A 192764-nucleotide genomic window follows, 5' to 3' on the forward strand; every position below is an offset into this window, starting at 1 on the left:
GCTGTTGGCGGCTGAAGCCAAGGTTAAACTGGTTGGAGATACTTCTAACGTTGCTGAAGCGCTAGGCGTGAGATACGACGTGTTCTGCGGCGTGAGCGTAATGGGATTGCCCGATGGGTCCATAGCAGCCACTTCGGTCAGCGACAGATCAATGGTAATGCCGCTAGTAACCGATGGCTTTTCTTTCAATTTGATCCGTGCCACGATGCCCGTGCCGTTGGCGGCTGGCTGTCCGCTCTTCTTGCTGATGCCCACGCTCACCACGCCAACACTATTGTTGATGTCGGGGAAGAACACTGGGTCTGCCCCCAGAAAATCGCCCTTTTCCGCAGCCAATGCCTCTAATTTATCCGCAGGAAAATTGAATTTGAACGCCACGCCGAACAGGTTCTGGGCGTCTTTGACCTGGATGTCAACATAAAATTCCTGGTGCAGGCTGTGGTTGTTAACAACCGTTGTTATATAAAGTGGAGAATATTTTACACAAATATAAATCCCTCCAGCAGCAACATCTGCATAACCTTGATTTTCAATGGCGACATAATATTCTTCAGATTTATTGGTGGTGATGAAATCCGATATGTCAAAATTCTTTTGCGCTCGAGTATTAACAGCATCGTATTCTCCCACCAAAGTTCCTAAACTCGCCTGATTTCCTACCCACCAGGTGATTAGATTATGTTTATTGTCAGTCGGCGTTACCTGTTGCTGAGTTGAAAGATATACTCTACAATGGGCAGAACCGCTTGCCTGCGAATACCAATTCCATACAGATAAACTTGCGCGATGCTGATCTGAGATAAAAGCGGGCACAACCAGCTTCGTTTCAGCGTAGCGACCATCTCTGTTCCGTTCTTTGGACCACCACCAATCATAAGCAAATGCCCAGATATCACCTATTGTTGAAACGATACTCGAAGTCTGAATAGAATTGTTTAAAATTATAACATTGTCAAAATAGCAAACAGCGGTGCCTGTAGTTGAAAAATTATTTGTTGCTAACGCAAAAATTTGACAGTGATCTTTTGTCGAGCGAGGATGAGCTGAAAATACGTTGGCACCATCGATATAAACATCCATGCTATTATTTGTAAAATCTATTGAAGCTGTCACGACATACCATTGGCCAGAATTATATGACCGCAGCTCGATATCGGACTGTCCATTATCGTGGATGCATATTTTTCCATCATTCCTGAAAAAAACCGCATTGTATGACGGCGCCATGTTTCCTTGCGACTCAAAAAAACCGACAATTGCACCCTTTTGCGTATCCAAAATATAAACGCAAGCTTGATAAGTGATTTGATTGTCATAATTGATATTAAATCCATCGATCCGAGACCAATTAGAATAGCCTTCTAATCGAAATGATTTTGTTCCTAAATCGAATGCATAGTCGGTTGAAATTCTTGCAGAAGTACCATTGTAAAGCGTTCTCCACCAACCGCCGATTGGATATTGATTTGTCTCATAATATTCGAAACTATCAAAAAAGATGATTTCAGATTTCACATTCGAATAACAAAATTCGAGACAGATGCTTAATATCAATATTATGATGTTTTGTCGTGTAAACATACAATCCTCCTTCTATTATATTAAGCGAATTTATAAAAAATATATTTTTCACCGAATTTATGCTGCGACGGCAACGGCTGTTGACTCATCTTCTCTAAAATTGAATCCAAGTTACTTCGCCAAAACCAACTTCCGATTCAGAACCACCTCCCCAGCGCTGAAGCGGCAGATGTAAATCCCACTGGCGACTCTTTGCTGCGCTTCATCGGTGCCGTCCCAAACCACCGAATGAACCCCAGCGTCGCACATCTGATCAACCAGCCGCTTGACCTCCCGTCCGTTGATATCAAAAATCTGCACCTGAACGTGGGCTGCTTCGGGCAGGGCATAGCTGATGGTGGTAGTTGGATTGAAGGGATTGGGATAGTTGGGATACAAGAGATATTCCTCAGGAAATTGTTTCACTCTATCAGCCACCGATGTAGGATTGGGCGTGACATACGACGTGTTCTGCGGCGTGAGCGTAATGGGATTGCCCGATGGGTCCATAGCAGCCACTTCGGTCAGCGACAGATCAATGGTAATGCCGCTGGTAACCAATGGCTTTTCTTTCAATTTGATCCGTGCCACGATGCCCGTGCCGTTGGCGGCTGGCTGTCCGCTCTTCTTGCTGATGCCCACGCTCACCACGCCAGCGCTGTTGTTGATGTCAGGGAAGAACACTGGGTCTGCCCCCAGAAAATCGCCCTTTTCCGCAGCCAATGCCTCTAATTTATCCGCTGGAAAATTGAATTTGAACGCCACGCCGAACAGGTTCTGGGCGTCTTTGACCTGGATGTCAATGTAGAATTCCTGGTGCAAGGAGTGGTTCTGAACGACGGAAGTGATAGATGTTCCAGATTGCACACTGCCCGATTGCGTAACCGAAACCGTGCGAGTGATCCCGCCACCGCTGACCGTCACGGTGGCGCTGCGGGGATTGGCGGAAATATTGGCGCTATTGGCGGTAATCGTGACCGTGCCGTTGCCCGAACCACTGACGGGCGAAACATCCAGCCAACTGGCATTATCCGATGCATTCCAATTCACATTGGAGGTGATGCTGAAACTCCCCTGGCTGTTAGGTGATGAATCGAGAGTTATACTGGTTGGAGAAACAGTGAGATAAGAACTCGCAAGCGTAGTGAAGCTTTGATCCTCACCATAACTTGTCCCCACGCTATTGGTTGCCACCACCCGATAATGATACGTCGTATTGGGCAATAGCCCAGATAATTGGGCAGACACCGAAGCAGAACTGGTGCCGCTCACCGAGCTGGGAGAAGCTGTGATCTCACTGCCGTAGCTTGTAGTAGTACCATATTGAAACTTGACCGTGGTAGTGAGCCCATTGGGATTGACCGTGCCGTTGAGCTGGGCCGAGTTGGCCGTGACATTGCTCGCCGCATTGGTGGTTACGGTTGGCGCAGTAGGCGCTAAAAATTCCAAAATACAAAGACCAGCATCCGCATCCGCCACATAGGCGTAATGGCCGCTGACCGCCACGCCTCTGGCAGAAGCTGGCGTATCATAAAACCCCACTTCCCGGGGACTGGTCACCGTGCTCACGTCGATCACCCGCAAACCTCCTAACACATCCGCCACGTAGGCGTAATGGCCGCTGACCGCCACGCCTTCGGCATAACATGGCGTATCATAAAACCCCACTTCCCGGGGACTGGTCACCACGCTCACATCAATCACCCGCAAACCTGCATCCCCATCCGCCACATAAGCATAATGGCCGCTGACCGCCACGCCTCTGGCATCACCTGGCGTATCATAATACCCCACTTCCCGGGGACTCGACACCACGCTCACATCGATCACCCGCAAACCATCCGCATAATCCGCCACATAGGCGTAATGGCCGCTGACCGCCACGCCATTGGCCCAACCTGGCGTATCATAAAACCCCACTTCCCGGGGACTGGACACCACGCTCACATCGATCACCCGCAAACCAGAACCCCCATCCGCCACATAGGCGTAATGGCCGCTGACCGCCACGCCAAAGGCATAACCTGGCGTATCATAAGACCCCACTTCCCGGGGACTGGACACCACGCTCACATCGATCACCCGCAAACCTGCATCATAATCCGCCACATAGGCGTAAGGGCCGCTGACCGCCACGCCTCTGGCATCACCTGGCGTATCATAAAACCCCACTTCCCGGGGACTGGACACCACGCTCACATCGATCACCCGCAAACCTGCATCATAATCCGCCACATAGGCGTAATGGCCGCTGACCGCAATTTCCCGTACAACATCCGGCGTCATGACCTGGCCAATCATTTTGGGCGCAGCAGGATTCGTGACATCGAAAATCTCCAGATAGCCGCCACTGCCACGATAGACATATTTACCATCGGTCGCTACCGCATAACAAGGCCCGCCACCCCAGCGGCCCACCAGCCGCACGTTCAGGCTGTCACCAACGTTGGCAATACTTAATTGTTTGTGGAATTCATTGTGTGGAAATTTAAATTCGCTAAGCTGGCGATCTTGAAATTTTAATAATCTTTCTGGTTCAGGATATTGTGCATGTGAACGGTCTGCGGTAAAGATTAAAACCAGAAAAACAAAAAAGAGCACTTTTTTATCAATTTTCATAGTACGTCTCCTCCAAAGAATAAGCACAAATGGCCATTACTGGAACAGCAACGGCCATTTGTATTTGCGATCGACCTTTTTGCTTTCTATCTATTTCGCCAGAATCATCTTTTGGTGCAACACCTCGTTACCAGCCGTCATACGACAGATATACATACCGTTGGCCACTTCTTTTCCAGCGTCATCCCGGGCATCCCAGGTGACCGAATGCACGCCAGGTTGCTGCTGGCTATCAACCAGCGTTTTCACCAATCGCCCAGTCAAATCGAACACATGGATACGTACATGGGCTGCATCGGGCAAGGCGTAAGAAATGGTTGTCGTTGGGTTGAATGGATTGGGGTAGTTGGTAAACAACTGGTATTGAGTCACTGGAGCTGCGCCAATATGTAACCACTCTGGATTGGCGCAAGCTTGAGCCTGAATATTAATTGGCTTACCCTGGTCATCATTGGCTTTTACAGCCTCTATTTTCACGCTGGCATGTTCGAGAGATCGCTCGCTGGTCAATAAGCGGAATGTAATATGCGTTACCAGGCTCTTTTCTGCCTTCGTTATCTGTCCGATCTTCTGGCTGATAGCAATACCCAGTTTGCCCAGATCTGGCTGATCTTTCTGGAAGAAGATCTGATCCTGACTGAACAAATCTCCGGGTTCTGCCCCAGCGAACGCCAGCTCCTGTTGCGGATAGTTCACCTCAAAAGCGAGACCAAACAGGTTGGCTACGTTTTCAGCGTGGATATCGAGGTACACTTCTTTTCTGTCGACATTATAGGATAGTTTCGGAACAAGCGTGCCGGAAATTGCTCCCGAAGGTTCATCTTCGTTCTCATCAAATGCTTTGGCCATTGTATGCGTTCTGCCCCAATTTATTCCGATGACCAAAACGTCTGCCTGGTTGACAATTCCATCTCCATTAGCGTCTGCATAGGTTGCCGCTTCGGGAGTCCATGGGCTTGCGTTATGTGCGATCCATTGCGTTTCATTGGCATGGCAGGTGCGCCTTGGCCCTGTATAATTCCAATAGACGCCAAGGGGCAAAACATCCGCCTGGTTGACAATTCTATCATTGTTAGTATCACCAGGCCAAACGCTAATACCGCCACTGGTAATCGTTATAGTAATGCTCCCAGGAGCCAATCCAATTGCATTGCCATTTGGATCATTAGCTGTTGCGTTATGAATCGCAAAAGAAATTTGGGTGTTCACTGGTGTTGTTGGCAACGATTTGAACCTAATTTTTATGACCGAACCATAACCGCTTACTCCAGTACTTGTCCCTCTGCGGGTTAATCCGACGGCTACTTTTCCATTTGCATCATCAGGATTGACAAATTCCAAAAGGTCAGAACCTAAGAATGAACCACTCTTGTCATAAGAAACGTAATCTATATATGTGGTTGGATAGCCAAGCTCGAAACTCACGCCAAAGAGATTGGTTACTGGCTTATTAGCTGATCCGACAATGATATCTACATTAAACTCAGCGCCAGCCGATTGGCTAGTGGCAGTTGAAGGAGTAATCGGAATATCGCCGCCTGCTGAGCTAATCGTTACGGTTTTCCCCGATGACCAACTGGAGACGACTGAATTATCAGATGAACATCGAGCTTGCGCTTTCACTGTATAGGTTCCAGCCGTGCCATAAGAATAGCTTTGAGAAGAAGAACCCCAAGACGAATAAACACCATTACCCCAATCAAAACGATATTGCACGCTATGCCCCTGGTTACAAGTTGATCCACCTGTCGAAAAGGTTAAAGTTTGATTTACAGTACCAGATGACGGCCCGCTGGGCGTCGTAGGCGTACTAACTGTATGAGAGGAAGTGGTGACCGTTAGCAATCTTGTGGAACCATGATGCCAGTTGTTGTCATTTTCGTTCGTTTCTTGGACAACATTCTCAGGATCGATTATCATCCCAACATAATAATCACCTGGCGTCATAGAACTGGGCACCGTGCACGAAGTCACCACATCCCGATACGATCCACCGCTTATAGAGCTAACGCTGCTTTCACCAACTTTTGTATCTGAGGGAGAAATAACATCATTCGTCGACAGGTATACAAAGAGTTTGAAATTACCAGAACTCTGCGTGCCCGTATTCTGCACACGAAAATAATTGGTAAACGTCCCTCCCTGATTAACACTGGTAGGCGTGAAGTAATTATAGGTGCTGCCTGTATAGCAGGTGAGATTGATATCGCTGGTGTTGGAAACCCAATTCGCCCTCACCCGATAAGAACTGTTGGAGCTATAAGATCCTTGAAAACCATAAGCTTTGATATAGTATCTTCCGGCAGTAACTGATACTGTAACCTGTTCGTCAATGCCTGAATTGTTGTACGATCCTCCTATTGGAGCTCCTGAAGAATTGTATACTTCTAATTCGTAATCTAAATTGGATGGGACATCTAGATCTACTGTTAGAGGATACGTAGATGTTGGGCTAAGATCCATATTGCTAATGCTTTCGCCAGTTTCTCTTGCAATTAAGATAGTATTTTCTTTAATATCAGAAACTTGATTTAATTTGATTAATAACTCTGATGGCAACTCATTCATAGGCAATGCAGAAAGGTTGCTCGACATCGCCCCACTCACATCAACATAATACCAATCAATGTCAGTGGATGTCTCAATATACGCTGTATACCACTGGTTCTTCGTTAAAGGACCGTATGCCTGATTCATTAGATCATTAGGCTCATAAGGACCTGATGCCCCCCCTGAATTTGACATAATGTATAAAACATAAACTGCAATATCTGCGCTTGCCTCGTTATTGATGGCTATATAATAATAATTTGACGGATGGGATTGGACATAGGAACTGATATTAACCGTAGCATCCGTTTGCGTATTTGTGGCTGTAAATGATCCAACATACGTCCCCAAATTCGTTGCATTACCAACCCAAAAGGTCTTCCAATCATTACTTGAAGTTTGTGGTGTTACTTGTTGTGAAGTGGAGATATAAATTTTTCCTACAGCCGAACCTGCTAACTGAGACCACCAATGAGAATAGTGCAGCACGATATCGGAGGCATTGGATAATCCACCTGGAAATTCAAGTTTGACCTCAGCATATTTCCCGTTTCTGCCAGGTGTATAAGGATATTGGGAAAATGCACCAATTGATGATATTGTGCTATGGTAGTTTTTGGTTACCATCGCATTATCGATAATCCATACATTATCAAAATAAGCAACCGCAGTGCCAGAACCGCTAAAGTTATTTGTTGCTAAAGCAAAAGAATTGCAATTAGAACGACTGCTTCTTGGTCCTCCAGAATATTTTTTTATACCATCGATATAAACGTCCATTTTATTTTGATTGAAGTCTATTGAGACAATGACAAGGTACCAACGGTTTGCAGAGTATGCTTGTAAATCAATATCTGAAAGCCCATTATCATGAATAGCTATACGCCCGTTGTTGTTAAAGTGAATAGCATTATAGCTAGGCGCCATATTCCCCTCTTTCCTGAAAAATCCAACTATTGCGCCTCTTGTTGCATTTGGGATATAAACCCAAACCTGGTATTCAATACGGTTGCCATAACTTACGTCTTTGGCATCGACCCTTGACCAACTTGTTTGTCCTTCTAATCGAAAAGATTGTGAACCCCACACTCCATATTGCGAAGAAATTTTTGCTTCGACCCCGCTGAACATATTATACCAGTTAGACGAAGGATAAGAATTGACTGAATAAGATTCAAAGTTATCAGAGGCTATTATTTTAGACCAACCAGGTATTGCCCAGCCCGTAGCAATAGCTATAACAAAAATGATTTGATAGATCATTAAGCGTCTCATAACCATCCCTCCTGTTAATTTGATTAAATAGAAAATTTGTATTTTTTGAATTTCTTTGAAGCTTTTTTCCTCTCTACGCTTTTTGTCTATGAATAAAATAGTCTATTTTTACAAATCGTTTGTAAAAAAATAACTCTTATTATATTCAATTTATTTTTTTTTAAATTAGTAACCTTTGATAATTTATAAATCATATAATGCAATCTCTATACCAATTTAATATACAAAATTAATATTTATCTGCATTGATTATAGAGGACTTATAAACCCATACAATTATTTCTAAAAGTTCTCCATATGCCATTAGATGTAAATTTGACACGCTATAATTTCGAAAAATTGTTTAGCAACTGGAAAATTGCTCTTTGCGATAGTTGCAAAACTGACACAACTTGTGTGTTAAATTTGACACAAAAATAAATAAATGTAATTTTGAAATCAAAATTTGGAAGGTTCTATCTTTTGAGAGAAATTAGAAGAATCATCAATGCACAGTTATCCCCAAACCCCTCATCTTCCGATACAAATTTGCTCGGTCGATGTGCAGAACTTCGGCGGCTTTGGCGATCTTCCAATCGTGTTCTTCTAATACGCGGAGAATATACTCCCGCTCAAAATCTTCTCGGGCCTGTTGCAGGGGCTTGGTTTCGTCAATCGTGGGGGACTTCGCAGATTCGTTGGGTTCGATCAGCGAGATTACGTCGTTTAAATCAATGAGATCACCCTGGTGCATGATCATCAGCCGTTCCACGAAATTGCGGAGCTGACGGATGTTGCCAGGCCAATCGCAATTGGTGAGATATTTTATGGCCGCTGGGGATATTGAAGGTTTTGATACGCCAGTTGCTTCGGCATGGTTAGAGATGAAAAAATCGAGGAGCAAAGGGATATCGGAGCGGCGTTCGCGCAATGGCGGAACGGTAATGGTAAAAATTTCCAGACGAAAGTAAAGGTCCTCTCGAAAGGTCTTCTCGGCCACCATCTGCTTCAAATTTTTATTCGAGGCGGCGATGAGACGAACATCTACTTTGGCAATTTCTGATGAACCAACGCGCTGTATCTCTCCACTTTCCAAAAATCGCAGCAGCTTTGCCTGTGCTGCCAGGCTTAAATCGCCAATCTCATCGAGAAACAGGGTCCCCTTATCAGCGGTCTCAAATCTCCCCTTTTTGGCAATATTGGCGCCAGTAAACGCTCCTTTGGTATGGCCAAACAGCTCACTCTCTAATAAATTATCGGGTATTGCAGCGCAATTGATTTTCACCAGAGGTCTCGTGGCGCGATGACTCTGACAGTGAATCGCTTCAGCCACAAGCTCTTTTCCGACTCCATTTTCGCCAAGTATGAGGACATGGGTATTGCTCGGCGCAATTCTTTCGATCTGGGCAAACAAATATCTGATCTGCGGCGATTGGCCAATCATTTTAAAGCGGGCAAAGCAGTCCTGCTTATAATATTCCAGTTGCTTTTGCATTTGGCCGTATGCCAGCGCGTTGCGGATCGTGACCGTAATGCGATCGCGATCCAACGGTTTTTCCAGAAAATCATACACCCCCATTTTTGTTGCTTCTACCGCTTTGGAAATAGTGGCATAAGCGGATATCAATACAATGGGAACCAGGGGCTTTTGCGCGATCATGTCTTTGGCAACATCGATCCCTGTGATATCGGGCAGTTGGAAATCCAGCAGCACTAGGTCGATCTCGTTCTCTTTAAATAGAGAAAGCGCCTCGTTGCCCGAGTGCGCTTCCTTTATTTCGTAGTTTTCGCTTTCTAAAATTCGTCTTAAAATTTGACAGATGGAAACATCATCATCGACAATCAGAATTTGGCAACCAGGGCACGACATTGTTCGTAAGCTCCTTTTTAGCTATCGACAAAAATTTGAGACTGATACCATCGCTCTAAGCGATGGAATCAGTTTGCAATCCGTATGCCACAAATTCAGCGGCTGAATTTAGCTTGCCTGTTTAAACCGCAGCGACACCGTTGTCCCAACATTCACTTCACTCTCAATTTCTAATTCTCCACCATGGGAATCCATGATTTTTTGGACTATGCTCAGCCCCAAACCTGTGCCATCGGGTTTGTTGAATGAAAAATATGGCTGTCTAATGCGGTCGAGATATTCCGGCGGGATTCCGCAGCCGGTATCACGAATTTGAAGCTCGATAAAATTCGATAAGATGCCACCTTCTTGCGCATCTTTAAGCAACTGGACTTTCCGTGTCGAGATCAAAATTCGTCCTTCACCTCGAATGCTTTCTAGTGCATTATAAAACACATTTTTTACGGCATGTTCAAATTGCCGCTGATCGATCATCGCCAGGGGCAAATCCTCCTCCAGCTCCCAATCGATCTGAATTTTGCTTGTTTTGCCGGGTTGCCATTGGGGAATCAGCTCTCTAATTTCGCGATTCAAATCAACAGGCTTCAGGTCGGTCTGCTCGAACTCAACAAATCGCATAAAGCCATCGCTCATTTTTTTCAATTTGGCGACCTGCTTGATGATCGGCGTGATAAATTCTTCCACATCACCCGCTTGAATCTGAGCATTAGTTCGAACCTTGTGCAGCAATTGTTCGGCGTTGAGGTTAACGGTGGTCAACGGATTTTTGATCCCGTGCGCCAATCGTTGGGCAACTTGTGCCCAGTGCTTAAGCTGACGGATGTGCTCCTGTTCGCGGGGGTCGAAGATCATGAAGCAATGCGCTTTAATCCAGGAGACATATAATGCCTTGAATTGGAGTGGAACATGGTTTGTGTTATCGATTGGGCAAAGACACTGATGATTTGATAAGTTTTCATTCAACATTTTCTGCAGCGCTGCGCCGATCGGTTGAAATTGGGTATTTTTAAAAATATCCTGAAACTTTTTCCCTTCAATTTGATGAGGCAAGATTTGCAACAGAGCGGACCACTCTTTGCCCCAATGATTAATTTTTTGATGGCGATCCAGAATCAAGGCTTTGTCCAGCGATTGGGTCTGTTCCAGTATTTGAACCAACAATTGAGAGGCGCGTTTGCCATACAGGTGATTTCGTAAAACGACGAATGCTACCGTGACCGCAGCCAGGAACAAGATGATAATTGAATAATATTGTCCATGTTTTTTAATCGCCCCAGCCAAGCCCACGACGTGGAAATCGAACACCTGATAATCTGTGAAGCCATTGATTTGTTTCGATGAAAATAAAAGCTGATATTTATTGGGTAGACGGATTAGCTGAAACCGCTCGAAATTTTTCGGAAATGGTTCTAACAGCAATTGTTTGAGTTGATGATTTAAAATGACTATCATCTTGTCCGAGGTCAGGGCAATCACTTCGAATAGCCCATCGCCATCCAGATCTGCCACGCCATGAACCGTGATCGGCCGGCGATAAGGCTCTGAAGAATACATGATAGAAAAGTCACCTCGGTACATTCTGACAAATCCGTCTTTGCTGCCAATGACGAACTCCTCTATGCCATCTCCGTCAAAATCACGGCAGATTTCAATAGCAGCAGGTGCCATATTGGCCGTAAATTGGCTACCAAGCTTTTTGCGCCCAATTTCTTCACCCGTGCGAATATCCAGTTGGATCAATTCATCATAATTTTTAAAATTGGGATTGCTGCCAAACCGATAGACCACCAACTCATTTTTGCCATCGCCAGTTAGGTCTCCGACAATGGGAAAAACGCCGGTATAATAAGGCCCGATAGTCCTGCGCCAGCGTTCATTGCCCAGATCATCGAGCACGAAAACATAACAACTATCGTCGCTCGTACTATTGCGCTTGACTTTATTATCGGGCGCATAGCTGCCAAACACGATTTCTTGCAACCCGTCATTTTCGAGGTCAACACATTTAATAAAGCAGATCTGGGGCCCTGTTAAATAGCTCCAGTGCTCAAGAGCAGAATATGGATCGATGGCAAACAGGCCACGCATCCCTCGATCTCCACCACTATCGACCCGCAATAAAATGCGTCGCTGATGGTTTCGGTTCGTCAACATAGCAATAGGGAACGCAGTTTGATGAAATCTTCCATCCAGATCGCGATCTTCTCCCTGAAAAAAGAGAAAATTTTCTTTAACCAATAACAGGTTATCGCCATCATGAAGGTAGAAATCAAAAGCTGTTGTCGTTGGCGTCTGATGTCGAAAGAGTATTCGCAGTGAATCCGCTGATGCCCCAGGGATTGGCCAAATAGCATAGGGTTTATCTGCAGGAATAATGATGCTTTTTTGATGATCAAATGTCGTGTTTGTTAATACATCGATTTGATTCTGGTAAACTCCTACTAGTTCATCGCCTGGGGTTTCCGGAGTTATGTCGATCGGAATAAAAGCGATTGCCGTTTTTTGCCAAATAGAAAGCAATTCATATTTTTTTGTTGGGTCTGAAGCGTGAGTGAAACTGCTGGAAAGCAAATTAAGGAGGATAAAAAATGTTAATACCTTATTCCTCATCTCATGATCCGTTACTGAGATTCCTAGACCTGCTTTCAGGGAAATCGGGCCCTTCCAGAAGAAGCAGGGTAAAACAATGTGAAAAATCCAAATTGATTCTTTATGACTTTCTTTTAAAGAAATTGAGCCGCTGCCAGAACCTCGGTTGCAGATCTCGTTCGATTGGCATTGGGTTATCGGTTTGAATTGGTTCAGCTTTAATCGCTTTGATTGGATTAGAAGAAAATAGCCGATCAGCCAACGATTCGCCAAATTTTTCGGCAATGATTTCGTAGCTCTCTGCTAAGGTCACGGTTCGGCTATTTGGTTTATGTCCATCCGATGCCACAAAATGTGCCAGGTTATGTTCTATCATTTTAAACGCCAGCAGTTTCGCCATTTCTCCGTAACGTCCCCTCAGACTTCCTTCATTAATCTGCATTAACGCACCGCGCTGGACATATTCGAAGACCAATTGCGGCCGCTTCTGAAATCCCAGATTGCGTTCTGGATGCGCGATGATCGGAATCTTCTCATTCACAATAAAATTGAATAGTTGCTCTGGCACAAATCGCGGAATCATGTTCATTGGAAATTCGATGAGAAAATACTTTTTATTATTGTTGATCGTGCTGATCTGATGGTTCAATGTTATCTCGGGTTGGGAGTAAATTTCGCAGCCAAGAAAAATCTTCATCTTCAAACCCGCTTGTTTGGCGCGCTGACAGAGCTCTTGATAGGTGGTAAGGATTTTCGGCTCGATCTTGAAATCATTGGGATGCAAAATGTGGGGCGTAGCAACAATGGCTATAATGCCCTCAGCTTCTGCATTTCTTAACATGGTCAATGCATCGTCCCAATTTTCAGCGCCATCATCGATGTAGGGGAGAATATGGGAATGAATGTCTACAAACTTTCGGCTCATGCTGTCGGTCCCGGCTGAAGTAAATAGTCAAAAATTTTTAAAACGCTTGCTACTTGATTCACCCAATCTTGAACGAATGATATTGAAGATTTCGTCCATGGTGGATTCATAAAACGAACATTCGATCTCAAAAGCTGAATTGAAAATAAGCCATCGCTTCTCATTGTTGCGAAATTGGAAGGGACCATTTTAAATATGAAGCTGCGATTTCATAGTGAGTCCTAGTTGATTGATTGTGCAAATTTCTCTTGATGAATCGCACCTGCAAATTCTCGAATTAGTCCTTCTTTGGTTTTTTTTTCCAAAACATTACCTGTGACAATGAACGAAGCCCCAGCTTTTGCTTTTTGCTGCGCAACCTCTGGCGTTCTGATTCCCCCTCCAACAATAATCGGCAGCGAACAACCAGCAGCCACCGCCTGGATCATTTCGTCGGGCACGGGCTGAAGCGCGCCACTGCCGGCTTCGAGATAGATCAATTTCATGCCCAGATATTCGGCAGCCAATGCGTGAGCCACAGCGATCTGCGGTTTATCGCGCGGGATGGGCTTCGTATTGCTCATGAATTCCGCAGACGTCATTTTTCCCGATTCGATCAACATATAGCCAGTTGCGATCGCCTCCAGATTCAGCATCTTGACAATGGGGGCGCCCATCACATGTTGGCCGATGAGCAAATCGGGGTTTCGACCGCTAATAACAGACATAAATAGAATGGCATCGGCATGGCGGGAGATCTGTTGCACCCCGCCTGGAAAGATGATCACCGGAATTTTCACCGCGGCTTTGACCTGCCTGACCAGCTCATCGAAAATCGGGGTGCTCAATAAGCTTCCACCGATGAAAATTATGTCAGCATCCTCCTGCTCTGCTCGCATCGCCAACTTCACACTTTCTTGGAGTGAGAGCTTATCCGGATCAATCAGGACAATGTAACCAGCACCGCGTCTTGCTCGAATTTCCAAGAGTCGGTTATACGTTTGCATCCGTATCCTTATCGATTTAAGCTCAATAAGAATTCCCTGAACAACAACTATTCGGTTTTTAGGAATGGGATTGAACCGGCGAATTGGGGATTTTGAAAATTAATTATGGTTTGCAAGGATTTGACAACATGGCGCATAACAACCAACTGCAAGTGTCTAGCTGTTAATTTGAGGATAAATCGTACCCACCAATTTGCCTGTAATCCCGCCGTCTATTATTGATGAATTAGACTCTTTGGTTTGCTATTCGTTTTCTAACGATTTTCTCTGTCTCAGCCAATGCCAGTTCAAACCTATCCAGGTCTTTGGCACCGGCCAATGCCATGTGCGGCCGACCACCACCGCTGCCGCCAGCGATCGAGGCCACTTCCTTCACGATATCGCCAGCTTTTAAATTGTGCTGTCGGATCAAATCATCGGTCACCACGCAAAGGAAATTGATCTTGCTATCGAGAATCATCCCAAGCAGTCCGACTCCGCTCTTCAATCGCTCTCTCAAAACGTCGCCGACCTGTTTCAATTGATCGATAGAATCGAACTGGACGGATTTCACCACTAAAGCGATATGATCGAGGTAACGCGCTTGCTTAATCCAGTCATCAATCATTGAATAAGATGTCTGAATCCGCAGTTGTTGTAGCTGTTTTTCGAGCGATCTGTTTTGATCAAGCAGTTCTCGAACGCGATCGGTCAATTCTGCCGCTGGTGCATTTAATTGTTCAGCAAGCGCTTCAATGATGCTTCGATCCTCTAATGATCGACGATAAGCCTCCTCCCCGGTAATCGCCTCAATGCGTCGGATTCCGGCTGCCACGCTGGATTCGGAAACGATGCGAAACATCCCAATTTGACCAGTCGCTGTCACATGCGTTCCACCACACAACTCCATACTGAAGTCGTCGATTTTGATGACCCGCACCCGCTCACCATATTTTTCGCCGAACAGTGCCATCGCGCCCATATTCCGCGCCTCATCAAATGAGGTATAAAATATCTGCAATGGGATGTTTTCCCAGATTTTTTCATTGACGATTCGTTCAATTTTTTTCAACTGCTCTGGCGCAATGCGCTCAAAATGGGTCAGGTCAAATCGCAACCGAAATGGTGTGACCAATGATCCAGCCTGCTGGACGTGCTTGCCCAATACTTGGCGCAGGGCAGCCTGCAGCAGGTGAGTGGCCGTATGATTGCGCGCAGTGCTCATGCGCTGATCGCGTTTCACCCGCGCTTTTCCAGTCGCAACTGGCACAGGATCTGGCAAAAATCCACGGGCAATATGGACAATTCGATCGGCATAACGAATGGTGTCTGTGACGTTCAGGACAAAATCATCAAATGCGATCTCGCCCTGGTCGCCGACCTGTCCACCAGCCTCGCCGTAAAATGGGGTTTGATCCAGAATCAAATAACAAAAATCTTCTTTTCGTTTCAGCAATCGAATCGTCACATCAGCCTCGAGCTGCTCGTAACCCAAAAACTTGGAATCTGGGCCGCTGGAAATCTTTTCCCATTCATCGAAATTGATATCGATGTCATAATCGAATTTATCTGCCGCGCGGGAACGTTCTCGTTGCCGTTCCATTTCCTGCTGGAAACCAGCTTCATCCACGGTCAAATTTTTCTCCTCAGCCATCAATCGCGTCAAATCGAGCGGGAAACCGTAAGTATCGTACAACCGAAACGCTTCGCTGCCAGGGATTTGGGTGCGACCATCGGCAGCTAACTCGGCCGCCAATTTTTCGAACAATTCGATCCCTCGATCCAATGTCACATTGAATCGTTCCTCTTCAGATTTGATCACCGAGGCGATATATTGATGCTTCTCTTTGATCTCAGGAAATGCTTCGCCCATGACATCCACGACAGTCGGTACCAATTTATAGATCATCGGTTCGTGCAGGTCCAATTTTCTTGCGAACCGAGCGGCGCGACGCAAAATGCGGCGCAATACATAGCCTCTTCCCTCGTTCGATGGCAGAGCCCCATCAGCAATTGCGAAGGTCAATGCGCGCACATGATCCGCGATGACGCGATGCGCCACGCCGTCATTATTTTTCATATACCCCTGTCCCGAAAGCTCTGCGATGTGATTGATGAGGGGGCGAAATAGATCTGTATCATAGTTTGATCCCACCCCCTGGAGCACAGCGACGATCCGCTCAAAACCCATTCCAGTATCCACATGTTTGGCTGGCAGCTCTTTTAACGATCCATCCTCCTCGCGATTATATTGGATAAAAACCAGGTTCCACAATTCAATAAAGCGGGCACAGCCACCATTCACGCGGCACTGATGTCCTGGCACATGTTTTTTATCGCATCGCTCTGGACCCAAATCAATGTGGATTTCAGAACAAGGACCGCAAGGTCCGACCTCTCCCATCTCCCAGAAATTATCTTTCTCATCGAACCGCAGCACCTGATCCTTTCGAATATCAGTTACCTTTTTCCACAACTGCTCTGCTTCATCATCCTCACGAAATACCGTTGCCCAGAGCTTGTCTTTCGGCAGCTTCCAGACCTCGGTCAACAGTTCCCAGGCCCAGGCAATGGCTTCTTTTTTATAATAATCGCCGAACGACCAGTTGCCCAGCATCTCAAAAAATGTATGGTGATAGGTATCCTTGCCGACTTCTTCCAGATCATTGTGCTTACCGCTAACGCGGATGCATTTCTGGGTATTTGCAGCTCGCTTATAATCGCGTTGTTCTAAGCCCAAAAATATATTCTTAAATTGATTCATGCCCGCATTGGTAAACAGCAATGTGGGATCATCGTACGGCACGACCGGCGAACTACGGACGAACTTGTGATCGTAATGTTCGAAAAATTTGATAAAGGATTCTCGGATTTGGTTCGATGTCATCATCACACCCCTTGTTCAAAGCCCAATAAATAATATTTTTAAATCATGGTTTTGTATAAATCATCAAAAAAGTTTGCCATGCTTAATTTTTCAAATGAATATTAATTTGCAAATTTCTCATCGACCAGAGCTTCTTTTAAAAATATGCTCATGTCATCGATTACTTTTAGCGGACTCCTTTCAAAATCAACAATCAACAAGCAAACTCGCTCATATTTCCAGGGCACATCAGTGGGACCTGTCCGATTGGCAATGGCAGAAAAACTTAAAATATATTTTTCGAGATTATACTTTTCCGAAAATTCAACCTCTCTCTGGTCGGCCGCTTTTGAATCATAGCCAATTTTAGGAAGCAAATATAAATACCCTAACACCATGTAAGGAAATCTATTGTGCAAATTCAATGCTTCGGCAAAAATTCTCTCAAATAGGGTATCATAATTTTTGTCTATTGAGCTCAATTGACTTCTAACATTGACTGCCATTACAGGCCCAACTGACACATTATTTCCATTCTGCGGTGGATGAACCATAATATCTTGTTGCTTGGTTTTGGGAAATCCATAGACTTTTTTATCAGTCACAATCCAGCTTGCTTCCACTCGTTTTTTCAGCTCTTCAATCACAAATTCATGCAGTAGATTAATCAGACTTTTTGATCGGATCAGACTGGTGTATTTCCCTTCACGGATTGCCTGCTCATAAACCAACTTCATCTGATTCAGCTTATTCATTAAAAGCTTTTCATCAAATGGCATCTTATTCCTCCGCCGTGGACTTACTTAAAATCGATTCGACAATGCTATCGATTTCTTTAATTTCATCTTTTAGTAACCTCCTTACCTCTGCTCTAATTCGATTTGTTTGGTTCAATTTGATTGCTTTTACCTTCTCCTGACATTTCATGCCATTTGCAGCCAGCTTAAGATGAGATTCATCATCACTACTAAATTTGGGAATGTTAAGCAAAAATGGTCTTCTATGAATGGCACGAGCACCAAATAAACCATTGGGCTGTAATGGCTTGATTAGTTTGCTTATTATGGCAGAATTTAATATGGCAGATAAATAGTTCGCCTCCTCCAGATTTTGGGTTGTAAAGAACCATGTTTTTACATCTAAAATGAGTCCCATCGGAATTAATTTTAGTTGATCTACCTCAAAGGATGGCAGGTTGGATCTATCAATCACACAAGCAACTAAATTGGTGCCAGTCGCATTATAGACCACATTGTATCTTGCATGGTTATTTTGAATCGTTAACAGTCCATTATAATTCAATCGATCAGTCAAGCTGGGAAATCGTTGCTCTGAATTTTTAGTCCTTTTTTCATTCCAGATGAGCTGGGCGTTACGAAACCACCTTGCTGATTGGTCATCTCCATCTTTCTCCAATTTGTCAATATCAATCAATTCATATCCCATAGAATTTTCTTTAATCGGCAAAATAACAGGCCGCAATCGACCAAATCCAAATGGGAAAATTTCCCAGGCTAATAATGTCGCATACAAATATTTCCTATTAATTACTCCCTTTAAAATCACACTCCAAGGATCTTTGACCATCTGCAAAATTTCATCAGACGTTTGTACCAAAATTTTATCGGAATCCGATGCCATGGAAATGAGATCGACAAAATATAATGATCTCGGAAATATGCTGGCCCCGACTTTGAACTTGTCATAATAATAGCTTGCTTTCACTGAGAAATTTGGTGGCGAGTAGTTACTAACTTTGACTACCAATCTCCTTTTTGCATTATTAATTTCATTTTCTGATTGGTTTAATTTCCCACTGTATTGATCTACAAGAACTGGATATCGGGTTTTATCCCCTTTTAATCCAATTAAAACGCAGGCGGGAACATTGAAAAGCGGATTCACTCCGTCCAGATCAATGATCTTTAGCAATTTTATCAGAGGCGTCTCGAATTTTCTGAAATTGACATGATGTTTTGTTCCTGCCAAGACGCTTCTCGGCATCACATAAGCAACAATTCCGCCGTTATCCAAATACAAATCGGCACTCTTGCAGAACAATAGCGTTGCCAATTCCATTTGCGTAAACAAATGGACATCCTGCCGTTCCAGCAAGCCGTATTTTAAAATTTCTCGTTTTAAAAATTGCTGATATCCTTTGCTTTTCAAAGACCTCATCACCACCCAGGGAGGGTTCCCAATCAAAATATCATATTTGTTCAATTTTGCGGAATCCTCAAACAGGTCGGGTGATTTGAGGCTATCCTTGACATAAATCGGAATCTCAATTTCATCTTCGGCATCTATTAGATCATCGATCGCCGAAATATAATTTGCCCTGGCAATAAAGCCCGCAATTGGATTCACATCAAATCCTTGAATACTGCTAACAATTTCTGTCAAAGAACACTTTTCATTTTTAAAAATTTTGATCGCTTGTAAGATGAAACTGCCCGAGCCACAAGCTGGATCTAAAATTTTTGGTAACCTTCCGTCATTTTGCTTTTCCCAGATAGCAAAAGCCTCATTCAAAATTAATTCCACCAACCACTCTGGCGTATAATATTCACCAGCCTTGTGTCGTTGTTGTCGCTGGACGATTTCTTGATAGAGATTGCTGAACAGGTCCTCATTGATTTGTGAAAAATCATAATCCAGCAAATCACTCGATAATTCCTGAAAAAGATTAAAAACAGCTCTGTTAATTTTGGGAATTAGCAGCCAGCCCGAAAAATCTTCACTGAAATTCTTAATTCCTCTATTCTGAAAAAATCGACCATTGAGAATTTCTGTTATCTCAGCCTCTGAGGGCTCAACATAACGATGTTTCGTATACAAAAAACACTTTGCCAAAATAATCAAGTAAACATGATCAATGAATAATGAAACATCAGGTCGATAACCATAAACATTTTCAAAAATTCTTGTCCAATTATCAAAATTAGATTCAGCAATGGGATCGAATTGAACTTTTGTAAATAAATTACCCAATTGCAGCTTAGCCTGCCGATAAAAATCACTCCTGCATCCAAATCGCTCGTTGAAAGCCTGAGCAGAAATTGGAATTTTATTTCTAATGAAACAATTCACTTGCTTTAATGCTAAGCTGCCCTTGGACATATTATCAAACTTTCCGCTTCTAAAAATAATTTCACTCTGTTTTGTTGAGCCCCATCTCGCCTTTACCTTAATTGTCCATTTGCGTTATTACCCTTTCGAATAAAACTTATTCCAATTCCTCCCACCGCTCCATCACTTCCGAAACCGTCTCCCAATCAAACCCGCGTCGGAGCAAAAAATCACTCACTCGTTTTTTAGCCTTGATCGGTTCCAGGCTTTTATAGCGCTTTTTTCGCTGGGCTGCCAACTCCATTGCCACAATTGACTGGTCTTTGTCTTGGTATATTTGCTCAATTGTTTTTTCGATCAATGGTTCTTCCAACCCTTTGTTCTTTAATTCATGGCGCAAATAATGCTCCCCCACAGGACGGGTGAGCATCTGGGTCTGGGCATAACTCTGGGCAAAACGTTGATCATCGAGAAACTTCAGTCGCTTCAATTCAATGATCACCCAGTCGATGATGTCTGCATCATATCCAATCCGTTGCAGCTTGGTTCTGACCTCCTTTTCGCTTCGATCGCGATAGGATAAAAACCGCAAAGCTCGATCTTTGGCCCGCTTTTTTTCCTCGTTGAACAAAATATTTTGGATCTGCTCTTCGGTTAATTGATCCCCCTTTTTTAACCCGAATTGCAATACCACTTCCTGATCCAAACCAAAAGCATATTCATCATCCAAAAAGATCGAACAGCGGTTCTTCCGCTTCTGCTGAGCAGTTATCTGCGTTATCGTTTTAGACATCGATCTGCTATTTTCTTACCAATCCCTCTATGGAGTAGATTTAGGTGAAAAAGATAATTCTAACACTCAGGTCAGGGACGTAGCCCGTCAGCAAGGCACATTGCTGAAATTATTTTATGATTTTAAATATGGTAATTTTGGTAGCTTCTCGTAGAACCAATCTCAGGCATTATCCCATGCTCATATATTTGAACGCTCCGAATTCAATCGAGCGGCCATTATTTGCTACTCGCGGCTTTTTTTTCCTCTTCTGGCGCCTTTTCTTGAAGGATCCCCAGCGCTTTTCTCACCTTGGTTTCGATCTCTTTATAGAGATCAGGATTTTCAATGAGGAACCGCTTAACGTTTTCACGGCCTTGTCCCAGTCGCTCTTCGCCATAAGAGAACCACGTGCCGCTCTTTTCGATGATCCCGTGGTTCACCGCCACGTCGATAATATCACCTTCTTTTGAAATACCAGTGCCATACATGATATCGAATTCTGCTTCGCGAAACGGAGGGGCCATTTTATTCTTGACAATTTTCACTTTGGTTCGATTTCCAACGATCTCTTCCCCTTCCTTGATCGAGGCAGTTTTTCGGATATCAATTCTCACCGAGGCATAAAATTTAAGGGCTCGTCCACCCGTCGTTGTTTCTGGGCTGCCGAACATCACACCGATCTTCTCGCGGATTTGATTGATAAAAATTACGCAAGTATTGGATTTCGAGATTGCTCCAGATAGTTTCCGCATGGCCTGAGACATCAAACGCGCTTGAAGCCCCATCTGTGCATCGCCCATCTCGCCCTCGATCTCGGCACGCGGCACCAACGCGGCCACCGAATCGATCACGATGACATCAATGGCACCACTGCGCACCAACGTTTCGGTAATCTCCAATGCCTGCTCGCCAGTATCCGGCTGGGAAATGAGCAAATTATCAATATCAACTCCGAGATTCTTCGAGTAATTGGCATCCAGTGCATGTTCTGCATCGATGAATGCAGCCAATCCTCCGGCTTTTTGCGCTTCGGCTATAATATGCAACGCCAGCGTCGTCTTGCCTGAAGACTCTGGCCCAAATATCTCTATGATCCTCCCGCGCGGCACTCCGCCAATTCCCAAGGCCGCATCCAGCGAAATCGATCCTGTCGGAATAATCTTCACCCGCTCCTGCAACCGATTATCTCCAAGGCGCATGATCGAGCCTTTGCCGTATTGACGATCAATCTGAGATATCGCTAATTCCAGTGCTTTCAATTTTTCACTGGTCTCATTGGACATTTTTTCCTCCCAATTCATGAATGATAGAAATGCACATCTTCAAAATATCATGTTGTTAAAAGCATTCTTCGACCGATTGGTCGTACTCTTTCAAACGAAAATGATTGCAAAATTAACTGTTCTGAAAATCCGCTAATCGGAAAATCGATGGTTCACTTTGAAATTGCACTATTAGATCGGAAGTTATCAGCAAAAAGATGTTGAGCAGAACTTAACATCAGATCTTTTACTGAACCTTTCTCATGGGCATTTTTCATGAATCATCAAAACTTTTTACCTGGCATTTTAATCAAACAAAATTGCTTCAATGCTGGAAGACCTTGTCCTTTCATTTTGGCATTCGATCTTGAAACCCTATCTCCTTATGGGCAATTTGGATTCGAAGGGGATAATGCTGACCAGCCCTTTCGTCAAAAGAACCTCGCTATCGTTGGCCCAGCGTGATGACCTTCAACGGGGTATAAATAGAGCCGGATGGATGGAGCTCGCTTCGCATGAAGACAAACTTTTCAACCCCGAAATTGCCAGCATGAAAATTATTATGCGCATTCAATCGCTCCATGACTGGATCAATCCCCCGCGGATCTTTTACTCTTCCTAACGTTAGATGTCCAGAGAAAGGCCGATTTTCCTTTTGAAAGCCAAACCGAGCCGTTTCCGCATCGATCCGCGCGGCCAATAATTTCAATTGATCATCGGGTTGGCTCGAAGCGCCTACCCATATGACACGCGGATGCTTCGCGTTTGGAAAGGCGCCGACACCAGCGACATCCACACGAAACGGCGCAATCGTCTCAACTGACCGCTGCAGTTGCGACGCAATTTGGTCAATTAAAGTGGTTTCGGTGTCTCCCAAAAATTTCAATGTTAAATGGATATTTTCTGCCTTAACCCAACTTACCCGGCCGCCCAACGGCTTGAGTTCATTCTGCAATTCAGCAAGTTTAGATCGAATGCCATCTGGAATTTCGATGGCGATGAAGGTACGAATTTTATTCATTGATCTGCCATTTTCTCAGCTTTGAAGCAATCCAATTATTTTTGAGCCCTGGCGCTTTACTTGGAGCTTTTTTTGTCCAAAAAGCTCACAAAAATCCTCGCGCTGCTATTTATTTGGCAGCCTGAAGCAGCAAACGAGCAAGCTCGAAAATGCTACCACTTCAAAAGCACAACAGCTTTAGGATTTCATTGAAGTAAAATATACAATAATCAATACAATTAATCAAGATATTTTTTGGGAGGTCAGATATTGATAGAGCAGCCTCAAGCTTGCGGCTGAGATGCGTTGAACATTCATGGCGGGGTGGAAATTAAATACAAACCGATGCGAGATCAATTGGTTTTCGTCGCATAACGAGATAAAGGTCGTTACATCGAGATTGTCGTCGTGTAAAATCGCAATGGCCAAATCTGAACCGAAGCGCTGGCGAACTTGTTTGGTTAATAATCGGGACGTCTCCAGCGTAATTCTGCTCGATCTGTCGCTCAGATCAGTGACACCTGCAAATCGAACGAAACCCTCGGCAGAGGAAAAGGTTACTCCGGCAATCAAAAATCGCTCGGATTCTGGTAAAGCGGCCAGAATGTCTGTGAGATAACCGTGCGTTCCCCATTCTGCGATGGCGATTGTCTTATTGCCTTGGATCAAGAGCCGAGCGACCACTTGTTCCAGCGTATCGTCGTCATAGCCCCAGATGTAGTCGTGAAATTTCTGATCAAAGATCTGTCGAACCTGGTCAATCCGTTGCTGTATCGCGCTTTCATCGCTCCCCCGGGCAATCAAACGGATATTGACACCTCCGTAACTTGGCAAAAACGCGATACGTACCAATCTCTCTAACTCAGAAATATCTCCCAATTGTTCGAAAATAGTGGATTCGGCAATACCAGTGGTATGAATCACGAGCTTTTTAATTTTATATGCTCTTTTCCCCCTTAGAAAGGGGATGACGAATGATTCCATCATAGCCATCATCTCGGCGGGGACGCCAGGCATGACAAAGAAATATTTTTCGTTTTTTTGAAACATTAGACCAGGCGCTGTGCCAGCAGTGTTCTCAATGATCACCGCATTGTCGGGCACCATCGCCTGCTGTTCGTTGATCTTCGCCATTCGAACGCGCCGGCGGCGAAATCGCGCTCGGATAGCTTGTAATATCGATTCGTTAAGAATCAATTTTGAATGAAAGTAATCAGCAACCACTTTTTTCGTAATATCATCGTGGGTCGGACCCAATCCGCCAGTCGCAATGATGATGTCCACGCGACTTTCCGCCTGCCTAAGCGCCTCTCGGATATGAGCTTCATTATCTCCAACTACAGTGACCCATTCGATTTCATGGCCAATGTCTGTGAGTTTTTCAGCGATGTAAGCGGCATTGGTGTTAACAATTTGCCCGATCAGCAATTCATCCCCAATAGATATGATCTCAATTTTCATTATCACACCTGTTAAAAGATCCAGCGGCCAAATTGGATCATAAGGTTCGCATAAATTCCGGCGATGATATCATCCATCATAATTCCCCAGCCTCCAGGGAGGCGCTCGCTCTGCTGGGCTGGAAATGGTTTCACAATATCAAATATGCGAAATAAGACAAAGGCGAAAATCAAAAGCTTCGTCGTCTTCGGGATGGCGATCAAGGCGATCAGCATCCCAACAACCTCATCGATGACGATGATCCCGGGATCACGGCCAAGCGTTGGCCCTAATCGACTGACCACTTCTTGTTCAACAACTGAAGCAGAATAAACCCCAGCCACCATCAACACTGCAATAGTCAAGATAAAAAGTATGGGGCTTGGCGTAGGCAAAATCCCAAACAGAATCAATGCCAAGAGCGCGCCCATGGTTCCTTGAGCGATCGGAAAATAGCCAACTCCAGCTCCAGTGGCGACAAATCTTATCAATACTTTCATGAAATGTTCTTTCGCATCTTTAGTAATTGCCCGATAACGATTCTGATAAGCTGGCCTTCTGAGCAATTCCTATTGAATCCTCTGAAATGCCAAGCGTTCTACCGAAATATTCAAAGATATGAATAGACCGATTGATAATAGGTTCACTCACAAACTCCATGGGGATCAATGCCTAATTTTGTTGCTAAGCCATAATAAGGTTGCTCGCTAAGTTCGTTTCCTCGCCAATACTCTCCATCGACCAACAATTTGAGATAATCCATCTATCCGCACCGAAAACATGCTCCGCGGTGACAGGCTGTTAATTGAATTTATTCTTTATCTGCTTTTTTCAGGCTTTTGGAATTTACATTTAAGAATCCCATAGTAATGCCTGCGGATCTAGGCAGTTTCTGACTTGAGAATTGAATGATCAAAAAATTTGGTTTTCACGATTTGTAGATTTCTGCCATACAATTATTATGCATAAGCGCATATCAGATTGAAGAAAGCGAACTATTTAAATAGGGAACATTACGAATGAAGCCTATGGAGTTCCATCTAATTCTAAGAGTAATTCGAAGGGATGACGGCATGGTAGCAAGCTTTGATGATGGATATTAAATGAGCACGATTTTCTATTAAATATCGAAGCCCAGTATAAACGGTCAGAAAGACGACGACCCATAACAATAGGTCGATGATTTTTAATTTCTGGACAGCCGTCAAAATGCGAAATGTCTGGCCATTATAAATCGAGTAATGATCCAGCAGATACACTACATAAATGACGAACACCGAAACCATCTGGAGAAAAGTTTTGGCTCGCGCGAGGCCGCTGGTCACCACTGGTCGCGTGGTAAATAAAGCGTAAGAGCGAAGGCCAGTAATTAAAAAATCGCGCACCACTATTACCACCACGATCCACAATTTCACATATCCCTGGTAATAGAATGCAATGAAAGCAGAGGAAACGAGAATCTTATCGGCCAACGGGTCAAAAAACTTACCGAACTGACTGACCTTACCCAATTTTTTCGCGAAGTAGCCATCGTACCAATCGGTGAGGCTGGCGATGATGAATACCAGAAACGATAGCAACTTCAAGGTCAAACTATTATGAAAAAACAACAGCAAAAAGACTGGGGTCAAAATCACTCGCAGCAAAGTTAATTGCGTTGGCAAATTCATAGCGATTTACCCATCTCTCGGTTTGCAGTTCGAATGCTTGCTCTACAATTGTGCCATCGGCGATCGGGCCGATTCTCATCTCCCTCGGTATCTGTGAGATCTTAATGCATGAGATCCAACCTGAGGTTGGCTTGGTTCACATTATCTCTAAAAAGTACCAGAACGAAAACTCACCTTTTAGCCATTTCAACTGGAGGGAGAAATTTATAAGTTTAACAATTTAGTAAGCAGATCCCTTACCTCGTTCAAAATGACATCGTTAATTCAAATTTCATGGCGTTCGTTCGGGCACTAAATCGCATGAACAACGCTATTTGGACTTAACATCCTGAGAGAAAGGAGGCCACTTTTTATTGTTTTATTCGATGATGGACCTCACTCTCATCGCCCCCTCAATGAAAAGAAATACCTTCCAGAGGCTTAAGTGCATCTGGAAGGTATGACTCGATCAAATTAAGCAGATTCGCCGCACAGTGCTAATAATTCGTTCCAGCGTCGATCAACTTCCTGCTGAGCTTGTTCCAACAAATGTTTGTTCTCCTCTTGATGCAAATGTCGAAACCGACCTTGATGTTTAGTCCATTCCGAGATTGGCAATTTCTCTTTCGGCTTATAAGTTAATTTGCGTTTGCCGTTCTCAAATTCATAAAGCGGCCAAAAGCAAGTTTCCACCGCCAGACGCGCCATCTCCAGCCCCATATCACTGGGGAATCGCCAGCCAGGCGGGCACGGAGCGAGGACATTAATAAACGCTGGCCCTTCAATGCTCAATGCCTTTTCGACTTTTCGATTTAAATCCCGCCAATGGCTGGGAGAAGCCTGCGCGGCATATGCCACATCGTGGGCAATGATGATTTCGGTCAGCTTTTTGGGGTACTGCTTCTTGCCCTTATGGACCTTGCCAACAGGTGCGGTTTTGGTATCAGCAGCAAACGGCGTTGCACTGGAGCGCTGAATGCCGGTGTTCATATAGGCTTCGTTGTCATAACATACATAGAGCATATTATGTCCCCGCTCCATTGCCCCAGAAAGCGATTGGAGGCCGATATCGTACGTGCCTCCATCGCCGCCAAAGGCGATGAACTTGATATCTTTAGTCACCTTGCCTTTTCGCTTCAAAACCTGATAAGCGGCCTCGACCCCGCTTATTGTAGCGGCTGAATTTTCAAATGCGTTATGGATAAATGGGATATTCCAAGCTGTATAAGGAAAAATGGTAGTTACCACCTCCATACACCCAGTCGCACAGCCAGCAACCACATATCCAGGAGCCGACCGGAGCACCTGATGGAAGGCGAGGGCTGGAATGCAACCAGCGCAAGCGCGATGCCCAGGAGACAGCTTCGGCTCCCGAGCCGCTAACTCTTTCAGACTTGCCATATATTTAAACCTCCAGGAATCTTTTCTTGATAAGATGTCATTTGTTTTCTGAATTCGATCTTAATGACTGGATTGGTAAAACAAATTTTGTCTATGCCATCATATCGAACAATTATTGTTTCGCCGAATCCTTAACCAATTATTGAATCACCCAGTTGATCAAGCGGAAGTGGAATTCCAATTGCTTCTGATAGGCTTAATCCCTCAATCCGAGGAATCTTAGCTCTTCACCGATGCGTCCAGATTTGACGATATTTTTCAAGTCATCAAATGCGGATTTGATCTGGGCTTTGTCAATATCTCGGCCACCAAGGCCATAGATATAATTAATCACGGGGAGGTTCACGCCATTCCCATACAATGTCGCACGGACATCTGTATAGACAGGGCCTCCGAAGGTCCCGAACGACACTGCGCGATCCAGCACTGCCACAGCTTTCAGCTTTTTCAGCGCCGCACGAATCGCATCATACGGGAAAGGACGATAGACGCGGATTTTAATTAGACCGACCTTTTCGCCAGCATCTCGAAGGTCGTCCACGACATCTTTAGCAGTACCGACTGACGATCCCATTAAAATAATCGCGCGTTCCGCATCATCGAGACGATATTCCTCAATCAGCCCATAGCGCCGGCCCGAGAGCTTGGCGAATTCACCGGCCACTTGCTCGATCACTGGAAATACCTGCGTCATTGCATGGATCTGCTGTCGCTTATGTTCAAAATAATAGTCTTGCAAATCCAACGGACCAACGGTGATCGGATGATCAACATCCAACAGGGCATGTTCTGGGTGATAATCCCCCACGAATTTTTTCACCACGTCATCATCCAATAATTCAACCCGCTCAAGCGTATGACTGAGGATAAAACCATCCAGAGTGATCATGGTCGGCAATAAAATATTTTTATGCTCTGAGATTTTCACTGCCATCAATGCATTATCATACGCCTCCTGGCAATTCTCAGAAAAAATCTGAATCCACCCAGAATCGCGACAGCCCATGGTATCGCTATGGTCACAATGAATATTAATCGGACCACTCAAGGCGCGATTGATCACTGGCATAACAATCGGCAGCCGAAGCGAGGCAGCAATATAAACGATTTCCCACATCAGAGCAAGACCGTTGGCACTGGTAGCTGTCATGGCTCTGGCACCTGCCGCAGCCGCACCTACGGTCGCACTCATGGCGCTATGCTCAGATTCAGTCAACACCAATTCAGTATCCACCAGACCATCGGCATGGAACTCTGCAAATTGATGCATCAATTCAGTCTGGGGCGTAATGGGATAAGCCGCAACCACATCAGGATTGATCTGCCGCATGGCATGCGCCACCGCTTCATTTCCTGATAAGCCCATTATAGTTGGCATAATTTATATTCCTCCATAAAATCATATTCAAAACCAGCAACGTCTCTTCATCTTTCGTAGCAATTAAAACCAGTTATTACTGGTGGGGGCATCTAACTAACAATATCAGAACTCGGCCTGCATTTCAATGGCATGAGCCTTTTCAGGGCAGACCTTTGCGCATAGCCCACAACCTTTGCAATAATCATAATCGATGCCAGTTACTTTTCCATCCATCACCATAATGCAAGGCTCAGGACAAGCGTTCCAGCAAGCCAGACATTGAATGCAACGCTCCTCGAACCAGATCGGCTTGAACGAACGCCATGAGCCAGTCTTATAGCGCCTCGAAGCCCCAGGTTCTAATATCAATCCACCGATCGGTATTTCTTTCCAAGATTTTTCACTCATATCTCCTTAACCTCCTCATAAGCACGTTTTACCGCCCGAATATTTTTGTCGATCACCTGCTGACTGAACTTATGCATGAACTTTTTCGTCAACCCTTTCACCAAAGTATCCATTTGCATCAACCCAGTAGCCTTCATTAAAGCGCCCAGCATGACGGTGTTTGGAATGGGGCGGCCAAGCTCCTCTTGAGCAATCTGATTGGCATTCAATAGAAAAATCTTTCGATCTGAAGCTTTTAGCTTCTTCTTTATTTCCTCTTTTGTCATCGTAGTATTGAAAATCAGAATACTATTGGGCTTCGTCCCTTCAGTGACATCGATTGTATCTAATAGCGTCTGATCCAATACGATTACAACATCAGGATTCTGAATTGCACTATGAATTCGAATCGGTTCGTCAGAGATTCTTGTGAAACCACGAACTGGTGCGCCGGTGCGCTCTGGACCGTACTCGGGAAATGCCTGCCCATATTTCCCCTCGGCAATAGCTGCTTCAGCCAGCAGCAACGCCGCGGTCTTAGCGCCTTGACCACCACGTCCGTGCCATCTTACTTCGATTAAATTTGCCACTTCATGTTCCTCCAATATGTTTCATGCTATCATTTCACAACTGCTATCATCATTTCTGATTAATCCAATCGATCTCCAATTCGATTGGGTAAGCATACGAGCAAAATGCTTGTCAAGAAACTTACGCGCTGGAACCATTAAGTTTCCCAATGAAACAAAATTTAAGATAGCGCCCTTTCAGTTATTACCGTGTCCTTCCCTATACCACCTAAAACGTTCAGCTATTGACACTCAATAGCTGATTCTCCCCTCCAATGCGCGCATCAGCGTGATCTCATCCGCGTATTCCAGATCTGTTCCTACGGGAATCCCTCGGGCGATGCGAGTGATCTTTATCCCCAGCGGTTTAATTAACTTGGAAAGGTAAAGAGCGGTTGCCTCGCCCTCAACATTAGGATTATTGGCCAATATCACCTCTTTCACATCACCAGTCAATCGCGCTAGCAGCTCTTTGATTTTCAAATCATCTGGCCCAATTCCGTCCAGTGGTGAAAGCGCTCCTCCCAACACATGATATAGCCCACGATATTCCCCAGTCTTTTCCAATGCAATCACATCATTGGCTTCCTCTACCACGCAGATCGTGGTCCGATCGCGCCGCTCATCAGTGCAAATAGCGCAAGGGTTGGTTTCTGTAATAGTGAAGCATACGGAGCAATAAGAAGCTTTGTCTTTGACCTCCACCAAAGACTTTGCCAGCGCAATAACCTCTTCGCGGGGGATTTTTAATAAATAAAATACCAATCGCTGAGCCGATTTTTTCCCAATCCCTGGGAGCTTGGATAGCTCATCCACGGCTCGCTGCATGGAAGTTGAAAGATACCCAGTTGACATGAACTTGTTGGAAAAAACTTAATGAATTCGATTTTAATTTCAATGAAATCGGTTCCGAGCTCTTATAGCCCGAGGCCCGGAATTTTCAAACCCTCAGGGATATTGCTTAAAACGCCGCCAGTGATTTTGCTCATCTCCTCATTTGCCAATTCGGTAGACCGATCCAGCGCTTGATTCACTGCGGCCACGATTAAATTTTCGAGCATCTCCACATCTTTAGATTCAAACACCTCTTTTTCAATTTTGACGCTCAAAATTTGCTGCCGACCATTGGCCACCACTTCCACCATGCCTCCGCCAGCCGACCCAATCACTTTCATATTGGCCAATTCTTGCTTCATCTTTAAAATATCTTCCTGCAACTTTTGGGCTTGCTTAAACAAGGTACCAAGACCCAGATTCTTCATGGAATTTTCTCCCGTTTATATAGTGATTTTTCAAATCAAATTTCAATGCCAAATGTAGAAGATTCTAACTGATGCTTTAAACTAAAGTTCCCTAATTATCGGACCAGTTCCCCATCGAACTCCTCGATGATCGTCTTGATCAATGGTATCTTCTGTCCCAATTTATCGATGTAACTATTGCCATTCCCTGATCCTGGTGTTACGTTCGGGCCTTCGGCCTGGACACAGCGAATCCGCAATGGGACATGAAGCAATTCGGCCAATATCAACTCAATTTCCTTGCGGTTGCGATGAATGGAATGGATATGAAAACTGTTCTCCATACCGAACACGACAACCAATTCGTTGCCCTCAATTCGATCCGGCAAACCCTCGTTCAGAAATGATCCCAGCGCGATCTTTCTCTTTTTGATCTCCTCGATAATCATGCCCCATCGATCTTTGACCATTTCAATTCCGATTACAGGCGTGGCGGCTCGGTTCGATGACCCGTTGGTGTCAGCCGCAGGTGTCGATTTCGCTTGGTTGGTCGCTGGGGTCATTGTCACCAGGGAAGCGTCACGAACGACTTGAGCCTGGGGCTGAGGACTTTTTTTTTGATCGCTCAGCATCGTGTTGGGTGGCAGCGCAGCATCCTGACCTGTTGCAATCGTATTTATCGACGGTCCCTGTAGCACCTTTGCTTTGAGAACATCGATCCCTTCGATCAGCGAATCGATCTTTTGGACTTTATCCAATTGAATCATTTTGGTAACGATCATTTCCAAAAACAGCCGAGGATTGGCGCTCCGCTTGATCGCATTTTGTGCGTCTGATGCAATTTGGATCAATCGCAACAGATCTGGCTCATCAAATTGTTCAGCGAGAGCTTTGTAGCGCTGCCGAAAGTGGTCTGCCGCCTCGACAAACTCCACAGATCCGACCGCTTTGGTCACCAAGATATTTCGGAAATGCTCATTGGCTCCATTAAGAAACTCACTGAGATCATAGCCATTATAGAAAACATCCTCAACGATCTGAAAGCCAGCTTTCAAATCGCGACGAAAGATGGCGTCGGATAAATTGAAAAAGATGTTCCAATCGATGACGCCCAAAATCTCACGGATATCCTCCGCTCGAATCTTATTCCCGCAAAAAGATATGACTTGATCCAGCAAACTTTGACTATCCCGCATACTCCCTTCTGCTTTCCGGGCGATCAATAATAGCGATTCATCATCGATATCGATCTGTTCCTGCTGACAAATTAGCCGCAGTTGCTCTATAATCTCATGAGTGGAAATTCGCTTAAAATCAAATCGCTGACACCGGGAGATAATAGTTGCAGGGACTTTGTGGGGCTCGGTAGTGGCAAATATAAACAGTACCCGCGACGGGGGTTCTTCCAATGTCTTCAGTAGTGCATTGAACGCCTCTGTGGTGAGCATGTGCACTTCGTCGATAATATAGATTTTATATTTGCCAGGGTTAGGAGCATACTTCAAACTTTCGCGCAAATTGCGAACTTCGTCGATTCCGCGATTGGATGCACCATCAATTTCTAATACGTCGAGGCTCCGGCCTTCTGTGATGTCTAGGCAACTGTCGCATTCATTGCAAGGGTTCTCGCTTGGGCCCTTAGTACAATTGATCGCCTTAGCTAGAATTCGGGCAATGGTGGTCTTGCCAATCCCTCGAGGGCCAGCAAATAAATAGGCATTTGCTAACCGCCTGGTTCGCAGCGCATTCTGAAGCGTTAGCACCACATGCTTTTGATTGATGACATCATCGAATTTTTGGGGACGCCATTTTCGCGCTAACACCAGATAAGACATTGCTACTTGCCTCCACTCCTCGAGCCAAAGAGCCCAAACTTATTCCAAAGCTTTCAACGTTGCCACAATAGTTTGACTACCTCAGCGATTACTGGCCGCGCAATCGATTGTTCACTTGTTCGTGAAATGATTCCATGCCCCGGGTTCCCGATTGAAGCAATTGGTTATGTACCGCGCCGCATGATAAAGTTAAGGGACAATAGATATTGTCCCAATTTTCACTGTCAGCCAGGCGAATAAATAAACGGCTGTGCACCTTGCTCCGATCCCTCCTTTCAGATCAAGGCGCTTCGCAGCCAGCTCCAACCAAGCTACCCTACGGCACATAGAGCGTCCTGCTTACCGTTGCTACCTTCCGATCCTGGCGGGGTTCGGCAGTGCTCCATTGCGCAGGACTTAGTTATCAACACCACTTACGAAGAGCCAAGACCCGACGAGCAAACCTCGGCAAGGAATTCGACCCTGCTATAGCGGATTGCAGGTTACAGGGCACCGCTAGCTCCCCGTCTAGCACAGCCTGGTGGAGCAGAAGGGAGTTGAACCCTCGACCTCCAGAGTGCGATTCTGGCGCTCTCCCAACTGAGCTACTGCCCCAATGAAAGTCTAAACGTATTTCAGAATACCGTATCGCGGCCGATTTACCAATTGCTGCGAAAAGTATATTTAATGTCAGCCGAAAATACCGCCTCGAAGCTGGCGGAGAGAGAGGGATTCGAACCCTCGGAGAAGCTTTTGGCCCCTCACACGATTTCCAATCGTGCCCGTTCAACCAACTCCGGCATCTCTCCCTATCTCAATTTGAAGAAACTTTAGCGGAGAGGGGGGGATTCGAACCCCCGTTCACCGTAAGGCGAAAACGGTTTTCGAGACCGCCCCGATCAACCACTCCGGCACCTCTCCATGGCTGCTTTCAATCCCGATGTTTAACTTGTTCAGCGCTTTTAGCTGATAGCCTGGCTGCTTTGATGCTCGGATGCTTAATTCTCAGAATTAGAGAATCGATTGTCCCTCAATTTTGCAAAAAAATCCTTTAAAATTGATTCGCATCTCGCCTGCAAAATTCCTGGAATGACCGTCACCGAAGCATGAAGTCGGTCGTTCTGCAAAATATTTATCGTTGAACCACAGGCACCAAACCGCGGATCGCTAGCTCCAAAGACCACAGATCGAATTCTCGAGTTAAGAATCGCGCCCGCACACATTGCACACGGCTCGAGGGTAACGTAAAGGGAAGCATTTTCCAGACGCCAGGAAGCAAGATAATTTGCCGCCGCTGTGATTGCCAAAATTTCTGCATGGGCCGTTGGATCCTGGAGTGTTTCAATTAGATTATGCCCCCGACCAATAACTCGGTTCTCATATACCACCACCGCTCCGACTGGAACCTCCTTTTTCCGATAGGCTTTCTCCGCTTCTAAAAAAGCCTGTTCCATCCATTTGTCATGTTCCCGCACCAAATTGGTCACATCCGTCAAAGCAGTTTTCATACCGATCTGCTATGCAATAAAGACCAGTCTCTGGTCCAATCGAACCATTTTTGCCTCGTACGCCCGGAGGGAATCGAACCCCCAACCTTCTGGTCCGTAGCCAGACGCTCTATCCAATTGAGCTACGGGCGCTTAATTCAGTCGTTGAACAAATAAAAAATCCAACCATTCAGCCAACCGACTAATTGTAGCGCGTACGGGAGTCGAACCCGTGTTACCGACGTGAGAGGCCGGCGTCCTAGGCCACTAGACGAACGCGCCATCGCTTAATCACACTGAACAAGTGCTTCCGGTTGTCTGAAAAAGCAGTCGCTCATGGTACGCCCGGAGGGACTTGAACCCCCAACCCTCTGATCCGAAGTCAGATGCTCTATCCAATTGAGCTACGGGCGCACTCTTAGGGAATAAAGCGAAGGGAAAGATGATCAGACCATTTCCCAACCGCACGATTACCTCATTCCCAAATAAACCAACTTGGCTGGGGAGCAGGGATTCGAACCCCGATTCCATGGTCCAGAGCCACGTGTCCTGCCGTTGAACGACTCCCCAATCTCAAAATTTAAAAATGCGTTCTCAATTTTAAAACGATATATCAGTGAACCTATTTCATATTTAAAAATAAATTTTTCGGCGATCGATCATTTATCACTCTCTAACCAGTTAATTGCCCGTTCGATTCGCCTAATCACAGTTTCTTTGCCCAATAGCGCCATCAAGTCGAATAGGCTTGGGCTCACTCCAAATCCAGTTAGGGCCAATCGTGTCGGATGAATCAGCTTGGCAGCGCTGATTGACAATTCGTCCGCCAGTTTTCTGATCGCATGTTCTATGCTCATTGCATCAAATTGTTCCAGCGCTACCAACCGATCCTGCTCTTCTCTTAATCGATCAACAACTTCTTGCTCTTCCCAATACTTTTTCACCGCTTCCTGATCATATTGTTCTGGGTCACGGAACAAATAATAGCCTAATGTGGCAAAATCAGTCAATCTTTTAATTTTGGGCTTCAGCAGCGAAAGCGCTTTCTTGATATAGATCTCGTTAACCTGGTGATTGTGGAGTAGATCTTGCTGCTGCAAAATTGGTACTACGCGCTGAACTAATTCATCATCGTTCATTCGGCTAATGTACTCGCCATTCATCCAGACCAGCTTGGCCTCATCAAACACCGCACTTTTTTTGGAGATTGCCTTGAGGCTAAAGCTTTCAATCAATTCAGTCTGAGTCATGATTTCACGATCATCGCCAGGCGACCACCCAAGCAACGCCAGAAAATTGAGCATCGCCTCAGGCAAATAACCTGCTGCTTGATATTCGGATACCGAGGTCGCACCATGCCGCTTACTTAACCGCTTTTTATCTGGACCAAGAATCAACGGGACATGGGCAAACTTCGGAGCGTTCCAACCCAGCGCTTGATAGATCAGAATTTGCTTGGGCGTATTGGACAAATGATCATCCCCACGAATTACATGGCTAATAGCCATATCATGATCATCCACTACCACTGCAAAATTGTATGTTGGAATCCCATCTGATCGGAGGATGATAAAATCATCTATCGTTTTATTGTCAACTGTCAAAGAACCATGAACTTCATCAGAGAAATGAGTTTGACCCGGATTTACCTTTAAACGGACGACGCGGGATTTTCCCTCGTTCTCCAATTTTTGACGTTCTTGCAGCGAAAGGTATCGGCAGTGACCGTCGTAACGATATGCCCGTTCGTCATGCTCGTCCAACTCTTTTCGACTGGCCAGCCGCTGGTGATCACAATAGCAATAATAAGCGTGATTGTTATCAATGAGCTGCTGCGCGATCTGTTGATAGCGCGATAGCCGCTGAGACTGAAAAATCGGCGGCTCATCCCAATTCAATCCCAACCAGGTCAAACCATCATAGATCGCTTGAACCATCTTCGGATCCGAGCGAGCGAAATCGGTGTCCTCGATCCGTAATAAAAACTTCCCCCCCTCATGCCTGGCAAATAACCAATTGAAAATGGCCGTCCTTGCGCCCCCAATGTGGAGATAGCCAGTAGGGCTTGGAGCAAAACGAACGCGAACTCGATCTTTTGATTCCAACTGTTCCATTAAAAAACCGATTATTCTCCTTTAGCCCTGTCAATCTCCCACATAAAGCTATGATAATTTCATATGAAAAAAAGCCGTTATCTTTAAATAGCCGTTGTAACGGCTTGCGGAGAGGGAGGGATTCGAACCCTCGGTAGCTCTAACGAACTACAACGGCTTAGCAGGCCGCCCCGTTCGACCACTCCGGCACCTCTCCAAGCTCGCTGATAAGCAGCCCTATTGGCGGAGGACGAGGGACTCGAACCCCCATGTCCACAAGGGACGGCGGTTTTCAAGACCGCTGCCTTACCAATTAGGTCTAGTCCTCCAAAGGTTGAAATATACAAACTTTTCAATTCTTAGTCAATAAATTTTTTGATCAAATTGGATATTTTACCGAAACAGCTTTGTCAACCAGCTCATATCTTGATCAATGGCATTATGCGGGCAGGTTTCATCACAACAGAAGCAGCTAATGCATTTTTTATAATCTATGATGGGAAAGCCATCCCGAGAACTCATCGCCTGGGTAGGACAAATTTTGATACAAGCCCCACAACGTTTGCAACGATCGATGCTTGGTTTTGGGCGCACCCAAACCAATTTGCCTAATAATTTTACCACTCCCCCTGGCACATAGTGAAGCAGTCGGTTAGCAGGAAGCTCAATCGAGTTAGGCTCGATCAAGGGCAAGGGATCACCTACCAACTCAATCCTTCGCAGATCAGCCTCGCCCAAGCCGCGGTGATACGCATAGGATGTTGTTAAAACTTCTCCATGATCAAAACCAATTAGCCTGGCAGCAACGCTATCCAGGGCTACGGCATCGCAACTTGCCAATATGAGCCCCAGATGTCTCGGTGTGCCGGCAGAAGGCCCATTGCCCTCCATCATCTCAACCGCATCCATAATGCTCAATCTCGGTTGCACGGCCTGAAAAACATCCACAATGATCTCTGCAAATTGCTCGACTTTGGGGTGCTGTTTATGATATTCGCTTTTTTGAAAACCCGGAATGGAACCAAACATATTTTTAATCGCGCCAGTATATAAGGTCAAATTGTGCGTCTTTAGTTTGCAGATATTGATCACCAGATCAGCTTCAGCAATTGCCCGAGCAATAAAATAGGATCTCCCATTGACCCGGCGTTCGATCACCCCTTTCTTCTCCAATTGAACCAACTGAGCTCCAGTTTGTTTGGCCACTTGTTCCATCCCAGTGATGCGCCAATATTCTTCGATCGGCCGTGAGATGCCAGCCGGGCTATCCCCAATAGTGACAGTCGCCCCGAGTCGCATAATTCGCTCAACGATCGCTTGAACAATGGAAGGATGGGTCGTTGCAGCCCGCTCCGGCGGCTTTGCAGCCAATAAATTCGGCTTCACGTGCACCTGCATCCCTGGGGCAACAAATTGATCCAACCCGCCAACTAACCGAGCTACCTGATCAATGGCCAAATCGACTAAACCATGATCGTAATTCTGACAATGAACGACTGCAACGGTGCTTTTGCAATTGCCCTGTTGAGCTTTTAATTGCGATAATCTCATTAACTCATTTCCCCCTAAAAACTCACAGCCGAACAAACAATTTCCCGGGGAGTTGCTTCACCAGGTCTCTGAATTCTAGCGGTAACAGGGCCGATAATGTTTCCGCTGTCGATTTTCCAATGGCTGCAGAGAGCAGATCAATATGAATTGGCTCATGGCTCAGCCGACTCAATAACAGTTTCTCAAGGTCTGATAAATCGGCAGGCAATTCCTTGGCCCGCATCTCCTCTTCTTTCAAGAATTTTTTCAATTGTGGTTCCAATTCGATCAAAATATCCTTGGAATCGGTGATGAGTTTGGCGCCATCTTTGATAAGCTGATTCGTCCCAGCGCTTTTTGGACTATTAATATTCCCAGGGACCGCGAAGACTTCACGGCTTTGCTCCAAAGCATAGTTAGCTGTGAGCAGTGCCCCGCTTTTGGTCCCTGCCTCCACAACGACCGTCCCGAGCGAAAGCCCAGACACGATGCGATTCCGCCGAGGAAAATTCACGGCATCGGGTTTGGTGCCCAATGGAAATTCAGAGACAAGTGCCCCCTGCTCAATGATCTTGTCCGCTAGCTTTTTATTCTCCGGGGGATAAATATAATCCAGCCCGCACCCCATCACTGCTAACGTTCGCCCACCAACGCGCAGTGCAGCTTCATGACTGATGGTATCGATGCCTCGAGCCAACCCACTCACAATCACTAGGCCCTTTTGCGCCAATTCTACTGCTATTTTCTCAGCCACCAATTTTCCATAGCTGCTCGGCAGTCGCGTCCCTACCATGGCGATTGCATACCGATCGGTCTTTTGCAAACTCCCCTTCATGAAAATGAAAGCCGGCGGATCATAGATGCGCTTCAAGTTTTCGGGATAGCGATCATCCCAGAAATCAATCATCTCGATACCCATTTTGGCAGCTCGATCAAGTTGTTTTGCCCCGAATTCAAAATCCCGATATGCCTTAATGTGTTGCGCGATTTTCAGCTCAATACCATCAACTTCACAAAGCTGCTTAATCGATGCCGAGAAAATTAATTCAGTCGACTTAAAATGTGCGACCAGCGACCGAATTCGGGTCGCGCCAATTCCAGGAATCGCAGAGAGGTTGATCAATTGTTCTTTATTAATATACATCTGCTTGGCTTGCTAATTAAATTTTTCTAAATTTTATTCTGGTTGAAAAGTTTTTAACAGGGGCATTTATAACCAATGCAATTGAATATTTGACCGCATTCTGATAGGGTTGAATCGATTGCGTTAATTATACGATAAAATTTTTTGCAAAGCAAGAAAAAAAATGGTAGAAATTTGAAGCGTTCTTATCTTATTGTTGAACAATTAATCTAAATTAACTGAGTACAAATTTATTAAATAAAAAACCGCTCAATTTCTTGCTATTGAAAAGAGCGGCTTGTATTTTTGCCATCAATTAAAGATGTCGTTTTAAAGCTCAAAATATGTTTTATTAGCGAAGCAATGTCATTTTACCAACTCTTATTTCCTTTCCAGCTTGAACTTGGTAAAAATAAATTCCATTGGGTAATATGTTTCCAAAATTATCTTGGCCATTCCAGGTGATTGAATGATTGCAAGGCGGTTGTTCTCTTTCATCAAATATATAGACTATCTGACCTAGCAGGTTAAAAATCTTAATTGATACCGGTGCTGAAGTTGGTAGAGAATAATTGATCTTCGTCCCTGATAAACTCAGCTGCGGCGAAAATGGATTGGGATAATTTTGCTGCAATTCAAAATGTTTGGGCAATTCTTCTTGCTTGGTATCAGCTATCGCAAGCGCATTGCCGCTCCACTTGTATACCGCGCCATACGAGCCAACTGCCCAGCCGTGGTCACGATCGATAAAGTAGATGTCGTTACGCCAAAAGTCAAAATCCTGGGAATAGTAACGATGCCAATGTTTGCCTCCATCCTCAGTATATAGCATGACTCCTAAGCTTCCAGCCCAGCCATGGTTTTCATCAGTAAAATGGACAGCCTGCAAGGATTCCTCCCAATTAAGAGGGCACAATTGGCGCTGCCATAATTTTCCTCCATTAGTTGTGTGCCAAATGCCGGTCCCCCCTACAACCCAACCTGTACTATCATTGACGAAAAAAACATCGTTCAAGATATACTCCCCTTTAATCCCCTCATGCTGAAATTTCCATGATTTTCCACCATCATCGGTGTGATAAATTACACCAGAGTCACCTACAGCCCAGCCCATCAAAGAATTAGCAAAAAAGATACTTTGCATTGAAGGGGACGGCAAGCGAAACTGATGCAGCCAGGATTTGCCACCATCCTGGGTATGGAGAATATCAGCACCTGCACTATCCGAGCTAATCGCCCATCCATGAAGGGAATCAGCAAATGAAATGCGATAAAAGCCTTTGATACCGTACTGTAATTGCCAAGTATTGCCTCCATCTTCGGTATGGTAAATGCCTTTTGCAGCATGAACAAACCAACCCTTGTGCCGATCTACAAAGACGATATCGTTACCCTCTAAAGTGTCGCAGGAAACCCAGGTCGTGCCGCCATCTTTGGTATGAATGAGAGTGCTGGTTCCGATAGCCCACCCATGCTCTTTATCGACAAATGATACAGCAATCAGAGCGTTGGAGGTGGCTTTCACTGCCAGGTGCCAATCGACACCGCCGTTCTCGGTACTGAGTAACGTTCCATGGGCTCCAGTGATCCATCCATGAACCTCATCTTTGAAAAAGACACTGGTAAGGTGATTTAAAGTCGGTGCACGTTGAAATTGCCAATAATTACCACCGTCGGTAGTGTGCAAAATAATGCTACTGCCACCATTAGAACCATTTCCCCCAACTATCCAGCCTTGTTGATCATCAATAAAGAAAATATCCGCTAACATGTATTTTTGTTCTGTATCTATATTAACTTTTTCCCAGGTTAAACCTCCGTCAATAGTTCGTAACACGGTTGAACCAGTACCCACGGCCTAACCACGGTTTTTATCTAAGAAAATCAAATCTAAAATTATAGTCCCCTGATGAGTATCCTGCTGGTTCCAGTTTTTTCCACCATCTTTCGTGTACAATATCATGCCATTTCGCCCTCCACACCACCCAGTCAAACTATCGATAAAAAATACCGCATAGAGAAAAACATCAGCACCACTATTCTGCCTGATCCAATTTTTGCCGCCATCTTCAGTATGAGTGATCATTCCAAAGTCGCCGACCATTGTCCCATTATTCATGTTGCAGAAATAGCCGTTGTTCAAAGGAAGCGTATCCATATTAGTTTCAACCAGCGTCCAATTTTAGCCGGCATCGATGGTCTTTAAAAGAAATCCATGTCCTATTATCATTCCCTTACAGCTATCGAAAAAGCAAATATTTTTATTGAAGCCTTTTAGGTTTTCTTCAAGCGAATCTTGAAACTGAAAACGGCTCCAGCTTTGGCCACCGTCGCTGGTAACCAACAACTTGTTATGGGTACCTAAAATAAATCCGTTTTTCTCGCTGGGAAAGTGTACTTTTTGTAATCCAAATTCCCAATCAGCCCTGCGTACCTGGTCCCAGGAACCCTGGGCAAATAATAATGAGTTAGCACAAGCACATAAGACATAAAGAATCGCTCCAAGTAAAATATATTTCGGTTTCATAACTGAACCTCCTTAAATGTTATGAAAGAAGTGACCCAAGCGATAGCCGCTCGGTTCACAACAGTCGTCATAGAAGAACTACCGCAATAGAGTAATTTTGCCCACTTTATTCCTACCCCCTTCCTGCAGTTGATAAAAATAAATCCCAGCCGCCACTCATGCGCCTGAATTATCTCTACCATTCCAGTAAACTGAATATGAACCAGGTTCTTTTAGGCCTATATTTTAGCTGATTAGTTATTTCTAGATGTGCCAGCGGAAAAGGGAGGCGAAGGATTAAATAGATTAATAGGAAAAGAGCTACGCTCAAATTGAAAACATGATATCTGCCGGCTTCCAGAAATTGAAATGTATTTGTTTAATTTTTGAAAGCATTTTTCTGGGGGGGGGCAGAATGATATCTGCTGAAATGATTATTCAACCCCAACTCCACCAATGACGAATTATGAATAAAGCATAACATGTTACACCATCCATGAAATGCTTACAAAAGCATCACAATTTCTGAATTATTTTTGTTTTTAGGATGAAATAAAATCGTATTTTCTTAAAGGATCGTTTTAATAACCATTCATCGTCGAGAAATCAGAATCATTTAACAAAAGGAAGCTGACCAGACCGAAGCCGAAGGCGAAAAGAATTGTAGATGCAAGAACAATCTATTTATATCTCTTTATATATTAATTATACAAAAAAAATTTAAATGTCAAGAGTTTTTTGATCGATTTATTTCTCATCATAAATTTCTTTTATCTGATTTTTCAATTAGCCTCCACATTTCATTTTTTAAACTCTCTAATCCTTCTCCTGTCAAGGCGGATATTTTTTGGATTGGAATTCCCAGCCCCATAATTTGTTCTTTGCCTTGTGGTTCATGAGATGAAGCTAAATCAGCCTTGGTTAATACAATCAAGGATGGTCGTGATAATAAATCCGAATTATATGCATTTAATTCTTTTCTTAAAATTTCATAATCACGAAAAATATTCTCTGAGGTCACTTCGATCAAGAACGCCAGCACTTTGGTTCGCTCGATATGCCTTAAAAATTCCAATCCCAATCCTTTCCCTTGGGCTGCCCCTTCGATGAGACCGGGAATATCTGCTATCACGAAACTGCGATGATCTTTGAACTGCACGATGCCTAAATTGGGAGTTAATGTGGTAAATGGGTAGTCCGCTATTTTAGGTCGTGCAGCCGTCAATCGGGAAAGCAAGGTGGACTTTCCCACATTGGGCAAACCGACGAGGCCGACATCAGCGATTAATTTCAATTCCAATAAAATCGTTCGCGACTCACCAGGCTCACCTGGTTCGGCAGTGCGCGGCGTCTGATTGGTTGGGGTAGCAAAGCGGGCATTGCCGCGGCCGCCTTTACCTCCGCGCGCAACAATCGCTCTTTGACCTGGCGTCACAAGGTCAGCCAGCAGCTCTCCAGTTTCGTCATCTTTAATGATAGTACCTAATGGTACCCGAATGATCAGGTCCTCGCCACTGCGGCCAGTCTTATTTGCCCCTTGACCATGTCGGCCCGATTGCGCCTTAAATTTGGTGCGGTAGCGAAAATCCAGCAATGTTTGCAGATTTAGATCTGCTTCAATGATCACATCCCCTCCTTTGCCGCCATCGCCTCCGTCTGGGCCACCTTTGGGCACATATTTTTCTCTGCGAAAGCTTACTACCCCATCGCCGCCTCGACCTGCAATCGTGACAATTTTCGCCTGATCTATAAACATTGGATCGTTTCCTTGCTTCAGTCCTTCATTCTGCGCAAAATTTTCTCAGGAAAAAATCGATTTCTGAGCATCATCTTCAAAATTTTCTCTCTCAACTCGCACATGCAATCATGACTTTGCCCAGACCACCAGCATTAAATGAAAAAAACGCAGACAGCATTCCTGGCCGATCTGCGTTTTCATGAGTTTTGCTCAAAAAGATCAGCTATTTGACATAGCTTTCCCAGCGGGCCTTCAGGTTGGGATCTTTCATCGTCTCCATGAGATAATTTCCAAATTCCTCAGCGGTTGCCCCAGTATCGCGTCCAGTGATCACCAGCTTTTTCTCATACTGGCCACAGATATCCAATGCCATCTCCAACTTTTCAGCTTTATCCCCGAACCCAATGTGGCGCAGCATCATTGCCCCAGCGCGGATCAAGCTGCTCGGATCAGCATATTTACCGCGGCCCTCTTTGATCATGCGCGGAGCACTTCCATGAATTGCCTCGAACATGGCATAGCGCTTGCCAATGTTGGCCGAACCAGCCGTTCCGACACCACCTTGAAACTCCGCTGCCTCATCGGTCAATATATCGCCATAAAGATTTGGGAGGACTACCACTCGGAATTGGGTGCGTCGCTTTGGATCTACTAATTTTGCGGTCATAATATCAATATACCAGCCCTCCCATTTTACCTGGGGATATTCCTGGGCGATCCGCTTTGCTGTTTCTAAGAACAATCCGTCTGTTGTTTTCACCACGTTCGCTTTGGTCACCACGGTGACATGATTGATATTATTTTTAGCCGCATAATCGAACGCCATTCGAATAATCCGCTCAGCTCCTTGCTTCGTACAAACAGTAAAATCAAAAGCTAAATCTTCGGTGACTTGAATTCCTTTCGAGCCCAGCACATAAGCTCCCTCGGTATTTTCTCGGAAAAAGATCCAATCGATCCCTTCTTTGGGTACTTTTACAGGTCGGACATTCGCAAACAGGTCCAGATAACGGCGCATGGCTACATTGGCGCTTTCGATATTAGGCCACTGGTCGCCTTTCTCTGGAGTGGTCGTCGGCGCTTTCAAAATCACATGACACGCTTTGATCTCCTCCAGCACATCATCTGGAATCGCTTTCATGTGTTTGGCACGGTTCTCAATCGTTAGACCTTCAATGTCGCGAAAGACAATTTTTCCCTCCTTCAATTCTTTTTCCAATAGCGAAGATAACACGCGCACCGTTTCCTTCGAAATAATGGGGCCAATACCATCTCCCCAACAAACCCCCACGATAATCGGTTTTAATTTCGAATAATCGATCCAATCATCAGCCTGTTTCATTCGCTCCACGCGTTCGAGTTGTTCTTTGACAAGAGCTTCAAAGTGCTGTTTGGCTCGCTCCAACACCTCTTGATTCATGCTTTGCCCTCCGTGGTTTCTTCTATTGATCTAATAAATAACTGGTTTTTTAGCAAAATAATATAATTAAATTTAGCATGTAAAGCAAGCGATTTTTGGGCTCAGACTGGTCCAATGTTTTCGAGCTTGCTTTTTTAATGATTTTTTGCTATGTTTTGCTGCCATCAAAATCAGAAATCTAACTTCTGTCTTAGGTGAAGAAATCATAATGATGAATACATGGTAGAAAATTTCTTTTTAAAGAAATGAATGGACAAAATCATACAAGGAATCAAAACATGAATCAATACTCAGTCGCGAAGAAAAAATTTTATTTGGTTGTTTTTTCTTTTCTGCTGCTTGGGGTTTTGAGTTGCTTTTTGAATAGCGACATTACCTGTTGCCAGCCGTCCGATGCGAACGCGCCCTATGCTTCGATCGCCCGCGCGATCATCGATACCGCCTTGGTTAACCCGCACGCTTACTCACTTCTGCGAGAGCTCTGTTACAATATTGGTCCCCGTCTTTGCGGCTCTCCCCAGGCGGCCGCTGCTGTGGAGTGGAGCCGCCAGGTCATGACCAAATTAGGTTTTGACAATGTCCATTTGCAGCCAGTAACGGTCCCGCATTGGGAACGCGGCGATATCGAAGAAGCTGCAATCATCAATTCGTCGCTGATCGGCACGGTTCCGCTCTCAGTTTGTGCGCTTGGGGGAAGCGTGGCAACGCCAGAAACGGGAATTGTGGCGGAAGTGATCGAGGTGCGAAGCTTAAAAGAGGCCGCAGCATTGGGCCGAAAAGCTCAGGGGAAAATTGTGTTTTACAACCGTCCGATGGATCCGAAAACCATTAATACTTTTGCCGGGTATGGTGGCGCAGTAGACCAACGGACGCTGGGCGCAATTGAGGCAGCAAAAGTCGGAGCTGTTGCTGTCTTGGTCCGCTCCATCACCACGCGAAAGGATAACATCCCTCACACTGGATTAATGCATTACGATGCCTCGGTGCCTAAGATCCCTGCTGCCGCGGTCAGCACGGTTGCGGCTGATTTGCTCAGCCAGTTAATCGCTCAAGAGAAAAATGTGCGCGTGAGACTGCGGTTGAGCTGCCAAAATTATCCGATGGTCCAATCGGCCAATGTGATCGGAGAAATTAGAGGCACGGAGAGACCCGATGAGGTAATTCTGATTGGAGGGCATTTGGATAGCTGGGATGTTGGACATGGGGCGCATGACGACGGCGCTGGCTGCGTCCAGACGATCGAGGCGCTTCGATTGATCAAATGCTTAAGGCTCAAGCCTAAACGCACGATCCGGGCGGTGTTGTTTATGTGCGAGGAATTCGGTATTTTCGGAGGGCCCGCTTATGCCGATAGCATCCGCAAAATGGCTCTTAAACACATTGCCGCCATCGAAGCAGATCGCGGTGGGTTCACTCCCCGAGGTTTCGGCATCAATGCTGACGATCGAATCGTAGAAAAATTGAAACGCTGGCAATACCTATTTGAGCCAATCGATGCTGCTAACATTTTCCGCGGCGGCGGTGGCGCCGATATCTCACCGCTTGAACCACATGGCACCATTACCATCGGCCTTATGGTGGATTTCCATCGCTATTTCGATTATCATCATTCAGCCAATGATGTATTTGAAGCAGTGAACGAGCGTGAATTGGAATTAGGCGCAGCAGCTCTGGCAATCTTTGCTTATGTTCTGGCAATGGAGGGAATATAAACTAATCCCGATCGGAATCAATCATCAAACTCCAGCTCAGCTCATTATGCATAAAAGATGCACAGCGTCTATAGGAGCTAACAATAGAAATTCTTGGATCAAACTCGCGTTTCAGTGCTTACTCTGCTGATTCGCTCTCAGGGAATTCTAATTTTTTGAGTTCGGCACTTGCCACAGCCTCTGCCACTAATGATGGCCAATTTTCGATCGCGTTTTCTGCCGCCACAACTTCATCCAATCGGGCATGCGTTTCAGGACTCTTTGGGACCAAATAGCTGCAGCAATCATCGTACGGTTCAATCGAAATTGGGAAGGTCTCGAGCTGCTTGGCCCGTGCAATGATCCATTCTTTGTCCAATCCGATCAATGGGCGCAAAATCGGCAAGGTGCACGCCTGCGAAATCACACCAATATTATCCAGCGTTTGCGATGCCACCTGGCCAAGGCTCTCCCCAGTTACCAGCGCTTTACAGCGTTCCTTTTTGGCGATCGCTTCGGCGATCCGCAACATCATGCGTCGGTAAAGGATCAAGCGCAATTTAGCGGGTGCGTGCATAATGATTGCTTCCTGGACTTTAACAAGCGGCACCAAATAAAGACGACTATTATATTGATATCGTGTCAACTGCTTCGCTAATCGGATCGCATTATGATATGAGGCTTTGTTTGTAAACGGGAAACTATGAAAATGAACGAACACCACACGACAGCCCCTCGTCATCATCAAATATGAAGCTACCGGAGAATCGATCCCAGAGGATATTAAGCTTACCACACGGCCACTGCTGCCAACTGGCAAGCCACGAATTCCTTCATGGCGATCAAAATAAAAATAGATCCTTTTATTGAAGATTTCGATGAAGCAGGTCAAATCAGGATTGTGAAGATCAACTGTTTTGTTTAATCCAAGAAAAATTTTCTCGCCGACCAATTGATTGACCTCCACAGAAGTGTGCGGATAGTCTTTATCAACACGCCGAGTGGCGACTTTGAACGAGCGAAAATCCACCGTTTTCAATTTCTCATAAATCTGTTCCCTCAAGATCTGAACGTCTGGATCGCCTTGATACGCGACACAGAAATGCGCGATCCCAATCACCTGAGATAATCGTTCAATTACTTGTTCAATGGCTCCCTCATCTTCTATTTCAAGGATGAATCGTCCAAAATCCATTTTTATTCTTGGCTCGGTGCACCCCCGAAGCGCTTGCTGTATATTTTCCCGCAGTCGACTTTCAAAGAAGCCGCGGTTTCCTTTTTTCAAACCAATTTCGCTGTAATGAATGATAAAAGAGATTGGTGCGTTTTGGAAATTTTCTTCGTTGGATTTCATATTGGTTGAGTTGGCCGTTTCAAAATCCTTTGAAAATATCTTGAGGTTGCCGTGATTTTTGCACTCTAATGCTTACGATGCAGTCAATTGTTCATCAGAAAGCAAATGCAGGTAGCATCAGATTGATTTTCAGACTAATTATTCATAGCGCAAAGACGATGATGTGGATTGGATTTTGAGATAGTTTGAGTTGAAACAAAAAAGGAGTTTGAAAAACAAACTCCCTTAAATCATCCGCTGTTTCAATTCTTCAATTTTTGGAAGCAAATTTTTGAAAGAATTTAATCCGCTTCTTTTTGGAGTTCAATTCGAGCTGCTTGAGATATTTGAGCACTTGGAACCAGCTAAGCTTGATATTACCATATCGCGGCGTATTCAATTCTCGCATAATTTTGATGCTACCGTAATCTGGATTTTCTTTGACGAGCTGCTGAATCTTTTCTTCGATGGTTTTGTCCTTTGCTTCCACTTTCATCATGCGATCAAGATAGTCATCTCGTTTGCCAACGGGTTCTGCTGGTTGGGCAGCTCGTGGCTTGGAAATAGCTGGCCGCTCTTCCTCGATCATTGCCGGTTGTAATGGCTCGCCTTTTGGCCGAGTTTTATCAAAATCTGCAATGGCATCTTCAAGCGTATCAAACGCCTTCAAAATATAATGAAACTCTAAAAGCTCAAAAACTTCATATACATCAGGGATCATACTCACCAGCTTTAGATCGCCGCCTTTTTCGCGAATCCCTTTAATCTCGCTGATGAAAATCCCCCATCCAGCGCTACTGATATAATCCACATTGGCCAAATCAATGATGATATTATAACAATTAGCGGCTAATAATTGTTCAAGCGAGTGCTCCAATTCGGCAGAAGTCGTGGTATCAATATAGCCGCCCACTTTAATAACCGAAATATTATTATTTGCGCCTGCTTGTTTCACTGACAGTTGGATTCCTTCCATCATGCTCTCCAGCTATAAGACCCCTGAAAATTCAACGGCAAAAAATATAAGAGAAATTTATGAAAAAGTCAACAAAAAAATCAGAATTAAATCTTTTGTTTTTTTAATATTTCAAGTTCGCTCATTTTTGATTAATAGCGCTTCAGCCTTTTCGATATAGCGCATAATATCCTCCCGATTCGGATTGTATTTTAAGGCGGTTTTCCACTCTCGAATTGCATCACGATATCTTCCCATATTTGCATAAACCACACCAGTGTTCTCGTAGGCATCGACATCAAAAGGATCGATCTCTTTGACTCGTTGGTAGGATTTGATGGCCAAATCAACCTTGTTGACACGATAATATGCGTTCCCGAGAATGCTATGCGCTTCTTTAAAATCAGGGTCCAACTCTATTACCTTCAAAAATTGCTCCACTGCCTGCTCATATTTTTGTTCCTGATAGTATTTGATCCCCAATGCAAGATATTTCTCCCGCAATCGCTCAGGAGACACGGCCGTAGCCGATGCCTGGGGAGAATTTTTTTTCTCCGCCTCCCGATCGACAACAGCTAATTTTTCATCCTTCGAAGCTTTTTTGGCAACAGCTATTGCATCCGCGTCGTGATAAACAGGTTCCAGCTCAGGCTCCTCAGTCTTTGCTTCATCAAAAAACGAAAGCTCACTCTCAATTTCATCGATTAAATCATCAAAAGTAAATTCTGTGATCGCTTCGTTTGGCTCGTCCTCTAATAGTTCGTTTTCATCGATTGTTACGATCTTTAATGGCTGGATGTCCTCAGAAGATTCGTTGCTTTCATCTTCGGGTTTTGCAGCGGCATCGGACACTGCAGGGCTCGTTTCGGTAGCCTTTTTATCCATCGATGCATCTTCATTCAGCAAATTCCCATCATTATCATCCTCTGAACCAAAAATCAAGTCTTTAAAACTCACATGATCGGTAATCGAATCAAAGCCCAATTCCTTCTCATCTTCTTTTAGTTCAGTGGAGTCGCCCAGCAATTCATCGAGATCGACCTCATCTGGCGCGATGCTGGTTTGTTCCACCTCGCCCCGTTCATCTTTTGCGATATCCCGAGATTCGCCGCTATCAGTAGGTTCCTGGGTTGGTGCCAAGTTTGGCTCAGCTTCCAAAGAAACCTCAGATGGAGTGGCCTCCTCCGCTTGCTCATCCCAGATATCGCGAAAGCTCAACTCGCTCTCAAGTTCCACTGATTCATCTGGCGGCGTTTCTTTTTCGGAAAGCAGCTCATCTAAACCGAGTTCAGCCTCAATTTCGATGTCTTCGGGCCGACGATGTTCGATTGGTTGTTCGGGAATTTGCTGTTCCGTCTTTTCTGCAACTTTTTGTTCTGGCAATGGCTGCTCAGGAGATGGTTCGACTGATTGCGCTTCAACAGCAGCCGGTGGCTTTGTTTTTGAACGATCATCGGCTGGTTTCCGCTTTTCCAATAAATCCTCGATTGGCAACGTGACCATGCTCTCTAGCACAAATTTATCATCTGGCTCTTGGGGAGCAAGTGTTGCTTCTTGGCGTTCAGGTTTTGGGATGGCCCTCTCCGGCTTGGTCTTCGGTTGATATTCGTATTTCGGAGCTGGTTTGGATGTCGGGAGATCTAAATTGTCCAAATCCTTGCGAAGAATAACCCGACCATCCAGCGTTAACATTGGAGTGCCAGGCGGTTTTAAGCGTTTCCGTTTTCCAGCGCGAGCGATGTAAGCTTCGCGCAACTGTCGGGTGTTCAATCGGCTGCGAACCAATTCGTCGTAGATGCGGCTCTCATTGATCTTGGTAAAACCATATTCCTCGGTGTCTAATACTTCGCTGATCCGCTTGGCTCCGTATTCTGGATGTTTTCTGATAATGTCGTAGATCTTAGTCTTTTCTTCAATGCTGAGATGTTTGGCTTCAACCGAAACCGAGTCATCAATCGAATAGGCATCAAGCCCTTCTTCTTCAAAAATCTTTTTATACTTGTTGTAGTAAGCATACGTGGTAATTCCCGCCGTCTCGCACGCTTCTCGAATGCTTTTCCCTTGCAAAACGAGTTGGTGAGCGGTCCGAGCGCGATTCAATTCAATTTTCTCAGGAGTGCTCTTCTCTTTAATGGCTACAACGGTGATATCATCGCTTTGTTCGTAGCCCTCGGTGAATGAATGAATTTCGTCCCTCAATTTTTTGATAAATTCATCAACGCTCAGATGACCATAATTTCTGATACAATCCAGCAGCCGTTCCTCGCCGAACAGCTCGCGACGTCTGTTCATTGCTTCGGTAATACCATCAGTATAGAGTAGCAGGATGTCATCTTCGGTCAATTGGATTGTATCAGACTCAATCGATTTTTTGAACAAATCAGGATCGGGCAGAGCAATGCCAACTGGAAAGCCGTGGGGATTTAGATAATAAGTTTTATTCGTGCTCTTGCGATACAGGATCATCGGATTATGACCGGCACTGGCGTAGTTGATGCGCCGTTTTTTCGAATCGATGATGATATAAAACAGGGTGACAAACATTCCCTTTTTCATATCATCGACGACAATTTCGTTAACCCGCGTCAGCACTTCAGACGCGGATTTAATTGAGCGAGCTTCGGTGCGCAACGTTGCCTTAATGTAAGCCATGACCAGCGAGCCGGGGACGCCTTTTCCCGAAACATCTGCGACGACAATACCCAACGTATCCTTATCGACTTCGATGAAATCAAAATAATCTCCTCCCAGCTCTTTCGCAGCTTCATAATAGGGGGCAATTTCATATCCCTCGATTTGGGGGATTTCTCGCGGGATCAGGCGCTGTTGGATCTCCTGGCCCACCTGCATCTCGGTTTTGATGCGCTGTTGCTCGGCGAGATTTTTTTGGGATTCTCGGACCTTATCGGTCATTTCGCTGAAAGCAGCAGCCAATTGACCGACTTCGGAGCTCTGATCAAAATCGATTTCGTCTTTCACGTTGCCAGAGCCAAGATCCTTCACCCAGGCAGCCAGCTTGCGGAACGGATTCAGGATAAAATAAATGAGGACGATAATGCCAGCATAGCCGATTAGCAATATCAGCAATGCAACCTGCAAATCTTTTAGCCGCTGCGCCGTAATCTTTTTTCTAATTTGATCGCGGCTTATCTCCAAATATACCTTGCCAAGTTGATTATTGTCGTTATCTAGTATTGGTCGAACGAAACTGTACAATTTCTGGTTATTTTCAGCCTCATACAGAAACAGATAGTCTCCATAACGTTCCTTCGAATGGCTGATCTTAAATTCCGAGTTAAAATACATGCTAAACAAATTTTCATCGGTCGTATATAGCAATCGGTCGGTTTCATCGACCAGAATAATCCGAAAGATTTCCTTTCGCTCTTTGATATATTCATTGATAATTGGTGTGCTATTGTAGGGGTCTAATTTTTCAGAAGCTCGCATTAGTAATCGGGCGAGTTCTTCGGTGGCAAACTTCTGTGTTTTGACAAAATCATTAAATACTTTATTGCCATGGATGAAAAAGAACACCAGATAGCCAAGGGTAACAACCGCCGTTAAAACAGCGCCGGTAATCATCGAATAGCGAGTTTTTAAGCTAAACGAGAGCGTTGTCGCCGCTCTTTTATCGGCGGCTTTCTTCTTCAGTCCACCATCGCGATAGACGGTCATCCGTAATTCATTGCCTTCTTCAGTATGCTGATAATCGATTTCATCGATCATCTTTCGCATCATAAAGATGCCCAAACCTCCTTTTTTCCCGATTTGGACATAGCGTTTCAAATCAGGATCTTCCACCCGCTGCGGATCAAAATATTTCCCCTGATCGATCAGAACAACGGTCATGCTATTCTTTTTGACGATCACGCGCAGCGTAATCATGCCCACGCCATCGTAATCGCGATAGGCATGTTTGATGATATTAGTGGCCGCCTCATCAACGCAGAGCTTCAGGTGGTTTATGACTTTGCTGGGAAAATCATGCTTTCTTCCAGCCTTGGTCACAAAGTTGCGCAAGTCACCCAAATGATCAAAGAGAGCAGGGACCTTAATTTCTTCATGAATGGCTACCTTAAACACGTGTTTTCCCCTTCTTACTTACTAATTCCGTTCCGTTTTTGGTCCTTTGCGCTGCTGCTCAATGCGTTCCCGTGCCAAGTCGATTGCCTCTAAAATGGTTTTATTATATCGCTGAACTTTTTGGATTTCTTCAAGAATCTTCAATGCATCCTCATACTTGCCCGCACTCAGCAATTTGACTGCTTCATGGAGGCGCCTATTCAACTCTTGTGGCATTTTTTCGTCACGAGCATTGGCTCTGGCTTCCGCATCATCATAATATTTGCGAACTGTCGCATCGTTCGGTTGAAGCGCCAACGCTTTTTTGAACGAGTCCATCGCTTTCGGATAATCTTTCTGAATATAATAACGATACCCTTGCTGAAATAGATCCAAGAAAGTCATCTGCCGCTCATATTCTGTCAGCCGCTGCTCGATCAACTTGATCTGGCTTTCGTTGGGATTTAACCGTCGCGCCTTATTCAATTCTTGAATCGCCTCCAGAAATTTGCGCGAACGACCATAAGATTCGGCGCTGGACATTAACGAAAGCACCTTCTTTTCGTTCTCATTTCTGGCTGCTGCGATCCACTGCTGGGCTAAAGCGTTCTCAGGATCTAAAGCCAGCATTTTATCCCATTCTTCGATGGCTTTCGCATATTCTTCATTGTCATAATACGCCATGCCCTGTTTGAAATAATTGTTCAAGCGAATCTGATTCTCTTCACGCATCTTTTCTTTGATGTTCTTCGCCTCGATTTCGCGGATCCGTTTTTGAATCTCTTCTTCGTTCTTTTGGGCCGCATACTCTGCCAGTTTTTTAGCCTCTTTGATCACCGCAGAATTGGGCAATTCCTTCTCATAAGCGATCACGATGTTAAATTCGCTCAGCGCCCTAGCCCAATCCTCATTGGTCAAATACGCCTTGCCCCGTTCCATGCTTGCCGAGATCTTCTCATTTCGCTCAAATTCAACTTGCTCTTGAGCAATCCGCTGGGCTTCTAAATAACGACGCTGTTCTGCCAAGCGAATTAATTCATCCTTGGACTTTCCGATCTTTATCGACAATGAGATACGATGACTGGAACTGATTTCATTCTCAGCAAATTTGCCAAAAGAATAATCGATTTGGAAAATGTTAAACGCGGCACCCGCGCCGAAGGCAAGTTGATTATGATTGATCCCCACTCGTAGCATGGCAAGGTTCTGAAATGCATACTCGGTCCCGAAATGATATTTGAAGGGATATTTCTCCCCTTGCTCAAAATCTAAAAATACCGTCAATTGATTGCCAAATTCATTCTTCAGGATTGGCTTGGCTAGGCCAAAGCGAAGGTTCATGGGGTGAACATCTGTTGCTGTGTTCATTTTCATGCGCGAGCCCAACAGGTTCTGAATCATCACGCCCATAGAAAGGCCGCTGAGCACAATATTGCTTGATTCCGGCCGATACAAAATCCCGATATCGCTTCCTATCCCAGTAGCCTCTGTGCCGATGCCCTGCGCCAACTCAAAACCAGAAAAGCTTTCTCGATTAATTTTCAAATTCAGTCCAAACGAAATTTCTTTATAAAATGGCAATTGTTTGCCGTATGAAAACATGAACTGGTAGCTCCCATAGGTCGCTTTCCCACCAGGAACCGCATTTTCATCATTCTCCATAATGTCGCCAGTTGCAATGGCAATTATCCCCACTCCAAAAGTCCCAATACTGATGCTGGGATGAACATAACCGATATAATAATATTGGCTCCCGTAAAGTAAATTCGTGAAAAACAGGCTAACATTTTTATATTGCAACCTGTCCAAAGCGGCCGGATTCCAATAGATCGCAGTCGCATCGTATGATTCGGCCACCGAGGCATTCCCTAACGCCAAAGCTCTGGCCCCAACTCCATGAATGAAGTTTGAATGGGTGCCACCATACCCTTCTGTCTGAGCGGAAACAAAATGAGAGGCGAACAACAATACGCTGACAATAGATAGCGCGATAATAGGGTTTTTTGTCTTGCTCATTTTTTCACCCATAGTTTTATTTGATCACTGCTATTTTGGTTAAGGCGCTTTTACCATAACCAGTACTCAGTCTAGCGATATAAACGCCATTCAACACCCGATAACCTTGATCGTTCTTTCCATCCCAAATAATATCCGCCTCGTGGAACCCTTTTTTGCCCTGGGGCTCTGTAGCGGAATAAGAACGCGACCACACCAATTCACCAACCAGCGTATAAATCTTGATCGAAATATCGCTGTCCTGGTCCAGATAATAGATAAACTTGGTCTGCGGCCGATGACTATTTCCAAATGGATTCGGGTAATTTCGAAACGCTTCCTCAAAATCCGATGCAATTAACACTGCTGAATTGGACTGGATGTTTAATACCTCCAATTTATCGCCACTTTTGTTCTTTAGCTTCGGCACTTGACCAGAGCCTTCATCGACCAAATATAAGGCATCCGTCGAGTCGATCGCTACTTGAAAATCAGTGACAGAGGTATTTTCCAGCACATCGACACGAAACTCTATTTTATTGGCGATCTCTGGTCGAAGCGTATCGGTCCGAGTGAATAATAATTCGATCGGGTTTGTGGTCGGAATTGACCGCAGCTCCCCATAAACGACCGCTGCATCCTGATATTTTGCCGCAACAATGCGATTGATGACGCTGCTGGGATTAAGAATTAAATTGCCATCCCGATTTTTCAGCTTCAATTTTACGCCCGATAATAGCACATTGTTCGAATTGGCGTTCCCAGAACAAATGAGTTCTAGCCCCAACATCGCTACCCCAGTATCGCCTCGGGCGATGGTATGCTTGCCACGAGGCACAAAATTGGCAACAGTAACGGTTTTCTCCTCGGTGCGAATTCGCAACACCGCAAACCCGCCTTGGACAACTGCGCCAGGAACCACTGCCACGTTGGTATTTTCATCTCGAGGATTATTGATCAGTTCAACATAAATATCGCCAATATCGGTTTCGTAAATCGGCGCTTCCACGGTCCAATAGATCGTATCATTGTAAGCGGCTGTTTGTGACTGAACGCTTAAAAGGGAATAGCCATCGCCATCGGGGAGTTTCAGCATCGCGGTGTAGTTCCCTTTCAGCGCTGCTTGACCCAGGTTAGTCAGAAAAGCGGCCACCGTAAAGCGTTGACCAGTAGAAACGACATGATCTAAAGCACTGGGAGGGGATGCAATTTTTGCATTCAATTGCACCACTGCGCGATCGACAATTTGAAGTTGCAAGGTATCCGAATAGATCGAGAACTGTCGATAGCTATTAGAATCCTGAGCGGTCAATTCTAACCAGAGGCGCTGATCGGCCTTGGCCTCTTCAGGTGCCTGAATAGTCCAACTGACACGCCCTTGTTGATTGGTGCCAGCCGGGGTTTTTGGATTCGATTCCAGCGTGATAAATCCCCCAGGCAATTGAAGCCGAACCGCTGGCTTGCCAGCGCAATTGTACCATCGCACCCGGGCTTCTACGATAAAGGTTTGGCTGGTTGATAAGATGTGATCCATTGCCCCAGAGGGGGAGCTAACCCAGAACGAATCAATTGCTGCACTCCCAGAGTCCTGAGTTTTAATATAAAAATAAGCAAATTTGTTGGGCACCGCTGCCGGCTCGTCGCTATTTTCATCATTTGGAACCGTATCGATAGAGATGAGAATGGGTGCCTTGGCTGTTGGAACGCTCGGCGCTAAAAGCCGCCAGGTCAAAGGAATATTGGGAGTAAACGCTTTAATCGTGTCCCCTTGCATAGCGCTGACTCCCGTTGCCCCAAATGATAGCTTCAAATATCCTTGACCTTTTAAACCCGCCTCACCATAATTGATCACAGTAGCACTCAAATCAAATTCTTGGCCGACCGAAAGTGTGCTATCAGTTTTTGGCCAACTGATCTCAACCCGACCGAAAGAGAGCATCGCCTCTCGCACCGTAACGACAGCAATACTATCGAAGATCGATTGCGTCAAAGTGCTGGTCGACCCGGTCACCTTCACTTTGATCCATCTGGAGGCGCTATGAGGATCTTTCGGCGCCTTTAGCAACCACTCGGCGCTATTATTCACGATATTCTTGAGTGAATCAACCCCAATTCCCAGACCATAACCAGTGGGCCGAATCAACTGGGCCCGCAGGTTCGTCATATTTTCTGAGGCGCTTACTTCCACACGAACCCGAAAATCTTGATTGGTCGAGAGCGTTCGATCGGTTGCACCAGCAGGTGATGTGATTTTAAAACTCTTGATCGATAGCATGGCTGGGATCGTTTTCACCACCAATGTATCGAACGGATCAGTATTATAAATGGCAGCAAATTGCCGCGTGTTCAAATCTAATGGCGGCTTGCTAATCGCAACAATAATGGTGTCCCGCAGCGACTGATGCGAAGGAGGTTGCACTTCCCAGCTCACTGGCTCATTGATCTTAAATCTGGTCGTGTCGCCAGGCTTAAACTGCTGATCCACCACCACGAGATAGCCATTTGGCATTGTGATGCTGATCTCTCCACTGGAGTCGACGGAAGCAGTACCAAGATTCTGGACAACAGCTTGAAATTTTGCTGTTCTTCCGACCGTAAATATTGAATCGGATCGATTGATGGCGATTTTAAGAAGCGCAGGCTTATGCACTTTGACCGTTGCAACTGAATCGGAGGCGGGACCGATGGTCGCCGGCAAGCCACCCTCATGCGAAATAGCCGATTCTATTTTGGCAATAAAATGGACTGCTTCAGCAGGTGTCGATTGCGCCACGACGTTAAAATTTGCCCATGCAAATCCTGACTGCGCAATAGAAGAAATAGTACTTGGTGAAATCGAATAACCGGGTGCTGTTAAGCTGACTTTGATATTATCCACCCGCGCTGCACCAGTATTTCGAATTTTCGATCTCACCACAAAAGACTGGTTCGTATTGACCTGACCAATCCCATACTGGTTGATATTGGGACACACGGGTTCTGTGATGTCAATAAACACGTCAGCCGATGGCTGAATATAAATCCCAGTCGAATCGCTAATCAAGAATGAATTATCGCTATTTAAATATTTCCCTTTTAGACTGACCCGAATTCGGCCTTCACCAGGCATAATGCCAGTCCGCGTGACGCGATACGTAAGCGTATCTGCCGCCCACCAGGAGAGCGTCAAATTTGGGTTGTGCTTCAACCCGCTCGGAGGTAAAATTGTATAGTCCTGCTGAAGCTCGCCATTGATCAGGATCGCAATATCATTCGCGCTTGGTGGATCAAATTTGATGAAACCAGCACCGCTGTCGATGACGGCGATCTCGATCTGCCATTCCTCATAACTCAATGCCCGCACCGCAGAATGGGATGTTGCGATCGATCGAATCTTCAATCTTGCTGGCCGTTGTACGGTGATCGTATCTTTATTGTTCAAAGCCGGGCTGAAAAGTATTTTATTCGGCTCAGGTGTATTCTCGGCAAAGCCAGTATCAATTGTGGCCGTGAAAACTTCGCTCATACACCAGCCATCAAGCGCCTGAACGTCAAATTTTACCGTATCAGCCGTTCCCCCACGGACCAAAGTCAGCGATTTCGTCGGATTTAACACATTTGAAAGACTATCATTCACCACGGATACGGAAATGTTTCGCGCAGCATCCCCTCCAGTATTTTCTACAATCACGCCAAGTTGAAATAGCTGCTTTGAGTCGACATAAGGCGCATTGGGCGCAATTGCAAAAGTCTTGGCAATCCGGATATTCGCCGGCAGTTCAACTTTAATGCTGGAATTCTTTGTGGCAACAATCGAACGACCACTATTGAGCTCAGTCACGTAAATGGTCGCAGCAATTTGGCGATCGCCAGGCAGATCCCCAGTCTTATTCACAGTAAACAACAGGCTATCTGTGGCTCCCGCATTCAGTCGAACATCTCCTGCATTGAACAGCTTTTTGGGCGGGGTCACGACAAAGTTGCTATCACCGACAAAGCTAATGAACCGCTTCATTTGGGTCGTATCAATTACCACATCACTCCCACCGCTGTTGCTTAAAGCGACGATTGCCATCCAGGGATGCATTTGTCCGATGGTCACCTCGGGCTGAGAAGTTCTCAGATATTCAACTTTCAATTGGGCCGGAGATTGTACCATTATTCCCGAGCTCGAAGTCTTCATAATTTGACCGCTGATCATGTCATTGAGATAGACAGCAGCTTCGATGGTGATCGTGCCCAAAGTGGATCCGGTCTTATCGATAACAAATCGCAGCGTGTCGGTTGCTCCCGCTGCAAGCGTGTCTGTTTTTGCGCTAGAGAACGCAGTGGGATGGATAATGCTGAACTGATCAGTGATATTGAATGCCCCGATCGTAAAACGCACCCTCGCACTGTCAAGGTGAAATTTCGCAATGCCGCTATTTTTCACCACCATATTGATGAACCAATCGCGATCCTGTCCTCTGGTTACTGTCGTCTGGCTGGGCAGTAACTGGAGAATCGCTATATCAGAAGCAACTTTTACTCGCCAACCAGCAAGAAAATCGGCATTCATATCCGAATAACTCAGCCCAGTATTGACATCATGTCCCGTTGCCTTTGCGTTGATCTGAATAGTATCCAGGCTGGCTGACGAAGCAACCATCACTGAATAAGATAAATCTCGCGAACTATGTCCAGAAATAGTATCTGGATTAGTGGGAAAAGCTTGCTGGGCATATTCGGAGGTGACGTTTTTACCTTGACCAACGGCCCAAAAAGTCAAACTGTCGCTGTCGATTACGAGCGGAGCATCCCCATCGTTCCGGTATTTCACCGTCACCGTAGTGTTTTTTCCTTGCACCACGGTATCGCTTGCTGCTTGGACCCGTTCGATTCGCAATACTGGGGGCGTTTGAACCAACCAGCTCGCAGCTTTATCCGCCGAGGAATCACTCACCGCTGTGCCATTTATTAGGCCATTGACATTGCCATTAATTTCGATCAATCCAGTAGTCGCTGTTGGACTGACGCCTACCGAAAAACTCAGTAATCGCTGAGCTCCAAATCCGGGAACGACGGTAAAGGTATCGTTCCGGGCAACAACATATTCACTGCTCCGATTGATCTTGTTCGCATCGCTGAATCGCAAATTGGCTCCCACGAGTCTCACGCTCTCCATCCCGCTGTTTTGGACGATCATTCGCACTGGAATTGCAGTTTGGCCTTGACTGATCTTTTGGCGATCCGCGGTAATCGATACGATTTTCAAGCTAATGATACCAAGCACCGTATCCCCAGCAGCATTCCCTCTTTCAACGCTATGGGCATGAATAAAGGCTGTACCACCGACACTATCCGCATTGACCTGAAAACTAATTTGGCCAGACCAATTCGATTTCACCTGATGTCCTGGGATATTCGTCGCCTGATCTGCTGGTGAGCTTATCCGACCAAGCGTCGTGCTAACGGTAAATAATTCTCCTTGGGCAATGATATTCCCATCCCGATCTTTGATGATATCAGAAGTAAAAACAGCAAAGGAATCCGAGTGCGCTGGGATCAACCTTCGATTCGGATGGATAACAATAGCTCCAACAGGCGCACCTGGAACAATCGTAATGGTCCCAGTGGTATCATCGATAGCAGTGGCATGGTCTGCGATAATTTTTCCACTGGCAGGTGCTTTGGTCGGCGAAAAAACGATCGTGCTCGTGTTTGAAGTCGCAACAGCGGGCTGCAAATTGCCGGTACTTGTCCAATTCACTAGAGCAGGGCCGAGATAATGATTGGTCTGATCATAAGCTGCAGCATACAAAATCAGACTATCATCCGCAGTGATCGTCCTGGCTCCGACCACATTGCCATTTCCATCCGCAGCATCCCTGATCAAAATATGATGGATTTCTCCCACTTGGATCGTGCCTGTGGAATCTACCATCCCGCTGCTATCCGCATAAATCTTTCCAGTACTCTGGGCGGGAAGCGCCGTGAAAGTTGTACTGGTGCCATTGGATGGCTGTGGCATATTAATCGAGCCGCTACGACTCCAATTTGCTATTATATCGCGAACATAATTATCATACTGGTCATATCCAGCAGCATATAGAACAGCTTTCTCATTCAAATTCAATGATAGATCCCCCACTGGATTTCCAAAACCGCCAGGATTATCCCGAACCATAATATGATGAACCGGTCCGGGCTGGATCGAAAAATTATTGGAGTTTCCTTTTTTGCCAGAGAGAGGATCAGTCACGGTAATTTGATCATCAACATATTTTTGAGTTATGTTCACATTGACCGTTTTTGATCCAGATGAAAAATTACCCGTGTTCGATGGCGTTATTGTCCCCGTCTTATCAGTTAAATTGACCGAGCTGTTGAAACTGGTCACCTTATTTTCATATTGATCCCGCGCTTCCAAAGTCAACTGAAAGCCTTGACCAGCAACCTGAGGGCTACTAATTGTCGCTATAGAAAAATGATGCAGCGTATTTGGATTAACATTGAAAAAATTGGAGACGCCGCTTTTGCCGCTGCCTGTCACTACGATTTGGTCGCTCTGAAAGCTTGAGGTAATTGTCACCGTTTCATTCCGAACACCATTTGAAAATACGCCAGAGGCCTTAGGCGAGATACTACCACTCAGGTCTCCTATCGTGACTGGACCTACGAATGAGGTCACTGTGTTGCCCTCGATATCTTTGGCAGTAATGGTGATAGCAAAAGGCACTCCGGCAGTCTGAGTCGCAACATTCGAAATCACGAAGTGATCAAGGCTTCCGACTGTCACATTAAACAAATTAGAAGATCCGTTCTCAGATCCGCCGGACCGAGTGACAGTGATTTTATCGTTGTTGTAAGGAGCACTGATCTTCACTTGACCGCTCCATTGACCATTGCTGAAATTGCCGCTAATGGTCGGGCTAATGGAGCCTGACAGATCCGAAATAGCGACCGTCCCATTGAAACCAGTCGCAATATTACCATATTGATCTTGAGCTGTCGCTTTGATATTAAACCAAGTACCAGCCGCTTGGGGGGAAGCGATCGGATCGATTGCAAATTTGGCTACATTACCAGGGTTCACATTAAATTTGTTGGAACTATCGGGATTCGAAATCCCGGCATGATTGGCCATGATAAAATTGTCGACTTGACTTTTGGTGATGGTCACATTTTGCGTCAATACGCCGTTGACGAAATTATTCGAATTCAAATTCAATGAGCCAGAGAAATCCGTTAAAGCGACCTTGTCAGTAAAACTTGTCACGACGTTCTCAAATTGGTCTCGGGCCTTTATGGAAATGGCAAATGCTATTCCTGCCATTTGGGGACTCGAAATCGGCGGATCAAAACTGAAATGATGCAGTGATGCCGGCAATACGTTGAATAGCGCTGAATTTCCACTCTTTTTATCGTAAGTTACTGTGATCTGGTTGTTCTGGTAACTTCGAGTAAAGGTTAGATTCTCCGATCTTGTTCCATTGGAAAAAGCCCCTGTAATCAGCGGGGTCATCGCCCCAGATTTATCCATTAACGTCGCTTGACTTGTAAAGCTGGTGACAGTATTGTTGTAGGCATCTTGAGCTGTGATGGTAATCGGAAAATTCTGCCCGGCCGTCGCATTTCCGCTGCTAACCACTTGAAAATGATGCAGTGAATTGGCTTGAATTGAAAAATCAGGTGTAGTCCCGCTATCAATTAGGCTGCCGGAACTATTGCGCGTATTGATTTTCACCTCATAGTTGCTCGCCTTGATAGTATGATTAATAACCATCCCTATGGCAACGCTTACCTCTATGCCTCCAGCTACGTCATTACCCGTGTAGTCTCTCGTAAGCCGGACAGTATCCTCATTGGCAGTATTTTTATTCATAAGATTGATGCCTGAAAATCCGCCGGTCATATTGCTGTTTTTCGACTGGGCAATATCGACTTCGCTGATGTTAAAGCCAGCAGGTAAAATGAATTCGATTTTCCCATTCTTGGGAATTCCTCCGCCGCCAGCCGAGGTTGTAAAGGTAAAAGTATAAATTGCAGCCTCTCCAGCTTTATTGTCACTCAAGCTAATACTAACATTAGTTAACGTTCCTTGAGCGAATAATTCATTCCCCAACAAAATGAGAATTATCGCTGCCAATCTCAATGCTGTCGAATGCCTGATTCTCATTTGTCGCTCTTTCAAAAATTAGTTGCCTGATCTAAGTTGCAAAACCAATTATAAAAATTTCAAGAGCCCCCACTGCTAGTTTTGTCAAGCCGGCTATCCCATTTGATGAAATCGATGATCTGGTCCCATAACAAAACTGTAAAGCAGCTCATCACTCTTTTGACCTTACCTACCTCTAGATCGCTTTTCATCCGACCATTATGAATTCAAAACATCCCAACACCGATAAAGTTGAGCCGATTATTATCATCGGCCCAATAAAACTGAAGTCATGGAGTTTGTTTTTTAGCTGTGCAATAGATAATTTCTATTTGGGCTGCTACTGCTTCTCTGGAACAATCTTGTGTTTCGTTGTTGTTTTCAAGATGGGCTTTTCCGATTCATCCAAAAGCTCCACATGAATCTCATAATCATCTGCTGGCTGCGGTGGATTTTTGACGATAGCAAATTTCACATCAACAGGTTGATTTGGGGGGATTTCTTTGCCCAGACCAGATCTCTTGATCGTCACCGTCTGCCCCTCTACTTGCAGGACAAAACCACCATTGATCGTGGAGGAGCCAGCAATCATCAAGTCCGAAAGATCAAAGCCAATCGGAAAAACAATGCGAAATGCAGCCTGTGCCGGGATCGCTTTGTCGAGAACAAAATTCACTTGATAGATTGAACTGTTCCGAATTTCTGGATGTTTTGCAATAATTTTCACGCTATCCGCCAAAGCAGCCCAACTGCCAGAGGTAATGGTCAACAGAACTATCAATAGAATGATCAAATTAGAATACCAGCGAATCTTCATAAATTTGACTTTCTGTGTTTCATAACGATACATGCTTATACTCCCTCTCATTTTTTTCTCATTTATGAATATTAAGCTAATTATTTATATTCAACTAATCAACCATTCCTGTTAAATGATTTTCAAAAAACCAACAATTATCATTCCTAAATTGTTGAAAGCGCCATTTTAATTTTCATCATCTTTATTAATGCAAAAATTGTACCGTCAATCTCGAAATATTAATAAATTTTAAAGGCAATTTTGGGAAGAGTTGGGTGAGGATCTGGTTGACTGCAGCGGAGCAAAAATCAGGATGCTATTCAGTACCAACTTATTGGCAGCTTTATTGAACAGATGAGTTGATCGACCATTATTTCAAAATTGCTCTTAATAAAATAAGAAACCCTTTTCCATCATTTTCAGCCAATTTCAAATTTTTATCTGCCTTTTTGAAATCAGGATTGATTCTTTTCGCCTCACGAAATTCTTCCAGCGCATTTAAAAAGAGATTGCGGCACTTAATTAAATAGGCGATGCCCAAATTGTTATGTAAGTCAGCATAACTTGGATACTTCTCAATTGCAGCCTTTAATTGTCCGATGTATTCATTAATAAACTGCTCATCCTTTCCTTTGCCACCGAACATGAACTTCAAATAAAATTCGCTTTCCAGATAGCTATCCAATAGCTCCGGCAGCTCTTTGCTGGCAGCGTCAAGTGCATCAATAGCAGCGGAATAATTGGCTTGCCGAACATGTTCCAAAGCGGCGTCGATATTTTCTGGCTTAAAATAGAGGCCATTTGAATTAATATCGATCAGTTTATTTTCAACGAAAGTTATTCGCTCTGAAATCGAGCCCAAAGCAACGTCAGGAAGCTCTTCGACAAGACTTTTAAGATGAATCATGCAAATATATAGTAGTGCAGCAACATAGTTGCTATTGATCGCGATCGCATTATTCAATTCTCGCAAGGCATCAGCAAATTTTCCATTTTGAAAATATGCTACTCCCAGATTGAAATGAAGATCAGCATATTTTTCATTTTTCATAATGCCGGTATTAAATGCTTCAATTGCTTCCTGATAGGCACCTTGCCGTAGTAGCGCATATCCCAGATTATTGTAGCCCTCTACCAGTTCCGGATCAATTTCAAGGGCTCTTTTGAATGCGGATACGGCATCATCAAGCAAATTCCTCTTTAAAAAAACTAGGCCTAACTTATTGTTGGATGCTGCGTGATGAATGGTTTTAACCTTCTCCGCGATATAATAGATCATCTCCAGATCACTGATCACAAGTTGATGGAGTTGAGAAACAACATGTCGGATATCAGCAGCCGACGCGTTGCTCGCCATCGAAATCCCCTTGTTGAAAACGACGACACCATTTTCAAACACATTGGAGATGACTTTTTCGCCAGATTCTAAATAATGAGTCTGAACGTGAAAATTTTTGCCACCAATTGAAATTTCGTTATTCAATCCGATGCTTTCCATCCCCACCCCTCGACAATTTAGTGCTTTTTGAATTTTTCAGCCAATTTTCGATGTATTTCCATTGGGACAAATCGGCTTACATCGCCTCCAAAACTGGCAATTTCCTTAACTATGGTTGAATTCAAATACGTGTATTTTTCATTTGGCATGAGGAATACAGTTACCAATTGATCTGATAACTTTCGATTGACCAACGCCATCTGAAATTCATATTCAAAATCCGAAGTGGCGCGAAGACCACGGATGATGGCAATGGCTTTCTTGGATAAAGCATAGTTGACCAACAAATCGTCAAAGCTATCCACCTCAACGGTATGCATGGAGTGTGTCACACTCTTGATCATTTCAATACGTTCATTGATGTCAAATAGCGGAGATTTTGCAGGGTTTGTGGTCACTGCGACGATGACTTTATCGAACAACAACACGGCACGTTCAATAATATCCAAATGACCATTAGTTATGGGATCGAAAGTCCCTGGATATATTCCGATTCGCAAGATGATTGCCCTTTCTTTTGATAAATGCTAACTGCAGTATCCCCAAATTTTCGAGTTTGCACTAAGCTCAAAAATGTCGGATTGAATTCAATGGTTGATCGTGCGCTGTGCTCAAAAATAAAAAAGCCACCATTTCGTAGCAACTTATCACGATCAATAAAGGTGATGATCTCATGGTAGCTTTTTTCAGCGTAGGGCGGATCAGCAAATATCAAATCAAATTCATCCCCCTTTCGAATCGATTTTCTCAAGTAGCGCAAAGAATCCTGTCGAATCACCCGACACTTATCGACCAGATTTGTCAATTTCAAGTTTCGATGAATCAGCGCGATCGAGCTTCTCGATATATCGACCAATATTGCAAACCGCGCGCCCCGACTCAAGGCTTCTATAGCTAAATTGCCGGTTCCACTGAACAAATCCAGAACAATAGCGTCCGATACTACATCGCCGAGATAGTCGAAAATATATTTTTTAACTTTATCTGCCGTCGGCCTGATATCATCTGTGTGGGGCGAAACAAGCCGCCTTCCTCTGCAGCTCCCCGCGATAACCCGCATTGTATCATCACGAATTGATGAGTCCTGAGCTAACTCACTCGATACAGCCCGATATTCAATACCAGGGTAATATTGCTATTGCTCAAATTCGCACCCGGGATCACCGAAATTTTGGCAAAGCTGATATTGAAATTGGCATTGTTGATTTGCTGAATAAAGGATAAGACGCCAGTTTTCGATCCTTGGGCTCGAAAAAGGACCGGAAGCACGACAAACTCCCCCTCAGTCTTCTCTCGCCCAAGCTCAAGTTGTTTTACATTCAATCCCGTCTGCTGCGCCAAATTCTTCAAATGGCTTTGCAATTCCGAACCGCTGATATAATTGGGTGGAACGAGATTCGTAAATTCTGCTGCCCCTTGCTGGATATTGACATTCCCATTTACCAATGCTTGACGGAAATTCCGATTCTGGATGGTTCGATTTTCCCTTGAAAGCAATTTTACTTCCGCAGGAGCCAAAGCTTGTTGTAATTGATTACTTGCAACACTTATGGCAGCATCATCGTTCGCCAAATATTCTACAAAAAATACCCCATCGCTATAGGAGAGAATTGTAAAATTCACATTTGAGGGAATTGCATTGATGATATTGCTTACCGTCCTGAGCCCCTGCCGGGATTTGACAATCCGATCTCTCAATGAAGGGGAAATTGCGGCGGTCGGCGCAATGTTCGCATCGGGCGCTGAGGTGGATGGCACACCGCCTGGCTGAGATACGGGTTGCTCCACAGTCGGCTGCTGAACGAGTGGCGGCTGGATCGTAGCCTTTTTGCCTTTGGCAGATTGTAGCATAAACCAGACCACCGCAGCCAACAAAATGACGCTGAACACGCCAAGCAAATAGACCATTTTTTTTGACCCGCTTCGATTCATATACCGCGAATAATCAGCGTCATCAATGGATGTACCGCCTATGTAGCTACTCGTTGTTGGCTCATTGGACTCTGGTTCGTAATTGCCCCGAAATTCCTGCTCGGTATTATCCTGCTCATCCGCTCGCGGTTGGTCATCCCCAATCAAATTGATATCCACCATGACCCACTCCTCATATTAATTATCTACACAATTAATGAATTTCGTTGTTTCTTTACACATTCAAATTATAACGCAAAACGAACATCCCTCCGATTGGGCGACAACAGATCATTTTTTCCTCAGCGCTGCACCGACACAAACAGTAAACGTTTCGGGACGCGACCAAATATTCTCATCGACACTCACATTCGGTGCGAATAACAAGCGCCGAAATGGATTGGCGCGATCGATCCTCACATTATAATTATTTTGCAGGTTTTCAAGAATACTATCTTTAACAAGATCTCCATATAGAAAAATTCGATTTAATGCTTCAATGCTTTCACCCACCTTGTTATCCAGCATCACCCGGCGCAATTCTTTTGAAACATATTTTGCGATATCATCCTCGTCTGCTGCATCCAACGAAGTGATCGTGGGATCCAACTTATAAGCTGGAAGATCCTGGGATATCCAATATTCTTTGTCCTCGATGATAGTAAACATGAGCCCGCCGGAGCTCACTTCAACCAACGCAATTATATCGCCCACTCGCAATTCATAATTGAGCTCGATGGCGCGCTTGGCAGTAAATATATCCAGATCAACCACTCTCACATTCAATTTGGCAATGGAGAATAACTTTCGCAATTGTCGAATGATTTTTTCTCTCACTGAGACCACCAACATCTCGTGCTCTTGCCGCCGGCTGGTCTGCTGGAGCTTTTGAAAATCAACAATATATTCATCACTGGGGTGATAAGAGAATTGCTTTACCTCCCAATCAACCTGATCGATCAAATCGCTATCCGACAAATCGCTTTCATATGGCAGCTTTTTAATCAGCGCAAATTGATTTTGCAATGCAAATATGGTTTTTTGGGCATTCAATCGGTAATTCCTAACCAGTTGCTGCAATTGGCTGCCTATATCCTCTATTCTTTGATCATTACAAATGCTTTCAATATTCAGCGGGGTGTTTAATTCAGTCTGGATAATTTTATTGATCCGGAACTGCTGAGATGTACTTTCAACCTCAATCAACTTCACATTGCGGTCTCTTATATATATCCCCAGTTGAATATTGGTCGGATTTGCATCCATGCCACATTCCCATTTTATTCTTCAGCGCAATTCAAAGTTCACCATTGCTCAAAAAATAAAACTATTACTCTCAAATTCTAATTCGGGAAGCTGCTCTCGAACCGACCAGGCATACCGAAACGCCTTCTTATCAGATGAAGCTATCGCCGCGTCCAGCTTTTTTCACCGGTCTCCACCTTACCATGATTGCTAATTCGATGATGACCAAAATGATACTTCACAAAATTATTTTTGGTCGCCTGAATATCGCTGGAATCTACGGGACATTCAATATTGACATACTTAAAAGCCGATGTGTCGATAATAGCAATTTTATACTCGCGATTGACAGTGGGACAATATTTGAAATTGACCACGGTTTGATTCACTGCACTATCGATTTTCTCGGCCCATTTGGGACCTAAAACATAGAGCGTATCAAGTAAAGATCCGACGGGAACATCAGGCATCATGCGCCGAAACACCAACGAAAGAGAATCGTCGGTTTTGAGCGGATCATAAATTTTGACGCTCCCAAAAGTTCTATCAATTTCCTTGAGAATGTCGACATCGCTGATCCCAATCTCCCGTTTCTCCTTAATAGCGCTCCCCATCTCGGTCTTTTCCAAGCGATTAAGCATCACATGAGCAAGATTAGAATCATAATTCACCGCTTCTAAAATGCTAAACAACAGAGTATCTGCGGTCAGATTATTAATGATTGAATTGGCCCGAGAGTCAGTAGTGACCAGATGATTCAACATCTGCTCTGCGAGTGCGGTGTCGGCTTTGATATACTCCCGAATAATCGTCTTGCTGCTGTCTTTGATAAAGGATATCAATTGATCTAAGTTATCGGTATAATTGTTATGGTGCTGCAAATAGATCATTTCCGCTTTGAAGATCCGATCCATATTGGTGCGACAGGTATTCGTATTTCGCTCCTCCTGTTCCCAGATCTTTTTCGGATAAAGAATGGTGGCGACGAGAGCTGCAGACAAGATCACAATAAGTAGTTTTAAAATGATAGAGCCTTTTGCCGTTGGTGTTGCCATTTTCCCTCCTTAAAAAATTTGCATGAATTAAGTGAATAAAAAATCGATAAACACCCCTACTTGTCCTGAACGAAAATATAAGGTCGCATGACTTCCAATTTTTTGCGCCCGACACCCTTCACCGCTAAAAGTTCTTCGATCTGCTTAAAATTGCCATGTTCTTTACGATACTCCACTATCCGAGCCGCGATCACCTGTCCGATTTGAGGAATCTGGATGAGCTCCTCAATCGTCGCCTGATTAATATCAATGGGCGTCAAGATCGATCTCGTTTTTGAAGTTTTTTTGACGCTGCTAGTTTGTGGCGACACAACCAGTTGCTGAACCGGTTCAACCGGCCGAGGGAATTGTTCCGTTTCCTCGAGCAAAGAATCGATCTCCGCAGCCTTTTCTTTTATTTGTTGTTCGATCAAGGTCAACTGCGGATCGATTTTGGGTGATGGCTCGACATAAGATCTATATAAGCGAATGGCAGCCCCAAGCAGAATGCCGAATACCAAAAAGGAAATGAACAATCTTTCCTGTTTTGTAAATAGCTCGATCATTCAAATAATGCTTGTTTAACTTTTTTAAAAAAGCTTTTATCTGCTGTTGGTGGTTTTAATCCCTCGCTATTCATCAATTCTCGAAGCAATTGCTTTTCCCTTTCAGATAGCTTAGTGGGCGTCCATACCAATACGCGAACCAGTTGGTCCCCTTTTCCCTGTTGGTTCAAATGCGGAATTCCCTTCCCTTTCATCCTGAGGATCTTGCCTGATTGGGTGCCAGGGGCAATCGTCAGCCGCGCCCTGCCGTTTAGGGTTGGGACCTCAACCTCATCCCCTAAAGCTACCTGACTAAAGCTAACGTAAAGATCATATAATATGTCGTCACCATGGCGTTCGAAATATTGGTGCTCTTTTTCTTCAATCACTACGATGGCATCACCCGCAGGGCCTCCTCGAGGTCCCACATTTCCTTCGCCTCGCAAGCTCAAATAATTTCCACTGGTCACTCCAGCCGGAATGGTTACATTGAGCGTGCTTTCCGCCTTTACCCGTCCCTCACCGTGGCAATTGGAGCAGGGCGTTTTGATGATTCGACCTTCGCCGCCACATTCAGAGCAGGTGGTCACATTAATGAACTGCCCAAAAATCGTCCGAGAAGCCTGGCGAATTTCTCCAATTCCATGGCACAGAGGACAATTCTCCATACTAGTACCTTTTTTTAAGCCAGAGCCCCCACAAACTTCACATCTGACGTATCGCTTCACCTTCAGCTTTTTCGTAACCCCAGTCGCGATTTCCTCCAATGTCAATGCTAGCCGGATCTGGAGATCGGTTCCCCGGACCTTTGTCCGCCGACTCCGTGCTTGACTGGTCGTACCAAAAAAATCACCAAATCCAAATCCCGCGGACATAAAAGTCCTCAGCGCATCGCTCAAATCAAACTCAAAACCACCAAAATCTTCAAAACCACCTTTCAAACCTGATTCACCATATTGATCATAGCGACGGCGCTTTTCTGGATCTTTTAATACTTCATAGGCCTCAGAGACCTCCTTGAACTTCTCCTCGGCTTGTTTGTCCCCTGCATTTCTATCTGGATGATACTGAAGAGCCAATTTTCTATATGCTTTTTTTATTTCATTCGCGTCGGCATCACGGGAAACACCTAATATTTGATAATAATCTTTCGCCATCTGTCGTCCCAGACCATTTCACATTTATAGTCAAGCAAATATTCTGCTCTTGAAAATTATCATCGCTCCCTAAACATTCCCATTTGTGTCATTGTGTTTTTTACCATTCAAAATGAACTTTTCACTTGTTCGGCTTGTTCGAGAGCAATGACCTAAGACCAATAGGTTCGATGTTCGAATTTGGATCATCATGCCTCCCCCACTAGTTCAAGAGGCAGGCGATCCCTGAATTAAAAACAACTTCAACACACCCCCCATAGACAAAAACAGAGCAGTTTTTATTTAGCAACAATCACCTGAGCATGTCTTAAAACCCGATCTTTCAGACGATAACCTTTCAATATTTCAGAAACGACTGAATTGGGCGGATGTGCATCATCCTCTACCTGCATAATTGCCTCATGCAACTCAGGATTGAATTGTTGTCCCAATGAACTAATCGGTTCTAAGCCTTGCTTTTTCATCATGGCAATCAATTTCTGGTAGATCAATTCAATCCCTTGCCGAAGCGATTGATAACTTTTTCGTTTCGTTGTTGAGTTCAGCGATCGCTCAAAATCGTCAATGACGGGTAACAATTCACGAGAAAATTGCTCAATAGCGCGGTCGAAAATTTCATTGATCTCTTTATTGTGTCGTTTCTTGAAATTTTCGAACTCCGCTGCCATCCTCAGATATTTATCTTTGTATTCAGCTAACTCTGCTTTTAGTCGCTCAACTTCTTCTGCTAATTGTTTTGTTTTGCTAATCCGGCGTGTTTTTTGGGGTGTTTTTTCAGTCGTAACTGGCGCAGATTCGACCTGGACTCCTACTGGCTCTTTTTCATTGGTATTGCTCGCTTTCATGTGTCACCAATATCCTGATCTCAATAAAGCGTTGGTTTGTGTTCAACAAAAAAGTTACTTATTTCTTTCGCGATGAAATCGACAAGACTGATTACCTTTTCGTATTTCATTCTTGTCGGTCCAAGGATGCCAATCGTCCCGGTAATATCACCAATCCGATAGGCTGCTGTTATTAAGCTGCAATTGTTCAGGAGTTCCTCCTTATTCTCCTGTCCAATAGCAATGGAGATCTTATCCTCATTGGCGGTAGAATCGCTCAGCACGCGAATCAAGATTTTTTGATTTTCGATCAATTCAAGCAGCTTAGTCATGCGCTCCTGATTAGCGAACTCCGGTTGAGAAAAAATATTCTGAGTCCCTTTAACCAGCAGATGCCCATCCTCGGTCATGAAAATCTTGTCCGCAGATGCTGAAAATTGAGAAATCAAATTTTCATCGCCTAAAGTGACATCAGAAAGCCTCGTATTAAAGGTTTCTCGAATCTGCTTTAGTGTCAAACCGCTCAATCGTTCATTCAAAATTCGTGCCGTTTCTTCCAATTTGTTCTGGGAAATATTATATTTTATTTCCATCATGATGGTCTTGACTAACCCATAGCTAATGGCAATGATCACCAGCAGCTTGTTCTCGCTCAGCTTCACTAATTCTAGCTTTTCAAATTTGCCCTGATAGAATCGCGGCGAGAGCACAACTCCCAATTGGTTAGAGATTTGAGACAACACCTCGCATGATTTTTCTAGTATCGCTTCAACATCCTCATTGGCGACATCTTCCAGCCGTTGATCTATAAATTGTTTTTCCGATTTCGTTACTCGCTCGATCATCATCAAATCATTCACATAATAGCGATATCCCAGATCTGTGGGAATTCGACCAGCCGAAGCATGAGGTTGCGTCACCAATCCCTTCTCATCTAAATCCATCATAATGTTTCGAATGGTCGCTGGACTTAGGCGATTTTTATTGGCTCTCGATAAAAATCTCGATCCAATTGGCATTGCACAATTGACAAAATTCTTTACCAGTGATTTTAAAATGAACCCTTCTCGCTGGGTAAGTAACGATTCAGCCATGTGAATAACTTCACCCCCTGCTGAATAAATAATTCTTAGATTTTCACTAACATATCTTTTTTTTGCACCATGAAGATAACAATTTTTAGCTCATTTGTCAAGTAAAATTTCGTTACCATCTAAATCAATAGCGCTGCTGTTGCATGATGCGTTCGATAATTAATATTTCAAAAATTTTCTCAATGCCAGAACGCTGCCCAAAAAACCAAGGCAGATCCCTAATAAAATTATCGCAAAATAGCTGTACTTGTCAATGAAAATAACGCCAGGAATTTCTAATTTCACTGCCTTTATTGACAAATAAAAGAAAATTGCAGCGGTAATCCCCCCGAGCAGGCCTTGAACTATCCCCTCAACAAAAAATGGTCGTCGGATAAATTGTCTCGTAGCGCCGACCAATTTCATGATTTCAATAATTGTCAATCGGGAATAAATGATAAGCTTGATGGTATTGGAGACTAAAAAAATCGCTCCGCCCCCTAACAAGATCCCTATACCTAAAATAATAATCAAAAATATTCGAATGTAACGCTCCAGCAAAACGATTAAATCCTGCCGATAAATAACCTCATCCACTCCATCAAGCTGTTCGAGCTGTTTGGCAATTCTCTCTACACTTGCTCGCGAGCGCGCCGATGGGTGCAATCGGATCTGAAACGAAGCTGGTAATGGGTTATCATCTAAAATGTCAAAAATCTCCTGACCGAATTGTTGCCGGAAAAGCGCAGCAGCAGCAGCTTTCGATACATAATGAACACTATCAATTCCCTGGATGCTGATGATCTTCTGTTTCAATTCATAAATTTGTTCTGGATTGAATGAATTATCAATAAAGACCTCCATCTCCATGCGCGATTGAATTTGCTGAATGATATGATGAATATTTAAAATGATGATACCAAAAATACCGATCAACACCAGGGCAAAAAAGATGGTAGATGTGGCTACAAACGCCGAGAACTTTGCGCGACGTAAACCTTTTAATCCTTCAATAATAGAATAAAACATTTTTGGACGCAATTATAATGTTCTTCCTTTTTCAATTCGAATCACCTTGCGGCGATGCTCCCGTACCAGGCGGTAATCGTGGGTCGCCATCAAAATCGCCGTCCCTCTGGAATTGATCTTCTCAATCAACTGAATGATTTCGTCAGCAGCGGCTGGATCAAGATTGCCTGTAGGTTCATCAGCTAATAAGATGATCGGCTCATTTACCAGCGCCCGGGCGATCGCCACCCGTTGCTGTTCCCCCCCAGATAACTGATAGGGCATTTTATTTCGCTTATGGCTTAAACCGACTTCTGCCAGCACGCGCAACACGCGGCGCTTAATTTCACCCCGGCTTGTGCCGATTACTTGCAGAGCGAACGCCACATTGTCGTAAACGGTTCGATCATTTAATAACTTGAAATCTTGAAAAATGATCCCTAGTTTGCGCCGCAAATACGGAATCTTTTTCTTTTTAATGGTCAGCGAATTAAATCCATTTACAATCACATGGCCCGATTGAGGAAAAATATCCAGATAAATGACTTTCAAAACGCTGCTCTTGCCAGCACCACTGGGGCCTACGAGATAGACGAACTCCCCTGGCTCAATGGTGAGATTGACCAATTCCAGCCCCTCGCCACCAGGATATTTGGCCACTACGTTGGAGAGTTGAATCATTTTTATGGTTCCTTCCTCAATACAAAATGGACTCTCAGTGAATGTTCACTTCCGGGTCGAAACGACAACCCATCGTAAATTTGTAATAGCTTAAAATCGGTTTGCTTGATCAGGGATTGAACTTCTGCGATATGCAATATCCTTTGCCGATGAACTTCAATGAAGGTTTTCTTATGTTCGTCAAGATATATTTCAAACCGATTGGTGTGAATCCTATCGTTCCGATCGTAACTGCTGGCACGTGTGTACCAATATCCCTCACCTCGATTTTTTTCAAAATAGTTTTGGAAAAACCGTTTGGAATTCTGCTCTGTGCAAATATCAAAAATGAATAGGCCCTGGGATTGCAATGACTGATAAACACTTTCTAACATGCTCATCCAATCACCATCCTTTAGCAGGTAATTGACACTATCATAAAGGCTAATAATAACATCGATAGTGGACCGCAAACAAAAATCACACATGCTCGATTGCCAAATAGAGATCGATCGATTGGCAGCAGCCAATTTGTGCTGAGCCACTTTTAGCATCTCAAACGATAAATCGCTTCCATAAAGTTGATATTTCTTTGAGTTCAACTGCATCAGCAGATTGCCAGTACCACAAGATATATCCAAGATGGTCCGAGCATTTGGATTCCATCGTTCAATGATTTTTTCAATATAGCTGCCCCAATTCTTATAATCGACGTATGACATTAATTCATCATAGATATAGGCCAATTTCGAATAGGGGGGAACCACCTCATTATTGTTTTCATCATGCTCGTGCAAAATCTGCTATCTCCACCAAAATTTTCCCTGAAAAATTAAATTGTATTCTCTAACTTTGCCACGAACCCAAATATAAAGCACCCATCACACTCTTGGAAGCTTTGATCAACCAAGTTTCACCAGGTCAGCCAAATAGGCCGAGGAATCGAATTCGATGCCCCTGGATTTTGTAGAATTATTTCATTTTTTAACATGAGAGCGATAAAACATCTAATGAAATTCGTTCTAATGCTTCGCAAGGAAGAACAGTTTATCTGCTAATTTGCAGCAAAAGAAATCAGATCTATTCAACGAGACTTAATTATCCTGTCAGATTAAATTTCGATGAAAATTTCGAAGCTCTCGGTCACCGCTTATTCATCCAAAATACACAGCTCCCAGAATCGTTGACCTTTGACTACCTGTCACCGTGGGTAAATTATTGGGGATCGCAGCAACCGTTTCGTTGGCCAGGATTGCAAAAGAAATCGCTTCCTTGGCGTCCGCTGGAATTCCGAACGCATCGGACCTCAATACTTTGCTCGCATAAAAATACTTTGCTATTGAATTCATCAGCGTGCGATTGTTAACGCCTCCCCCACCGACGATCAATTCATTGACTTGGGAAACTGTAATTCCTGTCAGCATCATCGCACCTGCAATGGAATGCGCTGTCAGCTCTGTGACTGTAGCGATGATCTCTTGAGGAGTCAAATACAATCTCCGAGCGATCGAAAGAATATGATCAATGAATGGTCTGCCGAATTCTTCCCGCCCCGTGGATTTAGGGATCGGTCGATTGAAGTAGGGGTGCTTTATCATATCTGATAACAATTGAACAGAAACCGCCCCCTGTGATGCAATGTGACCATCTTCATCATACGGTAAACCATAAAAATGTGAGACAAGCGCATCGATCACCATATTACCAGGGCCGCTATCAAATGCCATTACCTCCGATGCCGAGCACCCCCGGCGCAACACAGTTAAATTCGCGATACCTCCAATATTCAAAATCACTCTATTGAGCTCATTAGAACGGAATAAAATATAATCGACATATGGCACCAAAGGGGCTCCTTGCCCTCCCAACGCAATGTCGGCTGATCGAAAATTTCCCACCGTCACACAGCCGAGGCGATTGGCAATGACTGCTGGCTCACCGATTTGCAGCGTCGACCGTATCGATTTATTCATCATCGAAACTTCATTGGAGAGATGCTGGATCGTTTGCCCATGGGAGCCGATTAAATCTATCTTGCTGAGATCGAAATGAGCATTTCGACAAATATTAATTGCTGCATCAGCAAAATACTCTCCAACAACAAAATTGAGCTGGCAAAGCTCAGCAGCGTTTGTTTTCCCAGATTCTGCAATTTCCAGCAGGCGTTTTCTGAGCGCATTCGGATAGGGGAACATTTGAAAATGAATCAACTCGACCTCGGTGTCAAGCCCGAAATTCTTGATTCGAGTCAGCGCTGCATCAATGCCATCCATTGAGGTGCCAGACATCAATCCGATGACAAACTTATCTGTCTTTTTCGCCAGTTTAATTATTGGGTGCATTGCTTAAATTAGAAGCCGTTGCTCAATAGAATTTTGCAGATTCTGAATTAAATGTTCAGTAATTTCAGCACCAGATTTTTGAATCGCAAGCAATGCTGCTCCATATTCAGGGGGAAACATCGGGTCGGAAATTTCCACGTTCCAGGAAATCTCATACAATTCTTTCGCAATCTCGTGAATCACCATGTCGCGCTGCTTGAAGATGCTTCCGATGAGCGCCACCCGAATCTCATCGCCTTCAAAATTCAAACGCTGAGCCACGGCCTTGGCCAACAGACCGAGCTCTTTACCAGTGCGACGAATAATTTCCGCTGCCACCGCATCGCCATTCTTGGCTTCCGCAAAGACAATCGGCGCCAAATCCGCGATCGCCACTCGATCAATCCGATTCTGATAAATTTGGGGGATGATTTGATCGATGGAGTTCAATCGAAAATGCGTGGTAAGCTTATCCTTCAAACTGGTTTTTTCGCCCCTGCCATCAAAATCTTTTAGTGCAGCAACAATCGCCTCTCGCCCAATAAAATAACCGCTCCCTTCGTCACCCAATAAATAGCCCCAGCCTCCAGAACGGACAATTTTCCCTTGGCTGTTCTTACCAAAACAGATCGCTCCAGTGCCCGAAATAATAATAATCCCTGGCCCAGTAGCAAAGGCCCCAGCCAGCGCTGCCATCGCATCGCTATCTACGATCACTTTCTTGTTGAATTCAGTATCATGAAAAAGCGCTACAATTTCCTTTCGGTCACTATCCCTCCCAGCACCTGCGAGACCTAAAAAAATATGATCGATCTTATTTGCTGGCAAATTACTCTGCTTTATCAAACTATCAAATCCTTTCAACAACTCTTCTCGCAGCTTTTTTCCGCCCACAACCTGATAGTTAGTGCTTTCGCCTTTCGCGCTGGCAATAATATTTCCTAACGAGTCAATTAAAACAAAATTGGTTTTAGTTCCTCCACCATCTACACCGATAACATAACGGTTCATAATTCCTTCCTTCCTAATGGGTCATTTATTAGAAAATAAAGTTTTTCTATTTTCACTTGGTTAATAATCTTAATCAAAATTGGAATCCGATGTTCCTTCAGAACAGCTCAGTCGATTGGCAGCTCGGGATGATAAGCTCTTTATGCCTTAAGTTTAATTATTGCCAAAAACGGAGGTGCCGCAATCGAACTGTCAACCAGGATGCGATAATAGCTTTCAAGACATCAATTGGAATAAATAAGAATAAAATCGTTTTCAATAATCGATGAAAATTTATCTTAACCTGGGAAAGTTGATCAATATTGAGATACCAACCCATTTTCAAATTAATATAGAAATAAGCTATCCCCATGCTAAAAATAATAATCACCCCTGTGATATCCGCCAACAAATAGCCAACAAATTGCTGTGTCATTGATGGTGGCTTTATGCGCCAGTTGACTGAAAACATTTTCATTATCATTCCAATCCCCAGCGCTGCAAAGGGATAACTTAACAAATACCCAAACGTTGGTTGCAATACGTATCCGAGGCCCCCTCCATAGGCGAAAATTGGGAGTCCCATTAGGCCTAGGGTAATATATAAAATCTGGCTGAGTGAGCCAAACTTGCCTCCCAGTATATTGCCGCTCATCATAACGAACAACGTCTGCAAGGTGACTGGCAAATAAATTAGGGGCAATTTGATATAAGAGCCAATTGCCGTCAGCGCAGCAAAACAGCTCACTAAAATGATTGCACGAAGATTGCTTTTAAGCTGCATAGTTATTGATCTTAAAAAAGCGGGTCAAATATACGAAATATATTATACAAAGTCAATTTCATTTTTTCTCAAAGACCGCATGAACTTTCTGCGTCGGCTCTCGTTAAATTGCCAGCCAGGCAACTCGAATTTCCAAATTGACTCAGTCGAGAATTGATTAGTAAGGCTGTATTAACTTAGATCTATGATTGGACATAAATATCAAGCGGAATCATAGATAGTCTCGAGAAGTCAATCTTTATAGAAATGAACCTTCTGCCCAAAAAATTTTTTTAATAAATCTTCGGTCCATTTTAGAATTTTAGATGAAATTGCAAGTCTTTTATTGGTTGATAATTGTCATCATATTCGTTGGTCACGTTCCATGTTTGGGACATACCACCGAAGTGGATACCATAGCGCTGGAATTTAGCACTGTGGATTCGGGGCCATATTGTTTCTCTCCACACAAGCAGATTAAACGTCCTAAGATTGGTATTGCGCTCAGCGGTGGCGGAGCTCGTGGCTTTGCCCAAATCGGCGTATTAGAGGTGCTCGAAGAAAACCATATCCCCATCGACTGCATCGTTGGTTCGAGTATGGGAAGCATCATTGGCGGCCTTTATGCCGCTGGCTATTCCCCACAGGAAATTTATCACCTTGCCAAGAAAATCGATTGGCTAACGTTGATGGAAGATACGCCGCCACGAACTAATCTATTTATCGGTCAAAAACAAGAACGAGGCCGAGCAATCTTTCAAATCCGATTTAAAGGAACCAAGCCAGCATTTCCTCAAGCCCTTAGCCCCGGCCAAAAGCTCTCGATTGTTCTGACCAATCTTACATTAATGGCCGATTATCCAACCACTTCAGATTTCGATCGATTAAGGGTGCCATTTCGGGCGCTGAGCTGTGATCTGGTCTCTGGTCAGAAAGTTTTACTCCGGCATGGCAATCTCGCTGAAGCAATGCGAGCATCATCTGCGGTCCCATTGCTTTTCATGCCTGTAGTTATGGATTCGATGCTATTGGTCGATGGTGGCCTCATCAATAATATCCCAGTAGATGAGGTTAAAAATTTTCCAGTGGATTTGATCATCGGCGTGGACACGGTTTCCAAATTAAGAGATCGAAACAACCTTAACGCACCTTGGGAAATTGCAGACCAAGTCACCAGCATTATGCAACGGGAAAAAAATGCCCAGCAAAGAGAAAAAGCCAGCATCTTAATCAGAATTGACATGGATGATTTCAAATTCGATAGTTTTCAATTCATAGACGAAATAATAGCCGCGGGCAGATTAGAAACAAAAAAATATGTTGAGCAAATAAAAACTCAAATTGACAGCTTCTCCCCATCGCGCTGGATCGATTCCACAGTATTTCGTTTAGCAGATGTCAGAATTAGCATAGACAACCAATTCTCAAGCAGCTTGGTTAAAATGTTTACCGATTCCTTGGTCAACCAAAGAATAACCTATAAAAAGATATACTCTGTTCTACAACAAATTTATGAAACTGGTTATTTCGATGACGTCAAATGCTACGTTGCCAAAACAGAAGGTTCGATCTTTGTCACCTTTAAAGCACAAACAAAGCCAATTCTCAAAAGAATTATTTTAGAGGGAAACACCGTTTTTTCTGATTCAGTCCTATTGAAAAATTTTTCAAGCGAATTTGGAAAGCCCATTAATTATTATCGTTCCAGGCAAGATATATTGCAGCTTATCAGACATTACAAACAGGCTGGCTATGCACTCATGACGATCAAATCAGCCGAACTTATCGATGGAACACTTCATCTCGCAATTGATGAAGGGAAGCTATCCGCTGTTTCAATCGAAGGCAACGATCGAACCAAAGACTATGTGATCCTAAGAGAATTTCCCCTGAAAGCTGGTGATATTTTTAATATCAGAGATGCCAATGAAGGGCTAAATAACATTCATAGCACTGGATTATTTGAGAATGTCACTTTTGAGGTTTTCCCCCACCAGTCAAATGTCCAATTGATAATTAAGGTCAAAGAAAAGGCATTTACGCTATTCAAGCTAAGCTATCGATACGACTTAGAAAGAAATAGCAAATCCATGCTTGAAATTGCGGATGAGAACTGGCTCGGTACGGGGAATCAAATCAGCTTTCAAACTCAATATGGGGCTAAAGATCAAATATTGAAGTTAAAATTTCGAGATGATAGAGTCTTCAGAACCTACATGACCTATCACCTTGACCTCTTTTTTAATCGCCAAAAGTATTACAGCTACAACAATGGAATTCAGATCGGCGAATATCAACAACAGGAATCTGGAATTTCCTTTTTGATCGGTCAACAAATTAAACGCCTCGGGCTTTTCTCAATAGTTGCTACTTTAAATACTATTGATTTAAAAAAGGTCACTGGTTCAGGCTACCCGCAGGGCAAAACCGAATTTAAAACTATCACCATCCAATCGATCGTCGATTCGCAGGATCAGATGCCGTTTCCTCGCACTGGCAAATTGTATCAATTTTTCTATAAAATGTCATCGGCCCGTTTTTTGGTTAGCCAAGCCTCCTTCATAAAACTATTCACCTCTTATGAAACTTACTATACCTTTTACAAAAGAAATACGATCCACCCACGGCTATTCTGGGGCACATCGGATTTGACCACGCCTTTTGTCGAGCAATTTCGACTTGGAGGATTATCATCTTTCTTTGGCATGAGGGAGAACGAAAAAATCGGGCGACATGTCATCGGTGCAAGCCTCGAATACCGCTATTTTTTCCCATTTCGTCTCCCAATAAACTTCTATTGGAGCATTCGATATGATATTGGATCTGTCTGGAAAAATAAATTGGATCTGGAAAATAAAAAGCTGGATCAAGGCTTGGGAACTGCACTCGAGATTGAAACTCCAGGCGGACCAATCTCTTTGGCCGTGGGAAGGAAAATGGGAGGTAATTACGTGCTGTATTTTTCCGCTGGGTTCAAGTTCTAAAATTCACTAAATTGGTTTCCGGCGAAATTCTGTGTTGCAGTTTGATCCAACCGAGCTTAGTAGAAAGATGAATTTTCATTTTTGACAGAATCAAATCACAAAATTTTCCCATCAGATAGCAAGTCAGAATGACAGGCTTCTATATTTTTTTCAGTAGCCAATAGACCGAATTCAGATAAAGTCTTAACACCAGAACCATGTGCTTTCAGGGATCAACCCGTATGAGAACCATCGCCGTTAAAAAAATTCCCCAAAAGCCGATCATTCTCAAATTGGCATTGGGAAATTTTTTCTGATTGACGTATTTTTGAGCGAGATGCTCATAGCTCCATGAATAAGCAATGCTATCGGCTACGATCTCGCTGCAAATTCCATTTCACCCATTCTGTTTGTTCGTCCTTATCAGTTTTTTTGAATCCCCCGAGCTGCTTCACCTGTCCCTTTTTATCAATCACGATTTTTTGCATGCTCTTGATGATATAAACCCATTCCTCCATAGAAACTTGGTGTGGGCCTGGGATTTGATGCGGTCCTGGGATCTGATAGACTCCGATCTGCTTCGGTACGATATCAGATTTTTCCGGCGCATTGGTAATGCGGACCTCACCGTTGTAGACTTTGAGCTCGGTTGTCGAATCTGGATCAACCCCAAGCCGAAGCACCGTTCCAGTAATCGCAGCCACAGCTACTGGGGCAGCAATTTCGATTTTTGTGTTCGCCTTTTTCTTATTAATATTTGCCCAGATATCTCCCTGTTGAACCGAAATTTGGGTTTCTTTGGTCTTCTGCTTGGTTTCTTCATAGAGCTTAACGATGTCAATGATTGTCTCTGGAGCCATTCGGATGATATCCAGATCAAGCAATTCTAATTCTGCCCTACTTCGCTGAAAGGTTCGCACCCGGTCTCCACCCAGAATCGTCGTATCTTTCGCTGCATTCTGCCATTCTTCCTGCGTAATTTGCTTTTTCTTCACTTGTCCATCCGTATAAGTGACCAACCCTTTTTTCTCTGGGTTAGATGGTGCAACATGGACAGCAACATTACCAAATAGAACGAGCGAAAAAACCATAACACTTGCTATCCATTCTCGTCCTCTTAAGATCTGCTTGAAAGTTCTCATCTTTTCATCCCCTCAGTTTTATCGTCATCTATTGTTTGGGAAATATCGGTTGAATACCAGATCCCCCAATCGAAGGGCTTCCTTCGAATATAATCCAATCGATCGATTTTGAAGTTCGCTGTCAATTAATTTTTTGGCATCTTTCCAATTGTCAATTAAATCTAAATTGCTAATGAATTCATCATAAGCATAGATATCGTTATCAAAAATTCGTTTTTGAATAAGCCTCCGGTCCTTTTCTCCAATCATTATTTTCAATGAAACTAACGGCCCCTGAGGTTGTTTCTCAATATTGCTCCTCTGGATCACCATATCCATCGGATCTTTCCAGTTATTGGTGATTTTGAGAATCTTGCGTTCAGTGGTATTTTGCCTCTCGTTCTGGTCAATTGGAGTCTCTATAATGAAAGTTTGGGAGAATGCTTTATTGTCTTGATCGGCCTTTGAGGATATCTCAGCACTATCATCGGCTTCGGAGAACGGAAGCACCATAAAACGGTCTATATCATCGGTATTTTCCTCACCCCCATGCGAATCTTCGCGAGCAATATACTGGCTCAGCAAAGATTGAATTTCATTAATCGAAATGGATTCGCTCGGAAATGACTCGAAAGCGACCCAATATTTTTCCAAATTACGTTCCTTTAGAAGCAGGCGAACATAAGTCAATTTGATTTGATGATTCTCAATGCCATATATCATCCCCAAAAAATTGACAAAAGCTTTAACGTCACCCATAAAAGCTGGAATGAAATTCTCCTGGTAAACCTGTTTATTGGTTTCGTCCAAAAGTTTCTTAAAGTCCTCTTCGACAATGTGATATTGATCAAATTTTTTTATCTGTTCGATCAGGCGTTTAATGATCATTCTCTGATCATCAAGGCCTTCTAAAATCTGAAGGATTTCAGTTTGTAATCGTTCAGATTTATTTCGAAAAAAAATTCTGATGAGCGATGTTGTCGGTTTGACCAATAGGTTAAATTGAAGGCTTATGGTTTTGTTGATAATCTCCACCAGCTCTTCTCTGGAAAACAATGTTGCTTCCTCGAACGCCCTCATGAGCTGATGTTTGAGCTCAATAATTTTTTCATATTCAAAATCAAACCGTTTTGAGTTATTAAATTGAAATGGTTCTTCAGTAACGATGTATTTCTGAACGCTATTTTGAAGAAAATTTTTTAAAAAAGTTGGCAATCTTTTATCGATAAGCTCCTTATATGAAATAAAATTTTTATTTCCAATTAAGCGTTCACGAACTGCGTCAGCTAAAAGTTTCTTTTCGCTTTCCCCTGCTGTCGTATCCATGTTGTTCCTTCCCAAAAAGCGATTGTATGTAAGAGTTGATTAAGCAGTAGCGTCGTTAGAATAGCTCTGTGTGCTTGAGTTTCAAAATCAGATTCTGGGAAAATCGAAATTGTCAGGATGAGCTTTCTCCTGCCACACAAAACTTTAGGCCTTTAGCCAGGGCTGCAATGATTCGACAATGCTTAATCTTCATCCTTGATAATGCGGGCTACATCGGCAATTTGGTCGTTACCAGTTAACCGGATCAGCCGAATTCCCTGAGTTGCTCGGCCAGAGAGCCGAATTTGCTTGACAGCCTGACGGATGACATTTCCTTTGGCGGTGATAATCATTACATCATCATCATCGACCACTTCTTTTAGAGAGATCATTTTTCCAACGCGCTCGGTGGTGTTTACAGTGACAATTCCTTTTCCACCTCTGCGTGTGATCCGATATTCTTTAATTGGCGTCCGCTTCCCATAACCTTTTTCGGTAATTACCAGCAGCGTCGATTCCTTTCGAACCGTTACCATCCCGACTACGAAATCATCTTTAGCAAGGGTAATTCCTGTCACCCCAGTGGCCTGCCGACCCATGTCTCTTACTTCGGATTCGTGAAAGCGGATCGCCTTGCCGAAATAGGTTCCGAGAACAATTTCTTGATTACCATCGGTAAGTCGCGCATCGATCAGATCGTCCCCCGATCTTATATTAATAGCGTTAATCCCAGCTTTACGCGGATTCCCAAATGCAGATAAAACGGTTTTTTTTACTAATCCCTTTTTGGTCGCCATAACCACATAATGATCATCATCAAAATCTCTCACATTCACTATGGCCGCGATCTTTTCATCTTTTTGGATATCAATGAGATTCACGATTGCTCTACCCTTCGACCCCTTTCCTGCCTGAGGAATTTCATATACCTTTAGCCAATAACACCGGCCTTTATTGGTGAAAATGAGAATATAATGATGCGTGGAAGCGATAAATAAATGCTCAATAAAATCCTCAACTTTTGTCGTCGCTCCTGTCTGCCCAGTTCCCCCGCGGGATTGGCGTCGATAACCCGAAACTGGAAAACGCTTGATAAATCCAGCATGGGATATGGTAATGACCATATCCTCCTCGGCGATCATGTCTTCAATGGTAAACTCTTCCGTTTTTGAAATAATTTCGGTCCGACGAGCGTCTCCATATTTTTCTTTGAGTGCTAATAGTTCCTCCTTGATCACCTGCATGCGAAGCGATCGATTTTCGAGAATGGCTTTTAATTGGCTGATAAGTTTGAGTGTCTCTTTTAGCTCATCCTCAATTTTTTTGCGCTCTAATCCAGTTAATCTTTGCAATCGCATATCTAAAATTGCCTGAGCTTGAACCTCTGAAAATTTGAAAGTTTTCATCAACCCCTGCTTGGCTTGCTCAGGGCTTTTCGATCGTTTGATTAATGCGATAATTTCATCAATATGATCGAGCGCCTTTTTCAGACCTTCTAAAATATGAGCTTTCTTTTCAGCTTTATCCAAATCAAATTTGGTCCGTCGGACAACCACATCGTGCCTGAAATTGATGAAATGCTGAAGCATTTGTTTTAGATTCAGCACCTGAGGTACGCCATCGACCAATGCCAGCATAATCACGCCGAACGTGACTTGCATTTGCGTATGACGATAAAGCTGATTGAGAATCACAGACTCTTGAGCATCTCGCTTTAGCTCAATCACGATTCGCAGGCCATCTTTATCAGATTCATCGCGAACCTCCGAAATTCCTTCGATCTTCTTTTCATTGACCAACTCTGCTATTTTTTCAATGAGATTCGCCTTATTCACCATATAAGGGATTTCAGTAACGATGATATTGCTCCTTCCCCCCCTCACCGTTTCGACATTTGCACGCGCTCGAACAATGATCCGTCCCCTCCCCGAGCGATAAGCCTCATCGATTCCCTCTTCACCGTAAATTATCGCTCCAGTCGGAAAATCTGGCCCTTTGATGATCTTCATCAAGTCTTTGATGTTTGCATCAGGCTTATCAATCAGCATCACCAATGCATCGATAACCTCATTGAGATTGTGCGGAGGGATATTGGTGGCCATGCCCACAGCGATCCCAGATGATCCATTGATCAGCAAATTCGGCAAAACCGATGGCAATACCGTTGGTTCTTTCAAAGATTCATCAAAATTCGGGACAAAATCCACCGTGTCTTTATCGATATCTTGAAGCAATTCCTCCGCAATCGGGGTCATTCTTGCTTCAGTATACCGCATGGCGGCTGGCGCATCACCATCCAACGATCCAAAATTTCCCTGACCATCAATGAGCGGATAGCGAAGCGAAAAATCTTGAACCATTCGAACCATTGTGTCATATACCGCAGCATCGCCATGGGGATGATATTTCCCCAGTACTTCGCCAACAATTCTGGCAGATTTCTTGTATGCAGCATTCGACCGCAATCCAAGTTCATGCATACCATATAATACGCGTCGATGAACTGGCTTCAAACCATCTCGCACATCTGGCAAAGCTCGAGCAACAATTACCGACATCGAATAATCGATGTAGGAATCCTTCATTTCCTCTTCGATGTAAATCGGAATAACCCGTTCTCTTTTAATCTCCATAATCAATGATCTCTTGTTTTAATGGCCGGAATTTTAATACGCTGATAAATGAATCACTAAAAAGTTCAGTTAATCTTAACTTGCTAAATTAACTGGCCAAAATCTTCAATTTTAAATATCGAGATTTCGAACATACTTCGCATTTTCTTCGATGAATTTCCTGCGCGGCTCTACTTTGTCTCCCATAAGAGTCGAGAAAATCAGATCAGCCTGGAAAGCCTCTTCAATGGTTACCTTCAATACCGTTCTATTTTCAGGATCCATTGTGGTTTTCCAGAGCTGTTCTGGGTTCATTTCTCCTAGGCCTTTATATCGTTGAATGCTGATCCCATTTCGACCCAATCGCTCCAAAAGGCCCTCCAATTCTTCATCATCGTACGCATAAAATTCCTGTTTTCCTTTTGTTAATCGATAAAGAGGAGGTTGGGCAATATAGATATGCTCCTTTTCGATGAGCTCACGCATATATCGGAAAAAGAAAGTGAGCAATAAGGTTCGAATATGAGCGCCATCAACATCAGCATCAGTCATGATGATTATTTTGCCATAGCGAAGCCGAGAAATGTCGAAATCATCAGCTCCGATACCCGTCCCCAAAGCCGTAACTATTGTACGAATTTCTTCATTAGAAAGAATTTTATCCAGTCTGGCTTTTTCAACATTTAGGATTTTACCTTTCAACGGCAATATTGCCTGAAATCTTCGGTCTCGTCCTTGCTTAGCAGAACCACCTGCAGAATCCCCCTCAACAAGATAAAGCTCACAATGTTCCGGGTCCTTGATCGAGCAGTCTGCCAGCTTTCCAGGTAGTCCTCCGCCATTAAGTGCTGTTTTGCGTCTTGCAATTTCTCTCGCCTTACGTGCTGCCTCTCGAGAACTGGCGGCTGAAATCACCTTTTCAATAATTATTTTCGCAATAGAGGGATTCTCTTCCAAAAAGAGATTCAACCCATCACTCACAACACTCTCGACAATCCCCTTAACCTCACTGTTGCCTAACTTGGTCTTTGTCTGTCCTTCAAATTGCGGCTCTACATGTTTAATGCTGATAACTGCCGTCAAACCCTCGCGAACATCTTCTCCTGTGAAAGTGAAATCCACATTTTTAAGCAAGTTGTTTTTCGTTGCATAATTATTTAATGTCCTGGTTAAAGCAGTCTTAAAACCAATTAGATGAGACCCTCCTTCGATTGTATGAATATTATTCACGTACGAAAAAATATTTTCATTATAACCGCTGTTATATTGAAAAGCTACTTCAACTGGAACGCCATCTTTCTCGCTTGAAATATAAATGGGTTTAGGTTGAATGGGATCTCTATTTTGATCCAAATACTGGATAAACGCTACAATTCCCCCAGAATATTTAAAACTATCTTTTCTACCAGACCTTTTATCTTCGATCTTTATTAGCAGATCTTTATTCAAAAATGCTAGTTCGCGAAGTCGTTCGCATAATATTTCATAATTAAAGTTGATTTTTTTGAATATCTCAACATCAGGGAGAAAATGTGTTTTAGTACCGGTTCTATCTATCTTTCCTTTTTGAATTACCTCAGTCGTTGGAACTCCTCGAGAGTATCGCTGATAATAAATATTCCCATCGCGATAGACCTCAACCTCGCACCACTCAGATAGGGCATTCACCACAGAAACTCCCACGCCATGCAAACCGCCAGAAACCTTATAGGACTTCTTATCAAATTTCCCGCCAGCATGAAGCATGGTCATCACTACTTCCAAAGCGGATTTCTTCTGCGTGGGATGGATATCGACGGGAATGCCACGGCCATTATCAATGACCGTTACGGAATTGTCTTTCTCAATAATAACCTCAATTTCAGTGCAAAACCCCGCTAAAGCTTCATCGATACTATTATCGACCACTTCATAAACCAAATGATGAAGCCCCCGGATTGATACATCCCCAATATACATCGCAGGTCTTCGCCTGACTGCCTCAAGTCCCTTGAGGACAGTAATTTGACTGGCATCATATTTTGCTGGATTTTCGACCATATTATCTTGCTGTCCGTTCATCTACACACCTTCCAATTTGCTCATCATCACTTCTATTGAAAATTGAGGCTTGGAAATGAATATAAAGCTCATGTTTTGTTACTGGATTATTTAATAAAAAATATAATTAGAAAAATTTCAAATCATCGATAATACATTTTCCAATTTTTTTATTCAATTTTTCTATTATCTCTTTTTTGAAAAACAACAGCTCGTTCCTCCAGCTATCGTTTTTCACATTGACAAATAATGTTCTTCCTACTATCTTTTCAGCTCTGCTAATGTTTGCAATTTTTTTTCCAACTACTTCAGGCCACATTGCGAGGGCTTGATTTTTTAAAATTTCGTTTTCAATACCAAGATCTTTTATTAATTGAGTTAAAGCCTGAGCAATCGTTTTCATAATCATTAATAAAGCAATGATGTTAATTGCTGATAAGTTTCACATTTCCATCAGCAATTATAAATACACGATCATTGTCGCAGATTTTACTACTTTCTGGCAATAAAGTTGCAGTGATAAAAACTTGTTTAACTCTTGAAAGAATATCTAAGATCTTCGCTCTTCTAATTTCATCAATCTCAGAATAAAGATCATCAAGCAACATGATTGGCGTTTCACTCAACTGCTCTTTCAGAATTTCAAATTGGGCTAATGCCAATGATATTGCAACCGTTTTATGCTGCCCTCGAGAGCCATATTTTCTGATCTCTTTTCCATTAATTTTTATTTCAAAATTATCCAGATGAGGACCAACTATGCTAACACCTCTGCTAATTTCGTGATTCCTTACCTCCATCAATTTTTGTTTAAAAATGGATTCTATTTCTTTTTTGGGCGCTATCAAAAAATTTGGACAATATTCAAATGTCAATTCCTCCTCTGGTCCAGACAGTTCCGAATAAATTTGATTCAGCCTATTAGAAAATTGTGAACAAAAATGATAACGATACGCTATAATTCGACTTCCAGTCTCGATCAAATTTTGATTCCAAGGCTCAATTATTGAGGGTCTAAACTCCTTCGATATTTTACAATCGAGAAGCAACTTATTTCTCTGTTGAAGAATTCGATTATAATTCAATAAATTGAAAAGATAATTTTTATTTAACTGACATAACAATATGTCGATAAATTTTCGACGGTAGATCGGAGGGCCAGAAGTGATGGCATTTTCATCGGGAGATGACAACACAACTGGAAAATTTCCGATTAAATCTGAAGCTTTGCTTTTTGCCTTGTGATTAATTATTATTTCTTTTCCTCGTTGCAAGGAATAATATATGCCTACTTCGTTGCTATTTCCACCATCGGATTCAAACCTCCCTTTTAAAATATAATGATCCTGGGTAAATCTAATTTCCTCCTTATCAAAATTAGTCCGAAAACTTTTTGATAGACATAATTTATAAATGGCCTCTAAGATATTGGTTTTGCCTTGAGCATTTCTACCAATCAGAAAATTTTTATGGCTTCCAAAAACAATATCAATATGCTCATAATTCCTAAAATTTGTTAGTTCCAGGTGTTGTAAAATCATCCCGATAATTTTTAGTCTGTTAATCTGATCGGCATTATCAACATCATTAGCTCTTCGTTTGGCTTCTGCGCAATTGGTGTCACGATGGCAGCACTTACAGAATCTTTCAGCAGAAAAACAACCTCATCGGTATCAATATTTTTAATGAGATCTAAAATATACAAGCCATTATATCCAATCTCCATGGGTGCTGAGTCGTATTTGACCTCTAATTCCTCATTTCCCTCCCCACCATATTCGATATCCTCAGAACTAATTTTCAGCAAATTTGGCTCAATGGTAAATTTTATTTGATGAGTATAAGAGTTGGAAAAGATTGCCACTCGTCGCACCGCGGCTGCCAATTGATCTCTGTTGATAATCAATTTCTTATCATTATCAATAGGAATAACATTCTCATATTTTGGATATTGTCCTTCAATTATCTTTGAATAGACAAATGTCTCATCTAATTTAAAAATCAAATGATTTTCTCCAAATGAAATATTGATATTTCTGGGTGCGTCAAGAGCTTCGATATTTCTTAAAATTAAAGACAAAGCCTTTGTTGGAACTATTACATTTTTTTGGAAGTCTGGGGATTTAAACATGTTATTGTGAATTTTGACCAGTCGATGGCCATCGGTAGCCACACATCGAAATCCCTCTTTCATTAGTTGAAAATACACGCCCATCAATGTTGCTCGCAATTCATCGGTCGAGACTGCAAATATCGTTCTTGTGATCATTCTTGCCAACAAATTTGCATCAATATCAAACTGTCCCTCACTTTCTTCTAATACAATACTAGGAAATTCATCTTTCGGCTGGCTGGCAAGTCTGTATAAACCATTTTGAGTTCGGATTGAGAGTTTATTCTGTTCCTCAGACTGTATCTCAATCGGGATTTCAGGAAGTTCCCGAAGGATTTCATTAAGAGACTTTGCTGGAACCGTCGTAGATCCGTCAGCTGTTCCATTTACATTGATTGCAGTGGAAATACAAATTTCAAGGTCCGTTCCAGTTATTTGGAGCTTGTTTTCTTGCAATTCTAAAAGCACATTTTCGAGAATTGGGATCGTAGTTTTGCTTGGGATAACTCCTACAACCTTTTGAAGTGCTTTTTGTAAAATGCTTTTCGATACCGTAAATTTCATTTTTAGCTCCTTAATAAAATAGATAGATATTGGCATTATTTTGATCGGGGACAAATATAGAAAATTAAAATATAATTATCAATATTTTTTTTCTATTACCTTTTTAATAAACTAAAATATGATTATGATATAGTAACATTAATAGTGATGTGGATAAGTCAAAAAACAATAGCTTTAACTGATCGTATTTTAGAAATATTTAAAATTTAATAGTCTCTATTGAGATGTTAATAATTCTTGGTTTGAAGTGGATAGTATGTTAATAAAGTAAGGTTCTTCAGTTCATATAAAGTAAAAATGGTCTCAAAAATTGTTGAAGATATTAATATCCACATTTCAAAAACAAAAAAAAATCCAATATGGGGGTATTTTGTTAATAATTTTTCTATCATCTAATTAATTGATTAATCAATTAATTAAAACTTATTAAATTGTTCAGAAAATAAATAGAATGTGGATAACGACCTGCGTCATAAGCAAATATAGTTTATAGACTTGCCAATTCAATTTTACGTTGTAATGCAGCAATATCTTCTTTGATTGAGGAATCACTTTTTTTAAGTTCATCAATTGTTTGGATTGCATGAATTACGGTTGAGTGGTCCCTTCCGCCAAAATGAAGCCCAATGGTTTTTAAAGAATGATTTGTCATTGTTTTTGCTAAATACATAGAAATTTGGCGTGCTAAGGCAATTTCCTTTTTCCTATTTTTCGCACGAATCATATCTTCAGGGATTTTGTAATGATCACAAACTATGCGCTGAATTTCTTCAATGCTCAAATTTCTTTTACTTCCTAAACTAAGATCTTTTAAAACAGCTTTCGCAAGATCAATAGTAACATCTTCTCCTTGCAAAGACGACTTGGCCATGAGTCGAATAAGTGACCCTTCCAATTCTCGTATATTTGATGTTATATTCGTTGCAAAAATTTCTATGATTTCCTGAGGTAATTTTAGGTCATTCTCTTCTGCCTTTTTTTGAAGGATGGCAATGCGAGTTTCAAGATCGGGGGGCTGAATATCCACTACCAATCCCCATTGAAATCTCGATATTAAGCGCTCTTCAATTCCTTTTAATTCTTTGGGCGGTCGATCTGAAGTAAGAACGATTTGCTTCTGGTTTTGGTGAAGGGTATTGAATGTATGGAAAAATTCCTCTTGGGTCCGTTCCTTGTTGGTGAAGAATTGAATATCATCAACAAGAAGAACATCGACATTACGATAATTCATGCTGAATTCTTGAGCTCGATTATGCTTAATCGCATCAATAAATTCAACAGTAAATTTTTCGCTTGATATATAAAATATTTTATGAGTTGTCCCATTGTTTTTTAAAATTGCATTTCCTACAGCTTGTATTAAATGAGTCTTCCCTAATCCCACCCCTCCATATATTACTAAAGGATTGAATGTAGTTTTGCCTGGCGACTTCGAAACAGCTAAAGCGGCAGCACGAGCAAACTGATTATTTGGACCTTCTACAAAATTTTCAAATGTATATCTGGCATTTAATTGCGTTGCATAATATTTATTATTTAAATAAAATTCATCGGACTTTGGTGGTGTATGAGGTATTAATTCATTGGCCTGTGCTCTTAAGACTTCATCCCTGTTGTTCATAACAACTGAGTAGAGAACCTCAGCATCTTCACCCAAAAGTTGTTGGAGTGAACGACGAATCAATTCACTGTAATGTCTTTCGATAAACTCATAAAAAAATTGACTAGGAATTTGCACGGTTAATTGGTTGTTTAAAAAACTGATTGGCTTTATAGGTTCAAACCAGGTAATAAACGTTTGTTGGCTAATACTCTCTCTAATAATTGATAACGTTTTTGACCAGATGTCAACGCATTTAGGTGTCATTTTAAGATACCCCTTTTGATTGGTTATTTGAGATATCAACAAAATATCCACACCAGTTAATTAATGATTAATATTTTATTAATGAATTTTTCTCCTTTTTAAAGAGCTTTGCTTTGAAAAAAAAGTATATTTAAATTGACCTTTTGAAATTTTAATTATATGTAAAATAGTCATTAAACGTTTATTAAATACCGATATTTTCATTTATGTTTAAGGCTTTGATATCAAATCCTTATTGTATCAAAATTTTTGAGCAGAGAATGAAAAAGTTATCCACAATCTATTCAATGGCTCATGTAAAATTTTGTTATTAAAATCTACAAAAAATTTTTGGGATTTCAAACAAAAAAATAAATTGATTGATTTGGATAGAGTATGATCGATTTGTATAGGAGATTTCGATCTAATGCGATTTATTCAGCATAAAAAATCCTTGACTTTTATTAAAATTATTAATATTTTTACAGGCTTTAATTGAACATTTTAAAAATAAATTGATAATAAAAGTATAGTGAGGAGAAGAAAATGAAGCGGACATTTCAACCCAGCCTGCGGAAACGGGTAAATAAACATGGCTTTAGATCTAGGATGAAAACAAAAAACGGAAGATTAGTTTTGAAGCGTCGACGAGCAAAGGGACGAAAGAAGCTCACCGTAAGCGATGAATAATAAATCAGCTTTATGCAGCAAGAAAAAAAATTTAAGCTATCTAAGGATGAAATATTAAAAGATCAAAAAGATTTTAACAGAATATTTAAATTCGGCACAATCATTTCTGGTAAGCATGTTGATCTTATTTATCTCAGCTCTGATGATTTTAAAATTGGATTTATAGTCAGAAGAAAAATTAAGAGAGCTGTTGATAGAAATAAATGTCGTCGTATTTTAAAAGAAGTTTATCGGTTAAATAAGGAAAAATTTCCAAGAAACTTAAAAATTTTATTATCAGCTAAAGTCAAATTTTCTAATTATTGGGCAATAGAGAAAGAAATTAACATATTGCTCAGTAAGATTTTCTAAATATAGTACCTTTTTATATAATTCAATATGTTGTAATCTTTAGCATGAAAAAGATTTTATTAACATTGATAAAAACATATCAAAAATTTATTTCTCCATCTTTACCTCCATCATGCCGTTTTACTCCCAGTTGCTCAGAATACTGCTATCAAGCGATAGAAAAATACGGATGTATCAAAGGAGTGGCACTTTCGATATGGAGAATTCTTCGATGTAATCCGTTTCATCCTGGCGGTTATGATCCACTAAATTAATATTCAGAATATATCTGGAACAAAAAAATGGATAAGAGAACAATTTTAGCATTTTTGCTCATTGGGCTTATTTTGATATTCACCCAGACGAAATTTTATAGAGATCTCGTTATGCCTGCCAAAGTTGCTGAAAAAGAAATAAGCCCAGAAGATTCTCTTGGGACTAAAGATGATATAAAACCCGTCTCCAATAATATTCAGCAGAGCAGATCGGAAAGTGAAATTCAATCACTAACTCTTCAACAAGAAAAGAAAACTAATCTTATCGCTGATCTGTTTAAACCTGCTCATCAGGAATTGAAAGAGGATTTTGTTGTAGAGACTGAAAATTATATTGCTCGCATAAATCCCAAGGGAGCAGTAATCAAGAGTTGGACTTTAAAATCATTTTCCTACCAGGATTCGAGCAAGGTCCAGTTAATTCAAAAAGAAGGTTATGGAAATCTAGGTCTATTTTTCATTTCTAATGGTGATACTATTTCATGTGATGATTCGATTTTTGAATCAGATAAAAGCGAGATTCGTTTTGCGTCTGGAGCTTTAGTTGATAGTGTCAAATTTATTTTAGATATTGGGAATCAACAGCGGTTGATCAAAACTTATGTATTTTATAATGATCAATACATTATCGATTTAAAAATAACGTTTCAGAATATAACAAATTTTCTGGATAATCAACAATACTACCTAACATGGAAGTCTGGCCTTGCTTACACTGAATTAGATTATTCTGGATATTTTGATAAGGAGGATATAAATAATTCTAAAGCTTATGTCTTTCAAGGTGGGAGTCGAGAAGAGTTAAGTTTGCCGAATAAACCTTTTGAGAGTAGGTCTCGTTCAGATTTTAGCGGGGTGGTCGATTGGGCAGCGATCCGTACGAAATATTTTGCGATGATAATGCTTCCCAATAAAGATTTAATCGTAGAACCGACCCTTTATGGAGAAACATCTCCAATTTACACTGATCCAAAATTAAAAGATCGTGTAAACAAAATTTATTCGATTTTCCTCAAATGCACGATCTCAGGCAGTGCGCTGATTAACATTACCCACCAATTTAGAGTTTACGTAGGTCCTCTTGACTATTACATCATTAAAAAATACCATCCAACGCTTGGAAAGATCATGGATTTTGGGATGGCCATTATCCGTCCTTTCGCCAAGTTGGTGTTGCGTTCTTTTGTTTTTCTCCATTCATTTATTCCAAACTATGGGATCGTATTAATCGTATTTTCGATTTTAGTTAAGATTATTGTCCATCCTTTGACAAGAAAAAGTTACGTTTCAATGCAAAAAATGCAAATGCTTCAGCCGAAATTGAATGAATTAAAGGAGAAATATGGTAAAGATCCCCAGCGGCTGAACAGAGAGACGATGAAGCTTTACAAGGAAGCTGGAATTAATCCTTTGAGTGGGTGCTTGCCAACTTTATTGCAGTTACCTTTGCTCTGGGCAATTTTCATCGTTTTTAGAAATACCATTGAATTGCGTGATGCGGCGTTCATCTGGTGGATCAAAGATTTATCAGCTCCGGATACTGTGCTGAAATTGCCGTTTTCGATCCCATTTTACGGAGATTTATTAAATATTCTGCCGATCTTTATGGGGGTAACGATGTTCATTCAACAAAAGATGACCATGAAAGATCCCAAACAAAAAGCAATGGTCTATTTTATGCCGATATTTTTGACTTTGCTTTTTAATAGTTTTCCTTCTGGTTTGAATTTGTACTATGCGCTTTTTAATTTATTCTCGATACTACAACAAAAGTATTTACCTCCAAAAGAGATTGAAGTGGCAGAGCCATCCAAACAAACCAATGCGAAAATTAAAAGTCGCGGATTAAAAAAAAGATAGCCTTTTTCAAAAGTACTCATCTCGGCAAACTCGATAATGAATATAAGCCCTATCTCTTATGGATGGGGCTTTTTATATGGATTGAGAAGTATGCAGAAAGAAGATACGATCGTCGCCATAGGTACGCCTCCCGGCTATGGGGCAATTGCGGTGATTCGTTTGAGCGGGCCAGAAGCAATTAGAATTGCCGATAAGATTATTAAAGCCAGGAAACCGATTGCCAGTTTAGCGCCATGGACAGCGATTTTGGGCAAGGTTGTCGATGAAGGATTGGTTGTCGACGAGGTCATTGCCATTGTTTACAAAGCCCCCCGTTCGTATACTAAAGAGGATATGGTCGAGCTGATGTGTCATGGTGGCAGATTGGTAGCTCGGCGGATCATGGAGATTGCATTGAAGCATGGCGCTCGATTAGCACAGGCTGGCGAGTTTACTTTGCGCGCGTATTTGAATGGACGCATAGATCTTTCACAAGCAGAGGCAGTAGCAGATCTGATTCAGGCGAAAACTGAGGCAGGTTTGCGCGCAGCCATAGTTCAACTAGAGGGAACTTTATCTAAAGAAATAAATACCATCATCAGCAAGATCGTGGATGTGTGTTCGCTTTTGGAATTGGAGTTAGACTTTTCAGAGGAGGACGTTCAGTTTGTTGATCGTGAGAGGTTGATCTATCTGATTGGCGAAGCAGAGCAGTTTCTTGAAACATTATGCTTAAGTTATCGCTATGGAAAATTTGCCCGTGAAGGAGCAAAAGTTGTTATAGTGGGAAAACCCAATGTTGGAAAATCGAGTCTATTTAATTTGCTCGCCAAAGAAGAACGGGCGATTGTCACAGATATTCCAGGGACCACGAGAGATCCTCTTGAGGTCCAATTGGATATTAATGGCATTCTGTTTCACATTTTCGATACTGCAGGAATTAAGCGCGCGAGCGATCCAATTGAAGCAGAGGGGATTAGATTATCAAAACGGCATTTAGAGCAAGCCGACATTGTTATTCATTTGTTCGATGGTTCTCGTCCGTTGGATAATGAAGATTATGAGATAATGAATATGATTCAGCAGATGAAACAGATAGTTTTGATGAGAGTAATAAATAAAATCGATTTAAAACTAGAAATTGATGGTGACGAGATTGCTGAGCAGGGTATTCCTCTGATAAGGATCTCAGCGATTCAAGGACAAGGGGTGGATGCAATCGAACGGCGTTTATTTGAAATAGTAGATAAGGAACGACACAGCTATTCGCAGGGGCAAGCTTTCATTACAAATATCAGGCATCGAGAATTATTATCGAATGCCTTAGTGACGATTAAACAGGCCAAGATGGAAGCCGAAAAAGGCGTTTCATCAGAGTTTCTTTCCGTCTATTTGCGGGAAGCATTAAATCACCTTGGGCAAATAACTGGCAAAGTAACGAGTGAAGACATCTTAAACAATATATTTGCAAAATTCTGTATTGGAAAATAGCCTCATTATGTTTCACGTGGAACATTTTCATGCAAGACTTGGGGAGCGTTAGAGCACTATTGGGTTGTTGATGCGATATGATTGATCCTCAAAAAAAATATGATATCATTGTTGTAGGAGGGGGGCATGCTGGGTGTGAAGCGGCCTTGGCGGCGGCAAGAATGGGCATGAAAACCCTTCTGATAACCATGAGCATATCCAATATTGCTCAGATGTCATGCAATCCAGCGATCGGTGGTTCTGCCAAAGGTCACTTGGTCCGAGAACTTGATGCGTTGGGTGGAGAAATGGGACGAGCCATAGATGATGAGGGGATCCAATTTAGGATGCTCAATAGATCGAAAGGACCGGCTGTGTGGGCGCCGCGAGCTCAGGCGGACCGAATTGGATATGCCAATCGAATGCGCTTGGCTTTGGAAGCTCAGGACAATCTTGAGATAAAGCAAGCTATGGTCACTGGATTGATCGTTAAAGATAACAAATGCATCGGGGTTAAGATCTTTACTGGTACACAAGTTTTAGGTCGTGCTGTTATATTAACGAATGGAACGTTTCTAAATGGATTGATTCACATCGGACTTTTTAGTTATAGTTCAGGGCGAGCTGGGGAATTTGCAGCAACTGGTTTGACAGAGGATCTCCATCGTCTTGGAATTTTTCATGGTCGTTTGAAAACTGGTACTCCCCCGAGAATTGATGGGAGAACAATTAACTTTAACAAATTAGCGGTTCAGTACGGAGACGAAGATCCTACACCATTTTCATTTCAAACTGAAAAAATTGTGCAACCCCAAGTCCCCTGTTATCTAACGAGCACAAATGAGCAAACTCATCGGATCATTGCTTCAGGATTTGATCGCTCGCCGCTATTTACGGGAAGAATTATTGGGATCGGCCCTCGCTATTGTCCGTCGATTGAAACCAAAATCGTTCAATTTCCAGACAAGAATTCCCATCAGATTTTCCTTGAACCCGAGGGAAGAAATTCAAAGGAGTTTTACGTAAATGGATTTGCTACGAGCTTGCCAGAGGATATTCAATTTCAAGCGCTCAGAACGATTCCCGGTTTGGAAAATGCTGAAATAACTCGATTGGGTTATGCGATTGAATATGACTATTTCCCCCCAAATCAATTAAAGATCACATTGGAGACAAAAGCAATAGAAAATTTATATTTTGCGGGTCAGATCAACGGAACCTCTGGCTATGAGGAAGCAGCCGTGCAGGGTTTTGTTGCAGGTGTGAATGCAGCGCTGAAGATCAGCGGAAAAGAGCCATTTGTTCTGATGCGATCTCAAGCTTATATCGGTGTATTGATCGATGATTTGATCACCCGAGAAATTATAGAGCCATATCGAATGTTCACTTCGCTGGCCGAATATCGATTGCTTTTGAGGCAGGATAATGCTGATCTGAGGCTTACAGAGATCGGATATGGTTTGGGTTTGGTGTCGAATTCATTGTATTCGCGGGTCAAGCAAAAGCAGCAAATGATCGAGCGATTCATTCATGACTTTAAAAAACTCATGATCAGCCCTAAAATCGCCAATCCCTTGTTGGAGCAAAAGCAAAGCGCTCGAATTGAGGAGAGTGAGAGTTTATACAATCTCATCAAACGTCCTGAGATCAGATTGTCGGATTTTAATGGAATAATAGCTCATCCGATTTTCGAATCATGTGAAGATCGAAAGCTGATGAGAGAAGTGGCTGAACAAGTTGAGATCGAGATTAAGTATGAAGGCTATTTTGATCGTCAGTATCAGCAGGTGAAGCGGTTTGAAAGTATGGAAAACCAATATATTCCCAAATCCATTGATTATGATGCCGTCCGATCGTTGTCAAAAGAGGCTCGTGAAAAACTAAAGCATATCCAGCCGCATTCGATTGGTCAGGCGTCGAGGATCGCTGGTGTATCGCCAGCAGATATTGCGGTATTATTGATTCATTTAAAAAAAGTTAATGCTAATGTTTCACGTGAAACATCATATTTCGCATCGAATGAAAATTAGCATGGTCCCTGAGTTTTCAAAATATCGAACCCCGAAACGAAGTTCCTTATTAATGCGAATGAGTCGAATGAGGCCATTTTTATCTGCAGCAGGAATTTTAGTCGATGAAGACCAGGAAAGATTGTTTCAACAATATATCGAATTACTTTTAGATTGGAATAAAAGAACAAATCTAATATCACGGAAAGATGAAAGTCATATTGTTGAGCATCATCTTTTTGAATCTTTGGCATGTCTGTTATCTGTGAAATTTCTGCCAGGTCAAAGAATCGTTGATGTTGGCAGTGGCGCAGGATTTCCCGCAATCCCACTTGCTATTATGTGCCCCGAGAATCAATTTCTCCTGATTGAATCGAAGCGGATGAGAATGCTCTTTTTGAAAGAGGTTATTTTTCAATTGAATCTGAATAACGCTGAAGTGATTGGGGAGCGTGTCGAACATATTGCTTCGATGGAGGATTATCAGGAGAAGTTTGATATTGCTATCAGCCGCGCCGTAGCAAGCTTGGTTGTTGTATATCAATGGGTAAAAAACCTAATTAAGCCTGGGGGTTATTATTTAGCGTGGAAAGGAGGGGATGTTCGCGTGGAAATTGAACAACTGATCAGAATCGAGCGACAATTATCGGTTGAAATCCTGCCGATGAATGCAGCGCTTATTCCTCCAGAAAGTAATAAGCTTTTTGTTCAGGTCAATAAACAGGCTTTGTGAAAATTTAAAAATTCTAAAATTTGAACCGTGAAATGTTTTGATGATGCTTCTATATAAGGTTTAGTAGAGAGGTTAATTTTGAGACGAAAGGTTTTTTTGTGAGAGTTAAAAGATCATATTAAGCATTCAGTTTCATTTGTGATTTTCAAATAAGGAGAGCAAAATTGGAATCGAGCGTATTTGAAGAATTGAAAAATTTGGTCACAGAGCAAAGAAATCCTAATACGATGGATATTGATTCTAAATCTGTGGAAGAGATCCTGCGGATCATCAATAATGAGGACAAAAAAGTCCCGCTGGCTGTTGAAAAAGAAATCCCTTACATTAAGCAGGCTGTGGAAATTATCGTCGAAGCCTTCAAAAAGGGTGGGCGATTGATTTATATTGGAGCAGGGACAAGTGGCCGCCTTGGGGTATTGGACGCATCCGAATGTCCGCCGACGTTTGGAACAGATCCCGAGATGATACAGGGCATCATTGCTGGTGGATATAAGGCTTTGGTGCGCGCTCAAGAAGGCGCTGAGGATAAGCGGGAGCAAGGCGGTTTGGACTTGATGCAACTAAATTTTACAGCAAAAGACGTGGCCTGTGGTATTGCCGCAAGTCGCCGAACACCTTATGTGGTTGGGGCAATTGAAAAGGCCAGAGAAATCGGCGCAAAGACAATTTACATCACTTGCACACCGCGTGAAGAAATGAATTTGGACGTGGACGTGGCGATTTGTCCAGTTGTTGGACCAGAGGTGATTATGGGATCCACTCGAATGAAAGCTGGAACGGCACAGAAACTGGTTTTGAATATGTTGACAACAACTGCCATGATTCGGTTGGGAAAGGTTTATGGCAACATGATGGTGGATCTCCAAATGAATTCTAAAAAATTAGAAGAACGCTCGAAACGGACGGTAATGATGGTGACCGGGGTTGATTATGAAACTGCCAGTCGCGTCTTAAAGCAGGCCAAGGGTCATGTGAAAACTGCCTTGGTAATGATTTTAAAGAATGTGGATCGGGAGGAGGCTCAACGTCGGCTAATTCTCGCTGATGGATTTGTTCGGAAGGCAATTGAAAGCTAAACAGCGATGGTTGGACGAGATATCATTGATCAAATAAAAAAATCGCAAGTGCTTCAACAGGTCATTAGCGAGACGGATTTAAAATCTCAAATCTTGATCAAGGGATTAGCGGGGTCCCTGAAATCAATTTTTCTAGCGATTCTGTTTGAGCACAAAAAGCGGCCAATTCTTTATGTAACGGCTGATGAAGACCAGGAGGAAATGGTTCGCGAGGACCTGGAACTGATTTTAGGAAGCTATTTTATTGTCCATTTTCCCCAGTTGCATGGTCTTGCTTTTGCTCGAGGGTTTGTGGAACTGAATCGCAAAGGGCAATTCCTTTCCGCCATCGAGCAATTGATCCAGCAACCAAATCGAATAGCAATTACGAGCGCAAAAAATTTGGTCTTCAAGTTGCCTGCTGTGGATCAGATGATCCAACGAAAAGTTATTCTTTCGACTGGAGAAAAATGCGATTTTGAACGATTAAAGGTACAATTAATCGAATTGGGTTTTAATCGAGAGAGCGTGGTTGAAAACCCAGGGGAAATGAGTGTCCGCGGGGGACTTATCGATCTATTTCCCATTTCCAGTGAGTATCCATATCGTGTAGAATTTTTTGGTGACACCATAGAATCAATTCGAATTTTTAATCCCGCAACGCAGCGATCCATACAGTCCGTATCTGAAATTCGCATTTATCCCCAGGACTTTGAGAATGGAGCTGATCCTTCAGCTAGTTTTTCAGCAATGTTATTTGAATATTTTCCCCCCGGGAGCATAATTTTTTGGGATGAACCAGAAGTAATCAAAAAAGATATTGACTCGATCAATCTATATGCATCAAAGAATAATGTAGCGAATAATCGCAATAAAGACGATATAATAGATGTTTTCAAATATGATGAAATAGCAAATAAATTAAGATTATTTACAATTATTGATTGCAATTCTTTATTAAGCGATACAACGCCCGATCTTTATCGTTTTCACTGTTATCCTCAGGAAGTTCTAAGGGGAAATTTGCAGATTTTAAGACAAAAAATACATGCTTATTGCCAGAAAGGAACGATTGAAAATAGTTCAATATCGAAAATTTATTTTTTATGTGATCATGATAGTCAGGTAGAGCGATTAGATGAGATTTTTGAAAGCGCCGAGATCAAGTGTGATCGGCTGATGATTAGAAATTTTGGACTCAACCAGGGATTCATTTTTGACGAAGTTGGATTAGTCGTATTTACAGATAATCAGTTTTATGGCCGTCCCGTGCGTGGGCGCAGGCGCAAAAAATTTTCGCGCGGTTTGACGCTGAACCAGCTTCTTTCGCTGAGCGTCGGAGATTTTGTGGTTCATGTCGATCATGGGATTGGTCAATATCAAGGCTTAAAAAAGATCACAGTCCAGGGTCATGAGCGAGAATGTTTGAGCATTGGTTATCGAGATGGCGATATCCTCTATGTCCCGTTAGATCGTATGGATCGCGTGCAGAAATATTCTGCAAAAGAAGGAGTTGTGCCGACATTAAGCAAGCTTGGGAGCAAGGATTGGGAACGGCTTAAGCATAAGACGAAGAAGCACATTAAAGATATTGCCAGAGAGCTCATTGCTATCTATGCTCAGCGCAAGGCGCAAAAGGGATTTGCATTTTCAAAGGATACCTTATGGCAAAAAGAATTGGAAGCCTCTTTTGAATATGAGGACACACCCGATCAAAAGCGTGCTACTGAAGAGATTAAGCGCGATATGGAAAGCGAATATCCAATGGATCGCTTGGTTTGCGGAGATGTTGGATATGGAAAAACTGAAGTAGCTGTGAGAGCAGCATTCAAGGCTGTAAACGATAATAAACAAGTGGCGATTTTGGTCCCGACGACTGTTTTGGCGCTCCAGCATTATAATTTATTTAAAGAACGATTGGCCCGCTATCCGATCACTATCGAGATGTTGTCGCGGTTTCGATCTCGCAGCGAACAACAAAGAATTGTGGAGTTACTTAAAGCTGGGAAAATCGATATTGTGATCGGAACGCATCGTTTGCTGTCGAATGATATCAAATTTAAAGATCTGGGTTTGCTTATTATTGACGAAGAACATCGCTTTGGGGTGAGCCATAAAGAGCGATTGAAGAAATTGCAACTCAATGTTGATGTAATTAGCATGTCGGCAACACCAATTCCCAGAACCCTCAACATGGCTATGCTCGGCATTCGCGATATGTCATTGATTGCAACTCCCCCAAAAGACAGACTCCCCATTCACACTGAAATCATTCCTTTCGACAAAAAACTGATCCGAGCAGCGATTTTAAGGGAGATTGAACGGGGGGGACAGGTTTTTTTTGTCCACAATCGGGTTCAAACTATTGAAGGAATCGCCAATTATTTGCGTCGACTCATGCCTGAGGTGAGCTTCGGTGTCGCACATGGCCAGATGGATGAGCGCGATTTGGAGAAGGTAATGTGGGATTTTGCGACGCAAAAATTTCATTGTCTGGTGTCGACCATGATCATCGAGTCGGGATTAGATATTCCAAATGTGAATACAATGATCATTAATCGGGCGGATCGATTTGGTTTGTCGCAATTGTATCAATTAAGAGGTCGAGTGGGGCGGTCGAACCAACGGGCTTATGCTTATTTGGTGGTTCCTCCGATTCAAATGATAAATCGAAACGCGATAAAGCGATTACAAATAATAGAAGAGCTCACTGAACTCGGAGCTGGCTTCAATATTGCGATGCGGGATCTTGAAATTAGGGGTGCGGGTAATATCTTTGGGGCGGAGCAGAGTGGGCATATCATCGCTTTGGGGTACGAGATGTATGTGAAAATCATCGAGCAGGCCATACAGGAACTGAAATTGGAGCAACAGGGCTTGTCAACGCAACCGAGCCAACCGCGTGAAGAAACAAAAGTGGAAATCGATCAGGACGCGTTCTTGCCAGATGATTTTATCGATCCCGCTGAATTGAAAGTCGATATCTATCGCCGTTTAGCGAATTGTTCCGATCTGGAGTCGGTAGAGCAGATCGAACAAGAGGTGATCGATCGATTTGGAAGATTACCTGCTCCTGCGAAAAACTTGTTTAATTTTGTTGCATTAAAGATCATCGGTACTATTTTGGATTTTCGTTTGATCAAAATATCAGATCATACATTGAAAGCTTATTTTGCAAGAGAATTCGGCGGTTCCTCGCCTCGGGAACTTATAGAAAATAAGGTTTGTTCAATCATGCAAAAAGCAGAAGGAAACTTCTATTTTGTTCAGGAGGGCAAAGGCGGACTCGGCCTGCACATCGATATTCCCCGGGATGAGCTTGATCCCATTGCTTATGGTAAAGACTTCTTAAAGCGCCTGATATGAATCAATTGTTATCATTGAACCGGTTTGTCATGAGGCATAAAGAGTCAATTCTAAATGGAGGAAAAATGAACGTCTCCATCATGTACCGAATTATGCTCTATCTTTTGTTCTTGGCTATTATTTTCTCTGGATGCAAGCGCGAGAAAGCAATAGTGGCGAGAGTTGCTACCACTGCAATTACCATCGGGAATTTTGAAGATGAGTTTGCGAAAGGAAAAACTGCGGAGGATATTAAAAAAGCAACTCTGGAAGACAAAAGGAAATATTTGGACCAAATGATCGACCACCGACTTAAGGTGATCAACGCCTATCAATTGGGATTAGATACCACAAAAGCGATTAGGGATCAGCTAAAAACGCGATCGCAAGGGGAGATGTTCAAGCGATTGGTGGAGTTGCAGGTTATTCAAAAGATTGTCCCAGAGAACGAGCTTATCACTTATTATGAAAATTCGAAGCGAGAGGTAAAGATAAAGCAAATTGTGGCCAAATTTGACGCGAAGGATCCACAATCCAAGCAATCTGCCTTGGAGCGCATCAAACGCGTAGAGAGACGGCTAAAAAATCGCGTGGAGTTTGAGAAGCTTGCGAGAGAGTTTTCCGAAGATCAAGAAACCGCACAAAAAGGAGGTGACAAGGGCTACTTAAAGTGGGGGGTAAATTCTGGTAACAATCCGATATATGTCGCTGCCTTTCGTATGAATGAGAACGAGATATCCCCGATAATTGAAGCCGAAGATGGGTATTATATTGTCAAAGTGATGGACATTAAAACATATAATAGCCCATCTTACTTACAACAAAAAGAACGAATTCAGCGCATGTTTTATTCCCTGAAAAATAAGGAAATCGAAGATGCGTATTATGCATATCTCGATAAATTGCGAGAAAAATATCGGCTAAAATTCAACGATCAGGCAATAGAATTCTTGCTTCAAAACTACTATGGAGCAAATCAGGATACCAGCTCGATTTCTGCATCTCAGCCAAGTGATAGGCGGAAAAAACAATTGAATATTGATAGTGTGGCGGCAGAGCATTCGAAACTTGTTTTGGCAAATTTTGTTACTGGAGAAATAACGATTCAAGATCTCGCTGACGAGATCAAAAATATTCACCGCGCGCGACGTCCCTATTTTAAAACCCCAGAAGAGATTAAAAATTATCTCAATGCCAGATTAGTCCCAGTATTTTTATTGGAAAAGGAGGCGAAGCGTCTTCATTTGATTCGCGATGAGCAAGTACAGAGACAAGTTAGAATTTTTAAAGAGAATTTAATGCTTCGGGATGCGCAAAAAATTCAGGTTGAAAACAAGGTAAATGTTACCGACGAGGCCATGATCCAATATTATCATGCCCATCGATCTGACTATATGCATCCTGAAAAACGGGAGATTCAACAAATTTTCGTCAAGGATCAAAAATTAGCTGAGACTATCGCCAAGTTAGCGCGCAAGGGAGCTGATTTCGATCGATTATTTGGGAAATATAATGAAAAGGAATCGCTCAAAGAGACGCGCGGGAAATCGGAAATCACTGCTGGACGAGCGGTTTTTGGTAAACCGTGTTTTTCGATTGAGGTGGGACAAGTCACCGATCCGATTAAGCTGGGTGATGGTTATTTCGTGAATAAAGTGTTGCGGGTCATTCCACCAACAGAAATGACTTTTGATGAATGCAAGCAATCAATACAGTCCAAGCTGCGGCGCATTGCAGTCGAAAACCGAGAACAAGAATGGGTCTCTGAACTTCGAAAACAGATCGATTTTGTAGTTTTCGATAACATCTTGGCCAAGTCTTTCACAAATTTTACCCACCAACAATATGTGGCTTATGAGTGATTGGCTGGTAGATGATCGGATTGTTTTGCCCATATGAATTATTGCCAAGACTGAGATCTTTGTTTCGAATCAAAAAAATGCATGATCGAGCGTTATTTCAATTTGTTTGATGAAGCGAATTGCTGAAAGGATGGTCATTCGTGTCTGGAAGTGGATTGAATAAAGGAAAAGTTTTTTTTGTTTTGATGGTGAGTTTGCTGGTTGCGTGCAAATCTTCCAATCGAAACATCCCTAAAGAAAAGCAGCCAATTGTCACGATCGAAGATGGTCAACTCACATTAGATGATCTGTTGGGAGCAATACCTATTTCGATGCAATCGCGCGTCTCGATCGAGCAAGTCAATAATTACATTCAACAGTGGATGGAAATGGAGTTGATCTATCGGGAGGCGCTGCGAATTGGATTGGATAAAGATGAAGCATTTTTAGCTGAACTGGAGAAATCCAAGCGGAACCTCCTGGTTCAGTTCTATATGGACAGGTATCTAGCGGAAAATGAGAAGCCAAGTGATGAAGAGGCGATTAGTTATTACAATGAGAATAAGGAGAGCTATCGGCTTGAGACGGATGAAGTGAGGGCGCTTCATATTTTGGTTCAGTCACAAGAAGAGGCGGATAAGGCGTATCAGCGGATCAGTGGTGGGGAGTCATTTGAAATAGTGGCTCGCCAGGTGTCGATCGATTATGTGGAGAATCAACGGATCGATCTGGGGTATTTTACCCGAGATGAAATTTTGCCAGAGTTGGCTGCAGTGGTTTTTGAAGCTAAAGCTGGGACGGTCACGCGGCCCATTAAATCATCATTGGGTTATCATATATTCAAAATTGTGGATCGCAAATCTCGGGGAAGCTATCGAGAATTCGATGCGGTGAAGGATCAGATTTCGGCGCGACTAAGTTTTATTCGGAGAAATGAGCGGTACAGGGATTTAATTATTGGTTTGAGAAATAAAACGAACTATAAATTTTATATTGAGCCGCTCCGAGAATTTTTTAAAGATTCGACTTTTCAGTTGTCTAATGAGATTGTAAATCCGACCCGTTAATTGGAGTATAACGTGCTATGCGAAAACTATTTTTTATTTGTTGGATGATGATTGCCGCGAATAGTGGATTTGCGCAGCAATTGCTTGATAAGGTGGTGGCGGTTATTGAAAATGAAGTCATCTTGCAATCAGAATTGCGGCAGTATGCGTTAAATATCGCCTTCCAAATGCGGATTGATCCTCGGCGAGAGCCTGAACGATTCGAACAATTAGAGCGTGAGACGCTTCAAAATTTGATTAACCAGAAAATTTTATTGGCCAAGGCCGAAGAGGATAGCATTCAAGTTGAAGATCGTCAGGTTGATTCCGTATTGGAAGAGCAAATTAACCGGATGATCCAGCAGGTTGGTTCTGAGCAAAAACTTGAAGAACAGTTGGGAATGTCAATCAGCAAACTCAAGCGCAATTTTCGAGAGGAGGTCCGAAAAAACCTCCGGGTTGAAAAATTGCAGCAGACCAAATTTGCTGAAATAAAGATTAGTCGCCGGGAGGTTGAAGAACTTTATCACGCAATGAAGGACAGCTTGCCAGAATTGAAAGAGACAGTGGACATTAGTCATATTTTGATCAGTATTAAGCCCGGCAATACTTCAGAACAACTGGCCCGACAGAAAATCACCGAATTATTGAAGCGAGTGAAGGACGGCGAAGACTTTGCTGAGCTCTGCCGCAAATATTCTGAGGACCCAGGGAGTGCTGCCAGAGGCGGAGAGATCGGATTCATGGAGCGAGGGGATTTTGTTCCTGAATTTGAAGAAGTAGCTTTCTTATTAGAGCCAGGACAATTTTCAGATATTGTCAAATCCCGCTATGGCTTTCATATCATCCAATGCCTTGATCGCAAGGGGGATAAAATTAATGTGAGGCACTTGCTAATTCGACTTGAACCTACGAATGTCGATGAGGTAGAAACTGAGAAAAGGGCACAGGAAATCCGTGCAATGCTCAATGATCCAGCGAATGATTTCGCTGCCCTGGCGAAGCAATATTCAGATGATGAGAGCACTCGTGACCAGGGTGGACATTTAGGCCTTTTTGAGACCGAAAACTTGCAATTGGCTGAATTTAAAACCGTAATCGATACTTTGAAGCCAGGAGCAATTTCCCAGCCGTTTAAAACGAAATATGGCTGGCATATTGTGAAATTGAATAGTAAGCAGGAACCTCGCCCCATTGATTTGCGGACCGATTGGGAACGGATTGAGGCTTTTGCGCTAAATATCAAACGCCAAAAGCAATTTCAAAAATGGCTGGAGGAAATAAAGAAAGATGTATATGTCGAGGTAAAATTGGATTGAAACCAATTCAAGTTCAGATGATTGCGGTCATAATTGTTTTGAAAGGAATTTTGACTTGGCTATGAGAAATGTTTTTTATCTTATTTTATTAGCCATTATCCTCATTCCAACCATCGGTGGCAGTCAAAACTTAGATAAAAAAAGCCTATTCACCATCGCCCGCCTGAAATACCAGGGGGGCGGCGATTGGTACAATGATCCTTCAATTATTCCGAATTTGTTGGCTTTCCTCGCTCAGGAGACCAACATCCATACCGCTGTTGATGAGAAAAAAGTCGAGATCATGGATCAGGATTTTTTTGCATATCCTTTTATATTTATGACCGGTCATGGGAGGATCACTTTTTCCGATGATGAGGCGCAGCGGTTGCGGAAATATTTGGTCAACGGCGGCTTCCTTTATGCTGATGATGATTATGGGATGGATAAATATTTTCGGGCAATGATGAAAAAGGTCTTTCCCGATAAAGATTTGGTCGAATTGCCGTTCAATCACCCAATTTATCATTGCCATTTTCATTTTGCTCAAGGCGTTCCCAAAATACATGAGCATGATGGTGGCCCTCCTCATGCTTACGGTATTTTCCATGAGGGTCGAATGGTTGTATATTACACCTTTAACACCAATATTTCTGATGGCTGGGCGGATCCAGATGTTCATAAGGATCCCGAAGAGGTGCGGCTTCAGGCGTTGAGGATGGGGGTCAATATCGTGGTGTATGCATTGACGAATTGATGAATAATTTGCTAATTTAAGTCAATGGGAGATTGGGGAAGCTGGCACTATTTGATTATCCAACGATTTTGATCAAGCTAATTTTTAAATGTCGATTTGTTGGATCAACCAACGTGAGATAGGTTCAGCAATTCGTATTTTCCACATACAGAACCACATTACTTCAAATGTCAGGATCGACTCAGCGCCCCGGCAGGCACTAAATAAACTTTTCGACAATTGTGCCCAATTCAATCTGACAATAAAAAAATATCTAAAATAGAGAATTCCAAACGGACATCAGCAAATAATTTTTTATTAGCTGTATTTGAAATTTTAATAAACTATATTTGGAAAATTGTCTGCGCTGGGTGATAGTAAAAGGCTGACGCCTCAATCTCCATCGTGAATAAAAGGCTAACGCCTTAACTCCATTTTGATTTTCATAAAAAAAATCCGTTGGCTTCATCTATCCGTTTGGCAAATTTGGGAACAGCTAACAATCCCAGTTACACCTCCAGTTCCTTGAACAACTGCGCCGTCTGGCGCTTGTAAATACCAATTCCCGACAGCATCGTTCCCAGTACAGTCGATAGCAATCCAGGCACGAAGCCAATCACATACGCTGGCGGGGTGATCTGCGCCCGTACCACTGCAGGCATCATCATCGTCGCCCCTTGCATCATGCCGCTGATGTTGATGCCCTTGGTCTGCAGAAGATAAGCCACTCCCAATCCCAGCAGCGTGCCAAAAAATGAGCCGATGATGCCGATGAGGACGGATTCGTAAATCATCGAACGATAGACATGGCCTTTGGACTCGCCAATGGCCAATCGCAACCCGACCTCGCCGTAGCGCCGCAAGCCGCCCAGCAAGCCCGCATTCCACAGCACCAGCGACATCGCCAGGACAAATATGCCGAGGGCAATCCCTTTGAAACTATCGACGTAATCCAGGTAGCCTGCCAGACCGCTCTGGATTTTGAGCCGCACCATGGTTGGTGCAAACTCGTCTTCATTCGATTTATGCTTTTCATTGAACGCCTGTTCCACGGCCATGGCTTTGCGATCATTGTAAACCGATTCGGGAAAATAGCCCAAAATTTCGCTGGCCGCATCGTTCATGTCGAGCACCGTCTGGGCGTCGGAAATATCCATGATCATCGCCCCCCGATCCAGATTTTCCACGCCAAATCGTACTGTCCCAGCGATGCTGAAATTCTGCAGCGCCATGCTGCCATACATGGTCGAGCTGACCAAAGTGGCAATTGCACCAGGCCCAATGCCGAGCTTGTTGGCAAAATCATCGCTGATGAGAATCTCGCCAGATCGTTGAGGGAGCCGTCCCTGAACCAGGGCATCCGCAATATTCAAGCGCTGGATTTCCGAACTCGCTGGAGAAAATAGATCCACCGCCAGTCCGAAGGCAGGCCCCTGGGATTTGGTCTCGCCATTTTCATCGGGCACGTCCAGCAAGCCGCCGAACCGAATGCGTTTCACCCAGGTCATTGCTGGGAATTGTGCTTTAAGATTTTCGAGCATATCGGTAATGCCCAACAGGGCCAGGTCGTTCGGCATTTGATCGGCATTTTCAGCATAGGCACGGGTCATCACCTTCACATGGCCTGTCGTGAACCTGGCGTTCAGATCGATCATGTCCCCCAAAATACCATTCAGCCAGCAGTGCATCACTACCGTGAGCAACACGCCAGCCGTCACAATGATGATGGGAAACAGGCTACGATGCCGATCCCGCAGAATTCCTTTCAATAAAAATTTGATCATTGTATCTTCCCCTTGATGGCTTCGGTCGGATTCATTTTTGCGATTTTTCGGGCGGGCAGAAAGCTGACGATGGTCGCCGTGATGAAAACAATGGCCACCGTGGCGGCGATCAGGCCAGCGCTGTAAACTGGAAATATTTTCTCGGCAATGGTGAGGCCATATTCATCGGTGCCCTGGGGCATGGGGATGCCTTTGATCGCCTGCATGGTGAGCAGCGGGATGCCATAAGCAGCAGCCACAATAGCGGCCAACACCCCATACATCGCCCCCTCGACGGTGAACAGCCTGACGACCTGCCAGCGGGTCATGCCCAGGGCGATGATCGTCCCGATCTCCTTCTGCCTCCGAAAGATGGACAACACTTGGGTATCGAACACGGCCAGCATAGCCAGCAGCAACAGAATCACATAGACGAAGATGATGCCCACCGATTTCATTCGGATGGTCTCGCTCAGTTGCCTGAGCAAGAATTCGTGATTCTTGAATTCCCAATCTGGGAAGCTGGCGGAAATCGAGGCGGTTGGAGCGGTCACGAGAATCGTGGCTTCGTTGGACATTCCCAGCATGGTCTGCAGCCGTTCCAGCGGAAGCCATAGCTGGCCGTTATCGATGGCGGGGACAATCGTTTTGAAGATGCCGACAATTTTGATGTCTGCCGCATCGAACGTCCCGTCGGCATCCCGCCAGCGAACCGTGACCAGATCGCCCACATTGAGTTTGGTGGTTTTGGCCATTCGAGTTCCGATCAGAGCGGGGATGGCTTCGCCATTTTGTTGTAGCTCGGCTGAGGGAATTTTCAAAATTTTCTGCTCGGGGTCGATGCCTTTGAGAACCACATTTTGAATGCGCCCTTCAGGGTAAATGGTCGCCTGGGCGACCAGGATCGGCGTGAGGTGGCCGCTGGCGATTTCGCTTTGGAGCGCTTCGGGAATCGGACTGTGACTGTCATTCAAAGTCAATGGATCGAAGGGGTCATAATTTTTCTGCCAGAATTGTCCGCCGCCGATCTCCCAGTTGATCGTCTCCCGCCGAGCTTCCTTGTTCCAGCCATCGAGCAGCCCGAAATACCAGATGATCAGAATATAGCAAAACGACAGCACGATGACATTGAGCCAGGTGCGCAGCCCAGCACCGATCAGGTTTTTATAGGCTAATTTTAGTGAGATCATTTTCTGTGTCCTGTGTCTCGAAGTTTAGAAGTCAACTTTTGATTATTTTTCCAACGGATGGAAAGAACCAAACGGATTTTTTAATTAAAAACCACAATTCATAATACTACTTGATCATCTCAAATTGAACAAGGTCATTCCGAACGAAGCGCAGCGGAGTGAGGAATCCTTTTATGAACAGTTTGTTTAACAATCAGATTTCTCGCTTCGCTCGAAATGACTCTCGTCCTTTAATGATTTAAAAAAATCTACTCAGGTAGAAATAAATCTCAAAGAATCTCATAAATAAAATGGAAAATTCCAAACCAAAATCAGTAACAATATCATTTTCAATTCGAACACATTTTCAATTTTGACCATTGGAATTTCATCCGCTGGGTCATTTTTATTCGTTGGAAACAATATTTTTCGCATCAATCAGGCCTTCCATCTTTAACCTCTCTCCGAAATCTCAAATCCCAAATCATAAATAAAGTTCAATAAGCAAATCGACAAATTCCAAACCGACAGAAAGAACGCCTTTTTCATTGCCAGAGAAATTTGTGGTTTTGAATTTTGAGAATTGAATATTGTTTTTGAGTTCACTCTAATAAGCAAATTTGGGACAATGTCATTGCGAGCGGAGTGAAACGGAGCGAAGCAATCCTTTCCGCCAGTTGAGATTGCTTCGGCAAAAAACGCCTCGCAATGACTGGTTCATACAGAATTCTATCAAAACCGACCTTTTTAGAATAGATTCATTTTTTATTTGATTTTTGACCATTGGAATTTCATCCGTTGGGTTGTTTCTATCCGTTGGAGAAAAAAATTTTTAATCAAACCTTTCATCCTTCACCACCTTCCCATCTTCCAGTGAAATTTTCCGCCGCAGATATTTGATCACCTTCTCATCATGCGTAGCAAAGATAAATGTCGTTTTCAATTCCCGATTTAGCTTTTCCATCGTCTGCAGAATGTGGTGTGAATTCTGGGCATCGAGATTGGCCGTGGGCTCGTCGGCCAGCACGATCTCTGGTTTTTTCACCATCGCTCTGGCAATGGCCACCCGCTGGCATTCGCCGCCAGAGAGCTGCGGCGGACGGGAATTGATTTTATCCGTCAGACCGACCCACTCCAGCGCATCGAGCACGGCTTTTTTGCGCTCGGCCGCAGGCATTTTGAGCAACAGCAGAGGAAATTCGACATTCTCGAATACCGTGTACACATTCAACAGATTATAAGTCTGAAAGATGAATCCCAGATGTTCGCTCCGCAATCTGGCAGCGGCTTTGTGCGAGAGCTGATTCACCGAGTGGCCCAAGACGATAGCCTCACCCTCCGAAGGCGTATCCAGCGAGCCGATGATGTTGAGCAGCGTGGTCTTGCCCGAGCCACTGGGCCCGACAAAACCCGCAAATTCGCCTTTACCGAATGTGAGATTGATGCCGTTCAAGGCTGTGAAATAGCCACCACCTACAGGGAAACGCTTGATGAGATCACGAATTTCGATGATTGTGGAATTATTCATTGAGTTGTCTCCAGAATTGATCTGATTCCGAAATCGATCCGACAAATTACAAAATGCGCCGCGCAATGGTGCGATCTATAAAAGCCCCAACTTTTAATCAGACTATTTATGGGTTGCCTATAAAATCGAGAAATTTTTATTTCGAACAAAACGAGAATCCACATTCTTTAATTCTACAAGATTTTTTTTCTTAGTATGCTGAATAGCACTGGATTCTTGGTGTGATTGAAAATTATTTAACCACTTGAGACCAACAAGCTACGATATTCAATGGAAGATGTTGATCCGCTTGATAAGAAAGTTTTGTTCAAAATCTCTTTCTCAAGGCCAATATAAAAAACAACGTACTTATTGTCAATCTATTTTTGAATAGTTCAGATGATAAACCGTGGCATACATGGAGCGAACTTTTATAACTCACTTCATATTCAAATAATCAACCGTTCTTTCCGATTCAGTCAAAGCCTGTTGTTAAACAAATTTGCTTCAATCGTCTGATTGATTAATCTTTAGGGTCTCAAAAATCGAGAAAATAGAAATTGGAGAGCCAGCCTTAGCAACTCGGAACATTTAGTATCGTTTTCCATGAATATTGCCATCCAAATCATCCTCGAATAAAATTTTGCTTGACATTCGACGCTTAGCGCGTTATATTTTGCACGTGAAAATTTTGATTCCCAAAAATATATCCCATTTTTTTAATGAGATCTATAGCTGGCTGAAATTTTCGGTTCGGACCATCCTCAATTTTCGGCAAATATTTCGCTACCGCGCTGAGACCATTAAGCAGCTCTATATTCTTGGCAACCAGGGGCTTCCCTTGGTGATTTTATCAACTGTTTTCATCAGCATTGTCTTGACGTTGGAGACTGGCAAAAAAATAGAGCCATTTGGAGCTAAGTTGATGCTTGGCCGGGTGGTGGTCATTGCGGTGCTGCGGGAACTTGGACCGGTAATTACTGGTTTGATGATGGCAGGCCGAATTGGCGCAAAGATCGTCTCTGAGATCGGCAATATGGTGCTCACTGAGCAGGTCGATGCTTTGCGCGCTTATGGTACTGATCCGATTAAGCGGCTTATCGCCCCGCGAGTCTTTGCGGCTTTTGCGGTGATGTTGCCATTGACCTTCATCGCTGATGCGGTTGGCATTATCGCTGGCTCGTTCTCGGCGATCACTTTATTAAATGTCGATTTTGACTTTTTCTGGCTTTCCGTCAAACAAGGACCTTCACTCAAAGACCTATTGGTCGGAATCAGCAAACCTCCATTCTTTGGGTTGCTGATCGGTATCATCAGCGCTTATCTCGGATATAACCTCAAAGGCGGCTCTGAGGGCCTGGGAATGGCCGCGACCAAAACTGTCATGTACGCTTCCATCGCAGTTTTATTGATGGATTTTATTCTAACGATCATTATCATTTCATTTTTCTAAAGGCTTTGTGGTATGATTGCCTTTGATGCTGTATCATTGTGCTTGAATAATCGAAATATCCTGAAAAACATTTCGTTTCGAATCCAACGTGGCGAGACTGTGGTATTGGTGGGGAGCAGCGGAGCTGGTAAAAGTACTATTTTGCGACTCATCTTGGGATTGATGAAACCGACCAATGGAAGGATCTTTGTCCTCGGGAAAAATATTGTCTCTCTCTCTGAAAGACAAATGAATTCCATTCGTCGTAAATTTGGTCTTGTTTTTCAAAGCGGCGCCTTATTCGACTCGTTAACCTTAGAGCAGAATGTGGGATTTTTCTTGACAGAAAATTCAAATCTCTCGGCTCGAGAAATTCGTGAACGAGTGGATGAGATAATGAAATTTTTCGGCCTAGAAAATTTCATGCACTATTATCCCTCTCAGATCAGTGGCGGCATGAAAAAACGGGTGGCGATTGCGCGAGCAGTAATTACTCAGCCCGAAGCACTGCTCTATGATGAGCCCACTGCTGGACTTGATCCGCTGGCAGCTCGAAAAGTAGTCAGCTTGATTAGTCAACTTCAAAAAAGTTTCAACATGACCTCTCTTATTGTTACCCATGAAATTCACCATTTTGCTAATGTAGCAGATCGACTGCTGATGTTAAAAAACGGAACAATTACCTATGATGGCGTTTTCGACCTTGCCATTTTGGATGAGTTTGAAGAAACTGAAACGCCAAGTGAATGCATACCAAACGAGGTAGATTATGCAGATATCGGGGAGCAGTCGAACGGTTAAAATTGGGGTGCTATCGCTCTGGGCATTAGCGCTTTTTATTATCCTGTTCATCTTTTATATTGTTGGTACCAATCAGAAGCTATTTACCAACAAGTATCATCTTTACATGTTTATCCCCAATGCGCAAGGTTTGAATCCAGGCGCGTTTATCACCCTTTCTGGGCTGAAGGCTGGCGTCGTCGGTGAAATGAAATTTGCTGAGAAAGATGGCCTTCAGGGCATTGTGGTCGATCTAAAAATCGACCGACAATTTTCCGACAAGATTACGACCTCATCGATCGCAACTGTCAGCACCATGGGCATTTTGGGAGATAAATATGTGGATATTTCATTGGGAAATTTCGGTGATCCCCCGCTCCAGGAGGGCTCATTTATTCGGACCAGTCCTCCTTCGGAAATAGGCTCGATTATTGCCTCCGCCAGTGAGGCCATCGCTGAATTTAAAAGGACATTGGAAAATATTAATGCACTCACCCAGCAAGTAAGAGCTGGTTCGGGTACCCTAGGTCTATTATTGACGGATTCATCTACTCAAAATCGAGTGGCCCAGCTCTTAAGAAATCTCAATAACATCGCTGAACGGATTCAGAGCGGCCGCGGCAGTCTGGGTCAGATGGTTCAGGACAGTTCGCTATTTGCCTCGCTGAACCATACGGCGACCAACCTGGATCGAATTACTTCCAAAATCAATCAAGGCCAGGGCAGCTTAGGAAAGTTGGTGGCCGATTCTTCGCTTTATCTCAAAGTGCATGCAATTTCCACGATAACAGATTCCATACTCAATAGCTTGCAACGTGGCGAAGGCTCAGGCGGAAAATTATTAAAAGATGACGTGCTTTATCAACAATTGCTCACATTAACCCGATCGTTAACGATTCTGACCGAAGACATCAAACAAAATCCCAAAAAGTATGTGACGATCAAGGTTTTTTAATCGAAAATATATCGTGCGCCTGTGAATGGCATGAATTGTTCCGACGAGTTGATTTGCGCATTCCCAAGGATGGGTCGTGAGTTTTCCGAACAGTTGCAAACCCCATAACTTAGCGTCAATTGTTGAACAGTTTCTATTGCAAAATCCCAAACACAAACTAAAATGTCATGCCCTCCGCCAGTTGGGGGTTGGAATCTATATGTATCATTGGCTTAAACAATGGATTTGAACCTGCGTTCTGAGTTCGCAGGAATTGAAACGCTTTAATTGAACTCCATGCTCTGCAACAGAACAAATCTGGCAGGTAGATAGAAAAATATCGCACTGATACCGCTCAGAAAGGTTTCCCATCTATGAAACAGTTCTTTTTTTTGTTCACTTTTTTCTTATGGTCAATCGCTTTCGCCCAAGAACCTTCAGGCGAATGGATCTTAAATCAGATCGATAAAAATCTAACCTCAGAGAATCGCATCATTACCTCGAAAATGATCATTCATGGCCGCAGGGAGAGCCGTACCATCGAGGCCAAATCTTGGGTGCAGGGCGTCGAGAAGTCATTTACCGAGTACCTCTCCCCCGCCCGTGAGAAAGGCACCAAAATGTTGAAGCTGGAAAAAATGCTCTGGCTCTACTCCCCTGCTACCGATCGCATCATTCAGATTTCAGGTCACATGCTGCGCCAATCGGTCATGGGCTCAGACCTGTCCTACGAAGATATGATGGAAGATCCCAAATTGAGCAATAATTACGACGCAAAAGTGATTGGCTCAGAAATCGTCGATGAACGGGATTGTTGGATCGTGGAGCTGACCGCCAAAGTGAGTGACATTGCCTATCACTCTCGCAAGCTCTGGGTGGATAAAGAAAGACTCATTCCTTTGCAAGAGGAATTGTTTGCCAAAAGCGGCAAGCTACTCAAGAAAATGGAGCTGAAAGACGTGACCAACATCCAGGGGCGCTGGTATCCGAAGCGGATGGTCTTCAAAGACATGCTCAAGGTGGGTCAGGGGACCGAATTCATCGTCGATTCGATTCAGTTCGATCAGGCAATTCCAGAGTATATTTTTTCGAAGGCGGCGTTGAGAAAATGAGGGGGGCTATCGAGATAGCATTTTTTTTATGCGAGCCAGAAATAGCCTGCTAAAATTTTTGGGCTGATCCATAGAAATTTTCGGATAGAATTCTATATCTGGGCGAAAGCAGTCTTTTCGTCAATTGTGTTAGCCAAGCCTTAAACTGAGATAAGCACCAAAACCCTTTCATGAAAGGAAGAGACGCATCATTATTTTTTATCCCACAATTTTTCCAATTCTAGATTTTTTCTACCTACCGCCATTGCCTGGGCATTTAAAAATGTTTTCACTTCTTCCCATGCGACTTGCTTGATCATTCGTGGCATGGGCTCAGCATCCGCATCTTCAAAATACGTAAGAGCACGGATAGCAAATGCAGGGAAAGCGGTGTGATATGGATATTTGACGGCAGCGATCTTAAACAGATCATCGAGAGATTTCTGCCGCAGTATGAAATAAAGATCAACATAATCCTTACGAGTCCCTCTGGAAAGAATGGCCGCTAATTTCATTGCCCCAATTTCCTCTACGGCAGCAATACGGATATTTTTGATCAAGCTTGGTGGTTTCACGAGCGGATGCAAATTCAATCGGAAAAAACTGATTCCCACTGTTTTCCAATTGGCAACAAAAGTGCCGTCTTTATCATGTATTATTTTAATTGATGGTTCTCCCTTGAGAATTTCCATTATCGCCTTGCGCTGATCAATCCCCACAGCTTCAGGAGAATCACTGAAAAAATCCAGATCAACTGATAAACGATGTCCGAGTTGTAGCGCAAGACCCGTTCCACCTCCCAGGTAAAAATCCGAAATAAATGGCAAATCACTCAAAAGATGAAAAAGCTCTTTCGATTCGGCCGTTAACGCCTCCCAATGGACATGCATCGCTAATCCCCCCAAACATGCTCACGAATTTCAGCAAAAGGCGCTTGACGATATTCTCTAATGTCAAGCAGCTTGCACCAGTAATTGAAAGTCATTTTTGACAGCCTGCGGTGACCATATTGTTGAAGATATTCGACAATTCGTTTCAGGCCATAATGATGAAATAACCAGTGCAACTCCTCCCAGGTGCCCATTTCCAGTGTTCGCTCGATGATGGGCTGCGCATATAACTCGGCATCCATTTGTTCAAAATCATATTCTTGAAAGAGTCGAGCTAAGGATGAAGGGATGGGATTTGATTTTTGATCTGCGTTATGCATCGTCCGACAATTGGCTGAATTTTATTTAACAAATATGGAATGAATATAGTGAATTTAATTTCGTGAATCAATTAAAATTTTTGAAAAGGCAAATGAATCATCGATTAGGTCGATTAGGAGGCAAATTCAGCATGCGCATCATCATTCAGAAGCCTCTGCAGTTGATTGCGATCGATTTATTCAGTTGATCGTGCGAAGGCCATAAGATTTTTTCAATGAAGTTCCAATAAAAAATTCATTTTTTCTATTGACTCTTATCTTTAATTATTTTATTTTTGGGCTGTTTATTTTGGAGGGTGAATCAAAAACTGGTATGTCATTCAATGAGCGATTGAATCAGATCTGCAGGAAGAAGAATAGCCTGGTCTGCGTGGGGTTGGATGTTGATCTGAACAAGGTTCCCGCATTCATTCTTGAGAAAAAAGAGCCGCTGGTCTATTTCTGTCAGGCCATCATCGATGCCACTCTGCCTTTCGCCGCTGCCTATAAAATCAATACCGCCTTTTTTGAGGCGCATGGTGTCAGCGGGTGGGCAGCAATGAGCAAGGTGGCGACCTATTTGCCAGACGATGTCATCAAAATCGCTGATGCCAAGCGGGGGGATATCGGCAACACATCGCAAATGTACGCCCGAGCCTTTTTCCAGGCGATGAATTTCGATGCGATAACCGTTAACCCATTCCTCGGCTACGATGCGGTAGCGCCGTTTTTAGAGGATGAAGACAACGGGGCGTTCATCCTGTGCCACACATCTAACAAAGGGGCTGCGGATTTTCAAAAATTCAGCGACGGCAAAAAAGCGCTGTTTGAACTGGTGGCTGAGCAGGTGCAACTGTGGAACGTGCGCAACAATTGCGGTTTGGTAGTGGGGGCAACTTTTCCGGATGAAATGAAGCATGTGAGAGCACTAGCGCCCGAACTGCCGTTTCTGGTTCCTGGTCTTGGTGCGCAGGGCGGCGATTTTGAATTGGCGGTTCGCTATGCGATCAATGAAAACGGAATGGGAGCGATTTTCAATTTCAGTCGAGGGATCATTTACAGCTCGACAGGAGCCGATTTTGCCGAGGCTGCTGGAACAAAGACAAAGCAGATAAAAGAAGACATCATCAGAATCATAGAAAATTCTTAGGAGATCATTTTGACCAAAGAGGAAGCCTTAAATCTTTTTAAAGAAACTGGAGCGCTATTAGAGGGCCATTTTCTTTTGACTTCGGGTTTGCATAGCCCACAGTACTTCCAATGCGCCAAAGTCCTGCAATATCCCCAGCATGCCCAGAAGTTGTGTTGGGAGATTGCCTACAATTTTATGACTGAGAAAGTGGATGTGGTGATCGGGCCAGCATTGGGTGGGATCATCGTGGCGCAGGAGGTGGCTCGCTTGATCCATGCCCGAGCTATTTTTGCCGAACGAGAGGACGGCAAAATGACATTGCGCCGGGGCTTTGAGATCAAATCGGGCGAGCGGGTGCTGGCCGTGGAGGATGTGGTGACCACAGGCGGGTCAATCAAAGAAGTGATCGAGCTGGCAAAAAATGCCGGCGCAAAACTGGTCGGCGTCGGGTTCCTGGTGGACCGCAGTCAGCAGCGGGTGCAGTTCGATGTGCCCAAATTTGCGGTAGTAACGATGGACGTGGTGACTTATTCCGCGGATCAGTGTCCCCTCTGCAAAAAAGGAATTCCCATTATAAAACCAGGGAGCCGGAAGATTAAATTGACATAAACAAAGCGATGAGTTGCAAATTATAAAAGCAAGATTTTCGTTTTCGGACCACTGGCGAGCAAACCAGTCCTGGCTTTAGTAAGGTAAAGCGCTGGGTCTATGAGCTTGCTGTATTAACTTGCCCAAGCTTTGGCTGCAAATCCCTCTTGTTCATTATTCTCCATCACTTCTTTTCATGGGAAAAAACTATAATTAGAGGGGTAATTGAAGCATTGGGTGTCCGAGGATTTTCGAAATATTTGAGGAAGTTTGACATGAGCAAATCTTTCATGAAAATCGGACCGATTACTTGTAGCATCGAAGCCGAACCTCCTTACACAGCGATGAGAAATGGAGCTACGGATTTTTTCACATTGGCCAACGAAAAACTAAAACTGCCTGAGGAAATCCCCGTGAACTCCATTGAAAATGGAAGAATTCATCTTCAGAGTAACTCGCTAAAACTGGATATTCGGACCAATCAAATCGGTGCGGAAATTCTCAAAAGTCTCAATGGAAAAAAGACGGTGGCAAAAATTGCTTCAGAGCTTTCGGAGAAATACGACTTCGATGACGAGGAATTTTTGGAGCAGGTAAAGACTTTTCTCAACATTTTCCGAACTTACAAGTTGATCTAATTATTTGAAAGTGCCATAACGATTTGGAAGAAACAAAGGAATAATACGCATCTTGCGCCTGCGATTTAGATCAGCTCAGGTGTAGCGCGTTTTTCGATGGGAGCGATGATAGCACTTTTCCACAAAGTGTTTGTTTGGGAGAGTTGCTAGATGTCATCGGGTATTTTTGCGATTAGTTTTCCTAATCTGGGCTAAAAAATGCCTCCAAAAACACCATAAAGAACCGATTAGCAAGAAGGCTGTTGATTTGAGCCGAGGCTTGGTTTATCACGCCATGCTGCTGAACATTTATAGATATTGCAAGAGGTATTAGATTGACGGATCACTTATTAAATATAACCTTTCTCCCCAAAAATAAAAAAATCTCAGTACCATCAGGAACTAATCTTTTAGAAGCAGCTCAGCGAGCTGATATCTTTGTTCCTAACTTTTGTGGTAGCCGCGGGAAGTGCGGCAAATGCAAGGTCAAGCTCGTCCAATCCACATTGCCATACACGGCGCAAGAAGAAGTGGCCTTAACACCTGAAGAACGAAGCCAGGGGATTCATTTAGCCTGTCAAATCGCAGTCAATAATGATCTCATTGTCGAGGTCATCCGTGAGGAAAATCTGAAGACTACCCGCTTTTTGACTTATGATTTGGCCGAGCAACTTGAAGTTGATCATCATTTGAAGAAATATTATCTGGAACTTCCTAAGCCTGAGTTGCAGCATCTGCGCGATGATGTGACCAATATAATTGACCATATTCAGCAGGATGCCCGAGCGGTCATGCCATTGGTGTTGTTGCAAAGTCTGTCAACGTTTTTGCGGAAAAACGATTTTAAGATTACCGTGACACTTGACGGAAACCAAATTATTAATATCGAAGCGGGCGACACGAGTCAGCGTTTATTCGGCGTAGCAATTGATCTCGGCACGACCACTATTGTTGGTTCCCTGGTGAATATGTTAACCGGCCAAATTCTGGCCGTGGCATCGCGAACCAATCCACAATCGATTCATGGTGCGGATGTCATTTCTCGGGTGAATTTTTGCATATCTGAGCCAGGGGGATTGGGCAAATTGCAGACACTGGCCATCGAAGCAATCAACGAGATCATTGAGGAGCTATGCGAAAATTCAGGCGAAAAATTTCGGGATATTTATGAACTGAGTTTAGCTGGCAATACAATTATGAATCATTTATTCTTGGGCGCTAATCCACAATTCATTGCTGAAGCGCCTTATACCCCCGCCTATCGGCGCAGCCAAAAATTTCGGGCTGAAGAGTTAGGCATTGCCATTTTGCCGCGCGGTTCAGTGATTACGCTCCCCAATATTTCGGGTTACGTGGGAGGCGACATCACTGGTTTTATTTTAGCCTGTAAATTGCATCAGCAAGATAAAGTTACCCTCGGCATCGACATCGGAACCAATGGCGAGATCGTTCTTGGCTCAAAGGAAAAATTGATCTGCTGTTCTACGGCGGCTGGGCCGGCTTTTGAAGGGGGACAGATCAGTTGCGGCATGCGCGCGATGGAGGGTGCCATCGATAAATATGTGATTGATGAAGCCGGAGTTTTTTATCACGTCATTGGCAATATCGATCCGCGGGGGGTCTGCGGCACTGGACTGGTCGATGTCGTGGCGGAATTGCTCAGTGCTGGGATCGTCGATGAAACCGGTCGCATTGTCGCCCCAGAGCAATTTCATGGCCTCGATTGGTTGAAAAAACGCATCCTGCCGAATGATAAAAACTATGATTTTGCTCTAGTCAATGGGGAGGACGGTGCTCGTCAGATGATAAAGATCAAGCAGCAGGATATTCGCGAGCTGCAATTGGCCAAGGGCGCAATGGCCGCTGGCATCGAAATTCTGATGAAGGAATTGGGAATCTCCGTGGATCAAATTGAGCAGGTATTCATTGCTGGCGCCTTTGGCAGTTATCTGAACAAATACAATGCGCTCAAAATTGGCCTGCTGCCGGCAATATCGCCTGAAAAAATTCATTTCGTCGGCAATGCTGCTTCGCTTGGAGCCAAAAAATTCTTGCTCTCCCAACGCGCTCGTGATGAAGCCGAGTATATTATCAATACCACCCATTATATCGAGCTGGCTGGCCGCCAGGATTTCCAAGAGATATTTGCCGAAAAAATGTTTTTTATTCAATAAAAAAAAAGCTTGACTTTTTTGAAAATTTTTATATGATAAATAATGAGCCTATCCGCGATTCGATGATCGGTTCCAGATATTAGCCCCATTCCTGTTTTCTCTGCTGCTGATTCTGCTGAAGATGTTTGTTGCTGCGGATTTTTAAGTGCAAATATCCCAAAAGCCTTAAATGTAAGTGGGTTTAAGATGATTTGCAGCGGTTTAAAAAGACGCAGTTTGTGGGTGACAGTAGGTCAGCTCTATGGTTCCGCCCCCCCCGTTATTCAGTTTCAGCGATCTTCTCATCCCGATCCATTTTCATCCATCCCAACCGGCACCAAACGTTCAATATTTGCGATATTCCATTATCTTGGCTCATCGGGAGATCAGAGGCCCACCGGACAACCACCTTAACCTCAGCAAAATTGAATAGCTCTTAGGAAGAGAAAAGTTTTCGAGGAGGTGCGCTATGAAACCGATCAAATTATTGGCACTGCTCATTGGCCTGAGCATGATAATCTGGTGGGCGTGTTCGGACAGAGAGACCGCTCCCACGGCGCCTGAGCCATCCGCTTGTTTGGTGCAGCCGCATGGTTTGAACAAGACCTTGGCAGATTACAGCTCCGCGGAATTCATATTTTTGGGCGACCCCAATGGTCCTCAGCCTGCCAGCATTAGCCTAATGGGATTTACACCTTCTGGCGATCCCCAGAGCCCTCAGCCAGCGAAAAAAATCACATGGTATGGTGACTGTGAAGATTATGAGGTACCTGGCACAGCAGATACTTGGTATATGTGGAACTGCACGATCGATTGCAGCGACCTGGCAGATAATTGCCTTTATACCGAAGTCGGCAATGAAAGCGATCCGAGCACCTGCCAGGAGATGACGCTTAAAGCCGATCTTTTCTGGCGACCTTATCCCTTCACCGGAAAATGGCAACGCTATGCTTACTTGCCTGAATGGACAGTATATGACCGACGTGGGCAAATGGCATATGGCACATATGTTTGGCGGGATACATGGGAATCAAAGTGCATATCAACTCATAAATTTTTGGATAAGACAAATAAGCCGGACTCCGCCTCTTTTACCTTAAGGTCTCAATTTCGCTCGCTCAGCCCTCAATCAATCGTGAAGCAATAACTGGTAGCCTGGCTTTCGCGGCGGTTGCTTCGGATAAAGGCGATCGCCGCCTTTTTGAATATCTCCGATCGAGATTATATCTAGCTTAAAAAATTCTTCATAAAATTTCGATTTGAGGTTTGAGCTTATGAAACGTCAATTCATGTTTTTCTTTTGCTTTTGGCTATATTGCATGGCCCGAATATGTTGGGTCAATTGCCAGGAATGGTCAGAACCGCGGTTATTGGAATCGGGCGACAATAGCTGCATTCGCTCGATTTCCAACTTGTTCGTGCTTAAAAATTCATCATTGCACCTTGCTTGGCTCGGCCATGAGAACACTATTCGCTATATCAGCTTTGAGCCAGGTAGTGGAAATTTGCTTCGTCCAGCATTCAAATTTCGCCCCCAAAAGCCATGTTCTGGTATTCAATTGATTTTTGATGATGACAACTTTCTTCATTTGTTTTGGGTGGAAGAAGGATTTGAAGTGGATTCCACTTATAAGAGCAAGGGGATCTGGCTTGAAGTCCCTGTTCTCGCCAGCAGTCCTTATTATGGAGATTGGAGATCTGACACGATTCGTGCAAGGATCCAAAAGCAAGATTTAATTTATTTCTCGACCAGCTTGTCTCAAGATGGCACGATCTATGTTTGCTGGGAAGAATCCAATCAATGGGCAATTTTTCTCAGCAGCAAACCAAAAGGCAAATCCGATTGGATTATTCCTGGTGGACCGATGTTTCCAGAATTCATGAACGATGCTGGTGACGCTGGCAATCCTCATCTAATTAGCGGGACACTTCAAGATCTTTATCTCACTTTCATTGGCAGCAGAGACGCCGATGCCGTTGGCGGCCCAGCTTATAAATATACAAATTTTGTTTACTATGCTGAGAAACCGTTTCATAAAGGGCGCTGGAATGAGCCAGTATTAGTCTACAAAGACTTTGTGTCCGCGGCAATTTGGCCACGAATAGCTGTCGATCAAAGTGGCGTGCGACATATTTTATGGATGCAGGTAATAAATCCCAACCAATGTCGCATCCGTCATCCATTTTATAGTTTTTCTTCTGACGGCCAGCATTGGTCTCCAGCGCGCGACCTTGCTGGATGGGCAGCATGGTTCGGCTCGCATCAAATCGTTATTGATAGCCAGGGTACGGTGCATGTTTTTTGGTGTCAATATTGGTCTACCGAGGAAAAATCGGGGGGCATTTATTATTGCCATGGTCGAGAAAACACCTGGTCGGAACCGCAACTGATCTTTGCTGATCTCCCAGATAAATGGTATGATCTGGCAGGCATAGCCATCGATGGCAACGATCGATTGCATATGATAAGAAAAGTCGCTTATGGCCCGCAAGGCGGCATTTACAAACGGGAGCTTGAATATCTCTGGTGCGATCTGAGCCCGACAGCGATCGCTCAATCGCTCAGATCCCACCCAACTCAGGTTCAGGGACTTCTATCGCTCCAAAGCTATCCCAACCCGTTTAACGATACTATCACGATGACGCTACTGCCTCAGAAAGAATGCAGGGTTTCCTTGGAGATCTATAATATCGCTGGACAATGCGTACGCAGGATCATGGACGAAGTGAGGATAGCTGGCGAATATTCATGCCAATGGGACGGCAGAAACGATACAGGTTTAGCTTTGCCCTCAGGGATCTATTATCTTAAAGCGAACGCTCTTGAGGGCGAGCGTGCTCGGCCGTTCCAAATTGTCAGTAAGCTTTTGCTCCTTAAGTGAAAATTGATCTATTTAACAAATCCAAAATTTCTTTGGTCACTCATTCGATCGTTAGCTAAGAAGAGATAGGACTGTTGTTATTCCTGAATTGCCACCCTCAGGGACAACGTAGATTTAAACGCAGCGATCTCTTGCCTTGAATTGATTTCCGAAAAATGCTCAGAAGTAAATAGGGTCTGTAGGGCAAAATTTCTGATAGGATTATCATGCTTAAGAATCTATGCGTCTCATAATTTTTTGATGAATTGGGCAGGAGAGCCTTCTGTCTCCGCAGAGGCGATAAGAATAGCTTTCTCATTTGTGCTTTTTCAGAAATCCATCAGAATGAGGAGGTGAAGATCTATGCCTTGCTATCAGTTAAGGCTCCCGATATTGTTGTCTTTGTTAGGCGTTTTGTCAGTTAATCTTACCTTGGGTCAGGAGAAAAATTGGTCACAGCCCATCGTTATTACAAGAAGACCTCTCGGCCAGATTGGACCTTGTTCCAATTTAGCATTGGGACCAGATCAAAGCGTGCACATCGGCTGGATTGCCAAGGGAAACACTACGAAGCCAAGCGAGAAAGATACACTGGCCTATATGGCGATTAGCAATGGCAAATTATACGAGCCTGGGACAATTTTTCCAAGTCTGAAAAATATGAATTATTTTGAATCGCCCTGGGTGATCGTGGATCGAGATACTTTTTGTCACGTATTTATTGTTGAAAAAAGTTTGCCGGGGATTAATAGGGCTTTTGATTATGACGTCATCGAAATCTCAAGCCCAATTTCTATCCTCCCTCCCCATTACGATGTTTGGGGCATCCAATGGCTTTGGACGAATCGAGACACCAGCGCCGCCAAGGATGTGACCGCTTGCACAACCAAATATCTTATGATCTATGCAGCCTGGGAGGATTTCAACCGGATCTGGATCATGGGAAAACCGTTCAATACGTGGAATTGGAGTTCCCGCACGATTTGCCCCTTTGCTGATTTTAAACCGCCGACTGGTAGTTCTCGGGCGCCACATCTGTTCGCTGGGAAACATGACACCCTATTTCTTGCTTTTGTAGGGCATACAGCGGCTGAGTTGAACACCATCCAGAGCGGGTTGTGGCACTTTGTCCACTTCACGAAAAAATCTCTCAGTGCAGATGATTGGCTGGAACCAGTCTTGGTCTATCAGGATACCATTGGAATGGCAGAGCAGCCGATACTTATTGTTGACCAACAAGGGATTCGGCACATGATTTGGCTGCAGCGACCACGTTCTGCACAATCCTCGCAGAGCACCAAATTATTTTATGCTTACTCATCGGATGATCATAATTGGTCGCTGCCTGTGAACCTGGCTGGCTTCTCAGGAGCTTTTGGTTCTCATCAGATGAGTTTAGATAGCCACGGGCTGCTTCATATTTATTGGATCCAATATTTGCCAGAGCGGGGGAGGCCGGCTGGGGTTTATGCGGTTTTGGGACGTGAGGACCAATGGTCACTTCCAGAACTGGTGGCAGCGCAAAGCGACTCTATGCAATACGATCAAATTCGCATGACCATCGATAAGCAAGATCGACTGCATCTGGTGGAATTAATCGATATTTCTTCAAAGGTGAGCGAAACGGTGCGCCAGTTATCATATCGCTGGAAGGAAATTTATCCCACATCGGCTCGAACTTTTTCCAATTCACGAAATATTCGAATCCATGATCTGCTGAAGATATCTTGCTACCCGAGTCCATTCAATGAATCGGTGACATTGACCCTGGTAGCGAATGAGCCGTGTCATCTGTCGCTCTCGATCTACAATATGATGGGTCAGAGGGTTAAAAATCTATTAGAGCATGAGCTGGTGAAAGGAGAAACTCGATGGTACTGGGATGGTCGGTCTGATCAGGGCGACGAGCTTCGTTCTGGGATTTATTATTATTTAGCGATCGGCCATACATTCGATCAAAGACCATTGCGTTGTGCAGGCAAATTGGTGTTGATCAGATGAGGCTTTTCAAAAGATCTCGAATTAGTTTATCAAAAGAAATTGAGCTTTCAAATTAGAAAATGAGAGCTGGAAGCATAGTTAATTTCCTCGATAAAGTTTGTTCGAGTTCAATCGCAGTTCATTCAGAAACTGAACTTTGGCTATGAAATGAAGCTTGTGGCTGGGCAGCTTGATGGTAGCAGAAAAACGCTACGATCTTGATCCGACATTGCTGTTCACCCATTCGCCCTATGTCGATCGTATACGAGTCATCCAAAACGCTGATTTTTCTTCGAGCCAGAGAGCTAAATTTTTTCCCTGGCTCGGTAGAGGTAAGGATACCTTTCCAGTCGGCGATGAGATAAAAATTTGTTGATCGCCGTTAATTCATTTGAAGCACCTGAGCGATTCGTTCAACAGCCCAGTCGATTTCTTGTTTGGTAATTATGAGGGGTGGCGCTAATCGGATGATATTGCCATGAGTCTCTTTTGCTAATACTCCCCTATCCTTGAGTGCCTCACAGAAGCGGCGGGCACCACCGGCCTCAGGTTTCAGCACAATACCGATCCACAGCCCTTTGCCGCGGATATGGTCCACATGGGGGCTATGGATGGCATGGAGCTCGTCCATTAGATATTCCCCAAGTTCTTCTGCGCGCTGACAGAGCTGTTCTTCCACGATCACCTTCAGCGCTTCTCGTGCGACGGCGCAGGCCAAAGGGTTGCCGCCATAGGTCGAGCCATGATCGCCAGGTTGGAATACCCCCAGTATTTCTCTCGATGCCAGCACGGCCGAGATGGGATACATCCCGCCAGACAGCGCCTTGCCGATGGTCACCATGTCTGGTTTTACCCCTTCATGCTCGCAGGCAAACATTTTGCCAGTGCGGCCCAATCCGCTTTGAATTTCATCTGCGATCAAAATGACATGATGGCGCTCGCAAATCTGCTTGGCCTGTTTCAAAAATCCGTTTTTCGGGACCACAACCCCAGCCTCGCCCTGAATTGGCTCTACTAAGAATGCCACCGTATTCGGCGTAATGGCCCGTTCCAGGGCTTCTGCATCCCCAAATGGGATCATTTTGAATCCCGGCGTGAATGGGCCAAATCCATCCCGATATTGCGCCTCGGCTGAAAAGGATACGAGGGTGATCGTTCTGCCATGAAAATTGCCATCACAAACAATAATTTCAGTCTGGCCATCAGGTATACCTTTTATTTGATAGCCCCACTTTCTGGCGGCTTTTATCGCGGTCTCCACCGCCTCAGCACCAGAATTCATGGGTAACATCATATCATACCCTGTCAGTTCACATAGTTCCTTCGCCAATAACGGTAGTTGATCATTGCGAAATGCCCGTGATGTTAAGGTCAATCGTTCGCATTGTTCACGCATCACCCTTATCAACCGTGGGTGGCAATGCCCCTGATTGACTGCAGAATAGGCGGCCAAAAAATCCATATATTTCCGACCTTCTACATCCTCGAGCCACACCCCTTTGCCAGATTGAATCACGACATCCAGCGGATGATAATTATGCGCTCCATACCTTTCTTCCATCGCAATAAGTTCGGCGGTTGTCATCATAACTTTCATTCTCCATCATTCTCATTCAACTTTTCATAATTGAGATTATCAAACTAAACCATTTTTTTATATTTTAATGAAAGCTGTCACCTATTATGAAAATGCAATGCATTCAGCATGCACATGGTCCAAGATTTAGCCTTATGCGTTATGTATGATAGCCAAATACCAGCTCATGTTCTTGATAAATTGTCGAATCAGAATTTTGCCATTACCAGAATCGGCTCAAAAATGTTCCAGATGATAAACATACCCTGGCGTTCTGGCAGCGAGATACTTTCGCCAGCATTGAAATCGCACAAAATATTATGCAATGATTATCTCAGGGTTGCTTCAATCGCTGAGAGGAATTCTTCCCTTCCATCCGGGCTGCGGATGTCTTTGGCGGTGACATTGTAGCTGAATACGGCAATGCCATATTTTTGCTGGCAAACTTGCGGGAAACTGATATAATAGCCACCCAACCCTTGCAAGAATTCAGCAGTTATCCCCTGTTCTTCCTTTCGACCCCGTTTGCGGATTCGATCTAATAGAATGTTGACATCATCCACTTGAAGGTAAATGATCAAATCAGGCCGAATTAAGTCCTTATTGAGTCGCTCAAAATACTCTAAATATAGCTTGAGCTCGTCATCGGTCATGTTGCCCAACCCATGAAGGTATTTAGCAAATATCTCTGGGTCTTCATAAAGCGATCGATCCTGGATGCACGATTTGGGCACCGTTTTAATGAGCTCGTGATGTTCTACTCGGCGAATCAGAAACTCCATTTGCAAAGTCAAAGACCAGCGTTTCATATCGGCATAATAAGCGCGCAAGAACCGATTATCAATTACTGGTTCGTCGAATAATTCCAAGCCGAAATGATGGCTGAGCAATTTCGCAGCGGTTGTTTTGCCACACCCAATATTCCCAGCCATGGTAATGAAAATCTTCTTTTCCAAATGGTCTCCTCTCATGAGACAACGATTTCAACAAACCGTGTTAATATATGAATTCAACGGATTGAAGTCAAGTTTTATTCATGTTTGCAACAAAATATTCATCTCAACACTGATCAAGATTGGTCATTAAAGCATATTCAAATGCTCTTAATCGTCAAGGATTAGCAAATGTGTTATGGAAAGATTATAATTCAATGACAAAAATGTAGCCCTGGTGCAGTTTTCCCATTCAACGTTGAGATTGAATTGCTCAAGGCACGGCGCAAATTGATTGGAAACTTTTCTATGGATTTGGCATTCAATAGCAAAAGTTTTCATTTAACAAGTTGAAAAAAACATTGACAATTGCGGTAAAAGTTTTTATATTCAACACTGTTTAGATCAAATAAGCGAGGGTGGCGGAAATGGCAGACGCGCTAGACTTAGGATCTAGTACCCTTGTGGTGTGGGGGTTCGACTCCCCCCTCTCGCACCATAACAGATTTATGACATGATCATAGAAACGGCTCGTCACAATCTCGATGAATGACGAACCAGAAAAAACAGCGAACCGAATTGGTGACATAATTACAGGAGAGGCACTTGGAAGTTCATATTGAAGAACAAGGACAGTGGGAACGGGCGGTAGAAGTAACAGTCCCCTATGAAAAACTCTTACCTAAATTTGATGAAGCTTATGCCAAATATAAAAAAACGATCCAATGGGAGGGGTTCCGCAAGGGCAAAGTCCCGCTCGATTTGATCAAAAAAGCATTGGGTCCCAAAATCGAACGCGAGGTTGCTGAGGATTCTATTCCAGGATTTTTAGAAGAAGCTGTCAAAGAAAATAATTTGAAATTATATGATATTTCCCAATTAGAATCCATTAGCTATGACCGCACGAATGGTCTCCATTTCAAGGCGATCATCAAAATTCGGCCTGAAGTTACCTTAAAAAAATACAAAGCGCTTGAAATCGAGAAAGAGATCTATCAAATTACTGACGATGATCTCAACGATTTCATCGAGAATCTTCGGGAACAGCATGCCTCAATGTCGACGTTCGATGGCGAAGCGCAGCGCGGCCATTATATCGTCGCTGATGTCCAGGGTGTTGATGTCGCAGGTCTGCCTTTGATTGGGAAGAAATACGAAAATCGCTACTTTTATCTCGATGACGGGGAAACCGACCCAGAATTTGTTAATCAGTTGATCGGTGTGAAAGCTGGAGAGACACGACGAGTAACGCTGACTGTTCAAAATCGAGATCCGAACAAACCTGACAATCAAGTTGAATATTATGACATCAGCGTGAAGGAGATAAAGCAGAAAGAACTTCCAACGCTGGATGATGAGTTCGCCAAGGACATTGGTCCATACGAGACATTGAATGATCTCAGAGAAGCAATTCGCAAAAATTTGGAGCAACGCGCTCAAGATCGGACGCAACAGAACCTTACCAATCGCATCATGGACGAAGTCATCAAGTCGAATCCAATAGAATTGCCCGATTATATGGTCGAGAACTTTTTGGATGCGTTCATCAAAGATATGAATAACAGCCAACAGCAAACAATCGATTCTCAAGAGGTCCGAGAAAAATATCGCGCCGATGCGATTTGGAACTTGAAATGGCTATTGATCTTAGAGAAAATTGCTGAATTGGAAAATATCAAGGTCCAAGAGTCGGAAATCAATGATTATATCGAAACAATGGCTCAATTGGCTGGCAAAAACGCGGTGGCGATCCGCAATAAGTATCGCGATCCCAAAAAGAGAGAACAAGTGGAGCATAAGCTTCTTGAGAAAAAAGTCATCGATTTGTTAAGGGATAACGCGATCATCACTGACAAAATTGTCACCTATCAGGATGTCCAAAGAGCGCAAGATTTGATCATTCGATAGCCGAAAAAGATTGGGTTCTTTTTAGTTGCTTAGCAGTAGTAAAACGCTGGTTAAATTAAGGGGTATGTGGTATGAGTTTGGTGCCAATAGTAATCGAACAAACAGGACGCGGCGAGCGCGCTTATGATATTTTTTCACGGCTATTAAAAGAGCGAATTATATTCATTGGATCCACTATTGATGATAATGTAGCAAGCCTGGCTATCGCGCAATTGTTGTTTTTGGAGGCAGAGGATCCGGAAAAAGATGTATATATGTACATTAACAGCCCAGGCGGTTATGTAACCGCTGGGCTCGGCATCTACGATACAATGCAATACATTAAGCCAGATGTAGCGACGATCTGTCTGGGCCAGGCGGCGAGCATGGCAGCCGTGTTATTGGCTGCTGGAGCGAAAAACAAGCGAGCGGCTTTACCCCACGCACGGATCATGATCCATCAACCGTGGGGGGGCGCGCAAGGAATGGCCACTGACATTGAAATCCAAGCAAGGGAAATTTTAACCATCCGGGAGGAGATCAACAAAATTCTGTCCTATCACACCGGACAGAGCATCGAAAAATTAGCGAAGGATACCGATCGCAACTTCTTTATGTCTGCTGAAGAGGCAAAGGCATACGGGATTGTGGATGAGATCATGGTTCGCAAGGACCTTCGTAAGAAAAAATAGGATCTACTGCAACAGCGAACGGGCAAATTGAGGTTCACATGGACAACTATAGCAGACGTCGAGAAAGATTATTCATTTGTTCATTTTGTGGAAAAAATTCCAATCAGGTTGATTGCATTGTCACGGGACCAGATGTTTATATTTGTAACGAGTGCGTGAAGAATGCCAGCGAGATCATCCGTGAGGACATGAACCGGCGAGCGTTGATCGCCAAAAGTCGCATTCGTACTCCAGCCGAAATCAAACGCGAATTAGATGATTATGTGATTGGTCAGGAAACCGCAAAAAAGATTGTGTCAGTAGCAGTTTACAATCATTATAAGCGGGTCGAAACTGCGGACCTGGTGAGCGACGAGGTGGAACTGGAGAAAAGCAATATTTTGCTGATCGGTCCGACTGGCACAGGCAAGACGCTCATGGCGCAAACGCTGGCGCGGTTTCTTCAAGTCCCCTTTACCATTGCTGATGCTACTACACTGACTGAAGCGGGGTATGTGGGTGAGGATGTGGAGAACATTCTGGTGCGCTTGCTGCAAGCGGCAGACTATGACGTGGAGCGCGCGGAGCGAGGGATCGTTTATATCGATGAGATCGATAAGATCGCTCGCAAGGGTGGTAATCCTTCGATCACCCGAGATGTGTCTGGAGAAGGGGTTCAGCAAGCGTTGTTGAAGATACTCGAAGGCACCATCGCCTCTGTGCCGCCCAAAGGCGGGCGCAAGCATCCTGAGCAGAACCTGATCAATATCAACACGAAAAACATCTTATTCATCTGTGGCGGTGCATTTGATGGGCTAGAGAAAATTATTGCCGCGCGGATCGGCAAAAAGAGCATGGGGTTTGGCGCAGAAATCCATAAACAGCAAGAGCGCAAGATCAATGAGATCCTCCAGATGGTTGAGCCAGAGGACCTGCTGCAATTCGGGTTAATCCCAGAGCTGATCGGTCGTTTGCCCATCGAGTGTATTTTTGAAGAGCTTTCAGAAGAGGCACTTTATTCGATCTTGATCGAGCCGAAGAATGCGTTGACGAAGCAATATAAGAAACTGTTCGAATTGGATGGGGTTGAACTGGAATTTGAAGAAGCCGCCCTTCGTGCCATTGTCAAAGAAGCGATGAAACGCAGGACTGGCGCTCGGGCGCTTCGAGCGATTATGGAAGATATCATGCTCGATATCATGTTTAACTTGCCAGAGCTCAAAAATGTCAAAAAGGTGATCATTACCGAACAATCGGTTAAAAATAAAAACGATGTTTTGTTCATTTATCATGAGATAAAAAAGACGGCTTAGCCAGTGCTGGGCGCATTTTATTTTATTAAATCTTCCTGAATCGACACTTGCCTAAATTTAGGAAGATTTTTTTTGCATTGGCTGAACCGATCCATTTTGCATTGACCGATTTTGCTCATTGGTTTGACAGATATTGCCATGGGATTGAGGGAAGGGATTCGAAAATGAGGCGGCAAAGGCGCGAACTGTTTTCACGGGTAAAATCATCAGCTTCAAGGTGAATGGTGGGGTATTATGAAGCCGCGATCGGTGAAATTTATTGCCAGCGTCGGCCGTCTCCAAGACATTCGATTCTTTCGACTACCAGAAATTGCTGTGGCAGGTCGCTCCAACGTTGGAAAATCCAGCCTGATCAATCGCTTGGTGGGGCATCGAAAGTTGGCGGAAATTAGTTCGACTCCAGGCAAGACTCGCACGCTCAATTTTTATTGCATTGACGATGAATTCTATCTGGTCGATCTACCTGGATATGGCTATGCCAAAGTGTCCCAGCAGGAGCGGAAGACTTGGCGACAGCTCATCGAATCTTATGTGACGCAGAGCCGATTTTTGATTGGAATGATTCTGATCGTGGATAGTCGGCATGGAATTACTGATTTGGATCGGGAGATGATCAATTGGCTAGCGCAATTAGGGGTACCGACGTTATTGATCGCCACAAAGATCGATAAGCTTTCTCGAAACCAAGCTGTGCTGAACCTGCGAGCGATCGAAGCAGAGGCGATCCAAATGGGCATTGCGGCGGTGATTGGTTTTTCAGCGAAAACGGGACAGGGCAAAGATCAAATCTGGCAGGCCATGCTGGAATTGCTAAGAGCGCCAGCCTAAACTGGCCATGGGTTGGTTGAACGGGAGAGTTTTGCTATGGGGCAAGTCACCAGTCAAAGGCTATTATTGACCGCGGGGCCAGCACCAATTTCACCAGAGGTGCAGGAGATCTTGGGGCGGCCAATGGTTTATCATCGCGCCAAGGAATTTGTGGAACTGTTTCAGCGGCTCAACCAGGCATTAAAATATCTCTTCCAAACGCGGTATGATGTGGTGACGCTCACTGCCAGTGGGACTGGCGCGATGGAAGCCGTGATCAGCAATTTATTTAGCCCAGGAGACGCGGTAATTGTCGTCGAGAATGGCAAATTCAGCGAACGATGGACGCAAATTGCTACAACGTTTGGTCTAATGGTCACGTCGCTGAAACTTCCATGGGGCAAAAGCGTCGAGCTCGATGAATTACAAGCGCTGGTTTCATCTGTCCCCCAGGCCAAGGCGATTTTTCTGACCCATTGCGAGACTTCAACTGGGGCAAAGGCTGAGCTGGCAGCGATCGTTCCCGCATTACGGCAGCAGACCGAGGCATTGATCATCGTGGATGCCATTTCATCTGCTGGGGTAATGCCGCTGAAAATGGACCTCTGGGGCATAGACGTGACCATAACAGCTTCCCAAAAAGGCCTGGGTTTGCCACCTGGGTTATCGTTTGTCGCGTTGAATCAGCGAGCCTGGCGATTTAGCGAGTTATCGGACTTGCCTCGTTATTACTTCGATTTCAGTCGGGCGCGCCAAGCCCTTCGGTTGGGAAAAGGCAGCAGCTTCACCCCAGCCATTCCCTTCATTATTGCTGCTGAATCCGTTTTGACACAAATTCAAGCACAAGGGCTGGAAGCGCGCTGGCAAAAAAGTGGTATGCTGGCTCAAAATTTCCGTGACCGAATGATCGCTACCGGCTGTACCATTTTTCCTGAATGTCCCGCGGATGGCCTGACTGTGATCAAACCACCAAACGGCATCTTCGCTAATGAAATAATAACAAAATTGAAGGATCGATACCAAATTGTGGTTTCTGCTGGACAGGGAAAATTAGCCGACAAGGTCATTCGGATTGGACATTTTGTAAATGTCACTGAAGCGCATTTGGACAAGTTTCTCAACGCGTTGCAAGATATTTTAAACAATAAGAACTAGCGATTTCTGAATCGATCGGAAATGAGCATCATCAGCTCTGCTAAAAAAATTCGATGAACTGAGAGAACCAAAAATGAGGTGAGGAGAATCAAAGCTATGGGTAAAGGTGATCGAAGGACACGTCGTGGAAAAATTTGGCGGGGAACCACCGGAAAATGTAGGCCTAAAAAACGAAAAGCAAAAGTACAAAAAGAGAGTTAAGTCGAACCAGTTCATGAGTGCTTAACAGCATGCTGTAGATTCAGTGACCTCATTCGGATGGGTGAGATATCCCAGTTTTTGGCCTTTTCGGTGGAATGATTTCGGCATTGTCGCAAGGCGATAATTATTGCGAAACCAATCAGCGAAAAGATTTCTGAAACAGTGTCGATTTGAGTCCAAAAATTGGCTAAAGAGATGATCGCAGCAAAACCCGAAGCCATGAGGTGAGATGTATTCCTCATCAAGCACGCATATGGCGAAGCCACGAAAATAAAAAGGAGAATAAAAATCGCTGCAATTTATTGAGCTGAAACATTATTTCAATTCGCCTCTGAATGAGTCAAATTATGTGACATAACCTGTGGGTTTAACCCGGGAGGCAGTGAAAAGATGCCATCCCATTTCTGAATACGAATGCGCAAGATCATGATTGGCTTTTAGATCATCTAAAAATTCAGAGATCGAGATTATTGCAAATTATGCGACCCGATAGATTTTTTTAATTGAGCTTGATCGGCAGCTAAGCGTTCCATTAGAGTCATCGATGCTCAGCGACTTGACCCATGAGAATTAAATATTAGGTGGCAATTTTATGGCACGGATTCTAATCGTTGAAGACGATTTAAACACGCTATCGGGGCTGGGAGAACTGCTTCGAGATGAAGGGTATGAAGTGGTGGGAGTAGAATCAGGGAAGAAGGCGCTGCGGCTTTTGGAGCGGGAGCAATTTGATTTGATGCTGACGGACCTCAGAATGCCCGATATTGATGGCCTCAAGTTATACGAAAGATCCATCGCCTACAATTCCAACATGAAAACCATAGTCATGACCGCTTATAGTTCTGTGAAGCAGGCGGTGGAAGCCATGAAAAAGGGGGTCTATGAGTATCTTACTAAGCCGCTCAACATGGATGAGCTGCTGTTGACGATCAAGAAGGCGATTCAGGAGCAAGAGATTTTAGCAGAGAACATTCAGTTGCGCGATCAACTCAAGAGCTCCTATCGGGTGGAAAACATTATTGGTACCAGTAAAGCGATCCGTGAGATCTATCACATGATCGCCAAAGTGTCGAAAACACAATCGACGGTGCTCATCCGCGGCGAGAGCGGCGTAGGTAAAGAGCTGGTAGCGCGGGCAATTCATTACAATAGTCCGCGTGCGGAAAAAAAATTGATCGAGATCAGTTGTGCTTCTTTACCCGAAACGCTATTGGAGAGCGAGCTATTTGGTTATGAGAAGGGAGCATTTACTGGAGCGGTAGCGCGGAAAAAAGGCCGATTGGAACTGGCCGATGGTGGGACGATCTTTCTCGATGAGATCGGCGATATTTCAGAGAGCGTGCAGACCAAATTACTGCGAGTTTTGCAGGAAAAAGAACTGACCCATCTGGGTGGAACCAGCACAATAAAGGTAGATGTCCGCGTGATCGCCGCGACCAATCGCAATTTAGAGCAAGCCATTCGAGAAGGAAAGTTCCGCGAGGATCTTTATTATCGCCTCAACGTCATCCCGATCTTTATCCCTCCGCTTCGGGAGCGCAAGGAAGATATCCCGCTTTTGATCGAGCATTTCGTTAAGAAATTTTGCCGGGAAAATAATAAGCCGTTGATGAAAGTATCAAGCAAAGCCTTAGAGCTCTGCATGGAGTATGACTGGCCCGGTAATGTTCGCGAGTTGGAAAACGCGATGGAAAATGCCGTGGTGCTGGGCGAGGGAGATGTCATTTTGCCCGAACATTTACCTTTTAATATCTACAACCATTATAGTCAAGCCCAGCGGGCTGATTTTTTGAGCCCGAGCAAATTTGAAAGCTATCGCAAAAAGATGGAATATGCTGAGCGGATGGTGATCAAAGATGCCATAGAAAAAGCACATGGTAATAAATCCCTCGCCGCTAAAAATCTCAAAATCAGCTTGCGGACCATGCGATACAAAATTAAAAAGTACAACCTTTAGCCTTCCATCCAATTGATAGCGCCAGTCGTCGCCATTGCTCAGTTAGGTGAGCCACGCACTGTCATGTCATCCCGTGGCGCAAAACTCATCAAGCGTTTGTTGCTGACCAAATTCTTCTCTTAAAAAGATCACCTTTAAAAATGCACACTTGAGCAAATTAGCTGTCGCTCGCCTGGATGCCATCTGTGTTGGAAGATCATTTAATTTGACAACCAATCATGCAAGGCGGAGCAAGCGCGCGTGATCTCTCAAATCAAGTCACATTTGAATCTGATGAATTATTTATTGGATCGGATCAAGATATAGATCGCGCCAAGTCCAAACAAGATATTTCCGAGCCAAGCTGCCAACAGCGGCGGGAGTGCGCCATTGTGTCCCAAACTTTGGCCCACCTTGATGATCCCAAAATAGAGGAAGCAAATGAACAGGCTGATGCCGAAGCTCAAGGCGGTGCCGCTGCGCGTTTTTCGCGACGCTAGGGGCGCCCCAAATAATACAATAATGAAATTGGCAAACGGGAACGAAAGCTTGAGATAAAGATCCACCAGCCATCGATCCGGTTTGCCACCAGTGCGTCGGATTTCTTTAATAAATTCCCTCAGCTCCCAATAGCTCATCTCCTCTGCTTTTTTTTGAACGCGGGCGATATCTTGGGGGCGAAAACGAAGATCCGTCATCACCATTTCTTGAAATGGCTCTGCCGTCTCGTGTTGATTTTCGAAACGTCGCATAAAACCATTGATCAACAGCCAGCGATCCTTCTGCCAGATCATGCGGGATGCATCGATCCGTTCGACCAATGCGTTATTCCAATAGCGCTGGACACTGACTTTGAATGCGGTACTGTCGGAAAGCTCAATGAATCCGATCAATAGCCAGCGATGGTTATCGATCTGGAGCGTGATATCTCGGGTAGGAATCTCGGCTCTGGTTTTTTTTATTTTGTCGACATGGGTCTGATAAACCTCTTTTTTCAATTGATTGGTATAGGGAACAAATCGTTCGCCCGCATAGGCTGCGAACAAGCTGATGGCAATTCCCAACACAAATAGGGGAGATAAAATCTTGTACAATGACAATCCCGACGCTTGCATGGCAATCAGCTCGTTGTAGCGGGCTAATTGGCCAACGCTAAACAGGCTCGCCAGCAGGGTGGCTACTGGTAGAGTCAGAATAATGATGTAAGGCAAATAGTACAAATAGTATTTCGCTACGATGAGGATCGGAACGTGTTGATCGATGAATTTGTCCATGAACCCCACCGCATCGATGATGATGTAAATTGCACAAAACGATATCAGCGCAAAGCCCAACGTGCCCAGAAAATTTCGGCTCAAATAATGATCTAGGATTTTCACTGCAGTTTCCTCCTGAGCCGTTTCGGTATTAGCTTGACGAAGATGTCAAAATTGATGAACGAGGCTTCTTTGGCAGTGCGGATCAGAAGATAAATTCCGAATGCTCCTACGATAAAATTCGCCAGCCACATGGCTAAGAACGGGGACAGCAGATCGCGATCGGCCAATTCTTCGCCCCCAATGAGAAAAACCCAATAGATAATGAAAAACACCAGGCTGATCCCTCCTCCAACCGCCATATTGCCACGACGGGCCATAATGCCTAATGGGGCACCAATGAGAACGAATACGATGCAGGCGAAGGGAATTGAATACTTTTTATAGATCTCGACCAATAGCTTATTGTTGGCCAACTCGTAACTGCGATTGATCTCTCGTTCGCTTTTAATCCGCTGCAGCAAATTTTGGTGGACGCGGATTTGACGGCTCAAATTCAATTGTACCCGATCCGAATATTTGATATCTTCAATGAGGAGTGGATGCGTCTTTGGATCAGAACTCGATCTGGAACTGAGGGCTGCGACCTTTGGCGGACTGCTGATTGAACTCCCCCGATTTAAAATCCGCGTCTGCTGGTCTTTGACAGCAAATCGCAGCTCGGGTCGCATCTCTTCGGTCGGAACAGCCTCGAGCTCAGAAGGCATCGAATAGCCAGAGAAATAGTGATTGATCTGGGACTGAATGGTGCTCATCAAATTTTGGCGTCGTTTCTCGATCAACGCCAGATTATTGGCTACCTCCTGGCGCATCATCTGGGCACTCTGCTCACGGTCGCCCCGATAACTGGATTCGGAGCGTTGCAGTACCATATTGGGGATTGCAATGGTCAACACATGTTTTTCAAATTGAATGCGAGTGTAATTTTCGAGCTTGTCAATATTGACTTCATGGATCTCTCCATTGAACAATGTGATCTGAAGCAGGCCGCTCTTCTGGTTCACGAAAATCTCCCCTCGCTCCGCCACAATGCTCCGGTTCACCTGAGGATCATTCTTGTCGTAAATGATCACGCCGCGCACATGGGACAAGTTTTTCTCCTCAACCAAATGCTCGACACGAATCGCCAAATTGGGGATGTCCTGATATAAATAGCCAGGCTCCAGGCTCACAGTGGGCTTTTTAATGGCGATATCGCGTGCCAACAATCGCAATCGGTGATTGGCATCGGGAAGGACTTCATTATTGAACCAGATCAGGAATACGCTCAGAAGCGCGGCTGCGATGAGCACAGGAAGAATGATGCGATACACGCTGATTCCGCTGGCTTTTATTGCTGTGATTTCATTATCAGCTGAGAATTGGCCAAAACTCATCAAGCTGGCCATTAATACGGCCATTGGCACGGCCAGGGCCACGATCCATGCCAAATTTAATGCGAAAAACTCAGCAATCACCCAGATCTCCAAGCCCTTGCTTAAGATTCGGCCCAATTCTTTGAAAACCAGATTCAGAATGAACAGCAGAGTGATGATGAAAAATCCAAACAAAAATGGGCCTACATGTTGGCGCAGAATATGCTTCGATAAAATGTACATAACAATGGGAACTCGATTTCTCCGGCAGAAGTTATATTAGAAAAAATTAAAGCTGACTTTGCGAGGAATGGTCCTCTCACGTTCCGCTAATTAACTCTAACTTGATCGTTTAACTGCTCACAAAACCACGGAGGTCGATAGTTAAACTTGCTTCTGGGTTAATTGGTTTCTTACGCCTGATGGATCGGCCAACGATGATGGTGTTATTTGGTAATCTGGTCGGTTCATTAGAACCAGTCTATCTGGCGAAAGGAAACCTCATATTTTCTCTTGCGGCAAATTTTTTTGGTTCAATTTGAATTGTAGCTGGGTTGTCATGGGCCAGAATGGTCGCTGGTGCCATTGATACAGTCTTGCATATTTATTAGCAATAAGGCATTGTATGCCCGGCGTACATCACCCATAAATATTCAATTCCGTTCCCTGTTGGTCGAAGGTGAAAATAGGAGAGCGAATGGCTCTCTCTCTATGATTTCTATCTGCGGCCAAGCAGTTCTTTCGTGATGCTTTTTAAGCAATTTTAGGAATTCAAATCGAATATTCATTCAATCCTGGATTCAGGGACGAAATTTATCCTGAACCTTTAGCATCATGGCAAGTTTAACTATTGAGTCCATTCGAGAGCTGTCAAATAACACGACGAAATTCATGGTATTTGGTATTAAAATCGGATCGAAATCTCCAGCGCAGCAGATTGTCTTGATTTCGATTTTTTTTTCATTCATCTTGATGGCAACCGCTCCCGGTTTTAGCTCTGACCGAGATCGCTATTGTGGATTGAAATTAAATTCCAATCAACAATATGGAATTTCGCTGTTCAATCGCCAGCCAGATCCGTGGCTATCGCTAAATGGCCCCAGTCGTCCCCTGCTCAAGTTAACTCCCAGCAGCTTGAAACGAAACGTCGAAATCGACAGCACTGGTCAGTATGTCACGATCCAGGAGACCATGTTTGGCCAGCAAGTTCATTTGCCAGCCAGATATACTTTGAAGGAATACACCGACTATTTTCGAGAGCAAAATCAGATTCTTCTGTGGCAGAATTATAAAATTCGCCAGCTCACTGGTGATAAATCGGATCAGCAGAATAAAGGTGGAATTGAAATCGCGATTCCGGTGCGGATCCGCAGCCGTGCCTTCCAGACCATCTTCGGGGGCGATCGCGTCTCATTATCTGTCACAGGGCAGATCAATATTCAGGGTGGGTTGCGTCATGAAAGTCGCAGCCAGGTTCGTGACGCATTGAGCCGCGGCTCCAATTACAATTTTAAAATGGAGCAAACCCAAAATTTCAAAGTTCAGGGCAATGTGGGCGACAAGGTAACTGTCAGCGTGGATCAGGACAGCGAGCGGCCATTTGATTTCGAGAATACGGTAAAATTGAATTACACTGGCTATGATGACGAGATCCTCCAGTCGGTTCAAGCTGGGAACATTTCATTATCGCTACCAGCTACGCGATTTGTATCGTTTAGCGCTCAAAATAGTGGCCTGTTTGGCATCAAATCGGAATCCCAAATTGGCAATTTCCATTTAACTACCATTGCCAGTCAAGAAAAAGGAGAGAATAAGACGCTGACGATTACCGGCGGTGCAGAAGAGGGCCGTTTTGTAATCAAGGATTATAATTTCATGAATGGCGTCTATTTCTTTGTGGATAGCCTGTACCGCTCCCAATATGAAAAAATTGACCCCACCACTGGTGCCCGAACTTATAATGGAAATCGCATTATTACCAGTTTTGAACTCTATAAATCTGGCCCTGGATATGAACAACGGGAAGGGCGAATTCGAGGCTGGGCATTTGCCGACTCAGCGACCTTGGCGCGGCGCGATACCACCATCATCAACTCGGAAAACGCTCGTGGCTTCTGGATCCGCCTCGAGCAACAGAAGGATTATTTTTTGTGGACCGATCTGGGTAAGATAAAATTATTTGTACCAGTGTCTGATAATGAAATGTTGGCGGTAGCGTATCGGACCAAAGGTGGTGTGACTTATGGAGATGTGGAGTTCGATCCGCAGACACAAACGACCATTTTCTTGAGGATGCTTAAACCTCAAACGCCTCGCCCCAGCGACCGCACCTGGAAACTGATGCAGCGTAACGTCTATTACTTAGGTGCCCGGAACATTGACCCCAACGGGTTCGAGCTCAAGATTTTTTTCGACACCCCATCAGGAAATGACGAGGAATCCTACGGCTCGAACTCCTATCTTAAGATCTTCGGTCTGGATCGGTTCGACATCAATGGCAATCCCAATCCCGATAATGCGGTGGACGATAACCCTAATTATATTCGGTTGGGAGAGGGGGAATTGGAATTCCCGCGTTTGGAGCCGTTCGCCCAATCATATGCCTTTGATGGGGATGCAGAGAAAAATATCGAGCTCCCAAAAGAGAAGTTCGTCACCAAAATGTACAATTCCACCATCCAGAGCGAGATCATCAACGATAGCAAGTTCTATATTCAGGTGAAATCGAAGAACCGTAGCGCCAATTACGATCTGGGGTTTAATGTGATCGAAGGCTCAGAGGAAGTGATCCTCAATGGCCAGCGGCTTAGGAAGGATACTGATTATATCATCGACTACTACTCTGGTAAGCTCACCATCTTGCGCGAGGAGGCAACCAATCCAGCAGCGAACGTCCAAGTCAATTATCAACGCAATGAGATGTTCCAATTGGAAAAGAAAACGCTGCTCGGGATGCGCGGAGAATATAAGCTCTGGGAGAACTCGTTCATCGGCGGCACGTTTTTGTATATGAATCAGAGCACGCTGGATCAGAAGGTACGGGTGGATAAAGGTCCGATGCGGAATTTGATCTGGGATATCAATAGTTCAATCAAGTTCGAACCCAATTTCCTGACTCGGGCGATCGATGCGTTTCCCATCATATCAACCAAAGCCCCATCGCGCTTCAATTTTGAGGGCGAGATCGCCCAAATCCTTCCCAATCCCAATACGCTAAATAATGAATCGACCAAAGACCCTGACGGCGTCGCTTATATCGATGATTTTGAAGCTGCCAAAAAGATTACCCCACTGGGCGTTATCCGCAATGCCTGGCGAGAGTGTTCATCGCCATTGGAGGTGGGACGGATTCCGGACCCGACCAATGATTGGCGGACCACTTTCAATGTCTATAAAAAGCGGGGAAGATTGAAATGGTGGAACCCGTATGAGCAGCGCGCGATCAATGAAATCTGGCCCAATCGCGATACCCATAATCCCAATACTCCCCAGCGAGTACATGTGCTGGTGATGAATTTTGAGCCAGTGAAAAAAGAGCAGCTCCCCAACGACCCAGATTATCGGCCCGAACAATCATGGGGCGGCATCATGCGCTGGCTATCGGCTGGATATGCGGATCAATCAGATACGAAGTTCATCGAGATCTGGGTGAAGCGCAATAACAGCAAAGCGCGGCTGCACATTGACCTGGGACAAATTTCCGAGGACGTGATCCCGAATGGAATGTTAGATACGGAAGATATCCCGATCAATGGGATCAAGAACAATTTGCTCGACACCGGAGAGGACACAGGCATCGATGGAATGAAGGGCCGCGACCCCGAGGATTGGTGGGACATTAATAGGAACGGGGTGCGGGATGAAGGTGAGCCAATCAGCTATGACGATTGGGAGTACGCCACTGGCAGTAGCAACTACGAATACATCAATGGAACAGAGGGAAATGAGCGCGATCCGGGCGGCCGATACCCTGATAGTGAAGACCTCAATAATAACGGCTCGCTGGATATGCGCAACGACTATTTTGAATACAGCATTTCGCTGGCCGAAGATCATCCCGACACTGCTTACATCAAAGGTGGTCAGGATAATCCCTATGGCTGGCGCATGTATCGCATTCCGTTGATCGATTACAAGAAGAAAGTTGGCAACCCAGATAAATCTCGAATCGAATTCGCTCGTATCTGGATCGATAGCACTGCCACAGAAACCCAAATCGAAATAGCGGAAATTAATCTGGTCGGCAATGATTGGCGCGAGATGGGAGTGGCATTAGATGACCTTAGCCCATACGATGCATCCAACGATACAACGGTGGTAGCGGCGGTGACCAACACACACGATAACGATGACTATATTCCGCCGCCAGGCGTCCGCGGGGTGATTGATCGAGTCTATCGCATCGAATCGAAAGAACAATCGCTCGTCATGCAGATCAATGGCTTGAAACCTGGCGCCAGTGGCATCCTTCGCAAAACGTTCTTCCAATCTGAAAATTACATCACCTACAAAAAGATGAAGATGTTCATCCATGGGGGAGATGCACTGGGGACTAATTTTTCCAAAGACAAAACGAGCATTGAATTGTTTGTCCGATTTGGTTCGGATGACAACAATTATTTCGAATATCGCACGCTGGTGTTCGAGGGCTGGGAGGGGAATGACATGGAAATCGATCTGGCGGCAATCGCTGCATTAAAACAAGATTCTACCCTCTACAATCCCATTACTGGGATTATCGACTCAAGTTTTGCTGATGGGACTAGGCACTATCGAATCAAGGGTCGACCGGCGTTGACCAATATTCGGCAACTGGTTCTAGGGGTCAAAAATATCTCCAATGTCGATTCACCATATAGCACCAATAATAATCTTCCGTTCTGGGGCGAGATTTGGGTCAATGAGTGGCGACTCTCTGGCGTTCGAAAGGATAAAGGGTTTGCTTATCGATCCCGCGTCGAGCTGCAGGTGGCTGATGTATTTGGGATCAACGGCGAAATCAATAAAAAGGACGCAGATTTTCACAATATCAACGAGCGCTTTGGCCGAGGGGATAATGAGACCAGTGGGAATCTCAGCGGCAATGTGTCACTTCATAAGTTTCTCCCACAATCCTGGGGGTTTTCATTGCCGATGAACTTTAATTATTCGCGAAGAGTGGCCACCCCTAAATATTTACCAGGCAGCGATATTCTCTATCAAAATGCAACTCTTGAAAAGCAAATGATCAGCCGAAGCGCCAGCGAAAGCTTCGGCTGGGGGGTATCGCTGAAAAAGAACACTCGCTCCAATAATTTCTTTATCAAAAACACACTCGATCAACTTTCGGTGAGTTACAATACCGCCCAGTCGTACGATACCACGTCTACGCATTTCTACTCAACGCGCCAGAGCCATGCGGCCAACATCAGCTATGGCATCCCATTTCCGAGAGATAAATCGATCCGACCGTTCAAATGGTTGGGAAATGCCCCAATCATCAAGAAGTTAGCTGAAATGGAGTTTTATTATCTCCCAACGACGTTCAACGTTAGGACCTCAGGCAATATCTCAAGCTCTCGAGCGTTGACGCGCGATAGTGTGTCGACCAATAATCGTCAAGCGATCGTCTCGCGCGACATTCAATTAGGTGTTCAGCCGTTTAGAAGCCTCACTGTGGATTTTTCCCGTTCGTATACAAATGACTTGAGAAATTCGACCGATCCCTGGGGATCTTTGCGCAAATTTGAGATTGGCGAGCTCACCGATATCGACCAATCGTTCAGCACCCGTTATAATCCTCAGTTCTTCCGCTGGTTGAAAACAAGTTTCACCCAATCAGCCGGCTTCAAGTTCAGCAACAATTTGCAACTCAAGGATCGGGGGCGCAGCGCATCCAATAACATCTCGATAACCGGAAACTTAACATTCGATGCGGATCAACTGGTCAAATCGATCTTTCGTCCGACTCCAAAGGTGCCCGCTAAGCCACCCAGGACACCATCAAAGGCACAGTTAGATGAAGAAACATTGCAAAAGAAATCGGACAAAAAAGACAAACCAGATGAGAAAAAACAATCCGGGTTGAGCCCTTGGAAGATGGTTGGCAGTGGATTGCAATTTTTCACCAGCCGAATTCAACCCATCAATATCAATGTGACTGAGCGAAAAAACTCCAGTCAATCTGGTTTGGATCCCAGTGGTGGCTTGCCGCCGCTGCGCTATATGTTTGGCCTGACCGACTCCACAGGGATTCCCAGCGTTGCCAGTGCTGGGACCAATAATATGTCGTTCCGCGAATCGAAAAGCATCGGCCTATCTAGTGGTTTCAATATCATCAAGCAAATGGACCTCAGTTTGAAATTTAGTCATGATGAAAATACGAATCAGACAACGCTAAAGACTGGGGACCTTTCGGATTCATGGTTTTTTATGGAGACCAAAGGCACTGGTGATCAGACCAAGCAGGGATTTTACATACCAGAATGGTCGCTGCGCTGGACCGGTCTAGAACGCTTCAATTTCCTGAAGAAGTTCGTCCAGCGCATGAGTTTTGATCATAATTTTTCTGGCCGGCGACAGCTTTCTTGGCAGGATAACAAGGAAAAGAAAACTCGCATCAATTATACCAAGCAATTTCGGCCGCTGGCTGGCTTTAATCTAACGCTCAAAAAGAATATCAATGTCAATATCCGTTACAACCTGTCCGAGGATGTGAATCTCACCTTGTCGGGCGGCTCGGGCGGACAAAAAAATGAAAGTTCCGACCTGTCGATTACTGGTTCCTACGCTCATAGTGGCGGCTTGCGCCTGCCATTTCCTTTTTTGAAGAATAAAGAACTGAAGAACAACATGGATATGCAGGTCACTCTAAGCTGGAACAAGAATGTTGGCTATCAGAAATTAGGCAATCAGGGTTGGACATCAACCAGAGAGACCTCATCGCTCAATTTCGAGCCGCGGCTCACGTATTCGTTCAGCCAAAATGTACGCGGGGGCATGAATCTCAAGATCGGCAAGAACAGCAATAAGATGGTGGGCGATACAACGATTAAAGAATTTGGCATTCACGTCAGCATTCTCATCAGCGGTCGATAGGAATTAGCTTGCCATGGCGATACAAATGAAATTGATACGCTCTGCTCAACTACCTCTATTGCTTCTATTGTTGATTGTCCCCGGCTGTCGCAGTCAGGTGGTTCCCAAATTCGACAGCCGCAATGCATTTCAATATCTGGTAAAGCAATGTGAATTTGGCCCTCGAGTGCCAGGAACGCCCTCCCATTTGAGTTGTCGCGATTATCTCATGAGCACGCTTCAGAGCTACGCCGACCGAGTGATGCAACAGCCGTTTCAGGCGATGATGGGACCCGATCAAAAGCGAGTCTCGTGTTACAATATCATCGCGAATTTTCAGATGAACAATCCGCGTCGTGTCCTTTTATGCGCGCATTGGGATACACGGCCCTGGGCGGATCTCGATCCAGACCCGGCCAATCGCAAAAAACCTGTTCCTGGGGCCAATGACGGGGCCTCTGGCGTTGCAATCCTGCTGGAAATCGCCCGAATTTTGAAGCTATCGCCTCCCAAATATGGCGTTGATATTGTGTTGTTCGATGCTGAAGATTTTGGCAGTTATGGGCGAAATGACACCTGGGCATTGGGCTCAAAACAGTTTGCCAGCCAAGTGGTCCGCAATTTCCGGCCTGAATTTGGGATCCTTTTGGATATGGTGGGCGATGCGGATCAACAAATTTATATTGAACAAAACTCGCATCGTTTCGCGCGACCTGTGGTGGAACGCGTCTGGCGCAAAGCAGATCAACTAGGCATCTCCGAATTTATCCCTGAGATCAAATTTGATGTCTATGACGATCATCTCAATTTGTTGGAAATCGGGATTCCCACTATCGATATCATCGATTTCGATTATAAATATTGGCACACCATCGAAGACACGCCCGATAAATGTAGCCCCAAAAGCCTCGAAAACGTCGGCCGGGTGGTCTTGGGCGTGATTTATGAGTGATGGAGGTTATGCCCATTACAAATTCGTGGCATTTTTGACACGGTGTTTTTTAGCAACGACTTTTCAGCGATCTCGCGATCGCTCGTTCTGCCCTAGCAAGCATACCTAAAAATTCTTCACCAAATGAATGACTGTGATGTTATTTCAGCAGCAGAGGCAGTGAGGTTCACAGTTGTAACTATCGCTGCCGAAGTTGCCATGAATTTGGCGAGCAACCATCGATTTTGACGTGTGGTTTCAAAAGAAAGCCTCGCTTCGAAAAATAGATTTTGAGTTCTATCAAATAAGATGATGAGCAAATATAAATTACTCTTGCACCAGCAGGGGCTTGTTGTTCGATCAATCAAGTAGTTGAAAATTGCTCGTATTCGCCGGCATGAGATGGAATATTATTTGAGCGTTGCAGGAATCTGAAACTAGGCTATAAATGGAGCAATCAATTTGTCCAGGAGGTACGATGAGTTTGCTTCAAATCGTGTTGAAAGGCGGTGTACTGATCATCCCGATTTTGCTATGCTCTTTGATCGCTGTAACGATTATTGTCGAGCGCTGGCTATTCTTGCGCAAAGCGAAGATAAACGCGCGAAGTTTCATTTTGCAGGTGAAAGCGCTGATTCTCAAAAATCGGATTGGTGAGGCGATTCTGTTATGCAAGCGGACTACCGCCCCGGTTGCCAAAATCACCAAAGCTGCAGTGGAGCGTTACAATCGCCCGCGCATCGAGATCAAAGAGGCGATCGAAAGCACCGGGAAAGTTGAAATCCACAATTTAGAGAGAGGGCTGGGGGTTCTGAGCACTATTGCCGCCATTGCCCCGCTACTTGGATTTTTGGGTACGGTGACTGGCATGATCCGTGCATTCATCCAGGTGCAAAACCTCGGCGGCAATGTGGATGCCAGCGTTCTGGCTGGTGGGATCTGGGAGGCGCTGGTCACCACCGCCGCCGGGCTCGTGGTGGGCATCCCCACACTGATCGGCTATAATTGGCTTCAGGGACAGGTGGAGGATGTGGTGTTCGAAATGGAGGATAGCTCCACTGCCCTGTTAGACATGCTCATCGAAAAAGGGGAGTCGCGCGATGGATTTTCAGATGAAACGAACTAAGATCACCACCTTTTCTCCAATTTCATTGACCGACATCGTGCTGTTGCTTTTGATCTTCTTTTTGTTGTCGTCTTCGTTTTTCGTTCAGCCCGGCATTAAGGTTTCTCTCCCCAAGGCCATTACTGGCCAGGTGGAAACCAAAGATCGGATTTACCTGACGATCACGAAAAAGCAGACAATTTATCTGAACAGCCAACTGGTGCTCAGAAGCGAGCTGGCGGAAAAATTGAGCGGGCTCCTAAAAGTTTCCCCTGAGAAATTGGTGGTGATCCAGGCCGATAAGGATTTAACTTTGGAACAGGCCATCGAAATTATCGATCTGGCCAAAATGGCTGGTGCCCAAAAATTCCTAATTGCGACGCAACCAGGAGCGAACCCATGACGATAATTTTGAAAGATAGAAGGGCTCGGCTGGCCGCTGGAATATCGATCCTGCTGCATTTGATCCTCTTGCTGATTTTTTTCATAATCCAATTGGATTTACTACCTCGGCCGGCAGAGTTCACCGAGATCGTGTTCATCAGCGGCCCAACTTGGCAAGCGTCAGTGTTGGCCGCTGAACAACCCGCTCCTACCGCAAGAATCGATCAGGAGCACCAGGCCGAAGCTTCAGATGTGGTGAATTTGCCGCCGCGCCCTATACCGGAGGATGAACAACCGCTAAAAATGCCAGAGCTGCCCAAACAGATCCCCCAGGAACAACCCAAAACGATCCTAGAGCCGAGCGCAGCGAAGGATCGTGACATCTCACCACAGTTGCAGCAAGCTCCGGTTGGTGCTGAGCAGCATCCTATTGTATCAAAAAGCGAGGGGCTGACGCCAACTGATAAGCCGCTCCCCACGACGGCCATCAGTTCTGACACCTCAGGTCAAGCACCATTTCATATAGAAGGTCAAGCAGCAGGACGAACCGTTGTTTTCAAGCTCATCCCCGAATATCCACAGGATCGACAAGTGATGGCGACCATCAAGATCAGCTTCACCATTCTGCCCAATGGCGATGTAGGAGAAATGATCCCGGTAATAAAATCGGATGCGATATTAGAAAAAATCACCCTGGACGCGCTGAGACAATGGAAATTCAATCCCCTGCCACCTGACGTGCCACAACGCGTCGAGCGCGGCGTCATTACATTTCGCTATCTATTAAAATAAGCCTGAAGTCTTAAACTCACCAATATGAATAAATGCTCGGTTCAATTACCCAATTCAATATTGGCATCCCGTGAAAATTGGGTGTGAAATAAGATGATTTAAAAATTATTAAGCTTTGGTTTGAATTCAGTCATTGGCATAAGAATTGAAGGAGAGAGGGACATGAATCACCCTAAAAAAAGTGTAGCGATCTTGCTCGTCATGATTTTTATCTTTATCAATTGCGAACGCACCATGGAACTGCAACGAGCTGATGTTAGTTATGTTCAAGATCAATTAGCCAAATTTGCTCCGGTACGGATCAGTTATGACCGATCAATCCTCTCAGAGCGCGATCATCAGGTGGTGCTAAAATTAGTTGCGGCCGCAAAACTGATCGACCAGATCTTTTTAAGGCAGGTTTATGCGCATAATGAAGCGATCCAAAAGGCGCTATTAAAATCAAGACAGCCGCAAGATAGGGTCTTTCTAGACTATTTCAAGATTATGTACGGTCCGTTCGACCGTTTAGAGGAAAACAAACCATTTCTGGTCGCCACTCCCAAGCCGTTGGGAGCGAATTATTATCCAGAGGATTTAACCAAAGATGATTTCTTCGATTGGATAGCAAAACATCCTGAGGACAAGGAGGCATTTGAGAGCAATTTTACGATCATCCGGCGTTCTGGAGATCGGCTGGTTGCGATACCGTATTCTGAAGCCTATAAGGATTTATTAGTGCCAGCCGCCAAACTGTTGCGAGAGGCAGCGGATCTGGCTGACAATGCGTCGCTGAAGCGTTATCTCACCAGCCGTGCCGAAGCATTCCTCAGCAATGATTATTACCAAAGCGATATGGATTGGATGGATCTGGATAGCCCGATCGAGGTGGTTATTGGTCCTTATGAGGTCTATGAGGATGCCCTGCTCGGTTACAAGGCCGCGTTTGAGTCGTTTATCACCGTTGTCGATCCAGTTGAAAGCCAAAAATTGGCGACCATCGGTGGCTATCTGAATGCCATGGAACAGAACCTCCCTTATCCGGATCAATATAAAAATTTCGAACGAGGTCAGTCATCCCCATTTAAAGTGGTTCAAGAAATCTACACAGCTGGCGACACGCGCGCTGGAATTCAAACCATTGCGTTCAATCTGCCCAATGATGAGCGGGTCCGCGAGGCTAAAGGGAGCAAGAAAGTTCTGCTCAAAAATATCATGGCGGCCAAATTCGAGCAAATTTTGATCCCCATTGCTGAAAAAGTCATAGATGCCGAACAATTGCCCAATCTCTCTTTCGATGCCTATTTCAATCATGTATTGCTACATGAAGTCAGTCATGGCCTTGGGCCAGGGACACTCACTTTGCCCAGCGGAGAAAAAACTACAGTGAATAAAATGCTGGCCGAAACTTATTCCACGATTGAGGAAGCCAAGGCAGATGTGTGCGGCAATTACAATGTCCAATTTCTTATCGATAAAGGTGTATTTCCAAAAGCATTGGAGCAAACCCTGTACGTGACTTATCTCGCAGGCATGTTTCGCTCTGTCCGGTTCGGTATCGAATCTGCCCATGCTCGAGCAAATATGATCCAATTTAATTATCTGCTTGCCAATGGCGCTGTTGAATTCAATGATCAGAACCAAAAATTTCGCGTTAACCATGACCAAGTCAGATCGGCGATCCGATCATTGGCTCATGAATTGTTGCTGATTCAAGCCAAAGGGGATTATCAAAGAGCGAAAAAATTGATCGAGCAATATGGCGCTATGAATCCATCCTTGCAGGCGGTCTTGGCAAATTTAGGGAGCATCCCTGTCGACATCAAGCCAATTTACGAAATTGAAGCTATCGAGGGAAGCAGAATAAATATGTAATGACTTAAGGTCTGGACAATAGAAAAAAGGCTGGTGACGCTATCCATTCAGCGGGGCGATATCAGCCTTTTTTTATCCGTGGGTTCCGCTTTTTTGGTCAATGATCATTTCAGCAGTTCATCCCTTTGCGCGATTGATGAATTCAATACTTGTCAAAACCATTTGATTATGGAATTTGGATTGATCCTCCCACTAGAAAAAAATGCATGTTATTATCGAATCAAAAGCATCTTTTTCACATCGATAAATTGTCCAGCGCGCATCCGATAAAAATAAATGCCAGAGGCCAGATCGTTGGCATGAAAGTTTATCTGATAGGATCCTGCCTCTTTATGCTCGTTCACTAATGACATCACTTCCCGTCCGAGCAGATCGTAAATGATGATCGTTACCCATGATTTTTCAGGCAAGGCATACTCGATGGTGGTGGATGAATTGAATGGATTGGGATAATTTTGCGCCAGTGAGTATTCTTTTGGGATAGAATTTTGCCCCGGTTCGTCGATGGGAAGCGAGCTCTCCAGCCCAGCACCGATCATCAGGTCGCGCTTATCCCATGGATCGCCGTAATCGACGAAGTTGGTCCACCGATAGTTGGCTAAATTGTAATACCAGCTTCTGCCAGCGTGCGGAAATTCTTCGTCATATCCGATACTTGGCTCTTCGGCGGCGGTCCATTCTAGGCTGATGTAAAAATCCCCGGAAGTGATTTTCAAGTTGCGATTGGAAAGATCGATCTGATTCCAGCTATTGGGTTGCGGGGTGATGGAAATTGGCGCCGATAGGAGCGCTGTGCCTGGTGTGCCACTGACGCCATTATCGTCATAGATATTGAGTTTGAGCGATCGATTGGAATTGCGACAATAAAACGAAGCAAATTTTAGCACGGCGGGAAAGATAGTTGGCGTAAAGCGCACAGCCAACCGCTCGCCGATTATCGAGACACTGGCACCGCCCTCTGGCGTGCCATCATCATAATATAGCGCGGCAATGCGACGGGCCCGCAGCGCATCATATTTCTCTTTCGCACGCGCCGCAGACTGTCGCACCTCAGATAAATTGTTGCCAGCTACCAGCGCGATAGTGAACGCCGCTCGCTGATTCACTGACAGGTTCTTCTTCGGCGCTGCAAGCAAAGTCGATATATCGGCCTTGCCGATGCTGCCCATAATCCCAGGCGCATTCATAAGCTGAAACATGATATCATCGGGCAGATCGCTTTGCGGGTAAACAGATTTGCTATTGTCGATGATCTTGAACGAATGTGGGGATTCGCCCAATAACACGGTGCCAAGGCACGGATTGCCCGAGCTGCCGTTATCCCACACATAGGCCAAATTCAAATCGCTATCGAACTTCGCTTCATTGGTTTGATAATTTGGTTGACAGTCCCAATCCATATAAAAGCCTATTAGCAGATTGTTCAATGGAATTGGGCCAAGATTGTATATTTCGTAATCGAGGAGGATAAACTTATCGTATGGGCTGGTCTTCCAGGCATAGCTATGCTGATTGACCACAACGTGAGTTAATCCGTTCGGGGCAAGCAGGTATTTTTCAAATTGGGCATAGCCATATTGATCCGAATTCAAGGCCGGGGCAGTCATGCGGAACTGGCCGGTGGCAGTGGTGCGCCAGGTATCATCATCGCTGATTTCTAGATCACCATAGCTATCCGCCACATCCTTTGCCCAGACCCCGACTACCAGTGAGCCACCATAGCCATGGTCGTATTGGCTGGCGGCAGGGAATCGGAAGCCAGGATCAGCGCCGGACTCTTTTCCGACTGCGCCCCAATCGGATAGGCCACAATTGACCGAACCGATGTCATGCTGCGCGGTTGTTCCAGCTACGCTCCCTTCCACCATATCGATAGCTGCTTTAATATCCAGCTTTCCCCATCCCCAAGAAGCATTCCAGACCGATCCAGTATAGCTATCGGTCCAGGCGCTGTTGATCAATATTTCTTTAATTTGCTCTGGGGTCAGGGTGGGATTTTTTTGTAGTAGCAGCGCGATACTCCCAGCGACATGGGGTGCGGCCATACTGGTGCCCTGCATGATGACATGTAAGCCATCTTCCACAATTTTATTGGATTCTGGATTGCTGTCTTGCGATCGTGCTGAAGCAATGCCATGGCCTGGTGCAGCTAATTCAGGTTTGCGACGACCATCGCGCGTGGGGCCAGGACTGCTGAAATCCGAAATATCCCAGAGATTGGGATTGGATGTATATCGGATAATGTCCCCATTCTCAGCGGTCCAGCTTTTCTTGGTGCAATAGGAAGCCACGGTAATGGCGCGACGTGCTGTTCCTGGGATTCCAACCAACATGGTGTAATCGACCTGAGAAGTAAATTCCACTTTCCACGGCTGAGTCCAGGCATCGAATCGGCCGTTGGCAATTTGAACCCCAGTGAGGGTAAAGCTCCAGTTCCCAGGCGCTACTGGTTTTCCTGCATCGTCGTTGACTGCAATGATAAAATTATAATCCTGATTATACATATTTTTCGAGGCTGCTACTAACTCGATCCGGCCGCTATTCGTGTCCCAGCGCACACCACTATCTGTGCTGCCAGAGGTTCGTGCTGGGGTGGTATAACCATCGGGGGTGGTAATCGTCAAAGACATCCGATCGCTCCCCTCATGCCAGAGATTGATCCAGAAATCGGTCACGTTGCTTTTGACGGTGAAATCAACCGTGACGGATTTGCCGCGCTCAACTATGCCACTGGCGTGGAGCGGCTTACCGCCATCATTAGCTGCAGCCACGACTACTGCCTTGCCGGGTCCAACCGCCCCATCGATCGCCTGCTCATGCAATTCAGTCCCATCATGAGCCCCCCAATGGCCGCTCAGACTAAAATTGATGACCACAGGCCGGCCCAGTTGCTCAGCCTTGTTCATGATGTACGCCGTACCATTCACCTGATCGGTAGTCGAAAAACCATCCGCTCCGCCTTTCACGATGATCAGATCAGCCTGCGGCGCGATTCCAATGTAGCGCCCAGCATCGTAGCCATGGCCTGTCGCCGAGCCATCTCCAGCAGCGATCCCAGCGACATGCGTGCCATGTCCGCTAACATCTTTTTGTCGCACCAATCCAGTGGGACTCCCGTCGATCTCATCATTGATCTGCGCCTGGGTATATTCAGTGCCATAATTGAACCCAGCAGGATGCGGGCCGGCGTCATCCGTGACATCCCACAAGTATAAGATGCGCGATTTGCCTGAGTTGTCAATGAAATCCTCATGTCGCCAGTCGATCCCTGAATCGAATATGGCGACCAATACTCCATCTCCGCGATACGAGGGATTGCCATTGTACAATTTGTCCGCCTCAGTGGAAACGCGGCTCACATCCAGGCAAGGGGACAGAAATCGGGATGGCTCAATCCACTCAATGGCAGGATGGTTCGCCAAATTGATCAATCCGTCGCAGCTGGCGACGGCCGTTGCAATTGAACCAATTGTCGCCTGAATAATGACCCCTGGTACATGCTGGGGCGCAGCGGCACCATTAAATCGAAACAGGACATGGTATTTGATAATTTCCCCGTTGGCTTCCACCTTGTACAGATTGCGATATTTTTGCAATTGCGAAGGCTCTTTATTCAGTATTAATCGCAGGTCTGGCGAACATTTTTTAATCGCCTCATTTGAAAAATCTTGAGCGAGAATCATGCTGCCAGAAAATAAAATGATCAGAATCGCGCCAATCATTCGTTTAAGTTTGGCAGTCATAGCAGGTCCCTTTCATCAAATTATGGAGGATAGAATTCAGCTATAAACGGGTTTTTGCCCCATTTGCTGCTGGTTTGACTCTTTCTGATTTCACTATTAGCAGTAATTTCGAGCGATTATGAATTACATACGGCAGCTTCAAAGGTTCGCTCGGCCTGCGTGAATAGTTTGAGGCATACGCTAATAAATCTTCGATGAAAAATCAAGATAATTTTTTGAAATGGAAAAACAATCGGCAAATATTTTTGATCTGTGTCGAATATAGGCTTCTCGGAAATTTGGATCAATGCTGTTGAAAGTCAGAGTGGATCGTCGGCAATTGAGGACAGAGACGCGACTTAAATCTTTCCATTCTTTTTACCGATCAAGCAGGCATTGGTGTTTGATGGATTAGCCCCAGGTAGCGATAAAATTCTAAGGGCAATTCATGCTGATTGTCGTGATTCCCGCAACAAATCGCTATAAGAGCGTGCGATGAGCGCATCGGGATGGATGCCAAGCAGCTCGCGGTAAAAATTGCATTGTTGCCTTAAACGCTCTACACCAATTTCTCCAGTCAGATCGATCGCTTCAATCTCGATAAATGAGCCTAAGCCCTTCACCATATCGATGTGAAACTTCACGTTGTCAATAAAATAGATCTCCCGCTGTTTATCGACCACCACCAAGATACCCAACGCTTTGGCTAAAATTTGCTTCAAGGATGAATCAGGTTGGGGTTGGTATAAGGTGACGGCTGACTGTTTCGGTCCAGAGCGATCCTCCCGTTCGTAATGGATTAAATAATTTTCAATATCTCCCTCGCGCAACTTGAGCCTACCCATTGCACACTGAAAATAAGTATCGATCTGATGATCATTGCCGTGAAACTTGGCATGATGCGATTTTAAAATAGCCCGAATGCGGTCTGGATCATCGCACCGGGCCTTGATCTCAACATTAATGAAATTCATGAACAGTTTGCCAGTTAAATTGTCAAATTAATCAAAGTTCGCAGTTCGTCGCATCCAAAAGGAACAAAGATCTTGTAACATAGTGCAGTCAAGTGAGATTCTGAAGGTATTGACATCGCTAATGCGTTTTCAGTTCTATCAACACCATTGTACCAGTTTGAGGCTATTTCATGGAACGAATCCTCACCTCGATATCTTTTTCGGTTTTTAGCAATTCGATGAGCTGATTAGGATCTGTCGATCCGTAATGATATGGGTAGAGGATTTTCGGTCGAAACGCCTTTGCGGCATCGGCCACCATTTCCGGTGTCATGGTATACGGCAAATTCATGGGCAAAAATGCGATGTCAATTTTTTTCAGGGCTTTCATCTCTGGTGTGTTCTCGGTATCCCCTGCCACGTACACTCGTTTGTCCCCAAAAGTGATGACGTAACCATTGCCCTCACCTTTGGGATGGAACGGCTGGCCCGAATCTCTTTTATGAACGATGTTGTAAGCCGGTACCGCTTCAATTGTAATTGCACCGAAGGAACGAATTTGGCCGTTCTTCATTACGATTCCTGCGTTGATCTTTTCATAACATCTCTCCGTCACAATCAGCGTCGTGTGGTCGGTTTTGATCGCCTCAATGGCTTTGGGATCGAGATGATCACCATGTTCGTGGGTTACCAAAATCAGATCCGCTTTCGGAAATCGATTATAATCGGCCTCGCGGCTCACGGGATCCACATGAACGATCCTGTCACCGAATTTGAACATTAGCGTGCCGTGGCCAATAAAGGTGATTTCTAATTTGCCAGCCGATGTTTGGATTGTATCCGTCACAAACGCTTTTTGTGCCAAAGCTGGCAGTGATACCACCATCAGCAAAGAGATCATCAGTGCTTTCATGGTTCGCCTCCTAAAGATCATGCTATTGAATTTTATCCCTTCATCTTGCTTGCGTTTTTATTTGGAATATAGCTCATGGCGCGCTCAGCCATAGCTGTAATAGTCAACGATGGATTTACTCCCAAATTGGCTGGGATTGCTGAAGCATCGGTGACATACATGTTTTCGTAGCCAAATACCCGATGATAAATGTCGATGACACCATGCTCTTTATCCTTTCCAATGATGCACCCCCCAAGAATGTGGGCAGTCATGGGCATATTGAACAGCACTTCAGTGATCGCGTTTTGTGGGATGGCATTCATCCGCTTTGCCATGGCACGTAACGCTTGGTTCGCTTCTGGAATGTATGTGGGAATTTTTTTGCCTTCATTCCTCGATACTAATCCGGTGCGAAATAGCGCCCACCAGCGCCTTTTCCGCAAAACAGTGAGATGGTTATCCAGCGTTTGCATCACCAGCAGAATGACGCTATTGCGCCCCCAATTGATGGGGATCCGAGTGCGCAAAAATTGCAGCGGATGCCGGATCGAATTCCATAAAAATTTCAATGGACGAGGAATTTTGCCACCACCATCGGTCATCATGCCAGCGAATATCGCCATGATATCTGAACCTTTGGGATAGCGCACCAGTTCGATATGGGTATTATCATTCACGAACAAGCTTGAAGTAATCGATACGCCTAATGAGTGCTGTTGATTCCTTTTGGAAGTGACGCCGGCGAGCACCTCGCTATTGGTGCGCACGAAGTGTCCGAGTTTGTCAGAAAGCTTCGGCAGAGATCCGACTTGTTTACAGCGCCAGAGCAATTCTAAAGTCCCCATCACACCAGCCGCGAACACCACGCCTTTAGCGCGTAAGACGAGTTTTCGTTTAATGACGAAATCGGTCACTTTTTGCGCGGTGATGATATATTCACCGCTAGAATTTGGTTTAACATCGATGACTTTGTGTTCGGGGAGGATTCTGACCCCTAATCCCTCGGCCAAGTAGAGATAATTTCGGTCCAGGGAGTTTTTTCCACCATCGCGGCAGCCCACCATGCAGTGCCCTGTCATCGTACATCCAGTACGGGCTGGTCCTTTACCACCGAAATAAGGATCTGGTACCGTCACCCCCGGCTCGCCGAAGAATACACCAACCTCCGAAGGCTTGAAATAGGCCTCACGACCGATCTCGCGAGCGTAATCCAGGAGCATGTAATCTGTCGGCCAGAACTTTGGATTTGTCACAACGCCCAACATTTTCTTTGCGGTCTCATAGAACGGCATCAGCTCCGCCTTCCAATCTGGCACTAGCCCCCGCCATTGGGGATCGTTGAAAAAGCTGTCTGGAGGTACGAAGAGCGTGTTAGCGTAGACCAAGCTGCCGCCCCCAACGCCAGCTCCTCCAAGGATGACCACATGGTTCAAAAATTGAATGCGTTGAATTCCATAACAAAAAAATGCTGGCGCCCAGAGAAACTTCCAAAATGACCAATTGGTCTTAGGAAAATCCTTTGCCTGCCATCGCTTCCCACTTTCGATCACGCATACCGTATAACCTTTTTCAGCCAGCCGCAACGCCGCCACACTACCGCCGAAACCAGAACCGATTACAATAAAATCGTAAATCATTCCATTCCTCCGAGTTTCCATTTGGGGCATTTTTGATGCTTATTATGGATTCAGCAGCCGCGCTTTATTGGAGCTTTTGCGGTAACAACCGCTATTTTTGCCTGCAGCTTATGTGATTTCCAATATAACCCTGTTTGATCGACCTCTGAACTTTGGCATTGAATATAACAAATCTTTCTGGTTTTGTCAACGAAATATTCTTTGGTCGCGCTATCATCATCACCATTCAAAACCTTTGTCGGATACAGCCTCGTGAACTTTATTGGTCTTGTGCTTGACAATGGAAGATTTTTTTTGTATATTCATCGCCACGGTTTGACTGAGCAAAGATATCAAATCGCATTACGATAACCACGATTTACTTAAGTGACAAGGAAAACCCTATGGCAACGCCATTGCAACGATTTCTTGCCTGCATGGAGTACCAACCTTCTGACCGGCGTCCTAACCATGAGATGGGTATATGGATCCAAACCCTTGTTCGATGGCGAAAGGAGGGCTTTCAGTGCGACCCTGATTTTCCCTGGTTATGGTTCGATGGAGCGCCAGGTTTGGAGCTTGACCCGCGCGAGTATATCCCAGTGAACTATGGTTTCATCCCAGAGTTCGAACCCGAGGTCATCGAGGAAACCGATGAATATAAAATTGAGCGTGACAAATTGGGCATCGTTCGAAAAGAGCTGAAACAAGGCGAGGTCGACGGTTTTCGGTTATGCATGGATCAATATTTGAAGTTTCCCATTGAACGGCCAGAGGATTTTGCAGACATCAAACGCCGGCTCACTGCTGCCATTCCAGAGCGCTATCCTCGGGATTTAGACCAGAGGATTCAGCGCTGGCAAAAGCGGGACTATCCACTGGTGCTTGGGGAGAATTGTGCGGCCAATGGGTTCTACTGGCGGGCGCGGGAATTTATGGGCACGGAAAACCTATCATACGCCTGGTACGATTATCCGAAGCTGATGCACGAGATGATGGAGTTCTTTGCCGATTTCATCATTGAAACCAGTCGGCCAGTGTTACAAAAGATCGATGTCGAATATTTCACGCTCAATGAGGACATGTCCATGAAGACCGGACCATTATTGAGCCCAGAGACTTTCAAACGATTTATCTTTCCACATCTGAAACGCATGGTAGAATTTTTTAAGGGCCATGGCGTGAAATATTTTGCCGTGGATACCGATGGCAATCCCACCCAGTTGATCTCGCTTCTCATGGATGCTGGCGTCGATATCCTCTGGCCCATTGAACGGGCGGCAGATTTTCACCCGATCGAGGTCAGGAAACAGTTTGGGAGTTCCCTGCGCCTTTGGGGTGGTGTCGATAAGCGCGTTTTGGCGCAGGGCAAAACCGCAATCCAGGCTCACTTGCGAGAGCTCATCCCATTAATCGAGACCGGGGGCTATATTCCTACTGTGGATCATCTCATTCCCCCTGATGTGTCATGGGATAATTTTCGGTATTATATGGACATGAAATTGGCTCTATTGAGCGGAGAATTCGAGAAACTGGGGGCGTAACAAGCCAAATCATCGGATTAAGTTGTTTCATCCAAATTAAAAGTTGGAGAGATGATGTTTCATGAGAAGCCCTTCACTCAAGGATCCTTAGAAAAAGAATTCTTCATCGATTCGCTTGGTTTAATGGCAATATGTTGATCGGGGAATAAACGGAATCCGAATGATAATTCCGAGCTCACCCCTTTCGATGCAGAATGGACTTTGTTCTTTGAGGGTACACACTACCCAAAATCATCTGGGTGACTTCTTTTGCCGAATGCAATCTCTTATTATTTGAACTTCTGCGAATCGAAGAGATTCTTGGGAGAAGCATTTTGTCTCTTTCCGTGGAAAATTTTGGGAGGATATTCACTCTTCTGATTTCAGATGTTGCGCACCAAACTATTTGACCATTACCATCTTATTCCGCTTCACCAGTCCCCCTGATCTCAATTCATACAAGTAAATACCGGAAGGTAGCATCTGGCCATTCTCATCCCGTCCGTCCCAGTTGAACTGATAAGTGCCAGCAGCTTGATATTGTTCGTTCACGAGCACCCGAACTCGATGCCCCATCAAATTGTAAATGCATAATCGCGTGGCTCCTGGGCTGGCCAATTGATATCGGATCTGAGTTTGAAAATTAAATGGATTGGGGTAATTTTGAAATAGCTTGAATTCCATCGGCAATGGCACTTCGAAGTCACTGATGTCGGTAAGGATCACGATACCGTGATGCGATTTTACTGGAAGATCATTTACAAGGCTGCGGGTGAAAAGCAACTGGGTATGGAAGGTGCGGCCGCCGCCAGTGGTTAGCACCTTAAAATGCAGCTTCAAAACGACATTGCTGGAGACGATAGGATCTAATCCTGCCATGGCAATCTGCAGCTTGCCTGGCTGCCCTCCATTGTCCTCTACGATGAATTTTTTGCTGGCATCGGTTGGTTCGCACCATTGATAGGCGAGATAAGTCGTCTCATATTGGAGGCTGATCATCATTGAATAAAAAGCGCCATGGGCTATCTCAGCGCTCAGCGGGACAGTGATAAATTGGGCCCCTTGGTTTTCGACCTGACCCAATTTAAGGGAGATCCCGACGATTGTGCTGTCGCTGATTTGTGAGACGAGCGAATCCGAGCCCCAGTTGAGATCGACATCGCCAGAGATGTAAGCTTGAAAATGCTGGTTTATATTCTGATTCAGAACAAATGAGGTTTCTGCAGGGACGAAACGCCAGTGACCTGTCTGGCCAATATTATCGTTGCGACAGACAAGATAGCGCAGTATTGCCCTGGCATCGGAAACGTTTAAAGCCGCGTCATCAATTACATTTGCTGCTGAACGTTGCTCAGGATTGAAACGACGTGGATCGGCCAGGCCAGCCAAGACCGCTAAAACATCGCTGCAGCGAATCGCCTGGCGGATATCGCCTTGCTTAGCTGGCTGCAAAATGATTTTGCCGCTATCTACCCCAATAAATCGGAAATTGCCGTGAACGTCGGTGCTATCCCAATCGCTTTCCTGATCGATTTTCAACTCAATTTTTGCATTTGGCACTGGACGGTTATTCGTGAAATAAGTGACTGTTCCCTCCACGCTGTAAAGCTCCTCGCTCAACCGCAATCGAATGGCGGCACGAGAAGTGTCGGTGACTCGGCTGACTTGGTGATCATTATCCAACACCCACCCATAAATGCGCAAAACACCTGGTGGACTCTGAATGATATAATTTTTAGGCGGCGTGGGCATCCAAAAATCACCAGGAGCGGGCGGCAGGCCAGTCTCATTGATATGCCAACCCACGATCTGGCCATCGAAATCTGTCGCGGCCATATCGACCAGCACATTGCGGCTATCGGTGACCAATCGTGATCCGCTGCTATCTCGAACAACGAAGCGGGTGACCACAGGCAGCGCGCGAGTCAACTGGCCCGGCGAGCCATGACCAGCGCTGGCTTGCCAGTGACGGGGAATGGTATTGTCCAAGGATGGATCGAGTAACTCCAGCGTAGCTCCTTGACCGTTCGCTTCAATTGGCCACGGCTTCGCCACATCATAACGGACCGAATCGATCACATTGTCGATGAGATCGAGCAATCGGATCTCGTCGCCGGAATCGATGAAAGAAAAATTAACATCGCCGACCACATTTGCAACACCAGGAAAAAACGCTCGAAATTTATTTTTGTTCTGGCAAATGATGACAAATCCATTCGAGGGGATCGACGTTCCTGATGGAAGATAAAAATCATGACCCGATATCAAATGCTGAAGATGGCAGCCGCTTACATCAACAATTCGCGAAGTCGGATTATAAAGTTCCACCCAATCCTCAGTATTAAAACCTGGTCCGCTATGATAGTTGATTTCAGTGATGACCAATGGGAAAGAATTGCGCAGCCCTGGTGTTCCATGCCAAAGGCTGGCTTGCCAGCTTGCAGCGACTGTATTATTAAGGGTCGGATCGATCAACTCCAGAGTCGCCCCTTTCCCATCAGCCAGGCTCGGCCACGGATCGCGATCCCCAAACGACACCGAGTCTACTAACGCTCCCGATGCATGATACAATCGCACCTCATCCCCATCATTATTTAAGCTGAAATTCATATCGCCAGTGACCGTGGAGGCGCGAGGAAATAGGCGACGGAACGCCGTCATATCGCGACAAATGACCAAATAACCTTTGGGCGCGACCACTGTCCCCGATGGCACAACAAATTGATGGCTGTCGTCGCGATCTTTCAGAATCCAATTGCTGACATCGATCGATTGATCCGCTGGATTGTATAGCTCGATCCAATCCTCCGGATCAAAATTGGGCGCGCTGTTGTAATTGATCTCATTGATGACTAACCGATCCAGATGAACATTGGGTTTGAAGATGGGATGAAAACAATAATCGTGCTGCAGGGTGATCGTGATCGATTCCGATTTCGGGAGGGTCAAATCGCTCCAACTATTAAAGAGAAAGCCCGGCCCAGGCAGAGCAGTCACTTGCAAATCAAGATTTTTGAAATATCGACCTCTCCAAGGGAAATTGGATAACTTCAAGCTGTTTAGTTGGATTGCACCCTCACCACCGACTGGTTGATCGACGGTCAATACAACAGTTCCCTCGCTCCAGAGAGCAAATTCATAAGCGATGCGTTCTCCCACCCACTGCTTAATATATTCGAATTGGGTGTGTCGAGACAATGGGTGATAATTCGGGTCCTGTTCGAAATCTGGGATCACTCCAGCGGCATACTGAGACCAGATCTCGTTCCAGATGGCTTCATCCGCTGGATTATCGGTTTGAAAGGCCATATCGAGACGATCGATCAAATCGCTAATCTCGACTTGGGACCACCGGGAGTTGAACAGATCGGCCAATGTGTTATAGTAAAGGCGCTGGTATTCGGGCGTGTTTCGTAATAAATCGAAAGCGCGATTATGAGGGAACCAATTGCCAGACACGTGGCTATCCCAGCCAAAGCTCTCGTCGCAATCCCAAAGCAGAATGGTCCACTTGCTATTGGGTTGCTCGCGGTTCCGAATCAAATAATAGTTGATATCGTAGCTGTCCTTGTTATTGGAAAAACGGCACATCAGATCATAATAAAGAAACGAGGGGATGTCCAGCTTGCTGCTCAGTTCTTCATAACTTCGCTCTTTATTATTTAACCAAGATATCAGATCATTGAACGCATTGAAGTCGCCAGACTTTAGCTCGAAATATTGCCCGTTTTCATTATCCCAGGTCAAATTGCAATGATGTTCGATGCCAGTTTTAATGATATCATATTTGGCGTTGCTAAAGCGATTTTTCACCAACCATTGATCGATCCGTTCCATGGCGACATAAATCCCACGGTCCTGACCATTAATAAATAGCCGGACAAACGCTATTTGAGGGCTCACTGCGCCAATGCGACGCAACAAATGGAACGATAGAAAATTTCGGATCAGGGAAAAATCCGCGGCCATGCCGCTCAAATTGATCGAATGAAACGAATTCGGCAAGCCAGTTGACCTTGGGGCATTATAATCCTGGTCGAATAAATCATACTGAAGATTTTGAGCGACAAAATCTATTTGATAGGATTTTTTGGGTGAAAGCAAAGAATATCCGCCACGCATTGAGAGTTCAATCGGCAGATCGGCCTGGAGCACATGGTTGCTATCAAAGATTTTGAGTTGGCCAGAAATAGCACCGTGAGGTTCGCCTGGCTGAGGCCAAGCGTAGATACGATCATGCTCTCTCTGGTCGCAGATAATATCAATAAAGGGCATAGAGTTGGCGACATCGATCAGATAGCAGCGGCTTTCCACCACACTGGTTTGATATTGGCCGGTGGAAATTTGTTTGCGGCACATGGCGCGAACAACCGTAGGGGCATCGATATGGATGGGCGTACTATATTTGGGGCTGGATGCTGTGGGCAGGCTGCCATCCAAGGTGTAATGGATTGCTGCTGCGGGATCATCCGAACGCAATTCGACAGCAATTGGCCCTACGTAAAATCCGTCGCCGAGCGAAAATTCAGGAGGATTCAAAGTTGTAGTGGCCACGAAATGATTTGCAGCGCCAGGCGTTGGCCCATTCGTGCCAGGCTCATAAAACACCCAGGAATTATCCCCGTCGGAACGCCGTCCAAATGAGACGTCGGTCCGCTGTGGGCCAAAGGTAACAGAATCAATTAGCACACTCCCCCCATAGAGACCGAGCTGTTCGCCATCTTTATCCAGCTTAAAATTAGCATGGCAGCCTGACTGGTTGGTCTGATCATCCGCCCAGACCAATAAATAACTTTTGGCGTGCAAGGTGATATTCGGAAATGCCCATTTTTGGGGATTTGCCAGATTATCTGTCAAAAAATACCCACTCAGATCGATATCAAAAGTTTCCCCATTGAAGATCTCGATCCAATCGTCAAATTCTCCGTTGCCATCAGCAATAGTCGAACTATTGGATGCCATGAACTCATTGATATATAGCCGCGGCGATTGCGATTGTGCCTCGTTCTCGCTCAAAAAAATCAAAAGAAAGAAAATGAATGAAGCGATAACGCTTCGCTCTAATGCTTTCATAATGAACCCCCGCTTATGAAATTTGATTTTCATATCTGGGGTTGATGCAATAATTAAGCCAGGAGTGCTGGCAAATGAACATGAAAATGAACCCAAATCATTTCATCCGACGATCTCTATGTCGAAAACCTCTCGCCACTGGAGAACAAGCGACTGTTGATTTTAGAAATGATATAATAAGCCTATTTTGAAAAATGCTAATAACGTCAATTTGATCCTCTTTTCCTGGCTGGATGCAAATTCGAGTTCATTGGTTTGCCTTTGTATAACTAATTTGGATTTGGACAGTCCGATTTAAAAAACGTCCTTCTGGCTTTGCATTACTGAATAGTGGATTTAATTCGCCGTAACCCAGAAAGCTCAATCGCTCTGCCGGAATCTTCATTTGTTTCAGGGTATTATAAGCCATTTTTGCCCGCTCGGTGGAAAGTTTCATGTTATATTCTTCGCTTCCGATATCATCGCAATAGCCGAAAACTCTGATTTTTGCATCGGGATGTTCCTGGAATCGGGTGAACACGCGTTGCATCAGATATTGGTTGCTTTCACTCAATTGAGCTGAGTTGAAATCGAATAGCACCAAACTGAATTTTTCATACAAAGTATCCTGTTGAGCTTCAAATTGAGCAGATGCTTCGCTCTTTTGGACAATTGGGATCCTGTGTCTCGGGCTATTAAAAATGTTTCCGTCCTGATCCGTAATGCGGATAGCATATTCGATGTGATCCAAATCACGAATTTTTTGCCCGCGAAGATCGATCCAGTTCCAATTGATGCTGGTTTTCGGTTGATCGAACAAGATTTTGATCAAAGGATCCTGGTCGTGATAAGCCGCAAATTCCCAGCCCTGCAATCCCTCTGGGGCGTTAATCTCGGTGGCAAAGAGCCCAATCTCTGGCCGATAAACAAATTCTGTAATCTCAGATCGAATGGGTCGTAAAATGGCAAACTGATTCGAAGTGATTTCTACGCGTCGATTTTCCGCCTGCCCTTCAGGGGTGGTCAAACTGGACCTTTTGTTTGGGAGGTTTTGCGCTCGAATCGTTATCCGACTGGGCTGAATCCCCCAGATTTCCTCTAAATAGCGGCTTACTGCTTCGGCCCGTTGCCGTGATAGCGTTAGATTATTTTTCTCGGCCCCTACATCCATATTACATCCTGTGATGGTCAATTTTGCGGTGGAATCATTGCGCGCTCGACTACCGACAACGTTCAAAAGATGATAATATTTTTCCAACGGTTGCTGAATCTTTGTTTCATCGAAATCTCTTGTCTCATTTGGGCTAGAGAATAAATGATATCGGCCATCGATCTCAGCTGAATTGCTGTCAAAGAACACATAGTTTAGCATTGGAAATTCATCGACAATCTGCCGGGCAGTGATAAAAAGGCTATCACCTTGAAATATGATCTTCCCTGATGGTGCTATGGGGAAGCGGTATGTGACTTGAAACTCGGTGATGATTTCTTTTGAAATGGCATCGAACACTGGCATGAGATCGCCCGCTTTCTCAGCGCGGAACACCTTGCCTCCAGCACCAGCAGCGACAACGCGTCGAAGAATCTCGTTGAGCTCCCGCGAATCGCTATAATCGACACCATAAATCGGAACACCTGCCGCAGCCGCCTCTTTCACCACCCGATTTAGAGCAAATTGGCTCCCAAGGTCCTGACCATCACTAAACACCACCATCACTTTGAGCAAATTTTGGGGCAAGCCCTCAAATCTCTTTAATCCGACCAACATCATATCATACAAGTAAGTTCTGGATGTCAGGCCTTTCGATCGGTAATTCCACCGAATAAAATCCATCGCTTTTTGAATGTCGCTATAAAAATCTGAGCACTGAACATTCAGATTTTGATTGTCGATCTGCACTACAAAACGGCTATCTTTCTTTTCTGTTTCGTCAAACATCACTACGCTGATGCGGCTCTTATCGCGCAGCTTGGACAATAATAATTGAACGCTAGAAAGAAGTTCATTTACCGAACCAGACATGGAGGCACTGTTATCCAACGCCAGCACCACATTCAGGTTTGTCTCCACAGTCGCCTGGAGCGGGGTAACTTTGATGATTTTGGCCTGCTCATTGCCTCGAGAAATCGCAATCTGATCAGATGAGAGCTGGTCGATCGGATTTCCGTCCTTATCCATTACCCGCAGGATCAGATTATTCGTATCGCGCTGTACAAATCGAATGCTGCCAATCTCGCGCTGAGTGTTTTTGATCATTACTTGCAGCGAATCTGGTTGATCTGCAAATAGATTAAAACAGAAGATAAGGAGTATGAAAAATAATATCGCTGCACGAGACAAGGGCTTCATAATAGGTCCTCCTTGGTATTTAGTCATCGGTGGTTGGGACTCGTTTTTAATATAGAGACTTTTTTTTAAATGTCAAGTGATATTTTATAGTTCGTAATTATTTGCTTATATTTTTTCTTTGTCAGGCTTCATTAAAATTTTGAATAGCAAATCATCGATCGACATTTGCATTGCAGAACTAAATTTCCTTTACCAAGTGTAATAAGACAAATTCATGCTTAAGAAAAAATGAGACATTCAAAATTTTATCCCTTCGAGTTTTTTTGCCATATTTTTTGGCGAGTAAAATAGGGAGCTATTTATTTAAATGTGAACGAAGAATTTTGGTCGGTTTATGAAACGTAACATCAGAGGTAGTTGCCAATGAAACGATTTATTTATTTCCTTTTGATATTTTTTCTCTGTCAATTTTCTCTTTCAGCTCAAACTGTTACTATTGCGAAGCACCCCGCGATCACTTCACATTTGCAATTATTAACCACCTGGATTGAGGAGCAACGGGCATATTATGGCTGGCCTGGAATTGCTGTGGGAATTGTATACGATCAGGATTTAATCTGGTCGGCTGGATTCGGTTTTGCCGATCTGGAAAAAGGGTTAGCGATGACGCCTGAAACCGTGTTTCGGATTGCCTCGATTACCAAGCTGTTTACCTGCACTGCTATGATGCAATTGCGCGATCAAGGCAAATTAAGACTCGATGACCCAGTGCAAAAATTTCTGCCCTGGTTCAAAATCCAAAATCCATTTTCGAATTCACCAGCCATTACCATTCGACAATTGATGACCCATACTGCCGGCTTGCCGCGCGAAGCAGCTTTTCCATATTGGACCGATCACCAGTTTCCCACCTTAGAAGAAATCATTCAAAAACTACCCAATCAGGAATTGACCTATCCTCCGGAAACCCGATGGAAATACTCCAACCTCGGGATCGCACTGTTGGGTGAGATTGTTGCTCGAGTTTCGGGTCAGGATTATGCGGGTTATATCGAAAAGAATATTCTTCATCCGTTAGGAATGAGCAGCTCCAGTGTTCAACTGACAGATGAGCTCCAAAATCGGCTTGCCACTGGTTATGGCCGACGGTTGCCCGATGGCACGCGAAAGATTATGCCATTGACCGATGCAAAAGGATTGACACCTGCAGCGAATATGTCCTCGACGGTTAAAGATCTCGCCAAATTCATTGCATTGCAATTTCGGGAGAGCGATCCCAATAACGATCTGGTGCTCAAAGCCAATAGTCTGCGCGAGATGCAGCGCATCCATTGGCTCCAGCCCGATTGGGAAAGCGGCTGGGGCTTAGGATTCAGCATCACGCACCGCAATCACCGAACCTTTGTCGGTCATGGTGGCTGGGTGGCCGGCTATCGCAGCCAGCTCTCTTTCTGTCCAGAGGACAAAATCGGGGTTGTTGTGTTTATCAATGCCGAGGACGGTTCGCCCAGCTTCCTTGCCAATCATATTTACGATACGATCGCCCCAGCCATCCGAGCTGCAACGAAAATCCAGCCATCAACAACCCCTCCTCCAAGTGAGTGGCAAAGTTATCTGGGGAGATATAGCGATCCCACGGATTGGGAATATGAGGTGATGATTTTGAACGATCGCTTAGTGCTCTATGGTTTTGACTACCCTCCCGAAGACGACCCGATGGCTGGGATCATCGAGCTTACCCCCATTGCCAAGCACACTTTTCGAATGACTGGTGAAAATGGTAATGGTGAAAAGTTGATCTTTGAATTGGGGACAGATGGAAACGTTCAGCGCGTCAAAATGGGCGAAAATTTTATTTATCCGATCAAACGATGAACCGCAAAAGCGTGGAGCAATTGATGAACTCATCATTTGAAATTGGTCAGGCTCAGCCCAGCGATATTCGCTGGATCGCAGCAGCTCAGGTAGCCATGGCAGCTGAAACCGAAGGAATTGTACTTGATCCGACGCAAGTTGTGCAAGGCGTTCGATATATTTTCGACCATCCAGAGCGCGGTTTCTACATTTTAGCAAGAGCTGATCAGCAACCGATCGGATGTCTATTAATCCTGAAAGAGTGGAGCGATTGGCGCAATGGCGATGTGTGGTGGATTCATAGCGTCTATGTCGATCCATCTCATCGCAAGCGAGGCGTTTTTAAGCAGATGTTCCAGCATATCGAGCAACTCGCGAGAAGCTCTCAAATCCGAGGAGTGCGGCTCTACGTAGACAAACGCAATGTCAGCGCTCAAAAAGTTTATAAAAAATTAGGGATGACAAACGAGCATTATGAGCTATTTGAAAAGATGTTTTAAATGGCGACACTGGGTTAGAATGGGAGATTCGAGCCGAATTATTAAGTGATCAGACAGAGAAGCAAATATTCATTCTTAATGATGATTTGCGAAGGATAATTCCCCATTGGTCAACAGGGCATAACATAGCGATGGAGCGAAATCCCCCCGATTTCGCTCAATATTGCAGCAAAGTGCCTTATTGTCATAGTCAACTGCTACAAAATTGGTGATTGCTCAATGCCAGAAAATAGTTTCGTTTCAGCCGTAGTAACAACTGAGCATTTGCTGAAAGAGTTTGGTTTGCCAGATCGTTGGCATGAGTGGCCCATGGACCCATTTTCTATTTGTTTCAAATTGCGATGAGTACCAACCCGGTAATCCCAGCGCCAACCCCTATTAAAGTGATGGATGATGATCCTTCTTTTAAAAACAGAGCGCTATAACTAACAAAAGCCAAGATACAGATTCCAACGGCCAAAGGGAAAACCATGGAGAGCATCTGGTATTTCTCAAATATGTCCATAGCGCCGAATAGGGTGATCGGGCTGACAAAGACAATCATTCCTGAGAGCGATCCCAGCATTATTGTGCCGCGATCAAGTCGACCACGCGTCGCGATAAGAACAATAAGATAGCTGATAAAAAAACCACTGTTCAATAGGAAGCCGCGTAGGTTGGCCTTATCATCCCAGTTCGGCCAGAAGTTTGGGACCAGCGTAACGGTCTGGTGAATGCCCAAAACCGCAAAGGCGGCCAGGCTTAGCGAAAACCAGATGATCCAGGAACCCCCGGCGCGACTAGGCTCTCTGCGATCACCCATTCCAATTGCCAATACGCTGATCAAAATAATAAAAATACCTAATTGCTTCATTCCGGTCAACGGTTCGTCATGTGCCAAAACGCCAAACAAAAACGGGATAATGAAGGCAAATTGAGAGATGGTCCAAACGACTCCGTGATGCCCAATACGCATCGCCCGGTGCAAGAGGATCACCCCTAAAGTCCCAATCGCACCAGAGGATACCATCGCAAGTATGAGCTCAGGCAACCGGGCGACAGAGCCATTAAATATGAGCATTGGTCGACTCTGAAATATCCCGAACAAAACAGTACCAATAAAAGTCGACACCGACATGATGGCAAAAAAATTCAGCGATTTTCGGACTGCGTAACTAAATATGATGCCATTGCCGCACCATAAAATACCAGTCAACGCAATTAACGTGATTCCTTCGAGCAAATTTTTCTTAACCCTTTCATAAAATAGATGGCAGCTCATCCAGATAAAAAATTAACAAATATCGCTTTCCAATACAGAATTTCAGGGAAATTATAAAAGCTCTTCTTTATGAAAAAAGGCAATGCCGCGAGAGCAGTTGTTCCAGGCGAACCTGATGGTTTTTGAATCATGAAATGTCTTTGAATCCATCCCAATAATTCATCAACCAGATAAAGGAAGGTTACCAATTTTCTCAAGCGGTTCCACCATCGGACATTTATCTTGTATCATCACCTGAGGTCTGGCCCAGCGGACGGCATTGGTGATGACTCTTTGAATTTCCGGTTGATGATAAATCGGGTACGTTTCATGCCCTGGGCTGAAATAGAAAATCTGGCCATGTCCCCGCTCCCAGCAGCAGCCGCTGCGGAATACCTCGCCACCTTGAAACCAAGAGATAAAGATCACTTTATCAGGCTCAGGGATATCAAATCGCTCCCCGTACATTTCTGAATGAGGAATCTCAATATAATCGCCAATTCCTTGGGTAATGGGATGTCCCGGCGCAATATTCCACAATCTTTCTTTTTCACCGATTTCCCGCCAGCGCAACGAGCAATTGGTTCCCATCAGCGCTTTGAAAATTTTCGAATAATGCGCCGAATGGAGCACGATCAAACCCATGCCTTCCAAAACCCTTCGTTGTACCCGCCTGGCGACCTCATCGCTCACCTGCTGATGCACTTTATGACCCCACCAGATCAGCACATCCGTTTGATTTAAAATCGCTTCAGACAGCCCATGCTCGAGCTGATCCAGCGTGGCGGTTTTTACGGCAATATCCTCGTGAGCCGATAGAAATCCAGCTATGGTTTGATGCATGCCATTGGGATAGATTTTGCGGACATTTTCGTCCTGGCGTTCGTGGATGAACTCGTTCCAGATGGTAACGTGGATTTTTTTCGTCATAATAATTGCTCGTGTATTGATAATAAAAAAGCCAATTAAAAAGTAAGGTGATTAAAATAAATTGAGGGAGATAAGTTCCAAGAAACAGCTATCAATGAGCTCAAAAATGATATCTGTGGCGAGATTTATGGGTGCATTCATCATTAGTCATGCATTAAGCTTGGTAAAATGATTGATGAGAGAAGAGTCAACTTCATTAAGAAAGCAGGATTAGGTTCGAGCAGCAGAGTGATCAAAAAGAGTTTTAGGTTCGCCGACTATCAGAAATATCATGCGTAATGGAATTCTTCTCCATGATTTTTTAAAAAGAAAATGATGCTTTAGTTTAAACGGCGAATTTCCACTTTGACGCTCGCTCAGCTACGCCCTTCGCAGCTTCAGCAAAAATGTTGTCCCTCGATTTGGAGCGCTCTTAATTACATCAATGCTCCCTCCGTATTTTTCCAGGGTCTTTCGAGCGTAATAGAGGCCAAAGCCGCCATTCGAATCGTTCTTAGTAGAGTATCCTTCCTCAAAAATTGTGTCCCAAAGCCTTCGAGGTATGCCACAACCATTGTCAGAGAATTCAATAAAAAGATGACGATCGTTTTGATGAAGCTTGACGGAAATTTTTGGATTAGGTTGACCGATCATTGCCCGCTGAGCATTCTGCACCAGATTATCCATGATCATCGCAAATTCGTTCGGCTTAATGCAGACCCAGGCTTCCTCCTGTTGAACGTTTCCATTTGAAAAACGGATCACAGCTGCTGGGTTATGGTCTAGTGCTGCAAAGGTCCCATGAATAAATTTAACCGCATCGCATGTGAACCAGCGAATCGCACTGCGATAGACCTCTCTAAGGTTCAATTTGATCTGTTCGATCAAATGATAGACATTTTTCAATAAATCTCTTGAGATACTTTTCTTCAATGCCAATATCACTTTAATCTTTTCAAGATTGGAAGAGAGCGCCAACCGCTGTCGATCCAATTCCGCTGCTGCTTGAACCTGAATCCCAGCGCTTTGGGCCAACTGGTGAATGTGACCGAGCTCTTTGAAAGCCAATTGGTAATAGCTCAAAATGGTTTCCTTGAGTTGTTGTTCAATTTTTTCTGAAATCGGCTGATTGGGAGGTAAATTGACGGCGAACAGTTGCAATTGATTTAAACAACTGGTGGCCCAACTGCCATGATCAAATGCTTTGCAAGCGACCAGCAACTCTTCTGCCAATCGTTCCTTGGTGGTGTGAGCCACCTGCATTTTTTGGATGTAAGCTAATCCTCCGAAAGAAAAAATTGCCAGCAATACCGGAACAATTGATGCGAACCATATATTAGCATCCTTGGTGACGAAAACAAGGATGAGATACAATCCTAACGGATAGCCAGGCAACAGCATTGGATGGCGTAGGGCGATCCACTTTTTTCGATCAAAGATCAAGGCAGCAGCGATAAACAGTGCCACCAAAGCGATAAATTTGAAAAATTCAATCTGAACCCGTTGCGATTTTACGATTCGCATGACAGAACGCTGGAGCAAGGCGAGCGATTTTGCCCAGCCAGCCTGTTCTTCAATAAATAAAATTTGTCCTGGCTCCACATTAGTTTTAAAAATTTCGATACCGCTGGGAAACCAGATTTTCAGATCATAGGTCTGATCACTCTGAACCCCAAAATGGATGGTAGTGGAATTCATGCAGCCGTAGCCGTACCCACCGTTAATTTCTCGCATGCCCAGCAAATATTCCTTTTGATCGAGATGACCGCTTGCATATAAAAATGCTTTGGCGCCAATGGCATCCCGATTGCTTTTGGTGCCAATTAATTTAATTTCCAAATAGTTTTTGTTATTGAGTTTATTTTCGTAATAAATGCTCTCGGCATCATTATTGGCGACATACAAGTCCAGATCGCCATCGTTATCGGGGTCGCCGCAAGCTACGCCATTGGAATAGCGAGCGGATTCTAATTTAAAAGTCTTTTCATCTTTGATGAATTTCTTGTTGCCGAGATTTTTAAAAAAGATATTCGGTCCCCGATTGGACAGAAACAGATCGAGATCACCGTCGTTATCCGCATCGAAGAAGCAGGCGCTGCTGGTGAGGCAGGAATCGAGCAACCCTGCTGCCTCTGTAATATCGGTGAAGTGACCCATGCCGTCATTTTCATACAGTCGATTGCTTGAAACTAATTTGCAAATATAGAGATCGAGATCGCCGTCATTGTCGATATCCGCCAGGCAGGCTGCTGTGCTTTTGGCCAGTGAATCGGGCCCGGGTGGCAACCAGAGGTTTGTGACATCTCGATAAAATGGGAGGTGAGTGCGAAGATCGATCCCATCGTTACGATAGACCCGATTGGGTAAATTGAAGAATGTTACCACCAAATCCAGATCGCCATCGCCATCCAGGTCGCCGAGGGTGGCACTTTTGCCGCCACGACGGCTGGTAAGTCCCGCCAAATGCGTGATCTCTCTAAATTTCCCAAACCCATTGTTGAGGAATAGCATGTTGGTGGTATCCTCATTGGTAACGAACAGATCGACGTCGCCGTCGTTATCAATATCGCCCCAGGTTCCGACCTGGGAGCGGACGATGCCGCCAGACACGCCGGCTTTAATAGCTACCTCTCGAAAGCTTTGATTTTCTCGATTTTCATAAAGCATGTTTTTTTCGTACATGCTGGTGAGATAAATATCCCGATCTCCATCATTGTCCATATCGGCGATGGCGACGCCCATGTCGAAAATTACAGGCCCTTCTTTGGAGCGAGCTGGTTCGAGCAGATCTAGATGCTCAGCGCCATCGATGAAGAAATTTCCATGAATATTTTTGATTTGCCGATTGCCTCTATATAGAAAAACATGGTTTTTATCAAATGTGTTTATGCTATATACATCATCATCCCCATCGCCATCCAAATCTCCAAAGGCAACGCCGTATTCATCAGAAGTTCCTTGCATCGGAGATGATACATACTGCCAGAGTTGCCGGGGAGAAGGCGTCGATTGTTGGTGGATATAGCTTATTTTACCATCATGCGTAAGCAAATAGATTTTGGTTTGGGGATTTTCAGGTGGTTTAGTGAACCAGAGGATATCGCGCTGGCGATTGGGATAAGAAACAATAGCCGTTCCTGCGCTACCGCCTTTCACAATTCCGTTGTTATGGAAAAATGTGGGACGAATTATATCTTGCCAGTTGACCACGAGCGTATCTTGAATCAAAGTCGTGAAATCTACCAGATTCGATTGATCTCGCACCAATCGGATCACCTGGGGATTGTCATTCAGAAAACCCCAGCCGAGGGTATCATTCACCATGACAACACTCGGTATGGCATCTCTTTTAAATTGCATTTTGATCCCCCAATTTTTACCATCCCAATGCAACAGGAATCCGATGTCCCGATATTTGCCACCAGCCCAGCCACAACTGTCGTTGGCCATGCTGATATTGGTTACGTGGCCAAATATGGGACAGGGTACCAGTTCCCATTTCGATCCATCAAAGTGCATAATCTGTCCCCACTGACAAACGGCCCAGATATTATTCGGGCCTAAATAGTCCATTTGCAGAATCGGGTCAGCGTTGGGAGTGTAATAATCAATCGGTTTATCATTTACCAGGTGGCGAATACAATAGCGATATCTTATTTTGTCGAAGCAACCGAACCATGGACCCTGGGCGTAATAGCCGAATAATTCAAAGAATTGAATATTTGTTGGCGTTAAGTCAACCTGCCAGACACCATTTTTTAAATGGTACAATTTCCGCGATGCATCCCCAGTAAGAGCCCAGCCATTGGACGAGTCGAAAAAAATAGCCCCAAAAATTTTTTCTTCAAATGGGAAGGAAGACACCAACCATCCCAATTCTTTAAGGTCAACCAATCTGGAACTAGCAAGAGGCTTTGATACATTGGAAAGAATTTCAAAAAAAGAAAGGCTGACAATTGCTATCATTTTTAACAATCGAGCCATATAAATTTTTCAATTGGAGGTTTAATTGACTGACCAATTTTTGCTGTGTTGTGGATCAATCATTAATATAACTTATTTTTATCAAAAAGCAAGATTTTTTATTTAAAAATTCAATTCTTATTCTGAAATATGATTTAAAACCAAGAAGAGATACCATTTGAGATTCGTTCGTTCTGGATAATGGATTCAGCTCGTTTCTCAGCATGTTTTCTTGCCGAAATAGTGCTTGACAAATTCTAAAAAATTGTTTATAATAAAATCCTCAATAGGTTGTAAGAACGATGTCTTTTATGTTGATCTGCAAAGCTGGCATTAGGCGATTCAAAATTGCGCATGACATTAGCAGAAATAAAAGAGACTTTGGAGGCAGAGCTGCTTACGAGCGACTCGGATTTGTCGGTTGAAGTTCGTTGTGCCTGTGCAGCGGACATGATGAGTGACGTTTTGGCGTTCACGGAGCCAGCGTCATTGATCATTACGGGACTCATTAGCCAACAGACGCTCAGGACAGTGGAGATCGCGGATGCGGTCGCTGTGGTATTCGTGCGTGGGAAGCGGCCTGGATCGGATTTGATCGCCTACGCGAATGAAAAGAAGATCCCTTTGCTGGTGACCGATTTCTGCATGTATGATGCATGTGGTTTATTATTCAAAAAAGGGCTATGTGGGGTAACTCAACAAGTAAAGAAAATCCTAAAAAGAGATGGCTGTTGATGCGGGTCTGGTCCAAGAATTTTTAATCAAAGGATGGGATTTCAGTCATGCGGGAGAAGCATCATGCGAAATCAAAAATACGCTAAAGCAGATCGGAATTTCGGCTGAAATTATTCGGCGGGTGGCGATCGCCGCTTATGAAGCTGAGATGAATGTTGTCATGTACGCCCACCAAGGGATCATGCGGTGTGAGATTGATCCGGATCAGATCAAAATCACTGTGGAAGATCAGGGACCTGGAATCGCTGATATTGACCTAGCGATGCAAGAAGGGTATTCTACCGCTACGCCAGAGATGCGCGAAATGGGTTTCGGCGCTGGAATGGGGCTTCCCAATATCAAAAGAAATACCGACATTTTTGAAATCACTTCAATCGTGGGATCAGGGACAAAGTTAACGCTAGTATTTAGGTTGTCACAGAATCCGCAATGATACGGAGTTCTGCCATGAAAAAAACGCGGCATTCCATTCGATTCATCGAAGAAAAATGCATCGGCTGCGTTACTTGTTTAAGAGCCTGTCCGACCAAAGCCATTCGCGTGGTCAATGATAAGGCCCGATTCGATGAAGAACGCTGTATTGATTGCGGGGAATGCTTTAGGCTCTGCCCTCACGATGCAATTGCATCTGAAACGACCTCTTACGCTGATCTGAAAAAATTTGAATGTACCATTGCGTTGCCCTCACCAGTTTTATATAGTCAATTTGGTTATGATGTTCTCCCCAATCAAATATTGTTAGCTTTAAAGAAAATTGGATTCGATTATGTGTTTGATGAGGCCTGGGATTGCGAGCTGACGACCGAGGCAATTCAGATCTATCTCGATAATTGCAAAGGGCCGTTCCCTCAAATTTCAATTACTTGTCCTGTGGTGGTTCGGCTAATCACCATGCTTTATCCGTCGCTGGTGGACCATTTGATCAAACTGGAAATTCCGCGCGAATCTGCCGCCAAAAAATTCAGACAAAAGGCAGCCAGCAGCCGAGGCATTTCACCCGACAAAATCGGAGTGATTCACATTACGCCCTGCCCAGCGAAAATGATCTCGATCAATCATCCAGTAGGATTGGAGAAATCGAACCTTGATGGGGCGATCGCTATTTCGGATATTTACGGTCAATTATTAATGGCGCTCAAGGATCTTGAGGAAGATGTAATCTTGCAGCTTTCCAGCGGCGTTGGTATTGCTTGGGCGATCAGCGGCGGCGAAATCATGGGGATCCGACAAGAGAATTGCTTGGCAGTTTCTGGCGTTCAAGATGTGATTCGGACGCTCAATGATGTCGAGGCCGGAAAATTGAACGAAATTTTATTTTTAGAATGCCTGATCTGCCCTGACGGCTGTATCGGGGGCTCATTAACGGTGCAGAATCGCCACCAGGCGCGCCGGAAGGTTCGTCGGTTAATTAAGATGTTTGGCGAACAGACACGAGTAAGCCGAGAGATGGTACTACGCTTGTATCGTGACGGCTATTTCAATCTTCAAAAAGAAATATTACCAAACCCATTACCACCATTGGACCCTGATCCAGTCAAGGCGATTCAAAAGATCAAACAGCGGGATGAGATCTTAAAAGATCTGCCTGGGAAAAATTGTTCCGCTTGTGGTGCACCAGATTGTCGGACGCTTGCTGAAGATATCGTTTTGGGGCATGCTTCTGTGGAGGATTGTGTCTTTTTAACGCTTAAAAAACTAATTGGAAAATCATGAAACTGAATCATCTGATCGAAAAAGTACCGCTCACATTGCAAACGCCAGCCGTAAACCTTGATGTTGAAATTACTGGGGGCTATATTAGCGATTTGCTCAGCGATGTCATGGCCCACGCAAAAAAGGGAGATGTCTGGGTTACGCTACAAATCCATCAAAACACCGTGGCAGTAGCAACGCTTAAAGAATTAGCTGGCATTATTGTTATCGGCGGTAAAAAGCCGGCTCCAGAAACTATCAAAAAGGCGGAGGAAGAGGGCGTTCCAATTTTAACCAGCGACCTCACAGCGTTTGAATTGATCTGCGAACTGTGCAAGTTGGGGATTTCGGGCAGCCGCTAATGGGTAAGATTTATAACGCTGATCTGCATATCCATTCGTGCCTGTCGCCCTGCGGCGATCTGGATATGACGCCACGAAAAATTGTAGCGATCGCTATTGCACGAGGCCTGGATATCATCGCTATCAGCGATCATAATGCATCGGAAAATATCCTTGCGGCAATGAAGGCAGCCGAAGGTAAACCATTAACGATTATCCCTGCCATGGAAGTCGCTTCGGCTGAAGAAGCACACCTCCTGGTACTGTTTGAGGGGATGGATCAGATACAACAGTTTCAAAAGATTGTCTACGACAACCTCTTATCCTTTGGCGTTGATCAGCGAATGATTGATGATCAAGTGATCGTCAATGAAAATGACGAGGTTGAAGGTTTCAATGAACATCTGCTATTTGGGGCTGTGGAACTATCGCTTCAGCAATTGGTTTCGGAGGTTCATCGCCTTGATGGATTGGCTATCGCCTCGCATATCGATCGGGAGAGCTTCAGTATCATCGGGCAGTTGGGCTTTGTTCCGAATGATCTGTCATTGGATGGGCTGGAAATTTCATATCAAACCAGTTTGGAACAAGCCAAGAAGTTGTATCCTGATGCCCGCTGTTTTCCATTGATAAAGAACTCGGATGCGCATTATCCCAACGAGATCGGCCGACAGATTACTCGGTTTTTCCTGGAACAGCCGACTTTGGAAGAGATAAGATTAGCGTTGAAAAATTCTCAAGGGCGGAAGATTCTTGAATAGGGATGAATATTGGAAGATTTGTCATTACATATTCTCGACATTGCCGAGAATGCCCTGAAAGCCAATGCCAGCCGAGTAGAAATTCATGTGATCGAGGACTTGGAACGCGATCGCCTACGAATCCAAATTATTGATGATGGAAGCGGCATGGATGAAGCCCTGGCTCAAAAAGCAACCGATCCGTTTGTCACTACTCGGACAGAGCGGCGAGTGGGACTGGGATTGCCGCTTTTGGCTGAAGCAGCCCGAATGGCCGGGGGTGAGCTCCACATCCATTCGGCCCCGGGCAAAGGCACGCTAATCGAAGCTGATTTTGTTTATAGCCATATCGATCGCAAACCGTTAGGTGACATGGTTCGCACCATGATGGTGCTAATCGTTGGCAATCCTCAGGTTGATTTTGGATATTACCATCAAAAAGGCGATCGTAGCTATTGCTTGAATACCAGTGAGCTGCGAAAGACCCTGAAGGAAATTCCGATCAATCATCCTGAGGTGATCAAATTGATCAAAAAGGATCTGGAACAGGGGTTGAAGGAATTGGGAGTGGTTTTTTATTAAAATTTATCATTTTTATGATGCAATTTTTGGTTTATCACTTTTTGATAAAGCGATTTTTTCAATGGATAGAGATGAACCAATGGAAGAAAAGCCATTTTGGTTATTTTAGCGCAAATTGAAAAATTAGCGGTTATCAGATTGCTTTAATGAATTTTGAAGATTGAGGTCGAATTTGGAACCCTTTAAAATTTTGGTTATCGACGATGAACGGGGCATTCGAGAGGGGTGCCGCCGCATTCTGGAATCGGAAAACTATCAGGTCCTATTAGCCGAAAATGGCACTCAGGGATTAGAGCTGGCCCAATCCGACAAAGTCGATGTGGCGCTGATCGATCTAAAAATGCCTGGCATTGACGGTCTGGAAGTGCTGCGGGAAATCCGCAAGATCAATGCCGAAATCATCCCTATTATCGTCTCGGGACATGGGACGATCGAATCGGCGGTCGAGGCGATGAAGGCAGGGGCGTTCGATTTCATTACTAAACCGTTTGAACCGAATCAACTGCTCAAAGCTATCTCTCGAGGATTGGAGCAGAAAAAAGAGCGCCTCAAGGGGCTGGAGTTGAAGAAGGAACATCGCGAGCAGGCCATCGATGATCTGAACAGCTTGGCGATTGCCGATGAGATCATGGCCCGCTATCAATATCGGGATGCGGCGCTGATTGCAATCCTCCAGGATATCCAGAAGCGGTTCAATTACTTGCCACAGAATCTGTTGCGCTACGTTGCGCTGCGAATGAATGTGCCGCTCACTCGGGTCTATTCGATTTCGACCTTTTATAAGGCATTCAGTTTGAAGCCACGGGGCAAGCATTTGATCAATGTCTGTCTCGGGACTGCCTGCCATGTTCGGGGTGGCTTGAAAATTTTAGAGCGGTTGGAACGGGAGTTGGGTATTAAAAATGAAGAAACGACTTATGATGAAAAATTTTCGTTGAAGTCGGTGCGCTGTGTCGGTTGCTGTGGTCTGGCACCCGTAATTGTGATCGATAATGAATTCCACGGCAATTTGACGCAGGAGATGATTCCAAAGATCTTGAGTCGGTATTGATTTTGAATGGTTCGTGCTGTGAAATAAAAATTTTCTTATCAATAAAACTGGCAAAATTCCAATACACAGCTTCCAAATTCCAATTAAATCACAAAATTCAATATTCAATGTTCGAAACAAGAAGTTTGGAATTTGAAATTTGGAATTTAAATTTGTTGTATTGTAATTCTACTTAGTCAGATTAGCGAAAACCATTAACAAATGCACGTCATTTCGAGCGAAGCGAGAAATCTGTTAATGAAACCAACCAATCTTGAAATATACAGATTCCTCACTCCACTTCGTTTCGTTCGGAATGACATCATTCAGCCTAATCTGACCAAGCAGTACTAAAAATAAGGGCAGTAAGCTTGAAACAATATCGCACTCATTGTCTAGTCTGTACAGGCACTGGCTGTGTCTCGAATCATGCGTTCGATATCCAGAAAGCGCTGGAACGGGAACTTGCTCGACATCATCTGGAGAACGAAGTGGCGGTGGTAACCACAGGCTGCAATGGCTTTTGCGAGCGAGGCCCCATCATGGTCGTTCAGCCTGACAATATTTTCTATCAGCAGTTGAAAGAGAAAGATATTCCTTTTTTGGTGGAAGAGCATTTTCTCAAAGGCCGTCCCGTTCAGAAATTCATGTACGTTCCGCCCAAAGAACAAGCGCCGATCCCGAAAATGAGCGATATCAACTTCTTCAAGGATCAGGTGCTCGTTGTGCTGCGCAATCGTGGGCGGATCGATCCTGAAAAAATTGAGGAGTATATCGCTTATGATGGATACCAGGCGTTAGCCAAAGCACTGACCGAAATGACGCCCGAGCAGATCATTGAGGAGATCAAAATATCAGGGTTGCGAGGTCGGGGCGGGGCTGGCTTTCCCACGGGGATCAAATGGGAATTGTGCCGCAAGGCGAAGGGCGATATCAAATATATCATTTGCAATGCCGACGAGGGCGACCCAGGCGCTTTTATGGATCGATCTGTGTTAGAGGCAGATCCCCATGCGGTGCTGGAAGGAATGATCATCGGAGCCAAGGCCATTGGTGCGCAGGAGGGGTTTGTTTACGTCCGTGATGAATATCCATTGGCGCTGCGTCGAGTGAACATTGCCATCGAACAAGCGACCGAGTACGGTTTGCTCGGCGAAAATATTTTGGGGACAGATTTCAGCTTTAAAATCAACGTGGTGCGGGGGGGCGGCGCATTTGTCTGCGGTGAGGAAACCGCCTTGATCGCATCCATTGAGGGCTATGTGGGGCGGCCGCGGCCTCGTCCCCCTTATCCTGCGGAAAAGGGGCTCTGGGGCAAGCCGACCAACAACAATAATGTCGAAACTTGGGCCAATGTGCCGCAGATTATCCTGCGTGGCGGTGCCTGGTTCGCCAGTATGGGCACGGAAAAAAGCAAAGGCACCAAAATCTTTTCATTGGTGGGAAAAGTCAACAACACGGGTCTGGTCGAAGTGCCCATGGGGACCACGCTGCGAACGATTGTTTTCGATATTGGTGGCGGAATCCCCAAAGGCAAAAAATTTAAAGCGGTTCAGACCGGCGGGCCGTCGGGAGGCTGTGTGCCCGAATCGCTGATCGATCTACCTGTGGATTACGAGAAACTCACTGAAGCGGGCGCTATCATGGGCTCAGGCGGATTGATCGTGATGGATGAAGATACTTGCATGGTAGATGTGGCCAAATATTTTGTAGAATTTTTGGAAGAGGAATCCTGCGGCAAATGCACCCCCTGTCGGGAGGGCTTGAAGCGGCTGAAAGAGGTTCTGACCGAGATAACCAAAGGACGAGGCAAACCTTATCACCTCGAAATGCTGGACGATATTGCGCTGACGATGAAAGAGGCATCGCTGTGTCAATTGGGAGCCACGGCGCCCAATCCTGTTTTGACCACGATCAAATATTTTCGTGACGAATACGAGGAGCATATTCATCAGAAAAAGTGCCGAGCCCGTGTTTGCAAAGATTTGATCGTCTATCGGATTATTCCTGAAAAATGTACGGGCTGCCAGCGCTGCGTGCGAGCCTGTCCCACGGGGGCGATTACGGGTCCCAGGGCCCAGGCACATAATTTAGATGTCGCCAAATGCATCAAGTGTGGGGCGTGCTATGAGGTGTGTAAGTTCGATGCCATTGCGGGGGATGCGATTTATATTGAATAGGGCATGACGCTTAGAGCATGGCGCATGGCGACGTGTTTTTGCACAGGATTAAGTGATTTGATTTTGAGATTTGAGAAAAGAAGGATTAAAAATGATCCCTATCACCATCAACGACCAACAATTTGAAATCTCGCCCGATCTGTCGGTGCTGGAAGCGGCCCGAGAGCACGGGATTCACATTCCAACGTTATGCTATCACGAAGCATTAGAATCGGTCGGGGCGTGTCGGCTATTTATAGGCAAAAAGAAAAATGCTTGCAAGGTTTGTTCAATTGGATCAATGATTAATCTTAATACAGACTGATTTCAAAATATTTAATCTAACTGGGTAAAATGAGAAGCAATAGAAAAATTAAAGACTCATTGAAGCAGCAGATAAGAAACATATTGAGTCAAGAAAAGGAAATTGATAAAGTTTTTATCTTTGGCTCATTCATCAAATCAGAGCAGCCGAATGATATTGATATTGCTATTTTTCAAAGTAGCGATAAGCCATACCTTGAATTAGCCATGAAGTATCGGCGACTGATTCGACCGATTGCCAGAAAAATAGCTGTGGATATTATTCCGATTAAATCCGATGCTGCTGACAGTTGGTTTCTCTCAGAGATCAAGGCTGGGGAGCTGATCTATGAAAGATGAATCGAGAATCTGGTTGGAATATTCAAAAGAAAATTTGGAATCGGCTCAATTATTACTGAAGTCCAGCCTATTCAATCCTTGCTTACAAAATTGCCAACAGTGTGTCGAGAAAGCTTTGAAAGCGCTGCTGCTGGAGAATTCGATTCCGCTCAAGAAAACGCATAGTATTTTGGAACTAAGGAACCTACTTTTTCAAAACAGAATTGCAATTAATATCAATGAAGAAGAATGCGATTTTTTAGATTCAATTTATCTGCCATCGAAATATCCATTACAGAGCGTATTGCCATACTACATGCCCGATGAGAATCTGTGTGAACAGGGCATTGCCATAGCACAAAAGGTATATAAAGAAATTCAGAAGATACTACAATAATATAGTTTTTAAATCAGACAAGATAATTGAACTGGCCTTATTACAAAAAATAGGACCTGAGATTAAATGATCCCTATCACCATCAACGACCAACAATTTGAAATTTCGCCCGATCTGTCAGTGCTGGAAGCTGCCCGAGAGCACGGGATTCATATTCCAACGTTGTGCTATCACGAAGCGCTGGAATCAGTCGGGGCGTGTCGGCTGTGCATTGTCGAAGTAGAAATAAACGGCAGAACTCGTACCGCTGCCTCATGCGTGACGCCCGTGGCGCCGAATATGATCGTCCGAACCAATACCGAGAAGATTCAAAAATTGCGGCGGGTGCTGGTGGAATTGCTTTTGGCCCGCTGCCCTGATCTGAAAGTGCTGCACGATCTGGCCAGGGAGGTCGGATTGAAAGAGGTGAGATTTTTTAGAGAGCAGGAGGATTGTTTTTTGTGCGGACTGTGCGTTCGGGCATGCAGTGAAATTGTTGGCGTCAACGCCGTTGGCTTTGGCGATCGGGGCGTGAAGAATAAAGTCGAGCCGCCGTTTTTAAAGGCGTCGAATGTATGCATCAGTTGCGGTACCTGCACCACCATCTGCCCTGCTGGAACATTTCATCTGGAGCGGGTGGATCGACTGAAAACCTTGCATCGCTTCCCTGATGAATTTCATGAGGCGAAGTGTCGGATTTGTGGGGATCATTTTATTTATTGATATGTGCTATGGAGTCATTCTGAAGGAAGCGAAGAATCTCTTTAATATTTCTAAAAATGGGATTCCTCACTCTGCTGCGCTCCGTTCGGAATGACATATTTGTCTTTTTTGAATGGAATCCAGAAGTATAGGAAACCTAATTCTCTAATTAGAGTCTGTCCGAAAGTTATCTATTTTCCGTAAATGCTGTCATTCCGAACGAAGTGAGGAATCTGAATTTTGACGAAAATATTGTATTTGCAGATTTCTCCCTTCGGTCGAAATGACACTAAATAATCATTTCGGGCAAAAGCTTATTACCCAATTACCTAATTGCCTAATAAAAATTTGGAGTAATTTGTGAGCGACGACATCCGAGTGGGAGTCTTTCTCTGCCAGTGCGGTGGACAGATCAGCAATGTGCTTTCGAATAGTCGAATCGAGCGGGCGATTAAAAAGATTTCTGATGTTGCTTTTGTTTCGATAGCGGATTTCCCTTGCTCAAAAATGGGACTGCGGCAACTCCAATCAGCTATTGGTGAGCATCAATTGAATCGAGTGGTGATTGCTGGCTGCTCCCCCCGCTTGATGAAAAATGTATTTTCAAAGGCTGTCTCTGAGGCGGAATTGAATCCCAATCTGATTGAGATTGCCAACATTCGAGATCATTGCGCCAGGGTGCACCAGAAGCAGAGAAGCCTGGCGACCAGCAAAGCCATCGAGATGATCACGGCAGCGATCCATAAAGTCGCTCAAAAACAGCCACTGGAAAAACTGCAACAAAAGATGACGCCAGTGGTGGCAGTGATCGGTGGCGGCATCGCTGGCATGAGTGCGGCATTAAGTCTGGCCAATCGGGGAGCAAAAGTCAAGTTAATTGAGAAAGAGGCGCAATTAGGCGGGCTGTTGCATCTGATCAATTTGCTTTATCCTCGAGATATTTCAGCCAGTGAGTTTTTAAAGGAAAAGGTGCGAGAAATAAACGACCATCCCAACATCGAGGTGATCCTGGGAGCTGAAGTCACACAGATCACTGGGGCTGTGGGGAATTATAACATACGCTATTTGAAAGACGCAACAGAAACAAAGTTGCAAGCAGGGGCGATTATTTTCTCAGGAGGCGCCCAGTATTTTTATCCCCATGGCCTATATCAATACGGTAAGAATGAAAGGGTAATCACCCAACTTGAATTCGAGCGAATGTTGATGCAGAATAAATTGACAGCCAAAGAGTTGGTATTTATTCAATGCGTGGGATCACGCAACGAGGAGCGACCCTATTGCGCCAGGTTCTGCTGCCCCACGACGTTCAAAAACGTGCTCTGGCTGAAGAAGGCCAATCCCGATTTGAAGATTACAGTGATCTTCCGAGGCTTGACCGAATATATTCGGGAATATGACGAGGCGACCGAATTGGGCGTACTATTTGTGCGCTACGATCCCAAGCAGCCGCCCGAGGTGCAAAATAACTATGTTTACGTGAAGGATGAAAAGACCGAGAAAGAATTTGAAATCCCGTTCGATCTGCTGGTTTTAGCCACGCCGCTCATTCCCAAACCCGAAGCCAGAACCTGGAGCCAGATGCTGCATCTGCCGATCGATGAATACGGGTTTCTTGTCGAGCCGCACATCAAGCTGCGGCCCGATCATTTCGCCCCTGATGGGATTTTTGTGGCGGGCAGCGTCCACTGGCCAGGGATGCTGGGCGATAGCATTTCCCAAGGGTACAGCGCAGCGGCTCGGGCTTATGCATTGATTCAAAAGGAGGTCATCGAGCGGGCGGCGATTGTCTCTGAGATCGATCCTGAAATTTGCCGTGGCTGTGGCCGCTGCATCGAGGAATGCCCATTTCAAGCTATCGCCATGATCGACGAGGGTGATGGCTTTCGCCATGCGGAGATCAATGAATTTTTGTGCAAGGGTTGTGGCATGTGCGCTGTGGTTTGCATCTGCGGGGCGGCGCAGGTAAAGCATTTGACCGATGGGCAGTTGGAGGCGATAGTTGCCATGGGAATTTCATAAAGAATTAAGAATGAGGAATAGCCATGGGAAGTGATAATTTGCTGGATAGAATTCGTTTCAATCCCAAAGTTTTTGGAGGAAAGCCAATTATCCGTGGGCTCCGAATTTCAGTTGAAATGATATTGGACTTGCTGAGCCAGGGAGTCAGCATTCAGGAAATTCTCGAAGATTATCCTGAACTTGAATTTGATGACATCCGTGCCTGTTTAGCCTATGCCAGAGCGGTAATCGCTAATGAGGAAATCGAGAGCCTTCAATTGGAGATGGCTTGAAATGGTCGGAAATTAAAGAAGCAGAGGCCATTAAATATGCGATAATTCTTGCTGGAGAAGAGAAGCCGAAGCGATTCGGTGAATGAGGCGGCCAATCAATATTTCGTCGGCAATGCGCAACTGCTCCGTAAATTGGAGGCGTTGGAAAAGGCTCTGAAAGAAAATGCGAAGATTGTGATTCCTTCGGATACCGAGCTGATCAATGTGATCGGGGAGATGGCGGGGGTGTTGCCGTTAAGAGGAGAAGGGAAAAAATAGCTTAAAAGAAGAACTCTTCGGATAGGAAAAATTTTTGCAAAGAAGACAATGCGAGACCTAAATGCCTCGGCGAACAATAGATAAAATACGTGACGCAATAAGAAAAAATAACTATGACTTAACCTATCATGCAATTGAAGAAATGGCAGATGATGAGCTTGACACGCTTGATATTGAGAATGCGATTTTAAACGGCAAGCTCTTGAAAATAGATAAAAATGATCCTCTTGGCACAAAATATATCATCCGAGGCATTGGGAAAGATCAATCAACTTTAATTGGCATTGTTGGAAGATTCAAAGAAACAGGTATTTTTTTAATAATAACGGTATATGAAATTACTTAACGAGAGGCAAGAAAATGTACGGTTATAGGTGCGAATATTGTGAAGGGACTGTGGAAGAGCGATTGGTAAAAAAAGAAGTTTTTAGATATAAAACGGAATTTGTAATGCTTGAAAATGTCCCTGTCGGTATTTGTAATAAATGTGGGTACCGATATTATCATTCAACCATACTGAAAAGAGTTGAGGAAATTGCGCAGGGTAAGCGAATTCCAGAACGAACCGAATGCATACCAGTTGCTCAGTTAGCATAAGATAATCAAAGAAATAATAGAATGGAATTAATCATGCCCCAACCCAAACCAGAAATCATCTTCTACTGTTGCGAATGGAACCCGTACATCGCTGCCGATAATGCGGGCGCTCACAAGTTGCAATATCCAGCCACCATCAAGATCGTGCCTGTGAATTGCAGCGGCAGAATTACGCCGAAACTGATCCTCAATGCTTTCGAACACGGTGCTGATGGGGTGCTGATCGGCGCCTGCGGCAAGGGGGAATGCCATTATATATCGGGCAATAAGACTTGCGAAGGCGTTGTAAAGGAGACGCAGGATTTGCTTCACCTATCTGGAATCGATCCGCAGCGATTGGGCTTCGAGCTGTTTTCGGACATCAGTGGTGAATTTTTCGTCTCGGTGGTCACTCGATTCCATGAAAAGATCGTTCAGTTAGGTACGCTGGCGCAGAAGGAGGCGGCATGAAATTAGACGCCATCATCGAACAGACCAATGCCTACTATTGTCTCGAATGCGGCATCTGCACGGGCAGTTGTCCCATTTCTCGAATTTATCCGAAATATTCGCCTCGGCTGTTCGTAGAAAAATCGCTGCTGATTTCCGAGGAGGAATTGATCGAGGATAACGATCTGTGGACGTGCCTGACCTGTGGCGCCTGCAGCCAGCGCTGTCCCTCGCTGGTGGATTATCAGGATTTCATGCGGCAGACCCGATCTCTGGCCATCGAGGTAAACAATCGGGGCATTTGCACCCATGCGGGAACGATTCAGGCGATCAGCCGTCTGCAACAGCGGAATTTTATCAAGAAGAATTTAAGCTGGATTTCTGATGACCTCAAAGTAGCCGAACAAGGAGAGGTGCTATTTTTCGTCGGCTGCTCGCCCTATTTCAATGTGATTTTCAATGACATTGGCGCCAATAGTCTGGCAGCAACCAAATCATCGATCAAAATTTTAAATGCGGTCGGAATTATCCCAGCCGTCAGCCCTGATGAACGATGCTGCGGCCACGATGCCTACTGGACGGGCGATTTTGAGACGTTCAAAAATCTGGCGAAGAAAAATTTGACCATGATCAAAAAATCAGGCGCCAAGAAAGTGATCCTGTCCTGCGCCGAAGGCTATTCGACTATCAAATCGCTGTATCCCGAATTCTTTGGCAAGCTGAATTTTGAAGTGCAACACATATCCGAATTCATCGCTGAAAAAATCGAAACAGGCGAGATCAAATTCAAAGAAGCGGCAGGCAAAGTCACCTATCACGATCCCTGCCGCCTGGGCCGATTTGAAAGCGTCTTTGATGCGCCACGAAAAGTATTGCAAGCCATCCCTGGATTGGAGTTGATTGAGATGCCGAGGAATCGAGAAAATG

At 44.4% G+C, this 192764-nt stretch carries 143 protein-coding genes, 10 tRNA genes, 1 other RNA gene and 1 pseudogene; 64 read left to right on the plus strand and 91 right to left on the minus strand.

Annotation, left to right across the window (positions count from 1 at the left end; genetic code table 11):
- From ONB37_06205 to ONB37_06415, 43 genes are all read right to left on the minus strand, one after another.
- On the minus strand, positions 1-1581 hold a 1581-nt coding region (locus ONB37_06205), incomplete at its 3' end, for a cohesin domain-containing protein (GenBank protein MDZ7399743.1).
- A 111-nt stretch (positions 1582-1692) separates the two neighbouring features.
- A complete protein-coding gene (locus ONB37_06210; GenBank protein ID MDZ7399744.1) occupies positions 1693-4179 on the minus strand; it encodes a BACON domain-containing carbohydrate-binding protein in 2487 nt (828 codons plus the stop codon).
- A 90-nt stretch (positions 4180-4269) separates the two neighbouring features.
- Entirely contained in the window at positions 4270-8004 is a 3735-nt protein-coding gene (locus ONB37_06215; GenBank protein ID MDZ7399745.1) for a T9SS type A sorting domain-containing protein, read from the minus strand.
- 484 nt (positions 8005-8488) lie between these two features.
- Positions 8489-9853 (minus strand): sigma-54 dependent transcriptional regulator, encoded by a 1365-nt coding sequence (locus ONB37_06220; GenBank protein ID MDZ7399746.1) that lies wholly within the window; start codon positions 9851-9853, stop codon positions 8489-8491.
- A 108-nt stretch (positions 9854-9961) separates the two neighbouring features.
- Entirely contained in the window at positions 9962-12463 is a 2502-nt protein-coding gene (locus ONB37_06225) for an ATP-binding protein (GenBank protein MDZ7399747.1), read from the minus strand.
- Positions 12464-12563: 100 nt separating this feature from the next.
- Positions 12564-13367 (minus strand): hypothetical protein, encoded by an 804-nt coding sequence (locus ONB37_06230; GenBank protein ID MDZ7399748.1) that lies wholly within the window; start codon positions 13365-13367, stop codon positions 12564-12566.
- Between the two features lie 221 nt (positions 13368-13588).
- Positions 13589-14353: a geranylgeranylglyceryl/heptaprenylglyceryl phosphate synthase gene (locus tag ONB37_06235; GenBank protein ID MDZ7399749.1), complete on the minus strand. Its 765-nt coding sequence runs from the start codon at positions 14351-14353 to the stop codon at positions 13589-13591.
- A gap of 226 nt (positions 14354-14579) precedes the next feature.
- Positions 14580-17219 carry an alanine--tRNA ligase gene (gene alaS / locus ONB37_06240; GenBank protein MDZ7399750.1) on the minus strand — a complete coding sequence of 880 codons (2640 nt, stop codon included), beginning with the start codon at positions 17217-17219 and terminating at the stop codon, positions 14580-14582.
- Between the two features lie 101 nt (positions 17220-17320).
- On the minus strand, positions 17321-17845 hold the full coding sequence (locus ONB37_06245; protein MDZ7399751.1) for a hypothetical protein: 525 nt from the start codon (positions 17843-17845) through the stop codon (positions 17321-17323).
- 133 nt (positions 17846-17978) lie between these two features.
- Positions 17979-20318, minus strand: a complete 2340-nt coding sequence (locus ONB37_06250) for an N-6 DNA methylase (GenBank protein MDZ7399752.1) — start codon at positions 20316-20318, stop codon at positions 17979-17981.
- A gap of 106 nt (positions 20319-20424) precedes the next feature.
- On the minus strand, positions 20425-21060 hold the full coding sequence (locus ONB37_06255) for a RecX family transcriptional regulator (protein ID MDZ7399753.1): 636 nt from the start codon (positions 21058-21060) through the stop codon (positions 20425-20427).
- 218 nt (positions 21061-21278) lie between these two features.
- Positions 21279-22325 (minus strand): recombinase RecA, encoded by a 1047-nt coding sequence (recA, locus tag ONB37_06260; GenBank protein ID MDZ7399754.1) that lies wholly within the window; start codon positions 22323-22325, stop codon positions 21279-21281.
- A 424-nt stretch (positions 22326-22749) separates the two neighbouring features.
- A complete protein-coding gene (gene thpR / locus ONB37_06265; protein ID MDZ7399755.1) occupies positions 22750-23325 on the minus strand; it encodes an RNA 2',3'-cyclic phosphodiesterase in 576 nt (191 codons plus the stop codon).
- A gap of 222 nt (positions 23326-23547) precedes the next feature.
- The gene (locus ONB37_06270) at positions 23548-24765 is read right to left on the minus strand and encodes a CinA family nicotinamide mononucleotide deamidase-related protein (GenBank protein ID MDZ7399756.1); all 1218 of its coding nucleotides are present in this window, start codon (positions 24763-24765) and stop codon (positions 23548-23550) included.
- An 11-nt stretch (positions 24766-24776) separates the two neighbouring features.
- Positions 24777-25244: a phosphatidylglycerophosphatase A gene (locus tag ONB37_06275; GenBank protein ID MDZ7399757.1), complete on the minus strand. Its 468-nt coding sequence runs from the start codon at positions 25242-25244 to the stop codon at positions 24777-24779.
- A 546-nt stretch (positions 25245-25790) separates the two neighbouring features.
- On the minus strand, positions 25791-26414 hold the full coding sequence (pgsA, locus tag ONB37_06280) for a CDP-diacylglycerol--glycerol-3-phosphate 3-phosphatidyltransferase (GenBank protein MDZ7399758.1): 624 nt from the start codon (positions 26412-26414) through the stop codon (positions 25791-25793).
- 453 nt (positions 26415-26867) lie between these two features.
- Positions 26868-27794, minus strand: a complete 927-nt coding sequence (locus ONB37_06285) for a thiamine pyrophosphate-dependent enzyme (GenBank protein ID MDZ7399759.1) — start codon at positions 27792-27794, stop codon at positions 26868-26870.
- A gap of 196 nt (positions 27795-27990) precedes the next feature.
- On the minus strand, positions 27991-29172 hold the full coding sequence (gene porA / locus ONB37_06290; GenBank protein ID MDZ7399760.1) for a pyruvate ferredoxin oxidoreductase: 1182 nt from the start codon (positions 29170-29172) through the stop codon (positions 27991-27993).
- A gap of 105 nt (positions 29173-29277) precedes the next feature.
- Positions 29278-29562: a 4Fe-4S binding protein gene (locus tag ONB37_06295; protein MDZ7399761.1), complete on the minus strand. Its 285-nt coding sequence runs from the start codon at positions 29560-29562 to the stop codon at positions 29278-29280.
- A complete protein-coding gene (locus ONB37_06300) occupies positions 29559-30131 on the minus strand; it encodes a 2-oxoacid:acceptor oxidoreductase family protein (GenBank protein ID MDZ7399762.1) in 573 nt (190 codons plus the stop codon). Before ONB37_06300 ends, ONB37_06295 begins: the two co-directional genes overlap by 4 nt.
- Positions 30132-30362: 231 nt before the next feature.
- On the minus strand, positions 30363-30938 hold the full coding sequence (gene recR, locus ONB37_06305; protein MDZ7399763.1) for a recombination mediator RecR: 576 nt from the start codon (positions 30936-30938) through the stop codon (positions 30363-30365).
- An 89-nt stretch (positions 30939-31027) separates the two neighbouring features.
- A complete protein-coding gene (locus ONB37_06310; GenBank protein MDZ7399764.1) occupies positions 31028-31372 on the minus strand; it encodes a YbaB/EbfC family nucleoid-associated protein in 345 nt (114 codons plus the stop codon).
- Positions 31373-31467: 95 nt separating this feature from the next.
- Positions 31468-33186 (minus strand): DNA polymerase III subunit gamma/tau, encoded by a 1719-nt coding sequence (gene dnaX, locus ONB37_06315; protein MDZ7399765.1) that lies wholly within the window; start codon positions 33184-33186, stop codon positions 31468-31470.
- A gap of 88 nt (positions 33187-33274) precedes the next feature.
- Positions 33275-33442, minus strand: a complete 168-nt coding sequence (locus ONB37_06320) for a hypothetical protein (protein MDZ7399766.1) — start codon at positions 33440-33442, stop codon at positions 33275-33277.
- Positions 33435-33702: signal recognition particle sRNA large type (gene ffs, locus ONB37_06325), an RNA gene on the minus strand. Before ffs ends, ONB37_06320 begins: the two co-directional genes overlap by 8 nt.
- A gap of 2 nt (positions 33703-33704) precedes the next feature.
- Positions 33705-33780: transfer RNA gene (locus tag ONB37_06330), tRNA-Ala, on the minus strand.
- Positions 33781-33880: 100 nt separating this feature from the next.
- Positions 33881-33974, minus strand: a tRNA-Ser gene (locus ONB37_06335).
- A gap of 25 nt (positions 33975-33999) precedes the next feature.
- Positions 34000-34086, minus strand: a tRNA-Ser gene (locus ONB37_06340).
- A 77-nt stretch (positions 34087-34163) separates the two neighbouring features.
- Complete coding sequence (gene tadA, locus ONB37_06345) at positions 34164-34673, minus strand: tRNA adenosine(34) deaminase TadA (GenBank protein MDZ7399767.1); 510 nt, start codon at positions 34671-34673, stop codon at positions 34164-34166.
- 58 nt (positions 34674-34731) lie between these two features.
- Positions 34732-34805: transfer RNA gene (locus tag ONB37_06350), tRNA-Arg, on the minus strand.
- Between the two features lie 56 nt (positions 34806-34861).
- Positions 34862-34934: transfer RNA gene (locus tag ONB37_06355), tRNA-Glu, on the minus strand.
- 55 nt (positions 34935-34989) lie between these two features.
- Positions 34990-35066: transfer RNA gene (locus ONB37_06360), tRNA-Arg, on the minus strand.
- An 82-nt stretch (positions 35067-35148) separates the two neighbouring features.
- Positions 35149-35222 (minus strand) — tRNA-Gln (locus ONB37_06365).
- Positions 35223-35311: 89 nt separating this feature from the next.
- Positions 35312-36757: a glutamate--tRNA ligase gene (gltX, locus tag ONB37_06370; protein ID MDZ7399768.1), complete on the minus strand. Its 1446-nt coding sequence runs from the start codon at positions 36755-36757 to the stop codon at positions 35312-35314.
- A gap of 116 nt (positions 36758-36873) precedes the next feature.
- Positions 36874-36962: transfer RNA gene (locus tag ONB37_06375), tRNA-Ser, on the minus strand.
- 24 nt (positions 36963-36986) lie between these two features.
- Positions 36987-37074: transfer RNA gene (locus ONB37_06380), tRNA-Ser, on the minus strand.
- A gap of 64 nt (positions 37075-37138) precedes the next feature.
- On the minus strand, positions 37139-38296 hold the full coding sequence (locus tag ONB37_06385; GenBank protein MDZ7399769.1) for a DUF362 domain-containing protein: 1158 nt from the start codon (positions 38294-38296) through the stop codon (positions 37139-37141).
- Positions 38297-38318: 22 nt separating this feature from the next.
- Positions 38319-39419 carry a DNA-processing protein DprA gene (gene dprA, locus ONB37_06390; protein ID MDZ7399770.1) on the minus strand — a complete coding sequence of 367 codons (1101 nt, stop codon included), beginning with the start codon at positions 39417-39419 and terminating at the stop codon, positions 38319-38321.
- A gap of 331 nt (positions 39420-39750) precedes the next feature.
- Complete coding sequence (locus ONB37_06395; protein ID MDZ7399771.1) at positions 39751-41253, minus strand: YCF48-related protein; 1503 nt, start codon at positions 41251-41253, stop codon at positions 39751-39753.
- A gap of 3 nt (positions 41254-41256) precedes the next feature.
- Positions 41257-41571 carry a YCF48-related protein gene (locus ONB37_06400; protein MDZ7399772.1) on the minus strand — a complete coding sequence of 105 codons (315 nt, stop codon included), beginning with the start codon at positions 41569-41571 and terminating at the stop codon, positions 41257-41259.
- A gap of 9 nt (positions 41572-41580) precedes the next feature.
- Positions 41581-41925, minus strand: a complete 345-nt coding sequence (locus tag ONB37_06405; protein MDZ7399773.1) for a YCF48-related protein — start codon at positions 41923-41925, stop codon at positions 41581-41583.
- Positions 41926-42661: 736 nt separating this feature from the next.
- Positions 42662-43660, minus strand: a complete 999-nt coding sequence (obgE, locus tag ONB37_06410; GenBank protein MDZ7399774.1) for a GTPase ObgE — start codon at positions 43658-43660, stop codon at positions 42662-42664.
- A gap of 205 nt (positions 43661-43865) precedes the next feature.
- Positions 43866-45062: an isocitrate/isopropylmalate family dehydrogenase gene (locus ONB37_06415; GenBank protein ID MDZ7399775.1), complete on the minus strand. Its 1197-nt coding sequence runs from the start codon at positions 45060-45062 to the stop codon at positions 43866-43868.
- 278 nt (positions 45063-45340) lie between these two features.
- Between ONB37_06415 and ONB37_06420 the strand changes: the two genes are divergently transcribed.
- Positions 45341-46774 (plus strand): M28 family peptidase, encoded by a 1434-nt coding sequence (locus ONB37_06420; GenBank protein ID MDZ7399776.1) that lies wholly within the window; start codon positions 45341-45343, stop codon positions 46772-46774.
- A 118-nt stretch (positions 46775-46892) separates the two neighbouring features.
- Here ONB37_06420 and thiI read toward each other — a convergent pair whose 3' ends face one another.
- The 22 genes from thiI to ONB37_06530 form a co-directional block, all read right to left on the minus strand.
- A complete protein-coding gene (thiI, locus tag ONB37_06425) occupies positions 46893-48107 on the minus strand; it encodes a tRNA 4-thiouridine(8) synthase ThiI (protein MDZ7399777.1) in 1215 nt (404 codons plus the stop codon).
- A gap of 250 nt (positions 48108-48357) precedes the next feature.
- The gene (locus tag ONB37_06430) at positions 48358-49062 is read right to left on the minus strand and encodes an STAS domain-containing protein (GenBank protein MDZ7399778.1); all 705 of its coding nucleotides are present in this window, start codon (positions 49060-49062) and stop codon (positions 48358-48360) included.
- A gap of 111 nt (positions 49063-49173) precedes the next feature.
- Positions 49174-53127 carry a SpoIIE family protein phosphatase gene (locus tag ONB37_06435; protein ID MDZ7399779.1) on the minus strand — a complete coding sequence of 1318 codons (3954 nt, stop codon included), beginning with the start codon at positions 53125-53127 and terminating at the stop codon, positions 49174-49176.
- A gap of 21 nt (positions 53128-53148) precedes the next feature.
- Positions 53149-55122 carry a PorV/PorQ family protein gene (locus ONB37_06440; GenBank protein ID MDZ7399780.1) on the minus strand — a complete coding sequence of 658 codons (1974 nt, stop codon included), beginning with the start codon at positions 55120-55122 and terminating at the stop codon, positions 53149-53151.
- 16 nt (positions 55123-55138) lie between these two features.
- Positions 55139-63238: a hypothetical protein gene (locus ONB37_06445; GenBank protein ID MDZ7399781.1), complete on the minus strand. Its 8100-nt coding sequence runs from the start codon at positions 63236-63238 to the stop codon at positions 55139-55141.
- 319 nt (positions 63239-63557) lie between these two features.
- On the minus strand, positions 63558-64067 hold the full coding sequence (locus ONB37_06450) for a hypothetical protein (protein ID MDZ7399782.1): 510 nt from the start codon (positions 64065-64067) through the stop codon (positions 63558-63560).
- Positions 64068-64386: 319 nt separating this feature from the next.
- Positions 64387-65514, minus strand: a complete 1128-nt coding sequence (locus ONB37_06455; protein ID MDZ7399783.1) for a tetratricopeptide repeat protein — start codon at positions 65512-65514, stop codon at positions 64387-64389.
- Positions 65515-65531: 17 nt separating this feature from the next.
- Positions 65532-66014: a pantetheine-phosphate adenylyltransferase gene (gene coaD, locus ONB37_06460; GenBank protein ID MDZ7399784.1), complete on the minus strand. Its 483-nt coding sequence runs from the start codon at positions 66012-66014 to the stop codon at positions 65532-65534.
- A complete protein-coding gene (gene rsmD / locus ONB37_06465) occupies positions 65975-66574 on the minus strand; it encodes a 16S rRNA (guanine(966)-N(2))-methyltransferase RsmD (GenBank protein ID MDZ7399785.1) in 600 nt (199 codons plus the stop codon). The genes coaD and rsmD overlap by 40 nt, the downstream gene beginning before the upstream one ends.
- A gap of 29 nt (positions 66575-66603) precedes the next feature.
- Positions 66604-67608, minus strand: coding sequence for a hypothetical protein (locus tag ONB37_06470; GenBank protein MDZ7399786.1), 1005 nt, complete (start codon positions 67606-67608; stop codon positions 66604-66606).
- A gap of 108 nt (positions 67609-67716) precedes the next feature.
- Complete coding sequence (gene pilM, locus ONB37_06475) at positions 67717-68691, minus strand: pilus assembly protein PilM (GenBank protein ID MDZ7399787.1); 975 nt, start codon at positions 68689-68691, stop codon at positions 67717-67719.
- Positions 68692-68831: 140 nt separating this feature from the next.
- Complete coding sequence (locus ONB37_06480; protein MDZ7399788.1) at positions 68832-69725, minus strand: hypothetical protein; 894 nt, start codon at positions 69723-69725, stop codon at positions 68832-68834.
- Between the two features lie 56 nt (positions 69726-69781).
- On the minus strand, positions 69782-70270 hold the full coding sequence (locus ONB37_06485; GenBank protein MDZ7399789.1) for a helix-hairpin-helix domain-containing protein: 489 nt from the start codon (positions 70268-70270) through the stop codon (positions 69782-69784).
- Positions 70267-71406 (minus strand): molecular chaperone DnaJ, encoded by a 1140-nt coding sequence (dnaJ, locus tag ONB37_06490; protein ID MDZ7399790.1) that lies wholly within the window; start codon positions 71404-71406, stop codon positions 70267-70269. Before dnaJ ends, ONB37_06485 begins: the two co-directional genes overlap by 4 nt.
- A 278-nt stretch (positions 71407-71684) precedes the next feature.
- Complete coding sequence (gene grpE, locus ONB37_06495) at positions 71685-72251, minus strand: nucleotide exchange factor GrpE (GenBank protein MDZ7399791.1); 567 nt, start codon at positions 72249-72251, stop codon at positions 71685-71687.
- Between the two features lie 20 nt (positions 72252-72271).
- Complete coding sequence (hrcA, locus tag ONB37_06500; protein MDZ7399792.1) at positions 72272-73324, minus strand: heat-inducible transcriptional repressor HrcA; 1053 nt, start codon at positions 73322-73324, stop codon at positions 72272-72274.
- 159 nt (positions 73325-73483) lie between these two features.
- A complete protein-coding gene (locus tag ONB37_06505; GenBank protein ID MDZ7399793.1) occupies positions 73484-74344 on the minus strand; it encodes an ABC transporter permease in 861 nt (286 codons plus the stop codon).
- Positions 74345-74998, minus strand: a complete 654-nt coding sequence (gene ftsE / locus ONB37_06510) for a cell division ATP-binding protein FtsE (GenBank protein ID MDZ7399794.1) — start codon at positions 74996-74998, stop codon at positions 74345-74347.
- Complete coding sequence (locus ONB37_06515) at positions 74995-75768, minus strand: class I SAM-dependent methyltransferase (protein MDZ7399795.1); 774 nt, start codon at positions 75766-75768, stop codon at positions 74995-74997. The genes ftsE and ONB37_06515 overlap by 4 nt, the downstream gene beginning before the upstream one ends.
- Positions 75769-76125: 357 nt before the next feature.
- Complete coding sequence (locus tag ONB37_06520; protein ID MDZ7399796.1) at positions 76126-77313, minus strand: anhydro-N-acetylmuramic acid kinase; 1188 nt, start codon at positions 77311-77313, stop codon at positions 76126-76128.
- Between the two features lie 3 nt (positions 77314-77316).
- Positions 77317-78303: a hypothetical protein gene (locus ONB37_06525; protein ID MDZ7399797.1), complete on the minus strand. Its 987-nt coding sequence runs from the start codon at positions 78301-78303 to the stop codon at positions 77317-77319.
- 157 nt (positions 78304-78460) lie between these two features.
- Positions 78461-79066, minus strand: a complete 606-nt coding sequence (locus tag ONB37_06530) for a biotin transporter BioY (GenBank protein MDZ7399798.1) — start codon at positions 79064-79066, stop codon at positions 78461-78463.
- Between the two features lie 305 nt (positions 79067-79371).
- Between ONB37_06530 and ONB37_06535 the strand changes: the two genes are divergently transcribed.
- Entirely contained in the window at positions 79372-82029 is a 2658-nt protein-coding gene (locus ONB37_06535; protein MDZ7399799.1) for a patatin-like phospholipase family protein, read from the plus strand.
- A 344-nt stretch (positions 82030-82373) separates the two neighbouring features.
- Here ONB37_06535 and ONB37_06540 read toward each other — a convergent pair whose 3' ends face one another.
- The 8 genes from ONB37_06540 to dnaA all read right to left on the minus strand — a co-directional run bounded on the left by ONB37_06540 (position 82374) and on the right by dnaA (position 93630).
- Positions 82374-83150, minus strand: coding sequence for a FecR domain-containing protein (locus ONB37_06540; GenBank protein ID MDZ7399800.1), 777 nt, complete (start codon positions 83148-83150; stop codon positions 82374-82376).
- Positions 83151-83174: 24 nt separating this feature from the next.
- A complete protein-coding gene (locus ONB37_06545; GenBank protein MDZ7399801.1) occupies positions 83175-84455 on the minus strand; it encodes a hypothetical protein in 1281 nt (426 codons plus the stop codon).
- 182 nt (positions 84456-84637) lie between these two features.
- Complete coding sequence (gene gyrA / locus ONB37_06550) at positions 84638-87067, minus strand: DNA gyrase subunit A (GenBank protein ID MDZ7399802.1); 2430 nt, start codon at positions 87065-87067, stop codon at positions 84638-84640.
- 111 nt (positions 87068-87178) lie between these two features.
- The gene (gene gyrB, locus ONB37_06555; protein ID MDZ7399803.1) at positions 87179-89086 is read right to left on the minus strand and encodes a DNA topoisomerase (ATP-hydrolyzing) subunit B; all 1908 of its coding nucleotides are present in this window, start codon (positions 89084-89086) and stop codon (positions 87179-87181) included.
- Between the two features lie 127 nt (positions 89087-89213).
- Positions 89214-89489, minus strand: a complete 276-nt coding sequence (locus ONB37_06560) for a DUF721 domain-containing protein (protein ID MDZ7399804.1) — start codon at positions 89487-89489, stop codon at positions 89214-89216.
- A gap of 22 nt (positions 89490-89511) precedes the next feature.
- Complete coding sequence (recF, locus tag ONB37_06565; protein ID MDZ7399805.1) at positions 89512-90627, minus strand: DNA replication/repair protein RecF; 1116 nt, start codon at positions 90625-90627, stop codon at positions 89512-89514.
- Positions 90628-90638: 11 nt separating this feature from the next.
- Complete coding sequence (gene dnaN / locus ONB37_06570) at positions 90639-91763, minus strand: DNA polymerase III subunit beta (protein MDZ7399806.1); 1125 nt, start codon at positions 91761-91763, stop codon at positions 90639-90641.
- Between the two features lie 487 nt (positions 91764-92250).
- Positions 92251-93630 carry a chromosomal replication initiator protein DnaA gene (gene dnaA / locus ONB37_06575; GenBank protein ID MDZ7399807.1) on the minus strand — a complete coding sequence of 460 codons (1380 nt, stop codon included), beginning with the start codon at positions 93628-93630 and terminating at the stop codon, positions 92251-92253.
- 525 nt (positions 93631-94155) lie between these two features.
- Between dnaA and rpmH the strand changes: the two genes are divergently transcribed.
- From rpmH to ONB37_06640, 13 genes are all read left to right on the plus strand, one after another.
- Positions 94156-94299, plus strand: a complete 144-nt coding sequence (gene rpmH, locus ONB37_06580; protein MDZ7399808.1) for a 50S ribosomal protein L34 — start codon at positions 94156-94158, stop codon at positions 94297-94299.
- Between the two features lie 12 nt (positions 94300-94311).
- Positions 94312-94650 carry a ribonuclease P protein component gene (gene rnpA, locus ONB37_06585; GenBank protein MDZ7399809.1) on the plus strand — a complete coding sequence of 113 codons (339 nt, stop codon included), beginning with the start codon at positions 94312-94314 and terminating at the stop codon, positions 94648-94650.
- Positions 94651-94694: 44 nt separating this feature from the next.
- A complete protein-coding gene (yidD, locus tag ONB37_06590; protein ID MDZ7399810.1) occupies positions 94695-94904 on the plus strand; it encodes a membrane protein insertion efficiency factor YidD in 210 nt (69 codons plus the stop codon).
- A 27-nt stretch (positions 94905-94931) separates the two neighbouring features.
- Positions 94932-96764, plus strand: a complete 1833-nt coding sequence (gene yidC / locus ONB37_06595) for a membrane protein insertase YidC (GenBank protein ID MDZ7399811.1) — start codon at positions 94932-94934, stop codon at positions 96762-96764.
- Between the two features lie 90 nt (positions 96765-96854).
- A complete protein-coding gene (gene mnmE / locus ONB37_06600; protein ID MDZ7399812.1) occupies positions 96855-98234 on the plus strand; it encodes a tRNA uridine-5-carboxymethylaminomethyl(34) synthesis GTPase MnmE in 1380 nt (459 codons plus the stop codon).
- 77 nt (positions 98235-98311) lie between these two features.
- On the plus strand, positions 98312-100243 hold the full coding sequence (mnmG, locus tag ONB37_06605) for a tRNA uridine-5-carboxymethylaminomethyl(34) synthesis enzyme MnmG (GenBank protein MDZ7399813.1): 1932 nt from the start codon (positions 98312-98314) through the stop codon (positions 100241-100243).
- Between the two features lie 67 nt (positions 100244-100310).
- Entirely contained in the window at positions 100311-100955 is a 645-nt protein-coding gene (rsmG, locus tag ONB37_06610; GenBank protein MDZ7399814.1) for a 16S rRNA (guanine(527)-N(7))-methyltransferase RsmG, read from the plus strand.
- Between the two features lie 164 nt (positions 100956-101119).
- A complete protein-coding gene (gene murQ, locus ONB37_06615) occupies positions 101120-102031 on the plus strand; it encodes an N-acetylmuramic acid 6-phosphate etherase (protein MDZ7399815.1) in 912 nt (303 codons plus the stop codon).
- Between the two features lie 6 nt (positions 102032-102037).
- Entirely contained in the window at positions 102038-105376 is a 3339-nt protein-coding gene (gene mfd / locus ONB37_06620) for a transcription-repair coupling factor (protein ID MDZ7399816.1), read from the plus strand.
- 65 nt (positions 105377-105441) lie between these two features.
- The gene (locus tag ONB37_06625; protein MDZ7399817.1) at positions 105442-107217 is read left to right on the plus strand and encodes a peptidyl-prolyl cis-trans isomerase; all 1776 of its coding nucleotides are present in this window, start codon (positions 105442-105444) and stop codon (positions 107215-107217) included.
- A 155-nt stretch (positions 107218-107372) separates the two neighbouring features.
- Positions 107373-108263, plus strand: coding sequence for a peptidyl-prolyl cis-trans isomerase (locus ONB37_06630; GenBank protein MDZ7399818.1), 891 nt, complete (start codon positions 107373-107375; stop codon positions 108261-108263).
- Positions 108264-108280: 17 nt separating this feature from the next.
- Positions 108281-109561 (plus strand): peptidylprolyl isomerase, encoded by a 1281-nt coding sequence (locus ONB37_06635; protein ID MDZ7399819.1) that lies wholly within the window; start codon positions 108281-108283, stop codon positions 109559-109561.
- 61 nt (positions 109562-109622) lie between these two features.
- Positions 109623-110297 carry a DUF4159 domain-containing protein gene (locus ONB37_06640; GenBank protein MDZ7399820.1) on the plus strand — a complete coding sequence of 225 codons (675 nt, stop codon included), beginning with the start codon at positions 109623-109625 and terminating at the stop codon, positions 110295-110297.
- Between the two features lie 488 nt (positions 110298-110785).
- On the opposite strand, the gene ONB37_06645 is transcribed toward ONB37_06640, so the two are convergent.
- The 3 genes from ONB37_06645 to ONB37_06655 form a co-directional block, all read right to left on the minus strand.
- A complete protein-coding gene (locus ONB37_06645) occupies positions 110786-112060 on the minus strand; it encodes an FtsX-like permease family protein (protein ID MDZ7399821.1) in 1275 nt (424 codons plus the stop codon).
- Positions 112057-113229, minus strand: a complete 1173-nt coding sequence (locus ONB37_06650) for an FtsX-like permease family protein (protein ID MDZ7399822.1) — start codon at positions 113227-113229, stop codon at positions 112057-112059. Before ONB37_06650 ends, ONB37_06645 begins: the two co-directional genes overlap by 4 nt.
- Before the next feature lie 811 nt (positions 113230-114040).
- Positions 114041-114736 (minus strand): ABC transporter ATP-binding protein, encoded by a 696-nt coding sequence (locus ONB37_06655; GenBank protein MDZ7399823.1) that lies wholly within the window; start codon positions 114734-114736, stop codon positions 114041-114043.
- A 622-nt stretch (positions 114737-115358) separates the two neighbouring features.
- On the opposite strand from ONB37_06655, the gene ONB37_06660 reads away from it, so the two are divergent.
- The 4 genes from ONB37_06660 (at position 115359) to ONB37_06675 (ending at position 118973) form a co-directional block, all read left to right on the plus strand.
- Positions 115359-116168 carry an ABC transporter permease gene (locus ONB37_06660; protein MDZ7399824.1) on the plus strand — a complete coding sequence of 270 codons (810 nt, stop codon included), beginning with the start codon at positions 115359-115361 and terminating at the stop codon, positions 116166-116168.
- A gap of 12 nt (positions 116169-116180) precedes the next feature.
- A complete protein-coding gene (locus ONB37_06665) occupies positions 116181-116948 on the plus strand; it encodes an ATP-binding cassette domain-containing protein (GenBank protein ID MDZ7399825.1) in 768 nt (255 codons plus the stop codon).
- Positions 116917-117882, plus strand: coding sequence for an MlaD family protein (locus ONB37_06670; protein MDZ7399826.1), 966 nt, complete (start codon positions 116917-116919; stop codon positions 117880-117882). Before ONB37_06665 ends, ONB37_06670 begins: the two co-directional genes overlap by 32 nt.
- Before the next feature lie 353 nt (positions 117883-118235).
- A complete protein-coding gene (locus ONB37_06675; GenBank protein ID MDZ7399827.1) occupies positions 118236-118973 on the plus strand; it encodes an outer membrane lipoprotein-sorting protein in 738 nt (245 codons plus the stop codon).
- A 191-nt stretch (positions 118974-119164) separates the two neighbouring features.
- Here the strand turns inward: ONB37_06675 and ONB37_06680 are convergent, their stop codons facing one another.
- Together ONB37_06680 and ONB37_06685 are read right to left on the minus strand one after the other, a co-directional pair.
- The gene (locus ONB37_06680) at positions 119165-119842 is read right to left on the minus strand and encodes a nucleotidyl transferase AbiEii/AbiGii toxin family protein (GenBank protein ID MDZ7399828.1); all 678 of its coding nucleotides are present in this window, start codon (positions 119840-119842) and stop codon (positions 119165-119167) included.
- 2 nt (positions 119843-119844) lie between these two features.
- A complete protein-coding gene (locus ONB37_06685) occupies positions 119845-120084 on the minus strand; it encodes a hypothetical protein (protein MDZ7399829.1) in 240 nt (79 codons plus the stop codon).
- Positions 120085-120475: 391 nt separating this feature from the next.
- On the opposite strand from ONB37_06685, the gene pyrF reads away from it, so the two are divergent.
- The 8 genes from pyrF to ONB37_06725 all read left to right on the plus strand — a co-directional run bounded on the left by pyrF (position 120476) and on the right by ONB37_06725 (position 129848).
- The gene (pyrF, locus tag ONB37_06690) at positions 120476-121291 is read left to right on the plus strand and encodes an orotidine-5'-phosphate decarboxylase (protein ID MDZ7399830.1); all 816 of its coding nucleotides are present in this window, start codon (positions 120476-120478) and stop codon (positions 121289-121291) included.
- A 9-nt stretch (positions 121292-121300) separates the two neighbouring features.
- On the plus strand, positions 121301-121882 hold the full coding sequence (gene pyrE / locus ONB37_06695) for an orotate phosphoribosyltransferase (GenBank protein ID MDZ7399831.1): 582 nt from the start codon (positions 121301-121303) through the stop codon (positions 121880-121882).
- Between the two features lie 254 nt (positions 121883-122136).
- Positions 122137-122499: a PqqD family protein gene (locus ONB37_06700; GenBank protein ID MDZ7399832.1), complete on the plus strand. Its 363-nt coding sequence runs from the start codon at positions 122137-122139 to the stop codon at positions 122497-122499.
- A gap of 314 nt (positions 122500-122813) precedes the next feature.
- The gene (locus ONB37_06705; protein MDZ7399833.1) at positions 122814-124652 is read left to right on the plus strand and encodes an ASKHA domain-containing protein; all 1839 of its coding nucleotides are present in this window, start codon (positions 122814-122816) and stop codon (positions 124650-124652) included.
- Positions 124653-125100: 448 nt separating this feature from the next.
- Positions 125101-125778: a hypothetical protein gene (locus ONB37_06710; GenBank protein MDZ7399834.1), complete on the plus strand. Its 678-nt coding sequence runs from the start codon at positions 125101-125103 to the stop codon at positions 125776-125778.
- Positions 125779-125950: 172 nt separating this feature from the next.
- Positions 125951-127513, plus strand: a complete 1563-nt coding sequence (locus ONB37_06715; GenBank protein MDZ7399835.1) for a hypothetical protein — start codon at positions 125951-125953, stop codon at positions 127511-127513.
- A gap of 342 nt (positions 127514-127855) precedes the next feature.
- Positions 127856-129493 carry a hypothetical protein gene (locus ONB37_06720; GenBank protein MDZ7399836.1) on the plus strand — a complete coding sequence of 546 codons (1638 nt, stop codon included), beginning with the start codon at positions 127856-127858 and terminating at the stop codon, positions 129491-129493.
- A 172-nt stretch (positions 129494-129665) separates the two neighbouring features.
- A complete protein-coding gene (locus ONB37_06725; GenBank protein ID MDZ7399837.1) occupies positions 129666-129848 on the plus strand; it encodes a hypothetical protein in 183 nt (60 codons plus the stop codon).
- A 6-nt stretch (positions 129849-129854) separates the two neighbouring features.
- On the opposite strand, the gene rocD is transcribed toward ONB37_06725, so the two are convergent.
- Positions 129855-131060 (minus strand): ornithine--oxo-acid transaminase, encoded by a 1206-nt coding sequence (gene rocD / locus ONB37_06730; GenBank protein MDZ7399838.1) that lies wholly within the window; start codon positions 131058-131060, stop codon positions 129855-129857.
- A gap of 317 nt (positions 131061-131377) precedes the next feature.
- Positions 131378-131980, minus strand: a complete 603-nt coding sequence (locus ONB37_06735) for a deoxynucleoside kinase (GenBank protein ID MDZ7399839.1) — start codon at positions 131978-131980, stop codon at positions 131378-131380.
- Between the two features lie 413 nt (positions 131981-132393).
- On the opposite strand from ONB37_06735, the gene ONB37_06740 reads away from it, so the two are divergent.
- The 8 genes from ONB37_06740 to ONB37_06775 all read left to right on the plus strand — a co-directional run bounded on the left by ONB37_06740 (position 132394) and on the right by ONB37_06775 (position 139971).
- A tRNA-Leu gene (locus ONB37_06740) sits at positions 132394-132479 on the plus strand.
- A gap of 107 nt (positions 132480-132586) precedes the next feature.
- Positions 132587-133888 (plus strand): trigger factor, encoded by a 1302-nt coding sequence (gene tig, locus ONB37_06745; GenBank protein MDZ7399840.1) that lies wholly within the window; start codon positions 132587-132589, stop codon positions 133886-133888.
- A 71-nt stretch (positions 133889-133959) separates the two neighbouring features.
- Complete coding sequence (clpP, locus tag ONB37_06750; protein MDZ7399841.1) at positions 133960-134559, plus strand: ATP-dependent Clp endopeptidase proteolytic subunit ClpP; 600 nt, start codon at positions 133960-133962, stop codon at positions 134557-134559.
- A 38-nt stretch (positions 134560-134597) separates the two neighbouring features.
- Positions 134598-135851 carry an ATP-dependent Clp protease ATP-binding subunit ClpX gene (clpX, locus tag ONB37_06755; protein ID MDZ7399842.1) on the plus strand — a complete coding sequence of 418 codons (1254 nt, stop codon included), beginning with the start codon at positions 134598-134600 and terminating at the stop codon, positions 135849-135851.
- Between the two features lie 234 nt (positions 135852-136085).
- Positions 136086-136679, plus strand: coding sequence for a ribosome biogenesis GTP-binding protein YihA/YsxC (yihA, locus tag ONB37_06760; protein ID MDZ7399843.1), 594 nt, complete (start codon positions 136086-136088; stop codon positions 136677-136679).
- Between the two features lie 36 nt (positions 136680-136715).
- On the plus strand, positions 136716-137813 hold the full coding sequence (locus ONB37_06765) for an alanine--glyoxylate aminotransferase family protein (protein ID MDZ7399844.1): 1098 nt from the start codon (positions 136716-136718) through the stop codon (positions 137811-137813).
- A 96-nt stretch (positions 137814-137909) separates the two neighbouring features.
- Positions 137910-138014: a 30S ribosomal protein THX gene (locus ONB37_06770; protein MDZ7399845.1), complete on the plus strand. Its 105-nt coding sequence runs from the start codon at positions 137910-137912 to the stop codon at positions 138012-138014.
- 592 nt (positions 138015-138606) lie between these two features.
- Positions 138607-139971: a sigma-54 dependent transcriptional regulator gene (locus ONB37_06775; protein ID MDZ7399846.1), complete on the plus strand. Its 1365-nt coding sequence runs from the start codon at positions 138607-138609 to the stop codon at positions 139969-139971.
- Positions 139972-140249: 278 nt separating this feature from the next.
- On the opposite strand, the gene ONB37_06780 is transcribed toward ONB37_06775, so the two are convergent.
- Positions 140250-141329, minus strand: a complete 1080-nt coding sequence (locus ONB37_06780) for an LptF/LptG family permease (GenBank protein MDZ7399847.1) — start codon at positions 141327-141329, stop codon at positions 140250-140252.
- A complete protein-coding gene (locus ONB37_06785; protein ID MDZ7399848.1) occupies positions 141326-142864 on the minus strand; it encodes an LptF/LptG family permease in 1539 nt (512 codons plus the stop codon). The genes ONB37_06780 and ONB37_06785 overlap by 4 nt, the downstream gene beginning before the upstream one ends.
- A gap of 591 nt (positions 142865-143455) precedes the next feature.
- Here ONB37_06785 and sprA point away from each other — a divergent pair.
- The 6 genes from sprA (at position 143456) to ONB37_06815 (ending at position 154743) form a co-directional block, all read left to right on the plus strand.
- Positions 143456-149698 carry a cell surface protein SprA gene (sprA, locus tag ONB37_06790; protein MDZ7399849.1) on the plus strand — a complete coding sequence of 2081 codons (6243 nt, stop codon included), beginning with the start codon at positions 143456-143458 and terminating at the stop codon, positions 149696-149698.
- Between the two features lie 25 nt (positions 149699-149723).
- Entirely contained in the window at positions 149724-150629 is a 906-nt protein-coding gene (locus ONB37_06795) for a M28 family peptidase (GenBank protein MDZ7399850.1), read from the plus strand.
- A gap of 457 nt (positions 150630-151086) precedes the next feature.
- Positions 151087-151734 (plus strand): MotA/TolQ/ExbB proton channel family protein, encoded by a 648-nt coding sequence (locus ONB37_06800; GenBank protein ID MDZ7399851.1) that lies wholly within the window; start codon positions 151087-151089, stop codon positions 151732-151734.
- A complete protein-coding gene (locus ONB37_06805) occupies positions 151721-152116 on the plus strand; it encodes a biopolymer transporter ExbD (GenBank protein ID MDZ7399852.1) in 396 nt (131 codons plus the stop codon). Before ONB37_06800 ends, ONB37_06805 begins: the two co-directional genes overlap by 14 nt.
- Complete coding sequence (locus tag ONB37_06810) at positions 152113-152889, plus strand: energy transducer TonB (GenBank protein ID MDZ7399853.1); 777 nt, start codon at positions 152113-152115, stop codon at positions 152887-152889. Before ONB37_06805 ends, ONB37_06810 begins: the two co-directional genes overlap by 4 nt.
- Before the next feature lie 162 nt (positions 152890-153051).
- Positions 153052-154743, plus strand: a complete 1692-nt coding sequence (locus ONB37_06815; protein ID MDZ7399854.1) for a peptidase — start codon at positions 153052-153054, stop codon at positions 154741-154743.
- A 212-nt stretch (positions 154744-154955) separates the two neighbouring features.
- Here ONB37_06815 and ONB37_06820 read toward each other — a convergent pair whose 3' ends face one another.
- The 4 genes from ONB37_06820 to ONB37_06835 form a co-directional block, all read right to left on the minus strand.
- Complete coding sequence (locus ONB37_06820) at positions 154956-158486, minus strand: S8 family serine peptidase (GenBank protein MDZ7399855.1); 3531 nt, start codon at positions 158484-158486, stop codon at positions 154956-154958.
- 425 nt (positions 158487-158911) lie between these two features.
- A complete protein-coding gene (locus ONB37_06825) occupies positions 158912-159439 on the minus strand; it encodes a class IV adenylate cyclase (protein ID MDZ7399856.1) in 528 nt (175 codons plus the stop codon).
- Between the two features lie 163 nt (positions 159440-159602).
- Positions 159603-160331: an MBL fold metallo-hydrolase gene (locus tag ONB37_06830; GenBank protein ID MDZ7399857.1), complete on the minus strand. Its 729-nt coding sequence runs from the start codon at positions 160329-160331 to the stop codon at positions 159603-159605.
- 32 nt (positions 160332-160363) lie between these two features.
- Positions 160364-161950: a GMC family oxidoreductase gene (locus ONB37_06835; protein ID MDZ7399858.1), complete on the minus strand. Its 1587-nt coding sequence runs from the start codon at positions 161948-161950 to the stop codon at positions 160364-160366.
- A gap of 383 nt (positions 161951-162333) precedes the next feature.
- On the opposite strand from ONB37_06835, the gene ONB37_06840 reads away from it, so the two are divergent.
- Positions 162334-163473, plus strand: a complete 1140-nt coding sequence (locus ONB37_06840; protein MDZ7399859.1) for a hypothetical protein — start codon at positions 162334-162336, stop codon at positions 163471-163473.
- A gap of 381 nt (positions 163474-163854) precedes the next feature.
- On the opposite strand, the gene ONB37_06845 is transcribed toward ONB37_06840, so the two are convergent.
- Together ONB37_06845 and ONB37_06850 are read right to left on the minus strand one after the other, a co-directional pair.
- Positions 163855-168525, minus strand: coding sequence for a lamin tail domain-containing protein (locus tag ONB37_06845; protein MDZ7399860.1), 4671 nt, complete (start codon positions 168523-168525; stop codon positions 163855-163857).
- A 247-nt stretch (positions 168526-168772) separates the two neighbouring features.
- Positions 168773-170854 carry an OmpA family protein gene (locus ONB37_06850; GenBank protein MDZ7399861.1) on the minus strand — a complete coding sequence of 694 codons (2082 nt, stop codon included), beginning with the start codon at positions 170852-170854 and terminating at the stop codon, positions 168773-168775.
- Positions 170855-171217: 363 nt separating this feature from the next.
- Here ONB37_06850 and ONB37_06855 point away from each other — a divergent pair, with 363 nt between their 5' ends.
- Together ONB37_06855 and ONB37_06860 are read left to right on the plus strand one after the other, a co-directional pair.
- Positions 171218-172669, plus strand: coding sequence for a beta-lactamase family protein (locus ONB37_06855; protein MDZ7399862.1), 1452 nt, complete (start codon positions 171218-171220; stop codon positions 172667-172669).
- Between the two features lie 23 nt (positions 172670-172692).
- Positions 172693-173148: a GNAT family N-acetyltransferase gene (locus tag ONB37_06860; protein ID MDZ7399863.1), complete on the plus strand. Its 456-nt coding sequence runs from the start codon at positions 172693-172695 to the stop codon at positions 173146-173148.
- 331 nt (positions 173149-173479) lie between these two features.
- Here the strand turns inward: ONB37_06860 and ONB37_06865 are convergent, their stop codons facing one another.
- The 3 genes from ONB37_06865 to ONB37_06875 form a co-directional block, all read right to left on the minus strand.
- Positions 173480-174370, minus strand: coding sequence for a hypothetical protein (locus ONB37_06865; protein ID MDZ7399864.1), 891 nt, complete (start codon positions 174368-174370; stop codon positions 173480-173482).
- A gap of 201 nt (positions 174371-174571) precedes the next feature.
- Positions 174572-175318 (minus strand): ThuA domain-containing protein, encoded by a 747-nt coding sequence (locus ONB37_06870; GenBank protein MDZ7399865.1) that lies wholly within the window; start codon positions 175316-175318, stop codon positions 174572-174574.
- 360 nt (positions 175319-175678) lie between these two features.
- Entirely contained in the window at positions 175679-179161 is a 3483-nt protein-coding gene (locus ONB37_06875; protein ID MDZ7399866.1) for an FG-GAP-like repeat-containing protein, read from the minus strand.
- 453 nt (positions 179162-179614) lie between these two features.
- Here ONB37_06875 and ONB37_06880 point away from each other — a divergent pair, with 453 nt between their 5' ends.
- From ONB37_06880 to ONB37_06975, 20 genes and pseudogenes are all read left to right on the plus strand, one after another.
- Complete coding sequence (locus tag ONB37_06880) at positions 179615-179995, plus strand: DRTGG domain-containing protein (GenBank protein MDZ7399867.1); 381 nt, start codon at positions 179615-179617, stop codon at positions 179993-179995.
- Positions 179985-180428, plus strand: coding sequence for an anti-sigma regulatory factor (locus tag ONB37_06885; GenBank protein ID MDZ7399868.1), 444 nt, complete (start codon positions 179985-179987; stop codon positions 180426-180428). The genes ONB37_06880 and ONB37_06885 overlap by 11 nt, the downstream gene beginning before the upstream one ends.
- A gap of 14 nt (positions 180429-180442) precedes the next feature.
- Complete coding sequence (locus ONB37_06890) at positions 180443-181708, plus strand: 4Fe-4S binding protein (protein MDZ7399869.1); 1266 nt, start codon at positions 180443-180445, stop codon at positions 181706-181708.
- The gene (locus ONB37_06895; GenBank protein ID MDZ7399870.1) at positions 181705-182049 is read left to right on the plus strand and encodes a DRTGG domain-containing protein; all 345 of its coding nucleotides are present in this window, start codon (positions 181705-181707) and stop codon (positions 182047-182049) included. Before ONB37_06890 ends, ONB37_06895 begins: the two co-directional genes overlap by 4 nt.
- The gene (locus ONB37_06900) at positions 182049-182789 is read left to right on the plus strand and encodes a PHP domain-containing protein (protein ID MDZ7399871.1); all 741 of its coding nucleotides are present in this window, start codon (positions 182049-182051) and stop codon (positions 182787-182789) included. The genes ONB37_06895 and ONB37_06900 overlap by 1 nt, the downstream gene beginning before the upstream one ends.
- A gap of 18 nt (positions 182790-182807) precedes the next feature.
- On the plus strand, positions 182808-183350 hold the full coding sequence (locus ONB37_06905) for an ATP-binding protein (protein ID MDZ7399872.1): 543 nt from the start codon (positions 182808-182810) through the stop codon (positions 183348-183350).
- 172 nt (positions 183351-183522) lie between these two features.
- Positions 183523-184401 carry an NAD(P)H-dependent oxidoreductase subunit E gene (locus tag ONB37_06910; protein ID MDZ7399873.1) on the plus strand — a complete coding sequence of 293 codons (879 nt, stop codon included), beginning with the start codon at positions 183523-183525 and terminating at the stop codon, positions 184399-184401.
- A 350-nt stretch (positions 184402-184751) separates the two neighbouring features.
- Positions 184752-186560: an NADH-quinone oxidoreductase subunit NuoF gene (locus ONB37_06915; GenBank protein MDZ7399874.1), complete on the plus strand. Its 1809-nt coding sequence runs from the start codon at positions 184752-184754 to the stop codon at positions 186558-186560.
- Positions 186561-186651: 91 nt separating this feature from the next.
- Complete coding sequence (locus tag ONB37_06920) at positions 186652-186864, plus strand: 2Fe-2S iron-sulfur cluster-binding protein (GenBank protein MDZ7399875.1); 213 nt, start codon at positions 186652-186654, stop codon at positions 186862-186864.
- A gap of 83 nt (positions 186865-186947) precedes the next feature.
- A complete protein-coding gene (locus ONB37_06925; protein ID MDZ7399876.1) occupies positions 186948-187202 on the plus strand; it encodes a nucleotidyltransferase domain-containing protein in 255 nt (84 codons plus the stop codon).
- Positions 187192-187578, plus strand: coding sequence for a HEPN domain-containing protein (locus tag ONB37_06930; protein MDZ7399877.1), 387 nt, complete (start codon positions 187192-187194; stop codon positions 187576-187578). Before ONB37_06925 ends, ONB37_06930 begins: the two co-directional genes overlap by 11 nt.
- Positions 187579-187644: 66 nt before the next feature.
- Positions 187645-188280 carry a 2Fe-2S iron-sulfur cluster-binding protein gene (locus ONB37_06935; protein ID MDZ7399878.1) on the plus strand — a complete coding sequence of 212 codons (636 nt, stop codon included), beginning with the start codon at positions 187645-187647 and terminating at the stop codon, positions 188278-188280.
- Positions 188281-189045: 765 nt separating this feature from the next.
- Positions 189046-189411 (plus strand): annotated as a pseudogene (locus ONB37_06940) (FAD-dependent oxidoreductase).
- Between the two features lie 546 nt (positions 189412-189957).
- The gene (locus ONB37_06945; protein MDZ7399879.1) at positions 189958-190281 is read left to right on the plus strand and encodes a 4Fe-4S binding protein; all 324 of its coding nucleotides are present in this window, start codon (positions 189958-189960) and stop codon (positions 190279-190281) included.
- 23 nt (positions 190282-190304) lie between these two features.
- Positions 190305-190553 (plus strand): DUF433 domain-containing protein, encoded by a 249-nt coding sequence (locus ONB37_06950; GenBank protein ID MDZ7399880.1) that lies wholly within the window; start codon positions 190305-190307, stop codon positions 190551-190553.
- Between the two features lie 48 nt (positions 190554-190601).
- The gene (locus ONB37_06955; GenBank protein ID MDZ7399881.1) at positions 190602-190811 is read left to right on the plus strand and encodes a hypothetical protein; all 210 of its coding nucleotides are present in this window, start codon (positions 190602-190604) and stop codon (positions 190809-190811) included.
- 61 nt (positions 190812-190872) lie between these two features.
- Complete coding sequence (locus ONB37_06960; GenBank protein MDZ7399882.1) at positions 190873-191157, plus strand: DUF4258 domain-containing protein; 285 nt, start codon at positions 190873-190875, stop codon at positions 191155-191157.
- A 14-nt stretch (positions 191158-191171) separates the two neighbouring features.
- Positions 191172-191408 (plus strand): YgiT-type zinc finger protein, encoded by a 237-nt coding sequence (locus tag ONB37_06965; protein MDZ7399883.1) that lies wholly within the window; start codon positions 191172-191174, stop codon positions 191406-191408.
- A 33-nt stretch (positions 191409-191441) separates the two neighbouring features.
- Positions 191442-191858, plus strand: coding sequence for a hydrogenase iron-sulfur subunit (locus ONB37_06970; protein ID MDZ7399884.1), 417 nt, complete (start codon positions 191442-191444; stop codon positions 191856-191858).
- The coding region (locus ONB37_06975) for a (Fe-S)-binding protein (GenBank protein MDZ7399885.1) at positions 191855-192764 on the plus strand (910 nt) is incomplete at its 3' end. The genes ONB37_06970 and ONB37_06975, both read left to right, overlap by 4 nt.

Source organism: candidate division KSB1 bacterium (assembly GCA_034506395.1).
GTDB lineage: Bacteria > Zhuqueibacterota > Zhuqueibacteria > Thermofontimicrobiales > Thermofontimicrobiaceae > Thermofontimicrobium.

What these genes read in the sequence shown, in the direction of transcription:
- dnaN (MDZ7399806.1), bottom strand. Translation starts at nt 91,763, where the DNA reads ATGAAATTTACGGTATCGAAAAGCATTTTACAAAAAGCACTTCAAAAG.
- ONB37_06455 (MDZ7399783.1), bottom strand. Translation starts at nt 65,514, where the DNA reads ATGGAAAGCATCGGATTGAATAACGAAATTTCAATTGGTGGCAAAAAT.
- ONB37_06825 (MDZ7399856.1), bottom strand. Translation starts at nt 159,439, where the DNA reads ATGAATTTCATTAATGTTGAGATCAAGGCCCGGTGCGATGATCCAGAC.
- ONB37_06795 (MDZ7399850.1), top strand. Translation starts at nt 149,724, where the DNA reads ATGAAATTGATACGCTCTGCTCAACTACCTCTATTGCTTCTATTGTTG.
- thpR (MDZ7399755.1), bottom strand. Translation starts at nt 23,325, where the DNA reads ATGAATAAAATTCGTACCTTCATCGCCATCGAAATTCCAGATGGCATT.
- ONB37_06420 (MDZ7399776.1), top strand. Translation starts at nt 45,341, where the DNA reads ATGAATCAATACTCAGTCGCGAAGAAAAAATTTTATTTGGTTGTTTTT.
- porA (MDZ7399760.1), bottom strand. Translation starts at nt 29,172, where the DNA reads ATGCCAACTATAATGGGCTTATCAGGAAATGAAGCGGTGGCGCATGCC.
- ONB37_06685 (MDZ7399829.1), bottom strand. Translation starts at nt 120,084, where the DNA reads ATGGATGCCGAGTTATATGCGCAGCCCATCATCGAGCGAACACTGGAA.
- rsmD (MDZ7399785.1), bottom strand. Translation starts at nt 66,574, where the DNA reads ATGCGGGTTATCGCGGGGAGCTGCAGAGGAAGGCGGCTTGTTTCGCCC.
- ONB37_06835 (MDZ7399858.1), bottom strand. Translation starts at nt 161,950, where the DNA reads ATGATTTACGATTTTATTGTAATCGGTTCTGGTTTCGGCGGTAGTGTG.
- clpP (MDZ7399841.1), top strand. Translation starts at nt 133,960, where the DNA reads ATGAGTTTGGTGCCAATAGTAATCGAACAAACAGGACGCGGCGAGCGC.
- ONB37_06405 (MDZ7399773.1), bottom strand. Translation starts at nt 41,925, where the DNA reads ATGAAACCGAAATATATTTTACTTGGAGCGATTCTTTATGTCTTATGT.
- mnmG (MDZ7399813.1), top strand. Translation starts at nt 98,312, where the DNA reads ATGATTGATCCTCAAAAAAAATATGATATCATTGTTGTAGGAGGGGGG.
- pyrF (MDZ7399830.1), top strand. Translation starts at nt 120,476, where the DNA reads ATGTCATTCAATGAGCGATTGAATCAGATCTGCAGGAAGAAGAATAGC.
- mnmE (MDZ7399812.1), top strand. Translation starts at nt 96,855, where the DNA reads ATGCAGAAAGAAGATACGATCGTCGCCATAGGTACGCCTCCCGGCTAT.
- ONB37_06470 (MDZ7399786.1), bottom strand. Translation starts at nt 67,608, where the DNA reads ATGGTGGATATCAATTTGATTGGGGATGACCAACCGCGAGCGGATGAG.
- clpX (MDZ7399842.1), top strand. Translation starts at nt 134,598, where the DNA reads ATGGACAACTATAGCAGACGTCGAGAAAGATTATTCATTTGTTCATTT.
- ONB37_06680 (MDZ7399828.1), bottom strand. Translation starts at nt 119,842, where the DNA reads ATGCATGTCCATTGGGAGGCGTTAACGGCCGAATCGAAAGAGCTTTTT.
- ONB37_06535 (MDZ7399799.1), top strand. Translation starts at nt 79,372, where the DNA reads ATGAAATTGCAAGTCTTTTATTGGTTGATAATTGTCATCATATTCGTT.
- grpE (MDZ7399791.1), bottom strand. Translation starts at nt 72,251, where the DNA reads ATGAAAGCGAGCAATACCAATGAAAAAGAGCCAGTAGGAGTCCAGGTC.
- ONB37_06770 (MDZ7399845.1), top strand. Translation starts at nt 137,910, where the DNA reads ATGGGTAAAGGTGATCGAAGGACACGTCGTGGAAAAATTTGGCGGGGA.
- ONB37_06800 (MDZ7399851.1), top strand. Translation starts at nt 151,087, where the DNA reads ATGAGTTTGCTTCAAATCGTGTTGAAAGGCGGTGTACTGATCATCCCG.
- mfd (MDZ7399816.1), top strand. Translation starts at nt 102,038, where the DNA reads ATGGTTGGACGAGATATCATTGATCAAATAAAAAAATCGCAAGTGCTT.
- ONB37_06725 (MDZ7399837.1), top strand. Translation starts at nt 129,666, where the DNA reads ATGGTAGCAGAAAAACGCTACGATCTTGATCCGACATTGCTGTTCACC.
- recF (MDZ7399805.1), bottom strand. Translation starts at nt 90,627, where the DNA reads ATGATTTTACAACACCTGGAACTAACAAATTTTAGGAATTATGAGCAT.
- ONB37_06480 (MDZ7399788.1), bottom strand. Translation starts at nt 69,725, where the DNA reads ATGGCAACACCAACGGCAAAAGGCTCTATCATTTTAAAACTACTTATT.
- ONB37_06970 (MDZ7399884.1), top strand. Translation starts at nt 191,442, where the DNA reads ATGCCCCAACCCAAACCAGAAATCATCTTCTACTGTTGCGAATGGAAC.
- ONB37_06485 (MDZ7399789.1), bottom strand. Translation starts at nt 70,270, where the DNA reads ATGATCGAGCTATTTACAAAACAGGAAAGATTGTTCATTTCCTTTTTG.
- ONB37_06310 (MDZ7399764.1), bottom strand. Translation starts at nt 31,372, where the DNA reads ATGAAGAATCTGGGTCTTGGTACCTTGTTTAAGCAAGCCCAAAAGTTG.
- ONB37_06540 (MDZ7399800.1), bottom strand. Translation starts at nt 83,150, where the DNA reads ATGAGAACTTTCAAGCAGATCTTAAGAGGACGAGAATGGATAGCAAGT.
- yidC (MDZ7399811.1), top strand. Translation starts at nt 94,932, where the DNA reads ATGGATAAGAGAACAATTTTAGCATTTTTGCTCATTGGGCTTATTTTG.
- ONB37_06845 (MDZ7399860.1), bottom strand. Translation starts at nt 168,525, where the DNA reads ATGAAAGCATTAGAGCGAAGCGTTATCGCTTCATTCATTTTCTTTCTT.
- ONB37_06670 (MDZ7399826.1), top strand. Translation starts at nt 116,917, where the DNA reads ATGCAGATATCGGGGAGCAGTCGAACGGTTAAAATTGGGGTGCTATCG.
- ONB37_06735 (MDZ7399839.1), bottom strand. Translation starts at nt 131,980, where the DNA reads ATGGCTGGGAATATTGGGTGTGGCAAAACAACCGCTGCGAAATTGCTC.
- ONB37_06815 (MDZ7399854.1), top strand. Translation starts at nt 153,052, where the DNA reads ATGAATCACCCTAAAAAAAGTGTAGCGATCTTGCTCGTCATGATTTTT.
- ONB37_06830 (MDZ7399857.1), bottom strand. Translation starts at nt 160,331, where the DNA reads ATGAAAGCACTGATGATCTCTTTGCTGATGGTGGTATCACTGCCAGCT.
- hrcA (MDZ7399792.1), bottom strand. Translation starts at nt 73,324, where the DNA reads ATGGCTGAATCGTTACTTACCCAGCGAGAAGGGTTCATTTTAAAATCA.
- ONB37_06720 (MDZ7399836.1), top strand. Translation starts at nt 127,856, where the DNA reads ATGCCTTGCTATCAGTTAAGGCTCCCGATATTGTTGTCTTTGTTAGGC.
- ONB37_06775 (MDZ7399846.1), top strand. Translation starts at nt 138,607, where the DNA reads ATGGCACGGATTCTAATCGTTGAAGACGATTTAAACACGCTATCGGGG.
- ONB37_06650 (MDZ7399822.1), bottom strand. Translation starts at nt 113,229, where the DNA reads ATGATCTCACTAAAATTAGCCTATAAAAACCTGATCGGTGCTGGGCTG.
- ONB37_06785 (MDZ7399848.1), bottom strand. Translation starts at nt 142,864, where the DNA reads ATGTACATTTTATCGAAGCATATTCTGCGCCAACATGTAGGCCCATTT.
- ONB37_06640 (MDZ7399820.1), top strand. Translation starts at nt 109,623, where the DNA reads ATGAGAAATGTTTTTTATCTTATTTTATTAGCCATTATCCTCATTCCA.
- ONB37_06270 (MDZ7399756.1), bottom strand. Translation starts at nt 24,765, where the DNA reads ATGAAAATTGAGATCATATCTATTGGGGATGAATTGCTGATCGGGCAA.
- ONB37_06965 (MDZ7399883.1), top strand. Translation starts at nt 191,172, where the DNA reads ATGTACGGTTATAGGTGCGAATATTGTGAAGGGACTGTGGAAGAGCGA.
- ONB37_06645 (MDZ7399821.1), bottom strand. Translation starts at nt 112,060, where the DNA reads ATGATCAAATTTTTATTGAAAGGAATTCTGCGGGATCGGCATCGTAGC.
- rsmG (MDZ7399814.1), top strand. Translation starts at nt 100,311, where the DNA reads ATGAGGCCATTTTTATCTGCAGCAGGAATTTTAGTCGATGAAGACCAG.
- ONB37_06215 (MDZ7399745.1), bottom strand. Translation starts at nt 8,004, where the DNA reads ATGAGACGCTTAATGATCTATCAAATCATTTTTGTTATAGCTATTGCT.
- ONB37_06665 (MDZ7399825.1), top strand. Translation starts at nt 116,181, where the DNA reads ATGATTGCCTTTGATGCTGTATCATTGTGCTTGAATAATCGAAATATC.
- dnaJ (MDZ7399790.1), bottom strand. Translation starts at nt 71,406, where the DNA reads ATGGCGAAAGATTATTATCAAATATTAGGTGTTTCCCGTGATGCCGAC.
- dnaX (MDZ7399765.1), bottom strand. Translation starts at nt 33,186, where the DNA reads ATGTCTTATCTGGTGTTAGCGCGAAAATGGCGTCCCCAAAAATTCGAT.
- ONB37_06840 (MDZ7399859.1), top strand. Translation starts at nt 162,334, where the DNA reads ATGGCAACGCCATTGCAACGATTTCTTGCCTGCATGGAGTACCAACCT.
- ONB37_06255 (MDZ7399753.1), bottom strand. Translation starts at nt 21,060, where the DNA reads ATGTCTAAAACGATAACGCAGATAACTGCTCAGCAGAAGCGGAAGAAC.
- dprA (MDZ7399770.1), bottom strand. Translation starts at nt 39,419, where the DNA reads ATGTATATTAATAAAGAACAATTGATCAACCTCTCTGCGATTCCTGGA.
- rnpA (MDZ7399809.1), top strand. Translation starts at nt 94,312, where the DNA reads ATGCAGCAAGAAAAAAAATTTAAGCTATCTAAGGATGAAATATTAAAA.
- ONB37_06920 (MDZ7399875.1), top strand. Translation starts at nt 186,652, where the DNA reads ATGATCCCTATCACCATCAACGACCAACAATTTGAAATCTCGCCCGAT.
- ONB37_06285 (MDZ7399759.1), bottom strand. Translation starts at nt 27,794, where the DNA reads ATGGCAAGTCTGAAAGAGTTAGCGGCTCGGGAGCCGAAGCTGTCTCCT.
- ONB37_06445 (MDZ7399781.1), bottom strand. Translation starts at nt 63,238, where the DNA reads ATGAGAATCAGGCATTCGACAGCATTGAGATTGGCAGCGATAATTCTC.
- thiI (MDZ7399777.1), bottom strand. Translation starts at nt 48,107, where the DNA reads ATGAAATCCAACGAAGAAAATTTCCAAAACGCACCAATCTCTTTTATC.
- ONB37_06530 (MDZ7399798.1), bottom strand. Translation starts at nt 79,066, where the DNA reads ATGCAGCTTAAAAGCAATCTTCGTGCAATCATTTTAGTGAGCTGTTTT.
- ONB37_06930 (MDZ7399877.1), top strand. Translation starts at nt 187,192, where the DNA reads ATGAAAGATGAATCGAGAATCTGGTTGGAATATTCAAAAGAAAATTTG.
- recA (MDZ7399754.1), bottom strand. Translation starts at nt 22,325, where the DNA reads ATGTCCAATGAGACCAGTGAAAAATTGAAAGCACTGGAATTAGCGATA.
- ONB37_06560 (MDZ7399804.1), bottom strand. Translation starts at nt 89,489, where the DNA reads ATGAAAACGATTGCTCAGGCTTTAACTCAATTAATAAAAGATCTTGGT.
- rocD (MDZ7399838.1), bottom strand. Translation starts at nt 131,060, where the DNA reads ATGATGACAACCGCCGAACTTATTGCGATGGAAGAAAGGTATGGAGCG.
- ONB37_06890 (MDZ7399869.1), top strand. Translation starts at nt 180,443, where the DNA reads ATGAAAAAAACGCGGCATTCCATTCGATTCATCGAAGAAAAATGCATC.
- ONB37_06250 (MDZ7399752.1), bottom strand. Translation starts at nt 20,318, where the DNA reads ATGTCCAAGGGCAGCTTAGCATTAAAGCAAGTGAATTGTTTCATTAGA.
- gyrA (MDZ7399802.1), bottom strand. Translation starts at nt 87,067, where the DNA reads ATGGAGATTAAAAGAGAACGGGTTATTCCGATTTACATCGAAGAGGAA.
- ONB37_06880 (MDZ7399867.1), top strand. Translation starts at nt 179,615, where the DNA reads ATGACATTAGCAGAAATAAAAGAGACTTTGGAGGCAGAGCTGCTTACG.
- ONB37_06715 (MDZ7399835.1), top strand. Translation starts at nt 125,951, where the DNA reads ATGGCCCGAATATGTTGGGTCAATTGCCAGGAATGGTCAGAACCGCGG.
- ONB37_06675 (MDZ7399827.1), top strand. Translation starts at nt 118,236, where the DNA reads ATGAAACAGTTCTTTTTTTTGTTCACTTTTTTCTTATGGTCAATCGCT.
- ONB37_06295 (MDZ7399761.1), bottom strand. Translation starts at nt 29,562, where the DNA reads ATGAGTGAAAAATCTTGGAAAGAAATACCGATCGGTGGATTGATATTA.
- ONB37_06385 (MDZ7399769.1), bottom strand. Translation starts at nt 38,296, where the DNA reads ATGAGATTATCGCAATTAAAAGCTCAACAGGGCAATTGCAAAAGCACC.
- gyrB (MDZ7399803.1), bottom strand. Translation starts at nt 89,086, where the DNA reads ATGGTCGAAAATCCAGCAAAATATGATGCCAGTCAAATTACTGTCCTC.
- ONB37_06710 (MDZ7399834.1), top strand. Translation starts at nt 125,101, where the DNA reads ATGAAACCGATCAAATTATTGGCACTGCTCATTGGCCTGAGCATGATA.
- ONB37_06220 (MDZ7399746.1), bottom strand. Translation starts at nt 9,853, where the DNA reads ATGTCGTGCCCTGGTTGCCAAATTCTGATTGTCGATGATGATGTTTCC.
- alaS (MDZ7399750.1), bottom strand. Translation starts at nt 17,219, where the DNA reads ATGACATCGAACCAAATCCGAGAATCCTTTATCAAATTTTTCGAACAT.
- ONB37_06235 (MDZ7399749.1), bottom strand. Translation starts at nt 14,353, where the DNA reads ATGCAAACGTATAACCGACTCTTGGAAATTCGAGCAAGACGCGGTGCT.
- ONB37_06430 (MDZ7399778.1), bottom strand. Translation starts at nt 49,062, where the DNA reads ATGGAAGGAATCCAACTGTCAGTGAAACAAGCAGGCGCAAATAATAAT.
- ONB37_06625 (MDZ7399817.1), top strand. Translation starts at nt 105,442, where the DNA reads ATGAACGTCTCCATCATGTACCGAATTATGCTCTATCTTTTGTTCTTG.
- ONB37_06440 (MDZ7399780.1), bottom strand. Translation starts at nt 55,122, where the DNA reads ATGAGCAAGACAAAAAACCCTATTATCGCGCTATCTATTGTCAGCGTA.
- dnaA (MDZ7399807.1), bottom strand. Translation starts at nt 93,630, where the DNA reads ATGACACCTAAATGCGTTGACATCTGGTCAAAAACGTTATCAATTATT.
- ONB37_06520 (MDZ7399796.1), bottom strand. Translation starts at nt 77,313, where the DNA reads ATGCACCCAATAATTAAACTGGCGAAAAAGACAGATAAGTTTGTCATC.
- ONB37_06820 (MDZ7399855.1), bottom strand. Translation starts at nt 158,486, where the DNA reads ATGACTGCCAAACTTAAACGAATGATTGGCGCGATTCTGATCATTTTA.
- ONB37_06525 (MDZ7399797.1), bottom strand. Translation starts at nt 78,303, where the DNA reads ATGAACCGTTATGTTATCGGTGTAGATGGTGGAGGAACTAAAACCAAT.
- ONB37_06450 (MDZ7399782.1), bottom strand. Translation starts at nt 64,067, where the DNA reads ATGTATCGTTATGAAACACAGAAAGTCAAATTTATGAAGATTCGCTGG.
- ONB37_06870 (MDZ7399865.1), bottom strand. Translation starts at nt 175,318, where the DNA reads ATGACGAAAAAAATCCACGTTACCATCTGGAACGAGTTCATCCACGAA.
- ONB37_06850 (MDZ7399861.1), bottom strand. Translation starts at nt 170,854, where the DNA reads ATGAAGCCCTTGTCTCGTGCAGCGATATTATTTTTCATACTCCTTATC.
- ONB37_06635 (MDZ7399819.1), top strand. Translation starts at nt 108,281, where the DNA reads ATGCGAAAACTATTTTTTATTTGTTGGATGATGATTGCCGCGAATAGT.
- ONB37_06545 (MDZ7399801.1), bottom strand. Translation starts at nt 84,455, where the DNA reads ATGGATACGACAGCAGGGGAAAGCGAAAAGAAACTTTTAGCTGACGCA.
- ONB37_06885 (MDZ7399868.1), top strand. Translation starts at nt 179,985, where the DNA reads ATGGCTGTTGATGCGGGTCTGGTCCAAGAATTTTTAATCAAAGGATGG.
- ONB37_06900 (MDZ7399871.1), top strand. Translation starts at nt 182,049, where the DNA reads ATGGGTAAGATTTATAACGCTGATCTGCATATCCATTCGTGCCTGTCG.
- rpmH (MDZ7399808.1), top strand. Translation starts at nt 94,156, where the DNA reads ATGAAGCGGACATTTCAACCCAGCCTGCGGAAACGGGTAAATAAACAT.
- ONB37_06855 (MDZ7399862.1), top strand. Translation starts at nt 171,218, where the DNA reads ATGAAACGATTTATTTATTTCCTTTTGATATTTTTTCTCTGTCAATTT.
- yihA (MDZ7399843.1), top strand. Translation starts at nt 136,086, where the DNA reads ATGAAGCCGCGATCGGTGAAATTTATTGCCAGCGTCGGCCGTCTCCAA.
- ONB37_06805 (MDZ7399852.1), top strand. Translation starts at nt 151,721, where the DNA reads ATGAAACGAACTAAGATCACCACCTTTTCTCCAATTTCATTGACCGAC.
- ONB37_06700 (MDZ7399832.1), top strand. Translation starts at nt 122,137, where the DNA reads ATGAGCAAATCTTTCATGAAAATCGGACCGATTACTTGTAGCATCGAA.
- pgsA (MDZ7399758.1), bottom strand. Translation starts at nt 26,414, where the DNA reads ATGAATTTGCCAACGCAATTAACTTTGCTGCGAGTGATTTTGACCCCA.
- ONB37_06415 (MDZ7399775.1), bottom strand. Translation starts at nt 45,062, where the DNA reads ATGAATCAAGAGGTGTTGGAGCGAGCCAAACAGCACTTTGAAGCTCTT.
- ONB37_06950 (MDZ7399880.1), top strand. Translation starts at nt 190,305, where the DNA reads ATGGGAAGTGATAATTTGCTGGATAGAATTCGTTTCAATCCCAAAGTT.
- ONB37_06960 (MDZ7399882.1), top strand. Translation starts at nt 190,873, where the DNA reads ATGCCTCGGCGAACAATAGATAAAATACGTGACGCAATAAGAAAAAAT.
- pilM (MDZ7399787.1), bottom strand. Translation starts at nt 68,691, where the DNA reads ATGGATGCAAATCCGACCAATATTCAACTGGGGATATATATAAGAGAC.
- ONB37_06225 (MDZ7399747.1), bottom strand. Translation starts at nt 12,463, where the DNA reads ATGAGGAATAAGGTATTAACATTTTTTATCCTCCTTAATTTGCTTTCC.
- ONB37_06935 (MDZ7399878.1), top strand. Translation starts at nt 187,645, where the DNA reads ATGATCCCTATCACCATCAACGACCAACAATTTGAAATTTCGCCCGAT.
- ONB37_06765 (MDZ7399844.1), top strand. Translation starts at nt 136,716, where the DNA reads ATGGGGCAAGTCACCAGTCAAAGGCTATTATTGACCGCGGGGCCAGCA.
- ONB37_06945 (MDZ7399879.1), top strand. Translation starts at nt 189,958, where the DNA reads ATGCTGGGCGATAGCATTTCCCAAGGGTACAGCGCAGCGGCTCGGGCT.
- recR (MDZ7399763.1), bottom strand. Translation starts at nt 30,938, where the DNA reads ATGCAGCGAGCCGTGGATGAGCTATCCAAGCTCCCAGGGATTGGGAAA.
- tadA (MDZ7399767.1), bottom strand. Translation starts at nt 34,673, where the DNA reads ATGAAAACTGCTTTGACGGATGTGACCAATTTGGTGCGGGAACATGAC.
- ONB37_06210 (MDZ7399744.1), bottom strand. Translation starts at nt 4,179, where the DNA reads ATGAAAATTGATAAAAAAGTGCTCTTTTTTGTTTTTCTGGTTTTAATC.
- yidD (MDZ7399810.1), top strand. Translation starts at nt 94,695, where the DNA reads ATGAAAAAGATTTTATTAACATTGATAAAAACATATCAAAAATTTATT.
- ONB37_06230 (MDZ7399748.1), bottom strand. Translation starts at nt 13,367, where the DNA reads ATGAGCCGAAAGTTTGTAGACATTCATTCCCATATTCTCCCCTACATC.
- obgE (MDZ7399774.1), bottom strand. Translation starts at nt 43,660, where the DNA reads ATGTTTATAGATCAGGCGAAAATTGTCACGATTGCAGGTCGAGGCGGC.
- ONB37_06810 (MDZ7399853.1), top strand. Translation starts at nt 152,113, where the DNA reads ATGACGATAATTTTGAAAGATAGAAGGGCTCGGCTGGCCGCTGGAATA.
- sprA (MDZ7399849.1), top strand. Translation starts at nt 143,456, where the DNA reads ATGGCAAGTTTAACTATTGAGTCCATTCGAGAGCTGTCAAATAACACG.
- ONB37_06895 (MDZ7399870.1), top strand. Translation starts at nt 181,705, where the DNA reads ATGAAACTGAATCATCTGATCGAAAAAGTACCGCTCACATTGCAAACG.
- ONB37_06655 (MDZ7399823.1), bottom strand. Translation starts at nt 114,736, where the DNA reads ATGAATAATTCCACAATCATCGAAATTCGTGATCTCATCAAGCGTTTC.
- ONB37_06275 (MDZ7399757.1), bottom strand. Translation starts at nt 25,244, where the DNA reads ATGAAAGTATTGATAAGATTTGTCGCCACTGGAGCTGGAGTTGGCTAT.
- ONB37_06860 (MDZ7399863.1), top strand. Translation starts at nt 172,693, where the DNA reads ATGAACTCATCATTTGAAATTGGTCAGGCTCAGCCCAGCGATATTCGC.